Annotated in this window: 190 protein-coding genes, 2 tRNA genes and 1 pseudogene; 106 read left to right on the top strand and 87 right to left on the bottom strand. The window is 54.6% G+C overall.

Going from position 1 to position 223,904, the window contains the following annotated elements; translation table 11 throughout:
* The first annotated feature begins 16 nt into the window (after nucleotides 1–16).
* The 6 genes from JOE25_RS23415 (at nucleotide 17) to yjfF (ending at nucleotide 5,040) form a co-directional block, all read left to right on the top strand.
* Nucleotides 17–93: transfer RNA gene (locus JOE25_RS23415), tRNA-Asp, on the top strand.
* A gap of 53 nt (nucleotides 94–146) precedes the next feature.
* Nucleotides 147–222 (top strand) — tRNA-Trp (locus JOE25_RS23410).
* 315 nt (nucleotides 223–537) lie between these two features.
* Nucleotides 538–1,494: a galactofuranose ABC transporter, galactofuranose-binding protein YtfQ gene (ytfQ, locus tag JOE25_RS23405; protein ID WP_209639446.1), complete on the top strand. Its 957-nt coding sequence runs from the start codon at nucleotides 538–540 to the stop codon at nucleotides 1,492–1,494.
* 23 nt (nucleotides 1,495–1,517) lie between these two features.
* On the top strand, nucleotides 1,518–3,032 hold the full coding sequence (ytfR, locus tag JOE25_RS23400) for a galactofuranose ABC transporter, ATP-binding protein YtfR (RefSeq protein ID WP_209639443.1): 1,515 nt from the start codon (nucleotides 1,518–1,520) through the stop codon (nucleotides 3,030–3,032).
* 17 nt (nucleotides 3,033–3,049) lie between these two features.
* Complete coding sequence (gene ytfT / locus JOE25_RS23395) at nucleotides 3,050–4,051, top strand: galactofuranose ABC transporter, ATP-binding protein YtfT (RefSeq protein ID WP_209639440.1); 1,002 nt, start codon at nucleotides 3,050–3,052, stop codon at nucleotides 4,049–4,051.
* Nucleotides 4,048–5,040, top strand: a complete 993-nt coding sequence (gene yjfF, locus JOE25_RS23390) for a galactofuranose ABC transporter, permease protein YjfF (RefSeq protein ID WP_209639437.1) — start codon at nucleotides 4,048–4,050, stop codon at nucleotides 5,038–5,040. Before ytfT ends, yjfF begins: the two co-directional genes overlap by 4 nt.
* 4 nt (nucleotides 5,041–5,044) lie before the next feature.
* On the opposite strand, the gene hdfR is transcribed toward yjfF, so the two are convergent.
* On the bottom strand, nucleotides 5,045–5,872 hold the full coding sequence (gene hdfR, locus JOE25_RS23385) for an HTH-type transcriptional regulator HdfR (protein WP_209639434.1): 828 nt from the start codon (nucleotides 5,870–5,872) through the stop codon (nucleotides 5,045–5,047).
* A 119-nt stretch (nucleotides 5,873–5,991) separates the two neighbouring features.
* On the opposite strand from hdfR, the gene JOE25_RS23380 reads away from it, so the two are divergent.
* A complete protein-coding gene (locus JOE25_RS23380; protein WP_209639431.1) occupies nucleotides 5,992–6,330 on the top strand; it encodes a DUF413 domain-containing protein in 339 nt (112 codons plus the stop codon).
* A 27-nt stretch (nucleotides 6,331–6,357) separates the two neighbouring features.
* Here the strand turns inward: JOE25_RS23380 and JOE25_RS23375 are convergent, their stop codons facing one another.
* Nucleotides 6,358–7,881: a YifB family Mg chelatase-like AAA ATPase gene (locus JOE25_RS23375; RefSeq protein WP_209639428.1), complete on the bottom strand. Its 1,524-nt coding sequence runs from the start codon at nucleotides 7,879–7,881 to the stop codon at nucleotides 6,358–6,360.
* A 340-nt stretch (nucleotides 7,882–8,221) separates the two neighbouring features.
* On the opposite strand from JOE25_RS23375, the gene JOE25_RS23370 reads away from it, so the two are divergent.
* The 8 genes from JOE25_RS23370 to JOE25_RS23335 all read left to right on the top strand — a co-directional run bounded on the left by JOE25_RS23370 (nucleotide 8,222) and on the right by JOE25_RS23335 (nucleotide 16,936).
* Nucleotides 8,222–9,454 carry an MFS transporter gene (locus JOE25_RS23370; RefSeq protein ID WP_209639425.1) on the top strand — a complete coding sequence of 411 codons (1,233 nt, stop codon included), beginning with the start codon at nucleotides 8,222–8,224 and terminating at the stop codon, nucleotides 9,452–9,454.
* A 133-nt stretch (nucleotides 9,455–9,587) separates the two neighbouring features.
* Complete coding sequence (ilvL, locus tag JOE25_RS23365) at nucleotides 9,588–9,686, top strand: ilv operon leader peptide (protein WP_015962288.1); 99 nt, start codon at nucleotides 9,588–9,590, stop codon at nucleotides 9,684–9,686.
* A gap of 142 nt (nucleotides 9,687–9,828) precedes the next feature.
* Nucleotides 9,829–11,475, top strand: coding sequence for an acetolactate synthase 2 catalytic subunit (gene ilvG / locus JOE25_RS23360; protein ID WP_209639423.1), 1,647 nt, complete (start codon nucleotides 9,829–9,831; stop codon nucleotides 11,473–11,475).
* Complete coding sequence (ilvM, locus tag JOE25_RS23355; protein ID WP_061808667.1) at nucleotides 11,472–11,729, top strand: acetolactate synthase 2 small subunit; 258 nt, start codon at nucleotides 11,472–11,474, stop codon at nucleotides 11,727–11,729. The genes ilvG and ilvM overlap by 4 nt, the downstream gene beginning before the upstream one ends.
* A 22-nt stretch (nucleotides 11,730–11,751) precedes the next feature.
* On the top strand, nucleotides 11,752–12,678 hold the full coding sequence (gene ilvE, locus JOE25_RS23350) for a branched-chain-amino-acid transaminase (RefSeq protein WP_209639420.1): 927 nt from the start codon (nucleotides 11,752–11,754) through the stop codon (nucleotides 12,676–12,678).
* A gap of 134 nt (nucleotides 12,679–12,812) precedes the next feature.
* Nucleotides 12,813–14,663 carry a dihydroxy-acid dehydratase gene (ilvD, locus tag JOE25_RS23345; protein WP_209639417.1) on the top strand — a complete coding sequence of 617 codons (1,851 nt, stop codon included), beginning with the start codon at nucleotides 12,813–12,815 and terminating at the stop codon, nucleotides 14,661–14,663.
* A gap of 5 nt (nucleotides 14,664–14,668) precedes the next feature.
* Nucleotides 14,669–16,213, top strand: coding sequence for a threonine ammonia-lyase, biosynthetic (gene ilvA, locus JOE25_RS23340; protein ID WP_209639414.1), 1,545 nt, complete (start codon nucleotides 14,669–14,671; stop codon nucleotides 16,211–16,213).
* A gap of 21 nt (nucleotides 16,214–16,234) precedes the next feature.
* Nucleotides 16,235–16,936 (top strand): DUF2461 domain-containing protein, encoded by a 702-nt coding sequence (locus JOE25_RS23335; RefSeq protein ID WP_209639410.1) that lies wholly within the window; start codon nucleotides 16,235–16,237, stop codon nucleotides 16,934–16,936.
* A 26-nt stretch (nucleotides 16,937–16,962) separates the two neighbouring features.
* Here the strand turns inward: JOE25_RS23335 and ilvY are convergent, their stop codons facing one another.
* A complete protein-coding gene (gene ilvY, locus JOE25_RS23330; RefSeq protein ID WP_209639408.1) occupies nucleotides 16,963–17,844 on the bottom strand; it encodes an HTH-type transcriptional activator IlvY in 882 nt (293 codons plus the stop codon).
* A gap of 169 nt (nucleotides 17,845–18,013) precedes the next feature.
* Here ilvY and ilvC point away from each other — a divergent pair, with 169 nt between their 5' ends.
* Entirely contained in the window at nucleotides 18,014–19,489 is a 1,476-nt protein-coding gene (gene ilvC / locus JOE25_RS23325; RefSeq protein ID WP_209639405.1) for a ketol-acid reductoisomerase, read from the top strand.
* Nucleotides 19,490–19,686: 197 nt separating this feature from the next.
* Here ilvC and JOE25_RS23320 read toward each other — a convergent pair whose 3' ends face one another.
* Together JOE25_RS23320 and JOE25_RS23315 are read right to left on the bottom strand one after the other, a co-directional pair.
* Complete coding sequence (locus tag JOE25_RS23320) at nucleotides 19,687–20,619, bottom strand: sugar kinase (RefSeq protein ID WP_209639402.1); 933 nt, start codon at nucleotides 20,617–20,619, stop codon at nucleotides 19,687–19,689.
* Between the two features lie 165 nt (nucleotides 20,620–20,784).
* A complete protein-coding gene (locus tag JOE25_RS23315) occupies nucleotides 20,785–20,988 on the bottom strand; it encodes a 4-oxalocrotonate tautomerase family protein (RefSeq protein WP_209639399.1) in 204 nt (67 codons plus the stop codon).
* 144 nt (nucleotides 20,989–21,132) lie between these two features.
* On the opposite strand from JOE25_RS23315, the gene pdeH reads away from it, so the two are divergent.
* Both pdeH and JOE25_RS23305 read left to right on the top strand, forming a co-directional pair.
* Complete coding sequence (gene pdeH, locus JOE25_RS23310) at nucleotides 21,133–21,918, top strand: cyclic-guanylate-specific phosphodiesterase (protein WP_209639396.1); 786 nt, start codon at nucleotides 21,133–21,135, stop codon at nucleotides 21,916–21,918.
* A 102-nt stretch (nucleotides 21,919–22,020) separates the two neighbouring features.
* On the top strand, nucleotides 22,021–24,054 hold the full coding sequence (locus JOE25_RS23305; RefSeq protein ID WP_209639393.1) for an AsmA family protein: 2,034 nt from the start codon (nucleotides 22,021–22,023) through the stop codon (nucleotides 24,052–24,054).
* A gap of 33 nt (nucleotides 24,055–24,087) precedes the next feature.
* Here JOE25_RS23305 and JOE25_RS23300 read toward each other — a convergent pair.
* The 3 genes and pseudogenes from JOE25_RS23300 to yhjD form a co-directional block, all read right to left on the bottom strand.
* Nucleotides 24,088–24,867: pseudogene (locus JOE25_RS23300) on the bottom strand (CDP-diacylglycerol diphosphatase); the annotation flags it as partial.
* 92 nt (nucleotides 24,868–24,959) lie between these two features.
* Complete coding sequence (locus tag JOE25_RS23295; RefSeq protein ID WP_209639390.1) at nucleotides 24,960–26,282, bottom strand: MFS transporter; 1,323 nt, start codon at nucleotides 26,280–26,282, stop codon at nucleotides 24,960–24,962.
* A gap of 328 nt (nucleotides 26,283–26,610) precedes the next feature.
* Entirely contained in the window at nucleotides 26,611–27,630 is a 1,020-nt protein-coding gene (gene yhjD, locus JOE25_RS23290; RefSeq protein ID WP_209639387.1) for an inner membrane protein YhjD, read from the bottom strand.
* 464 nt (nucleotides 27,631–28,094) lie between these two features.
* Between yhjD and JOE25_RS23285 the strand changes: the two genes are divergently transcribed.
* The gene (locus JOE25_RS23285; RefSeq protein WP_209639384.1) at nucleotides 28,095–28,961 is read left to right on the top strand and encodes a crotonase/enoyl-CoA hydratase family protein; all 867 of its coding nucleotides are present in this window, start codon (nucleotides 28,095–28,097) and stop codon (nucleotides 28,959–28,961) included.
* 16 nt (nucleotides 28,962–28,977) lie between these two features.
* Here JOE25_RS23285 and pdeR read toward each other — a convergent pair whose 3' ends face one another.
* Nucleotides 28,978–30,972: a cyclic di-GMP phosphodiesterase gene (gene pdeR / locus JOE25_RS23280; protein ID WP_209639381.1), complete on the bottom strand. Its 1,995-nt coding sequence runs from the start codon at nucleotides 30,970–30,972 to the stop codon at nucleotides 28,978–28,980.
* 564 nt (nucleotides 30,973–31,536) lie between these two features.
* On the opposite strand from pdeR, the gene spy reads away from it, so the two are divergent.
* Nucleotides 31,537–32,037: an ATP-independent periplasmic protein-refolding chaperone Spy gene (gene spy, locus JOE25_RS23275; RefSeq protein WP_209639379.1), complete on the top strand. Its 501-nt coding sequence runs from the start codon at nucleotides 31,537–31,539 to the stop codon at nucleotides 32,035–32,037.
* A 70-nt stretch (nucleotides 32,038–32,107) separates the two neighbouring features.
* Here spy and JOE25_RS23270 read toward each other — a convergent pair whose 3' ends face one another.
* Entirely contained in the window at nucleotides 32,108–33,355 is a 1,248-nt protein-coding gene (locus JOE25_RS23270; protein ID WP_209639376.1) for a Tm-1-like ATP-binding domain-containing protein, read from the bottom strand.
* A 294-nt stretch (nucleotides 33,356–33,649) separates the two neighbouring features.
* On the opposite strand from JOE25_RS23270, the gene JOE25_RS23265 reads away from it, so the two are divergent.
* The 4 genes from JOE25_RS23265 to JOE25_RS23250 all read left to right on the top strand — a co-directional run bounded on the left by JOE25_RS23265 (nucleotide 33,650) and on the right by JOE25_RS23250 (nucleotide 42,265).
* The gene (locus JOE25_RS23265) at nucleotides 33,650–34,264 is read left to right on the top strand and encodes a TetR/AcrR family transcriptional regulator (protein ID WP_209639373.1); all 615 of its coding nucleotides are present in this window, start codon (nucleotides 33,650–33,652) and stop codon (nucleotides 34,262–34,264) included.
* Nucleotides 34,265–34,671: 407 nt separating this feature from the next.
* Complete coding sequence (locus JOE25_RS23260) at nucleotides 34,672–37,773, top strand: autotransporter serine protease (protein WP_245210070.1); 3,102 nt, start codon at nucleotides 34,672–34,674, stop codon at nucleotides 37,771–37,773.
* A 68-nt stretch (nucleotides 37,774–37,841) separates the two neighbouring features.
* Entirely contained in the window at nucleotides 37,842–40,943 is a 3,102-nt protein-coding gene (locus JOE25_RS23255; protein ID WP_209639370.1) for an autotransporter serine protease, read from the top strand.
* Nucleotides 40,944–41,413: 470 nt separating this feature from the next.
* Complete coding sequence (locus JOE25_RS23250) at nucleotides 41,414–42,265, top strand: helix-turn-helix domain-containing protein (RefSeq protein WP_209639367.1); 852 nt, start codon at nucleotides 41,414–41,416, stop codon at nucleotides 42,263–42,265.
* On the opposite strand, the gene JOE25_RS23245 is transcribed toward JOE25_RS23250, so the two are convergent.
* From JOE25_RS23245 to JOE25_RS23230, 4 genes are all read right to left on the bottom strand, one after another.
* Complete coding sequence (locus JOE25_RS23245) at nucleotides 42,255–44,036, bottom strand: ATP-binding protein (RefSeq protein ID WP_209639364.1); 1,782 nt, start codon at nucleotides 44,034–44,036, stop codon at nucleotides 42,255–42,257. The genes JOE25_RS23250 and JOE25_RS23245 overlap by 11 nt on opposite strands.
* On the bottom strand, nucleotides 44,033–44,527 hold the full coding sequence (locus JOE25_RS23240; RefSeq protein WP_209639361.1) for a molybdopterin-dependent oxidoreductase: 495 nt from the start codon (nucleotides 44,525–44,527) through the stop codon (nucleotides 44,033–44,035). Before JOE25_RS23240 ends, JOE25_RS23245 begins: the two co-directional genes overlap by 4 nt.
* Nucleotides 44,528–44,686: 159 nt before the next feature.
* The gene (gorA, locus tag JOE25_RS23235; RefSeq protein ID WP_209639358.1) at nucleotides 44,687–46,039 is read right to left on the bottom strand and encodes a glutathione-disulfide reductase; all 1,353 of its coding nucleotides are present in this window, start codon (nucleotides 46,037–46,039) and stop codon (nucleotides 44,687–44,689) included.
* 129 nt (nucleotides 46,040–46,168) lie between these two features.
* Complete coding sequence (locus JOE25_RS23230; RefSeq protein WP_209639355.1) at nucleotides 46,169–47,011, bottom strand: 23S rRNA (adenine(2030)-N(6))-methyltransferase RlmJ; 843 nt, start codon at nucleotides 47,009–47,011, stop codon at nucleotides 46,169–46,171.
* 134 nt (nucleotides 47,012–47,145) lie between these two features.
* On the opposite strand from JOE25_RS23230, the gene JOE25_RS23225 reads away from it, so the two are divergent.
* The gene (locus JOE25_RS23225) at nucleotides 47,146–47,553 is read left to right on the top strand and encodes an ASCH domain-containing protein (protein ID WP_209639352.1); all 408 of its coding nucleotides are present in this window, start codon (nucleotides 47,146–47,148) and stop codon (nucleotides 47,551–47,553) included.
* On the opposite strand, the gene JOE25_RS23220 is transcribed toward JOE25_RS23225, so the two are convergent.
* The gene (locus JOE25_RS23220; protein ID WP_209639479.1) at nucleotides 47,545–48,462 is read right to left on the bottom strand and encodes a LysR family transcriptional regulator; all 918 of its coding nucleotides are present in this window, start codon (nucleotides 48,460–48,462) and stop codon (nucleotides 47,545–47,547) included. The two genes, JOE25_RS23225 and JOE25_RS23220, sit on opposite strands and share 9 nt — an antisense overlap.
* A 105-nt stretch (nucleotides 48,463–48,567) precedes the next feature.
* Here JOE25_RS23220 and JOE25_RS23215 point away from each other — a divergent pair, with 105 nt between their 5' ends.
* The 6 genes from JOE25_RS23215 (at nucleotide 48,568) to JOE25_RS23190 (ending at nucleotide 55,972) form a co-directional block, all read left to right on the top strand.
* Nucleotides 48,568–50,013 carry an amidase family protein gene (locus JOE25_RS23215; protein WP_245210069.1) on the top strand — a complete coding sequence of 482 codons (1,446 nt, stop codon included), beginning with the start codon at nucleotides 48,568–48,570 and terminating at the stop codon, nucleotides 50,011–50,013.
* A gap of 85 nt (nucleotides 50,014–50,098) precedes the next feature.
* A complete protein-coding gene (locus tag JOE25_RS23210) occupies nucleotides 50,099–50,560 on the top strand; it encodes an HIT family protein (protein ID WP_209639349.1) in 462 nt (153 codons plus the stop codon).
* A 4-nt stretch (nucleotides 50,561–50,564) separates the two neighbouring features.
* Nucleotides 50,565–50,954, top strand: a complete 390-nt coding sequence (locus JOE25_RS23205; protein WP_209639346.1) for a TonB family protein — start codon at nucleotides 50,565–50,567, stop codon at nucleotides 50,952–50,954.
* Between the two features lie 122 nt (nucleotides 50,955–51,076).
* Entirely contained in the window at nucleotides 51,077–53,119 is a 2,043-nt protein-coding gene (gene prlC, locus JOE25_RS23200) for an oligopeptidase A (RefSeq protein WP_209639343.1), read from the top strand.
* 8 nt (nucleotides 53,120–53,127) lie between these two features.
* The gene (gene rsmJ, locus JOE25_RS23195; protein ID WP_209639340.1) at nucleotides 53,128–53,880 is read left to right on the top strand and encodes a 16S rRNA (guanine(1516)-N(2))-methyltransferase RsmJ; all 753 of its coding nucleotides are present in this window, start codon (nucleotides 53,128–53,130) and stop codon (nucleotides 53,878–53,880) included.
* Between the two features lie 193 nt (nucleotides 53,881–54,073).
* Complete coding sequence (locus JOE25_RS23190) at nucleotides 54,074–55,972, top strand: 5'-nucleotidase C-terminal domain-containing protein (protein WP_209639337.1); 1,899 nt, start codon at nucleotides 54,074–54,076, stop codon at nucleotides 55,970–55,972.
* A gap of 63 nt (nucleotides 55,973–56,035) precedes the next feature.
* On the opposite strand, the gene JOE25_RS23185 is transcribed toward JOE25_RS23190, so the two are convergent.
* From JOE25_RS23185 to uspA, 8 genes are all read right to left on the bottom strand, one after another.
* Nucleotides 56,036–56,635, bottom strand: coding sequence for an SIS domain-containing protein (locus JOE25_RS23185; protein WP_209639334.1), 600 nt, complete (start codon nucleotides 56,633–56,635; stop codon nucleotides 56,036–56,038).
* Nucleotides 56,635–58,272: an FGGY-family carbohydrate kinase gene (locus JOE25_RS23180; protein WP_209639331.1), complete on the bottom strand. Its 1,638-nt coding sequence runs from the start codon at nucleotides 58,270–58,272 to the stop codon at nucleotides 56,635–56,637. The genes JOE25_RS23185 and JOE25_RS23180 overlap by 1 nt, the downstream gene beginning before the upstream one ends.
* A 30-nt stretch (nucleotides 58,273–58,302) precedes the next feature.
* The gene (locus JOE25_RS23175; RefSeq protein WP_209639328.1) at nucleotides 58,303–59,256 is read right to left on the bottom strand and encodes an ABC transporter permease; all 954 of its coding nucleotides are present in this window, start codon (nucleotides 59,254–59,256) and stop codon (nucleotides 58,303–58,305) included.
* Nucleotide 59,257: 1 nt separating this feature from the next.
* Nucleotides 59,258–60,247, bottom strand: a complete 990-nt coding sequence (locus tag JOE25_RS23170) for an ABC transporter permease (protein WP_209639324.1) — start codon at nucleotides 60,245–60,247, stop codon at nucleotides 59,258–59,260.
* Complete coding sequence (locus JOE25_RS23165) at nucleotides 60,240–61,739, bottom strand: sugar ABC transporter ATP-binding protein (protein ID WP_209639321.1); 1,500 nt, start codon at nucleotides 61,737–61,739, stop codon at nucleotides 60,240–60,242. The genes JOE25_RS23170 and JOE25_RS23165 overlap by 8 nt, the downstream gene beginning before the upstream one ends.
* Before the next feature lie 319 nt (nucleotides 61,740–62,058).
* Nucleotides 62,059–63,045: an autoinducer 2 ABC transporter substrate-binding protein gene (locus JOE25_RS23160; protein WP_209639318.1), complete on the bottom strand. Its 987-nt coding sequence runs from the start codon at nucleotides 63,043–63,045 to the stop codon at nucleotides 62,059–62,061.
* Between the two features lie 338 nt (nucleotides 63,046–63,383).
* Nucleotides 63,384–64,727: an NADP-specific glutamate dehydrogenase gene (gene gdhA / locus JOE25_RS23155; RefSeq protein WP_209639316.1), complete on the bottom strand. Its 1,344-nt coding sequence runs from the start codon at nucleotides 64,725–64,727 to the stop codon at nucleotides 63,384–63,386.
* 321 nt (nucleotides 64,728–65,048) lie between these two features.
* Nucleotides 65,049–65,495, bottom strand: a complete 447-nt coding sequence (gene uspA, locus JOE25_RS23150) for a universal stress protein UspA (protein ID WP_012147365.1) — start codon at nucleotides 65,493–65,495, stop codon at nucleotides 65,049–65,051.
* 619 nt (nucleotides 65,496–66,114) lie between these two features.
* Between uspA and uspB the strand changes: the two genes are divergently transcribed.
* Nucleotides 66,115–66,450, top strand: a complete 336-nt coding sequence (uspB, locus tag JOE25_RS23145; RefSeq protein WP_061808549.1) for a universal stress protein UspB — start codon at nucleotides 66,115–66,117, stop codon at nucleotides 66,448–66,450.
* A 73-nt stretch (nucleotides 66,451–66,523) separates the two neighbouring features.
* On the opposite strand, the gene pitA is transcribed toward uspB, so the two are convergent.
* Entirely contained in the window at nucleotides 66,524–68,026 is a 1,503-nt protein-coding gene (pitA, locus tag JOE25_RS23140; protein WP_209639313.1) for an inorganic phosphate transporter PitA, read from the bottom strand.
* 345 nt (nucleotides 68,027–68,371) lie between these two features.
* Between pitA and JOE25_RS23135 the strand changes: the two genes are divergently transcribed.
* Nucleotides 68,372–69,574 (top strand): NAD(P)/FAD-dependent oxidoreductase, encoded by a 1,203-nt coding sequence (locus JOE25_RS23135; RefSeq protein WP_209639310.1) that lies wholly within the window; start codon nucleotides 68,372–68,374, stop codon nucleotides 69,572–69,574.
* Between the two features lie 22 nt (nucleotides 69,575–69,596).
* Here the strand turns inward: JOE25_RS23135 and JOE25_RS23130 are convergent, their stop codons facing one another.
* Complete coding sequence (locus JOE25_RS23130; protein ID WP_209639307.1) at nucleotides 69,597–70,220, bottom strand: LuxR C-terminal-related transcriptional regulator; 624 nt, start codon at nucleotides 70,218–70,220, stop codon at nucleotides 69,597–69,599.
* Nucleotides 70,221–70,469: 249 nt separating this feature from the next.
* On the opposite strand from JOE25_RS23130, the gene JOE25_RS23125 reads away from it, so the two are divergent.
* Both JOE25_RS23125 and JOE25_RS23120 read left to right on the top strand, forming a co-directional pair.
* Complete coding sequence (locus tag JOE25_RS23125; RefSeq protein ID WP_209639304.1) at nucleotides 70,470–71,096, top strand: response regulator; 627 nt, start codon at nucleotides 70,470–70,472, stop codon at nucleotides 71,094–71,096.
* 7 nt (nucleotides 71,097–71,103) lie between these two features.
* Entirely contained in the window at nucleotides 71,104–74,706 is a 3,603-nt protein-coding gene (locus tag JOE25_RS23120) for a transporter substrate-binding domain-containing protein (RefSeq protein ID WP_209639301.1), read from the top strand.
* 202 nt (nucleotides 74,707–74,908) lie between these two features.
* Here the strand turns inward: JOE25_RS23120 and JOE25_RS23115 are convergent, their stop codons facing one another.
* The 10 genes from JOE25_RS23115 to JOE25_RS23070 form a co-directional block, all read right to left on the bottom strand.
* Nucleotides 74,909–76,024, bottom strand: coding sequence for a hypothetical protein (locus tag JOE25_RS23115; RefSeq protein ID WP_245210068.1), 1,116 nt, complete (start codon nucleotides 76,022–76,024; stop codon nucleotides 74,909–74,911).
* A gap of 42 nt (nucleotides 76,025–76,066) precedes the next feature.
* On the bottom strand, nucleotides 76,067–78,658 hold the full coding sequence (locus tag JOE25_RS23110) for a fimbria/pilus outer membrane usher protein (protein WP_209639298.1): 2,592 nt from the start codon (nucleotides 78,656–78,658) through the stop codon (nucleotides 76,067–76,069).
* Between the two features lie 58 nt (nucleotides 78,659–78,716).
* Nucleotides 78,717–79,487 (bottom strand): molecular chaperone, encoded by a 771-nt coding sequence (locus tag JOE25_RS23105; RefSeq protein WP_209639295.1) that lies wholly within the window; start codon nucleotides 79,485–79,487, stop codon nucleotides 78,717–78,719.
* Nucleotides 79,484–80,230, bottom strand: a complete 747-nt coding sequence (locus JOE25_RS23100; RefSeq protein ID WP_209639292.1) for a molecular chaperone — start codon at nucleotides 80,228–80,230, stop codon at nucleotides 79,484–79,486. Before JOE25_RS23100 ends, JOE25_RS23105 begins: the two co-directional genes overlap by 4 nt.
* A gap of 7 nt (nucleotides 80,231–80,237) precedes the next feature.
* Nucleotides 80,238–80,822, bottom strand: a complete 585-nt coding sequence (locus JOE25_RS23095) for a fimbrial protein (protein WP_245210067.1) — start codon at nucleotides 80,820–80,822, stop codon at nucleotides 80,238–80,240.
* Nucleotides 80,779–81,498 carry a molecular chaperone gene (locus JOE25_RS23090; RefSeq protein WP_209639289.1) on the bottom strand — a complete coding sequence of 240 codons (720 nt, stop codon included), beginning with the start codon at nucleotides 81,496–81,498 and terminating at the stop codon, nucleotides 80,779–80,781. Before JOE25_RS23090 ends, JOE25_RS23095 begins: the two co-directional genes overlap by 44 nt.
* 57 nt (nucleotides 81,499–81,555) lie before the next feature.
* Complete coding sequence (locus JOE25_RS23085) at nucleotides 81,556–82,113, bottom strand: fimbrial protein (RefSeq protein WP_209639286.1); 558 nt, start codon at nucleotides 82,111–82,113, stop codon at nucleotides 81,556–81,558.
* 461 nt (nucleotides 82,114–82,574) lie between these two features.
* Complete coding sequence (locus JOE25_RS23080) at nucleotides 82,575–86,096, bottom strand: transporter substrate-binding domain-containing protein (RefSeq protein ID WP_245210066.1); 3,522 nt, start codon at nucleotides 86,094–86,096, stop codon at nucleotides 82,575–82,577.
* 85 nt (nucleotides 86,097–86,181) lie between these two features.
* Nucleotides 86,182–86,805, bottom strand: a complete 624-nt coding sequence (locus tag JOE25_RS23075; protein WP_209639280.1) for a response regulator — start codon at nucleotides 86,803–86,805, stop codon at nucleotides 86,182–86,184.
* 987 nt (nucleotides 86,806–87,792) lie between these two features.
* Nucleotides 87,793–88,239 (bottom strand): universal stress protein, encoded by a 447-nt coding sequence (locus JOE25_RS23070; protein ID WP_209639277.1) that lies wholly within the window; start codon nucleotides 88,237–88,239, stop codon nucleotides 87,793–87,795.
* Between the two features lie 352 nt (nucleotides 88,240–88,591).
* Between JOE25_RS23070 and JOE25_RS23065 the strand changes: the two genes are divergently transcribed.
* From JOE25_RS23065 to JOE25_RS23055, 3 genes are read left to right on the top strand one after another with little or no spacing between them, the layout of a single operon-like run.
* Complete coding sequence (locus JOE25_RS23065) at nucleotides 88,592–88,897, top strand: DUF406 family protein (RefSeq protein WP_209639273.1); 306 nt, start codon at nucleotides 88,592–88,594, stop codon at nucleotides 88,895–88,897.
* 32 nt (nucleotides 88,898–88,929) lie between these two features.
* On the top strand, nucleotides 88,930–89,229 hold the full coding sequence (locus JOE25_RS23060; protein WP_209639270.1) for a hypothetical protein: 300 nt from the start codon (nucleotides 88,930–88,932) through the stop codon (nucleotides 89,227–89,229).
* Between the two features lie 27 nt (nucleotides 89,230–89,256).
* Nucleotides 89,257–89,592 (top strand): multidrug efflux SMR transporter, encoded by a 336-nt coding sequence (locus tag JOE25_RS23055; protein ID WP_209639267.1) that lies wholly within the window; start codon nucleotides 89,257–89,259, stop codon nucleotides 89,590–89,592.
* Here JOE25_RS23055 and JOE25_RS23050 read toward each other — a convergent pair.
* Nucleotides 89,589–90,011: an Lrp/AsnC family transcriptional regulator gene (locus JOE25_RS23050; RefSeq protein ID WP_209639264.1), complete on the bottom strand. Its 423-nt coding sequence runs from the start codon at nucleotides 90,009–90,011 to the stop codon at nucleotides 89,589–89,591. The two genes, JOE25_RS23055 and JOE25_RS23050, sit on opposite strands and share 4 nt — an antisense overlap.
* A gap of 135 nt (nucleotides 90,012–90,146) precedes the next feature.
* On the opposite strand from JOE25_RS23050, the gene JOE25_RS23045 reads away from it, so the two are divergent.
* The gene (locus tag JOE25_RS23045; RefSeq protein WP_209639261.1) at nucleotides 90,147–91,073 is read left to right on the top strand and encodes an arginine deiminase-related protein; all 927 of its coding nucleotides are present in this window, start codon (nucleotides 90,147–90,149) and stop codon (nucleotides 91,071–91,073) included.
* A 12-nt stretch (nucleotides 91,074–91,085) separates the two neighbouring features.
* Here JOE25_RS23045 and JOE25_RS23040 read toward each other — a convergent pair whose 3' ends face one another.
* The 9 genes from JOE25_RS23040 to JOE25_RS23000 all read right to left on the bottom strand — a co-directional run bounded on the left by JOE25_RS23040 (nucleotide 91,086) and on the right by JOE25_RS23000 (nucleotide 100,104).
* The gene (locus JOE25_RS23040) at nucleotides 91,086–91,697 is read right to left on the bottom strand and encodes a LuxR family transcriptional regulator (protein ID WP_209639258.1); all 612 of its coding nucleotides are present in this window, start codon (nucleotides 91,695–91,697) and stop codon (nucleotides 91,086–91,088) included.
* 2 nt (nucleotides 91,698–91,699) lie between these two features.
* A complete protein-coding gene (locus JOE25_RS23035; RefSeq protein WP_209639255.1) occupies nucleotides 91,700–93,334 on the bottom strand; it encodes a Wzy polymerase domain-containing protein in 1,635 nt (544 codons plus the stop codon).
* Nucleotides 93,335–93,358: 24 nt separating this feature from the next.
* Nucleotides 93,359–93,898: a fimbrial protein gene (locus JOE25_RS23030; RefSeq protein ID WP_209639253.1), complete on the bottom strand. Its 540-nt coding sequence runs from the start codon at nucleotides 93,896–93,898 to the stop codon at nucleotides 93,359–93,361.
* Nucleotides 93,899–93,915: 17 nt separating this feature from the next.
* A complete protein-coding gene (locus JOE25_RS23025) occupies nucleotides 93,916–94,920 on the bottom strand; it encodes a fimbrial protein (protein WP_209639467.1) in 1,005 nt (334 codons plus the stop codon).
* A 14-nt stretch (nucleotides 94,921–94,934) separates the two neighbouring features.
* Complete coding sequence (locus JOE25_RS23020; RefSeq protein ID WP_061808539.1) at nucleotides 94,935–95,549, bottom strand: fimbrial protein; 615 nt, start codon at nucleotides 95,547–95,549, stop codon at nucleotides 94,935–94,937.
* Nucleotides 95,550–95,560: 11 nt separating this feature from the next.
* A complete protein-coding gene (locus JOE25_RS23015) occupies nucleotides 95,561–96,286 on the bottom strand; it encodes a fimbria/pilus periplasmic chaperone (protein ID WP_209639465.1) in 726 nt (241 codons plus the stop codon).
* A 49-nt stretch (nucleotides 96,287–96,335) separates the two neighbouring features.
* Nucleotides 96,336–98,837 carry a fimbria/pilus outer membrane usher protein gene (locus tag JOE25_RS23010; RefSeq protein ID WP_209639250.1) on the bottom strand — a complete coding sequence of 834 codons (2,502 nt, stop codon included), beginning with the start codon at nucleotides 98,835–98,837 and terminating at the stop codon, nucleotides 96,336–96,338.
* 98 nt (nucleotides 98,838–98,935) lie between these two features.
* Nucleotides 98,936–99,487 (bottom strand): fimbrial protein, encoded by a 552-nt coding sequence (locus tag JOE25_RS23005; RefSeq protein ID WP_209639247.1) that lies wholly within the window; start codon nucleotides 99,485–99,487, stop codon nucleotides 98,936–98,938.
* Nucleotides 99,488–99,573: 86 nt separating this feature from the next.
* Complete coding sequence (locus JOE25_RS23000; protein ID WP_209639245.1) at nucleotides 99,574–100,104, bottom strand: fimbrial protein; 531 nt, start codon at nucleotides 100,102–100,104, stop codon at nucleotides 99,574–99,576.
* A 762-nt stretch (nucleotides 100,105–100,866) separates the two neighbouring features.
* On the opposite strand from JOE25_RS23000, the gene JOE25_RS22995 reads away from it, so the two are divergent.
* From JOE25_RS22995 to fetB, 5 genes are all read left to right on the top strand, one after another.
* Nucleotides 100,867–101,280 (top strand): hypothetical protein, encoded by a 414-nt coding sequence (locus JOE25_RS22995; RefSeq protein WP_209639242.1) that lies wholly within the window; start codon nucleotides 100,867–100,869, stop codon nucleotides 101,278–101,280.
* A 2-nt stretch (nucleotides 101,281–101,282) separates the two neighbouring features.
* On the top strand, nucleotides 101,283–102,419 hold the full coding sequence (locus tag JOE25_RS22990) for an FKBP-type peptidyl-prolyl cis-trans isomerase N-terminal domain-containing protein (protein WP_209639239.1): 1,137 nt from the start codon (nucleotides 101,283–101,285) through the stop codon (nucleotides 102,417–102,419).
* A 15-nt stretch (nucleotides 102,420–102,434) separates the two neighbouring features.
* Nucleotides 102,435–102,716 carry a FaeA/PapI family transcriptional regulator gene (locus JOE25_RS22985; RefSeq protein ID WP_209639236.1) on the top strand — a complete coding sequence of 94 codons (282 nt, stop codon included), beginning with the start codon at nucleotides 102,435–102,437 and terminating at the stop codon, nucleotides 102,714–102,716.
* Nucleotides 102,717–102,904: 188 nt separating this feature from the next.
* Complete coding sequence (fetA, locus tag JOE25_RS22980) at nucleotides 102,905–103,582, top strand: iron ABC transporter ATP-binding protein FetA (protein WP_209639233.1); 678 nt, start codon at nucleotides 102,905–102,907, stop codon at nucleotides 103,580–103,582.
* Nucleotides 103,569–104,342: an iron export ABC transporter permease subunit FetB gene (gene fetB, locus JOE25_RS22975; protein ID WP_209639230.1), complete on the top strand. Its 774-nt coding sequence runs from the start codon at nucleotides 103,569–103,571 to the stop codon at nucleotides 104,340–104,342. The genes fetA and fetB overlap by 14 nt, the downstream gene beginning before the upstream one ends.
* A 99-nt stretch (nucleotides 104,343–104,441) precedes the next feature.
* Here fetB and JOE25_RS22970 read toward each other — a convergent pair whose 3' ends face one another.
* Nucleotides 104,442–105,278 (bottom strand): TIM barrel protein, encoded by an 837-nt coding sequence (locus JOE25_RS22970; protein WP_209639227.1) that lies wholly within the window; start codon nucleotides 105,276–105,278, stop codon nucleotides 104,442–104,444.
* Nucleotides 105,279–105,324: 46 nt separating this feature from the next.
* Nucleotides 105,325–106,752, bottom strand: coding sequence for a sugar porter family MFS transporter (locus JOE25_RS22965; protein ID WP_209639224.1), 1,428 nt, complete (start codon nucleotides 106,750–106,752; stop codon nucleotides 105,325–105,327).
* Nucleotides 106,753–107,315: 563 nt separating this feature from the next.
* Here JOE25_RS22965 and JOE25_RS22960 point away from each other — a divergent pair.
* The gene (locus JOE25_RS22960; RefSeq protein WP_209639221.1) at nucleotides 107,316–108,821 is read left to right on the top strand and encodes a CoA-acylating methylmalonate-semialdehyde dehydrogenase; all 1,506 of its coding nucleotides are present in this window, start codon (nucleotides 107,316–107,318) and stop codon (nucleotides 108,819–108,821) included.
* Between the two features lie 139 nt (nucleotides 108,822–108,960).
* Nucleotides 108,961–109,782 carry a 5-deoxy-glucuronate isomerase gene (iolB, locus tag JOE25_RS22955; RefSeq protein ID WP_209639219.1) on the top strand — a complete coding sequence of 274 codons (822 nt, stop codon included), beginning with the start codon at nucleotides 108,961–108,963 and terminating at the stop codon, nucleotides 109,780–109,782.
* Nucleotides 109,783–109,940: 158 nt separating this feature from the next.
* On the opposite strand, the gene JOE25_RS22950 is transcribed toward iolB, so the two are convergent.
* Both JOE25_RS22950 and iolC read right to left on the bottom strand, forming a co-directional pair.
* Nucleotides 109,941–110,777 carry a MurR/RpiR family transcriptional regulator gene (locus JOE25_RS22950; RefSeq protein WP_209639217.1) on the bottom strand — a complete coding sequence of 279 codons (837 nt, stop codon included), beginning with the start codon at nucleotides 110,775–110,777 and terminating at the stop codon, nucleotides 109,941–109,943.
* Nucleotides 110,778–110,974: 197 nt separating this feature from the next.
* Nucleotides 110,975–112,903: a 5-dehydro-2-deoxygluconokinase gene (iolC, locus tag JOE25_RS22945; protein WP_209639215.1), complete on the bottom strand. Its 1,929-nt coding sequence runs from the start codon at nucleotides 112,901–112,903 to the stop codon at nucleotides 110,975–110,977.
* Between the two features lie 534 nt (nucleotides 112,904–113,437).
* On the opposite strand from iolC, the gene iolD reads away from it, so the two are divergent.
* The 4 genes from iolD (at nucleotide 113,438) to iolE (ending at nucleotide 118,364) form a co-directional block, all read left to right on the top strand.
* Nucleotides 113,438–115,378, top strand: coding sequence for a 3D-(3,5/4)-trihydroxycyclohexane-1,2-dione acylhydrolase (decyclizing) (iolD, locus tag JOE25_RS22940; protein ID WP_209639213.1), 1,941 nt, complete (start codon nucleotides 113,438–113,440; stop codon nucleotides 115,376–115,378).
* Between the two features lie 64 nt (nucleotides 115,379–115,442).
* On the top strand, nucleotides 115,443–116,456 hold the full coding sequence (locus JOE25_RS22935) for a Gfo/Idh/MocA family oxidoreductase (protein WP_209639211.1): 1,014 nt from the start codon (nucleotides 115,443–115,445) through the stop codon (nucleotides 116,454–116,456).
* Nucleotides 116,457–116,495: 39 nt separating this feature from the next.
* A complete protein-coding gene (locus JOE25_RS22930; RefSeq protein WP_209639209.1) occupies nucleotides 116,496–117,380 on the top strand; it encodes a sugar phosphate isomerase/epimerase in 885 nt (294 codons plus the stop codon).
* Between the two features lie 87 nt (nucleotides 117,381–117,467).
* Nucleotides 117,468–118,364: a myo-inosose-2 dehydratase gene (gene iolE / locus JOE25_RS22925; protein ID WP_209639206.1), complete on the top strand. Its 897-nt coding sequence runs from the start codon at nucleotides 117,468–117,470 to the stop codon at nucleotides 118,362–118,364.
* A gap of 57 nt (nucleotides 118,365–118,421) precedes the next feature.
* On the opposite strand, the gene JOE25_RS22920 is transcribed toward iolE, so the two are convergent.
* On the bottom strand, nucleotides 118,422–119,600 hold the full coding sequence (locus JOE25_RS22920) for a P1 family peptidase (RefSeq protein WP_209639204.1): 1,179 nt from the start codon (nucleotides 119,598–119,600) through the stop codon (nucleotides 118,422–118,424).
* The gene (locus tag JOE25_RS22915) at nucleotides 119,597–120,115 is read right to left on the bottom strand and encodes a GNAT family N-acetyltransferase (protein ID WP_209639202.1); all 519 of its coding nucleotides are present in this window, start codon (nucleotides 120,113–120,115) and stop codon (nucleotides 119,597–119,599) included. Before JOE25_RS22915 ends, JOE25_RS22920 begins: the two co-directional genes overlap by 4 nt.
* A 387-nt stretch (nucleotides 120,116–120,502) precedes the next feature.
* Between JOE25_RS22915 and JOE25_RS22910 the strand changes: the two genes are divergently transcribed.
* From JOE25_RS22910 to gntK, 4 genes are all read left to right on the top strand, one after another.
* On the top strand, nucleotides 120,503–121,198 hold the full coding sequence (locus tag JOE25_RS22910) for a pirin family protein (RefSeq protein ID WP_209639201.1): 696 nt from the start codon (nucleotides 120,503–120,505) through the stop codon (nucleotides 121,196–121,198).
* Between the two features lie 131 nt (nucleotides 121,199–121,329).
* Nucleotides 121,330–122,325 carry a gluconate operon transcriptional repressor GntR gene (gene gntR / locus JOE25_RS22905; RefSeq protein ID WP_209639200.1) on the top strand — a complete coding sequence of 332 codons (996 nt, stop codon included), beginning with the start codon at nucleotides 121,330–121,332 and terminating at the stop codon, nucleotides 122,323–122,325.
* Nucleotides 122,326–122,668: 343 nt separating this feature from the next.
* Complete coding sequence (gene gntT, locus JOE25_RS22900) at nucleotides 122,669–123,985, top strand: gluconate transporter (protein WP_037425035.1); 1,317 nt, start codon at nucleotides 122,669–122,671, stop codon at nucleotides 123,983–123,985.
* 150 nt (nucleotides 123,986–124,135) lie between these two features.
* Complete coding sequence (gene gntK / locus JOE25_RS22895) at nucleotides 124,136–124,663, top strand: gluconokinase (RefSeq protein WP_209639199.1); 528 nt, start codon at nucleotides 124,136–124,138, stop codon at nucleotides 124,661–124,663.
* Nucleotides 124,664–124,710: 47 nt separating this feature from the next.
* Here the strand turns inward: gntK and JOE25_RS22890 are convergent, their stop codons facing one another.
* Nucleotides 124,711–125,304, bottom strand: a complete 594-nt coding sequence (locus tag JOE25_RS22890; protein WP_209639198.1) for a YhgN family NAAT transporter — start codon at nucleotides 125,302–125,304, stop codon at nucleotides 124,711–124,713.
* A gap of 182 nt (nucleotides 125,305–125,486) precedes the next feature.
* Here JOE25_RS22890 and asd point away from each other — a divergent pair, with 182 nt between their 5' ends.
* The 6 genes from asd to glgP all read left to right on the top strand — a co-directional run bounded on the left by asd (nucleotide 125,487) and on the right by glgP (nucleotide 137,030).
* On the top strand, nucleotides 125,487–126,590 hold the full coding sequence (asd, locus tag JOE25_RS22885; protein WP_209639197.1) for an aspartate-semialdehyde dehydrogenase: 1,104 nt from the start codon (nucleotides 125,487–125,489) through the stop codon (nucleotides 126,588–126,590).
* Between the two features lie 496 nt (nucleotides 126,591–127,086).
* Nucleotides 127,087–129,273, top strand: coding sequence for a 1,4-alpha-glucan branching protein GlgB (glgB, locus tag JOE25_RS22880; protein ID WP_209639196.1), 2,187 nt, complete (start codon nucleotides 127,087–127,089; stop codon nucleotides 129,271–129,273).
* On the top strand, nucleotides 129,270–131,252 hold the full coding sequence (gene glgX / locus JOE25_RS22875; protein WP_209639195.1) for a glycogen debranching protein GlgX: 1,983 nt from the start codon (nucleotides 129,270–129,272) through the stop codon (nucleotides 131,250–131,252). Before glgB ends, glgX begins: the two co-directional genes overlap by 4 nt.
* Before the next feature lie 15 nt (nucleotides 131,253–131,267).
* The gene (gene glgC, locus JOE25_RS22870) at nucleotides 131,268–132,545 is read left to right on the top strand and encodes a glucose-1-phosphate adenylyltransferase (protein WP_209639194.1); all 1,278 of its coding nucleotides are present in this window, start codon (nucleotides 131,268–131,270) and stop codon (nucleotides 132,543–132,545) included.
* A gap of 253 nt (nucleotides 132,546–132,798) precedes the next feature.
* Complete coding sequence (glgA, locus tag JOE25_RS22865; protein ID WP_209639192.1) at nucleotides 132,799–134,232, top strand: glycogen synthase GlgA; 1,434 nt, start codon at nucleotides 132,799–132,801, stop codon at nucleotides 134,230–134,232.
* A gap of 350 nt (nucleotides 134,233–134,582) precedes the next feature.
* Complete coding sequence (glgP, locus tag JOE25_RS22860; RefSeq protein ID WP_209639190.1) at nucleotides 134,583–137,030, top strand: glycogen phosphorylase; 2,448 nt, start codon at nucleotides 134,583–134,585, stop codon at nucleotides 137,028–137,030.
* 42 nt (nucleotides 137,031–137,072) lie between these two features.
* On the opposite strand, the gene glpD is transcribed toward glgP, so the two are convergent.
* From glpD to malT, 5 genes are all read right to left on the bottom strand, one after another.
* Nucleotides 137,073–138,581 (bottom strand): glycerol-3-phosphate dehydrogenase, encoded by a 1,509-nt coding sequence (glpD, locus tag JOE25_RS22855; protein WP_209639188.1) that lies wholly within the window; start codon nucleotides 138,579–138,581, stop codon nucleotides 137,073–137,075.
* 256 nt (nucleotides 138,582–138,837) lie between these two features.
* Entirely contained in the window at nucleotides 138,838–139,596 is a 759-nt protein-coding gene (locus JOE25_RS22850; protein ID WP_020837378.1) for a DeoR/GlpR family transcriptional regulator, read from the bottom strand.
* A 36-nt stretch (nucleotides 139,597–139,632) separates the two neighbouring features.
* On the bottom strand, nucleotides 139,633–140,469 hold the full coding sequence (glpG, locus tag JOE25_RS22845) for a rhomboid family intramembrane serine protease GlpG (RefSeq protein ID WP_209639186.1): 837 nt from the start codon (nucleotides 140,467–140,469) through the stop codon (nucleotides 139,633–139,635).
* A 163-nt stretch (nucleotides 140,470–140,632) separates the two neighbouring features.
* Entirely contained in the window at nucleotides 140,633–140,959 is a 327-nt protein-coding gene (gene glpE, locus JOE25_RS22840) for a thiosulfate sulfurtransferase GlpE (protein WP_020837374.1), read from the bottom strand.
* Nucleotides 140,960–141,042: 83 nt separating this feature from the next.
* The gene (gene malT / locus JOE25_RS22835; protein WP_209639184.1) at nucleotides 141,043–143,757 is read right to left on the bottom strand and encodes an HTH-type transcriptional regulator MalT; all 2,715 of its coding nucleotides are present in this window, start codon (nucleotides 143,755–143,757) and stop codon (nucleotides 141,043–141,045) included.
* Between the two features lie 542 nt (nucleotides 143,758–144,299).
* On the opposite strand from malT, the gene malP reads away from it, so the two are divergent.
* On the top strand, nucleotides 144,300–146,705 hold the full coding sequence (gene malP / locus JOE25_RS22830) for a maltodextrin phosphorylase (RefSeq protein ID WP_209639182.1): 2,406 nt from the start codon (nucleotides 144,300–144,302) through the stop codon (nucleotides 146,703–146,705).
* A 9-nt stretch (nucleotides 146,706–146,714) separates the two neighbouring features.
* On the top strand, nucleotides 146,715–148,805 hold the full coding sequence (gene malQ / locus JOE25_RS22825; protein ID WP_209639180.1) for a 4-alpha-glucanotransferase: 2,091 nt from the start codon (nucleotides 146,715–146,717) through the stop codon (nucleotides 148,803–148,805).
* Nucleotides 148,806–148,993: 188 nt separating this feature from the next.
* On the opposite strand, the gene nfuA is transcribed toward malQ, so the two are convergent.
* Nucleotides 148,994–149,569, bottom strand: a complete 576-nt coding sequence (gene nfuA, locus JOE25_RS22820; RefSeq protein WP_012147309.1) for a Fe-S biogenesis protein NfuA — start codon at nucleotides 149,567–149,569, stop codon at nucleotides 148,994–148,996.
* A gap of 67 nt (nucleotides 149,570–149,636) precedes the next feature.
* The gene (gene gntX, locus JOE25_RS22815) at nucleotides 149,637–150,320 is read right to left on the bottom strand and encodes a DNA utilization protein GntX (protein ID WP_209639178.1); all 684 of its coding nucleotides are present in this window, start codon (nucleotides 150,318–150,320) and stop codon (nucleotides 149,637–149,639) included.
* Nucleotides 150,321–150,361: 41 nt separating this feature from the next.
* Between gntX and bioH the strand changes: the two genes are divergently transcribed.
* Together bioH and JOE25_RS22805 are read left to right on the top strand one after the other, a co-directional pair.
* On the top strand, nucleotides 150,362–151,156 hold the full coding sequence (gene bioH, locus JOE25_RS22810) for a pimeloyl-ACP methyl ester esterase BioH (protein WP_209639176.1): 795 nt from the start codon (nucleotides 150,362–150,364) through the stop codon (nucleotides 151,154–151,156).
* Nucleotides 151,157–151,402: 246 nt separating this feature from the next.
* On the top strand, nucleotides 151,403–151,687 hold the full coding sequence (locus JOE25_RS22805; protein ID WP_209639174.1) for a YdgH/BhsA/McbA-like domain containing protein: 285 nt from the start codon (nucleotides 151,403–151,405) through the stop codon (nucleotides 151,685–151,687).
* Nucleotides 151,688–151,731: 44 nt separating this feature from the next.
* On the opposite strand, the gene JOE25_RS22800 is transcribed toward JOE25_RS22805, so the two are convergent.
* The 5 genes from JOE25_RS22800 to greB form a co-directional block, all read right to left on the bottom strand.
* Nucleotides 151,732–151,971: a FeoC-like transcriptional regulator gene (locus JOE25_RS22800; protein WP_209639172.1), complete on the bottom strand. Its 240-nt coding sequence runs from the start codon at nucleotides 151,969–151,971 to the stop codon at nucleotides 151,732–151,734.
* On the bottom strand, nucleotides 151,971–154,286 hold the full coding sequence (gene feoB, locus JOE25_RS22795; RefSeq protein ID WP_209639170.1) for a Fe(2+) transporter permease subunit FeoB: 2,316 nt from the start codon (nucleotides 154,284–154,286) through the stop codon (nucleotides 151,971–151,973). The genes JOE25_RS22800 and feoB overlap by 1 nt, the downstream gene beginning before the upstream one ends.
* Nucleotides 154,287–154,357: 71 nt before the next feature.
* Complete coding sequence (gene feoA, locus JOE25_RS22790; protein WP_209639167.1) at nucleotides 154,358–154,582, bottom strand: ferrous iron transporter A; 225 nt, start codon at nucleotides 154,580–154,582, stop codon at nucleotides 154,358–154,360.
* A 649-nt stretch (nucleotides 154,583–155,231) separates the two neighbouring features.
* A complete protein-coding gene (locus tag JOE25_RS22785; RefSeq protein WP_209639165.1) occupies nucleotides 155,232–157,562 on the bottom strand; it encodes a Tex family protein in 2,331 nt (776 codons plus the stop codon).
* A 157-nt stretch (nucleotides 157,563–157,719) separates the two neighbouring features.
* Nucleotides 157,720–158,193 (bottom strand): transcription elongation factor GreB, encoded by a 474-nt coding sequence (gene greB, locus JOE25_RS22780; protein ID WP_209639163.1) that lies wholly within the window; start codon nucleotides 158,191–158,193, stop codon nucleotides 157,720–157,722.
* A gap of 416 nt (nucleotides 158,194–158,609) precedes the next feature.
* On the opposite strand from greB, the gene ompR reads away from it, so the two are divergent.
* A complete protein-coding gene (gene ompR, locus JOE25_RS22775; RefSeq protein ID WP_004709363.1) occupies nucleotides 158,610–159,329 on the top strand; it encodes a two-component system response regulator OmpR in 720 nt (239 codons plus the stop codon).
* Nucleotides 159,326–160,696, top strand: coding sequence for a two-component system sensor histidine kinase EnvZ (gene envZ / locus JOE25_RS22770; RefSeq protein WP_209639161.1), 1,371 nt, complete (start codon nucleotides 159,326–159,328; stop codon nucleotides 160,694–160,696). The genes ompR and envZ overlap by 4 nt, the downstream gene beginning before the upstream one ends.
* Nucleotides 160,697–160,719: 23 nt before the next feature.
* Here envZ and JOE25_RS22765 read toward each other — a convergent pair whose 3' ends face one another.
* The 7 genes from JOE25_RS22765 to JOE25_RS22735 form a co-directional block, all read right to left on the bottom strand.
* The gene (locus JOE25_RS22765) at nucleotides 160,720–161,199 is read right to left on the bottom strand and encodes a type II toxin-antitoxin system VapC family toxin (protein WP_209639159.1); all 480 of its coding nucleotides are present in this window, start codon (nucleotides 161,197–161,199) and stop codon (nucleotides 160,720–160,722) included.
* Entirely contained in the window at nucleotides 161,196–161,453 is a 258-nt protein-coding gene (locus JOE25_RS22760; RefSeq protein ID WP_209639157.1) for a plasmid stabilization protein, read from the bottom strand. Before JOE25_RS22760 ends, JOE25_RS22765 begins: the two co-directional genes overlap by 4 nt.
* Nucleotides 161,454–161,572: 119 nt before the next feature.
* Complete coding sequence (gene pckA, locus JOE25_RS22755; RefSeq protein ID WP_209639155.1) at nucleotides 161,573–163,192, bottom strand: phosphoenolpyruvate carboxykinase (ATP); 1,620 nt, start codon at nucleotides 163,190–163,192, stop codon at nucleotides 161,573–161,575.
* 196 nt (nucleotides 163,193–163,388) lie between these two features.
* A complete protein-coding gene (gene hslO / locus JOE25_RS22750) occupies nucleotides 163,389–164,267 on the bottom strand; it encodes an Hsp33 family molecular chaperone HslO (protein WP_209639153.1) in 879 nt (292 codons plus the stop codon).
* Nucleotides 164,268–164,292: 25 nt separating this feature from the next.
* Entirely contained in the window at nucleotides 164,293–164,700 is a 408-nt protein-coding gene (hslR, locus tag JOE25_RS22745) for a ribosome-associated heat shock protein Hsp15 (RefSeq protein ID WP_209639151.1), read from the bottom strand.
* Nucleotides 164,701–165,378 carry a GMP/IMP nucleotidase gene (yrfG, locus tag JOE25_RS22740; RefSeq protein ID WP_209639149.1) on the bottom strand — a complete coding sequence of 226 codons (678 nt, stop codon included), beginning with the start codon at nucleotides 165,376–165,378 and terminating at the stop codon, nucleotides 164,701–164,703. It lies immediately after the preceding gene.
* 91 nt (nucleotides 165,379–165,469) lie between these two features.
* Nucleotides 165,470–167,602, bottom strand: a complete 2,133-nt coding sequence (locus JOE25_RS22735) for an intracellular growth attenuator family protein (RefSeq protein ID WP_209639147.1) — start codon at nucleotides 167,600–167,602, stop codon at nucleotides 165,470–165,472.
* A gap of 465 nt (nucleotides 167,603–168,067) precedes the next feature.
* Here JOE25_RS22735 and nudE point away from each other — a divergent pair, with 465 nt between their 5' ends.
* Nucleotides 168,068–168,622, top strand: coding sequence for an ADP compounds hydrolase NudE (gene nudE / locus JOE25_RS22730; protein ID WP_209639145.1), 555 nt, complete (start codon nucleotides 168,068–168,070; stop codon nucleotides 168,620–168,622).
* Nucleotides 168,623–168,672: 50 nt separating this feature from the next.
* On the opposite strand, the gene mrcA is transcribed toward nudE, so the two are convergent.
* Nucleotides 168,673–171,231, bottom strand: a complete 2,559-nt coding sequence (mrcA, locus tag JOE25_RS22725) for a peptidoglycan glycosyltransferase/peptidoglycan DD-transpeptidase MrcA (RefSeq protein WP_209639144.1) — start codon at nucleotides 171,229–171,231, stop codon at nucleotides 168,673–168,675.
* A gap of 122 nt (nucleotides 171,232–171,353) precedes the next feature.
* On the opposite strand from mrcA, the gene pilM reads away from it, so the two are divergent.
* From pilM to trpS, 12 genes are all read left to right on the top strand, one after another.
* Nucleotides 171,354–172,190: a pilus assembly protein PilM gene (gene pilM, locus JOE25_RS22720; protein WP_209639142.1), complete on the top strand. Its 837-nt coding sequence runs from the start codon at nucleotides 171,354–171,356 to the stop codon at nucleotides 172,188–172,190.
* On the top strand, nucleotides 172,190–172,729 hold the full coding sequence (locus tag JOE25_RS22715; protein ID WP_209639140.1) for a PilN domain-containing protein: 540 nt from the start codon (nucleotides 172,190–172,192) through the stop codon (nucleotides 172,727–172,729). Before pilM ends, JOE25_RS22715 begins: the two co-directional genes overlap by 1 nt.
* Entirely contained in the window at nucleotides 172,722–173,243 is a 522-nt protein-coding gene (locus JOE25_RS22710; protein ID WP_209639138.1) for a hypothetical protein, read from the top strand. The genes JOE25_RS22715 and JOE25_RS22710 overlap by 8 nt, the downstream gene beginning before the upstream one ends.
* Entirely contained in the window at nucleotides 173,236–173,604 is a 369-nt protein-coding gene (locus tag JOE25_RS22705) for a DNA utilization family protein (RefSeq protein WP_209639136.1), read from the top strand. The genes JOE25_RS22710 and JOE25_RS22705 overlap by 8 nt, the downstream gene beginning before the upstream one ends.
* The gene (hofQ, locus tag JOE25_RS22700) at nucleotides 173,601–174,842 is read left to right on the top strand and encodes a DNA uptake porin HofQ (protein WP_209639134.1); all 1,242 of its coding nucleotides are present in this window, start codon (nucleotides 173,601–173,603) and stop codon (nucleotides 174,840–174,842) included. Before JOE25_RS22705 ends, hofQ begins: the two co-directional genes overlap by 4 nt.
* 350 nt (nucleotides 174,843–175,192) lie before the next feature.
* Nucleotides 175,193–175,714, top strand: coding sequence for a shikimate kinase AroK (aroK, locus tag JOE25_RS22695; RefSeq protein WP_004391482.1), 522 nt, complete (start codon nucleotides 175,193–175,195; stop codon nucleotides 175,712–175,714).
* 93 nt (nucleotides 175,715–175,807) lie between these two features.
* On the top strand, nucleotides 175,808–176,905 hold the full coding sequence (aroB, locus tag JOE25_RS22690) for a 3-dehydroquinate synthase (RefSeq protein WP_209639132.1): 1,098 nt from the start codon (nucleotides 175,808–175,810) through the stop codon (nucleotides 176,903–176,905).
* A 159-nt stretch (nucleotides 176,906–177,064) separates the two neighbouring features.
* On the top strand, nucleotides 177,065–178,087 hold the full coding sequence (locus tag JOE25_RS22685) for an SPOR domain-containing protein (protein ID WP_209639130.1): 1,023 nt from the start codon (nucleotides 177,065–177,067) through the stop codon (nucleotides 178,085–178,087).
* Between the two features lie 278 nt (nucleotides 178,088–178,365).
* Entirely contained in the window at nucleotides 178,366–179,178 is an 813-nt protein-coding gene (dam, locus tag JOE25_RS22680; protein WP_209639128.1) for an adenine-specific DNA-methyltransferase, read from the top strand.
* Nucleotides 179,179–179,290: 112 nt separating this feature from the next.
* Nucleotides 179,291–179,968 (top strand): ribulose-phosphate 3-epimerase, encoded by a 678-nt coding sequence (rpe, locus tag JOE25_RS22675; RefSeq protein WP_209639126.1) that lies wholly within the window; start codon nucleotides 179,291–179,293, stop codon nucleotides 179,966–179,968.
* Complete coding sequence (locus tag JOE25_RS22670; RefSeq protein ID WP_209639124.1) at nucleotides 179,961–180,659, top strand: phosphoglycolate phosphatase; 699 nt, start codon at nucleotides 179,961–179,963, stop codon at nucleotides 180,657–180,659. The genes rpe and JOE25_RS22670 overlap by 8 nt, the downstream gene beginning before the upstream one ends.
* Nucleotides 180,660–180,661: 2 nt before the next feature.
* Nucleotides 180,662–181,666, top strand: a complete 1,005-nt coding sequence (gene trpS / locus JOE25_RS22665; RefSeq protein ID WP_209639122.1) for a tryptophan--tRNA ligase — start codon at nucleotides 180,662–180,664, stop codon at nucleotides 181,664–181,666.
* A 53-nt stretch (nucleotides 181,667–181,719) separates the two neighbouring features.
* Here trpS and cysG read toward each other — a convergent pair whose 3' ends face one another.
* From cysG to nirB, 4 genes are read right to left on the bottom strand one after another with little or no spacing between them, the layout of a single operon-like run.
* Nucleotides 181,720–183,123 carry a siroheme synthase CysG gene (gene cysG, locus JOE25_RS22660; protein WP_209639120.1) on the bottom strand — a complete coding sequence of 468 codons (1,404 nt, stop codon included), beginning with the start codon at nucleotides 183,121–183,123 and terminating at the stop codon, nucleotides 181,720–181,722.
* A 50-nt stretch (nucleotides 183,124–183,173) separates the two neighbouring features.
* Nucleotides 183,174–183,974: a nitrite transporter NirC gene (nirC, locus tag JOE25_RS22655; RefSeq protein WP_209639118.1), complete on the bottom strand. Its 801-nt coding sequence runs from the start codon at nucleotides 183,972–183,974 to the stop codon at nucleotides 183,174–183,176.
* 30 nt (nucleotides 183,975–184,004) lie between these two features.
* A complete protein-coding gene (gene nirD / locus JOE25_RS22650; protein WP_209639116.1) occupies nucleotides 184,005–184,331 on the bottom strand; it encodes a nitrite reductase small subunit NirD in 327 nt (108 codons plus the stop codon).
* Nucleotides 184,328–186,877, bottom strand: coding sequence for a nitrite reductase large subunit NirB (nirB, locus tag JOE25_RS22645; protein ID WP_209639114.1), 2,550 nt, complete (start codon nucleotides 186,875–186,877; stop codon nucleotides 184,328–184,330). Before nirB ends, nirD begins: the two co-directional genes overlap by 4 nt.
* 288 nt (nucleotides 186,878–187,165) lie before the next feature.
* Here nirB and JOE25_RS22640 point away from each other — a divergent pair, with 288 nt between their 5' ends.
* Nucleotides 187,166–188,449, top strand: a complete 1,284-nt coding sequence (locus JOE25_RS22640; protein ID WP_209639112.1) for a cytosine deaminase — start codon at nucleotides 187,166–187,168, stop codon at nucleotides 188,447–188,449.
* Between the two features lie 61 nt (nucleotides 188,450–188,510).
* Here JOE25_RS22640 and tsgA read toward each other — a convergent pair whose 3' ends face one another.
* The 4 genes from tsgA to JOE25_RS22620 form a co-directional block, all read right to left on the bottom strand.
* On the bottom strand, nucleotides 188,511–189,695 hold the full coding sequence (gene tsgA / locus JOE25_RS22635) for an MFS transporter TsgA (RefSeq protein ID WP_209639110.1): 1,185 nt from the start codon (nucleotides 189,693–189,695) through the stop codon (nucleotides 188,511–188,513).
* 360 nt (nucleotides 189,696–190,055) lie between these two features.
* A complete protein-coding gene (locus JOE25_RS22630) occupies nucleotides 190,056–191,036 on the bottom strand; it encodes a LacI family DNA-binding transcriptional regulator (RefSeq protein ID WP_209639462.1) in 981 nt (326 codons plus the stop codon).
* Between the two features lie 97 nt (nucleotides 191,037–191,133).
* Nucleotides 191,134–192,441 (bottom strand): 6-phospho-beta-glucosidase, encoded by a 1,308-nt coding sequence (locus tag JOE25_RS22625; protein ID WP_209639107.1) that lies wholly within the window; start codon nucleotides 192,439–192,441, stop codon nucleotides 191,134–191,136.
* On the bottom strand, nucleotides 192,438–192,782 hold the full coding sequence (locus JOE25_RS22620; protein WP_209639460.1) for a PTS lactose/cellobiose transporter subunit IIA: 345 nt from the start codon (nucleotides 192,780–192,782) through the stop codon (nucleotides 192,438–192,440). Before JOE25_RS22620 ends, JOE25_RS22625 begins: the two co-directional genes overlap by 4 nt.
* A 356-nt stretch (nucleotides 192,783–193,138) precedes the next feature.
* On the opposite strand from JOE25_RS22620, the gene ppiA reads away from it, so the two are divergent.
* The 6 genes from ppiA to JOE25_RS22590 all read left to right on the top strand — a co-directional run bounded on the left by ppiA (nucleotide 193,139) and on the right by JOE25_RS22590 (nucleotide 200,102).
* Complete coding sequence (gene ppiA, locus JOE25_RS22615; RefSeq protein WP_037424983.1) at nucleotides 193,139–193,708, top strand: peptidylprolyl isomerase A; 570 nt, start codon at nucleotides 193,139–193,141, stop codon at nucleotides 193,706–193,708.
* A gap of 284 nt (nucleotides 193,709–193,992) precedes the next feature.
* A complete protein-coding gene (locus JOE25_RS22610; protein ID WP_209639105.1) occupies nucleotides 193,993–195,678 on the top strand; it encodes a sensor histidine kinase in 1,686 nt (561 codons plus the stop codon).
* Nucleotides 195,678–196,403, top strand: coding sequence for a two-component system response regulator BtsR (btsR, locus tag JOE25_RS22605; protein WP_209639103.1), 726 nt, complete (start codon nucleotides 195,678–195,680; stop codon nucleotides 196,401–196,403). Before JOE25_RS22610 ends, btsR begins: the two co-directional genes overlap by 1 nt.
* A gap of 142 nt (nucleotides 196,404–196,545) precedes the next feature.
* Nucleotides 196,546–198,072, top strand: a complete 1,527-nt coding sequence (locus tag JOE25_RS22600) for a helicase HerA-like domain-containing protein (RefSeq protein WP_209639101.1) — start codon at nucleotides 196,546–196,548, stop codon at nucleotides 198,070–198,072.
* A gap of 105 nt (nucleotides 198,073–198,177) precedes the next feature.
* Nucleotides 198,178–198,753 (top strand): aminodeoxychorismate synthase component II, encoded by a 576-nt coding sequence (locus tag JOE25_RS22595; protein ID WP_209639099.1) that lies wholly within the window; start codon nucleotides 198,178–198,180, stop codon nucleotides 198,751–198,753.
* Nucleotides 198,754–198,884: 131 nt separating this feature from the next.
* The gene (locus JOE25_RS22590; protein ID WP_245210065.1) at nucleotides 198,885–200,102 is read left to right on the top strand and encodes an aspartate aminotransferase family protein; all 1,218 of its coding nucleotides are present in this window, start codon (nucleotides 198,885–198,887) and stop codon (nucleotides 200,100–200,102) included.
* 84 nt (nucleotides 200,103–200,186) lie between these two features.
* Here JOE25_RS22590 and JOE25_RS22585 read toward each other — a convergent pair whose 3' ends face one another.
* Both JOE25_RS22585 and crp read right to left on the bottom strand, forming a co-directional pair.
* Complete coding sequence (locus JOE25_RS22585) at nucleotides 200,187–202,259, bottom strand: YccS/YhfK family putative transporter (protein ID WP_209639455.1); 2,073 nt, start codon at nucleotides 202,257–202,259, stop codon at nucleotides 200,187–200,189.
* Nucleotides 202,260–202,313: 54 nt separating this feature from the next.
* Nucleotides 202,314–202,946 (bottom strand): cAMP-activated global transcriptional regulator CRP, encoded by a 633-nt coding sequence (crp, locus tag JOE25_RS22580; RefSeq protein WP_004718520.1) that lies wholly within the window; start codon nucleotides 202,944–202,946, stop codon nucleotides 202,314–202,316.
* Between the two features lie 379 nt (nucleotides 202,947–203,325).
* On the opposite strand from crp, the gene JOE25_RS22575 reads away from it, so the two are divergent.
* A complete protein-coding gene (locus JOE25_RS22575) occupies nucleotides 203,326–203,733 on the top strand; it encodes an OsmC family protein (RefSeq protein ID WP_209639097.1) in 408 nt (135 codons plus the stop codon).
* A gap of 38 nt (nucleotides 203,734–203,771) precedes the next feature.
* Here the strand turns inward: JOE25_RS22575 and JOE25_RS22570 are convergent, their stop codons facing one another.
* From JOE25_RS22570 to JOE25_RS22560, 3 genes are all read right to left on the bottom strand, one after another.
* Nucleotides 203,772–204,641, bottom strand: a complete 870-nt coding sequence (locus JOE25_RS22570) for a phosphoribulokinase (protein ID WP_209639095.1) — start codon at nucleotides 204,639–204,641, stop codon at nucleotides 203,772–203,774.
* Between the two features lie 150 nt (nucleotides 204,642–204,791).
* Nucleotides 204,792–205,025 carry a YheU family protein gene (locus tag JOE25_RS22565; protein WP_012147255.1) on the bottom strand — a complete coding sequence of 78 codons (234 nt, stop codon included), beginning with the start codon at nucleotides 205,023–205,025 and terminating at the stop codon, nucleotides 204,792–204,794.
* On the bottom strand, nucleotides 205,022–206,002 hold the full coding sequence (locus JOE25_RS22560; protein ID WP_209639093.1) for a hydrolase: 981 nt from the start codon (nucleotides 206,000–206,002) through the stop codon (nucleotides 205,022–205,024). The genes JOE25_RS22565 and JOE25_RS22560 overlap by 4 nt, the downstream gene beginning before the upstream one ends.
* A 118-nt stretch (nucleotides 206,003–206,120) precedes the next feature.
* Here JOE25_RS22560 and JOE25_RS22555 point away from each other — a divergent pair, with 118 nt between their 5' ends.
* The 6 genes from JOE25_RS22555 to tauD all read left to right on the top strand — a co-directional run bounded on the left by JOE25_RS22555 (nucleotide 206,121) and on the right by tauD (nucleotide 211,091).
* Nucleotides 206,121–206,723 carry a LysE family translocator gene (locus JOE25_RS22555; RefSeq protein ID WP_209639091.1) on the top strand — a complete coding sequence of 201 codons (603 nt, stop codon included), beginning with the start codon at nucleotides 206,121–206,123 and terminating at the stop codon, nucleotides 206,721–206,723.
* 10 nt (nucleotides 206,724–206,733) lie between these two features.
* A complete protein-coding gene (locus JOE25_RS22550; RefSeq protein ID WP_209639089.1) occupies nucleotides 206,734–207,516 on the top strand; it encodes a PhzF family phenazine biosynthesis protein in 783 nt (260 codons plus the stop codon).
* A gap of 124 nt (nucleotides 207,517–207,640) precedes the next feature.
* Entirely contained in the window at nucleotides 207,641–208,636 is a 996-nt protein-coding gene (gene tauA, locus JOE25_RS22545; RefSeq protein ID WP_209639087.1) for a taurine ABC transporter substrate-binding protein, read from the top strand.
* Nucleotides 208,637–208,645: 9 nt separating this feature from the next.
* Nucleotides 208,646–209,413, top strand: a complete 768-nt coding sequence (gene tauB / locus JOE25_RS22540; protein WP_209639085.1) for a taurine ABC transporter ATP-binding subunit — start codon at nucleotides 208,646–208,648, stop codon at nucleotides 209,411–209,413.
* A complete protein-coding gene (tauC, locus tag JOE25_RS22535) occupies nucleotides 209,410–210,246 on the top strand; it encodes a taurine ABC transporter permease TauC (RefSeq protein WP_209639083.1) in 837 nt (278 codons plus the stop codon). The genes tauB and tauC overlap by 4 nt, the downstream gene beginning before the upstream one ends.
* On the top strand, nucleotides 210,243–211,091 hold the full coding sequence (gene tauD, locus JOE25_RS22530; RefSeq protein ID WP_209639081.1) for a taurine dioxygenase: 849 nt from the start codon (nucleotides 210,243–210,245) through the stop codon (nucleotides 211,089–211,091). The genes tauC and tauD overlap by 4 nt, the downstream gene beginning before the upstream one ends.
* Before the next feature lie 78 nt (nucleotides 211,092–211,169).
* On the opposite strand, the gene JOE25_RS22525 is transcribed toward tauD, so the two are convergent.
* Entirely contained in the window at nucleotides 211,170–213,083 is a 1,914-nt protein-coding gene (locus tag JOE25_RS22525) for an ABC transporter ATP-binding protein (protein ID WP_209639079.1), read from the bottom strand.
* A 256-nt stretch (nucleotides 213,084–213,339) separates the two neighbouring features.
* Here JOE25_RS22525 and kefG point away from each other — a divergent pair, with 256 nt between their 5' ends.
* From kefG to slyD, 4 genes are all read left to right on the top strand, one after another.
* The gene (gene kefG / locus JOE25_RS22520; RefSeq protein ID WP_209639452.1) at nucleotides 213,340–213,891 is read left to right on the top strand and encodes a glutathione-regulated potassium-efflux system ancillary protein KefG; all 552 of its coding nucleotides are present in this window, start codon (nucleotides 213,340–213,342) and stop codon (nucleotides 213,889–213,891) included.
* Nucleotides 213,892–213,893: 2 nt separating this feature from the next.
* Nucleotides 213,894–215,702 carry a glutathione-regulated potassium-efflux system protein KefB gene (gene kefB / locus JOE25_RS22515; protein WP_209639077.1) on the top strand — a complete coding sequence of 603 codons (1,809 nt, stop codon included), beginning with the start codon at nucleotides 213,894–213,896 and terminating at the stop codon, nucleotides 215,700–215,702.
* A gap of 14 nt (nucleotides 215,703–215,716) precedes the next feature.
* The gene (locus JOE25_RS22510) at nucleotides 215,717–215,920 is read left to right on the top strand and encodes a YheV family putative zinc ribbon protein (RefSeq protein WP_209639075.1); all 204 of its coding nucleotides are present in this window, start codon (nucleotides 215,717–215,719) and stop codon (nucleotides 215,918–215,920) included.
* Nucleotides 215,921–216,040: 120 nt separating this feature from the next.
* Nucleotides 216,041–216,637, top strand: a complete 597-nt coding sequence (slyD, locus tag JOE25_RS22505) for a peptidylprolyl isomerase (RefSeq protein WP_209639073.1) — start codon at nucleotides 216,041–216,043, stop codon at nucleotides 216,635–216,637.
* Between the two features lie 57 nt (nucleotides 216,638–216,694).
* Here the strand turns inward: slyD and JOE25_RS22500 are convergent, their stop codons facing one another.
* Complete coding sequence (locus JOE25_RS22500) at nucleotides 216,695–216,922, bottom strand: SlyX family protein (RefSeq protein ID WP_209639071.1); 228 nt, start codon at nucleotides 216,920–216,922, stop codon at nucleotides 216,695–216,697.
* 367 nt (nucleotides 216,923–217,289) lie between these two features.
* Between JOE25_RS22500 and fkpA the strand changes: the two genes are divergently transcribed.
* From fkpA to JOE25_RS22455, 9 genes are all read left to right on the top strand, one after another.
* Nucleotides 217,290–218,123, top strand: a complete 834-nt coding sequence (gene fkpA / locus JOE25_RS22495) for an FKBP-type peptidyl-prolyl cis-trans isomerase (RefSeq protein WP_209639069.1) — start codon at nucleotides 217,290–217,292, stop codon at nucleotides 218,121–218,123.
* 399 nt (nucleotides 218,124–218,522) lie between these two features.
* Entirely contained in the window at nucleotides 218,523–219,245 is a 723-nt protein-coding gene (locus tag JOE25_RS22490; protein WP_209639066.1) for a transcriptional regulator, read from the top strand.
* Between the two features lie 2 nt (nucleotides 219,246–219,247).
* Complete coding sequence (gene tusD / locus JOE25_RS22485) at nucleotides 219,248–219,634, top strand: sulfurtransferase complex subunit TusD (protein ID WP_209639449.1); 387 nt, start codon at nucleotides 219,248–219,250, stop codon at nucleotides 219,632–219,634.
* 8 nt (nucleotides 219,635–219,642) lie between these two features.
* Nucleotides 219,643–220,002 (top strand): sulfurtransferase complex subunit TusC, encoded by a 360-nt coding sequence (gene tusC / locus JOE25_RS22480; RefSeq protein ID WP_209639064.1) that lies wholly within the window; start codon nucleotides 219,643–219,645, stop codon nucleotides 220,000–220,002.
* 9 nt (nucleotides 220,003–220,011) lie between these two features.
* On the top strand, nucleotides 220,012–220,299 hold the full coding sequence (gene tusB / locus JOE25_RS22475) for a sulfurtransferase complex subunit TusB (RefSeq protein WP_209639062.1): 288 nt from the start codon (nucleotides 220,012–220,014) through the stop codon (nucleotides 220,297–220,299).
* Between the two features lie 142 nt (nucleotides 220,300–220,441).
* Nucleotides 220,442–220,816 carry a 30S ribosomal protein S12 gene (gene rpsL, locus JOE25_RS22470; protein WP_004930426.1) on the top strand — a complete coding sequence of 125 codons (375 nt, stop codon included), beginning with the start codon at nucleotides 220,442–220,444 and terminating at the stop codon, nucleotides 220,814–220,816.
* Between the two features lie 96 nt (nucleotides 220,817–220,912).
* Complete coding sequence (rpsG, locus tag JOE25_RS22465; RefSeq protein ID WP_012147229.1) at nucleotides 220,913–221,383, top strand: 30S ribosomal protein S7; 471 nt, start codon at nucleotides 220,913–220,915, stop codon at nucleotides 221,381–221,383.
* A gap of 97 nt (nucleotides 221,384–221,480) precedes the next feature.
* The gene (fusA, locus tag JOE25_RS22460) at nucleotides 221,481–223,595 is read left to right on the top strand and encodes an elongation factor G (protein WP_209639060.1); all 2,115 of its coding nucleotides are present in this window, start codon (nucleotides 221,481–221,483) and stop codon (nucleotides 223,593–223,595) included.
* 70 nt (nucleotides 223,596–223,665) lie between these two features.
* Nucleotides 223,666–223,904, top strand: a 239-nt coding sequence (locus tag JOE25_RS22455) for a GTP-binding protein (RefSeq protein WP_348539709.1), incomplete at its 3' end; no start/stop codon positions are given.

Raw genomic sequence — 223,904 nt, 5'->3', positions numbered from 1 at the left:
ACGTGAAAGAACCGGTGGAGCGGTAGTTCAGTTGGTTAGAATACCTGCCTGTCACGCAGGGGGTCGCGGGTTCGAGCCCCGTCCGTTCCGCCACTTATTTAAATTATGCCTGCTTATTTTAGCAGGCATAATGTTAAGCACGATTTAGGGGCGTAGCTCAGTTGGTAGAGCACCGGTCTCCAAAACCGGGTGTCGCGAGTTCGAGTCTCTCCGCCCCTGCCATATTAGAAACCCTTTGCGAAAGCGAAGGGTTTTTTTTGCTTTCTGTTTCCCCCATTCCTCACTATTCCTCCGAAAAACTGTTCAAAAACCCCACCGAAATCGTTCCCAATTTAGACATTTTTAGCTGGATCCATGTACAAAATGGTTGTTCTGCCATGATGTGATGCCGCTCATTATTCCTGCCCAATTTTCAACTACACCTTATGTGTGCCCAGCCCTTTGCACACCCGCTTCACCAGGAAAAATGCAGCATATACAACAATGGCAACTCTGTCGGAGGCATGTTTCATGCCACGGCAGTTCGAGGAGAACAACATGGTTAAACGTCTGCTGTTAGCGGCCGCCATCACTGGCGCCTTGGTAGGTACGGTACAGGCAGCACCGTTGGTCGTCGGTTTTTCGCAGATTGGTTCCGAATCGGGTTGGCGTTCGGCGGAAACCAAGGTATCGAAACAGGAAGCGGAAAAGCGGGGTATCACGCTGAAAATCGCCGATGCGCAGCAAAAACAGGAAAACCAGATCAAAGCGGTGAGATCTTTCATCGCCCAGGGTGTTGATGCCATTTTTATCGCGCCGGTTGTCGCCACCGGTTGGACTCCGGTGCTGCAGGAAGCCAAAGAAGCCAAGATCCCGGTCTTTTTGCTCGATCGGATGATCGAGGTGAACGATCCCTCGTTGTATACCGCGGCAGTGGCGTCGGACAGCGTGCATGAAGGCAAAGTTGCAGGAGAATGGCTGGTGAAAGAGGTTGCCGGCAAGCCTTGCAACGTGGTGGAACTGCAGGGCACGGTGGGTTCCAGCGTTGCTATTAACCGCAAAAAAGGCTTTGCCGACGGTATAGCTAACGCCGCCAACGTTAAAATCATCCGCTCACAATCTGGCGACTTTACCCGCAGTAAGGGCAAAGAGGTCATGGAGAGTTTCATCAAGGCAGAGCAAAACGGCAAAAACATTTGCGCTGTCTATGCGCACAACGACGACATGGCGATTGGCGCTATTCAGGCGATCAAAGAGGCGGGTTTAAAACCGGGCTCGCAAATTAAAGTTGTCTCTATCGACGGAGTACCTGACATATTCAAGGCGATGATGAATGGCGAGGCCAACGCCACGGTCGAACTGACGCCAAATATGGCCGGTCCGGCGTTTGACGCACTGTTGGCGATGAAGAAAGACGGTAGCCAGCCGCCGAAGTTTATCCAGACCGAATCCAAGCTGTTGCAACCGGATACCGCTAAGCAGGAATTCGAACTGAAGAAAAGCATGGGTTATTAATCTACTCACCGACGGGACAGAAGATGGCCACATCTCAGACCAGTTTGTTGACGATTAAGGGATTATCCGTCGAATTCCCCGGCGTAAAGGCGCTGGATCAGGTTGATGTCACGTTGCAGCGCGGAGAGATAATGGCGTTGCTAGGCGAAAACGGCGCGGGGAAATCCACGTTAATCAAAGCGCTGACCGGGGTTTATCAGCGTTCCGCCGGTGAGATATTGCTGGAAGGTACTGCCATTGCCCCGCAGAGCACCGCGCAAGCGCAGGTGCTGGGGATTGGTACGGTTTATCAGGAGGTTAACTTATTGCCGAATATCTCGGTGGCAGCCAACCTGTTTATCGGGCGAGAACCAACGCACTTTGGCCTGATTGATCAGAAAAAGATGCTGCATCAGGCTCAGCAGCTTTTGCTGGGGTATGGATTGGGGGTGGACGTCAGTCAGCCGTTGGGTAATTACTCCATTGCGATCCAGCAGATTATCGCTATTGCACGGGCAGTAGACCTGTCTGCCAAAGTCTTGATCCTCGATGAGCCAACCGCCAGTCTGGATGCCAAAGAAGTCAGCATGCTGCTGGATATCCTGAGCCAGCTCCGCACTCAGGGATTGGCGATGATCTTTGTGACCCATTTCCTCGATCAGGTTTACCGCATTAGCGATCGTATCACTGTACTGCGCAACGGTAAGCTAGTAGGGACGAAAGCCACGACTGACTTACCGCGTCTGGAGCTGGTACAGATGATGCTTGGCCACGCGTTTGACGAGTCGCTACTGAAACGCGGCGAGCATACGCCAACCGAAGCACCACCGTTGGTCGAATTCAGCGGTTATGGGCGACGTGGCATGATTGAGCCCTTTGACCTGCAGATTCGTCCGGGGCAAATCGTGGGATTGGCCGGCTTGCTGGGATCGGGGCGCACTGAAACTGCCCAGTTAATATTCGGTATTAAATCGTGCGATAACGGCAGTGCCAAGGTTGGAGGGCGCAGAGTGAATATCCGCACGCCACGCAAAGCCGCCAGCCTCGGTTTTGGCTATTGCCCTGAAGACCGCAAAACCGATGGAATCGTTGGTGCTGCGACGGTGCGGGAAAATATTATTTTGGCGCTGCAGGCCCAGCGCGGCTGGTTAAAACCGCTGCCGCTGCGGGAGCAAACCCGTATTGCCGAGAGTTATATCCAACTGTTGGGCATCCGCACGCCGGGGCCAGAACAACAAATCCAATATTTGTCCGGTGGCAATCAGCAAAAGGTACTGCTGTCACGCTGGCTGGCGACTAAACCTCGTTTTCTGATCCTGGATGAGCCAACGCGCGGCATTGACGTTGGTGCACATGCTGAAATCATTCGTTTAATCGAAAAACTGTGCGATGAAGGATTGGCGCTGCTGGTTATTTCTTCCGAACTGGAGGAACTGGCGGGCTATGCGGATCGTATCCTGGTGCTGCGGGATAGAAAGCATGTGGCACAGCTTGAGCATGATGCCATTTCAGTGCCTGCGATCATGCAGGCGATAGCCGCACAGCAGGAGGCAGGATGAACCTCAGGAGTTTCTCCATGACCAATGGACCGCGTAAAGTCAGATGGGTCATGCCCGTTGGGGCGACGCAACTCGGGGCCCTGGCGGTGATTTTGCTGATCGACAGCCTGGTCGCCCCGAATTTTTTTTCCATACACATCCAGGATGGCCGACTGTTTGGCAGCGTGATTGACATTGTTAACCGTGGCGCACCGGTCGCATTATTGGCATTGGGCATGACGTTGGTGATCGCCACAGGTGGCATCGATCTTTCCGTGGGGGCAGTGATGGCTATCGCGGGTGCCACTGCGGCAACGCTGACCAGCGCTGGTTATCCGCTGGGTTACGTACTGGCCGCCGCTTTGGCTGTGGGAGCCCTGTGTGGTTTGTGGAACGGGTTCCTGGTGGCGGTGCTGCAGATACAGCCGATAGTCGCCACGCTAATGTTGATGGTGGCTGGGCGCGGTATTGCACAACTGATCACTGAAGGACAAATTGTCACCTTTGAGCGAGAAGGGTTCGCACGGCTCGGCAGCGGTGCACTGATGTATTTGCCGATGCCGGCGATCATTGCCGCCGTGATGCTGCTGTTGATCTGGTTGCTGACGCGTAAAACGGCGCTGGGACTGTTTATCGAAGCTGTAGGTATCAATCTGCGTTCGGCGCGTAATGCAGGGGTCAGTACGCGTTGGGTGGTGATGGCGGTGTATGTGATCTGTGGGCTATGTGCCTCCGTAGCCGGAATTATCGTCACGGCAGATATCCGTGGTGCAGATGCCAACAATGCCGGGCTGTGGCTGGAACTGGATGCGATCCTGGCCGTGGTGATTGGTGGCGGTTCACTGCTGGGGGGCCGTTTTAACCTGCTGCTGTCGGTAGTGGGGGCATTAATCATTCAGGGTATGAATACTGGCATCCTGCTGTCCGGCTATCGGCCGGAGTTTAATCTGGTGTTGAAGGCAATCGTGGTGTTGGCGGTGTTAATGGCGCAATCGCCAAGCATCTCGCTGCAGCAACTGCTCAGGAGAAGAAAGCCATGATCAAGCGTAATCTGCCCCTCTTGATGACCGTACTGGTGTTCCTGGTGGGTTACGGGTTTTGCCTTACTCAGTTCCCCAGTTTTGCCTCTACGCGGGTATGGTGTGATTTGCTGACCGACAACGCTTTTCTTGGCATCGTTGCAGTCGGCATGACGTTCGTGATCCTTTCAGGCGGCATCGATCTGTCGGTCGGCTCGGTGATCGCTTTTACCGGGGTGTTATTGGCCAAACTGATCGGGACTTACGGTATTGCGCCGGGTTATGCATTCGTTATTGCGTTGTTGATGGGGGCCTCGTTTGGCGCATTGATGGGTTGGATCATTGATGTGCTGAAGCTACCGGCATTTATCATCACATTGGCCGGCATGTTCTTCGTACGGGGTATGAGTTTTATCCTCTCGGAGGAGTCGATTCCCATCGATCATCCACTGTATGCGACGCTGGCTAACTACGCCTGGAAACTGCCGGGCGGTGGCCGCTTTACGTTGCTGGCACTGGTGATGCTATTCGTGGTGGCCGTCGGCATGGTGTTGGCGCACCGTACTCGCTTTGGACATAACGTCTACGCCATCGGCGGCAACCGGGTATCTGCGGCGTTGATGGGGGTACCGGTGCAACGCACCACGGTGCTGATTTATATGCTTTCAGGCACGCTGGCAGCCCTGTCAGGGATTATTTTCTCGCTGTATACCTCAGCGGGTTATGCGCTGGCGGCCAGCGGTGTAGAGCTGGATGCCATTGCTGCCGTCGTAATTGGTGGCACCTTGCTGACTGGCGGCGTGGGCACGGTCCTGGGCACGCTGTTTGGCGTGCTGATTCAGGGGCTGATCCAGAGTTACATCACTTTCGACGGCACGCTCAGCTCATGGTGGACCAAGATTGTGATCGGTATTCTGCTGTTTTGCTTTATCGGCCTTCAGAAGGCGATGAGCGCGTTTTGGCTCAGCAGACGAACAAAACCCCGGCATCCCCGTTTGAAGCCGTTATAGCGGCTCATGCTGTGGTATTCAAAGGTATTTTCAGTAATTGTCTGATCAGCGCCTGCTGGTCGCTATTTTGCAGCCAGACGGCGTAGAGAGGGCGGATAATGGCCGGGATCTCGGCGGCTGCGGTTAACTGCGGATAGTCCTTCTCCCATTGGCTGGGCAGGAAGGCGCAACCGCCGGTAGTTTCAAGTAGCTGTCGGGTCAGATGCGCAGAGGTCGTCGTGAGCACCGGCAGCGTGTCGCCTTCCAGCATACGGCTTTCCTGCTGATGGAAATCAGCCCCCCATTCCAGTTTGATATAAGGCATTGGCGCGAGCTTATCGCGCTGAGTGGAAGAGAACAGCCGCAACGAGAAATTCCCCAACAGTTGGCTGGCCAGTTCATCCATCTTCGGTGGCTCGGTGGTGATGAGCAAATCGAGCTGTCTTTCATGCAGCTGTTTTACCAAAGAGTGCCGTAACGCAACCCGGGCTTCCAGCTGCAACGCCTCACGCTGCTGATAGAGCGATTGCAGCCACGGGGTCAGATAAGCCTCCCACAGCGAGGCGGTCGCGCCGATGGACAACTCGGTATGTTGCAGTGAACGCACCACCTCTTTTTTCGCCAATTGCCAGGTCATCATCAGGCTCTCAGCGTAGGGCAAAAGCCGCTCCCCGGCTGGCGTCAGGCGGATATTGTTACGGTGTCGGGTGAATAAATTTGCACCCAATTGGTTTTCTAACTGGCGGATGCGGAAACTGACAGCAGACTGCGTTAAGTACAAGGATTCTGCGGCTCGGCCAAAGTGACGCGTTCTACTGACCTCCAAAAAGGTTTTCAGTAATTCGGTATCCACACCCATCTCCAATAATTTTTATCGTTAAGATTTAAATGTTTTGTTTTACACAATGTCAAGCCTATCTAATACTCCGCGCCATAAACAGCACGGCCATGAGAGAATTAGGAGCGTGTCAGATGGCGGATAGCTTCACCACGACCAACCGTTTTTTTGATAATAAACATTACCCTCGCGGGTTCTCCCGTCACGGCGATTTCACCATTAAAGAAGCGCAATTGCTAGAGCGCTTCGGGTATGCGTTTAACGAGCTGGACACGGGTAAACGCCAGCCGGCCACTGAAGAAGAACAGTTGTTCGTCGCAGTGTGCCACGGTGAGCGCGAGCCGGTTACCGAACAGGAAAAAGTATGGGCGAAATATCTGGTGCGCACACGCCGCCCGAAAAAATTCCATACCTTGTCTGGCGGTAAGCCGCAAGCTGATGCGGTGGAAGATTACACCGACAGTGACGATTGATAACGATGGGGCCTGCGGGCCCCATTTTTACGCCAGGCTGCGATGCAGCTGCAGCAATAGGCGGTCCATACTGCGGTAACCCAGCGCTTCGCTCAAGTGACGCTTATCAATATCTCGATCTCCTGCCAAATCAGCCAGCGTACGGGCCACTTTTAAAATCCTCTGCCAGGCGCGAACCGATAATCCCAACGTGGTTAACGTTGTTTCAAGAAAGTCGGCATCTGCTGTGCTAAGCCGGCAATCCCGATCGACCTCGTTATTATTCAGCAGGGCATTGATCTTCCCCGCCCGCTTAAGCTGCCTTTCACGTGCCAGCAGCACGCGCGCTCTTACGTCTATGCTGTTTTCACCGACGATACGGCGTTTGCTCAACACGCCAGGTGGCAACAATGGCACCTCAATCGATAAATCAAAGCGATCGAGAAACGGCCCCGAAAGCCGCCCGAGGTAACGCAGCACCTGCTGTGGCGATGCGCGGTTATGCATGCCTTGATAATGCCCGGTAGGGCTGGGGTTCATCGCGGCAATCAATTGTACCCGCGCCGGGAAGCGGATTTTGGCGCTGGCGCGTGAAATAACTATCTCGCCGGACTCCAGCGGTTCACGCAGGGCATCCAGCACGCGCCGTTCGAATTCCGGCAGTTCATCCAAAAACAGGACACCATTGTGTGCCATCGATATTTCACCTGGCCGTGGCAGTGAACCACCACCGACCAGGGCGGCCATAGAAGCACTGTGATGCGGCGCACGAAATGGCCTCTGTCGCCATGGCAGCGCTTGTGCGGGATGTTGCAGCAGGCTGGCTACGGCAATGCTTTCCAGCGCCTCCTGGTCGGTTAGCGGAGGGAGGAGGGTATTTAGGCGGCTGGCCAACATGGTTTTCCCCGTCCCCGGAGGGCCGACCAACAGCAGGTTGTGGCCCCCGGCAGCGGCGATTTCCAGCGCTCGCTTTGCCTGCTCCTGGCCCAGTATGTCCTGCAGATCAGCGGTTTCTTGTGCCGTATCCGCTGCAAGCGGGGCAGTGGCTACGGGTAAATCGCTTTTACCTAACAAAAACGCACAAACCTCAAGCAGGTGTTCCGCCACCCGTGTTTCACTTTGCGTAATCAGCCCCACCTCTCGCCCATTGGCGGTAGCTAAAACCAGCTGCCTACCTGCATCCAGTGCCGCCAGCGCGGCGGGGATCGCCCCGCTGACAGCCCGCAATGCGCCGGATAACGCCAGTTCCCCGAGAAACTCATAGCGAGCTAACTTGTCGGCTGGCAGCTGCTCGGAGGCGGCCAGGATCGCCAGAGCAATCGGCAGGTCGTAACGGCCGCCTTCTTTGGGCAGGTCTGCGGGGGCCAGGTTGACGGTGATGCGCCGGGCAGGAAAGGTGAAGCCATTATTAATCAAAGCACTGCGCACCCGATCGCGCGCTTCTTTCACCGTGGTTTCCGGGAGCCCGACCAGGGTCAGACCGGGTAGCCCATTACTGATATGCACTTCTACCGTGACTGACAGGGCCTGAACGCCCAGTGTGGCCCGGGTATAGATAACCGCCAATGACATATTGCTCTCCTCGCTGAAGGCAACATGATGCGGAATATGCGCATTAGAGGCGCGGCAACCTTAGAGTATTTGCGGGGTGAATCGTAATTAAAATAATAAATTTCATGTGGATAGAGATGTTTTTGTGCTGCACTGCGCAAGGCGTGGCAATACCCCTTAACAATTACGTGAATGCAGCAACACATTAGCAGGCCAATCCTGTTGCGGCAGGAGGGGGAATGGGTGTATTTAACAATTAGTTAATATAAAGATCACCTCGTTAACAATCTCCGACCGCCAACGCATCCGCCACGGCAGCCGCTAAAGCTCATGACCTCGTCTTCTAGAGTAGGGATAACATATGTTTGGTTGGACCCCGCTGCAACGCAATGCAGCCATCGCCAGTTTTTCAAGCTGGACGCTCGACGCTTTCGATTTTTTCGTGCTGGTATTTCTGCTCAGCGATATCGCACAGTCTTTCCATGTCGGAATGGAAGAAGTGACACTGGCGATCTTGCTGACCTTGGCGGTACGCCCGATTGGCGCGTTAATCTTTGGTCGTGCGGCCGAAAAGTACGGTCGCAAACCGATCTTGATGTTGAATATTGTCTTCTTCTCGGTATTTGAACTGCTGTCTGCGGCGGCACCGTCATTGACGGTGTTCCTGTTGTTGCGGGTGTTATACGGCGTGGCAATGGGCGGGATCTGGGGCGTGGCATCGTCACTGGCGATGGAAACGATTCCCGATCGCTCACGTGGCCTCATGTCAGGGATTTTTCAGGCAGGTTACCCGTTCGGCTATCTGTTGGCGGCAGTGGTGTATGGTCTGTTGTTTGAGGTGGTTGGCTGGCGTGGCATGTTCGTGATTGGTGCCGCACCCATTTTGCTGTTGCCGTTTATTTATTATTGCGTGCAGGAGTCACCGGTGTGGCTGGCGGCGCGTGAACGCAAGGAAAGCAGCGCATTACTGCCGGTGCTGAAAAGCCATTGGAAGCTCTGCGGCTACCTGGTATTGCTGATGGCGGCGTTCAATTTCTTCTCGCACGGTACCCAGGATATGTATCCGGTATTTTTGAAAGTTCAACATGGTTTCGATCCTAAAACCGTCAGTATCATCGCCATTAGCTACAATATCGCGTCAATTATTGGGGGCGTTTTCTTTGGGGCGCTGTCGGAAAAAATCGGCCGCAAGAAAGCGATTATTATTGCCGCGCTCTTGGCGTTGCCCGTGATCCCGTTATGGGCGTTTTCCAGCGGCTCGCTGATGCTGGGAATTGGCGCGTTCCTGATGCAGTTCATGGTACAGGGGGCTTGGGGCGTAATACCGACTTACCTCACTGAGTTGGTCCCGGCGAACACCCGCGCGGTACTGCCAGGGTTTGTTTACCAGTTGGGTAACTTGATCGCCTCCGTCAATGCCACGCTGCAGGCAACGATCGCCGAGCATAATGGCCAAAATTATGGATTGGCGATGGCAATCATCGCCGGTACGGTAGCGATCATCATTGCGCTGTTGGTGTTCTTTGGTAAGGACACGCGCGGCAAGGCGATCTCGGGGGCAGTGAAGCCCTCCGGCCCGCACGCCAGCGTGTGAAAACCGGGCATGTTGCGCGAGGTATGACCAGATTGCGCCGAATAATAACGCAAAAAAAGTGTTGTCATGCCGCGCGGGACTATGGTACCTCTGTAGGTATTAGTTCGAAACGAGCACAGTGAACAAACCTATTATGAAAGCCTTTGCCCAAGTGATTAGCCTAGTCGTAATTAGCGTGGTGGTGATTATTATCCCACCGTGCGGGGCTGCACTTGGACGAAGAATGGCTTAGAAAACAAGCCGGAATCGCAAGAGAACCCCCGCACCGTAAGGTCCGGGGGTTTTTTATTGGCAAGAGAAAAGTGAAGCGAGGATAAAAATATGAGTAACAGAACAAAATCCTGCAATTGTCGAAGTAAGGCGGGGAAATAACCATGAACGGGGCTCAGTGGGTAGTACAAGCGTTGCGTGCGCAGGGGGTTGATACGGTATTCGGCTATCCGGGTGGCGCAATCATGCCGGTCTACGATGCATTGTATGACGGCGGGGTGGAACACCTACTGTGCCGCCACGAGCAGGGTGCCGCGATGGCCGCTATTGGTTACGCTCGCTCAACCGGTAAAGTTGGCGTTTGCATTGCTACCTCTGGCCCCGGGGCTACCAACCTGATCACTGGCCTGGCCGATGCCTTGCTGGATTCCGTTCCCGTGGTGGCGATTACCGGTCAGGTGGGCTCTGCGCTGATAGGTACCGATGCTTTTCAGGAGATCGATGTTCTCGGCCTGTCTTTGGCCTGCACCAAACACAGCTTCCTGGTGGAATCACTGGATGCGCTGCCGGGCATCATGGCGGAAGCCTTTGCCATTGCAAGCAGCGGCCGTCCCGGCCCCGTGCTGATCGACATCCCGAAAGACATCCAACTGGCTCACGGCGAATTGCACCCACACTTGATGCCGGTAGTGGAAGAACTGAACTACCCGGCGGCAGAGTTGGCACAAGCCGTTGAGTTGCTGGCGCAGGCACACAAGCCCATGTTGTACATCGGCGGTGGCGTTGGCATGGCGCAGGCGGTACCGGAGTTACGCGAGTTTATCGCGGCGACCCAAATGCCTAACGTCGTCACGTTGAAAGGGCTGGGGGCAGCGGATGCCGAGCAACCGTATTACCTCGGTATGTTGGGGATGCACGGCACTAAGGCCGCCAATCTTGCGGTGCAAGAATGCGACTTGTTAATCGCTGTCGGCGCACGTTTTGACGATCGCGTGACCGGTAAACTGAATGCTTTTGCACCACACGCCAAGGTGATCCACATGGATATCGACCCGGCGGAAATGAGCAAATTACGTCAGGCACATGTCGCGCTGCAGGGTGATTTAAAGGCGTTATTGCCCGCGCTGCAGCAGCCGCTGACAATCACCGCCTGGCAGCGCCGCGTGGTTGAACTGAAAGAAACACACCCTTGTCGTTATGATCATCCAGGCCAGCCGATTTACGCGCCGCTGCTGTTGAAACAGCTGTCTGAGCGCAAGCCGGCCAATAGCGTGGTCACCACAGACGTGGGCCAGCACCAGATGTGGACTGCACAGCACATGACCTTTGAACGCCCGGAGAATTTCATCACCTCCAGCGGGCTGGGCACCATGGGCTTTGGCGTACCGGCTGCGGTTGGCGCACAGATGGCTCGCCCGGAAGATACGGTGATCTGCATTTCGGGCGACGGTTCTTTCATGATGAACGTGCAGGAATTAGGCACCATAAAACGTAAACAGCTGCCGCTGAAAATCGTTTTGTTGGATAACCAACGTTTGGGCATGGTTCGTCAGTGGCAACAGCTGTTTTTTGACGGGCGTTACAGCGAAACCACCCTCACCGATAACCCAGATTTCTTGATGTTGGCCAATGCCTTTGGCATCCCTGGCCAGCGTATCACCCGCAAAGATCAGGTAGCAGATGCGCTCGATGCGTTATTCAACAGCGACGGGCCTTACCTGCTGCATGTGTCGATTGATGAACTCGAAAACGTCTGGCCGCTGGTGCCGCCGGGTGCCGGTAACGAAACCATGTTGGAGAAAATATCATGATGCACCATCAACTCTCGATCCAGGCCCGTTTTCGCCCTGAAATGTTAGAGCGTGTATTGCGCGTCGTGCGTCATCGCGGCTTTCAGGTTTGTGCTATGAATATGGCTGCGGCTGCAAATACCGACAAGATTAATATTGAATTGACCGTTGCCAGCCAGCGCCCGGTGGATCTACTGTCATCTCAGTTGAGCAAACTGATGGATGTCTCCTGCGTTGAGATCCAGCAACAAACATCACAACAAATACGCGCCTGATGCGTGAGAAGGATAAAGAACAATGACGAAGAAAGCCGATTACATTTGGTTCAATGGTGAGATGGTTCCTTGGGCTGACGCCAAAGTACACGTGATGTCACATGCGTTGCACTATGGCACTTCGGTGTTTGAAGGCGTCCGTTGCTACGACTCTCATAAAGGCCCGGTGGTGTTCCGTCACCGTGAGCATATGCAACGCCTGCATGACTCGGCAAAGATCTACCGTATGCCCGTATCGCAAAGCGTTGATGAGTTGATGGAAGCCTGCCGCGCGACGCTGCGTAAAAACAATCTGGGCAGCGCCTATATTCGTCCGTTAGTCTTTGTGGGCGACGTTGGCATGGGGGTGAACCCGCCAGCCGGTTATAAAACAGACGTGATTATCGCGGCGTTTCCTTGGGGCGCGTACCTGGGTGAAGAGGCGCTGGATCAAGGCATCGATGCGATGGTTTCGTCCTGGCACCGCGTGGCGCCAAATACTATTCCCACCGCGGCCAAAGCCGGCGGTAACTACCTTTCCTCGCTGCTGGTAGGCAGCGAAGCGCGCCGCCATGGTTACCAAGAAGGGATTGCGCTTGACGTGCACGGGTATATTTCCGAAGGCGCGGGCGAGAACCTGTTCGAAGTGAAAGACGGTGTGCTGTTTACCCCGCCGTTTACGTCTTCTGCACTGCCGGGCATCACCCGCGATGCCATCATCAAACTGGCGAAAGACATGGGCTTCGAAGTGCGTGAGCAGGTGTTGTCGCGTGAATCGCTGTACCTGGCCGACGAAGTCTTCATGTCCGGCACCGCCGCAGAAATCACCCCAGTGCGTAGCGTTGACGGCATCCAGGTCGGCATTGGCAAGTGCGGCCCGGTAACCAAACAGATTCAACAGGCGTTCTTTGGCCTGTTTACCGGCAAGACTGAAGACAAGTACGGCTGGTTGGACCCGGTAAACCAATAACAATGTTACCCGTCGTCTTTTAAACCGCCGCGTTGTTGGCCGCAGCTTGAAAGCCATAGGGTAAACGACAGACAGACAATAATATTCAGGCGGTTCGTTCGCCGCCTGTAATAAATACATTTGGAGTAAAGAGCATGCCTAAGTACCGTTCCGCCACCACAACCCACGGCCGCAACATGGCGGGTGCCCGCGCATTATGGCGCGCGACCGGAATGACCGACGACGATTTTGGCAAACCCATTATTGCGGTGGTTAACTCATTTACCCAGTTCGTTCCGGGCCATGTGCATCTGCGTGATTTGGGCAAGCTGGTTGCAGAACAGATCGAAGCCTCAGGCGGCGTTGCCAAAGAGTTCAACACCATTGCGGTGGATGACGGTATCGCGATGGGCCACGGCGGCATGCTCTATTCTTTGCCATCTCGTGAATTGATCGCCGACTCGGTTGAATACATGGTGAATGCCCACTGCGCGGATGCGATGGTGTGCATTTCCAACTGCGACAAGATCACCCCAGGGATGCTGATGGCGTCACTGCGCCTTAACATTCCGGTGATTTTCGTTTCTGGCGGCCCGATGGAAGCCGGCAAGACCAAGCTGTCCGATAAGATCATCAAACTGGATCTGGTGGACGCGATGATTCAGGGTGCCAACCCGAACGTCAGCGACGCCGACAGCGAGCAGATCGAACGTTCCGCCTGCCCGACCTGCGGCTCCTGTTCCGGCATGTTCACCGCCAACTCGATGAACTGCCTGACCGAAGCGCTGGGCCTGTCACAGCCGGGCAATGGCTCGTTGCTGGCGACCCATGCCGACCGTAAAGAGCTGTTTATTAACGCCGGTAAGCGCATCGTAGCCTTGACCAAACGTTACTACGAGCAGGGTGATGAAAGCGCGTTGCCGCGCAATATCGCCAACAAGGCGGCATTTGAAAACGCCATGACGCTGGATATCGCCATGGGCGGCTCGACCAATACCGTGTTGCACCTGCTGGCCTCCGCACAGGAAGGTGAAATCGACTTCACCATGGAAGATATCGACCGCCTGTCACGCAAGGTACCGCACCTGTGCAAGGTGGCACCAAGCACCCCGAAATACCATATGGAAGACGTACACCGCGCCGGTGGTGTACTGGCTATTCTTGGCGAGCTGGATCGCGCTGGCCTGTTGAACCGTGACGTCGACAATATCCTGGGCATGAAACTGCCGGAGACGCTGGATAAATACGACATCATGCTGACCCAAGATGACGCGGTGAAGAAAATGTTCCGTGCCGGTCCGGCGGGTATCCGCACCACCAAGGCGTTCTCGCAGGATTGTCGTTGGGATACGCTGGATGATGACCGTGCAGAGGGCTGTATCCGTTCGCTGGAAAATGCGTTCAGCCAGGAGGGGGGGCTGGCCGTACTGTACGGCAACATGGCGCTGGACGGCAGCATCGTTAAAACCGCGGGCGTCGACAAAGAGAACCTGACCTTCCGCGGTCCGGCCAAAGTGTACGAAAGCCAGGACTCGGCGGTGGAAGCGATCCTCGGCGGCAAAGTGGTCGCCGGCGACGTGGTGGTGATCCGCTACGAGGGGCCTAAAGGTGGGCCGGGCATGCAGGAAATGCTGTACCCAACGACCTACCTTAAGTCCATGGGGCTGGGCAAAGCCTGTGCGCTGATCACCGACGGCCGCTTCTCCGGCGGCACCTCGGGCCTGTCTATTGGCCACGTTTCTCCAGAAGCGGGCAGCGGTGGTTTGATTGCGTTGATCGAAGATGGCGACATGATCGACATCGATATTCCAAAGCGCAGCATGGTGCTGGACGTCACTGACAGCGAACTGGCGGCGCGTCGTGAAGTTGAGCTGGCACGTGGCGATCGGGCCTGGACACCGAAAAATCGCGAGCGTCAGGTTTCCTTCGCCCTGCGCGCTTACGCCATGCTGGCGACCAGCGCCGACAAAGGCGCCGTGCGCGACAAGAGCAAGCTGGGAGGCTAAACATCATGGCGGTATCGCAACCCCTACCCGACGCTCCCTGTGGCGCGGAGTATTTGCGAGCGGTGCTCCGCTCGCCGGTTTATGAGGTGGCTCAGGTCACCCCATTACAGACCATGAGTAAAATATCTTCACGCCTCGGCAATACCATTTTGGTGAAGCGTGAAGATCGTCAGCCGGTTCACAGTTTCAAGCTGCGCGGGGCTTACGCCATGATTGCCAGCCTGAACGAAGAGCAAAAGGCCCGCGGTGTGGTGACGGCTTCGGCTGGCAACCACGCCCAGGGCGTAGCCTATTCCGGCAAACGCGTGGGTATCAAAACGTTGATCGTGATGCCGGTGTCCACCGCAGATATCAAAGTGGATGCGGTACGTAGCTTTGGCGGTGAAGTGTTGCTGCACGGTGCCAACTTTGATGAAGCCAAGGCCAGAGCGATTGAGCTTTCACTCAAACAGGGCATGACGTTCGTGCCACCCTTTGATCACCCAACGGTGATCGCCGGGCAGGGCACGCTGGCCATGGAGTTATTGCAACAAGATGCGCATCTTGACCGGGTGTTTGTGCCGGTGGGTGGTGGCGGCTTGGCGGCGGGCGTGGCGGTATTAATCAAGCAACTGATGCCGCAGATCAAAGTGATTGGGGTGGAAGCGGAAGATTCCGCGTGCCTGCGTGCGGCGTTGGATGCTGGGCATCCGGTGGACCTGGCGCGTGTTGGGCTGTTTGCCGAAGGCGTGGCGGTGAAGCGTATCGGTGACGAAACCTTCCGCCTGTGTCAGGAATACCTGGACGACGTCATCACCGTCGACAGTGACGCCATTTGCGCCGCGGTCAAAGATCTGTTTGAAGATGTGCGCGCCATTGCCGAACCGTCCGGTGCGCTGGCGCTGGCCGGGCTGAAAAAGTATGTGCAACAGCACAATATTCAGGGTGAGCGTCTGGCTCATGTTTTGTCCGGTGCCAACCTGAATTTCCATGGTTTGCGCTATGTGTCGGAACGCTGCGAATTAGGTGAACAGCGTGAGGCCCTGCTGGCGGTGACCATTCCAGAGCAGAAAGGCAGCTTCCTGAAGTTTTGCCAACTGCTGGGTGGCCGGTCGGTAACGGAATTTAACTACCGGTACGCCGATGCGGATAATGCCTGCATTTTCGTCGGTGTTCGTCTGACGCGCGGCCATGCCGAACGGCAGGAAATTCTCGATGAGTTACGCGCCGATGGTTATCAGGTCGTGGATCTGTCCGACGATGAAATGGCCAAGCTGCACGTGCGTTACATGGTCGGTGGGCGTCCTTCAAAACCACTGCGTGAGCGTCTGTACAGCTTTGAGTTCCCGGAATCGCCAGGTGCATTGCTGAAGTTTCTGCAAACCCTGGGGACCCACTGGAATATTTCACTGTTCCATTACCGTAGCCACGGCACTGACTTTGGTCGCGTGCTGGCAGGTTTTGAACTGTCGCAGACTGAACCCGAGTTTGAGCAACACCTACAGGCTTTGGGCTACGACTGCCACGATGAAACGGATAACCCGGCATTCCGCTTCTTTTTGCAGGGCTAAAGGCGTTAACAAGGATGGCGTATGACGGATAAATTTAGTGGCTTTAGCCAGCAAGGCCTGAATTTCCTCCAGCAGGTGCGTATCGAAAACGACAAGGAATGGTTTGAGGCTAATCGCAGCGTTTACGATAGCGAACTGCTGACGCCGTTCCGTTCGCTGGTGGCTGAACTTGCCCCGACGATGCTGGCGATTGACCCGCAGTTTGAAACCCGGCCGGCGATCGGTAAAACGCTGTCGCGCATTCACCGCGACACGCGTTTTTCTCATGATAAATCGCGCTACCGTAGCCGCATGTGGCTGACGTTCAAACGGCCGAGCAAAGACTGGAAGGATGCGCCGGTTTACTTCTTCGAACTGGGGCCGGACATGTTGCGCTATGGGCTGGGATATTACAGTGCCAACAAAGCCACCATGGACCTGTTTCGTCATACGCTGCAGCGCCGCCCGCAGCCATTTTTAGAGGTGGCCGCTTGCTGTCAACCGCCGTTCGAGCTGGTGGGGGAAAGCTACAAGCGTCCGCTGGTTAAAGAGCAGGCGGCAGACATTGCCACCTGGTACAACCGTAAATCCTTTGCGGTGATGGCGACTGATAGCCAGGTGGAAAAGCTGTTTAGTGCCGACCTGACGAAGATGTTGGCCCAGGGTTTTCAACAGCTAGAACCGCTGTACCACTGGCTGATGCAGGTGGAGGCGATGAAGCAAGTCGATCCGGCTGATTTATAAATGCCCGTTGTCTTTCGAGCCGCGTCTCAAAGTAAACGCCAGAACGCGTCAATCAACGGATCGCTGAGGCGTTTTTTCTGTACACAGACACCTAACTCGAACGGCTCGACCATCGATATATTCTCCAACTGCGAGATACGGTTGCGCACTGGCTCTGGGCTGTTGTCTACGACCACGCCGGGGATCAGTGCGATACCGCAGCCCAAGGCTACCATCGAGACAATGGCCTCGTGGCCGCCAACGGTGGCGTAAATCAGTGGGTTGGGAATACGCTGGCGGCGGAACCACAGTTCGATACGTTTTCGCGACGGGCCATGCTCCGGCAGGATAAACGGAATATTGGCCCAGTCGGGCTGCTCGGCAAAGGCCTGACTGCGTACAGCACAGGGCAGCGCCGGCGCAATCAGCACCAGTGGGATCTCACCGATTTTAGTGAAGGCCACGCTGGTGGGCAGGGTTTCGGGGCGTCCGGCAATGCCGAGGTCGGCTTCGTTGGATTGCACTTTATCGACGGCGTCGGCGGCGTCACCGGTGGTGAGTTTGATCTCTACCAACGGATGCTGTGCGCGGAAGCGATCGAGGATTGGCGGCAAGTGGCTGTAGGCGGCGGTGACAGAGCAAAACAGCCGCAGCTCGCCGCTCAGAGAGGGGCCATGTTGGCCCAGCGCATGTTTCAGTTGCTGGTATTGCAACAGCGTTTGCTGGGCAAAGTCTTTCAGCTGTTCACCAGCATCGGTGAGCTGCACAGTGCGGTTGTCACGCAAAAATAGCGGCTGCCCGAGGATCTCCTCCAGCCGTTGGATCTGGCGGGAAAGTGTCGACGGGCTGACGTGCATCGCCTTGGCTGTTCGGCCAAAGTGATGGCTCTCGGCCAGATGAAGGAACAGCTTTAAATCACGCAAATCCATATCAGTACGCTCGCAGCAAGAGTGTTGCAAAAATTGCAATGTCACATTCGTAATATATCAATTTAAGCAACGCGTTTCCTGTTATACATTGAGTTTAACGAATCTCCGCACAGACAGGGCGGGGAATGAAAAATAACAGCAAGACACAACATCTAACTGGAGTACCACCATGGCTAACTATTTCAACACCTTGAACCTGCGTCAGCAGTTGGCGCAATTAGGCAAGTGTCGCTTTATGGCACGTGAAGAATTTGCTGACGAAGCGAGCTACCTGAAAGGCAAAAAAGTGGTGATTGTCGGCTGTGGCGCACAGGGCCTGAACCAAGGCTTGAACATGCGTGACTCGGGCCTGGATGTTGCCTATGCCCTGCGTAAAGAAGCCATCGATGAAAAGCGTCCTTCATGGCGCAAAGCGACCGAAAACGGCTTCAAGGTAGGGACTTACGAAGACTTGATCCCACAGGCAGACTTGGTCGTTAACCTCACGCCGGACAAGCAGCATACTTCTGTTGTGCGTGCAGTGCAGCCGCTGATGAAAGACGGCGCAGCGCTGGGTTACTCACACGGCTTCAACATCGTCGAAGTGGGCGAGCAAGTGCGTAAAGACATCACCGTGGTGATGGTTGCGCCAAAATGCCCGGGTACCGAAGTGCGCGAAGAATACAAACGTGGTTTCGGCGTACCGACCCTGATCGCGGTTCACCCGGAAAACGATCCGAAAGGCGAAGGCATGGCGATCGCCAAGGCCTGGGCCGCAGCGACCGGCGGTCACCGTGCCGGCGTACTGGAATCCTCCTTCGTTGCCGAAGTGAAATCTGACCTGATGGGCGAGCAAACCATTCTGTGTGGCATGCTGCAAGCGGGTTCACTGCTGTGCTTCGACAAACTGGTTGCTGAAGGCACCGAGCCGGCTTATGCGGAAAAACTGATTCAGTTCGGTTGGGAAACCATCACCGAAGCGCTGAAGCAGGGCGGTATCACCCTGATGATGGATCGCCTGTCTAACCCGGCCAAACTGCGCGCCTTTGCGCTGTCCGAGCAACTGAAAGAGATCATGGCGCCACTGTTCCAGAAACACATGGACGATATCATCTCCGGTGCTTTCTCCAGCGGCATGATGGCTGACTGGGCAGAAGACGACGTGAAACTGCTGAACTGGCGTGAAGAGACCGGCAAATCAGCATTCGAGAACGCGCCGCAGTTCGAAGGCAAAATCAGCGAGCAAGAATACTTTGACCATGGCGTACTGATGGTTGCGATGGTGAAAGCCGGCGTTGAGCTGGCGTTCGAAACCATGGTTGACGCAGGCATCATCGAAGAGTCTGCTTACTACGAATCACTGCACGAGCTGCCGCTGATCGCCAACACCATTGCGCGTAAGCGTCTGTACGAAATGAACGTGGTTATCTCTGATACTGCGGAATACGGTAACTACCTGTTCGCTAACGCGGCAGTGCCATTGCTGAAAACGTTTATGACCACTCTGCAGGCGGGTGACTTGGGTAAATCTGTTGCCGGTACGTCAGTGGATAACGCGCAACTGCGCGACGTGAACGAAGCGGTGCGTAATCACCCAATCGAATCCGTTGGCCGCAAGCTGCGTGGTTATATGACGGATATGAAACGTATCGCGGTGGCAGGCTAAATACCCGTCGTCTTTCAGGCTGTAGCGTTGTTACCTGCACTATCACACCCCAGTCACTTACTAAAGTAAGCTCCTGGGGATGAGATAGCTTGGTGCCTAGCTACAACCTGAAATCCATAGGGTATTAAGATGGGTTTTCGAGTCCAATAAAAAGGCCAGCGTCGTTGCTGGCCTTTCGCCTTTCTACGGCACAGGAATCATTGTGGCATGGCGGCGAGGGGAATAATGGCACCTCGATGCTGGATCACCGTGCTGGCGGTCAGATGGCCGCGCTGCGCTGCCTGTACGGCATCACCGCCGGTTAAACGCACCGCCAGATAACCGGCGCTGAAGGAATCGCCCGCTGCGGTGGTATCTACCACTTTTTCTTTCGGCAAATGTACCGCCGGGATCTCGAATTCGGTGCCTTCGGCACTGAACACCAGGCAGCTATCTGCGCCGCGTTTGATCACTATCTCGGTCACGCCCAGCAACTGCGTGCGCTGCACCACCTGATCCAGCGGATGTTTGCCCCACAACAGGTCTTCATCATCCAGCGTCAGAAAAGCAATGTCTGTACAAGCCAGCACCTCGCGATAGGCCTGTTGCGCTTCTTCTTTGCTTTGCCACAGCCGTGGACGATAGTTGTTATCGAAAATGACCTTGCCGCCGTTGGCGCGGCACTGGCGCAGTAACGTCAGCAGCCGGGCACGGCTGCTGGCATCGAGAATCGCCACGCTGATACCGCTGAGATACAGATAATCGAATTGGGCCAGCTGTTCGCACAACGTCTCTGCCTGCGGCCCTGCGAGCCAGTAGCGGGCTGCGGCATCATTACGCCAGTAATAGAAGGTGCGTTCGCCGGTCTCATCGGTTTCGATCACGTATAGCCCCGGCAGCTTGTCTTCCAATCGTTGGATCAGGCGTGTTTTCACTTTTTCCTGCTGCCAGGCCTGCAGCATTTCCTCGCTGAAACTGTCGGTGCCGAGTGCGGTAACGTAATGCACCTGCAGCGCCGTTTCTGCCACTTGACGGGCGATGTAAACGGCGGTGTTTAGCGTATCGCCGCCAAAACCGCGGCTAAGGTCCGCGCCTTTCTGCGACAGTTCAATCATGCATTCGCCGATCACGGCAAGATTCTGGGTGGTCATAGTCACTGAGCCCTGGCTGAAAGAAGAAGGTGAATTGATGCGAATGCAACCAGTCTCAACGCAAGGGGTGGGGGGAGTCAATGAAAATAAAACAACGTTTTAATTTAATTATGACGCCGATCGGGAAACGCAAAAATTTCCCGATCGGGTGACCGGATCCTGCCGTTATTTAGCGGCGGCGCGCAGATCGGTCACGCATTTACCACCGATACCCCAGTTGTCGGTTTCTACCTCGTCGATGACCACCACGGTGGTGGCCGGGTTTTTCCCCAGCGTATCCACCAGCAGTTGGGTTACGCCAGCGATCAGCTGTTTCTTTTGCTCCGGTGTCGCGCCTTCACGGGTAATTTTGATATTTACGTAGGGCATGTTTTTTCCTTGGGTTTTGAGACGTCTATTCAATGTAAAAGGCTTTCACTGCCGCTTAAAGTTTTATTACCTGCTGCCGATAAATCAAGGGAAGCAATCACGCAGCCTGAGCGTTTTCATTTCCCTTCGATGGCGATAGTACCAATGACAACCAAGATGACTTCTGGTCTGCTGGCGCCACTCTTTGCCGTCTGCTCGCATATAAAAGCGCAGCATTACTGGCGGCAATGCCGGCGCCAGTATACTTTCCAACCGATCTACCGTACCTCCGGTGCTTTGTTGGCGCTCGAGCTGCTGACGGCGGTTTATCATCCGTCTGCGCCAGACAAACCCCTTTCGCCAGAGCTTTATTTTGCTGCTCTCAACGTCCATAAACGGCTGCAGATCATTCAGGAACAGCTTGAATTGCTCCAGCGCTGGCAACCGTTGCTGATTCTCCACGGGTTGATGGTCTCGGTTAATATTGACGGGATTGCATTGGAGGCATTGCAGCGGCACTGCGCGTTGCAACGTCAGATTGCCAACATGCCTTACCTGCGCTTTGAGCTGGTGGAACATGCGGGAATGGCGTTGAATGGCCCATTGCATCAAATTGTGGGCGCGGAACGATTATGGTTGGATGATTTTGGGAGTGGGCTGGCAAATTTCTCCGCCGTTAGCACCTGGCGCTATCAATATATTAAGGTGGCGCGAGAGTTATTTACCCTGCTGAAGCAAACGGAGGATGGCATCCAGCTGCTCGCAACCTTGGTCAGAATGATGAACCAACACAGCGAAGGGGTGATCGTCGAAGGGGTGGAAACAGAGCAAGAGTGGTTGCTGGTACAGCGCTCCGGCGCGCTGGCTGCCCAAGGCTATTACCTTTCCCGCCCGGCCCGTTTTGAAACCCTGCAAACCCTGCCTACATTGTTTTCTGCACCGACTGTTTGATCGCCCGCCGCCCTAAAGCGTGAACTCTTGCCTATCCTCGGCTAGGCTTGGTAAAGGTTGCTTATCAATTGACTAGCAAGTTATCGCGTTCAGGGAGCCATAATGACAAGAACAGGTAAAGCGTTCACGTGGGTGGGTGGCATTGTGCTGTTGATCATCGCCGCGTTGGTGATCTTTGTGCTGACCTTCGACTGGAACCGCCTCAAACCGACGATCAATGACAAGGTGTCTGCCGAGCTGCACCGCCCGTTCGCTATCCGTGGCGATCTGGGGGTTAGCTGGGCGCGTGATAAAGATGAGCCTGGTTGGCGTGCCTGGCTACCGTGGCCAAAAATTCATGCTGAAGACATTGTGCTGGGCAATCCGAAAAATATCCCCGGCGACAGCATGGCCCAACTGCAGCGCGTTGATGCCAGCATTTCCCCCTTGGCACTGCTGGGCAAGGAACTGTTGATCCCACGGATTTGGCTGACGCAGCCGAGTGCCAGCTTACAGCGGTTGGCCAATGGCGATAATAACTGGACCTTCACCCTCGCGGGGGATCCTGACCAACCGCCGTCTGCCTGGTCGGTAAATATCCATGACATCGTGTTTGATCGTGGGCAGATTGATTTCAAAGATGCCACGCTGAAAGCGGATTTCCGTGCGGTGATTGATCCGCTGGGCAAACCTTTATCATTCAGTGAAGTGACGGGTAAAAAAGAGGCGGGTGCTACGGTCACCCCTGACTATGTTTTCGGCTGGAAGGTGAAGGGTAAATACAACGGCGAGCCTCTGTCGGGCAGTGGCAAGGTGGGCGGCATGTTATCCCTACAAAATGCCGAGCTCCCTTTTCCACTGCAGGCCGACGTGCGCTCTGGCGCTACCCGGGTGGTGGTGGCCGGCACGCTGTCCGATCCGATGAATCTTGGTGGTCTGGATCTGCAACTTAAATTCTCCGGTGACAGTTTGGCTAACCTGTATGCCCTCACCGGCGTGCTGTTGCCCAATACCCCAGCGTATTCTACCGATGGCCACCTGATCGCCCGCCTTCATGAGAAAGGGGGGGCGGTGTTCCAGTACCAAAAGTTTGATGGGAAAATTGGCGATAGCGATATTCACGGTGATTTGAAATATGTCGCCGGCAAACCCCGGCCTAAATTGAGTGGGGAAGTGCAGTCGGAACAGCTGCGTTTTGCCGATCTGGCTCCGCTGATTGGTGCAGATTCCAATACTGAAAAAGCCAGTCGCGGTGAGAAGAGCCGCCAGCCAGCAGGCAAAGTGCTGCCGGTGGAGAAGTTTGATACCAAAAGCTGGAAGGTGATGGATGCAGACGTCAAATTCACTGCCAAGCGCATTGAACGCGGCAGTTCACTGCCACTGAGCGATCTCTATACCCATTTGCAATTGGAAAACGGTGCCATCTTGATGGATCCGCTGCGGTTCGGCGTCGCTGGCGGTAACCTCAATGCGACTCTCCATCTCGACGGTGGCAAAAACCCGATGCAGGGCCGGGTGGATATGCATGCGCGTAAATTCCAGCTGAAGGAACTGTTGCCGAATGTAGGATCGATGAAGCGCAGCCTGGGGCAATTGAACGGTGATGCCAAACTGACCGGCAGCGGCAATTCGGTGGCTGACCTGCTGGCAACCAGCAGTGGCGATTTACGCATGGTGATTAACAATGGGGTAATCAGCCGTAGCCTGATGGAAATCCTCGGATTGAACGTGGGTAACTACCTGGTGGCACAGCTGTTTGGTGACGACGTGGTGGGGATAAACTGCGCGGCAGCGGATGTAGGCATTCGTAACGGTGTGGCGGCGCCGCGGTTGTTTGTGTTCGACACGGAGAATGCCATTATCAATATCAGCGGCAATACTAACTTCGCCACGGAGCGGTTGGACCTGTCCATTGATCCAGAAAGCAAAGGCATGCGAGTGTTGACGCTGCGTTCACCGCTCTACGTAAAAGGCACCTTCGCGCACCCGGATGCTGGCGTGAAGGCCGGTCCGCTCATTGCGCGCGGTGCAGCTGCGGTGGCGTTGGGCGTCGTGCTGACGCCGGCAGCGGCCCTGCTGGCACTGGTTTCCCCAAGCGAAGGCGGCGAAGAAAACCAGTGCGGACAAATCTTACGGCAGATGAAGCAGAAGAAATGAGTGTAAAAGCCCGCGGATAACCCGCGGGCTGTTTTACTTCAATACCTGGCAGTCATGATCCTGGATTTCTTCTGACGAAGCCAAAGTAAATGGCAGCAGGCTGCGCTCAGTGGCCAGCAACAGAAAATCACCGCTCGGTAATGCGGTCATTGCCAATCCAAAACTCCCCATACGCCCGTTTGCGCGTGCAACCCCCTCAGATAACAAGCGGAAAGCACCCTGTTTATTGAGCTCCTCAGGGGTTACCCGGCGCGCTAAATAATCATGGCCCAGCAGGCCGCCAGGTATTGGCTCCCACTGCTCGCTGTAATCTGCCGCATACTGCGCCAACTGCGTTTTTACCGACGGCAGCAGGCAGGAGATATGAATGTGCAACTGATTCTGAGTGCGGCCATAGGCTGAATTAATCGCCAGCGAAATATCGGCGTCGTCGATCGCCTTGCCATATTTATCGGCCATAAAGTGCCGCGCCTGCCAGGCTTGCTCAAAGAAGTTTGGGGTGGTGGCCGCCAGTACCGCGGGGCTTTCAATACCGGTGATTCTGGTGCTTGGCATCAGCAGATACTGCAGTGGCCCGTTACGGTCTTTGAACACCACAAAGCCGGCCTGTGGGTCAACCTGCGCACAAGGTGCCGGATTGTTATGCGCCTGCTGGTTGGGCAGGCACTGTTGGCTAACGATACGCCACAACGCACTCGATTGGGGAGGCTTTACCCATATCCAGAGCGCAGCGGTAATCGCAATGGCGGCCATCACCAACGGCGCAACGTACAAAAAGAGCCTGCGGCGCAGAGACATGATTGATTTCCGTTTCCGTAAAAAGAGAAGGGTTCAGCATAATCTGGTTTTATGACAGGTGACAGTGCGGGAAGTGCGGCCCGTATGACGGGGCCGCAGACGCAGGATTAAAGCGATTTATCTCGGGTTTCTTTCATCAGCAACAGGGCGATCAGCGTGAGGCTGGCCATCGCGGCCAAATAGAGACCGACATAGAACAAACCGTAATGGGTCGCCAGCCAGGTAGCGATATAAGGCGCTACCGCTGCGCCGAGGATCGAGGCCACATTGTATGAGAACGACGCACCGGTATAGCGCACCTCGGTCGGGAATAACTCGGGCAGAAGTGCGCCCATCGGGCCAAAGGTCAGGCCCATGATGCTCAGGCCGCACAGCAGGAAGCCCATCACCAGCGCTTGGTTGCCGGAACCCAGCATGCTTGGGAACAGGAAAGCAAAGGCGATCATCAGCAGGGTGATGACGATCATGGTCTTGCGGCGGCCAAAGGCATCAGCCAGCAGGCCGGCAATTGGCACCATCACGCCAAAGCCAATCACCGCCACCATCAGCATCCACAGGAAACTGTTGCGTGAATAACCCAACCCCAGCGGCTGCGGCGTCGTGCCGTAGGTCATGGAGTAAACCGTCATCAGGTAGAACAGTGTATAGGTTGCCAGCATGATAAAGGTGCCAAGGATGGTCACCTTCAGGTGTTTGCTCAGCAAGGTGCCGAGCGGAATCTTCACCTGCTTGCCGGCTTTGGCTACCTTGGCGAATACCGGGGTTTCATGCAGTGATACACGCACATACAGGCCGATCAACACCAGTGCAGCGGACAGGATGAACGGCACGCGCCAGCCCCATTCCATAAACTGCCGATCTGTCAGCAGCCAGGAGAGTAACAGGAAGGTGCCGTTGGCGAAGAAGAAGCCGATAGGTGCCCCCAGTTGCGGGAACGAACCGTATAGCGCACGTTTTCTGGCTGGGGCGTTCTCGGTAGCCAGCAAGGCGGCGCCTCCCCATTCGCCACCCAGGCCTAACCCCTGGCCAAAACGCGCGAGCGCCAACAGGATAGGGGCGAAGATGCCGATGGTTTCGTAGCTTGGCAGCAAGCCAATCAGTACGGTAGAAATCCCCATGGTGAGCAGCGAGGCGACCAGCGTCACCTTGCGGCCTACACGATCGCCGAAGTGGCCGAACAGTGCCGAACCAATCGGGCGTGCGATAAAGGCGACGGCGAACGTAGCCAGCGACTGTAGCGTGGCGGTGGTGGGATCACCCTGCGGGAAAAAGATATGTGGGAATACGATCACCGCAGCGGTGGCGTAGATATAAAAATCGAAAAACTCGATGGCGGTCCCGACCAGCGAGGCGACAATCACTTTTCCGCGTGAGTTGACTGGCGTTGACGCGTCGTCGGCGTCCAGAGTTGGTGCGATGGAGGCTTGCATAATTTTTCTTATATTTTGAATGTGTAAAAATCCATATTAGTCATAGCAATATGCCTTTTCAATGCTGAAACTTTGCACAATAGCGTGATTAACCGGTTAAAAAGCTTAATGTTTCACTGGCGTGTTTCTACGTGGTTTTTAACGTTGCAAAATGAATGATATGCAGACTGAATATCTGTAAAAGTCGGAAAGAAAAGTGAGTGGGTAGTTTGTTGTGCTGGTTTCGGTGGTTTTTTTTGCTTATTTTTGGTTTTATATACTGGTTTTGTCGCTGTTTGTTGAAATAAAAAACCGGCCATCAGAGTTTGGCCGGTATGATTGCGTTGCTTCAGGGATCGGTGCGTTCCGATGTGGGTAACGTTTTATCCTCTTTATACTGTGCCGTGGCAATCCAGGCGGCGCAGAACAGCGTCAAACGTGCGAAGAAATAGAAGAAGGCCATCAGCCCGATGACTGAACCAAAGGCAGCGCCGGAAGGCGATTTAGCCACCTGCGGCAACGTCATGGTCATCACAAACTTAATCACCTCGAAACCGATAGCGGCAAGCAGCGTGCCGCGTAACAGCGCCTTTTTCTTTGGTTTATGCCGCGGCAGCATCCAAAATATCCAGAGGAACAGCAGGTAGTTAGCGAAAATAGAGATAGACAGTGCGATCAGCGTCAGCGCCGGACGCAGCCAATCGATACCTTCCAGGCCCAAAGCACGGACGATCGTCGCCTGCGCCGAGCCAGCGATGGACGTCAGCGTTAGCGTAATAATCAGTGCCACCACCAGACCGGTTAGTGAGATAAAGTCACGGGTGTATTTGAAATAGATTTTTTCCTGGTCCTGCGGATTGCGTTCCCAGACGTCACGCGATTGTGCGCGGATCGCCTCACGCAGGTTGCCCATCCAACTGATCCCCGAATACAGCGCCAGCGCCAGGCCGGTCAGCCCCACGGTCGTACGCTGCTGAATGGCGGTATTAACGGTATTTTTGAGCGTGCTGGCCAGCGTCGGGTCACTGATGCTACCGACAATTCTATTAATCAGCTCGGTCAGCAGGTCGGGATTGGACGCCAGCACAAAACCGACGGCGGCGAAGGACACCATCAATATCGGGATCAGCGACAGAAACGAAAAATAGGTAATGGCGGCGCCAAATTGGCTGCCCAGACGATCGTTAAAGCGCTCGGTGGCACGCAGCAGGTGGGCGATGCCTGGTCGGGCCTTGATGCGCTCAACGAGGCGTGAAAAACCGGAAATACGCCGGTCGATTTTCTGATGGCCGGTTTTGATGGCGATCAGCGGTTTTTGTGCCGCTTCACTGTTGGGCTGATGGGGGGCTTTATCTGATCCTATAGGCATTACGTCACGATTTCCTTAACGATAAATATACCCGTCATATTTCAAATTACCTGTGCGTTGGCTGCTATCACTTACCTGAGTCACTTACTCAAGTAAGCTCATCGGGACACGCCTAGTTGCCACCTTCCTGCAACTCGAATTATTTAGGGTAGAGGCTCTTTCAGCTTTGATTATAGCCAAAAGGCACGCCGGTTTGGCCGCAAGGGCGGCAACTGGCCAGTTTTTGAGCTTAGCGCGTTCACCGCACGAGTGAAATGCTACTGCCCATCGTTAGGTAAAATTCTTATGCCAGCCGCGTGCCAGCGCGGTTTTTTTCATTCACTGACCTCCAATTTTTATCTGTTTCATCACCAAGAAAGCGTTTACTCATGATGTGGCGCTGCGGTTTATCGACCGTCGCGTTGCTGCAGCCGTAGGGGCTGGAACGGTTTTAACTGTCATCAATAGATAAAATGGAAGGTCATATGAAATTGCTAAATCATCCCACCTGTCGTCCGTTTACCGAGGCGGGCAATTTGACACAGATTTCTGCTTACTATGAAGAGGGTCGGCACATCATGTGGATGCTGTTGCGCGCTGAGCCGCGCCCCTGTTTCAACCAGGCGCTAATTGAAGACATCATGACGTTGGCGCAGGCGGCCAAAGAGTCATCGTTACAGTTTGATTTTTGGGTCACCGGCTCGTTGGTGCCGAATATGTTCAACGTCGGCGGCGATTTGCAGTTCTTTGCGGAGGCCATTAAAAACCGCAAACGTGAGGCCATGATGGCTTACGCACGTGCTTGCATCGACTGTGTACATGCGGCAGCACGCGGATTCGACACCGGCGCAGTCAGCATTGCCATGGTGGAGGGCAGCGCGCTGGGTGGCGGTTTCGAAGCCGCATTGGCGCACCATTTTGTTTTGGCGCAGAACAATGCACGTATGGGGTTCCCAGAAATTGCCTTTAACCTGTTTCCCGGCATGGGCGGTTACTCGCTGGTGGCGCGCAAGGCAGGTATGCGTCTGGCGGAAGAACTGATTTGGGGCGGTGAGTCGCACACGGCGGAGTGGTTTGAAAGCCGTGGGCTGGTTGATCAGCTATTCCAACCCGGCGATGCCTACGTGGCTACGCGTACCTTCATTGATACTATCCGGCCTAAATTGAACGGCATGCGTGCCATGTTGCGTGCTCGCCAGCGGGTGCTGCAATTGACGCGTTCGGAATTGATGGATATTACCGAGGATTGGGTGCATTCGGCCTTCACCATTGAGGAGAAAGATCGCGCCTATATTGAACGCTTGGTTATGCTGCAGGATCGTCACACGCTAAACCTGCGTCGTGCAGGCTAATATGACTCCGCCCGCATCACGCTGAGGGGGATTGCGGGCGATAAGACTGCAGCCAATGCTCCAGCTGTTCCGGGAGCATTGGCCGCGCAAACAAAAAACCCTGTTTTTCATCAACGCCGACCTGGTCGAGGAACTGGTTCTCGCTTTCGGTCTCTACACCCTCGGCAATCACCCGGAATTTGAGTGCTTCTGCCGCTGCAACGATAGCGCGTACCAGCGATTGTGAAACGGGATTGAAATTCACGCCACGAACAAAACTTTTATCCAGTTTGATGGCGTCCAGCGGAATACGCGACAGCTGTGCCAGTGAAGAGTAACCCGTGCCAAAGTCATCCAGATGGACTTGCGCGCCCAGCTCGCGTAGCCGGGTGATCACCTCTCGCGCCCGTTTTTCGTCCTCAATCAGGCTGCTTTCTGTTAGCTCGAAGTCCAAGAGGCAGGGCATCAACTGATTCTGTTGCAATACCTGTGCGAGATCCGCAACGATGGAGTCATCCACCAACTGCCGTGCAGAAAGGTTGACCGCGATCCGCAGTGCTAACCCATGGCGTTTCCAGTGTGCGGCCTGTTTGGCGGCGGTTTGCAGAACCCAGCGGCCGAGTGGCCCGATCAGGCCGGACTCTTCCGCGTAAGAGATAAATTGCAGGGGGGGAATCAGGCCGCGTTCGGGCGAATCCCAGCGTACCAGGGCTTCCACGCTGCACACCTTGCCGCTGAGCGCTTCAATCTTGGGCTGGTAGTACACCACCAGTTGATTCTGCTCCAACCCCTTACGCAAGTTGGTATCCAGCCACATATATTCTGCGACGCGTTTGTTCATCTCTGGCGAGAACACGGTGTAGGTGCGTTTACCCTGTTCTTTGGCGACATACATGGCGGTATCGGCACTGCGGATCAGACTGTCGATATCGTTGCCATGTTCAGGACACAGCGCGATGCCGATGGAACAACCGGTATAAACCTCGATGAGGCCGATACGGAAGGGCGTTTTCAATCGGTCGATAATATGCTGAGCGAGCTGTTGTAACGTCTCACGGTCGGCTTCTTGGGCTAACACCAGAAACTCATCGCCCCCCAGGCGAGCCAGGGTTTGGTCTGGTTCGAGGCAACCAAGAACCGCCAGTGACACTTCCACCAGTAAACGATCGCCGAACATATGGCCGTAGGCATCATTCACTTTTTTAAAGTTGTCGAGATCGAGATACACCAATCCGATGTTGTTACCATCGCGCGTGGCTATCGCTTGGGTGATTTTGTCCTGGATGGCATTGCGGTTGGGCAGGCCGGTAATGATGTCGGTATTGGCCAGCACGCGCAGGCGTTCCTGGGCGCGACGCTCTTCGGTGATGTCGGTACCGGAACAAATCAGAAAGACTTCATTTTTACCGCTGCCACTGTGCACGAACTTATTACGGAACAAAAATAACCGTTCGCCCTTCACCGTTTTGATCCAGCGCTCGACTTCATAGGACGATCCGTTGCGGAAAAAACCGGCGATATTGCGTCGCGACGCCGTGGCTTCTTCCGGACTCATAAATAATTGAAAGACGTTTTTGCCGATAACATCATGTTCGTGCAGACCGGTGTATTCTTCGCTTAGACGGTTGAAGCGCTGGATGCGGCCATGCTGATCGACGATCACAATCACGGAGTTGGCTTCTGACACCACTTGCTCGGCAAAGGAAAGGCCGTGCACCAGATCGCGAGCGACCGATTGGGTGTCACTGAAGGCGGAAGCGGTGCCCGCCCACTCCAGATTGTTGATCCGACGACCGACCAGGTGCAGGTGTATTGGCTCTCCGCCCAGCGTTATCGTGATATCCAAGCTGGCGGTAATACCGCTAAGACGGCGGATTTTTGCAGCCTGCATGGCGTTGAGCGCCACAGCCATATGTGTTTTGCCTTTGACTGCCGATAACGCCAGGGCATTGCTGTCAAACGCCAACCGCCAATAAGGGCTGTTGGTGCCAAAGTGGGCGTTAAGAAGCATAGGGCCTTGGTCTGCGAACATGATGATTCCTCAAATGGGCACGACAGCCAGAGCTGTGCGATGAGCGCAACAGCAGGTTTCTGGCCCGTTAGTGGCCGTAGTGCACGTATCTCCATCATATAACACGTTTTTCACTGTCGGTGGACGAAACTATTATATAAGCAATAATTAGTTTTGCCCTGTAAACGACACATTGCCACCCGTTGCCTTAGAGTGTAAGTGAGAACCTGCTGATTCGAGAGGTTAGTACGATTTTTGCGCACAGATGCCTTCATCGTCTTGTTGCAGGACGGTTGTAGCAGAGGGGACTAAATTATAATGAAGCGAGTGGTTGTCAGGAATAATCCTATAGCGCTGAACGTCATGTTGAGGTGGGTGTTAAGCCAGTGTGAAATCAAAATTTCCGCATACCAGGCACTATCTTCATAATTCACTCATTATTGGTGACTAAAACTGTTTTGGGCTTTAATAAATTTACACTCCATCGCATTACTATATATTTATCAGACTATTATTATCTCCGAAGAAAGAAGAGCCTGTTCACGTACAGCGCTCCTGATGAAGAATAACGTTAAGGAAATGATTATGCGTAAACTGACTGCTTTATTTGTTGCCTCTACTCTGGCGCTGGGTTCTGCTTCTATGGCTTTTGCTGCGGATACCACAACGGCACCGGCGGCGGCTGACTCATCGGCTGCACCGATGAAAATGATGCACCATAAAGGCGAAGGCAAGGGTGGGCCATTTGCGGGCCTGAACCTGACAGAACAACAGCGCCAACAGATGCGCGACATCATGAAGGAATCGCACCAGAAGCGTGGCGCAGGAATGAAAGAGGAGCGTCAGGCACTACATAGTCTGGTCGCTTCCGACAGCTTCGACGAAGCCAAAGCGAAAACGCAAATTGATGCCATCAGCAAAACGCAATCCGAACATATGTTGGAACGCGCGAAAGCTGAAAATAAAATGTATAACCTGCTGACGCCTGAGCAGAAAAAACAATACAATGAGAATTATCAGAAACGCGAACAGAAAATGATGGACCACATGAATAATATGAAGTCGAAAACTACGACTGCACAGTAATAATTTCATGAGGTAAGTAAAAAGGGCCAGATAATAATCTGGCCCTTTTTATTTTTCGTGGCGAAAATATTCACTCCGGCGAGGGTAATGGATAAGTTGCATCCAGTTTGCTGGCAATGTGCTGAAATTGCTCGGTAATAACCTGCGAAAATCGCGGGTCGTTAATATGATAATCCGTTTTTATCAACTGCCGTTTTTTTGTCGGCTGCATCGTGCTTTCCAGCGCTTGAACAAAAGCGTCTAAAGCTAACGGATCCCAAAAGGGCTGCCCTGGCGCATCCAGCGCGGAGACCCCGCCTCCGGGGATCACAAAACGTATTTCGCCGGTGCATGCATTCATTTTTTCCCCGATCCAACGTCCTATCTGCGCATTCTCCTGTGGCGTGGTGCGCACCAGTGTAACCTGGGGGTTATGTTGATGGCGTAGGCGTCCGGCATAGCGTGCCGGCACGGTGTCGGGCGACCCAAAATTGATCATGTCCATTGCGCCACAAGACAGTACGCAAGGGATACCGGTACGGGCGATGGCACCGAAACGCTCTTCATTGCAGGGCAGAACACCATCGAACAGATAATCGGCCACCTCAGTGATGGTCAGATCCAACGCGGCACTGAGCAAACGGCTGTCGATCAACTTTTCCAGTGCTCTACCACCGCTGCCCGTTGCGTGGAATACCAAGCAGTCCCAGTAGGGCTCAAGCGCGGCAACAACGTTTTGTATACAGGGCGTGGTGACACCAAACATTGTCAAACCGAGCGCGGGTTTACCCTCGGCATCATCGTGGGAAGCAAAGCGTACGGCTCCTGCAATCTGGCACGCTGCATTATTCAGGACGCGCCGTGAAATACGGTTGAGACCGGCGATGTCTGTGACGGAGTACAGCATGGTGATATCGCTGTTGCCGACATAGGCCGAGACGTCACCTGCTGCCATGCTTGAGACCATTAATTTTGGCAGGCCAATAGGCAACTGCTGCATTGCTGGGGTGATAATGGCTGTACCGCCGGAACCACCCAGGCCAAGCAGGGCCGCAATATCGTGACGAGTCAAAATAAAGCGTTCGAAAGCGACGGCCATAGCGGCAATGGCTTGGCCCCGGTCATGACAAAATACGGCGTTAGCTCCCTCGGGGTGATAACGGGCAATGTCCGCAGCGCTGATATCGGTGAGTGAGTGCGTGGGAAGAAGACGCGTTGAGAGATCGACGGTCAAAGTAGGTAAAGCGAGGTTGGCGAGTGCCTGGCGAATATACTCCTGTTCTTGTCCTTTGGTATCTGCTGTGGTAGCAATGTAGATAAATTTTGAAGTATCAATCACTGCTTATTCCTGCGGAATTTATAATTTATTTATTAAAATTATAGTGTTATTTATTAATTTGAATCCCTGGTGTTGGCTATTTAATTCTGAATGATTAATATATCTACATAATGAGACGGTAGTGTTATTTATGCAAGGCCAGGTGAGTTCAAAATGAGATGCTAGTCTCATTTTGGCCATCGAATGCCACCGACGAAGTGGAATACTGTCGGTTTTGTGGTTATCGCGTGTTGTCCCGGGACGGGGGAAGCGAACAAGTATGATGAGGTAGCTGTGGTAATAACTGCTTTTCCCATGAAACAGGACCAAACTCTGACGTCGACACGAGCAAGAACCCATCGTTTATTGCTGGCCAGTGCCATGGCGTTGTATGACGAAGGGGTATTTCCTTCCATCACCGAGCTTGCCGCACATGCGCAGGTATCTCGTGCTACTGCCTATCGTTATTTCCCCACCCAAAGTGAATTGATTGCCGCGGTTGTGGCCGAAAGCCTGGGGCCGATTCTGGAATGGCAGCCACAGGATCAGGACGCGCTGAAACGCATTCAGCAACTGCTCACTTTTGCTTATCCCCAAATGGAGCAGCATGAAGGGGCTTTGCGTGCCGCGTTGCAGCTTTCGTTACAGCAGTGGGCGAAAGCGACACCGGGTGAAAAATTTGTCCGCGGTAACCGTAAGCGCCTGCTTAATCTGGCGGTCGAACCACTCCGGGATAAACTGCCGTCTGAAGCTCTGCAACGAGTCATTCATTCTTTTTCTTTGATTTATGGCTCGGAAGTTTTCCTGGTACTGAAAGATATCTGGGGGTTGGATCTCGACGGCATTCAGGATGTAACGCAGTGGATGGCGAAAGCCATTATTCGTCAGGCCGAAGAAGATGCGATGAACAGCAGAAAACCGCTAGCATGATAGTCCAATTTTTATAGCCATTCTCAGCGAAAACCAGCAGATTTCACTGAGTGAGTATTGGCAATTGTTATAATTTAAAGTGATAAAAAGAGCGTTTTAAGCATTTTTAAATAGGCTGGATGGGGGGCCCCATTCGGCTTTTTTTGTTTCTATTATCTATATTTATCAGATAATTATTTCTGTTTTTTGCTGCGAAAAACGGAGCATTCCCCGCCTTTTTTAACCATTGAATTTCCTTATATCTCCCCACCTTATTTGCCCCTTAATTGCATTCTCCTGTGACGTCCCTGCGCCTTTGACACATTAGGCGTGCTTGAGATTGTTGTGCTTTATTTATTTGGTGTTACGAAACTGTTACACAAAAAAATCAATGAGACATTTGCAAACAACAATGGACGGTATCTGGGATGGAAAATAGACGTAAAGGAGTCAAGCCTGTTCAGGCGGCCTTCGGCTGGCCTGAAATTGGTGTTAATCGTGCACAGTGGAGTGCGATGCTTTTTTGCCTGGCGGCGATCGGTGGAGTGCAAGCGGCACCCTATATAGAGAGCGGTAAATCAGGTGATCCAGCCAGCTGGCGCAGTAAAGAATTCAACGCAGAATGGGGCCTGGGGGCAATTCACGCCGATCAGGCCTACGCCGCCGGTTATAGCGGAAAAGGCGTAAAGCTTGGCATTTTCGATCAACCGGTATATGCCAAGCACCCGGAGTTCGCCAGCCAAGACAAAGTGATCAATCTGGTCACTACGGGTATCCGCGAATACACCGATCCCTATATTCCCGTGAAAAAAGGGGATGCATTCCGCTATGACGGTACGCCGAGCGTAGATTCTGACGGCACGCTGGGTTCACACGGCACACATGTGGGCGGCATCGCTGCCGGTAATCGCGATGGCGGCGAGATGCACGGTGTGGCGTTCAATGCACAGATCATCAGTGCAGAAAATGGTGACCCGGGGCCGGAGGACGGCATCATTCTCGGCAACGATGGTGCGGTGTATCAAGCGGGCTGGGATGCGCTGATCGCCAGCGGTGCACGCATTATCAACAACAGTTGGGGTATCGGCATCACCGAGAAGTTCGATCAGGGCGGCAAGGATCCGGCCTATCCCCACTTCACGCTCGCCGACGCACAGAAACAGTTCGATCAAATCAAACAAATTCTGGGTACTAAAGCCGGTGGTGCCTATCAGGGTGCGATCGATGCAGCACGCAGCGGCATTGTTACCATTTTTGCCGCCGGCAACGACTACAACCTGAATAACCCGGACGCGATGGCCGGGCTGGCCTACTTTGTGCCAGAAATCGCCCCCAACTGGCTGTCGGTCGCCAGCCTTCAGGATCCGAAGAACACCGGTGATTACAGCATCAGTACCTTCTCCTCACGCTGCGGTTATACCGCCAGCTTCTGCGTTGCCGCGCCGGGCACCAAGGTATACAGCTCGATTATCGAAGGTAACAGCGTTGATAACCTGACCACCGGCTATGCCAAATACAGCGGGACTTCAATGGCGGCACCCCACGTGGCCGGCAGTGTCGCGGTGCTGATGGAGCGCTTCCCGTACATGACCGGTGCGCAGGTTGCCACGGTGTTGAAGACCACCACCACCGATATGGGGGCACCGGGCATCGATGCGCTGTACGGCTGGGGGATGATCAACCTGGGCAAGGCGATTCACGGTCCGGGCATGTTTGTTACCGAGCAGGATATTCCTGAAGAATTTCGGGTTAGTGGGGCTTACGGCCCTGAGCAGTTCGTCGTGAATCTGCCGGGTGTTGGCGCGGTGCTGGACAAGGGCAAACCGACCGAACGTGTGTGTGACGATATTCATTGTGGGCTGGATGTTTGGAGTAACAACATTGCCGGGCATGGTGGCTTGACCAAACAGGGTATCGGCACGTTGGTGCTGACCGGCAATAACAGCTACGCCGGACCCACGCTGATCAATCAAGGTCTGTTGGCGATTAACGGTTCTGTCACGTCGGACGTTAGGGTGCAAAACGCCGGCGTACTGGGTGGCTCCGGTACGGTGGGCTCATTGACCGCGCGCAGTGGCGGCACCGTGGCACCCGGCAACTCGATTGGCACCTTGAATGTGACGAATAACGTCAGCTTCGAACCGGGTTCGCGCTACGCGGTGGAAGTGGCACCGAGCGGCCAGAGCGATCGGATCCAAAGCAGCGGATCGGCGACGATCGGCGGCGGTCAGGTCGTGGTGCTGCAAGAGCAAAATACTAATCTGTTGTCGCAAGGCAGCGTGGGCAGCCTGCTCGGCCAGCAATACAACATATTGGCTGCCCAGCAGGGTATTAGCGGGCAGTTTACCTCTGCTTCAACGTTCTCTCCTTTCCTGGATGCCAATCTGGCTTACCAACCGAATCAGGTCACGCTGAGCGTCGGCCGTAACGACACCTCCTTTGCCAGCGTGGCGCAAACGCAAAACGAGCGTGCGGTGGCGGCAGCGGCAGACGCGCTGGCGGCGGGCAACCCGGTGTTCGAGAGCATCCTGAATGCCGGTTCGGTCGGGGAGGCCCGTCAGGCCTTCCGACAGCTGTCGGGGCAAGTTCACGCGGATATCGCCTCGGCACAGGTCAACGACAGCCGTTACCTGCGTGATGCATTGAACGGCCGCCTGCGTCAGGCAGAAGGGCTGGCAACGTCATCGGACATCAAGGCGGACGACGACGGCGGTGCCTGGGCGCAGCTGCTGGGCGCCTGGGACCATGCGTCGGGCGATGCCAATGCCACGGGTTATCAGGCATCGACCTACGGCGTGCTGGTGGGGCTGGACTCGGCGCTGGCGGATGAATGGCGGCTTGGGGTGGCAACGGGCTACACCCGGACGTCACTGGACGGGGGCTACGGCTCGAACGCGGACAGCGACAACTACCACCTGGCGGTGTACGGCGGCAAACAGTTCGGTGAACTGGCGCTGCGTGCCGGCGGGGGTTACACCTGGCACCGCTTCGACACCTCACGCTCGGTCAATTACGGCATGCAGTCAGATCGTGAAACCGCGAAATACAGTGCACGCACGGAGCAGGTGTTTGCCGAAGCGGGTTACAGCGTGAAGGCGGGCTGGGTCAATCTGGAGCCGTTCGCCAACCTGGCGTACATCAACTTCCAGAACAACGGTATTGCGGAAGACGGCAGGGCGGCGGCGTTGCACGGCGACAAACAGCACACCGACGCCACGGTATCAACGCTGGGTCTGCGTGCGGATACCGAGTGGCAGGCGAGCAAAACCACGTCGGTGGCGCTGCGCAGCGAACTGGGTTGGCAGCATCAGTACGGGGATCTGGATCGCGGTACCGGGCTGAGATTCAACGGCGGCAGTTCCCCGTTTGTGGTGAACAGCGTGTCGGCATCGCGTGACGGTGCGGTGCTGAAGGCCAGTGCAGAAGTGGCGGTGAACAAGAATGCCACCCTGTCGCTGGGCTATGGTGGCCTGCTGTCGCAAAACTACCAGGACAACAGCGTTAACGCCGGTTTTACCTGGCATTTCTGATCTTAAAAAACTGAGGGACAAACCGCCTCACTGGGTGGCGGTTTGACTAAAACAAAAAGGATAAGGGAATGAAGCAAGCTACAGGAAAGAATAAACCGGTGTTGGCGCCGACGTGGAAACTGAACGCCCTATTGTGTGCGTTGCTGGCAGCCGGAGGTGTACAGGCCGCGCCTTATACGGAAGGGGGTAAGTTGGGCGATCCAGCCAGCTGGCGCAGCGATGAATTCAAGGCGAACTGGGGGTTGGGGGCGATCCACGCTGATGAAGCCTATGCGGCAGGTTATACCGGTAAAGGGCAAAAGGTGGGGATCTTCGATACCCCAGTGAACAAACACCCTGAATTTGCGGGTGACGGCAAGCTGGTGAATGTGGTTACCGAGGGTTACCGCGCCTATACCGATCCGCACCGTGATGGGATTAAGGCCGGGGATCGTTTCTACTTCGATGGAACCTTCCACTTCTACAGTGGTACTCAAGGCCTGCTGAGCAATCACGGTGTACACGTGGCCGGCATCAGCGGGGCTAACCGTGACGGAACCGGCATGCACGGCGTGGCGTTTGACTCACAGATCATCAGTGTTGATAACGACAATGACGGCCCGGCCTATGGCGAGTTCCTCGGGCTGGATGGCAGCGTGACCAATGCGGGTTGGCAGGCGATGATCAAAAGCGGCGTACGGGTGATCAACAACAGCTGGGGGGTCAGTATTCCGGATTTCCTTTCGGATAATGGCAAAAAACCGGATGCCCTGCATTTCGAGCTAAAAGATGCACAGGAACAGTTTGATCAGGTGAAACCTTTGCTGGGTAGCCTGGCGGGAGCGGGTTATCAGGGCGCGATTGACGCCGCCCGTAAAAACATTCTGGTGTTGTTCGCTGCCGGTAACGACGGTAACTACAACCAACCGGATGTGATCAGCGGCTTGGCCTATTTTGTGCCGGATATTGCGCCTAACTGGCTGTCTGTTGCCAGCGTCGCGCAGGATGATGCTTCCACCAACACTGTGCCTTATACCATCAGCAGCTTCTCTTCACGCTGTGGCTATACCGCCAGTTTCTGCGTCTCGTCGCCGGGCAGTAAAATCTACAGCACCGTGGCCAACGGTTCAGATCCTCATCAGTTGGTCTCTGACTATGGCAATAAGAACGGCACCTCAATGGCGACGCCACACGTAACCGGTGCGGTTGCTGTATTACTCCAACGTTTCCCGTACATGACGTCAGCGCAAATTGCCGACGTGCTGAAAACCACCGCGACCGATATGGGCGCTCCGGGCATCGATGCGCTGTACGGCTGGGGGATGATCAACCTGGGCAAGGCGATTAATGGGCCAGGGATGTTCTACACCGTCGAAGATATTCCTGAAGAATTCCGCATTCCGGATCCGACAGGGGTTGCGTATGGTTCCTCGCAGTTTATCGCCAACATTCCAGGCCAAGGAGCTGAGATCGATCGCGGCACGCTGCAGGCGCGTATTTGTGATGACTACCATTGTTCGGTGGAAGTGTACTCCAACGATATTCACGGCCACGGCGGCCTGACGAAGGAAGGTCAGGGGGCACTGGTGTTGACCGGTACCAACACCTACACCGGTCCAACGTGGGTCAATACCGGTCTGCTGGCGATTAACGGTTCTGTCACGTCGGACGTTAGGGTGCAAAACGCCGGCGTACTGGGCGGTTCTGGTACGGTGGGCTCATTGACCGCGCGCAGTGGCGGCACCGTGGCACCCGGCAACTCGATCGGCACCTTGAATGTGACGAATAACGTCAGCTTCGAACCGGGTTCGCGCTACGCGGTGGAAGTGGCACCGAACGGCCAGAGCGATCGGATCCAAAGCAGCGGATCGGCGACGATCGGCGGCGGTGAAGTCGCGGTCTCGCTGGAGAACAGCACCAACCTGCTGTCGCAAAGTGACGTCCGTAGCCTGCTCGGCCAGCAGTACAACATCCTGACCGCCCAGCAGGGCGTCAGCGGGCGGTTTGATACGGTGGTGCCAAATTACCTGTTCCTCGGCACCGGCCTGACTTACCAACCGAATCAGGTCACGCTGAGCGTCGGCCGTAACGACACCTCCTTTGCCAGCGTGGCGCAAACGCAAAACGAGCGTGCAGTGGCGGCAGCGGCAGACGCGCTGGCGGCGGGCAACCCGGTGTTCGAGAGCATCCTGAATGCCGGTTCAGCCGGGGAGGCCCGTCAGGCCTTCCGCCAGCTGTCGGGGCAAATTCACGCGGACATCGCCTCGGCACAGGTTAACGACAGCCGTTACCTGCGTGATGCATTGAACGGCCGCCTGCGTCAGGCAGAAGGGTTGGCAACCTCACCAGACATCAAGGCGGACGACGACGGCGGTGCCTGGGCGCAGCTGCTGGGCGCCTGGGACCATGCGTCGGGTGATGCCAATGCCACGGGTTATCAGGCATCGACCTACGGCGTGCTGGTGGGGCTGGACTCGGCGCTGGCGGATGAATGGCGGCTTGGGGTGGCAACGGGCTACACCCGGACGTCACTGGACGGCGGCTACGGCTCGAACGCGGACAGCGACAACTACCACTTGGCGGTGTACGGCGGCAAACAGTTCGGTGAACTGGCGCTGCGTGCCGGCGGGGGTTACACCTGGCACCGCTTCGACACCTCACGCTCGGTCAATTACGGCATGCAGTCAGATCGTGAAACCGCGCAATACAGTGCACGCACGGAGCAGGTGTTTGCCGAAGCGGGTTACAGCGTGAAGGCGGGCTGGGTCAATCTGGAGCCGTTCGCCAACCTGGCGTACATCAACTTCCAGAACAACGGTATCGCGGAAGACGGCGGGGCGGCGGCATTGCACGGCGACAAACAGCACACCGACGCCACGGTATCAACGCTGGGTCTGCGTGCGGATACCGAGTGGCAGGCGAGCAAAACCACGTCGGTGGCGCTGCGCAGCGAACTGGGTTGGCAGCATCAGTACGGGGATCTGGATCGCGGTACCGGGCTGAGATTCAACGGCGGCAGTTCCCCGTTTGTGGTGAACAGCGTGTCGGCATCGCGTGACGGTGCGGTGCTGAAGGCCAGTGCAGAAGTGGCGGTGAACAAGAACGCTACCCTGTCGCTGGGCTATGGCGGTCTGCTGTCGCAAAACTACCAGGACAACAGCGTTAACGCCGGTTTTACCTGGCGCTTCTAATCCTTTTACCTGAGTGGTCATAAGGGGGTCAGCTTGCTGGCCCCCTTTTTTGCATGAATTAACCGCTCATGCTCAGAAGGGCGCAGGTTTATCTCTCGTCGTCTTAGGGTAAAAAAGGCAAGAAAAAACCGGGACCCTTGCGGATCCCGGTTCAAATGCGGGTAAAACAGATTAGCGCTTACGGCCCATATTTCGGAGAGAGTCTGGTGCATACATTCTCTCAGAGTAACAACCGAAACGAGCTTTCCCTGGTGTCATTATGATTATTTGGTGGTGCGATTTTACTGTTGTTATATTTTTATTGTGGTGTTGCTGTGTGTCTCTTCTGGTACCATGTTTGACTATATAATGTGGTATGTCAAGCAATGTTTAGATTGTACATTGTATGATATACCAGTTTTTGAGCGCTTTTTTTGCACGGCAAGTACGAAAACGACTGAAAAAACAGCAAAAAAAAATCGAAGGAAAAAATGGATAATAATCACCAGAAATTCGATTCACAGTCGATTGCAAACCGGGTTAGGGAACTGTTTGTACATTATGGGATTGGTAAGCGTCAGCATGCGAAAGAGCTCAGTCGGATTCTGGATCTCAGTTTTTCACATGCACATCGTAAGCTGAAGGGCCAAAGCCCTTGGACGCTGGAACAAATTAGCCACGTCGCGGCGGCATTAGGGGAAAGCCCGGCAGCGATAGTGGATACGGGTACAGAACATGACATCTCTGCACAAACTATTGCACGGGATGCCATCTTTTATGTTGGCGGTGTGGAATTAGCCTGCGTTGGCTATATCGGTCATGAGTTGGTTGGCGGGCGGACATCGGAATATGTCGCGTTACAACAGGCTGGTCAGTGGTGTCTTTATCGTTCAGATGATGCACCGCAAGGGCAACGGTATTGTGTGGAGCTGATTGAGCTCCGTCCTGCTGCCGTTGAAGACGAGCGGTTAAGCATTGCGGTACTCGACGACTCACACCAGGCCGCTGACGAACTGACAAAATACCTTAACGGGCGTGGTTTCCATGCCGTCGCTTTTTACGATGTCAGCAGTTTCTGTTTGGCGCTGCAACAAAGTCTGTTCGATGGTTATGTGGTCGACTGGTTGATTGGCCAGGAAACGGTGGTGCGATGCATCGAAACCATCCGTGCTTCGGACAACCCGGATGCGCCGGTTCTGGTGCTCACGGGCCAATTGGGGACCGATCAGCGCGAATCCGAAATCGCCAGGGCGATGCGTGACTATGACGTATTGGGGCCGTATGAAAAACCCGTGCGGCTCCATGTCATTGAAGCCGCACTGTTGCGGTGTTTTAATCTTTAACGAGCAGTGAAGCCAGCGTTGTTGACAAGGCGTCAAGCCGTACTGGCTTCATTAAATAGCTGTCGAACAGCGCCCGCTGCTCGGCAGACAGCTGCTCCGGGGTATAGGCGCTGATGCCAACAATCGGAATATGACGATTGGGCCCACGCTGGCTACGCAGTTGTTTCGCCAACGCAGCGCCATCAATACCCGGCATTTGCAGGTCTAACAGCAACGCGTCGTAAGGACGTCTAAGCAACTTTTGCAGCGCACGTTCGGGTGAATTGCACAGTTCATGTTGATAGCCCAGTTTGTCCAGCAGCGCGGCAAAGGCGTCGCTCACGGATTTATTGTCATCCACCACTAAAATATGTTGCTGCTTGTCCATCAGGCCGCGCTGGTGCGGCAGTTTTTCGCCTTGCTCCTCGTCGTCGGTAATGTCGACGGGAATACTGACGATAAAGGTACTGCCTTTTTTGATCTCGCTGTAGACAGTGATCGTGCCATTGAGCAGCGTCACCAGCCCATGCACAATCGCTAATCCCATGCCTACGCCGCCATACTGGCGGGTATGAGATTGATCCAATTGAGTGAAGGGCCTGAATATTTGGTCAAGCATCTCCTTTTCAATACCAATACCGGTATCAGTCACTTCAATAATCAATGAATTACCCGTGGGCTGGCGTCGCAGGCAACTGTGCAGCGTGATGGTGCCGCTTTCGGTATATTTGAACGCGTTAGTCAGCAGGTTGACGATAATCTGCCTGATGCGCAGCGGATCGGAATGTATCTGCAGATGACCGCATTCAATTTCGCACAACAGCGTCACCTGTTCTTCCTGGCTGAGCGTCTCGATTTCATGCGCCGTGTCTTCGATCAGCCGTTGAGCGTCAAACGGTGCGAGACGCAGCTCCATCATGCCGCTGTCCAAATGGGCATAATCGGTGAGGTCTTTCATCTGGCTTTCAATTTGCTGTGCGGCAATCTCCAACCGTTGGAAAGTATCCGCATGTTCGGCCGACACCTTGGTATTCACCAGCACGTCAATGGCAGACATAATGCTCTGCAGCGATGTGCGTAACTCGTGGCCAATGGCGCCCAGAAAGGCATTCTTGGTGCGGGTGGCTTTCTCCGCTTCTATTGCTTTGGCTTGTTGCCGGATGGTCAGGCGCTGCTGGCGGAACATAATCAGCGTAATGGCAATAAGCGCAATCACTGAAAACATCACGATCACCAGACCATAAAAAATGATGTGTCGTTTTTCGATATAGTCTTCGTAGGCGGCGGTGCGCTGCTTCACTTCTGCGTGATCGGTCAGGTTGGCCATTTCAATCGAGTAGGGCTTGATTTGCCTCATGGCCTGCGAAATGAGTGAGAAATCAATCTTCGGGCTGTTCAGCAAATTATCAATCTGATCCATTTTCTGGCGCATATGTGCGACAACCTCGGGGTAGCCCGGTTCGGCATACAGAGGTTGTGTCGACTCAGACACCGTTTCCAACACGTAGAAACGGGAATAAAGGATTTCAAATTTGAGACGCAGATCTTCGCTATCGACCTGTGGTGCGTTTTTCTGCTGTTCGACCAGCGTTTCAAATTCGGCAAGCTTGATAGCAAATTTGGCGATCGACCAAGAATAATTTTCCTGCGTGCCGGCAATAGCATACAACCCTTTTTTGGACAGCGTTGCGCTGTAGTAATACAGCGTCACCGCGGAGGCAACCAGGAAAAGGGCAGCAAAAATAGCCGGTATTGCCAGCCTGCTGTTGTTTTTAAACCCTGTGAATTTCATTTAATCACGATCCTGTCCACTTGCCAGATAAAGCGTGAGTTGTAGAGCGGGGAGTTCAACTCAGGCCCAGCGGCATCCCTGGGATAAACCAAAAACAGCGGTCCGAAGTTTCTGATCTTCAGCATTTCGCCGTCCATCTTGTAGGCCAAAATCATATTGTATTTCTCAACGTCAGACAGCGGGACGTCGATGTAATAATCGTTTAACGCATAAAACGTCAGCGTACTGCCCTTGGCGCCAACCCGGGCCAAAATGTCCGCGACGGCAATCCCTTCAAACTTTCTTTGGGGCGTCCAAGAGGTTGACGTGGTGATGCTGTGCACCGGCATTGCCAACAGTTGTTTATCGGTAAAAAGATAGCTTTTCTTTACCGGATCGGTCGTATTTTGGATGTCTCCCGCAACCTCCAAAGTAAAACTGAGTGCGCTGGATTGGACGATCGCCAGCGAAAAAAGTGCCAGCGTGAAGTTTTTAAAAAGAGTGAACAGCATCGGTGTTCTCCAGTGTTGCGGGTGCTTATATGAGCGCCGTCCATGTGGTCAGGCAAAATAATGGCAGAAAATGACGGTTTGTGTTGAGGGGAATGGTAAAGAGCACGAAAAGAAAAGGCCAGGAATTACCCTGGCCTGATGTTATGCCGTTTTTAATGCTTAACGCATGGTAACGAACTCTTCCGCGGCGGTCGGGTGGATCGCGACGGTGTTGTCGAAGTCTTTTTTGGTTGCACCCATCTTAATGGCCACGGCGAAGCCCTGCAGGATTTCGTCCATACCGAAGCCGATACCGTGCAGGCCGACGATCTTCTCTTCTTTGCCCACGCACACCAGTTTCATGCGGCACGGCTGGCGGTGCTGCGTTACGGCGCTGTACATGGCGGTGAAGGAAGATTTGTACACTTTCACGTTGTCTGCACCGAACTTCTCAATCGCTTCCGGTTCGGTCAGGCCAATGGTGCCGATCGGCGGGTGGCTGAAGACCACGGTAGCGATGTTGCTGTAATCCAGGTGCTCTTCCGGCTTGTTGTTAAACAGGCGCTCGGACAGGCGACGGCCGGCGGCCACGGCGACAGGCGTCAGTTCGACGGCACCGGTGTTATCACCCACGGCGTAAATACCCTTAACGTTGGTATTTTGGTATTTATCGACGTCGATATAGCCTTTTTCGTTGGTTTTCACCCCGGTTACGGCCAGGTTCAGGTTATCGGTCGCAGGTTCGCGGCCAATCGCCCATACCAGGCTGTCGACGGTGAATTCCTTGCCGTTTTCCAACTGCAACGTCAGGCTACCGTCAGCGTTTTTGACGATGGCTTTCGGTACCGATTCGGTGTGCAGGCTTGGCCCTTCGGTGTTCATCACTTCCACCAGGGTGTCGACAATCATCGGATCGAAGGTGCGCAGCGGTGCGTGTTTACGCACGAACAGGTGCGTTTCGGCCCCCAGTGCGTTCAATACGCCGGCGATTTCCACCGCGATATAGCCCGCGCCGACAATGGCAACGCGTTTTGGCATGGCGTCCAGGTCGAAGAAGCCATCAGAATCGATACCGTATTCTGCACCCGGAATATTAGGGTGGCTCGGGCGGCCGCCGGTGGCGATCAGGATATGGTCGGCGGTGATTTTCTCACCGTTGACTTCCACCGTGTGCGCGTCGATAAAGCGTGCAAAGCCTTTGATCACGTCGACTTTGTTTTTGCCGAGCACGTTGTCGTAAGACGTATGGATACGGTCGATATACGCGGTGCGGTTAGCGACCAGCTTTTTCCAGTCAAACGCGTTGACGGTGGTATCGAAGCCGTAATCTGGGCCGTACATATGGATGGCCTCGGCGATCTGCGCCGCGTGCCACATGACTTTTTTCGGTACACAACCCACGTTGACGCAGGTGCCGCCCAGTTCTTTGGCTTCAATCAATGCGCATTTCTGGCCATACATGGCTGCCCGGTTGATCGATGCGATGCCGCCGCTGCCGCCGCCAATTGCTAGATAATCGTAATGTTTGGTCATCTGGGATTTCCATGAATTGTGTGAATCGAAGAGCGTAAGAGTTTAACGCCTGATCCAGGTTTGTCGCAAAGGTTGCGTCGATGGTTGTGATAGGTCGGATAAAGGCGCGGCTGGCCGCGCCCCGGACGCTTATTCCGGTACCACCCAGTTCACCAAATGGTGGCCATGCCCTGACGGCACCAATATTTTGTGCAACCATGGCAGCACGTTTTTCATCTGTTGTTCCAGCTTCCACGGCGGGTTAATCACGATCATGCCAGAAGCCGTCATACCGCGTTGGTCACTGTCGGGTTTAACCGCCAGTTCGATCTGCAGAATATTGCGGATACCGGTAGCTTCCAGCTCTTTTAGCATGCGCTTGATCTGCTGGCGCATAACCACCGGATACCACAGCGCGTAGGTGCCGGTGGCAAAGCGCTTGTAGCCTTCCTGCAGGCCTTTGATCACGTCCTGGTAATCGGTTTTCATCTCGTACGGCGGGTCCATCAGGATCAGCCCACGGCGTGACAGGGGGGGCAACTGCGACTTCAACTGTTGGTAGCCATCGGCGCGTTGCACCTTGGCGCGTTCGTCCTTTTGGAACTCACCGCGCAGGAGCGGGTAGTCGCTCGGATGCAGTTCTGTCAGGTGGATTTTATCCTGCGGGCGCAGCAATTCGCGGGCAATCAGCGGTGAGCCAGGGTAGTAGCGCAGCTTTTCGGTACGGTTAAAGTGGTGCACGACACGCATGTAGGCCGCCAGTTCTTCCGGCAGATCGTCTCGTTGCCACAGCAGACCGATGCCTTCCAGGTATTCCCCAGTGCGTTCGGCATGCTCACCGCTGAGCTGATAGCGCCCTGCGCCGGAATGGGTATCCAGATACAGGAAGGGCTTCTCTTTTTCTTTCAGCGACTCAATGATCAGGCTCTGAACGGTGTGCTTGAGGACGTCGGCGTGGTTGCCGGCGTGGAAACTGTGGCGGTAACTTAACATGGCTTGTGGTAATTCCTTGTGCTCCTGACGGAGCCGGCTGAACAGAATAAGGCTTATATTCTGCACAGTATAAACTGTCTGGGCGGGAAAAACTGAAATGCGTTACCGCAGACCCTCTATCAAGGAGCAGGGCAATGACTGAATCGGCAATTTTAGCTAATTATCCCGGCGCATCGCGCTGGTCATTCGGCGACAGCCCGGCACTGGCGGACGCGCTGTTGCAATTGGTGCTCGACGGCCAAAAAACCGCAACCTGTTGTTCATATGCCGCTTATCAACAAGAGCAGGCGCCGTTGGTCGGGGATTATAACGTCGTTCTTGATGGCCGCGGCAAACCGGCCTGCGTTATCAGGATCCTGTCCCTGAGGCGGGTTCGCTATGCCGATGTCACGGCTGAAATGGCGGCGCTGGAAGGCGAGGGAGATCTGAGCCTGGCATTTTGGCGGCAGGAGCATCAGGCGTTTTTTACCCGGGAAGGCACCTTTTCGCCGCAGATGTGGTTGATGTTTCAACAGTTCGAGTTGGTTGACGTCCTAGAGTGATGCCGCAGGTGGCTCCAGGGCGGCAACCACCTGCTCGCGCAACCAGCTGTGGGCTGGGTCGAGGTGAGAACGTTCATGCCAGACCATCACCATGTCATAGCCTGGCAGTGCCAGCGGTGCTGGGCAGGTGCGCAGATCGCCCAGCAGTTCACCCAGCATGCGTGAAGGCAGCATGGCCACCATATCGGATCTTGCCAGCAGCGTGGGGATAAACAGGAAGTGCGGCAGCGACATCACGACGCGCCGTGCTAATCCCTGCGCCTCCAACAGCGTGTCGATCAGGGTACGAAAACCGCCTCCGTCCTGTGAAACCATGACAAATTCAAGCTGGCAGAACTGCTCCAGCGAGGGCGGGGTTTGCAATAACGGATGGTCGCGACGGCCCACCAGCAGGTAGTTCTCGTGAAACAACGGGCGATGACGTAGCTCGGCGGGTGCTTCTTCACGGGCCAGAAAGCCCAGATCGATCACGCCGTCGGCCAGGTCGCGACTCATGGTTTTGGGTGAGGCTTCACGGATCGCCAGACGAGATTTCGGCGCTGCCAGCCGCAGTGTGGGCAGCATCGGCAGCAGAATGGCGTATTCGGCCGCGTCGGCGGCGGCCATTTGCCAGGTCATTTCGGCCTGCAGCGGATCAAACGGCTGTTCTGCGGCCACTAAACGGCCGAGATCGGCCAGCGTTTGGCGCAGCGGTGTTAGCAGACCGAGTGCGCGTGCCGTGGGCAACATGCCGCGTGAGCCAGGCAGCAGCAGCGGATCATGGTAAATCTCGCGCAGTTTGGCGAGCTGAATGCTGACCGAAGGCTGGCTAAGATTAAGGCGTGCCGCCGCCCGCGTCACGTTACGTTCAGTGAGCAGCGCTTCCAGCGTGACCAACAAATTGAGATCGACTCGCTTTAAATTGTTGATAACTATCCCTCGTATTAAATCTATCAATTTCAACTATAGCGCTAATCCCCCTACCGTGAAATGGACGTCGGAAACGCCGACGAAACCGCAACGGATAAGGGCGAGATGATGAAATTGAGCGAGTACGTTAACTACGATGCGCTGGGGTTGGCCGAACTGGTACAGCACGGCGAAGTCAGTGCGCAAGAGTTGCAACAGACGGCACAGGCCGCCGTTGCGGCGGTAAACCCAAGAATTAATGCGGTGGTGGAACATTGGGGGCAGCCGCAACCTGAGGGTGAAGGCCCACTGTCAGGCGTGCCTTTCCTGATTAAGGACATCGCCATCAGCATGGCCGGTAAGCGTCTCGAGTTGGGGAGTCGATTGGCGCAGGGCAATATCGCAGCGGCAGACAGCCATCTGATGAGCAATGTTCGTCGAGCCGGGCTGGTGACTTTCGGTCGTACCACTACGCCAGAGATGGCGTTCAGCACCACCACCGAAGCGGTGCTTTACGGCGCGACGCGTAATCCCTGGAACCCGGATTTTAGCGCGGGTGGCTCCAGTGGGGGCGCCGGCGCGGCGGTTGCCGCCGGGATCGTGCCAATCGCTCATGCCACCGACGCCGCGGGATCGATCCGGGTTCCCGCCTCGTCAAATGGGCTATTTGGCCTTAAACCGACACGTGGGCGGGTATCCCATGGCCCGGCGATGGACGAAGTGTTCAACGGTTTTGGTGTTCAACTGGGGCTCAGCCGCACAGTGCGCGACAGCGCAGCGCTACTGGATGCCCTGCAGCATCCGCATCCCGGCGAACCCTATTACACGGCACCGCCAGAGCACACTTGGCTGTCACAGGTTACGTCCGAACCCGGCCGACTGCGTATTGGTATGATGACTCAGGCGTGGAACGGCGGGAAAACCGATCCGCAAATCGCCCAGGCCACGGCCAATACCGCCGTGCTGCTGGGTGAGTTGGGCCATCAGGTGAGCGAAGTCGACATGGCGATTGGCGTCAGTTGGCAGGCGTTGGTGTTCGCCAATGCGCAAATCTGGTGTGCCAATCTGGTGGGTTGGGTCGATGGCCTGAGCCAGGCGACAGGGCGGCCTGTATCAACCGACACGCTGGAGCCGGAAACGCTGGCCTGTTACCGCTACGGGTTGGCCGCCAGGGCGGTGGATATGGTGGCGGCGCTTGAGGTGCGTAACCGGGTGACCCGTGCCGTCGCGGCGTATTTTCAGCAGTACGACCTGCTGCTGACGCCGACCCTGCCTGACTTGCCTTGGCGGATCGGCCGTTACGGCACAGGGACGGCGGACATGAGCGGCCTGGAGTGGACGGCGCACTTATTCGATCACTCGCCTTTTACGCCGGTATTTAATGTGGCTGGCGTGCCTGCGATGTCAGTCCCCCTGGCGCACGATAAACAACATAACCTGCCGATAGGCATGCAATTTGTGGCCGGTTTTGGCCGTGAGGATCAGCTCTTGCAACTGGCAGGGCAACTGGAGCGGGCAGCGCCCTGGCATCATCGGTCTCCGGCCATTTGGGCAGGAAATGCAGGGGAATAGCAGTCAAAAGGCAAAATATCGGCTATGTTGCTGAAGGGCCTTTTACGGCGGGCCGTTGGCTCGCCGCTGCATTCAGGAGGGGACGATGAACTGCATATTTTGCGAAATGGTGGCGGGCAGGGTGCCGTGCCATAAAATCTGGGAGGACGATAGCCATATGGCGTTCCTTTCCATCTACCCGAATACCGAGGGTTTCAGCGTGGTGATCCCCAAGGCGCATTATGAGAGCTACGCCTTTGCACTGCCGGATGAGGTGCTCAGCGAACTGATGCTGGCCACCAAGCGGGTCGCGCAATTGCTCGACCGGGCGTTTGACGACGTGGGGCGCTGCGGCATGGTATTTGAAGGCTTTGGCGTCGACCATGTGCATGCCAAGCTGATTCCGATGCACGGTACCGCTGTGCTGGCGGAGTGGCAACCGATTGAATCGAAATCAGTGAAGTTCTTCGAACGCTATGAAGGCTACCTGTCTTCCCACGACGCAGCGCGTGCCGATGACGAGCATCTGGCCGCGTTGGCAGCGCAGATCCGTGGTTATCAGGACTGAATCGATGGATAGGTTTATAGGGCGGCTGTGTGCGGCCCTGTTTTGTCTGGCTGCGTTTCAGGTTCAGGCAACGGAGAGTTGCACGGCCAATAAGCAGGGCAATCCTCCGCATCAACTGTCTGTTGATCTCTCCGCCGTCCCCGAGCCAGCGCTACAGACGAATACTGAACCAGGATATAGGGTGTTGTGTTTTGACGTTGATGCCGCGGGCAAGGTACAAAATATCCGGGTGATGGAGGCGCAGTCTGAGCGCGAGTTTGATAATGAAGTGTTTATTGCGATGAGCAAATGGCGCTTCCAGGCCAACAAGCCGTTCAAAGACCACCGCATAACCGTTCGTTTTAGCCGCGATGAAAAAGCCAAAGTGAGGCTAAGTGGTGTACCGTTCCGTTAGACGGCACTATCTATCAACGCCCGGCCATTGATTTTCCTGCTACTTGGCTCCATGTTAGATATTCATACGCATTTTAAGGCCTGCCCGTTGCGGCGGGCCCCAACGCTAATCAGGACTGCCCTATGACAAATCCGTTGCTGACCCCGTTTTCCCTGCCGCCGTTTTCCGCCATTCGCCCTGAAGATATCGTGCCTGCGGTGCAATCCGCGTTGGCCGATTGCCGCGCTGCGGTAGAGCGCGTTGTCGCGCAGCCGGGGCCATTCACCTGGGATAACCTGTGTCAGCCGCTGGCGGAGTCTGACGATCGCCTGTCGCGCATCTGGTCGCCGATTGGGCATCTGAATTCGGTAAAAAACAGCCAGGAGTTGCGCGCGGCCTATGAGCAGGCGTTGCCGTTGCTGTCTGAGTACGGCACCTGGGTTGGGCAGCACGAAGGCTTGTACCAGGCTTATCGCAGCCTGAAAGAAGGGGCGGCATTCAATGACCTGAGTGCACCACAGCGTAAGTCGGTAGAAAATGCGCTGCGTGATTTTGAATTGTCAGGCATCGGCCTGTCACCGGAAAAACAGCGTCGCTACGGCGAGATCGTCGCGCGTCTGTCCGAGCTGGGTTCCACATACAGCAACAATGTTCTCGACGCGACGATGGGCTGGAGCAAGCTTATCACTGATAAAGCTGAGCTGAGCGGCCTGCCGGAAAGCGCATTGGCTCAGGCTCAGGCAATGGCGCAGGCCAAAGAGCAGGACGGCTGGTTGTTGACGCTGGATATGCCGAGCTATTTGCCCGTGCTCACCTACGGGGACAACCGTGCACTGCGTGAAGAGATGTATCGCGCGTTTGCTACCCGTGCTTCCGATCAGGGGCCGAATGCCGGCAAGTGGGACAACAGCGACGTGATGGCGGAAACGCTGGCGCTGCGCCACGAACTGGCCCAGTTGTTGGGCTTTGACAGCTACGCCGACAAGTCGTTGGCGACCAAAATGGCCGAAAACCCGGAGCAGGTGCTCGGTTTCCTGAACGATCTGGCCAAACGTGCCCGTCCTCAGGCTGAGCAAGAGCTGGCTCAACTGCGTGCCTTTGCCAAACAACATTACGGTGTGGATGAGCTGGAAGCCTGGGACATCACCTATTACGGCGAAAAGCAGAAGCAACATCTGTTCTCGATCAGCGACGAGCAACTGCGCCCCTACTTCCCGGAACAGCGCGTGGTGGAAGGGCTGTTCGAAGTGGTTAAACGTATTTACGGCATCACTGCCAAAGAGCGCAAGGATGTGGATACCTGGCATCCAGAGGTCCGCTTCTTTGACCTGTTCGACGCGAGCGGCGAGCTGCGCGGTAGCTTCTATCTTGACCTGTACGCACGCGAGAACAAGCGCGGTGGGGCATGGATGGACGACTGTGTCGGCAGCCTGCGCAAGGCCAACGGCGAGTTGCAAAAACCGGTTGCTTACCTGACCTGTAACTTCAACCGGCCGCTGGGCGACAAGCCAGCGCTGTTCACGCATAACGAAGTGACTACGTTGTTCCATGAGTTTGGTCACGGTCTGCACCATATGCTGACTCAGATCGACACCGCGGGCGTTTCCGGCATCAGCGGTGTGCCATGGGATGCCGTCGAACTGCCGAGCCAGTTTATGGAAAACTGGTGCTGGGAGCCGGAAGCGCTGGCGTTTATCTCCGGTCATTACCAGAGTGGCGAGCCGTTGCCGAAAGAGATGCTCGACAAGCTGCTGGCCGCCAAAAACTACCAGGCGGCGCTGTTCATTCTGCGTCAGTTGGAATTCGGTCTGTTCGATTTCCGCATGCACGCCGAATACAACCCTTCACGGGGCGCACAGATCTTGCCAACACTGGCGGAAGTGAAAAAAAGGGTAGCAGTCGTGCCTTCACCAAGCTGGGGCCGTTTCCCGCATGCTTTCAGCCATATCTTTGCCGGTGGTTACGCAGCGGGTTACTACAGCTACCTGTGGGCGGAGGTGCTGTCGGCCGATGCGTATTCGCGCTTTGAAGAAGAGGGGATTTTCAACGCCGAAACCGGCAAGTCCTTCCTCGACAACATCCTGTCGCGCGGCGGTTCTGAAGAACCGATGGAACTGTTCAAACGCTTCCGTGGCCGTGAGCCGCAGCTGGATGCTATGCTGCGCCATTACGGCATTAAAGGATAACCCCACCGGTGAGCGTGTGTTTATTGTGTGAAGAAGGCGCCGATCCCGGCGCCTTGTCTATTCTGGCGGAACGCTGGCAGTTAACCTCGGACGACGACGCGCTGATGGCGCTGGTATTGACGCCTGAACGGTTGGAGCTGCGTAAGCGTGACGAACCCAAACTCGGGGCGATCTACGTCGATTTCATTTCCGGCGCTATGGCGCATCGGCGCAAATTTGGCGGCGGACGGGGTGAGGCTGTGGCGAAGGCCGTCGGCATCAAGGGCAGCTATCTGCCGGACGTGGTGGACGCCACTGCCGGTCTGGGGCGCGATGCTTTTGTGCTGGCGTCGCTGGGCTGCAAGGTGCGGATGCTGGAACGTAACCCTGTGGTGGCGGCATTGCTGGACGATGGCCTACAGCGCGGCTATCAGGATGCGGAAATCGGCCCGTGGTTGCGTGAGCGTATGACGTTGTTGCACGCTTCCAGCCTGACGGCGTTGGGTGATATTGAGCCACGGCCGGAGGTCGTGTATCTGGACCCGATGTACCCGCACAAGCAGAAGAGTGCGCTGGTGAAGAAAGAAATGCGGGTATTCCAGTCGCTGGTGGGCAGCGACGATGACGCCGATGGCCTGCTGGAACCGGCACGCCGTCTGGCGACCAAGCGCGTAGTGGTAAAGCGCCCGGATTACGCCCCGCCGTTGGCTAACGTGCCGGCGCATGCGGCTTCGACCACCAAGAGTCACCGTTTCGATATTTATATGCCCTATCCACGGTAATTTGGACGCAGCATGCTGCGTCCCTGCAAGCCGCCTTGATACAACGCCAATTATTTAGGGCATAGAGGGCGAAATAGGGAGGTATTCATTGATCCACCTCCCAATTTTATTTTTTACCTTGCAAAGATACTAGCAAGCTTGTGTTCCAGATCGCATGATTCCTTTTCATTTCCCTTCCTATAATTAGATAAATATGAAGAAGACACTCCTTGCCGCTTTGCTATGCCTGGGTACCTCTGCGATGGCCTCTGAACCTGTCAATATCACCATTCTTGGCACGTCTGATCTGCACGGCACCTTTGTGCCCTGGGATTACTCAACCGATACCGAAAACCTGGCCGGCAGCCTGAGCCAAATTGCGACTCAGGTGCATCAGGTGCGCGCTCAGCAGCCGAATGTGATCCTGGTCGATGCTGGCGATACCCTTCAGGGTAACTTTGTCGAAACCTTCAAGAACGATAAAACCAGCCCGATGATCCTCGGCTTTAACGCGCTCAACTACGACGTTTGGGTGATGGGTAACCATGAATTCGACTTTGGCCTCAAACCCCTTTCCACCTCACTGAACCAGTTCAAGGGCACGGCATTGGCCGGTAACATTCTGTGGGACAGCGGTAAACCCTACCTGCCGGCGTATAAAATCATTGAACGCCAAGGCGTGAAAATCGGGATTATCGGCATGGATACGCCGATGACCGCAGAATTTGCCAAGGGCACCGACCGGGTGAAAGGGCTCAACTTTACCGACCCAGTGCAGGCGGTAAAGCAGGTGATTCAGCAGATTCAGGGTGAAGTAGATGCCATTGTGCTGGCCGCGCACATGGGGATCGACAACGAAAACCAACGCCCAGGCACCGGTGTGGGCGACATTGCTCGCGCTAACCCGGAACTGGCGGCGATTGTTGCCGGGCATATGCACGTGAAAGTCGATAAAGACGTGATCAACGGCGTGATCGTTACCGAGCCGGACAAATATGGCCGCGCACTGTCGCGTATCGATTTACAGTTTGAGCAGCACAACGGCAAGTACGTGCTGATCAACAAAGACAGTTATACCTACCCGATCAAAGGCATCACGTCGGATAAAAAGCTGGAAGAGATTTACCGGCCGTACCACAAGATTCTGCGAGCGAACGCCAACCGACCTATTGCTCAACTGACCGGCCAGGATCTGGTACCACCGGATGCGGTAAAGGGGATTCCGCAGGTTCATGTGCAGGACACCGGCATCAGCAAACTGTATCAGGAAGCCAGCCGTTACTATGCGCCTAAGGCGCAGGTGATTGCGTTGCAGATTGATAACGACCGACCAAAATTGAACGTCGGTACGATCACGGCCAAAGACATCGCTTTTAACTACCAGTATGCCGGCGGTGAGATCACCGTCTATCAACTCAGCGGCAAAGAATTGAAGAAGTACATGGAATGGTCGGCAGGTTACTTTAACCAACTGCATGATGGCGATGTGACTTACAGCTTCAACCCGCAGCGTCGTGCGTCAAAATACTCCACCAATGATTTCTTCGATGGCGTGACCTACAAAATCGACCTGCGCCAACCGGCCGGGCAGCGTATCCGCGATCTGTGCATGGCCGACGGCACGCCAGTGACCGACAGCACGCCGATCCGTCTGGGCATGAACAGTTACCGCATGGGGCACCTGACGCAAAAAGGCGGTGCGTTGGAAGGCATGCAGTTCCCGGTCCTGTCGGACAGCAAGGTGGAATACGGCGAAGAGGCAGGCACCATCCGCAATCTGACTATCCGTTATTTGACCGAGGTGAAAAAAGGTCAGTATCAGGGACAGGCGGTGCAGCGCTGGCAGTTGGTTGGGCTGGAAGGTTATGACCGTGAGCGTAAAATTGTCGAAAAGTTGCTGAACGACGGCAAAATCAGCGTGCCAACCAGCGAAGATGGGCGTTACGGTAATGTCGCGTCATTCAACGTGAAACAGCTACTGATCGGTGAGCCACAAGCACGCCAACAGCAACAGGCAGCGTTGAAGGCACAGTTAGCCACCGCCAGCGATCCGGTGGAGAAAAAACGTCTGAGCGATCGGTTAGTGATTATTGAAGCGATTAATAAGGCCTGATAGTCGCAGGCTCAGCATGCGTAGGGGCTCAGCATGCTGAGCCCACATCATACCGGCTAAAGCTTAATTCCCCTCCAGCAGGCGCTTGCCGACGTCCCCTCCAGGGTGTACCGCCAGCAGCGTTTCTTTGTCGTAGCCACTGCGTTCCATCAGGCAGGCGCAGGCAGCATCGAAAATTGCCAATACCAGCACGATAGAGGTCGTTGCCAGCATATTCAGCGGATCTATTTCATTTTCCACGCCTGTGCTTATCACCAATGGCGAGGCTTTGGCGATCGCCGAATCCGGGTTTTCCGTCACGCCAATCAGCGGTACGCCCTTGGCTTGCAACGTGGGTAACAGGCGGGTCAGTTCATCGGAATTGCCCCCGCGTGAAATCAAAATCATCAGATCATCACTGCGCAGAAAACCCAGATCGCCGTGTGCCGCGTCGGTGGCATTGAGATAAATGGCTGGTCGTTCCACGCAGGCCAGCATATGGGCAATCTTGCGCGCCGCGATGCCGGAAGTGCCGACGCCAGTGACCACAATTTTGCCCTGACACTCCGCCAACAACGTCAGCAACTTTTGCCAGGTCTGCGCGTCGATGCGTTGTCCCAACTGAGCCAGCTCCCGGCTGTAGATTGCCCAGGCCTCAGTTGCCCGCTGCCATTCCTGTTGCATCAGGCATCCTCCTGCATCAGTTGGCGGTATTTCATATGGTCGTTATACAACTCATGGAACACGCGGTATTTACGGTCATAGTATTGTTTGATTTTGTTGGTTTGCGGCGTGACGGTTTTACCGATACGGCTCATGGCGCTCATCGCTTCTGGCAGGGTATCGAATACCCCGGCGGCCACGGTTCCCATCATTGCGCCGCCCAACAGCATCGCCTCGCTCTCTTCCGGCAACAGCATGGCGCAGCCGGTGGCATTGGCATGTTCCTGCACGAAGATTGGGTTCTTGGTGCCGCCACCGCTGGCCATGATGGTATCGATGCTGTAACCGCTTTGATTCATAGTTTCAATAATATGGCGAGTGCCGAGCGCAATGGCCTGGATCGTTGCCAGATAATGCAGCGCCATGTCTTCCGGCGTGCGGGACAGTTTTAGCCCGGTCAGGGTGCCGGTCAGCGTCGGATTGGCGCGCGGCGAGCGGTTGCCGTGGAAATACGGCAGCATATGAATGTCTTTGGTCAGGTAGGCAATATCCTCCGGCTCGCCAGCCATACGGCGCAGCAGGGCGTTCAGCACTTCATAGATGGTCTGACCCTGCGTTTTTGCCTGCGCCAACAGTTCCTGATAACACGGGTGCGACTGGATGACGTGGTCAATCAGTGCACCGGTGGCGGACTGGCCGCCTTCATTCAACCAGTATTCCGGCAGAATGGCCGAGTAATAGGGCCCCCACACGCCGGGAATAAACCGGGCGGTGCGTGACATGGCCATATGGCCGGTGGAGGTGCCGCCGATCAGTGCGACGCGGCGGTTAAAGTCTGCCACTTCACCGGAGGCTCCGGTGGCGCCCAGCGTGCCGAGGGTGCCGGCATGGGCATCGATAATCGACACGCTGACCGCCGTGCCGGCGATCAGCCCCATTTCACTGGCGGCACGCTGAGTCAGGCCGTGGCCGAGCGGTTCGCCCATCATTTTGACGTCGCTGCCGATCTTGGCCGCATCGTGCTCTAGCACGTCCTCCAACCCAATTTGTTTGAAATAGCTTTTGTCCCAGCGCTGTTCATGACCAAGATAAGTCCATTTACATACCGTCGAACACAGCGAACGGGTGGCGTCCTGGGTGGCACGCCAGGTGAGGAAGTCCGGCAGGTCGAACAGGTAACCCGCATTGGCCCAGGTGGTCGGCATATGCTGCTTCAACCACAGCATTTTGGGGGTCTGCATCTCCGGCGAAATGATGCCGCCGACGAAATCCAGCACCCGGTGTTTGGTGGCGTTAATACGCTCGGCCTGAGTGATGGCCCGGTGATCCATCCACACAATAATATTCTGTTCGGTACGGCCGGATGGGCTGACGGTCAGCGGTTGGCCTTCTTTGTCCAGCACCACCAGAGAGCAGGTGGCGTCAAAGCCCAACCCTTTGACCTGAATGGGGTTGATGTCGGCCTGGTTGACCGCATCACGCACTGCGTTGCAAACCGCCTGCCAGATATTGTCAGATGACTGCTCAACAAAGTCCGCCTTCGGGCGGTACAAATCGATAGCCCGGCTGGCCTGCCCGACCATGTGGCCATTGAGATCGAACACCCCTGCGCGCGCACTTCCGGTGCCTACGTCTACGCCAATAAAATAGCTCGCCATTATTTTTCTCCTAAAGGTTGTGTCCGCAACCTAAACTTTTCGATTCTGTAACGCGATAAACAAGATCAGCACCGCACCCCACAGGGCCATGGTCAGATAGCTACTGACGCCCAACAGGTTGAGACCACTTTCCAGCATTTGCAGCACGATCAGCGCCAGCACCAAGCCGAGCACCCGACCAAACCCGCCGTCTGGGTTAATGCCGCCTAGCACCGAAGCCAGAATGGTCACCAACAGGTAGGATTCGCCGTAACCGGCCTTGGCCGAGTTGAATTTGGCCATCATCAGCAGCGCCGCGCCCCAACCGAGCAGGGCGGACAGGATATAGACCGCGATTTGCACTCTGGCCGTGTTCACCCCGCTAAAACGGGTGGCTTGCTCGTTGGAGCCGATTAAATACAGGCTCCGCCCCAGCGTGGTGTGTTCCAGCAGCAGCCACAGGCCAACGGCGACCAGCAGGAACAGCAGCAGCGCCACCGGGATGCCGAGCAGGCTGCCATTACCCAGATACTGAATCGCTGCCGGGAAGCCGGAGATCACCGCCCCGTTGGACAGCAATATATTCAGGCCGGTGATCAGCGTCATGGTGCCGAGCGATGCGAGAATCGGCGAAACGCCGATCCAGGCCACCAGCACACCGTTAAGTGCACCAATGGCGACGGCAACCAGCAGCCCGGCCAGCAGGGCTAGCACCAGGAACAGGGGGTGATCCGGATGGCTGACAATAATGGCAGCCATCACCAGTGAGCAGGCGTTGGCACCGGCGATAATCGACAAGTTGATGCCGCCGGTCAGCATGGTAATGCCCATGCCGAGCGCCAGCATGCCGAGGATCGGTAACTGCGAGGCGATCGACTGGAAATTGCCGAGACTGAAGAAGCGCGATCCAAGCAGCCCGGCGAACAGCAGCGCCACAACGACAATGATCGCACTCTGCAGGCGGATGATCCGATCGTTCGGGATCAGGCGGGTTAACTGAGTCATGTCATAGCTCCTTGGCCAGCTTACGTTTTTCATTCCAGGCGGTGCTGCTGATGCTGATCAAAATGATCGCACCGCTGAACACCTGGTGCCAATAGGCCGATACGCTGAGCAGCGTCAAACCGTTCTGCAGGAAAGCCAGCAGTACCACACCGAGCAGCGTGCCGGTCAGTGAACCGCGACCGCCCGTCATGCTGGTACCGCCCAGCACCACCGCCGCCAGCACCGTCAACTCAAAGCCGAGCAGGGAATTGGGCGCCACCGACTGGGTGATCTGTGCCTGCACCACGGCGGCGATGCCCGCCAGAATGCCCATGTAGCCGTAAACGTAGAAATGCAACCGCAGCAGGTTTAGCCCCAGGCGCGACGCGGCATCGCGGTTGCCGCCCATGGCGAAGATCTGGCGACCAAGGCGGGTAAAGTTCATCAGCACGCCAGTGACGATAATCACCGCCAGCAGGCACAGTAGCGGCAGCGTCAGGCCATAGTCATAGCCGTCACTCCCCTGGAACGAAAACCAGCTGATGCCATCCATAAACCAGTCGGGGAAACCGTATAACCAGGTACCCTTGGTGGCATACACCAACAGGCCGTAGAACAGGTTCAGTGTGGCAATGGTGATGATGATCGCCGGCACCTTCAGCCAGTAAACCAGAAAACCGTTCACCAGGCCCAGCAGCAAGCCGACGCCGATCGCCAGGCCAAAGGCCAATGGGAAGCCGCCGCCGTGCTGAATCACCCAACTGGCCATCACATACTGGGCGATGGCGGTGATGGCCGGGAACGAAATATCGATACCCCCGGCAATCAACACCACGAAAAGGCCGCAGGCGAGGATGCCGAGAATGGCATAGCTGGTGGCAACATCGGTCAGGTTGCCCAGCGTCAGAAATTCGCTGGTGCTGACGCTCAGGCCAATGGCCAGCAGTAACACCAACAAGCCAAGGTAAAACTCGTGCCGGCCAGCCAGGCGGGCCAGTAATGACTTATCCATTCACCACCTCGGCGATCTGTTGTTCGGTACTCTGGTGCGGCGAAAATTCGGCGATCAGCTCGCCTTTACGCATCACCATCACCCGATGGCTGTTGTAGTAGGCTTCTGGGATCTCATCGCAGATCATCAATACGGCCATGCCGAGTGCGGCCAGATCTTTGGCGATCTGGTAGATCCCCTCTTTGTTAGCGATATCGACCCCCACGGTGGGGGAATCGAGGATCAAAATCTTCGGTTTGGTCGCGACCCACTTGGCGATAGCGATGCGTTGGGCATTGCCGCCTGACAGGGTTTTGACCGGCAACGCGCTGTCGGAAACTTTAATGTTCAGATCGCGGATCAGCCGATTGACCAACTCTGTGGCTTTGGCGTGATCCAGCAGCCCGAGTGAGGTGTGCAATTGATCAAACACCGTGACGATGGTGTTGTCGTAGATCGACTGATCCATGATCAGCCCTTGCGTCAGGCGATCCTCAGACACATAGCCGATCCCATGACGTACAGCTTCGCGGTTGTTATGCAGTTGCACCGGCTGGCCGCCTATCCTGATTTCACCGCTGTCCGGACGCGTCATGCCGAACAGGCTAAGGCAAAGCTCGGTACGGCCCGCGCCAAGTAACCCGACGATCGAGACGATCTCGCCGCCGTGGAGTGACAGATTAATCGCCTGATATTTTCCTTGCCGGCTCAGGTTGCGAACCTCAAGCAAGGGAGCGCTGTCGGTCGGTGGCAGCGCGGGCAGTTGGCTGTAGTGGAAGCGTTGGCCGGTCATCAGGAACGCCAGCTCATGGCTGTCCAGCTGGCTTGCCGGGTAAGTGCCGACCAGTTTACCGTCGCGCATTACGCTGATACGGTCGGCGACTTCCATCACTTCGTCCAGTCGGTGGCTGACAAACACCACGCAGATGCCTGCTGCTTTCAGCTCGTTAACGACCCGCAGCAGGCCGTCGACCTCTTGGCGTGTGAGTGAGGCAGTGGGTTCATCCATGATCACCAGCCGTGCTTCGGCGGCAATGGCGCGGCAAATCGCCACCAGTTGGCGGTCGGCAATCGACAGTTTTTCGACTTTCGCGTCGGGATCGATATGCACGCCGACGCGTGCCATGGCGTCCAGTGCCGTCTGGCGCATAACCCGTTTTCGCACCCAGAAATGGCCGCCCGGCAGATAACGGTGAATGGCGATATTTTCCGCCACGGTCAGGTTGGGGAATAAAGACAGATCTTGATAAATCACCTGAATACCGTAATAGCCAGACAACTGCGGTGTCAGGGAATGAAAGAGTTTTCCTTCCAACGAAATATTGGCGCCTTTTTCCGGCTGATAAACGCCGGAAATAATTTTAATTATGGTGCTTTTGCCACAGCCATTTTGTCCGGCCAGGCAGTGCACTTCGCCAATATTTAGCGTCAGGTTGATCTGGTCCAATGCCAGCACCCCTGGGAATTTTTTACTGATATTCTCCAGGGTAATAAATGCGGAGGATGTAGCCATAGCGTTAACCTGTGCAGGTTTTTATTATTGTCGGGCGCGGTAGGCTGCGCACCGACGTTATTTAATAACTTTCCCGGTGTGGCGTAATCAATCCTACCCTATGAATTTCAAGTTGGCCGCTCTAGCGCGTCCATGCGCTCGCGGCATTTGTACATCCCTGTACAGCACAGCCAGGCGCCTAGCTCACTCATCCCCAGGTATTGTAGGGGCGCTGCATGCTGCGCCCGCATCAATTGGGACGAATATATTCGTCCCCTACAGTAACTGGAGCGAGAGTAGCAATGTGCTACCGCTGTAACGTGAAAGACAGTGGATAAAATTAGAAACCTAGCGATTTGGCATTATCTTTGGTGACTTCAAGAATTTTATTAAACCGAATCACTTTCTTATCCATATCGACGTCGGCTTTACCCAACCCTTCGATCGACAAGTCTTTCGTCACTTCTTTGCCCTGTAACAACTGATCGGCGACCGTCACCAGCGCATAACCCGCGTCTTTCGGGTCCCACAGCAGCGCTTTCTTGATGTCACCGCGTACCAGGTAAGGTGCAGCCTGTGCCGGCATGGCAATACCGACTACGGCAATCTTGTCCTTGGCGCGCTTCTTGGCGACTGCCTGGCCGGCACCGATCGGGCCGAGAGAGCCGAAACCGATAATGCCTTTCATCTGCGGGTAGGTTTTCATCAAATCCAGCGTGGTGGCGTAGGATTTATCGATGCTTTCCGCCACCGGCAGGCGCGAAGTGACCTCGAACATGTCCGGGTATTTGGCTTTCTGGTACTTGATGGCGGAATCCGCCCACGCGTTGTGCAACGGCACGGTCAGTGACCCGACGTAAATGGCATAACCGCCTTTGCCGCCCATGTCTTTTGCCAGCTCATCGACGTTGGCCTGTGCATACTTCTCGCTGTCGATGGTTTCAATGTCCCACTGGCCAATCTGCTGATCCGGTGATTCATGCGTCAGCACCACGATGCCTTTCTCACGTGCCTTCTTCAGTACCGGCTCCAGTACCTTGGCGTCGTTGGGTACGACGATGATGGCGTTAACGTTCTTGGCGATCAGGTCTTCAATCACTTTGACCTGTGCGGCAGGATCTGGGGTAGAAGGCCCGGTCTGATAGGCATTCACATCGAGCTTTTTGGCCGCGTCATTGACGCCGACTTCCATACGGTTAAACCAGGGAATGCCGGTCACTTTGGCGACCACGGCAATCTCGTACTTTTCAGCCGCTAAGGCAGGTGTTGTCGATAACATGCACGCAGAAACCACACATGCATTTAATAATGCGAGGTTAAATTTCATTCGCTGTACCTTTTTTATCTGTAGGGGTGGTTTTATTCCACCGGAGCAGATTACAAAGGAATGGAAGAGGGCGCGTAACGAGAGTTAGGGAAGTGTGATCTACACACATTTAGGTAAAATTATGACGGTTTTAATGTTAATTAAATGTTTAATAATTTAGGGGTGGTAATTTTACCACGTAAAAACACCATAAAATTAACAATTAATTAAACTAAAAATAACAAATAAGAAACAAAATGAGTGTCGATGCGGGGATGTTGAGGGGGTAAAAACGCCGGCCTGGGGGCCGGCATTGAAGCATTTATCGGTTGTGTGAACAAGATCACCTTACAGCGATGTTAGAGCACGCCCTGTGCCAGCATGGCGTCGGCGACTTTGACGAATCCAGCGATATTGGCGCCGTGTACGTAGTGAGTTTGCTTCCCTTCACCGCCATATTCCACACAGGATTGATGAATATCCGCCATGATATGTTGTAAACGTACATCCACTTTCTCCGCCCGCCAGCCAATGCGTGCGGCATTCTGCGCCATCTCTAAACCAGACGTCGCCACGCCACCGGCGTTGGCGGCCTTGCCTGGCGCAAACAGCACGCCGGCGTCCAGGAATGCATCGGTTGCCTGAATGGTGGTTGGCATATTGGCGCCCTCAGCCACGGCTTTCACGCCGTTGCGGATCAGCATCTGCGCGGCGTCCAGATCCAGCTCATTTTGGGTGGCGCAAGGTAGGGCGATATCCACCGGCACGCTCCACGGCTGCTGACCGGCCAGATACGTCAGACCGCGCTCGCGGGCGTAATCTTCCACCCGGCCATAGCGCTGGTTCTTGATCTCCGCCAAATGGGCCAGTTTTTCGGTAGTGAAACCGGCCTCATCGACCAGCGTGCCACCGGAGTCTGACACGGTGATCACACGCGCATCCAGCTCCAGCGCCTTCTCAATGGTGTACTGCGCCACGTTACCTGAACCGGAAACGGCGACTCGCATGCCTTCAAAACCTAGCCCATGGCGTTGCAGCATAGCGTCGGTAAAGTACACCAACCCATAGCCGGTAGCCTCCGGGCGAATCAGACTGCCGCCAAATGACAGCCCTTTGCCGGTAAACACGCAGGCAGTGTTGTTGGACAGTTTTTTCATCATGCCGCTCATAAAGCCGACCTCCCGGCCGCCAACGCCGATATCCCCGGCAGGCACGTCGGTATCTGGCCCCAGATGGCGATACAGCTCTGTCATCAGTGCCTGGCAGAAACGCATGATCTCTGCCTGGCTTTTGCCTTTGGGGTCAAAGTCCGAACCGCCTTTTCCGCCGCCCATTGGCAGGGTGGTCAGCGCATTTTTAAACGTCTGCTCAAAGCCAAGGAATTTCAGAATCGACAAATTCACCGATGGGTGGAAGCGCATACCGCCTTTGTAGGGGCCGATGGCGGAGTTGAACTGCACGCGCCAGGCACGGTTGACCTGCACCTGGCCGCGATCGTCTACCCAACTGACGCGGAACTGGATGGTGCGCTCTGGCTCCACCAAGCGTTCCAGCAGTGCATATTCGCGATAGCGCGGGTTGCGCTCGATAAACGGCCACAGCGAGGTGAAAACCTCTCTGACTGCCTGCAAATATTCCGGCTGATGGGGATTATGCTGTTGTAACGAAGACAGGAATGATTCTACCGATGAAGCATTTTCCATGGATAACTCCTTTTTACCCTTCGTCTTCCACACTACGGCGTGGTTGGCTTCCCGCCCTCACCCCAGCCACTTGATATAGCCAAGCTCTTGGGGATTCATGCGTTTGCCACCTGGCTGTAACCTGTAAGCGATTGGGTATAGCGTGATTTTTCCCCCATTATTTTTATAAATATGGGCATGGATAACCTCTGGGGGAGGATGTTGTGTCTTTAGCGACTATATCATTGGAGGGCGGTTGATTATCAAGCGATTAATGATGGCGGTGGAACAAAAAACGCCCGCGAAAGCGGGCGTAGGCTAATTAAGTTAGTGTGCGCTTACTTAGTCTTCGGCTTTTTCGTCTTCGTCACGCAACGGCACAATCAGCATGTCGATGTGCACGGTGTTGATCAACTGACGTGCGGAGGACATCAGCTTGCTCCAGAAATCCTGATGGTGGCCACAGAGTACCAGGTCCATATCGTATTTCTTGATGGCATCGACCAGCACCTGCGCCAAATCGCCACTGCCGCTCAGGGTTTCAGTAATCGGATAGCCGGCATTTTGTGACAACTCGGTCAACGCGTGGTGCGTTTCTTCCGAGATACGTTTCTGCATGTCGCCGAGATTAACGTCGATCAGGCCGGTGTACAGGTCGGAATAGTTAACATCTACGTGGATCAGGGAAACTTTGGCGTTGTACGGACGCGCCATAGATACGGCTTTTTCCACCAGGATTTTGCTCTCTGGTGATAGGTCTACCGCGATCAGAATGTGTTTGTAAGCCATGAGAATACTCCTTCCATATAATGCCGATTAAAAGGTTAGCAGGCATTCAGCGTACCAGCCTGGCGCTTCAGGTTTACCTGCATTTTATCATTCAGATAACGTAATGATATGTTGGGGCGATCACACTGCATCGCATCAAAAAATCTCTTTATCTCTACTCAGTCAGTTGTACACCCACCAGGCAGGAAATCCTATCGCCTATAGGGCTGCGTGAAGGTTGACCGATTGAAATATAAGCATTCTTGAACAGAGTATAGCCCTAAATACCCCTTTGGACAGAAGAAAAGACCGTCAGCGTCTGTCAGGGCGGTTATGAGTTATAACCCATCGGCAGATGACAAAATGGCGGGTTGCGGTAAATTTTATCTACTGCTCAGGCCAGTTTGTGTTTCGTTAACCTACAATAATGACTATGGGCCTTATCATTTCCCCTCTGAGCTAAAGCTGCGCGATAGGTATCCGCATGGCGATAGGCTGTCTCCAGAGGCGGTGGGTTATGCGCGGCCTGTGCGGTGACAAGGGGATCGGAGCGGTAGGCTCCAGCAGTAATGCGTGTATAGAGGTAGGGCAGTTGGACCCGGCGGAGCGCCGTGGATAACAACGCCTTGAGGAGGCAATCATGATCAGTACCGTCGCGCTATTTTGGGCTCTGTGTGTGGTGTGTGTGTTAAACATGGTGCGGTATTACTCTTCTCTGCGTGCGCTGCTGGTGGTTCTGCGCGGCTGCGACCCGCTGCTGTACCAATATGTCGACGGTGGCGGCTTCTTTACCGCTCATGGCCAGCCGAGCAAACAGATAAGGTTGGTGCGCTATATCTTCTCGCAGCGCTATGTCGAGCATCATGATCCGGAATTTATTCGCCGCTGTGAGCGGGTGCGCGGGCAGTTTATGTTGACGTCCGCCCTGAGCGGGCTGGTGTTTATCAGCCTTATCGCGCTGATGATCTGGTATTAAGGCCGTTTGTTTTCCGCGTAGCAGACAAAGAAAAGGCGGCCACCAGGGCCGCCTTTCTCATGGAGCAAACTGCTTAGATCAGCTTAAGTGCCAACCAATACAGTGAACCGGAAAGCAGTATCGAGATCGGCAAGGTCAGTAACCAGGCCAACAGGATGTTCTTCACGGTTTTGCTTTGCACGCCGCCGCCGTCCACGATCATCGTCCCGGCAACCGCCGAAGAGAGTACGTGGGTAGTGGACACGGGCATGCCGGTATAGCTGGCAACACCAATCGACAAGGCTGCGGTCATCTGAGCCGACACGCCTTGGGCGTAAGTCATGCCTTTCTTACCGATTTTCTCGCCAATGGTGGTCGCCACACGCTGCCAACCCACCATGGTGCCGAGTGACAACGCCAGAGCAACCGCGACGATAATCCAGATCGGTGCATACTCAACGGTTTGCAGCAGATCTTGACGCAGGTTTTTCAGGAAACGTTGGTCCTGGCTTGAGGTTTCAGGCAGCTTAGCGATCTTGTCTGCAGTATCCGTTACGCACATCAGCAGGCGACGCAGATGGCTGCGCTGATCTACCGTCAGTTGATCGTAACTTTGCAGGTTGTTCAGCAAGCCGGAAGCAAGCTGAATCGCCGGCATAGCGCGGGCACTGTCACAGTGGAACTCGGCGGGTTTATCCGACGATACGTCCTCGTCCGGGCTTGGCACCAACGGAGTGAGAGCGACCACATGCGACAAGGCATCACCGTGCTGTTGGTAATATTGCTGCAGGTGGGCAACGGCATCACGTGTACGGGTGATGTCATAGCCGGTTGCATTCATATTGAGCACGAAACCCGCTGGCGCCACGCCGATCAGCACCAGCATAATCAGGCCGATACCTTTCTGGCCGTCGTTAGCGCCATGCGAGAAGCTGACGCCAATAGCCGACAGGATCAATGCGATGCGCGTCCAGAACGGCGGCTTACGTTTGCCGTCGACCTTTTCACGTTCCGCAGGGGTCATGTGGATACGCTGGCGTTTCTTGGTGCCACTCCAATAGCGGCGCAAGGCAAACACCATCAACCCGGCGACCATCATGCCAACCAGCGGCGAGATGAGCAATGACAGGAAAATACCAATCATTTTCGGGACGTTAAGCGCATCCACCACCGAAGTGTGTGTCATCAGTGCGTTGGTCAAACCCACACCAATAATTGCGCCAATCAGCGTATGGGAGCTGGAAGCCGGCAGACCGAAATACCAGGTGCCGAGGTTCCAGATGATAGCCGCCAGCAGCATGGAGAACACCATGGCTAATCCGTGTGCTGAACTGACGTTCAACAACAGATCTGTTGGCAACAGATGAACAATGGCGTAAGCAACACTCAAACCGCCGAGCATAACGCCAAGAAAGTTAAACAAACCAGCCATCACGACCGCAAGTTGCGAGCGCATGGCACGGGTATAGATTACTGTAGCAACCGCATTGGCCGTGTCATGAAAACCATTGATGGCTTCATAAAACAACACGAACAACAATGCGAGAATTAACATCAGGCCGGTATGGAAATCCAGGCCAGCGAACAAATGCAGCATAAGCGTTACGCCAGTTTGTGGACATGAACGCCGCGCATTATCAGTGACAACCGGGGCCGGGGAAAAGGAAAATATGACGTTTTTTTGATTTAGATATGACGAAACGATGGCACCGATATGACAAAGATATGAAATATCAGCGCGTTATGCTGTCTGGCTCGTTGTAATATTTTCTTACTATGGCGTTGCCGGCGTCATGGCTTTACAATCTGCCGCCGTAAAGTTGCCGGTTACCGGTGGCGAAACGGCGTAATATGGCGGCCTTTTGTCGCGATTGTGGTTTTTACACCCAAAATAATTGGAGCTGCAGCTTCAAGTATGCAGGGGATATTCAGAGAGGCGCAGGTGGAACAGTTTGATGTCGTGGTAATAGGTGCGGGCGCAGCGGGTATGTTTTGCGCGGCTCAGGCAGGGCAACTGGGTTGCCGGGTGCTGCTGCTCGACAACGGCAAAAAACCGGGGCGTAAAATCCTGATGTCCGGCGGCGGGCGCTGTAACTTTACCAATATGTACACGGAACCGGCCGCTTACCTGTCGAATAACCCACATTTCTGTAAGTCGGCATTGGCGCGTTACACCCAGTGGGATTTTATCGATCTGATCAACCGCTATGGCATCGCCTATCACGAGAAAACGCTGGGGCAACTGTTCTGCGATGACTCGGCACAGCAAGTGGTCGAACTGCTGGTCAAAGAATGTGAGTTGGGCCAGGTGACGACCCGTCTGCGCAGCGAAGTGCTGAGCGTGGAAAAAACCGCGGATGGCTTCGAGTTGACGCTGAATGGCGATAAAGTAAGGGCTCGCTCACTTGTAGTGGCCAGCGGCGGTCTGTCGATGCCGGGCCTGGGCGCTTCACCCTTTGGCTACAAGTTGGCCGAACAGTTTGGCCTGAAGGTGCTGCCAACGCGCGCCGCGCTGGTGCCTTTCACGCTGCATAAACCGCTGCTGGAGCACCTACAGACCTTGTCCGGTGTGTCTGTGCCGGCGGTGATCACCGCAGAAAACGGCGTCAGCTTCCGAGAAAGCATTCTGTTTACCCATCGCGGCCTGTCTGGCCCGGCGGTACTGCAGCTGTCCAGCTACTGGCAACCTGGTGAGTTTGTGAGCGTTAACTTACTTCCTGCGCTTGATTTGGCGGGCTTCCTCAATGAGCAACGTCAGGCTCATCCTAACCAAAGCCTGAAGAATACCCTGGCGCTGCACCTGCCAAAGCGCTTGGTGGAGTGTTTACAGACGTTGGGGCAACTGCCGGAAGCCACGCTCAAACAGCTAAACCCGACGCAGCAGGCTGCGCTGGTGGAAACATTACAAAACTGGCGTGTACAGCCTAACGGCACCGAAGGTTATCGCACGGCGGAAGTGACGCTCGGTGGCGTAGACACCAAAGCGCTCTCTTCCAAGACCATGGAAGCTGCCAAGGTGCCGGGTCTGTATTTCATTGGTGAAGTGGTGGATGTGACAGGGTGGCTGGGGGGATATAACTTCCAGTGGGCCTGGAGCTCAGCCTGGGCCTGCGCTCAGGCGCTGGCGGCGGTGCCGAGATCGTAAAGTCTGATCATCAGGTGAAACGTCACCGGTGCGGTCCGGGCAACAGAATTTCATTGAGACTTTTCAACCCGGCTCTACGCAGCGCGTTTTGCTTGAAACGGCTGACTGCACGGTATGAGATCCCCATCCTGTGGGCAATGATGGCCGGCCGTTCGCCCTTTAGCAGAGCGCCTAATATCTGGCGCTCTGTAGACAAATAAAGTTTAGGGTCTATTTCCGTTCTGCGAAAAGGCGGAGGACCGAGCAGGATCTTTTGCACTCTTGTGTTTAGTGCATTAATCGGCATATTTTTATTGAGTACGGCACAAAAACCTGCGGTACGGAACGTATTGTTGAGTGCCGAAGAACTTTTGTTCGTGAGCAAAATATATTTACATGTCGCGAGATGGGACGGGATAGTTAACAGCCGCAAAAAATCTTCAGGCTGGCCGCTCATGCCGCAAATCACCATATCGATCTGACTGTTGATGATCAGTGCTGACATTTGCTGCGAACTGTGGGCTCCGCTCATAATAGTAATAGTTGCATTCAATGTATTTTCGCACAAAGCACGCAGGCCTTGAGCGGTATACTGGCAACGGTCGAACAGTAAAATATGCTTTTTACCCTCCCCAACTTCCTTCCCTGCATATAATTCATTGAACATTATTGGGCCCTTCCCAGCCTCAAAGAATAACTATCTATCTATCAACGGGTTTACTATTCTCAGTATGCGAAATAGGCCCGGTCGATTGTATCGGCCGACGATGTTTTGCCCGTAGTCAAAGAATGAAAGTGTGGTAGGGCATGGATTACAGCGTGGAAGATTGCTTGTCAGGGAAGTTCTATTATACTGATATTTAAAGACTAACTATTATATTTCCCGGCTTTTGCTTTCAGTAATCAGGATAAAAAAATGAAAAATGTACTGATTGTCGATGACCACCCTGTCGCACGGTTGGCCGTCCGAATGGTGCTGGAGAAGGAGAACCTGACGGTCGTAGCCGAAACCGAGGACGGTCTGCACGCTATTCAGTTGGCAAAGCAATTGAGTCCGGATTTGCTGATTGTTGATATCGACATTGTTTCGGTCAACGGTATCGATGTGGTGCAAAGGCTGCGAGCTAACGGTTTTAACGGCGGAATTCTGGTGCTGACCGGTAAAGAGGGCGATCACTACATTCGCCGCTGCGCCAGTGCCGGAGCGGACGGATTTCTGAGCAAGCGTAATAACCTGTCGGAGCTGAGTGATGCCGTGCGAGCCATTCGTGGTGGTTATGGCTATTTTCCTCGCAACCTTGCCCGTCTCGATGCGGTTTCGGGCCTGAAAGATAGCGGCAAGGGCAAAATGGCGGAGCTTTCTGCGAAAGAGCTGGACGTATTACGCTATCTGGCTCGGGGGATGAAGGTCGTAGAAATTGCCAGGGAAATGAATATTAGCGATAAAACCGTCAGTACCTATAAAAGTCGGCTGATGAGCAAGCTCGGGTTAAAAAACATGGTCGAGATTTACGACTTTACTCAAAGACATAATCTGGACTAATACCGCCATGCGTTATTTCCTGCTGCTGTGCTCTCTGCTGCTCTGCCTGGTAGGCACTTCTTCGCGTGCCGACGAGCCGCAGACCATGACGCTTTACAGCAGGGAGACCGTCTCGCCGCTAAAGTTTGAATTAAGCGACGGCGATTGGCGCTGGTTGGGTGAAAAACGTTTGCTCAATATCGCCGTTTATCAGCCAAGAACCCCACCTTTTAATCTGTCGCCCGACGAACATACCTACGAAGGGGTCTCCGCGGACTACGTCTTACTGGTGATGCGGTATTTGGGCATGCGCTTCCAGATCCTTAACTATTCTAGTCGATCCGCTGCGCTCGAGGCCCTGCGCCAGGGCAAAGCCGATATGCTGGTCGATGACGGCGGCGGTGAGATACACGCATTACCGGGGTTGGTGAGCAGCAAACCCTTTATTCCCGATCATCCGGTGCTGGTTTTTCGCCATTCCGGCATCGAGGATCCGTTGAAGATCCCGGCTGGCGCAAGGATCGCACTGGCGAGTGTTTGCCAGTGCGGGGAGTGGGTCAGAAAGCTTTACCCCGATGCCAAAGTGACATTTTTTTCCACGGCACCAAACGCCATGTCCTCGGTGGCCTTTGGCGAAAATGATTACTACATTGGCAGCTTGACCCTGGCCAATTTCCTGATTGAACGTAATTTCGCCAATATTCTGTCAATTGCAGATATCTACCCGGAAAGCGAAATCGGCCCGCGCTTTGTATTTCAACAGGACAATGTTGTGCTGTTTCGCGCCGTGAGTGCGGTATTACAGGCACTCACGCCGGTTGAGCATAAGGTGATATTCCGCCACTGGAGCCAAGGGCCAAACCTCTGGCTGTTTGAATCCACGCTGCCGCTAAACGAACGTGAAAAAAAATGGCTGGCGCAGAACAAAGATATCGGCGTGGTGATCAACCCCCTGGACGTCCCCTTTACCCAGCTTGATGAACAGCAGCAATTCCAGGGGATAGCTGCGGATGTGCTCAGGCTGATTCACCTGAGAACGGGGCTGAACTTTAACGCCGTAGTGGCGACGACAATGCCGGATATGCTCAAGGCAGTGCGGGACCACAAGGCCAGCTTCTTTGCTGCCGCCAGTTACAGCCCGGAACGCGATAAACAGCTGTTACTGACGCGTCCTTACGTACAGCCGGAATATGTTCTGGTGGTAAAGGATTCTTCCCACTCCCCTAAAAATCTTGAACACGCAACCACCGTTGCCATTACGCCTGATAATGTGCTGCGTGCCGGGTTAGTGGCGCAGTACCCGCAGGTCACATTTATTGATGCCAAAAGTGCCAGTGTTGCCATGAAGATGGTGGCCGATGGCAAAGCCGAAGGTGCGATACACAACCTGATTGGCGCCCGTTATATGGTGGAAAATGTCTTCCCCGGCAAACTTAAAATTGCCGCCAGAGTGGCAGATAAACCCGCGCTTATCAGTTTTGCCGTTGGGCGCTCTCAACCTGAGCTGTACAGTATTTTAAATAAAGCGCTGGCTGATATTCCACCGCGCGATATTTCTCTGATCGTCAATAAATGGCAAACCGCGCCGGAGGTTAAATTAAATACCTGGTCGGAATACCGCGACGAATTTTATTGGCTGGCCGCGATCTTCGCGGTACTGGTGCTGACCTCGCTGGTGTGGATTTACTATTTGCACCGCGCCAATGCCTCTCGTAAAGAAGCGCAGGCTCGCCTGCAGGAGCAGGCGACATTTCTTGAGACGCTGTTCAATGGAATACAGGTTCCGGTCTACGTAATAGGGCGTGACGGCAACATCCTCAACCGTAACTCAGCCTGGAACCGTTTTTTTGAACAGACGCCGGAAACCCTGACGCTGTTGCCACTGAGCGCGGAGAAACACCCGCTAGCCGCAATCTGGCAGGTGCTTGGGCCGGTGTTCGACAGCCCGGAAAAGCTGGCCGCATTGCCGCAGCGTTTTAGGGTCAATAACGGCATGGAAGAGCGGGTTATCGCCCACCGGGCCGTGGCCTTTCGGGACAATGAATGGCGTGTCGCCGGGCTGATTTGCAGTTGGCAAGACATGACCGAATACGAACAGCTATTGGCGGATGCTTCCGACTCCCGCGAACGTGCGGAGCAGGCGAATCGCAGTAAAAGTACCTTCCTGGCTACCATGAGCCATGAAATCCGCACGCCAATCAGCGCCATTATAGGCCTGCTTGAATTGGCGGTGACCAGCAAAGGGCAGCCGGAAAGCGATACCGAAGCGGTGCGTGTCGCTTATGACTCGGCGCAATCGCTGATGGGGTTGATAGGCGACATTCTCGACATGGCTAAAATTGAGTCTGGCAGGCTGGAACTGACGCCGGAGTGGGTGAGCTTTGAGTCGCTGGTTACGCCGGTGGTGCGGGTTTTCGACGGCCTGGCGCGGCAAAAAGGGATAGTGTTGCAGTGCAACATCGATCTGCTGCATCCGGATGAGATCTGGATCGATCCGATGCGCCTGCGACAAATCCTGTCGAATCTTGTCAGCAATGCCATTAAATTTACCGAGCAAGGATCGGTGGTGGTTCAGGTGAACTGTATGGCGGATAACCCACAACAGGCACAGCTTAACCTGTCCGTCACGGACACCGGCATCGGTATCGCGCAGCAAGATCAGGCCACTATTTTTGACCCTTATGTGCAGGCAGAAGAGGGCAAGCAGCAGAGCGGTACTGGCCTGGGGCTGGCCATTTGCAAGCAGTTGGTTTCCATGATGGGGGGCAGAATTGAGCTGCACAGCCAGCCTGGACGCGGGACACGCATCGAAGTCCGCATTCCGGTTAATTCCCGCGAGGCCACGGCCGTGCAGGATGCGGTGCTGCTGGAGGCCGAGGATAGGGCTCAACCGCTGAGGATTCTGGCGGTTGACGACCATCCGGCCAACCGGCTGTTGTTGAAACAGCAACTCGTTCGCCTGGGGCATTGTGTCACCGAGGCGGAAAACGGCGAACAGGCGCTGGCACTGTGGCGTGAGAATCATTTTGAGCTGGTGATCACCGATTGCAACATGCCGGTGATGGACGGGCTGGCGTTGACCCGGCAGCTACGCAAACAGCAGCGCACATCGTTAACCATTCTTGGCCTTACCGCCAATGCCCAACCTGAAGAGCGGGCACGCTGTATTGCGGCGGGGATGGATGATTGCCTGTTTAAACCGTTACGCCTGCCGCAGTTGGAAACGCTGCTGAAAGGCATTCCACGCAGCAAGGAAAAGCATGCTGCTTCAGCCACCACGCTGGAACAACGGCTGGACTTACCGGCATTACGCGCACTGGCAAATAACGATACCCACCTGTTATACGGGCTACTGGAAACTACACGTGATGAAAACCAGCGTGACCTGCTGCGGGCGGAGCAGTGGCTTGCGGCGGGGGACTGGACCGCGTTGGCGCAAAGCCTGCACCGGTTGGCGGGCAGCGCGCAGATCATTGGGGCCTCTGACGTCGCCGGTGAATGCCGCACCCTTGAACACGCCTGCGAAGGGGAGCCGCACAGCGAAATGATCAACGCGCATTTTGCCAAGATTAAGCAAGCGGTGGCCGATTTAAACCACGCCATAACGGCGTTTATCGGTTTAGAAAAGTAAAAAAGGCCTGCGAGAATGGCTGGCCGCTGAGCGAAGCGCTAAATAGGCCGTTGAGATCGGTGTTTCCGCAGCGGAATCATCTTTCCACAGGCCGGGTTAACGCGTTAAGAATGACAGCTTGATGGCTGGCCGCTGTTATCCTCCGACCTGAACAGGTTTATCCGGCTGGAGGATTTTTCCCGTACGGCAACCACGACGTCTCTTAGTTATAGGTGACCAGCATTTCAGCGCTGGCATTCACTTGACCGGATGGCAGGTCCGCTCCCCCCGAGCAGAGGCGCCAGATGATCTGGTTTGGAAATGCCTTGCTAGCCTCAGTATCTTTGATTTCGCCCAGCTTAATCTTTGTCCTGTCAAATGTGATCCCACCCGTTCCGCCACACATGCCATCCGTGGTGACTCCGCTGATTTCACCGGTAATATAGCCGCCGCCCTGCTGCAGGGATAATTGGGAAGGTAAAGCATCATACAACCCACTTTTTGCGCGGAACTGCACGCCAATGTTCGCGTTGATCCTGTCAGTATCCTGAGTGCAGTTAACGTTGAAGTGGTTACTCATTTTTGCCAACTCGGCATCTTTGGATATATTCCGTTGAACCGCCCCAAAATTAATGGCGGTGGGGGTCGCGACATTGCATTCCAGATTGGAGATGCGTAAATCAATAGTGGACGGAAGGATTACCGCACTCTTGGTTCCTTGTCCGGTATAGGAAAAACTGGCTGCCCACATGGGATGAAGTTTGATTTCACTGCTGGTCTGGTTACCATTGGTGACTAATACCCATGTGCCTTTTATTGTGACGGTCCGGTCGACTGATGGACGATAAAAATTAGCAACCCGCTCCATGCGTGGCGGCAGGCACCAGCCTTCCTCTCCAAAACGTAGCGGATTGGTAATCTTAATATTAGTGCCACCGGCATTGACATCCGCTTCGGTTTTCGGCAGTCCGATTGTTCCCGTCAGGGTTTCAATTTGTCCATTGTGATCAAAGGTATAACTTGCCGTGGCCGTGGCGCGGGGAACCAGGCCGACACCTGGCGCGATTTGCAGTACTTTCATACCGTTGTATGTGACCAGGTTATAGTCACCAATACACTGGTGAGAAACGTTTGAGATGGCTGCCAGGCCCATTCCAGGCTCCAGGTAACTTTCTTTCAGTGGTCCAGTGAGCGTGACATCGAACGGCAGTCCTTCCCAGGCGACACCAGAGCCTTTACCAATCGTAATGGTTTCGGACTTAACGGGCATGGCATGCGCCGTAAGGAAAAGGCCGAGCAGGCTCAGGTAACGTATTTTTCTGGCGTGATTCTTTTTCATATCAGTATTCATCGTGGCTTTTCATTATGCCCGCAGGCTGGGTTATTCGCAGCGTGCCGTCAGGCTACGCACCGGGTTGTGTTCGGAAGGGGCTGGCAGGTCCTTCAGGTTGTAAGTCACGCGACACTGACGTGATGCATCCTGACCCCATTTCACCTGCAGCGAGCCCTGTTCAGGCAGGCCACTCAGGTACACTTGCCCTGCGTCGCCGACGATGCCGGTATTCTCGTCACTCTTGTCTTCGTGATTTACGGCGGCTATCGCACCGAAGGGTACCGGGGTACCGCTGCGCTGTTGCAGCGTCATCAGCACCTGAAAACCCACTTTGGTGGCAAATTTCGCCATGACTACCGCCCCTTTCGTGGGGTACAGGGTGGTGCTTGATTGGGTGATATCCACATCATCCGGCAGCGTTGACGGGTTTAGGCTGATGGTGTTTGCCTGGTAGCTGGACAGATAAGGCATCACGGCAAAACCGCGGCTGTCTGTCACGGCGTTACCGGTCGTTAGATGGGTTCCTTCTGCCCCAGGAGCACTGACGATAGCGACAGAATTGCCCAGCATCTGGCTCAACGTGACGCCGTCCTGATGCGCTATAACCGCGCCGCTGGCACCCATATTCAGTGAACGGCTGGTGTTACTGTAGCTATAACCGGCATTGGCAATGCCTTTACTGCCCTGGTAACCCAGGTTCATGGTGCTGGTATTCTTGTCCTGCGGGTTATTCGACCAGCCCTGCATCACGCTGTAAGACAGGCGACTGTCCAGCACGTTGCCGTTAATTCCTGCTTGTTGCTGGACTCGACCCCGGTTGTCGTGGGTTGCCTGGTAATTTGCATAGGCATTGGCGGAAGACAGGGATGAACTGAACAGATCCAGTGGAACCTGGACGTTAAAAAATAACTGTTTGTTTTCAGGCCAGTTCCCGTCGCCTTTGGTGCGGTCGACACTGTACGTCAGACCATAGCTGATACCTCGGTAGTTGCTGCTATATCCGGCAGATAGGGTGTTCATGACCTGTTTGCTTCCCCAGTAATCATTACGGGCGGCGGACAGATAGACCGCTCCGAATCCTCCCAATTGCTGGCTGAGCCTAAGTTGAACGTTTGAGCGTTGGCGTGCGAGTGTCCAGGGTGCCTGATCTTCATTGAGCTGATAGCCCATATTGTTGAAGTCGGCGAAACTATAGAAATTACGCGTTGAATAGCGGTAAGTCGCCAAATCGACACTGCTGCCGGTACTCAGCAGGTTTTTGGCATACCGGATGCGGTAGGAGTTGCCTTTCTGACGGTTATCCTGTGTATGTAACTTTGCACTGGATGTCGTGACGTCCGCAGACAGTGCGCCGAGGGGCCCCAGCGATGCCCCTGCACCTGCGGCAACGGAGCTATAGTCATCACCGGCCAGCAATCCGCCGCCGTACAGAGTGATGTCCCAGGGCAATCCGTAAATAGCGGTCCCAGAAATAAACCCGGCTTTCCGCGAGCCGACAGTGACGCCGCCGTCATACCGGCCCGCCGTCAGCTCATATTTAAGGCTCCCGGCCCTGCGCATGACCGGCAATGAGGCGATTGCCTGTGTTTGGGTATGTACCGTACCGTCGGCTTCTGTGACGGTGACGGTTAATTCCCCTCCCTGTCCTGTCTGATTCAGGTTGCTGAAGCTGAACGGCCCAGGCGCCACGTAGGTCTGATAGATAACGTTGCCGTTCTGGCTGACGGTGACCCGGGCGTTACTCTGTGCGATCCCCTCAACCACAGGCGCAAAACCGCGCTGGTTATAGGGCAGCATATCGTCCGTAGAACTGAGTTTCATTCCCCGAAAGGGAATGCTGTCAAAGACATCACTGGATGTTGAGCTTTCGCCGGCCAGTATTTCTGCCCTCAGTGCATGAATATCGCGCATCAGGTAGGTGTTTGAAAATTGTGTGTGCTGTTCGCTGCTACCGCTCTGTCCTTCCTGCTCGCGGGTGTTGCGTGTCCAGCTCATATTGCTGCGTAGCCGCCAGGCATCAAGGTTGATACCGCCGCTCAGCAAGGCGAACAGACTGGATTGCTCACTTTTCCCGGTGCCTGATTGCCCGTCCTGCCAGTTGCGCCCCCCGTTAAGGTTATAGTTCAGCAATAGGGCCGGTATGCCATGATCCCATTTCGCAGGATCCACATTTCCCTGGCTATCAGGCTGCATCGCGATCTGCGGAATGCTCAATGCCAGGCGTAGCTGGGTGAAATCGAACTGAATGCGGGACTGCGGGATTAACGACGTCAGATCGCTGACCGGTTCATCCGCAGGCAAGTTGCTAAAAGCGGGTAAGCCCTGAACATTCACTCCCAGTTCCTGCAGGAGTGCGGGTGTCAGTTCCGGTTGTACTTTACCGTTGTCATCCGCCTTGAAATGGACAGTATGCTGGCCGGCGTCGGTCTGATTAATAACCAGTGTGACCAGATAGCTTCCAGGGGGAATATGGTCAGCGTTTTCAAAGCTGCTGAGATCAATATCCTTTAACTCTCCCCCTGCCAGGGTTAATAGCCCAGGGTCGAAATAATCGCGGGCTTCCACCGGCGAGCCATAGGCTATCAGGGCGACACTCGCCAACATGGGAAGCAATATTGTGTCAGTGTGTAATTTTTTCATGATGTTACTCAGTGGGATATCACATCTCATCTGCAATGGTTCGATGTCGGTAAAAGGGTCAATTCTGGCGTTTCACGGGAGTATCCCAGCCATCTTCATCAATCAGTTGCCACTCGATAGCACCGGAAACACCCTCCGGTACTGTGTAATGCCGCAGCCCTTTCGGTGGGACCATCTGTCGCAATTGCGTGTTATCCAGAGCGGTTCCTCCCACTTTCAGACGAGAGAAGGTGAGCCAGTAAGGCGTCGGGTTTTCTGCCGTCAGGTGAGTTCCGTTGAGGCGAAAGCGTAATTTCCCGGCAACATCTGCTACAGCACGTTTAGCCAGCCCTTCAGGGCGATAAAACACTTTGAGGCTGTTGACGACGGCCAGTGTGACTTGACTGGTGGTTTCGTTTTGTACTCGCTGCTCAGGCGCTATTTGAGCCGGGATCCCTTTCATCGAAAGGAAAAATACCGATTCCCGGTCTGTCGGCAGTACGACATCGTTACGCCGGATGCGCAGCCCCAGCTCTCCGCCCGGTTCCATCCGGGATAGCGGCGGCGTGACAATGAAAGGCATTTGCGCACCTTCCGCCACATCCATGCTCACTTCACCGGTCACGGGATCGACGGGCCTTATCAGGGACTGCATCAGATACGGAGTGGTTGTCTTGTTGTATATCTTCATCGTGACCCCCTTTTTTTCTGTTGCTGGGTAGATCACGCGAAGTACGTAGAAGGTAATGCCCGTGTTTTCTGTTGAGGCCAGTGCACAGGAAGGAATACCGGCCATCAGGCCCAGGCAGCAAAACGCCGTTAAACGGCGGAACAACAGTGTCAGCTTCATAGCGTCTCCTGTTTCTGGTTAAGAGACCTTTGGCAGGAGGTGGAAAGAGCCCCGTAGTCGTTAATCGCCTGCCAGCGGATATGCTCTAAATTGACTTTGGTGGGATAAGTCAGCACCCCGTATGGAGGGAGCATTAATGGGTGTGTCTGCAGATCTGCGGGGGCCCCATTCAGGATCAGCGTACCGAGCGTCTGGTGATAGGCCGTCGGGTTCTCAATACGGACGTTCTGGGCGCTTTGAGTGAATCGCAACGCACATATCTGTGATTCTGTCGGAGCGTCCAGGCCCTTCGGGCGATAAAACAATTTGAGACCGAAACGCATACCTGCCGACATACGAAGTTGAGAGTCGTTTTGGTTTTCTCCGGCAGGAATGGTCAGTACCGACAGAGAGAACAGGGACTCGCGATCTACCGGCAGTGAAGAGATTCCCTGCGGTAAAAAGCGAAGAATTTGGCTGCTGTGCGGGGCGAGTCTGAACAACGGCGGCGTAACGATGAAAGGTGCCGCGTGAGCACCATCCAGCGTCTGTGCAACGCGACTTTGAACCAGAAACGTTCTGTCACTGGTGTTGGTTATCGTCAGATTTTTTATGTTCCCTTTGGCGTCAACGATTACCCGGGTCTGATTCAGGCTGATACCGCCCTTGTCGGCTTCCCCGTTGGCGGCGCTGCTCGTTACAGGCAGCAGCAGGCCTGCCCCAGCGACAAAAAGCGCGAGGGAAAGAATGGATCCTGATGTCATATGTACCTCAGTTAAAATCCAGTTTGAATACGATGCGGGCGGTGACGATCCCTGCTGTCGCTGTGCTGCAGGTTGTCGCATTACCGCAGGTCAGCCCGGCGTAGAACTGCAGGTCCTGGTCGGCAGGGACAGCGCCAGAGGCGGCCAGCTCGAATTTGCTGCCATCTTTTACTGCCTGATAGCTGTAATCGGGAGGGGTATCACTTTTTACGAGCATGACGCCCATGCCGGTTGCGGTTGAGCCCGCACTGCTGCGAAACAGCCATTTACCTGCCTGATTGATGCCTTCGCCGCTGACGTACACGGCCGGTTTTAACCCGGGGACTGAGCCGGTACAGCGGCTCACGGTCAACGTAAAAGGCTGGACGGCTTTCAGGGTTGAGGCCGCCATTTCCTTCAGATGAATTCTTCCGAGCGGCAGGGTGTTTTTATCCAGATCGAAGGTGCAGGTGCCCGACGTCAGCACCGCCGAAAAGTTAAGATCAATAGCCTGCGCCTGGGGACTCAAAAGCCCTGAAAGAATGAAGATTATGCCGTGTTTCAGCGTGTTACGGGAGTTGATGGCTGAACGCATGGACGCCGCCTCCATCATTAATGGTTTTCCATTTCACGGTGCCTTTTACGCTGGAAATGGCCCATTCTGCGGTAGCGTAGGGGGCGATCATTTTCTGTTCGGGCGTGGACAATGGGAGGGCTTTTCCACCCACACTGATGCTGGCAAAGCTGACAAAATAGGGAGAAGCATTACTTACCTGTATCCCTTTTGCCGTTCGTGAAAATTTCAGGTCGCGCTGGGCGTCATGCGAGGAGCCTGGCAGGCTTGCCGGGCGGTAGAACAGTTTAATTATCGCGCCAACGCCGAAGCGCACCATACCCTTCGCATGTTCCGTTTGTTCGGTCATATCCGGCTGCTGGCTGGCGGGGATGGCGGTGGTACGGAAATAGAACACCGATTCGCGGTCAGACGGGAGGTGAGAGACATCTCGCGCGACAATCCGTAATTGGTTTGTGCTGCCGGCATTCAGGCGTACAAGTGGGGGAATGACATCGAACACCGCGGCTTTGGCATGGGTAACCGAACGGCTGATTTCTGCCTTGACCAGATAAGGTGTGCTGGCCTCCGTATTCCGAATTGTGGCGCTGATGCTGGCGTCACCCTGCGGGTAAATCAACCGTGTGGCATCGACGCCAAACCCTGCCGCCTGTGTGGCAGCGGATACGGTTAGCAGCGCGGTGGCGAAGAGAGCTGGTGAAATGAAACGGGACATGTGGGTATCCTGTGTTGCCAGGTGAAGCGGGTCTGACGACCCGCTGATAAAAGGCAATCAGTTGTAAGCGAATTGGAATGACACCGGCGCTTTCATTCTTCCGGTACCTGGAGTGGCAGTCAGGCCGGCCAGAGAGGCTTCCATGGACAATATTTTGCCATTGAGGTCGCCTGGCGCCGGGGTATCGCTGGTTTTCGCCACTTCAATCTCAGTACCGGCATCGAAATAGGTAGTTTCACTGGCTTTGTTGAACATCACGCCGTAGCCGCCGGTTGCATCGTCAGAAAAAATGTTGTTGTTACCGAACAGGGTGTTGCCGTCAATGATCAGGCTGGCGGTATGTGCCACGGTGTCAGTTGCTACGTCACAGTTAGACAAGTGCAGAGTGAAGCCTTTGGTACTGGCAGGGACGGGAGTTTTCGCTCCGGCCGCAGTAAATGCGGCAGGTTTGTGGGTACCCAGATCCAGTAGGCTGGTTGATGAAGTCACATCACAGGTGGCAGCCTGAATATTGCCCTGAACGGTGATCACGGCGTTGTCTGCAGCGTTAGAAATACCTGCAACAGACATCAGCAGCAGTGCCGCAGGGGCAAGAGTGAATAAAGACTTACGCATTTTTCTTTCCTTAATACTTTTTAAGTTTTCAATGTTCCGCTTTTTAAAACGGTGAGATAAATAATATTTCAAACATGAAATAACCAGAGGGTGCAGCAAAGAACTGACAGTAAAAAACCAAAGTATTGAGCCGAATATTTCATGTTTTCACGAGCGTGTATTAGGCTTTCTCGTGTTGCTGAATAATAAGGTAAAGGCCATGATGCCGAATAGTCGGCGGAGGATGTGTTCTCTGTAGTCGACCCATGATGATCTTGTAGGGGGGAGACTACATTGCTTTTTCTCTGGGTATTAGCCTGTGTTTGTTGGTTAAGATGCCGCGTAATTTAACGTGTAAAATATAAACTTGGTTATTATCGTTTGTTTATTTTATCAATATTGCATCTCTATACAGAGACTAAAAGGAAGTGATGGTATTACATGTTATACCGTCAAGTGATATCGGATATTGGTTAATATCGTCATGAATCTGTGGCAATAAAGTCGTCAATCGCCTGATTCAGCCTTTGGACACCGGCCAGTGTTTCATCCAGCCTCTGGCCGGCAAGCTTAGTATTATCCTGTCGCGCATAATGGTTCTCCAGTTGCCGACACTGCATCGCCACGGCCGCAGCGCCGATAATTTGCGCCGAGCCGGCTATGCGATGCAGGTTACGGGTCAGGCCTTGCGTATCGTTATCATCAAAGCAGATCACTGCCATTTGCATATCCCGCAGGTTTTCATCGCGTGTCGTGCGCAGCAGGTGAAGCAGCATTTCGTTGTCCTGGTGCACCAACTCACGCAGCGCATTGATATCCAGCAAATTTTCCAGGTCGCTGTATTTAAGCGAGGAGGAGCCTTGGCGATGATGGATACCCTGAAGCAAGGCCTCCAGCTGTGGCAGGCGCAGCGGTTTAAACAGGCAATCATCCATTCCTGCGGAGAGACAGCGTGCCCGCTCTTCAGGCTGGGCGTTAGCGGTAAGGCCGAGAATGGTTAAAGGTTCGTGCTGCAGTTTGCGCAACTGCCGGGTCAACGCCAGCCCGTCCATCACCGGCATATTGCAATCAGTGATCACTACATGAACGTCGTGGTTATGCCATAGCCTGAGCGCCTGCTTGCCATCTTCGGCCTCAATCACCCTGTGTCCCAGCCGGTTTAGCTGGCGCTTGAGCAACAGGCGGTTAGCCGGGTGATCGTCCACCGTTAAAATAGTGAGCGGCAGATGAATGTTGCCCGGCAGCGGAAGGGTTTCGCCCGCGACAGCCTCCCTCTCGCGGGTGAGCACCGGGAGGCGCACGCAGATGCTGGTGCCCCGGTTGGGCTTGCTTCGTAGCCGGATAGTACCGCCCATCATAGAGACCAACTGTTCGCAAATCGCCAGGCCCAGCCCGGTTCCACTCTGTTTTTTGCCGGACTCTGACTGCTCGTAAGGATTAAATATCAACGCCTGTTCCGCCTCAGAAATACCGATTCCCGTATCGGTAATCGTGATTTCCAGCAGCGTTTGTTGATTTTCTCCGGGCTGGCAGTGTAATTGCACCTCAACCGAACCGCGTTCGGTGAACTTAATCGCGTTACTGATAAGGTTGGAGAGGATTTGCTTCAGCCGCATCGGATCCAAAAGCAGCTCATCGGGATGAAGCAGATCGGCCTGATGGTGCAGCCGTAAGCCTTTCTGGCGAGCCAGCCCTTCAAAAACCCGGACAACCGGCTTGGCAAGGGCGTCAAAGCGCACCCATTCCGGTGCCAGTTCGAGCTTGCCGGACTCAATTTTGGCGATATCCAGGATACCGCCAATCAACCCCATCAGCGATTGCGCCGAGTCATAGGCGACGCGTACGGCTTCGGTATCGTTTTCCGGCTGCCCTTTGCTGGTTACCGCCAGCTCCAGCAAACCGATAATGGCGCTGATCGGCGTCCTGATTTCGTGGCTCATGGTCGCGAGAAAGGTACTTTTCGTTCGGTTCGCCTGTTCTGCTCGTTCCCTGGCCTGAGAGAGATCGGCCAGTAAGCGCTGATGTACAGTGATATCCTGCCAACTGCAAATTAACCCGGCTATCTGGCCATGATAATCGTGGAAGGCTTCGGCTTGATAAATCACATCCCGTGTTTCAACGCCGTTGTAGATAGTGCCGCGCTGCGGCATCACGCCATGGCCGCTGTTCATCAGCAGCGTCATCTGTTCCTGGTAGATGGCGTGCAGCGGATGACCCGATACGCAAGGTTGCAATTGATTGACTTCCGCCGAACCATGGCTGAAGAACTGGTCCCAGGCCGGATTGTTATTGACCATTGTGCCCGTTTTATCGATGACGCAGACCGGCACCGGCGTGCCGTTAAACAGGGTTTCCAGAAAGGTAGCCTGCTGCTGTAGAGACGCCTGCGCTTCTCTACGCAGACACACAGCGCGATGCAAATGGTAATTCCAGAACAATGAGGTCAGCACCAGCAGCGCAAAGATACCGGCTAACCAGTAAAACTCCTGGCGGTAGGCGAGCCAGGTTTCCAGCTTAACATCCGGTGTGCCTTGCCATTTGGTTGCCAACTGCGAGATATCTCTGGGCGGAATGTCCGCCAACGCTTTATTCAAAATACTCAAGAGTTCGGGGCTATCGCGGCCAACGCCAAAGGCTATTCTTGCCGGGTCTTCCCCCAGGCGAGTGGCGATACTGAGGCGGCCACGAAAGTAGCGGTCAATCATGTAACGTGCCCCAATCAGGTTATTGACCGCACCGTCCACGAGTCCTTCGTTGACCATCTGCATCGCTACGCTGGTGTTTTCGACCGGTATCAGTTTGATATGGGGATAGTTTTCGTTAAGCCAGCCCGTTAATGCATGGTTCGGCGTAATGGCTATAGTGCTGGTATCAGCAAGCGTTTTAGGCAGGGCTAATCTGTCCCGGCTGACCATGACATAGGGTGGCAGGACATAGGGGCGGGTAAACAGAACGTTGTTTTCCCGATCGGGGCTGAATGCCAGGGAACCAATAAAATCGGCCTCATGGCGCTGGACCATGGCCAGCATACCGTTGAGGGTCGCGGCCTCGACCATCGTGAAATTTATCCCGGTACGCAGGTGGATCAGGCGCAGCAGATCGGCAGTCATGCCGTTAAATTTATTATGGCTATCGTAAAGCGTAAATGGGGCATCCAGCGAATTAATCACCACCCGCAGCTCTTTGTGTTGCTCAAGCCAGCGTTGCTCTTTTTCGCTGAGTTGAAGGCGGGGAGTGGGTTGCCCCAGGCCTTGCCCCTGGCTCCAGTGCCTGAAAATGGAACCGTGCTGCTGTGGCGTAATAGCCGCAAGAACCGTATTCACACTTCGCTGAAGCGGGGCATTACCCGCGGGGAAAACAAATCTTGGGCCGGTATTCTGATCCTGAAAAACCTTCACTATAGACAGCGTCGAGGCATAGTTACGCTCAATCAAATAGCTGGCAGAAATCAGATTGCCAATAAAGTAGTCATTCTCGCCAAAGGCGACCGATGAAAGCGCGCTTTGGGCAGAAGGATAGCGAGTGATACTGGCGCCGGGGTAGTGTTCCTCAACCCATGCGTCACTCAGGTAGCCACTCGGCATTGCGATGCGGCTCCCTGCAGGCAGGGGAGCCAGAGCCGACATTGCCGTTTCACGGGAGACCAGAACCGGATGATCGGCAACAAACTGACGGCTCTGCAGTAAACCCGTCTCGGGCAGGCTTTGGCCGCCGGCATCGTCGAGCAGCATATCGCTGTCGCCGTTGTTTAATCCCTCCAGCGCCAAATGCCGATTGGGGTAGTAGAGAATTTGAAAGCGCAGCCCCAGATAACGTAATGCCAGCAGGGTGTAGTCTCCCGATATGCCTTCCAGCGTGTCGCTGTCTGTCACCAAATCAAAAGGGGGATTATCCGGCGCATAAACGGCGACGTTTAATTCTCGTTTTTCGCCAAGCCAGCGCCAATCGCTATCTTCAAGGGTGAAGAACAGGGGGACCAGAGCTTCCCGGCTGTGCAGACGCATTGGGGAGGGAGCCTCGGCCCTGAGCCCCGCGCAGGCAAGACTCAGGATCAGGCAGAGTGGGACCAATAATCGATGCATGGTGCTATTAGTCGATATTATTACGCTGGGTGAATTCGTAGAGTTCAACCATGGTGTGTATTTCCAGCTTTTGCATCATCCGGCGCTTGTAGGTACTGACGGTTTTATCGCTAATTTTCATTAGCTGCGAGATTTCAATGACCTTTACTCCCCTGGCCAAGAATGCCAGGACCTGCAATTCCTTAGTCGAAAGGCTGGCCATTTTTTGCTGATCGCTCAGTTCATTACCGGCCATTCCCGAGCGCCCACGGTTTAATGGGAAATAACCATAGCCGCCTTTAATGGCGCGAACCGCATCATGGAGTTCGGTTAAGTTATTGCGTTTGCTGATAAAACCATCGGCACCGACGCTGATGCAACGTTTTACGTAATGCTCGAGATCTTTTCCGCTTAATACCAAAATGCCGCCGGTGTAACCATTATTCCGCAGCCGCTGAACCAAATCGATGCCGTTAAGGGAGGGCATATCAATGTCGACAATAATCAGGCCAGGCGACAATTTTCTGGTCAGCGCCAGAGCTTCCAGACCGTCATCGGTCTCACCACAGACCACCATCTTATCTTTCTCCAGCAGTAATCTGACCGCCAGACGAACAACCGGATGGTCATCAACAATAAGAACATCCTTCATATTACTGTCCTGTTAATTAATGTCTGTCGATAAAATAGAGTTTGCAGGTGCTGTTGTTTTTAGAAGAGTAAATAAATAACATAATGTTGGCAATGATTAATTTTGTCATATTTCCCCTACATTAATTTACTCTTTCCCCTACAGGATAAACATCCATTCCTGATTTTAACTTTAAGGCGTTTGCCGGAAAATATAATGTTTTATGCGTGTTCAGATAGAACCATTTTTAGCTTAAATGGCTGGCGGTGGATTTTCCATGATTAGAGATGACAGGGGGAAGGTAAAACGCCATGCCCAACACAGCTAGCGGGCATGACGTTCTGGTGATGGCGTTTTATTGGGTTCGCCACCGTCGTTTGTTTTCCGTGATCAGGGTTCGGCTGCGGATAATCTTATTGTGGCGATAAAAGCTAAATATGCTGATTAACAGCAGTGTGCCTATTTTAAATAATTCGAGTGTCATTTTTTATCTTTTTAGTAGTTATGATTTTTTATGTGAAGAAAGCTTGTGCGTAAACGCACCCCTGCATGGAAGTCGTTGTCTAATTTCGGTGTGTTGTTGCGTTGCCTTACAATAGCAAAATGGCAGTCATTACCCAGGTTAATATTGAGCCGAATAAAACTACTGCCAGCGTTAATAGGCTCGTCGGGGCAGTGTAAAGAAATTGCTTAATCATGGCTTTCCACTCTATGGCGTTATGTTGACCAGCCATAAGCATAATGAGAACGACGGGGATCCGTACATCAGGGGGGGATGGCATTCGTGTAGGGTAAGGATGATCTTTACGTCGGGCGCTCTTGCTATCAAGGTCTGCTTTGGTGCATTTGAGCGTACAAACAGCCTAACGCCTAACCGATACAATCCCTTATGTTGCGGCTTGATCCTGATGGCGGCTACGTGGCGCCGATCGCCGGAATACCGGAGGCGGTGTTCCGCCTCCGCAGAGACGGAATGACTCAAGGCTTGAGCCCCGGAAGAACGGACGCTCAGCTATCGCTTTTTTCGGGCAGTGACACCAGCAAGACATCGGTTTTGGCATTGTTAATCAAATGACGGGATGTCGGCATGAGTCGGCTCAGGAAATTATGCCGATGCCCGCAGATCAGCAGCTCGATATGTTTTTCAAACAGGATTTTTTCGATTTCCCGATTAAAGTCACCGACGACCTCCAGTGCTTCGACAATCGAGGATGTATCATAGCCGCCATCGAGTAGAAATTTCTTTAACAGGTTAACGTCATCGTTAATCACCCGGGTTTGAAAGCTATCCAGAGGATCGATAACCACGCCAGAATACAGCTCACTGACATCGACGCCGACATGCACGACATACAACTTCGCCTGAGTGGCATGGCTGAGAGAAAGGGCGCGGTCGAGCAGTTTCTTGTTGTTGTCTTTTAAGTCCAATGCCACAAGTATATTTTTATAAAGCATACGGCTCTCCTTTTCTATTCTGATTGTCTTGATAATAGCGTCTACCCAGAAGGGTTTTAAATCAAACCTGAATAACCGGTCAGGGTAACGACTTTTTTATATTAATGTGGTCGTTGAATTTAAAGGTTAACAATGTTTATTATCAATCGTCGAAAGCAAAGTCATCGAGAAGCGTAATATCAAAGGAGGTGATTATCCGTTAATCCTAGGTAGCTGGCGTTAAGTATGCAATTTGTGAATCCAATTTTCTGGTTTTGGGGGAGTGATGACTTCCGACTTTTGCTCCCTCATTTTTTAACGATAAAAATTTATTATTAACATGATGCCAACAACATACTGACGAGGAAATAAGATGAAAGATTTGCTGGATAAATGCAGTGATAAAGGGTGTTCCATCGATATTGGCTCGGTACTGGACAACGAGAATTGCACGGTGACCGTCACTAACCATTTCGATACCTATGAGCAGGCCATGGCACACTTTGAGGAGATGAAGATCCGTGCCAACAACGTGGCATCTGAAAAGTACCCCTGCCATTTGTCTCATACCGTCAAGATATTGAATAAAAAGTATATTGCCAGGATCGACATGACGTTTTCCTGCCAGGCAGAAGCGATTATCTTTGAGTTGGAGATGCAGCATCGTATCCACGACTAATCCCGCCGTTTAATTTTCCAGGTTATGAAATCATGAAAGATATGACAATAGCGATCGTCATTTGTGAGAGAGAACTGACTCGTTTTATTCAGGGGCGAATTTGCGACATCAATCAGGGGACGGAAACGCCTCGTCTGGCGGTGGCTTTTATCCAGAAATACGGCAGAGGCATGGCCGATGCATTGTCATCGGTCTATGGTACGGCGGTCGCGGGTGAAAGTATTATTAAAATAACCGAAGGAAAGTTAAGCCTGATAGACCCTGACTGGAGTGAACATAATAAAGACAGGTTTTGTGCACGCCCAGCCGATCTAAAGTTAACGCCTCCTTAATTTATAGACAAAATACCGGGAAGGATAATGCAATGGATTATGCTGTTGCTGGCCATATTATTTGAGGTGATGGGAACCATTTGCATTAAATACGCGCAGGTCTATGAGTGCGATAAACTTTACCTTATTACATTAATAGCGATATGCATTTCCTATTTTTTCTTTGCCAAAGCAATCAGAACCATTCCTCTGGGCATTGCTTATGCCCTATGGGAAGGCATTGGCATTATACTGATCGTTTCTTTGAGTTATCTGCTGTTTCATGATTCGGTATCGCCCCTCAAGCTATTGGGTTTTTTATTCATTATCTGTGGTATTGCCTGTCTAAAATGTGGGGTAGTCAAACCTGCCGCGAGCCGTTAAGCCTTGTGCGTCGAGAGAAGAATGCTGGTTTCGGTGCTGGAAATGCCATCGATGCGGCGGATGCGGCCCAAAATTTTATCGAAATTCTCCAGGCTGTCGGTGCGGATTTCCACCAAAATATCCCATTTACCGTTGGTCGTATGCAGGGTGAAGACCGACGGTTCGATACGTAATTGCTGCAACACACTTTGTGCACGGGTGCCTTCAACGGCCACAGACATCCAGGCGCGAATGCGGTTATGTTCCACGCCTGGCTTTATGCGGATGGTGTAGCCGGTAATGATTCCCTGCGCTTCCAGCGCCTCAACTCTTTTTTGTACCGTAGCGCGCGAAACTCGCACCTTATTGGCGATCTCGGTGATCGAAGCACGGGCATTTTCACGCAGCAGGGCGAGGATCTGGCGGTCGGTGTCATTCATGTTGTCAAAGTGTCACGGGTTGGTGTCGGTTTGTAAAAATATAGAGCAATTTAGCCAGTTATCACACTGTTTGGCGTCAAATTGATTTTCCATAATGGGGGCGCATTTTCATCCCCGATCCCAGTGAGAAACAGCATGCAAACCACCCAATCCGTTTTTATGGTTCGGCCATCTGGCTTTGCCGCCAATCAAGAAACCCGGCACAGTAATTTCTTCCAGAAAGACGCGGTGAATCATGAAGATCACGCGGTGGGAGCCTTAGCTGCCTTTAACGGTTATGTCGACGCGCTGACGCAAGCTGGCATCGAGGTGACGGTGATAGAGGATACTGGCGGACAGGAAACGCCGGATGCGTTATTCCCCAATAATTGGATTGCACTGCTGGCTGACGGCAGCCTGTACACCTTTCCGATGGAAGCCAACAACCGACGACGGGAGCGCCGCGAGGACATTATTGCGCAGCTCGCCAACGATTTTAAGGTTGAACGACAGATTGATCTTTCCGCCTACGAGCTGACAGGGCGTTTTTTGGAAGGCACCGGCTCGCTGATCCTGGATCACGTTCACAAGCTGGCTTACGCCTGTCTGTCGTCACGAAGTTCGCCGGACGTAGGGCGCGAATTTGAGCATCACTCCGGCTACCGGATTATCTGGTTTGACGCTGCAGACCGCCTCGAGCGGCCCATTTATCACACCAACGTGATGCTGAGCGTCGGCGCGCAATATGCCGTTGTTTGCCTTGCCAGCATCCGCGACCAAGCGCAAAAAAGCGTGCTGATCGCCACGCTGAAGCGCAGCGGAAAAACCGTTATTGACGTCAGCTTCGCTCAGATGGAGGCCTTTGCCTGTAACGTGCTGGAACTGCGAGCCAAAGACGGCCACCCGGTTTACGCCATGTCGACCCGGGCCTGGGCCAGCTTCACGCCACAGCAGCAAGCGCTGATCGGCGGCTATGCCCGCCTGGCGTTAGGGCCGATCGATATCATTGAAGATCTCGGCGGCGGCGGGGCGCGCTGCATGTTGGCGGAGATTTTCCTGCCAAAGAAGCTCTCGCTGGCCTGAGACGGCCCATACTCAGCCTAATCCCAATTGATTGAGCAACATTTTGTTCAGCTCGGTGCTCTTGTTGACGTTGAGCTTGCGCATTGCCGAGCGTTTATGGGCGCTGATTGTCTTTTGGCTGCGGTGCAACATGCCGGCGATGGTGCAGGCAGACATGCCGGTGCTCATCAGCCTCAGCACTTTTTTTTCGCAGTGGCTCAGGGCGGCGATGCGGCACTGCCGGCATTTCCAGATGCCGCTGGCGTGCAAGGCGACCCAGGGTTGCTGGCAGAAACGTTCCAATGCCAGTTGTAGCTTGCTACGGATGACGGCGTCATCGTCGCGCCGATTAATGCAAAACAGCGCCGGATGCTTATGCGCATAGTGAGCTTCGCGATCGTTGAGGATCAGCACGGTCATTTGCCGGTGGCGTGGCGTCTGATAAGGGCTTTGATAACAGCGGGCACAGCCGCAACCCTCTTCCAGCGTGCGGAAGATAATTTCTATCGGCTCCAGTTCCTGCAAATCAGCCGAATAACCACGACGGCTTGCATTGAGACCATTAAGGTAATCTTCGACCAACAGGCGCAGACCAAGCTGATAAAATTTATCGTTACCCAACAGGGTGAACCGAATATTAAGCATAGTTACTCCTCAAAGCGCAGATCGTGCGGAAACAGTCGCTTGGCTTGACGTTGCAGACTGGTGGCTCGCTCGGGGTGTTGCAGCAATCGGCTGACGGCCATCAGGTTGATGTAAATATTGGCTTCCGGACGCACGCGGATTTCGTTTTCCGCCCACTGTTGGTAGCTCAGCAACGTCGCCGTATCACGGGTTTGCGGGTATTGCAGCAGCCGTTGTAACTGCACGTCGTAGTCGTAACGTACCTGCCAGGGCGTCGGCGTGATGACCCTGCCCATAGGGTCGAATTGCCGCAGGCCACTTTTTTCCACGGCGGTAATAATCAACGCGCTGTGCAGGCCGTTGAGCAGATAAGGCACCATCAATGCCGCGATGCCTGCGGCGGCCAGCCGCAGCGGGGTTTGAACACGGGAGCGCAGCGGCAAACGGCGGCGCACGTCGGCGGCGCGCAGGATCGCCAGCAGCAGCACCGCATGGGCAGCAGAAAGGTAAAGTGGGTACTCCACCATCATATGTAGCAGGATGGGCAGCGCCGCCATCCAGGGGGCAGGGCGCAAAGGCAGCGCGCGCGTGCGTTGCAGCAAGCGCCAAAACCCCCAGCAGATCACGGCGACACCACCCAGGCTCAACAAGCCGCCTTCGACGCCCCACAGCAATATTTCGTTGTGCGGGTGGCTGATAGCGACAGTTTCCATACCCGTGCTATGGGTGGTGTAAAAGTGATGCAGGAAATCGTGCTGGAAATGCCCATAGCCCCAACCGAACCAGGGGCGCTCGGCGATCATGCGCAACGCCTCCAGCCAGTAGGCCAGTCGATAAACAATCGGCTCCGCCACGGTGATTGCCCTTGTGGCACCGTTAAGCATTACCAGCAGCAGTCCGGCGGCTATCCCAGCAATCAGTAAAAGCACGGCGACGGCGGCACGGCGGCGATGGAGGCGGTACAGCACCCACAGCTGGAACGGCGACAGCAATAGGGCCGCCAGCACCCCAACGCGTGAGGCAATAACGATCAACAGCAGCGGTGCCAGCACCAGCATGCTTGCTGCCAGCCATTGCAGATGGCGCGGCAAAGGGCGACGGGTGCTCAACAGATACAGCGCCAACGCCAGGCCGGTGGCCATAAAACTGGCCATCAGGTTCCATTGTTGGAAGATGCCGTAAGGGCGATTTTTCAGGCTGTTGTAACCGATCCAGTTACCCGGTTGCAGCAGCGCGTATTGCACCAGGCCGAACACGGCTTCGATCACCGTTGCTGCCAATAACAGCATCAGCAGGTTGCGCCTGCGTACGCGGTCGAGCGGAATTTGCAGCAGTGCAAAGTAAGCGAGCACGCCGAGTACCAGCCCCATCAGACGCGGCAGGGCTTCACTGAGCCAGGGCTGCTGTGCCCATAACAACGGCAATAATAGAATCAGGCCGCCCAGCGCCAGCCGGTTAAAAAAGGCCGAGGTCATTAACGGCGGGCGGCTGAACAACATCGCGCCGATAACTGTCAGGGCGATGAAAATCCCACCGACCAGATTCCACGGCAGGTAAAACCCGCTGCCGCCGCGATTGGGCCAGTAAATGTGCATGGCGATCAGGCAATAAAATGCCGCCAGCCCGAATAACCAGGCCGCTTTGGGTTTGGACATCATGACGTTTTCCTGCAACCGCCGGGCTTACTGGTAAGCCAGTACGAAGTTGGCCACCGAGCTGAATTCACCCTCGGTAATGGTTTTATTCTGTATCGCGCTGGGGTGGCCTTGCACATAGGCGGTGAAATTCAGGATATTGGCACCGTCCTGCAATGCCACTGCGCTGGTGGCCTGGTTCAAATCAATGTCGGCCCCCTTGCTGTCAAACAGGGCGATGGCGGCACCGTTGGTACCGTTATTGATCGCCAGTTTGCCCGGCAGTTCGCTGTCTTCGGTGCCGCTGAAGGTGACATTGACCGATTTGAACACCGACGTTTTACAGTCGGTCAGCTTGATGTTGAACGGCACCGGGTTGCTGTGACCGTAGCGATACAGGGTTTTGACGATCACGGTGTCCATCTCCACCACCTGATCGGCCGATTGCGGCTCAATATTGCACGGCCGGCTCACGACGGTGCCGTGAAACTGTAATGGCGAACCGACCAGTTCGGTATCTGCCAGGGTGGGCAGCGTTGCAAACAATAAGGGTGTGCAACTCAATAGTGCTAAGGCACGCAAACGCATCGTCTTTTCTCCCTGGGCTACTCGAAGGCTGCCACTATGGTGGCTGAGGCGTTAAATTCCCCTTCCGCGATTTCCTTACCGCCGCTGGCCAACGGTGCGGCAACCAAATTCCAACTGCCGCCGTTACCGATGTTGGGCACCGGGTAAAACTCATTGGGGATCACCAGGCTACCGTTATGTTTGATCTCGATACCGAGATCGGTTTTATCGGTTTTAAACGCGTTGTTGCTGAAGGACGCGGGGGTGCCGGAGACCGCCAGTTTGATATTCAGCGTGCCGTCTTCGAAGCTGCCGCCTTCACACTGAAAACGCACCGGTATGCTTTGTGGATAGCTGGTGCCGTTCAGGTTGCTGCCGCTGATTTCACCGAATTCGACGTTGATCAGCTGGCCCTCATTCACCACGCATTTATCCGGCACATACAAAATGGCGGACTGAATAAACACCTGCGCCATCGGGTTAGGGCCGAACCCTGCGTCGGTTGATCCTAACCGGCCATACATCTCGATGATTTGCCGGTCATTAATCTGCACGCCGTTGATGATTTTTTTGCGCACCCGGAAGGTGACCTTGCCCTTGGATCCGCTTTCATAGTTATTGATCTGCGCATAAGGCGGATTACATGAGTGGTTGGTGTATTCATTGGAGACGTTGTAAAAAGGCACGGTGACATAGGCCTTTTTATTACCGGCAATCCACACCTCGGCTTTTAAATCCAGGTAGTCATTCAGTTTTAAATAACCGTTGCCGTATTCGGAAGGCGGCAACGCCGAATCCGACTTATAAAAGTGTGGGCTGCGGGGGATTGGCGTATCACAATAGGCTTTGCCGGTATATTGACCGCCTAATGAGTAGGTGAACTCTTTGGTAAAACCGACGGTATTGGTAATGTTGGTTTCGTTCAGATCGATATAAAACGGCTTCGGGCCGCCGTCTGGCGTCACATAGCCGTTAGCCCAAACCACCGGGGCCGACAGCGCCAGTGCCAGCGGCAGGCAAACGTTCAGGTAGGTTTTTTTCATCGCGTTTTTGAACCTCACAGGTAAATCACCTGAATGTGCGCCACGCCGGAAAAGCCGGCCGCCATCACTGCCCGCTGCGTTGATTCCACGCTGGCGCTGAACCACAACGTATTGCTGCCGGGTTGCAGAATGTAGGGCTGGCTCTGTTGGTTGAGTGACAGCGCACGCCCCTGCTGATCCTTCAACCGCAGGCCAATACCTTGCACGCCGCCGTTAAGTTTCAGCAGATCCGGGTTGTTGATATCGCTGTCGCCGAGAAACACCAGCGTGGCCGCTTGCTCACCTTTTAAATAAAGCTGTCCGGCATCGCCGTTTCGCTGGCCTGCCGGGTTATCCGCGAGTGCCTTGGCTCCCAGCAGACAGTTGCGGAACGAGAGGCGAAAACGCACCGGCGTGCTCTGGTCGCCGGCATTTTGGAAGTCACGTGCGTTGACGTCGCCCAAATCAATGGCCTGATCCTGGCTGTCCGGCGTCAGGCTGCAGGGGGAACTGAGCAGGCCGCCATGAAAGCTGACGGTGCCCGTGGTGCCTTGGATTACGCCCAGTGGCGTCGCCGCCGTTGCGCTGCCGGTGAACAGCAACACGCCGAGCAGCAGGGGCCGCAGACGGCCGCCGGTGAATTCAGCCATGTGGGATCTCCTTATTTTTTCGCATCGGGCACGGCGTTGCAGACGCTGCCATTACAGGCAAAGCGCAGCTCAGGGTGGCCGCCGTAGTCATTGATATAGGTGATGACAAAGCTGTTGAGGCCGTTGTCGCGCAGCTTGAGGGTTTCGCTGGATTTCGGTTTCAGCATGACGGGCTGGAAATCGCTCAGTGCGCCGCCACCTTGTTTCTGCGTCTGACGGGTCATGCCGGTCAGGGTGATATAAAACGGCGTAGGGTTTTCAACGGTGAAGCCGCCAGCGCTTTTGTGGAACACCAGCTTTTCCTGCCACACGTCACCTTTTGGCGCGACGATAGCCTTTGGCCGGTAAAACAGTTTGATCTGGGTTTGCAGCGCCAACTGCATCACATTGGTTTTGCTGCTTTTTGGCGGAATTTCACGCAGGTTGAAATAGAACACCGATTCGCGATCCTGCGGCAGGCGATCGGCCTCCGGGGTCTTGGTGATACGCACTACGCTGCGTTCGTTGGCCTCAACCCGCTGCAATGGCGGCAACACCACCAGAGGCGACGTGATTTTCTGGTGCTGTTCGTTTTCCAGCCAAGACTGGGCCAGGAAAGGCAGTTCCTTGTTCTCGTTGACAATATTCAGGCTGATGGATTTCGCGTCGCTAAGGTAGACGGCACGCGTACGATCCAGCGATATTGCCGCATTGGCGACAGGGGCTGCAGCGGCCAATGCCAGGCCCAGCGCGGCCATTTTTGCTAACGGTGAGTTATTCATAGTCATCAATTCTCTGTGTTACGGATTACAGTTTGGCGCACGGCAGCAACAGCTGGTCCAGCGGCTTGGCGGCGCCCGGTATGACAATGCGGCACTGGCGCTGGCCTTCCCAGGCGACATCCAGTTGCTCTTGCGGCTGTACACCGGTCAGATAGACCGAGCCACCGTCGTTCACTACCGCCACTTCGCGGCCACGCTCGCTCAGCACCGTGGCACCAAACGGCGGCTCGCTGCCGTCGGCCAGTTTGATGGTGGCCAGCAGTTTGCTGCCTTTCACGACCTCAAAGTGGCGGTAACCGATGGCACCTTCGGTCAGCGTGCCTTGCACCACCGCGCGGGTGGCTTCAACATCGTCTGCCAGCGTATTGACGTCGATACGGGTGTCGGTGTTGTAGTAACTGGTGATGTCGGAGATCACCGCCAGGCCGAAGCGGTTGCTGTAGGCGCGGCCGTTGTTGATTGGCACCCCGGCAATACCGTCGGTATCCAGCATCATCCGGCTGCCGCCGTTGCTGGAGTTTTGGTGCGCGGCAACGCCATGTCGGGTAGCGGTAATGCCACTGCGGAAAGTACCGCCAATCGACGAGTAGCTGTCCTGCTGGTAAGACGCGCTGGCGTTGAGCGAGCCAAATGACGCGTTATGGCTGTAGTAGCCACGGGCCAGTGATTTACCGGATTGGTTAAAGCCGCCGCTGACCTGCCAGGTGTTGTTCGGATCGGTGTAGTCGTTGTAGGACGCCATCTGTGTAACGTCGCTGTTGCTGGTCTGCAGCGAGTAACCCACTCGGCGGCGATCGCCAATGGGCACGCTGAAGTTCACCATCACGCTGTCATCGGTACGGCCGTGGTAGGTCGTGCGATACGCCGACAGCGATGCGGTGATGTTGCTGACATTGCCGACGTTGAATAATTTGCTGGCGGACAATCCGTAACGATCCTGTGCCCTCGCGTCCCAATAGGTTTGGTGCGAATAGGTCAGGTAGGCGGTGATCGCTTTGGCGCTGTCTTCCGCCATAAAGGTTTTGCTGGCGGTAATGGTGTACAGCTCTTTCTGGCGCCCGTCGTAGCGTTCATCGTAGTCGCTGTAGCGTTCTTGCAGATACTGCGACATGTTCATGAATTTACGCTGTGAGAAGCGGTAGCCGGCGAAGGTAATCTGGCTGTTCAACTCATCGAAACGTTTGGCGTAGTTGACCTTGAATGACAGGCCACTGGCGGTCGGTTCGTTGGGCAGGCGGGCGATGGACTGAGTCACATCCACCGACATGGCGCCAAACACGTTCAGGTCACGGCCCAGGCCGAGAGCCCAGGCGTTGTAATCACCCCCAATCAGTGCCCCGCCGTACAGTGACCAGGCGCTGGTCAGCCCCCAGGAGAAATCACTGGCGGAGAACAACGACCCCTGCATGCGATGATCGTAAGCTGAGGGTTTGCCCACGGCGACGTTGTAGCGCACATAGCCAGGGCGCGTCAGGTAAGGGATGGTCGCGGTATCTACCTGGAAAGTGGACACGCTGCCGTCCTGCTCTTCCACTTTCACGTCCAGTCGACCACGTACCGAACTGTTGAGATCCTGGATGGCGAACGGCCCGGCGGGGACGGTCGTTTCATACAAGGTGCGGCCTTCTTGCGACACGGTAATCTTGGCATTGCTTTTGGCAATACCGCGAACTTCCGGCGCATAGCCCTGCAAGTTTGGCGGCAGCATGCGTTCGTCGCTGGCCAGATTCAGGCCGGTAAAACGGTAGGAATCGAACACGCCCGAGTCGAGGAAAATTTCGCCAAGGGTCAGTTTGGCGGCCTGCATCGGCAGCGCGCGGTAGGCGTAGATCTGGTTCCAGTCGAAATTACTGTCGCGTTCACCGGCCTGCTGGTTGTAATTGGCCTGATAATCAGCGCGCAGGCGCCAGGCACCCAGGTTGGCACCTACGGTCCCGTAACTGCTGAGATTTTCTGCGGTGTTGTTATTGTGGCTCTGTTTACCGACCTGGCCGCTGATGCTGTAATCCAGGAGCAATCCGGGGATGCCGTCATCCCATTGTTCCGGTGGCGTCCAATCCGGATCGGAATATTTCATCCAGGCCTGGGGGATAGTGATCGCCAGTACGCCGCCGCCGATACGATCGGAAATCGTCGCCCCTTTGATGCCACTGATATCGGCGCAGCTGTTGTCGTGCCACAGGGTGATTTTCTTGGCGGCCTCTTCTTTCAGCGCCATTTTTTCGACCAGATCCGGCGGCAGGCATACACGGGAGCGATCCTGTTTATCCGACGACGGATAATAGTGAATGCTGCGCTGGGGCAGGGTTTTCTGGTTGATTTTAATATCCAGCAGATAGGCGCCGGGCATGACGTAATCGGCGTCGGAAAAGCGTGATAAATCCACTTTACTGCGTTCGCCAATATCTAATACGTCGGTATTAAATTCCGTGGCGGAAAAAGCCGAATGCACCCAGAGGAAAGATAGAATGACGGTGAGGGGTATTTTTTTCCGTGTCAGTAATGACGTCATAGAATAATCACTCATGGCAAATCCGCGCCCAATAGCAGGTCATCCTGTACGACCTGAATACGTAATACGTGATGTCATTCAGTGCCAAAAATTGGCACTCGCCTATCAAGGCGTTACAGATAAGACAGGGTAAATTTTGCCAGTGAGTTGAATCCGCCGGCTCGGGCCCTGTCAGGCTGAATGCGTAGCTGGGCGCCAAAGCGCAGCGTATTGTCGCCGGCAACGATCTGGTAATCCGCGGTGGTGCTACCTAAGGGGATCGGGGTACCGGCTGCAGTCAGCAGCTCAATGGCTACGCCCTGTGCTTCACCATAAACACCCAATAACGCGGGATCCCGGCTGTCTGCGGTACCGTCGAAAGTGACGGTGGCGGCGCGATAGATAAAGTCGGGTTTTACAATGCTGGCCAGTTCGCAATTCACCAGCTTGATCTCAAAATTGCGTCGGCTGCCGATCAGGACCGGCTGTGAACCCAAGGAGGCATCGGTCATGGATACCAGCCCGAAATCGACGGTCTGATCCAGGCTTTCACTGGCAATGCCGCACGGGGTTTCGACGATTTCGCCGCCCAGACTGAGCGTGCCGTGGCCCTGATTTTTTGCCGCCGCTTCTGCGCTACACACGCTGAGCGCGATAAGCAGTACGCCCAAAATTGGGTTTGTCATGCTGGCGTCTCCCTGTTGCCTTTGGTCCCGTTACCCACTATCCGTACAGGTAAAACGGGGACACCAATACGGCGTCCCCGAGGGGATTACAGGTATGCCAGAGTGAAGTTTGCAACGCTGGTGAATTCGCCTGGAACCACGGCGCCAGAAGCGCTGCTGCCTTGCAGATAGGCGGCGAATTTCAGGGAGTTGTTGCCTTCGGTCAGGCCCTGGCCGTCGGTTGCTGTACCCAGCTCAACATCTTTGGAATGCAGGTTGTCATAGATCATGATGCCAGCGCCGGTTGCGGTGCCGCTCAGAGCCAGAAGTTTGTTGTTATCTGGATCCGGGGTACCTGTAAAGGTCACTTGGACGTTCTTCATCGTCGCGATGGAGCAGTCTTTCAGTTCGATGCTGAATGGCTCGGAGCTGGATTTACCTTCTTTAGCCAGCAGACGGCTGCTGATTTGGCCCATAGGTACAGTCTGATCAACAGATTCCGGTGCTACGCTGCATGGCGCATCAATAATTTCACCGGTAAAAGTGACTTTACCGCTACCCTGGTTAGATGCGGCATGAGCAACAGATGCGGAAGCGAAAGCAATCACAGTTGCCAGCATTAATTTATTCAGTTTCATTTCTCAAGTTCCTGTAGAGAGTATTTAAATAAAAAGAACAGCACATCTAAATCCCCCACAACAGCAGCAACGTCATGTCGCCGACGCCGTAGTTGGAGCCAGATCCTTTTGCTCTGGGCAATACGCCACCCTCCATTATTCATGAGTGAATAACGAAAGTTTTCAGAATTCGTAAAATCGAAATCCTTAAAAGAAAAATAGGTATATCACCATAGCGTCTTGCTGGGATTATTCTTGCAAATAATAGGCGTGATTGGGAATAGCTTTTATTAATTTAAGTCAAATACAGAATATAAAACCAAAAGGAAAAAGAAATATATATGATTGAAAATCAATAGATCGTATACAAATATTATCCAGAATAAATGACTATATAAATGGCAATATGCGAGATATTAGATCGCCATAATTAGCGTTCACACTACAATTAACAATATTGTTTTGATAATATCGCCATCAGACAGCAGATGATGAATTCTGGCTGTTAATCTTGGGGTAAAAGTTAACTCTTTGTTTTGAAAGGTAAGCAGGTCAGTAATACTGGCTTGGAATGCGGCTTTTATTCATCGTTGCGACGATAACTTCTTTTCGGTGCTTAACAAAATTATAACAATTTCAGTGGGGCGGGATTATTACCCATTCCCTTCCGTTATTGCGATTTTTTGTTATTTAACTCGTTAGGATTAATCAGAAACGGTCAGATCCCGCAGGGCTTCGCGACATAATAATGACCTAAGTGATAATTAAGAGATGATAAACGGAATGATTACCATAATTAATGATTCAATGCGCCGTTCTGCAGTCACTACATCTGTACTGATAATGTCTTTCTTACTGCTGTCAGGTTGTGCAGGGAAAAACAGTGTTGGTACTGTTGCTGTGAAAAATGTTTCACAGAACAATCCTAAGGAAAAAACCGATGAGCAACGTATCGCGCTCTGCCAGCAGCGGGTTAATTCACTTAAGAATATTAATCCGCAAAGCTATCAGAAACGGATTGCTTATTTTAACGGGTTACTGACCAACGCTTCTGGATATGCCGGTATTCGCAGCAATGTTGATGAAAGCACGCGTAAGGCGATAGACGCGCTTTATAAGTATAAAACCGAGAAATTCTGCGCTGACGTTGAACATGAGCTGATGTCCGATCTGTCCAGCCGGGTAGAGAGCTTATAGCGATGAGAAAGTGCGCGGAAGGAGCCGCTGCTTTGCTGTTGTTATTGGCGGGACAGACGGCGTTTGCGGGGGATGACGGTATTCCCGCGCTGTTGAAATTTGCCGAGCAGCAGGCGGCGCCGGTGGCGGAAAAAGCCCCACCGGAGACGCAGAAGCCGGCTATCGCCAAGCCCAAACTTGCCACGTCAATAGGGGCGGAGAGGGCTCGGTTGGCAGCGTTGAATCAGACCTTACAGCAACAGGCTGACACTATCCGTCTGCTGGAGCAGAAATTGGCGGCTCAGAATGCGCTACCTATGCCAGTCATCGAGGAACCCGTGGTTGATATTCAACCACTGGTGGCGGCGCTGAAGGGGATCCGTCGGGCCATCGCACCTCCCCCGGCGCTGGTCGCCATGGCGGCATCCTTGGCACGGCAACAACGGGTCGCCACAGAGCAAGATCGGCAGTTGCAGCGGCTTCGCCATCAGTTGGCAACCCTGCGGCAACCGCCATCTCTGGCCAGCGATGTGGATAAACAGGCCTATGCCGCTGGCGTTTCGCTTGGGCGTGACATCGTGCAGCTGCAAGAAGAGAACCGCCTACTGGGTATCGATGTCGATCGATCACGTTTGCTGGCGGGCATCGCCGATACGCTGACGGGCAAGCCGCGGCTGGATGATGCGGCCGTTGACAGCGCGTTGCAGGCGGCAGACGAGGTACTGCAACAGGTTCAGCAGAAACGGCAGCAGGCCATTGGGCAGGATGGCAAGGCTTACCTTGCCGATTTCGCCAAACAACCTGGGGTGCAAAAGGATCCGCTCGGCTTCTATTACCGCGTGGATTATGCCGGCAGTGGTGAGATAGCTGCAGATGACAACGTCGATATTGTGGTGCGCGAGAGCCTGCCGGGTGGGCAAGTGATTAAGGATATGGACGTCGCCGGCACGGTGATTTCACAGCCGTTAGCAAAATACCCACCGTTGTTTCGCGCAGCCATCAGCAAACTGAACAAACACGGATCCATTACGCTGGTGGTCCCCCCTGCGCTGGCGTATGGCGATAAGGGAAGTCCACCTGCTATTCCACCGGGAGCAACCATGATTTACACCCTGCGCGTAGCCGACGCGTTACCGCAGGACAGGAGTAGGCGAAAGTAACTCAAGGAGAACGCGATGGCCAAGGTGCCGGTAACATATGAAATCAGGAAGTCACATATGCTAAACGTGTTACGAAAACTGTGTATGGAACGTGCCGCCGGGGCGGGAGGGCACCATCCACCCGCGCCGGAACACTGGCCTAAAACCCGGGAACTGGCGGATAAATGTGGCGAGAATATTTACACCACGCGCACATTATTATTGGCATTGGAAAAAGAGGGTAAAGTGAGCTGTACCCATCGCAGTATCAATAACTCGTTACGCTGGTATATTTGCGTATCGCCAAAAAAAGTGTAATTCCTTTCCTGCCTTGTGTTTTTGACTATCTTTCACAGCGGATTAGATTAATAGAGGGCTGTGGGGCGACACGCTCCTCAGCCCGAATCCTTTGTTACGACTCATGACCAGCCATTGCCAGTGTGTTTTTCGAAGCCCTATACTGGCCGCCTGAGTGAAAATATTGCTATGAGGGATACGGGCTAATAATGAAGGAAAGCAAAGAACTACTGTTATTGGATGATATTCATTATCAAATAGGCGAGCAGGTTATTCTGGATTCTGTCTCTTTCGGCTTGAATCAGGGGGAATTTAAACTGATTACCGGCCCCTCTGGCTGTGGAAAAAGTACCCTGCTTAAAATCGTCTCCTCTCTGATCGACCCGACCCGGGGACACATTATTTTTGCCGGTAAGCCCATTACCGATATATCCCCAGAAGAATACCGCCAACAGGTCTCTTATTGTTTTCAAACCCCCGCGCTTTTTGGCGACAGCGTGTATGACAATATTGCATTGCCTTACCAGATTCGTAAGCAAAAGCCGGATGAGCAAAAAATGCGGTCCGACCTGGCGCGTTTCGGTTTGCCGGAGAATATGCTGAAAAAAAGCGTTAACGAATTATCGGGTGGAGAGAAGCAGCGTATTTCATTGATCCGTAATCTGCAGTTTATGCCCAAAGTGTTGTTATTGGATGAGATTACCAGCGCGTTAGATGAAGATAACAAACGCAACGTCAATGAAATTATTCATCAGTTGGTCGTGCAGCAGGGCGTCGCCGTGCTGTGGGTGACACACGATAAAGATGAAATCACCCATGCGGACGATGTGATTACCTTGCGTGCACACGGCGCTCGGGCACAGGAGAAAACCGATGAATCAGCATAACATCAGCAATGAATCCTTAGCCCTGTCGATGGTGTTGGTGATTATTGCCATTTTAATCAGCCATAAAGAAAAGCTGGCACTGGAAAAAGACATTATCTGGAGCATTTGCCGGGCGGTGGTGCAGCTGATTATTGTCGGCTATGTACTGAAATATATTTTTGATGTGAATAACGCCATTCTTACGGTGCTGATGGTGCTGTTCATCTGTGTTAACGCCGCTTACAACGCGAAAAAACGCAGTAAATATATCGATCATGCGTTTGTGACGTCGTTTATTGCCATCACTACCGGGGCCGTATTGACCTTGGTGGTGTTGGTGCTGACCGGCTCGATAGAGTTTACCCCCATGCAGGTGATCCCTATATCCGGCATGGTAGCCGGCAACGCGATGGTCGCCGTCGGGTTGTGCTACAACAACCTTGGGCAGCGTTTTAAAAGCGATCAGCAAAAGATTCAGGAGATGCTCAGCCTGGGGGCCTCGCCGAAGTTTGCCTCGGCGGCGTTGATCCGCGACAGCATCCGCGCGTCGTTGATCCCTACGGTCGATTCGGCCAAGACCGTGGGTCTGGTCAGCCTGCCGGGCATGATGTCAGGCTTGATCTTCGCCGGCATTGATCCCGTCAAAGCAATTAAGTACCAGATAATGGTCACCTTTATGTTGCTTTCTACCGCTAGCCTGTCGACGATTATTGCCTGCTATCTGGCGTACCGTAAGTTCTACAATACGCGTCACCAATTGGTGATTAGCCACTTGAAATAACCCCGAACGGCCAGAGGGTAGGGGAGGGGCTGCATGCTGCGCCAGGCTAAATCGGGCCGAGCATGCTCGACCCCTACCCCTTTGACACTGACGTGCGCATTACCCTTGCAGCAGGGCGATACTCTGGCGGATCTCACGTGCTATATCGGCTTCTGTCCAGGTGTCCAACTGTGAAGAGAACGGCTCGAAGGCGTAAATGCCGGTGTAACCGAGGCGCTCCAGATTCTGCACCTGTGCTTTGCTCTCCAGCCTGTCTTTGTCACTCAGCATGATGCGTTCTTCATCGCTTAACGCATTTTTTGTCCGTGGATCTTCCACCCCGGAAAGGTGCACCAAACCAATACCCTCTATCTGAATCTGCGCATCAAACTCAGGCTGTGCGACACCGCTCAAATAATGGTGGAAGGTATCCAGCACGATTTTATAGGGTGCGCCGGAATCGCGGATCAGAGACTGTGTCAGTAACGATGAGCGCAGCGAACTGATACCGAACCCCAGGGGCTCAACATAGGCCTGCACACCGTATTGTTTGAACAGGGGCGCCAGTAGCTTCAGGGCGGCCAATGTATCGGTTTTTTTCTGCTCTTCGCTGCGTGAATCCCCTGCGCTGCAATGCGGGCACAATACCACCGCCTGACTATGAATGGCCCGAGCTTGCGACAACAGCGCCTCGGCGTTGGCTAACAACCGAGTCTGATCGTCCAAGAGGTTAAACATACCGAGGGCGTTGATCGTGATAATGTCGATACCGTATTGTGCTGCCAACGCATTGACTTGATCGTTGCTCAGGTCATCGGTCACCTTGCCGCTCGGCATATCGTTGCGCAGCTCAACTTTGCTGAGCCCGCACTTTTTCACCAGCGCGAAAAAGTGTTCTATATCGAGATTTGGCGCGATCTTACGGTTGATGCAAAAGCGGTCTGGCGCAATGGTCATGGTGCATGACTCCTGAGATAGGGGCGAAAACCTAAGATTTACCGACTTACAGCGGCGTGCGTTGTGTTTCGGGCCGTGGCTGGCGATAGCGTTTGGCCATCACCACGTCTTCCATTTTCTCCAGCGATACGCCTTTGGTTTCGGGAATATAGCGGCCGATAAACCAGTAGCTGAACAGGCAGCAGGCGGCGAAAATCCACATTGGGAAGGCCCCGTGGAAACTGGAGAACAGGTAAGGGTTGTCGTTGATCATCGGGAAGGTTTGCGACACGACAAAGTTGGCCAGCCACATGCAGCCGACGGCGATGCTCATACCCTGTGCCCGCATGCGGTTAGGGAAGATTTCTGATACCAAAACCCATGCTCCGACCCCCCATGACAGCGCGTAGAACACCATAAAGAACAGCATACCGAACAAGGCGAAATAGCCGGTAGCCTGGGTGTAGAGTGCATAAGAGGTGATCAGCAACCCGGCGATAGCGCCGAGCGTGCCGTAACGCATCAGCGGAATACGACCGATGCGATCCATCAGCATGGCGCCGATCACAGAGCCCACCAATTGCAGCACGCCGATCCAAATCGTTTGGAAGAGTGCTTCCTGGGCATTTTCGGTGACGGTTTTCAGCACCATTGGCGCGTAGTACATCATCACGTTAACACCGGTAACCTGTTGCAACATGGCGATCATGCAGCCGACAAACAGAATGAAACGTACCCGTATGTCACCGTAGTTCAGCTTCTGCTGGTGTTGTTTCTGGTCTTGATGCAGTGAGTCTTTGATTTCCTGCAGCAATCTTTGCGCATGCGTCGCGTTGGATATTTTGGTCAACATCGCCAAAGCCTGATCGTCGCGACCGACCATGACGCTCCAGCGCGGTGATTCCGGGATGATGAATACCAACATCAAGAACAAAATGCAGGGGATAACTTCTGAACCGATCATCCAGCGCCAGCCCATTTCGACCAGCCAGGCTTCACTGGCGATGCTGGCGATTTTGAAGTTAACGTAGAAAATCACGATCTGGCCAAACACGATGGCAAATTGCTGCATGCTGAGCGCACGGCCACGCATGTCTTTTGGTGAGACTTCCGACATGTACATTGGGGAAACGGTGGCGGCAATACCGACGGCCAACCCCCCGATAATGCGGTAAATCACAAACCAGCTGAAGGTGTTAGCCAGGGCCGCACCAATGGCCGAGATGGTGAACAGCAAGGCTGCCAGCATCAACGCTTTTTTCCGGCCGTAGCGCGCGGCCAGCGGCCCGGCGCCAAAAGCCCCGACCACACAACCTATTACCACGTTAGAGACGGCCCAGCCGGTTTCGACCGGGCTGAGATTAAAATAGACTTTTAGGGCTTCGATTGCGCCGGAGATCACGGCAGTATCGTAACCGAATAAAATGCCGCCGAGTGCCGCAATGCCGCAAATTCGCAATATATACCCGGTGTTGTGTTTACGCTGAGATGACATGTGTTGCTCCGATTTTTATCCTGGCTTCCACCCGCGCAGTAGGTTGTCGGTAAGAGGGAGGCGGAAGGGTGTGAACCGTGCCTGTCATTAGGCGGTGATATTGGAATAGGTCTTCTCTAAACAAGAACATTTATTCCATAATTAGTGAATAATGAAATATTGATTTTTAGATCCAGTTCAAAAAAAAACGCGCACATCCCACAAGCACGGCAGCACTATCCTTGATCAACCCTTTTCAACGTATTCCCGAGCGGATCGCCTATTTCTGTATAAAAGTCAGGGCTAATCCCCACGACCCTACGGCGGGCCGACATCACAGGTTTTTTCCTCAAATGTAACCGGCGTGCCTGATGTCCTGGCAAAACTGCTACCTCTCTCACTAAAAACAAATTTTCTAAAATAATTTATTTGAAACTTTTTTTTCAATGAAATAGAGTTTGCTTCATCAGGTCAGGATTTAGCCTGCTTATGGGGTTAACCCGGTAAGCGGTGTGATGAAAACGCCAGGGTGTGCGGCACAGCGCACAGCGCTCGGCGACAGCAGACTTAAAAGAGGGCGAGACATGAAAACCGTGGGTAACTTTATTGGCGGGCAGGTGTGCCTGAGCAGCAGCAATCAAACCGTCGACGTGCACAACCCGGCCACTGGGCAGGTTGAGCGTCGGGTCACGCAAAGCACCGCCGCCGAGGTAAAGCAGGCCATCGATGTGGCCCACCAGGCGTTTGCCGATTGGTCACGCACCACACCGCTGCGCCGTGCGCGCATCATGTTCAATTTTAAGGCACTGCTGGAACAGCATCGCGATGAGCTGGCGGCGTTAATCGTCAGTGAACACGGCAAGGTTTACTCTGATGCCTTGGGCGAGCTGACCCGCGGGATTGAAGTGGTTGAGTTTGCCTGCGGCATTCCGCATTTGATCAAAGGCGAATATTCAGCGGATGTAGGCAGCGGCGTAGACAGTTTTTCGTTGATGCAGCCGTTAGGTGTGGTGGCGGGCATCACCCCGTTCAATTTCCCGGCAATGGTACCGATGTGGATGTTCCCTATCGCGTTGGCCTGCGGTAACACTTTCGTACTTAAACCACCGGCATTGGTGCCTTCGGCATCGGTACGGATGGCGGAACTGCTGAAAGAGGCTGGCCTGCCGGACGGCGTATTCAACGTGGTGCATTGCGCTAACGAAGACGCCGCGCAGCTGTGTACCGACCCGTACATTCAGGCGGTGAGCTTTGTGGGGTCGTCGGCCGTGGCGGAGCATATCTATACGACGGCCAGTGCCCACGGCAAACGGGTGCAGGCTTTCGGCGCGGCAAAAAACCAGGCCATCATTATGCCGGACGCCGACTTGGATGCAACAGTCAATGCCCTGATGGGCGGCGCGTTTGGCTCTGCCGGTGAGCGTTGTATGGCGTTGCCCGTTGCCGTGGTCGTCGGTGATGACACGGCGGATAAACTGATTGCCAGGTTGAAGCCCTTGATCGCCCAATTGCGTGTGGGTCCTGGGATCCAGCAGGGCGGTGAAGAAAACGAAATGGGGCCATTGGTTTCCTCTGCTCACCAGAAGAAGGTACTGGGTTATATCGATCTGGGCGTCGAAGAGGGCGCAACGCTGGTCGCCGATGGGCGCAGTTATCAGGTTCCGGGTTACCCGGACGGCTACTATGTTGGCGGCACGCTGTTCGACCACGTCAAACCGCACATGCGTATCTACCGTGAAGAGATCTTCGGACCGGTGCTGGGCATTGTCCGCGTACCGGATTACCAGACGGCGATCGATACGGTAAATAGCCATGAGTTTGGCAACGGCAGCGCCATCTTTACCAGTAACGGCCACTACGCGCGTCAGTTTGTACACGAAGTGCAGGCTGGCATGGTCGGGGTTAACGTCCCGGTTCCGGTTCCGATGGCATTTCACAGCTTCGGTGGCTGGAAGCGCTCGGTGTTTGGGGCATTGAACGTCCATGGCACTGACGGCGTGCGTTTTTACACACGCATGAAAACGGCCACTGCCCGTTGGCCGGCGGGGCAGCAAACGGTGTCTGAATACAGTATGCCGACGTTGGGTTAACGTCCTTATACCCTTCACAGTCACCCTGTAGGGGGCGAATAAATTCGCCCCGATGAATGCGGGCGCAGCATGCAGCGCCCCTACGATGATGCAACTCCAATTATTTTGGGTATATTTATTCTCAAAAGGGAGGATTTCCATGTCTTCACTACTTGCCAAGTGTCAGCAGCCGGACGAACAGGGCCGCATTCAGCATGTCACCCCAGAGAATGCCGGCTGGCGCTTTGTCGGGTTCGATGTTTATCGCCTTGAGGCTGGCCAATCGCTGCGCCTGGAAAGTGGCGACAAAGAACTGTGCCTGGTGTTAGTCGCGGGCATCGCGTCCGTTTCCACCCTGCGGGCGGAATACCCGAGCATCGGCAAACGTATGAGCCCGTTCGAACGCACACCGCCTTATGCGGTATACGTGCCGCATCACGACAAGATTGAAGTGCGGGCGGAAAGCGCCCTGGAATTGGCGGTCTGCAGCGCACCGGGTCATGGCCACCTGCCATCGCGCTTGATCACGCCAGCGGAGGTCGGCGTCGAACGTCGAGGCAAGGGACGCAATCAGCGTCTGGTACACAATATTCTGCCTGATAGCGAACCGGCAGACAGTTTGCTGGTGGTAGAGGTGTATACGGATGAAGGCAATACCAGTTCGTATCCTAGCCACAAGCATGATCAGGAAGACTCGCCGGATGAAACCTATCTGGAAGAGACCTACTATCACCGGATTCAGCCGGAACAGGGTTTTTGTATGCAACGGGTGTATACCGACGATCGCTCACTGGACGAGTGCATGCCGGTGTATAACCGTGACGTGGTCAAGGTACCGCGCGGCTATCATCCGGTGGCGACGTTGGCCGGGTACGACAACTATTATCTCAATGTGATGGCAGGGCCGGTGCGGCTGTGGAAATTCACTTGGGAAAAAGACCACGCCTGGATTAACACCGACGGTTACCCGGCGGCTAAATAATCCTTATCAGGCCCGGTTTTCCGGGCTTGGCTATACCCAAAATAATTGGAGTTGCCTCCAGGCGGCAAGGGAGCTTATCCCGATGAGCTTACACTGGTCAGTGATTCGGGTAAGTGAGTGCAGCCAACACAGAGGCAGCTTCAAGTATGACGGGTATATTACTCTTCTTTGGCGTTATTCAATGCCAGCGATACCGCCAGCGTCTGCGCCAGACACATTGACGCGACCTGGGAACGGAAACCGTCCACCTGTGCTTCACGCACGACAAAGCACACGTCGCTGAAGGCGGCCAGCGGGCTAACCTGGCTGTCGGTAATCGCGATTTGTTGTGCGCCGCTCTTGGCACCCAATTCAACCAGTTCCAGCGCTTCTTGAGCATAAGGCGAGTAACTGATGGCGATCACGACGTCATTAGGTTTCACCATGCTGAGCTGCTCGGTAAACATGCCGCCCAATCCGTCGATCAGAAATGCCCTGCGTTCCAGGTGGCGCAACGCATAGGTGAGGTAGGAGGCAACGCTGAATGAGCGGCGCAAACCAATCACGTAAATATTCTCGGCGTTGTTCAGTAACTCAACCGCCCGATCCAACTGCTCTGGGCTGGTTTGCATTGCCAACTGCTGTAACGCCTGGGCGTTGACCATGGTGAAAACGTTAAGGATTTCCGCCGGCTTTTCCGGTGCGACGTTATCGTCGGTCGAGGTCTGACGGAACAGGCGCGCCCGCTCGGTATAGTTGACGGTTTCTTCCATCAGGTGCTGGCGAAAAACCTGTTTCATTTCGTTGAACCCGCTGAAGCCAAAGGCATTGGCGAAGCGGATCAGGGTGGAAGGCGGGACGCTGGCCTGTGCGGCAATGGAGGCGACGGTATCGAAAGCAATGCTGTTACTGTTATCCAAAATGTAACGCGCCACCTGCTTTAAACGCTTGCTCAGCGTTTCATAGCGGTGGCGGATTTCGTCCTGTAACAGCGAAAGTTGAGTTGGGTTGTTCATCCATTCGGCTCGCAGTGTGGGCTAAGGCGTATCGGCCTGACGCCTGAATTATTGACATGACATTCTAACAGATGGAGTGGAAATTTCATTTCACCAAAAAGCGATTTATTCGATTGCAAGTTGCGTGACTTCACAGAAAACAGGCAAAAAAATCCCCTTAAAGCGGCGAAAATCCGTTTAAGGGGCGGGTTCTGCGCTTAAGGCTGGTGGGAGGTTGGGCGATATTGGCGCCAGAAACCGATCAGCGTCAGGTATTTTTGTTTCACCTGCTCAATTAACGCCGCGTCATCGAGTTCACCCTGCAACCAACGCCGTGAAGGTTGGCCGAAGATGGTGCGGCCAACGGCAAAACCTTTCACCCAGCGTGCGTCGGCAGCCGCAGCGAAGCCGGCCTTCAGCGTTTCTTCCGGTGAGTCCAGCCCCAGGATAAGTACGCCACGGCAGAAAGGATCGTTAGCGTCGATCAAGGCGCCGACCTGCTGCCAGTTCTCTGCACTCAACGGCGGCAATTTCCACCAGTCCGGCTTAATGCCCAGCGCGTAGAAATGTTGCAGCATGTCCAGATAATAGGTTTCGTTCTTGTCGGCGTTGCTTTCCGGCAGGATCACTTCCAGCAGCAGTTCATGGCCAGACTTGCAGCAACCGCGATACACATCGCTAATCAGCTCATCCTGTTCGCGACGCAGCTCAACGGCGTCATGTGGGTGGTAAAACACCAGACATTTCACCACGTGTTCCTGTGGCCAATCGATCAGTTGAGATCCAATGCTACCGTGTTCCAGCCGCAGCGGGCGTGAACCTGGCAGTTCGACTGGCCGACCGATCCACCATCCCTGACCGGTAATCTCGTTCAGTGCGGCCTGGCCATAGGTGGTATCGGCCAAAATCCCGCTATTACCCCGTAGCCCGGCCACTTCAGCGGCCTGTTGTGCCGCGGTCAGCAGCAGGGTCTTCAGTTTAGGGATGCGTTCTTCACTGACGTTGGCTTCTCGCGCCATATCCGCCAATTGTTTGCGATGATCAAAGGCGAACACGCACAGTTCGGGCCACTGCTGTTTACGCGTGGTGACCCGGTGAAGATGGTTAAGTCGCTCATCACGGTCAGGGCGTTTCACTTCCTGTTCGCGTTGCAGATAATCATCCAGTTCCTGTTTGCTGGGCATCGCAGGTGCGCAACCGTGGCGTGAAACCACCAGTGCGCCACAGGCATTGGCATAACGGCAGGCCTGATCCCAGCCTTCATCATTCAAATAGCCACGTAGCAAACCCGACATAAAGGCATCACCTGCACCTAACACGTTCAGGACTTCAACCCGCACGCCGGAATGCAGTTTTACCTGTTGCCAGTCGGCGGCGATCTCGCCTTCGAACACTGAACAGCCTTGTGCGCCTCGCTTACAGACCAATGTCGCCTGTGTTGCCTTGCGCACGTTTTTCAGGGCGGTCAGGGTATCGGTACTGCCACCGGCAATATGAAATTCCTCTTCGGTGCCGACGACCAGATCAAAGTGGTGCAGCACTTCCTGCAGCTCGCGGGTCACTTTTTCTGACTCGACAAAGCGGGTTTCTCCGTCGCCCAGGGACGTCAGGCCCCACAGTACTGGCCGATAATCGATATCCAGTGCGGTGCGCAGTCCGTGGCGGCGGGCGTATTCCAGTGCTTTTAATACCGCGGCGCGGGTATTTGGGTGTGACAGGTGCGTGCCGGTAATCGCCAGCGCGCGTGATGACGCGATATAGGATTCGTCGATGTCGTCCGGCGTCAGCGCCATATCGGCACAGTTTTCGCGGTAGAAAATCAGCGGGAAGGTTTCCTGATCTTTGATACCGAGGATCACGAGCCCGGTCAGACGGTGTGGGTCAGTGATCAGGCTTTGTGTGTCGGCACCGACGCGTTGCAATTCTTCGCGCAGAAAACGGCCCATATGTTCATCGCCGACGCGGGCCAACATGCTGGACTTCAGGCCCTGGATTGCGGTGCCATAGGCCACGTTGCCGGAAGAGCCGCCGAGATATTTTGAGAATGTGCTGGCATCTTCCAAGCGTGCGCCGATCTGTTGTGCATAGAAATCGACGGCAATACGCCCGAGACAAATGACATCAAGCTGTTTTTCTTGTGTAGCCATACCCGTTTCCTTCTGTATTAAGCCAAACCCCGACTGCAAAGCATATTTCGAAGTATGAGGAATAAAAATTTCAATTTCAAGATTGAATGAAATTTATACCCCGGAAATGTGATGCATTTAAAACAGCCTCACTATCGCGGTTTAATCAGCGTAAAACAGCGCCCTGCTTGCCGGGAAAGCCTCCGCCAACGGCGGAGACAGACCTTGCATGACGGCCAGACCCTATCAAGGGTTGCGGTGATTTCAGCGACGACGGGCAGTCGGTTGCAACGGAGGAAAGGACGGCTAAGTCAGTGAATTATAAAGGCATGGATGAAACGGGGTTTTCATCATAATGCGATCTTTATCGCAAAATGAAATGTTTCTTCTGTAATGTGATTTTATGAAAAATATATTTGTTTATAATCGCTTCACGTTTCACATCGTCGCTTAAGTTGAACAATTCGCGTGAAAACGACAGGCATCACAGAGTTTCCAGGGTTCGGCACGCGGGTGGTGCCGGAGCGGGCGTGACTAATCTAAAAGGGTGAGTAAATGGGCAAGATTCGGTTAACCATGGCACAGGCACTCGTCAGGTTCCTCGACAACCAGTATCTGCTGGTCGACGGTGTGGAAACCAAATTCGTTAAAGGCATCTTTGCGATTTTTGGCCACGGCAACGTTCTCGGTCTTGGGCAAGCGCTGGAACAAGACAGCGGCGACCTGATCGTGCACCAGGGGCGAAACGAGCAGGGCATGGCTCACGCAGCCACGGGGTTTGCCAAGCAGAAACTGCGCCAGCAGATCTACGCCTGTACCTCTTCCGTCGGTCCGGGTGCCGCCAATATGATCACCGCCGCTGCCACCGCCACCGCCAACCGTATTCCTTTATTGCTGCTACCCGGCGATGTTTACGCGTCGCGTCAGCCAGATCCGGTGTTGCAGCAAATTGAACAAACTTACGATCTCAGCATTAGCACCAACGATGCCTTCCGCGCGGTGAGCAAGTACTGGGATCGTATTGTACGGCCAGAACAACTGATGAGCGCCTGTATCAACGCGATGCGCGTGTTGACCGACCCGGCGGAAACGGGGGCGGTAACGCTGAGTTTGCCGCAGGACGTGCAGGGCGAAGCCTACGACTACCCTGACTATTTCTTCCAGAAGCGAGTGCACCGGCTCGATCGCCGACCGGCAACGGAAGGTATGTTGGCCGATGCCCTGGCGCTGCTGGCGACCAAACGCCAACCATTACTGGTGTGCGGCGGTGGGGTGAAATACTCACAGGCTGGTCAGGCGCTGCGCGAGTTTGCCGAACGTTTCCAGATTCCGTTTGTGGAAACACAAGCAGGTAAGGGGACCGTGCCGTCCAACCATCCCTTTAACCTGGGGGGCGTTGGCGAAACCGGCTGCCTGGCGGCCAATACCCTTGCCCGGCAGGCCGATCTGGTGATTGGCGTGGGCACCCGTTATACCGACTTCACCACCTCGTCAAAATGGCTGTTCCAAAATGCCGACGTCGATTTTCTCAATATTAACGTCAGTGCCTTTGATGCCGGCAAGCTCGACGGCGTGCAGGTACTGGCCGATGCCCGGGAAGCGCTGTCCGCGTTGGCTGCGCTGTTGGCACCCTCCGATTACCGTGCGGGTTGGGGCAATGCGATTAGCGACGCGCGTCGCGCTCAGCAACAAGAAACAGCTCGCGTTTACGCGGTGGAATACACCGGAGAGGGTTTTGTGCCGGAAATTGACGATCATCTCGATCGCGACAGCGTATTTGCCGAGTTCATCGAAAAAACCGACTCGCTGCTGACCCAAAGCCGGGTTCTGGGGGTACTGAATCAGCATTTGCCGCAGGACAGCGTGATCGTGGCCGCCGCGGGCAGCTTGCCGGGCGATTTACAACGCGTGTGGCAGAACCATGGTGAGCATGGCTACCACGTGGAGTATGGCTATTCGTGCATGGGTTACGAAGTGAATGCAGCACTGGGGGTCAAACTGGCCGAGCCGCAGCGTGAGGTGTACGCCATGGTGGGCGATGGTGCCTTTATGATGCTGCATTCTGAACTGGTCACGTCGATTCAGGAAGGGTGCAAAATCAACGTCGTGCTGTTCGACAACATGACCAACGGGTGCATCAATAACCTGCAGATGGAACATGGCATGGACAGCTATACCACCGAGTTCCGCTTCCGAAACCCGCAGGGGGGCAAGCTTGACGGCAAGTTAGTACCGGTCAACTTCGCCATGCTGGCGGCAGCCTACGGCTGTAAAACCTACAGCATAACGACCGAACAGCAGCTGATCGACGCTTTGGCCGATGCCCGTCAGCAGACCCTATCTACCCTGCTGGATATCAAGGTGCTGCCAAAAACCATGGTGCACAAATATCTCAGCTGGTGGCGCGTGGGGGGAGCCCAGGTTGCCGACAATGAAAAAATTGTCGCCGTGGCTCGCAAGCTGCAAGAGAACATCGACAAGGCCCGCGACTACTGATTTACGCATTGCTTGATTACCCAGACCTTGCGTCTGCCGCAACTATTTGAAGAGGATAACGAAAATGACACTGAACATTGGGGTTATTGGCACCGGCGCAATCGGTCGGGATCACATTCGTCGCTGCAGCAAAGTGTTGCAGGGCAGTCGTATCGTGGCCGTCAACGATATCAACCGTGACAACGCCGCTAAGGTGGTGAGCGATCTGAAACTGGACGCCAAGGTTTATGACAAGGGTCACGACCTGATCAACGCGTCGGACGTGCAGGCGGTGTTGGTCACATCCTGGGGCCCAAGCCACGAAGAGTTTGTACTGGCAGCCATTGCTGCCGGCAAGCCGGTGTTCTGCGAGAAGCCATTGGCGGTGACGGCTCAGGGATGCAAAAACATCGTTGAGGCTGAAGCAAAACACGGCAAACGTCTGGTGCAAGTGGGCTTTATGCGTCCTTACGATCAGGGCTACCGAGCGCTCAAGCAGGTGCTGACCAGTGGACAAATTGGTGAGCCGTTGATGCTGCATTGCGCGCACCGCAACCCGACCGTTGGCGAAGCTTACACCACGGATATGGCGATCACCGACACCCTGATCCACGAAATTGACGTCCTGCGTTGGCTGCTGGATGACGACTATGTTTCGGTACAGGTCGTGTTCCCGCGTAAAAGCCCCAAGGCGTTCCCACACCTGAAAGATCCGCAAATTGTGCTGTTTGAAACCGCGAAGGGCACGCGTATTGATGTCGAAATCTTCGTTAACTGCCAATACGGTTACGACATCCAGTGCGAGGTCGTGGGTGAAAGTGGTATTGCCAAGCTGCCAGAACCCTCATCAGTGCAGATGCGCAGCGGTGCCAAACTGTCGACCGAAATTCTGACCGACTGGAAAGATCGCTTCATTGATGCTTACGACGTTGAGTTACAAGGCTTTATCAATGACGTCCTGGCAGGTTCGCTGACTGGCCCCTCCGCTTGGGACGGTTATGCGGCGGCGGTGACGGCTGATGCTTGCATAGCCGCGCAGCTCAGCGGTGAGATTGTCCCTGTGACCTTGCCACCACGTCCGTCGTTTTATAACAAATAGTGTGCTGACCGCCGTATCCACGTTTAACGAGGAATGACCATGAAGATTGCTTTTGATGTTGATGTCATCAGGGACCTGGGCATCACGAAAATGGTTCAGCAGGTGGCGGACTGGGGCTATCAATATATTGAGCAGTCACCGCACCCGCAGATCAATCCTTTCTATAAGCATCCGAAAGCCGGGCGTGAGGTCATGACGGAGTACAAAAACGTCCTGAAGGCTACCGGCGTGGAGATCTCCTCGTTTATCGTCGTTTATCGCTGGTCTGGCCCGGGTGAAGATCGCCGTCAGGCGGCAGTCAAAAATTGGCGTCGGATGATCGAAATCGCGGTAGAAATGGGTGTGCAGGTGATCAATACCGAACTGGCCGGCAATCCCAATGAGCCGGAAATCTGTGAAGAGTTGTGGTATCGCTCAATGGAGGAACTGTTGCCGATTATCGAGCGGGAAGGTATCCGCATGGAGATCCAGTCACACCCATGGGACTTCTGCGAGCTGAGCAACGAAACCGCGGATATCGTCAAGTCGCTGCGTAGCGATCACGTTAAATACCTCTACAGCGTTCCCCATACCTTCTACTACGACAAAGGCCAGGGTGACGTGGCTGGCATGTTGCAATATGCCGGTGAGGATCTCTCGCATGTGCTGATTGCCGACACCATGAACCATACCAAACACTGTCGCTATATCGTCAACCCGCCGGGTGTAGACGCCGCCGTACATCAGCATATGGGTATCGGCGAAGGGGAGGTGGACTTCGAAACCTTGTTCCAGACCTTGCGTGATATGGCGTTTGCGACCCGCAACTTTAAGGTCGGCGGCGAGTCGATTATCTGCACGTCACTGTTTGGTTACCCGGAAAGAATGAAAACCCAGGCTGTAGCGACCCGAGAGCGCATCGAAAAAGAGCTGTTGGGTAAATAATTTCCCGGCTGCGCGGGTGAAAATAGCCTACAGAGCGGCTCTATACCCTGCGGCTTAAAAGACGACGGTATATTACTGAGGCTGAAAATGAATAAAGACAACGTAAAACTGGCTATCGCCCCGATCGGCTGGACCAATGACGACATGCCCGAGTTAGGCAAAGAGAACACCTTCCAGCAGTGCGTCAGTGAAATGGCACTGGCCGGGTTCACCGGTAGCGAAGTGGGCAGCAAGTACCCGCGCGATCCGGCCGTGTTGAAGCCGATGTTGGACATTCGCGGCATTCAAATCTGCAATGCCTGGTTCAGCACCTTCTTTGCCGATGGCCTGAAAGACAAAACTGTCGATGAATTCATTAACCATATGAATTTCCTGCATGCGATGGGGGCAAAGGTGATTGGCTGCTCCGAGCAGAGCAAGAGTATTCAGGGCACCACCAAAGGGGTGTTTGAAGAGAAGCCGTATTTCAGCGATGAAGAGTGGCAGCGGGTGGCCGACGGGTACAATGAACTGGCAAAAATTGCTGCCGACAAGGGGATGCAGGTCTGCCTGCACCACCATATGGGCACCGGCATCCAGACGACCGCAGAGATCGATCGTTACATGAGCATGGTGAACGACGACGTCTACCTGCTGTTTGATACTGGGCATGCTTACTATTCGGAAGGCAGCCAGCAGGCGATGATGGCGATACTGGAAAAATACCTGCCGCGTATTAATCACGTACACCTGAAGGACGTGCGTGATGAGGTTGTTGCAGAGGTGAAGGCCAACAAATTGAGCTTCCTCGACGGCGTGAAGAAAGGCACCTTCACCGTGCCGGGGGATGGGGTGATCGACTTCCTGCCGGTCTTTAAATTACTCGATGAGCGCGGTTACAAAGGGTGGATGGTGGTCGAGGCTGAGCAGGATCCGGCGTTGGCTAACCCGTTTGAATATGCGGTGAAAGCGCGTCGTTATATCAAAGAGACAGCCGGTATTTAACCGGGTTGAGAATGTCGAGGGGCGCTTGAGCAATCAATGCGCCCTTTTTAATGGGTATCAGCTCAGTGTTTTCCAGGTAGTGACGTGTTCACCAGGCCAGGGGGTGGCTGCGTAAACGCCACGGGCTATCGCTCGTGCCAACGTATCCGCTGCCAGTGCGCCAATTTGCAGCACCGCCAGTTCTCGGCTGCCCTCGACGTTGCGCTGCCCGGTGGATAAGGCGAATACCACGTCGCCGTCGAACGGGCTGTGCAGTGGGCGGATGGCGCGGGCCATACCATCCTGTGCCATGATCGCGACGCGTTTAAGTTCTACCCGAGTGAGGGCCAGATCGGTGGCGATACAGGCCAAAGTGGTGTTCTTTCTACCGCCTGTCGGCGCTTCTGGCATCCAGTCTTCGCCCTGACCGTGCAATTGCGCGAGCGCGGCTGCACCCCCGTTGCCAAACTCACCGTTGATTTCATAAGGTGTGGCCCAGAACGCACGGGTGCCCGGAGCAACGACGGAGCCCAGGCTGTTTACCGCCACCAGTGCACCGACGGTAGCACCATTCGCTGCAACGATAGAAGCTGAACCCAGGCCGCCTTTCAGCTTACCCATGCCGGTCATGGCACCATAACCCGCGCCAACGGTACCTAGCGGGAAGTCGAGACCCACTTTGCCGACGGCCTCTATCCCCAGTTGACGATAAGGCGGGGTGAGCTGCCAGTCTTTATCACCTGCGTTGCTTAAATCGTATAGGCAGGCCGTGGGGACGATTGGGGACACCGGCACACCCGGAGCTGGACGAAGGGCGTAACCCCTGCCTTGCTGCCCCAGCCAGGCGGCCACCCCATCCGCTGCCGCCAGGCCATATACCGAGCCGCCGCTAAGCACTAAGGCATCGATGGTCTGCACCAGATTATCCTCTCCCAACGCATCGGTTTCTCGGGTGGCAGGGCCACCACCGCGCACGTCGACCGCGGCGATCGCCGGGTGATCCGGCAGGATCACCGTCGTGCCGGTTCGTACACGGCTGTCTTGGGCGATGCCGACCCGTAGGCCAGGCACGTCGGTAATCAGGTTACGGGTGCCGGTACGTACGGCAGGAGAGGTTGGCATGGCAGCCCCCAAGAGTGCAGTAGGAGAAAGGATGCCAATAGCACCCGTTACGCAGGCCAGCGTTTGTACAAAGGTGCGGCGGCTGACGGCTAAGGGGCGGTATACCGCCCCTGATCTACTTTTGGCATCCTTCATGATGATGCGTTTTTCTGCTGTTCACCGCGAAAGCGTGCCATGTGATAGGAGTCTACCAGTTTGCCGTCGCGCATCGCATAGGCGCGGCTGGAGCCTTCAATGTCAAAGCCGAACTTGCGGTAGAGCGCAATCGCGGCCTGATTGTCGGTGAATACTGTCAGTTCAATGCGTTCGATATCCGCCCAATTGTCGCAAAGATCGATCATTGCCTTCATCAGGCTGCTGCCAACGCCCTTGCCGTGGTGGCGGCTATCGACGCCAATGCCAAAGGTCGCCACATGGCGGCGGCGCACGCGCTGGTTCAGCATCACGCTCAGTTGGCCGACGACTTGCCCATCAATACAAGCCACCAGGTTGTGGGTGCCCGGTTCGAGATTGGCGAGGCGCTTGTGCCACAGCTCGATTGACGGTAGTGGAAGTTGTAGCGTGTCACGGTAGGCCTGCGGTTGAGAGTAAAGCTGATGCAGGGCTTGTGCATCTGTTGTTTCCACGTGACGAACTACGATTTCACTCATTACGCTGCTCCTTTGGCTTACCGGTTGAATAACCTCTGAATTTATCCGTTTATTGTGTCGAGTCAATATTATTACGTGTTGGTTAAAAAAACGCTTTACAGGTGCGAATGATAATGATTATTATTGCGATGCGTTCCGGGGAGAGTATCAACCTTTGATATCCTCACTGCGAAGGCACGACATTGCTCACATTGCTTCCAAGTATTACTTAGCCAGCTCGGGTGCTGGCTTTTTTTTTGCCCGTTTTCAGCCCGGCAAGCCCTCAACAAATTCCCTGCCAATAGTTTCACCACTCCATCTAATTTTTTGAACAGAGGGATGAGTTTTTTACGCTTTCTTATTCTGCTGCCAGGACTAGACTGTAAAAAACATTGAGGAGAGTTGAATATGATTTATTTACGTAAGGCAGAAGATCGTGGTCATGCCAATCATGGTTGGCTGGACAGCTGGCACACCTTCTCATTTGCCAACTATTACGATGCTGATTTTATGGGGTTCTCGGCGCTGCGGGTGATCAACGAAGACATGATCGATGCAGGGCAGGGGTTTGGTACTCACCCGCATAAAGACATGGAAATCCTGACCTACGTGCTGAGCGGCACGGTCGAGCATCAGGACAGCATGGGCAACAAAGAGCAGATCCAGGCCGGTGAATTCCAGATCATGAGCGCGGGTACCGGAGTGCGTCATTCTGAGTACAACGGTAACAACGATCGTCCGTTGCACCTGTACCAGATTTGGATCATCCCTGATCAGGTCGGGCTGGAGCCACGCTATGAACAACGCATGTTTGATGCGCCACAGGGCCGTCAGTTGGTGTTGTCACCGGATGCGCGTGAAGGTTCGCTGAAGGTGTTCCAGGATATGACACTGTCCCGCTGGGCGTTGAATAAAGACGAACAGGCGGCGTGCCCAATTGAAGCAGGGCGTCGTGTCTGGATCCAGGTGGTACGTGGCAAGGTTGTGGTTAATGGCCAGCAGGCCGGCACCAGCGATGCTTTCGCGGTGTGGGATGAAGCCGAGTTGTCGATTCATGCCGATGAAGACAGTGAAATCCTGCTGTTTGATCTGCCACCCGTCTGATTAAGCGGTAAATATCAAGGGCTCACAAGGTGAGCCCTTTTTGCGTTCCGCTTCCCAGTAACCAACAATATCGGCCCCGGTTTTTTTTTGCTAAAATGAGCGCCCATTCACGGTTAGCCAGTTCATTGATAATGAAGAAAAAACGGCCGGTACTCCAAGATGTCGCAGACAAGGTAGGCGTGACCAAGATGACGGTGAGCCGTTATCTGCGTAATCCCGATCAGGTTTCTGTCGCCTTGCAGCAAAAAATTGCCGTCGCGCTTGATGAGCTGGGCTACATCCCCAACCGTGCGCCGGATATCCTTTCCAACTCAACCAGCCGTGCTATTGGCGTATTGTTGCCGTCGTTGACCAACCAGGTGTTCGCCGAAGTGCTACGCGGCATTGAGAGCGTCACTGATGCGCACAATTATCAAACCATGCTGGCGCACTACGGCTATTTGCCGGAGCGCGAAGAACAGCGCCTGACCTCGTTGCTGTCTTACAATATTGATGGCTTGATCCTGTCTGAGCGGCACCATACACCCCGTACCATGAAGATGATTGAGGTTGCGGGGATCCCGGTCGTCGAACTGATGGACTGCGTATCACCTTGTATTGATCTGGCCGTAGGCTTCAATAACTTTGAGGCGGCACGCCAGATGACCCAGCAAATCATCGCACACGGCCATCGGCACGTGGTGTACTTCGGTGCACGCCAGGATGAACGTACCCTTATCAAACAGCAGGGCTATGAGCAGGCGATGCGCGAATCCGGTCTGGAACCCTACAGCGTCATGACGGCACGATCGTCGTCCTATTCTGCCGGTGGTGAGCTGTTGCGCCAGGCGCAGCGCGATTATCCGCAGATTGACAGTATCTTTTGCACAAACGATGACCTGGCGATCGGTGCGACCTTTGAGTGCCAGCGACAAGGGCTGTCGATCCCTAATGACATGGCCATTGCCGGTTTCCACGGCCACGATATCGGCCAGGTGATGGTGCCAAAACTGGCGAGCGTATTGACGCCGCGTGAACGCATGGGCCAAATCGGCGCTGAACGCCTGCTGGCTCGCCTGCGTGGCGAAACGGTCAGCCCACGCATGGTGGATGTCGGTTTTACCGTGATCCCCGGCGGCAGCATCTGATCGGGTTTAACACGATGTTTGAACGATTTTAATGATGAAAGCGCGCCGTTTGGCGCGTTTTCGTTCCTGCCTGTAAGTTTGCCGCCCGTTACCTTCATAAGTTTGATCTCTATCCCAGAACGCGAATTTTAGCCCGCCCCCCGGTTCCGGCAATCATGCTGTTACCGGTATCATGATACCGGTAACAATGAGTGTGCGGTTATCTTGCTCAAGATAGAACCTTTACCTCAGCACCACCTACAGCTCGTCTTCTAACACCGGGAAGAGCCTAAAAATACAACAAACGCGCGCTTTACGGCCTATCGTAAAGAGGGTCTGCGATAAAAAAGGTTGGAGAAAAATTATGCCATTAGTGATTGTTGCAGGCGGGGTAGCGCTGCTGTTGCTGCTGATGATCCGCTTTAAGCTGAACGGCTTTATCTCTCTGGTTCTGGTTGCTCTGGCGGTAGGTATCGCTCAGGGAATGCCAGTCGATAAAGTGATCGGTTCCATCAAGGCCGGCGTGGGCGGCACGTTGGGCAGCCTGGCGTTAATCATGGGCTTTGGCGCCATGCTCGGCAAACTGCTGGCGGACTGCGGTGGTGCTCAGCGCATTGCCACTACGCTTATCGAGAAGTTTGGCCAAAAATATATTCAATGGGCAGTGGTACTGACCGGGTTTACCGTCGGTTTTGCTCTGTTCTATGAAGTCGGTTTTGTGCTGTTGCTGCCGCTGGTCTTCAGTATCGCCGCTTCTGCACGCGTGCCGTTGCTGTATGTCGGCGTGCCGATGGCGGCTGCGCTGTCTGTGACCCACGGTTTCTTGCCGCCGCACCCAGGCCCAACGGCGATCGCCACCATCTTCCATGCGGATATGGGCAAAACGCTGTTGTATGGCACGCTGTTGGCTATTCCAACGGTGATCCTGGCAGGCCCGGTCTATGCCCGTTTCCTGAAAGGCATCGACAAGCCCGTACCTGAAGGCCTGTATAACCCAAAAATCTTCACCGAAGCAGAAATGCCAAGCTTTGGCATCAGCGTTGCCACCTCTTTGGTACCGGTGATCCTGATGGCACTGCGTGCGGTAGCGGAAATGGTGCTGCCGAAGGGCCATAGCCTGTTGCGCTTTGCCGAGTTCTTCGGCGATCCGGTCATGGCGACGCTGATTGCAGTACTGATCGCTATCTTCACCTTTGGTCTGAACCGCGGTCGTACCATGGATGAAGTGATGGGTACCATCACCGACTCAATCAAAATTATCGCCATGATGCTGTTGATCATCGGCGGTGGCGGTGCATTCAAGCAGGTACTGGTCGACAGCGGCGTAGAGAAATATATCGCCGCTCTGATGGAAGGCAGCAACGTCTCGCCGATTCTGATGGCCTGGTCCATTGCCGCCGCACTGCGTCTGGCGTTGGGGTCTGCTACCGTGGCAGCAATAACCGCGGGGGGGATTGTCGCACCGCTGATCGCGACTACCGGAGTCAGCCCGGAACTGATGGTGATTGCCGTTGGGTCGGGCAGCGTGATTTTCTCTCACGTCAACGATCCTGGTTTCTGGTTGTTCAAGGAGTACTTCAACCTGAGCATCATGGAAACCATCAAGTCCTGGTCGGTGTTGGAAACCATCATCTCAGTCTGCGGCCTGGTGGGCTGTTTGCTGCTGGCGACGGTCGTTTAATATATCCGCTGCCTTTCAAGTCGGTATAGAGCTAGGTTATCCGACACCCCCAGGGTGTCGGACATTCTTTGGAGTTTGGGGCGCATTTGATGGCGCAGGGGGCGTAACCCGCCGCCGGAACGTACATCTGATCCCATAAGGGCATGACATATGAGTAATTCACAGCACCACGTATTTATTCTGATGGGGGTTTCAGGCAGCGGTAAATCCGCAGTGGCCAACGCCGTCGCTCATGAAGCCAATGCCGCGATGCTGGACGGCGACTACCTGCACCCGCGTGCCAACATCAACAAAATGGCGGCCGGGCATGCGCTGGACGATAACGATCGCGCCCCCTGGTTGGCGGCATTAAATGACGCGATCTTTGCCATGGAGCGTACCAACGACGTTTCCCTGTTAGTGTGTTCCGCGCTGAAAAAAAGCTATCGTGACCGCCTGCGTGAAGGCAACCGCAACCTGCATTTCATCTATTTGAAGGGTGACAAGGCGGTCATTGAGGAGCGTTTGAAACAGCGTAAGGGCCATTTCTTCAAGCCACAGATGCTGGTTTCCCAGTTTGCCACGTTAGAAGAGCCTAACGAGCAAGAACAAGACGTGCAGGCGATCGAGATAGATCAACCGCTGGACGCTGTGGTCGCGGATACGCTCGCTTATATTCGGCGTGTTGCAGCCCAGTAAACCGGGCTGCCATTTTGTACCGGCGCCGAGCTGGCGCCAGTACCCCATTACAACTTCATATAAGCCCGCACGCCGTCCAGGAACATCTGGGTCGACAACATCACCAAAATCAGCCCCATCAGCCGTTCCAGCGCGCTGACCCCCTTGCTGCCCAGCAGGCGCAGGAACAGGTTAGACATCAGCAGGATAGCGGCGGAAATCCCCCAGGCAATCAGCAGGGCCCCCACCAGATACGAAATGTGGTTTGGATACTGGTGCGAAAGCAGCATCAACGATGCCAGAATCGAAGGCCCCGCAACCAGTGGGATGGCCAGCGGCACCAGGAAAGGTTCTTCACCGGCGGAAAGCCCGCTGCTATCGCCCTCTTGCGAGGGGAAAATCATCTTGATGGCGATCAGGAACAAGATAATCCCGCCGGAAATCGACACGGTCTCGGTACGCAGGTTGAGGAACGCCAATATTTTCTCGCCGGCAAACAGGAAAATCAGCATCAGCAACAGGGCGATCAGCAGCTCGCGGATCAGCACCATCCGCCGACGGCGCGGCTCCAGGTGCTTGAGCACCGACATGAAAATGGGCAAATTGCCCAACGGGTCCATGATTAAAAACAGCAAAACTGTGACTGAAATCATCTCTGTCATCATTACCTCTGGATCTGAAAAACACCTCGGTCATCCCGACGGCGTCCTTGCCTATAAGAAGGATTGCTGAGAATCGCTCACCCATCGAATAAATTCACTTTGCGCCTGCGCCGACATTTTGTAAGGTGGAGAGATATTGCACACAACTTATAGCAGTCATCCTCCAAGGCAGGACAGTCATTATGAAAAACGTTGGTTTCATCGGTTGGCGCGGAATGGTCGGCTCCGTACTCATGCAACGCATGACGGAAGAGCGCGATTTTGACGCCATTCGCCCGGTCTTCTTCTCTACCTCGCAACACGGTTCAGCGGCGCCGGTATTTGGCGGCCAGCAGGGCACGCTGCAAGATGCTTACGATGTTGAGGCGTTGAGCGCGCTCGACATTATTATTACCTGCCAGGGCGGCGATTATACCAACGAAATTTACCCGAAGCTGCGTGCAACTGGCTGGCAAGGGTATTGGATCGACGCAGCTTCTTCTCTGCGTATGCAAGACGACGCGATTATTATTCTGGATCCGGTCAACCGTGCGTTAATTCAGCAGGGTCTGGATAAAGGCATCAAGACCTTTGTTGGCGGCAACTGTACCGTTAGCCTGATGCTGATGTCTCTGGGTGGCCTGTTTGCCAATGATCTGGTTGAGTGGGCGTCAGTGGCGACTTACCAGGCGGCTTCCGGCGGTGGCGCGCGCCATATGCGTGAGCTGTTGACCCAAATGGGTATGCTGCACGCCGATGTGGCGAAGGAGCTGCAGGACCCGGCTTCGGCCATTTTGGATATCGAACGTAAAGTCACCGCCGCGACCCGCAGCGGTAAATTACCCACCGATAATTTCGGTGTGCCGCTGGCCGGTAGCCTGATTCCGTGGATCGACAAGCAACTCGATAACGGCCAGAGCCGCGAGGAGTGGAAAGGCCAGGCGGAAACCAACAAAATCCTGAACAGCGGTAGCCTGATCCCTGTCGACGGTTTGTGCGTGCGTGTTGGTGCGTTGCGCTGCCATAGCCAGGCGTTCACCCTGAAGCTGAAAAAAGACGTTTCACTGCCGGAAATCGAACAGATGCTGGCGACGCACAATGACTGGGTACGCGTGATCCCGAATGACCGCGAACTGACTATGCGTGAATTGACGCCAGCAGCGGTAACCGGGACGTTGAATACGCCGGTCGGCCGTCTGCGTAAGCTGAATATGGGGCCGGAATATCTGTCTGCGTTCACCGTGGGTGACCAGTTGCTATGGGGCGCGGCTGAACCGCTGCGCCGCATGCTGCGCATCCTGCTGTAACCTGAACCGTACTTCCCGGGGGCTGGCCTCTTTCAGCCCCCAAAAGCCTTATTTTCTTCCTTTTTCTCCGTTTCTGCGCGCTATGGTCTATGCCGTTGTAAAGGAGATAAAGCGCACCAGACATCGGTACATCTCCATGCGGGCAGCAGCGCAAAGACGTTGTCAGGCTGGCAGTTTTCTTAATGAAGAGTTTTCCTTGGTAATGGGCAATGTTTTTAACTGACATTAGCTATGCTTAAAGGACTGGCGGATAAATTTCAACCAGCGCTAAAAATAAGCATAAAGAGCGGAATTCGGACCGGGAAGGTGAGAATTGATCAATAACCGACCGCAATCACGCTTTAGATACCGAATGAATTGCATGATAACCAAAACGGCTATGGATTAAGCGTTATGCCCTGTGGATCTCAAGGTACAGCTTCTTCGCTGTAACCTGAAAGGCGATGGGCTTGCGCGGCCTCTTATAAATCATGCTCTTAATCTTAGGAAGAAGACTATGCCTGTACTTCCCGATCGTGACGTGATTGATCAGCTTTTCTCCGGCAACTCTGCCGATCCCTTTTCTCTGCTGGGCATGCATGCGGCTGATAACGGCCTGCAGGTACGTGCACTATTGCCTGACGCCAGTGAAGTCTGGTTGCTGGAACAGCAAACAGGCCGCCGGTTGGTACAGCTCAACTGCGACGATGAGCGCGGCTTTTTCAGCGCCACGGTCCCACGCCGCAAAACCCCGTTCCGCTATCAACTCGACGTCCGCTGGCACGATCACCAGCAGATCGTCGACGATCCCTATCGTTTTGGCACGCTGCTGCAAGATATCGATAGCTGGCTGTTGGCCGAAGGTACCCATTTACGTCCTTATGAACGCTTGGGTGCGCATCTCGCTACGCTTGATGACGTTGACGGTGTCAGCTTTGCGGTCTGGGCACCGAACGCCCAGCGTGTGTCGGTGGTCGGTGAGTTCAACTTCTGGGATGGCCGACGTCACCCAATGCGACTGCGCCGTGAAAACGGCATTTGGGAGCTGTTCCTGCCGGGGGTGAAAGCCGGGCAGTTGTACAAGTACGAAATCATTGATTGCTATGGCAATACCCAGTTGAAGGCCGATCCCTACGCTTTTGAAGCGCAGATGCGACCGGATACCGCGTCGCTGGTGGCGCCGTTACCTGCGGTGGTGGAAAACGCGCCAGAACGGCGGCGTGCGAATGATTTTGATCGACCGATTTCGATCTACGAGGTGCATCTTGGCTCGTGGCGTCGTCACACCGACGATAACTTCTGGCTCAGCTATGGCGAACTGGCCGTACAGCTGATCGATTACGTTAAATATATGGGATTCACCCATATCGAGTTGCTGCCGATTAACGAGCACCCGTTTGACGGCAGCTGGGGTTATCAGCCATTGGGGCTGTATGCCCCGACCCGGCGTTTCGGCACCCCGGCCGACTTTAAGGCGTTTGTGGCGGCCGCACACCAGGCAGGGATTAACGTGATCCTGGATTGGGTGCCGGGGCATTTCCCCAGCGATACCTATGGTCTGGCGAACTTCGACGGTACTGCATTGTATGAATACGCCGATCCGCGCGAAGGTTTCCATCAAGACTGGAATACCCTGATCTATAACTATGGCCGGCATGAGGTTCGCAACTATTTGGCGGGCAATGCGCTTTATTGGCTTGAGCGTTATGGCATAGATGCGTTGCGTGTCGATGCGGTGGCGTCAATGATCTACCGTGACTACAGCCGCGCCGACGGTGAGTGGGTGCCAAACTATTACGGCGGTAACGAGAATCTGGAGGCCATCGCCTTCTTGCGTTACACCAACCATACCCTTGGTAAGGAGCGCCCCGGCGCAGTCACGTTGGCGGAGGAGTCCACTGACTATCCGGGCGTAACGCTGCCGCCGGAATCCAACGGGTTGGGATTCCACTACAAATGGAATCTGGGCTGGATGCATGACACGCTCACCTACATGCAGTGTGACCCGGTGCACCGCAAGTATCATCACAATCAGATGACCTTCGGCATGTTGTACGCTTACACCGAAAATTTTGTGCTGCCAATCTCTCACGATGAAGTGGTGCACGGTAAAAAATCCATTCTCGATCGCATGCCTGGCGATGCCTGGCAAAAGTTCGCTAACCTGCGCGCCTATTACGGCTTTATGTGGGCGCACCCAGGCAAGAAACTGCTGTTTATGGGGTGTGAGTTTGCCCAAGGGCGCGAGTGGAATTTTGATAGCAGCCTCGACTGGCATCTGCTGGAAGGCTTAGATAACTGGCATCACGGTGTGCAGCGGCTGGTGCGAGATCTGAACCATTGCTACCAGCAACACGCCCCGTTGTATGAGCGGGATTACCGCCCAGACGGCTTCGAGTGGCTGGTGGTGGATGACCACGATAACTCGGTTTTTGCCTTTGCCCGCTATGACGCACATGGCAATGAACTGATCGCCGTCAGCAACTTTACCCCAGTCCCGCGCCATCATTATCGCATCGGTATTTCACGCGCCGGTGAATACCGAGAAATTCTCAATACCGATTCACACCATTATCACGGCAGCAATACCGGCAACCAGGGCCGCGTAGTGTCCGAGCAAACTGGCCATCACGGCCGCGAGCATTCTATTAGCGTGACCGTACCGCCGCTGGCGACCATCTACCTGCTGCGGGAGGCGCCATGACTGAGCTGACGCCGGGTATCGCCGCGCCTCTCGGGGCGCATTATGACGGTAATGGCATCAACTTTAGCCTGTATTCCTCCCATGCCACGGGCGTGGAACTGTGTCTGTTTGACGAACAGCAGCGCGAAATCCGCCTGCCGCTGACGACGCGGAGCGGCGACATCTGGCACGGTTACTTACCGGGTGGCAAGCCGGGTCAGCGTTACGGTTACCGGGTGCATGGCCCGTTCGATCCTGCGCACGGGTTGCGTTTTAATCCCAATAAACTGTTGTTGGATCCCGCGGCCCGGGCGGTAGAGGGACCCGTGGCGGACGATCCTTACCTGCATGGGGGTTATGATCGGCCGGATAAGCATGACAGCGCTGAATTGATGCCGAAATGCGTGGTGATCGACGAGGTTTACGACTGGCAAGATGATCGTCCCCCGGCCACGCCGTGGGGGAAAACGGTGATCTACGAGGCGCATGTGCGCGGTCTGACCCTGCAGCACCCGGATATTCCGCCGGTGTTGCGCGGCAGTTTCGCTGCGCTCGGCCATCCGGTAATGATCGCCTATTTCAAGCGCCTTGGCATCACCGCGCTGGAACTGCTGCCGGTCCAGCAGCACAGCTCCGAGCCACGTTTGCAGCGCCTCGGGTTGATTAACTACTGGGGCTATAACGTGCTGGCGCCTTTTGCGCCGGACAACCGTTATTCCAGTTTGCGGACAGAGATGACGCCGCTGCGTGAGTTTCGCGATGCGGTTAAAGCGCTGCACAAAGCCGGCATTGAAGTGATTCTCGACGTGGTGTTCAACCATAGCGCCGAGCTTGATATCGACGGGCCAACGCTGTCGTTACGCGGTATTGATAACCCGGGCTACTACTGGCTGACACCGGATGGCGGCTACGTGAACGATACCGGTTGTGGTAACACCCTGCGATTGGATCAGCCGCAAGGTGTGGCTTGGGTGATGGACTGCCTGCGTTTTTGGGTCGGCGAATGCCATGTTGATGGTTTCCGCTTTGATCTGGGCAGCGTACTCGGTCGCACGCCGGCGTTTGATCGTGATGCACCGCTGTTCCAGGCGATGCTGGCGGACGATCTGCTGTCGCGCTGCAAACTGATTGCCGAGCCGTGGGATATTGGCCCCGGTGGGTATCAGGTAGGCCAATTCCCAGGGCGCTTCGCCGAGTGGAACGATCATTATCGCGACGATATACGCCGTTTTTGGTTGCAGGACGGCGTATCGCTGGGGCAATTCGCCCAACGTTTCGCTGCTTCCAGCGATCATTTTAACCAACGCGGGCGTGCGCCGTACGCCAGCATCAACATGCTGACCGCTCATGACGGGTTTACCCTGCAGGATCTGGTCAGTTTTAACCGCAAACACAACCAGCTGAACGGTGAAGGCAACCGTGACGGCAGTGATCGTAACTTTAGCAATAACCACGGTGTTGAAGGCCCGATTGCCGACGACGCCATTTTGCAACGCCGTAGGGCTAGCCAGCGGGCACTGCTTGCCACGCTGTTATTGTCCCAGGGTACGCCGATGCTGCTGGCCGGCGACGAGCATGGACACAGCCAGCAGGGCAACAACAATGCTTATTGTCAGGACAATGCTATCACCTGGCTCGACTGGGCCACGGCGGATGACTCACTCACCACGTACACCGCTGCATTGATCCGTCTGCGTCAACAAATCCCCGCTTTGCAGCATGACCGCTGGTGGCAGGAAGGCGACGGTAACGTGCAGTGGCTGAACGCGCAGGGGCAGCCGCTCGACGCACAACAGTGGGAGCAAGGGGCTCTGCAGTTGCAGATCCGCTTGTCGCAACGCTGGCTGGTGGTGGTAAACGCCACGCAGCAAGCCGCGGAGATGACGTTGCCCGACGGCGATTGGCAGCTTGTCGCCCCTTTTACTCAGGAAGATTCGCGGGCGGTTTTACCCGCCTGGAACCAGGCTGCGCACTCGATTTGCGTGCTGGTAAAGAAATAATAAAAGGAGTCAGCTATGGTTAGGTTTGAAAATAAAGACCCCCTGATGTTGGCACGCCAACTGCCGATTAAGTCTGTCGCCCTGATTCTGGCGGGGGGCCGCGGTTCGCGTTTGAAAGATTTAACCTCAACCCGGGCCAAGCCAGCCGTTCATTTTGGCGGTAAATTCCGCATCATCGATTTTGCCCTGTCGAACTGCCTGAATTCGGGGATCCGCCGCATTGGCGTGATCACCCAATACCAGTCCCATACTTTGGTACAGCATATTCAGCGCGGCTGGTCGTTCCTCAATGAAGAGATGAACGAGTTTGTCGATCTGTTGCCGGCACAACAACGCCTCAGTACCGAGCACTGGTATAAGGGCACGGCGGACGCGGTATACCAGAACCTGGATATCATCCGTCGTTACGAGGCCGAGTATGTGGTGATCCTGGCAGGCGATCACATCTACAAGATGGATTACTCGCGCATGCTGATCGACCATGTGGAAAAGGGGGCGCAATGTACCGTGGCCTGTTTGCCGGTGCCGCGCGAGGAGGCCAGCGAGTTTGGTGTGATGGAAGTAGACGAAAACGACCTGATCCTCGAGTTCCTGGAGAAACCCAGTAATCCACCGCCGATGCCGGGTAACCCGGATATGTCGCTCGCCAGCATGGGGATCTACATCTTCAACGCCGATTACCTGTTCCAATTGCTGGAGGAGGACATGTCTACGCCGGGCTCCACCCATGACTTCGGCAAGGATCTGATCCCGAAAATCACGGCCCAAAAGGCGGCATGGGCACATCCGTTCACGTTGTCCTGCGTCACGTCCAACCCCGATCTTCCGCCATACTGGCGCGATGTGGGCACGCTGGAAGCTTACTGGCGTGCCAACCTCGATCTGGCTTCCGTGACGCCGGAGTTGGATATGTACGATCGCGCCTGGCCAATCCGCACCCATATGGAGCCGTTGCCACCTGCCAAGTTCGTACAAGATCGTTCCGGTAGCCACGGTATGACCATGAACTCGCTGGTATCCGGTGGCTGCATCGTCTCCGGATCGGTGGTGGTGCATTCGGTGCTATTCCCGCGAGTGCGGGTGAACTCGTTCTGCACCATCGACTCTACCGTATTGCTGCCCGACGTTAACGTCGGTCGTTCCTGCCGTCTGCGGCGCTGCATCATCGACCGTGCCTGTCATATTCCCGAGGGCATGGTGATTGGCGAAAACGCCGACGAAGACAGCAAACGCTTTTATCGTTCAGAAGGCGGCATCGTGCTGGTCACGCGCGAAATGTTGTCAAAGTTGTGAGTTAAGGTAGTCGGCAGCAATAACGACCCAACGAATTTTTAGTCGCGGCTAGGTGGCCAGGACGAGAAGCCCCGGGAGTTTACTCAGGTAAGCGACTGGGGCGAGTCAACACAGCCAACAACACAGCGGTTTTAAAGGCGAAGGGTAGACCTGCCGCCATATATAAACGGACTGATGGCTTGCACAACGCGGGATTAATAACAGCGGCAAGCCTGCTTTTCCAGAGTAATTTAGCCGATTCTCAGGAGTGATAATGCAGGTTTTACACGTATGTTCTGAAATGTTCCCCCTGTTGAAAACCGGAGGGCTCGCAGACGTGGTTGGCGCATTACCGGCGGCTCAGATCGCCGAAGGCGGCGATGTTCGGGTGTTATTGCCCGCTTTTCCTGACGTGCGCAACGGCATACCGGATTCGGTGCTGGTGGCGGAGATCGATTCGTTCGCCGGTCGCGTTGGCCTGCGTTACGGTACCTACCACGGTGTGGGCATCTACCTGATTGATGCCCCTTGGCTGTACGAGCGGCCGGGCAGCCCATATCACGACCAATCCATGAATGCCTATTCCGATAACCATCGGCGTTTTGCCCTGCTGGGCTGGATAGCCTGTGAACTGGCTAAGGGGCTGGATCGCTACTGGCGCCCGCAGGTGGTGCATGCTCATGACTGGCACGCCGGGCTGGCCTGCGCCTATCTGGCGGCTAACGGCCACCCTGCACGTTCCATTTTTACCGTGCACAATCTGGCCTATCAGGGGCTGTTTTCCGCCCACCACGTACCGGAATTGTGGCTACCGCCATCGTTCTACAATGTTTACGGTCTGGAGTTTTACGGCCAGATGTCATTCCTGAAAGCAGGCTTGTATTACGCCGATCACATCACTGCCGTTAGCCCAACGTACGCGCGTGAGATTACCCGACCGGAGTTCGGCTACGGCATGGAAGGGTTATTACAAGAACGCCAGCGGCAAGGGCGGTTGAGCGGCATTCTCAATGGCGTGGATGACAAGATTTGGGACCCGTCCCACGATCCGCGCCTGACCGCCCGCTATGACGCCGACAATTTGAAAAACAAAGCCAAGAACAAGCTGCACCTGCAAAAAGCCATGGGCCTGAAGGTGGACGAGTCGCTGCCGGTGTTTGCGGTAGTGAGCCGTCTCACCAGCCAAAAAGGGCTGGATCTGGTATTGGAAGCGCTGCCTGCACTGCTGGAGCAAGGCGGCCAATTGGCGCTGTTAGGGGCCGGTGATGCGGTGTTGCAGCAGGCGTTTTTGGCTGCCGCCGCGGACTACCCGGAACAGGTCGGCGTTCAGATTGGCTACCATGAGGCCTTTTCACATCGCATTATCGGCGGAGCGGATGTGATCATGGTGCCCAGTCGCTTCGAACCCTGCGGGCTGACCCAACTCTATGGCCTGAAATACGGCACGCTGCCGCTGGTGCGCCGCACCGGTGGATTGGCGGACACGGTGGTCGATTGCGCGCTGGAGAATCTGGCCGATGGCAGCGCCAGCGGATTTGTCTTTGATGATTGTGATGCCGCCGCACTGGGCAACGCCATTCGGCGCGCCATGGTGCTGTGGAGTAGACCTAAGCATTGGCGTCACGTCCAGCGCCACGCGATGAGCGTGGATTTTGGCTGGCAAGTCGCGGCAAAGGAATATTTGTCGCTTTATTCCCGTCATATTTGACGTTACCTCAGTGTTGGCTGCATTCACTTACCCGAATCACTTACCCGTGTAAGTGATTCGGGATAAGTTCCCTTGCCGCCTTGATGCAGCGCCAATTATTTTGGGTATATCAACACCTATTGTAATGCCCTATGAATTTCAAATTGCAGCCAGGTGGCCAGCTTACTCATCCCCAGATACTTACTTTAGTCAGTCACTGGGGTGTCAAATCTGTCGGGAACAGATTTGAACGCTGCTTGCAGCGGCCCCTTAAGGGGTGTGGCCCACGGATGGGCCACGTAACTGAGTGCAGGTAACACGGCTGTGGTTTGAAAGGCGACGGGCAGTCACGAACTTGGGATCGAAAAGCTATGACTTCACCGATTAGTTACACCTCACCCACGGTCAGTGTTGAAGCGCTGAAACACTCCATCGCTTATAAGTTGATGTTTATTGTCGGCAAGGACCCGGCTATCGCCAACCAGCATGATTGGCTGAACGCCGTGCTGTTCGCGGTGCGCGACCGTATGGTGGAACGTTGGTTACGCTCTAACCGTGCACAACTTTCACAGGATGTGCGTCAGGTGTATTACCTGTCGATGGAATTTCTGATTGGCCGCACGTTGTCCAACGCCCTGCTGTCGATGGGAATTTATCAGGATATCGACGATGCACTCAATGAGATGGGGCTGAGTCTGAGTGACTTGCTGGAGGAAGAGAACGATCCGGGTCTGGGCAACGGTGGGCTGGGGCGTCTGGCCGCGTGTTTTCTTGATTCGCTGGCAACGTTGGCATTGCCGGGGCGTGGCTACGGCATTCGCTATGAATATGGGATGTTCAAACAAAATATCGTCAATGGCCAGCAAATGGAATCGCCAGACTATTGGCTGGAATACGGTAATCCATGGGAATTCCCACGCCATAATACCCGTTATAAGGTGCGTTTTGGCGGTCGGATCCAACAAGAGGGTGCCAAGGCGCGGTGGGTGGAAACCGAAGAGATCATTGCTACCGCTTACGATCAGGTAATCCCCGGTTTTGATACCGATGCTACCAACACCCTGCGGCTGTGGAGTGCGCAGGCCAGTAATGAAATCAACCTGGGCAAATTTAATCAGGGCGATTACTTTGCGGCGGTGGAGGATAAAAACCACTCGGAAAACGTATCACGCGTACTGTACCCGGACGACTCAACCTCTTCCGGGCGCGAGCTTCGCCTGCGACAGGAGTATTTCCTGGTGTCGGCCACGGTGCAGGATATTCTCAACCGCCACTGGTTGATGCACAAAACCTTCGATAACCTGGTCGATAAGATTGCCATTCACCTGAATGACACTCACCCGGTGTTGTCTATCCCGGAACTGATGCACCGGTTAATCGACGAGCATAAATTTAGCTGGCTTGATGCCTGGGCGGTGGTGGAGCAGGTATTCTCCTATACCAACCACACGCTGATGAGCGAAGCGCTGGAAACCTGGCCGCTGGATATGATCGGCCGGATTTTGCCGCGTCACCTGCAGCTGATTTTCGAGATCAACGATCACTTCCTTAAACACGTGCAGGAGGTGATACCGGACGACAATGAATTACTGGCACGCGTGTCGATCATTGATGAAACCAATGGCCGCCGGGTGCGTATGGCTTGGCTGGCGGTGGTGGCCAGCCATAAGGTTAACGGTGTGTCCGCGCTGCATTCCGAACTGATGGTGCAGTCACTGTTTGCCGACTTCGCCCGTATCTTCCCCGATCGCTTCTGCAATAAAACCAATGGGGTAACACCACGCCGTTGGCTTGGGTTGGCTAACCCGCCGCTGTCCGCCGTGCTGGATGACAGCATTGGCCAGACCTGGCGCACCGATCTCAGCCAGCTGAGTGAGATCAAGGCGAATGTTGATTACCCGAGCTTCTTGCAGGCGGTGCAGGCTGCCAAGCGAAAGAACAAGGAGCGACTGGCGACTTACATCGCCAAAACGCTGAATGTGGTGGTCAACCCAGATGCGTTATTCGATGTACAGATTAAGCGCATTCACGAATACAAACGGCAACTGCTCAACGTGTTGCATGTGATCACGCTGTATAACCGGCTGCTGGAGGATCCGGAAACTGAACGGGTACCGAGGGTGGTGATCTTTGCCGGTAAGGCGGCGTCGGCTTATTACGCCGCCAAACAGATCATCCGCCTGATCAACGACGTGGCCAAGGTGATCAACAACGATCCGCGGGTGCATACCCAACTGAAAGTGGTGTTTATCCCGAACTACGGTGTCAGTTTGGCGCAGATGATCATTCCGGCGGCGGATCTTTCTGAACAGATCTCGCTGGCGGGCACCGAGGCGTCAGGCACCAGTAATATGAAGTTCGCTCTCAATGGTGCGCTGACCATAGGTACGCTGGACGGTGCCAATGTCGAGATGCTGGAGCACGTGGGTGAGGAGAATATCTTTATCTTCGGCAACACCGCCGAGCAGGTCGAGGAGCTGCGACGCAACGGTTACAACCCGCATCTTTACTATGAGCAGGATCCCGAGTTGCATCAGGCGTTGACCCAGATTGCCACCGGGGCTTTCAGCCCGGAAGAGCCAAAGCGCTACAGTAATCTGTTTGATTCGCTGGTGAACCTGGGCGATCACTACCAACTGCTGGCCGATTACCGCAGCTATGTCGATACGCAGGATAAGGTGGATGAGGTGTATCGCAATCAGGATGACTGGACGCGGCGAGCGATATTGAATATTGCCAATATGGGCTACTTCTCGTCCGACCGTACCATTCAGGAATACGCAGACGAAATCTGGAACATCAAACCCATCAAGCTGTAATGCAAAAGGGCCGGATATCCGGCCCTTTTTACGTTCAGCGATTTACGATGCCAGAGACAGCGTTTTCGCTTTCGCGTGTTCCGCCAGCCAGGTTTTGACCCGTGCCTGCTGTGCTTCATCCAACCACATACCTAATTTGGTACGACGCCAGATAGCATCTTCCAATTCCACCACCCACTCTTTGTCGATCAGGTAGCGCAGTTCAGCTTCGTACAAGCCGTGGCCGAATTCTTCCCCCAGATCGCTGAGGTTTTTGGCATCGGCCAAAATCAGCTCGCTGTGGCTGCCGTAGGTGCGTGCATAGCGGCGAGCCAATGACTCAGGTAACCAGCTGTGTTCACGACGCAGTTTCGCCGCGTAGCTGTCGCGATCGCCACCGATGTCGCCACCTGGCAGTGAACCGTTTTTGGTCCATGCCGGGCCGCAGCCAGGGTAGTAGTGTGCCAGTTTTTCCATCGCATGCTCTGCCAGCTTGCGGTAGGTCGTCAGCTTGCCACCGAACACGGACAGCAGTGGGGCTTTACCTTGTTCGTCATGCACGTCCAGCGTGTAGTCACGGGTAACGGCCTGTGGCGAGTCTGACTCGTCATCGCACAGCGGGCGTACGCCGGAGTAGGTCCAGACGATATCGTCACGGCCCAACTGCTTCTTAAAGTGGTCGTTATACACTTTCAGCAGATAGTTGATTTCGTTATCGTCGATCTTCACGTCTTTTGGATCGCCATGATATTCCACGTCGGTGGTACCGATGATGGAGAACTCATCGTTCCATGGGATGACAAAGACGATACGGTGGTCTTCGTTCTGCAGAATATAGGACTGCGGCTGGTCATGCACACGCGGTACCACGATGTGACTGCCTTTGATCAAGCGGATACCGTAAGGGGATTTCAGCTTCAGGCCATCATCGAAGAAGTGTTTCACCCATGGGCCAGTGGCATTCACCAGGCCCTTGGCACGCCAGGTGAAGGTTTTACCGCTGTCGACGTCAACCGCTTCCACCATCCACAGACCGTTTTCACGCCATGCGCGGGTCACCTTGGTACGGGTACGGACTTCACCGCCACGTTTTTCGACTTCCTGGGCGTTGAGTACCACCAGGCGAGCATCGTCGACCCAGCAGTCAGAATATTCGAAACCGCGCTTCAATTCTGGCTTCAGCACCGATTCTGGTCCAAAGCGCAACCCCTTGCTGCCTGGCAGGCTGGTGCGTTTACCCAGGTGATCGTACAGGAACAGGCCGATGCGGATCATCCAGGCTGGGCGCAGGTGAGGCTGATGCGGCAGGCGGAAGCGCATTGGGAAGGCAATATGCGGTGCCAGTTTTAACAGCACTTCACGTTCGGCCAGCGCCTCGCTCACCAGACGGAATTCGTAATGCTCCAGGTAGCGCAGGCCACCGTGGATCAGTTTGGAACTGGCGGAAGACGTAGCACAGGCCAAGTCTTGCGCTTCCAGCAGCAGAACGGACAGGCCGCGCCCGGCAGCATCCGCCGCGATGCCGGCACCGTTGATGCCGCCACCGATAACGATCAAGTCTTTGGTTTCCACGTCAACTTCCTCCAGATGTTCGAAATAGCTCTTTCATGTTCGTTTTCGCTCATGATTGTAATCAAAAACCAACAAACAAGCCAAGACTTAACCAAACAAAAACATTTAGGCGTGATAGAGGTAACAGTTTGATGATGGTAGTTATACAAAGTGAAGGGGTATTTTCGTTCTGGAACTGCAGGGTTCAGCAGGCTGAACCCTGTCTATAACGGCAGGTCTGGCGGGGCGGAGTGGGGTTAAATGAACGGTAAAAGACTCAGCACAACTCCAGCTGCACATCGTACTGTTCGATGATTTTCATCACGCTTGGCGGCGGCAGTTGATCGGTAAACAGGTAGTCGATCAGGTTCATATTGCCGAGGTTAACCATGGCATTACGGCCGAATTTGGAGTGGTCGGTCACCAGCATGACGCAGCGCGAGTTTTCGATAATTGCGCGTTTGGTGCGCACTTCGTGATAGTCGAATTCAAGCAGTGAGCCATCCATATCGATGCCGCTGATGCCCAGAATGCCGTAATCGAGACGGAATTGAGAGATAAAATCCAGCGTGGCTTCGCCCATGATGCCCCCATCACGCGTACGTACTTCACCGCCAGCCAGGATCAGACGGAAATCTTCTTTGGCGGTCAGCAGGGTGGCGACGTTCAGGTTGTTGGTTACCACGCGCAGGTTCTTGTGATTCATCAGCGCATGAGCCACGGCTTCCGGGGTTGTGCCGATGTCGATAAACAGCGTGGCGCCGTCAGGGATTTGACTGGCGACGCGTTGGGCGATACGCGCTTTCTGTTCCGACCACATCACCTTGCGATCGTTATAGGCGGCGTTAACTGAGCTGGAAGGCAACGCCGCACCACCGTGGTGACGCTGGATTTTGTTTTGATCGGCCAGGTCATTCAAGTCACGGCGAATCGTTTGCGGGCTGACGTCAAAATGTTCGACCAGTTCTTCCGTACTGACATAACCTTGCAGGCGCACCAGCTCGATAATTGCGTCATGACGCTGTGTTTGCTTCACGGTAATCCCCTAAAACGCCCGGCTTGTACCTGGCTGTTATTGTTCGTTGTGCGCGCGATGACGCGTGTCCCAAAATGCCATCAATAACCCTAACACTAAACCGGCAACGTGTGCCGCGTTAGCGATCGACATTCCTAAAATATCGAAATACCCGGCCACCAGCCACAGAACGGAAAACACCATCAGGCCGCGCGGCAGCATCAGGCCACGTTCCGGTGCCCGCTCCCCGCTGAGCCAGCAGTAACCCATCAACGCGTAGACCACGCCGGACAGGCCACCGAACAGGGCTCCGCTGAACAGCGACTGCGCCCAGCCGCTGAAGAAGGCCGAAACCACCGCCAGTACGAACAGTTTGCCGGCACCGAGACGTTTTTCCATCGGACCACCGAGATACCACCACCACATCAGGTTAAAGGTAATATGCAGCAGTGAGAAATGCAGGAAGGCGTGGCTGACCCAGCGCCACAATTGCAGGTATTGGCTGCTGTCTTGTGGCCAGGACAGCCAGTACATCACGGTGTCGTCACCCAGTATTTGCATCAGGATATACACCGCAATGCACAGCACCATCACACTCAACGTCAGTGGCCCGGCTTTGCTGTACAGCGTTTGCAGATAGGAATAGCCCTGATAGTGGAGTTCGGCGTTGGTACTTCCGGCCTGCCAACTGGCCGCCCGATAGCGACTATTGAGCGGATCGACCAGGAACTGCTGGAGTTCGTGCTGTACTTGCTCCAGATGGCTGTCGTCAGCCAGCCAGATTTCTGCCGCTTCGTCAGTATTGTGCACCCTAAGCTCAATGTGTTGTGTCGCCATGTAATCGACAAAGGCCTGCGCCAGGCGGGGATTGGAGACGGCGATAACTCGAACCATAGGTATTCCGTTTAATGAGATGATTTTAGCCGTCGGTTTACCCCGGCGGCGTTGACGGCTGATTATACCGTCGAAATCCTGAGCGCAGGCAACGGATCTGCGTAAAACCAGCAAAAACACGCACTAACGACGCGAGAAAGAACCCCGCCGGCGGCGGGGAGAATTAGGCAGAGGTTTCAACGTCCTGCGGATACTGACGAGCCCAGGCTTCAAAGCCGCCGTCGATGCTGTACACCGCATCAAACCCTTGATGCAGCAGATATTGCGCCGCGCTGCGGCTGCTGTTGCCGTGATAGCACATCACCATCACCGGACGATCGAAGTCGTTCTGCTGCATAAAGGTTTGCAGGCTGGCGTTAGTAAGGTGAAAGGCGCCTGGCGTGTGCCCGGCTTCAAAACTTTGCGGATCGCGGATGTCGACCAGGGCGGCGCTGTCATCTTTCCAACGGCTGTGCGCCTGCTCAACGTTGATCGCTTCAAACTGTTCCATGACTTCGGACTGCCTCGTAATATGAATATGCCGCCATTGTAGTCAATTTCGCGGCAATTAAGACCAGAGCATTAATGTGGTTTTTAGGCGCCGTAGCCCATCATCTTCAGCAGTTGCTGCGCCTGTTGCACCGCCTCTTGACGATGGGCCACGCCCAGCTTCTGGTACAGATTGCGGATATGGGTTTTGATGGTGGTGGCCGCCACGTCCAGTTCGCCAGCGATTTGGTCGTTGCTGTAACCGGAATAAATCAGCCCCAACACCTGCCATTCACGCTGCGTCAGCGGGCTGGTGCGGATCAGTTCGGGTACCTGCGGATGGGTCAGCAGTTTATCGACGAAATTCTCGTCAAAATGCGCGAACTTATGCCGATGATGCTGGTTAATGTCGCGCAGAATACGCTGGGCGCGATGGTTTTCCAACTCCGGCAGCGTATTGAGTTGGATCAGTTGGCGTAGTTGTTGCGCCATCGCTTCGCCTTCAATGACGAAGTGGCTGATAAAGCCGGTGCGGCTGGCCAATGACAGAGCTTCCATCAGGACCTTTTGCGCGTCGCTTTTGCGCTCCATCTGCCAATAAAGCTGGTTGCTGAGCAACAGGTTACGGTTTAAATCGCTGACCAGCCGCAGGCGGCGGGCATTTTCGTTGAGTTCATCCAGCACCACTTCGGCTTCTTCATACTGACCCAGCATGATTTGCACCCGCGCGATATTACGCCACTGGCCCTGCATAAAGTGGTTATCCGCCATACCGGGTTTTTCCGTCTGGCGCAGCCATTGAGCCGCAGCGGCAGTATCGCCGGTCATCTGCCAGTGGATCACGCGTGGTTTGTCCGCGTTGGTGAGCCAGTCGCGGTGGTATTGGGTGCCGTGCAGCAGCACTTCGCACCGTTGCATATGCGCATTGGCATTATCCAGATCGCCACGCGCCAGCGAACACTTGGCCAGCATGGCGATACACTGCAACTGTTGCTGAGGCTGGTAGTTCGCCAGGATTTTTAGGCCTTCGCGAGCGGCATCTTCCGCTTCGTCCAGGCGCGCCCATGACCACAGGATCTGCGCGCGAATGCGCAACAGGAACTCATGCATCGGTAACTGTTCCAGATGCTGTTCACGTACCAGTTCAAAGGCTTTGTCCTGTGTTTCATAAGCGGCCTGCAGGAAACCTTGAGCAATCAGGATCTCGCTTTGCTGCAACAGCGCCCACAGTGCGTAGTGGTAAGCCTGATGGCGCCGAGCCATTTGTTCCGTTTGTTGCATCATCGGCAGCGCACGGGCCAACTCACCCTTGCAATGATGGACTTCGCCGGTCACCGAGGTCGCGACGATGCGGCTGTAATAGCTGGAAAGCGGCAAGAACTTCAGCGCTTCAGTGGCCAAGCGTTCGGCCTCTTCCGGCTTACCTGCGTTGATGGCGACCTGTGCACGCAGGGCGTCAAATTCGGCATGCAGGGTGCGATCGACGTCAATTTTTTGTTCGCGCATTGCTTGCTCTGCGCGTTCCAGCAGCGTGTTCACTTCGATATAACGGTGCTGGCTTTGTGCCAACCAGGCCTGCAGCAGCGCCAGTTTAGGATTTTGGATCAAGCGCTCATAGGGCAGTGCATTCAAACACTCTTCCAACAGGGCCAATTCACTGTGGTGGAACAGTGACCATGCGTGTTGCAGCAGAATATCACGCAGCATGCTGACATCACTGGCTGCCAGTGCATGATGAATCGCCTCCGCCGGATAGCCCAGCGCCAGCCAACCTTCGGCAGCGGCGCGGTGCAGGCCCGGTAATTCCAACGCCAGCTCCCATTGGCAGCGTTGACGCAGGAAGGTGGCGAACAAAGGGTGGAAGCAGAACCACTCACCGCTATCGTCCATGCGGTGGATAAACAGCCCCTGGCGCTCCAGCTCTTCTAACCGTTGCTGGCCGTTGTCTTCGCCGGTCAGACGCACAATCAGCGCATCATTCATCGAGCGAAGTACCGAACAACGCAGTAAGAAGGCACGCGCATCGGCATCAACGTGATCCAGGACTTCGTCCACAAGATAATCGGACAGATGGCTGGCGTTCAGCCCGGCCAGGCGTTTGGCCGATTGCTGTGCGGAAGAGGTGGATTGCCGTGCGGACAGCGCAATCAGCTGCAGCGCAGTGGCCCAGCCTTCGACCTCATCACACAGGCGGCTGCTGTCTTGCTGTTCCATGGGGGCAACCAGACGGCAGTCGAAGAACTGCTTGGCTTCATGATGGGTGAATGCCAATTGCTGCGTGCCCATCTCCAATAACTGATCGCGCACGCGCAAGTTGGCGATGCCGAGCGGTGGCAGGGTGCGCGAAAGCAGGATCAGCGTCAGGTTTTCTGGTTGATGGCGCAGGAAGAAGCGCATGGCTTCGTGGATGACGTCGTTGGTGATCAGGTGGTAGTCGTCAATCACCAGGTATAGGGGGTGATGCCAATCAGAAAGTTCAATAAACACCTGGGCGAACAGCGCTGACAAACTGGCGTACTGATGCTTTTGGCTTAGTGCCTCGCTCTTCACACAGTGGCCACCGCTGGCGTGCTGCAACGCTGCGATCAGGTAGCTGGCGAAGCGCTCGGGTTGGTTGTCGCTTTCATCCAGCGAATACCAGCCTAAATCTGACTTGCCGGCCGCCCACTGTGCGACCAGCGTCGTTTTCCCGTATCCCGCAGGGCAATTGACCAATGTCAGGCGATAGTTGGCCGCGCTGGCTAATTTGGCCAACAGGCGATCGCGGATCACGGTATTTTGCAGCCGTACCGGACGGCTCAGTTTCGATGGGATCAGCATAGTATTCCAGAGTGAAAATCGCGGTGCCCGCCGCCGAGGCTTGCCCGATGGCGTTTATGTCATCACTACGCCTGCCGGGATCTGAGGGGGTTAATTATTTTATGGCTCGTAATTAATCCCCCTCCTAAGTTCTGACAACGTTAAACGTATTGCAACAAGGTTCAGCATTGGCTTGGAGTTATATTGCTATTGATCACACTTTTTTACGTTTTCAGGCAATTCCTTGCCGAATCGCAGGGCAGTGGCGCGGTTTGGTGACGCAGGTGCAGGAAAGCATTTCCGGGTGTGTGCGACACTACAGACGCTGCAATAACTATGCTAACGTTATTGAACAAGTTTTCACCGTATTCTCAGTGCTCGTCGCGTTCGTCGGTGGGCTTTTTTGCATGATGCAAGGGAGTCAAAAAGTGCCTGAGATCACAATTTTAGCTACGCCCCAATCCTCCTCCCCAGCTAATCCCCAAGCGGGATGATGCCTTCACGCTTTCTCCCCGGCACGATAACGGTAATTTGACCCACTTACTGGATAGAGAGTTTTCCTTATGTCACAGCCTACGCTTAAAAAGGATGCTTTTCTGGCGGCACTGACCCGTCAGTGGCAACAGTTTGGCCTCAGTTCCGCACAACAGATGACCCAGCACCAATGGTGGGAAGCGGTAAGCCGCGCATTGGCCGAACAGTTGGCAGCGCAACCGGCACCGCGCAAAAGCAGTAAGCCGCTACGCCATGTGAACTACATTTCGATGGAGTTTCTGATTGGCCGTTTGACGGCCAACAACCTGATTAACCTGGGCTGGTATGACACCGTCGAGCAGGCATTGGCGGAACAGGATATCAAGCTGGCAGATCTGCTGGAGCAAGAAACCGATCCGGCGTTGGGCAATGGTGGGCTGGGGCGTTTAGCGGCCTGTTTCCTGGATTCGATGGCAACGGTAGAGCAACCGGCCACCGGTTACGGGCTGAATTACCAATATGGCCTGTTCCGTCAGTCGTTCAGCGGCGGGCAGCAACAAGAAGCGCCGGATAACTGGCAACGGGAAAGTTACCCGTGGTTCCGTCACAATGCCGCGTTATCCGTCGATGTCGGCATTGGCGGCAAACTGGAAAAACTGGCCGATGGCCGCGAACTGTGGCGCCCGGCGTTTACCCTGCGCGGTGAAGCCTGGGATCTGCCGGTACTGGGCTTCCGTAATGGCGTGTCTCAGCCCCTGCGTCTGTGGCAAGCAACCCATCAGCATCCATTCGATCTCAGCGACTTCAACGACGGTAAATTCCTGCAGGCGGAGAAACAGGGTGTAGAAGCGGCCAAACTGACGAAGGTGCTGTACCCGAATGATAATCATCAGGCGGGCAAGCGTCTGCGCTTGATGCAGCAATACTTCCAATGCGCCTGTTCGGTGGCAGATATCCTGCGTAAGCACCATCTGGCGGGCCGCAAGATTGAAGACCTGCCGAAATTCGAAGTGATCCAGCTTAACGATACCCACCCAACCATCGCCATCCCGGAAATGCTGCGCATTTTGCTGGATGAGCACCAGTTGGACTGGGATGCGGCCTGGGCAATTACCAGCAAAACGTTCGCCTACACCAACCACACTCTGATGCCTGAAGCGCTGGAATGTTGGGATGAGAAATTGGTACGCAGCCTGCTGCCGCGCCATTTCTCCATCATTAAGCAGATCAACGCCAATTTCAAAAAGCTGGTGGATAAACACTGGCCGGGCGATGCCGCCGTGTGGGCCAAGCTGGCGGTACACCATGATAAGCAGGTGCGTATGGCTAACCTGTGTGTCGTCAGTGGTTTTGCGGTCAATGGGGTGGCGCAGTTGCACTCTGATCTGGTGGTGAAAGATCTGTTCCCGGAATACCACCAACTGTGGCCGAACAAATTCCATAACGTCACTAACGGCATTACGCCACGCCGCTGGCTGAAGCAGTGTAACCCGGCGCTGTCAGGGCTGATTGATGAAACGCTGAAGGTGGAGTGGGCTAACGATCTCGACGCGCTGAAAGGGCTGGAGAAATACGCCGATGATGCGGCGTTCCGCCAGCGTTATCAGCAGATCAAACGTGATAACAAAGTGGTGTTGGCTAACTACGTGCACGACGTCATGGGGCTGAAGCTGAACCCGGACGCCATCTTCGACGTGCAGATCAAACGCCTGCATGAATATAAACGCCAGCATCTGAACCTGCTGCACATTCTGTCGCTGTACCGTCAACTGCGTGATAACCCGCAGCTGGATATTGTGCCGCGCGTGTTCCTGTTCGGTGCCAAAGCGGCTCCGGGCTACTATTTGGCGAAAAACATCATTTACGCGATCAACCAGGCGGCGGAAAAGATCAACAACGATCCGCTGGTGAAGGATCGGCTGAAAGTGGCGTTCATTCCTGACTACCGCGTGTCTGTTGCTGAACTGATGATCCCGGCTACGGATATCTCTGAACAGATCTCCACCGCGGGCAAGGAAGCCTCAGGCACCGGCAATATGAAGCTGGCGTTGAACGGTGCGCTGACGGTTGGCACGTTGGATGGCGCTAACGTGGAAATCGCCGAGCAAGTCGGTGAAGACAATATCTTTATCTTCGGCAATACCGTGGATCAGGTGAAGGCGCTGCTGGCGAAAGGCTATGATCCGCTCAGTTACCGTAAGAAAGACAAGCATTTGAAGGCAATCCTGGACGAACTGGCGAGTGGTGCATTCAGTCATGGCGACAAGCATGCATTCGACATGATGCTGCACAGCCTGCTGGAAGGGGGGGACCCTTATCTGGTGCTGGCGGATTTTGCTTCTTACTGCAAAGCTCAACAGCAGGTAGATGAACTTTACCGTGACCGTGATGAATGGACGCGACGTACTATTCTTAACACCGCGCGTGTCGGTATGTTCAGTTCGGATCGCTCGATCCGCGACTACCAGCAGCGTATCTGGCAAGCCAAGCGTTAAGGAGAGTGAATGGATCGCAAGGTCATCGATCAGGCGGCTGCTCAGGCGGGTATCGCTGCTGACTATATTAATGCTCATGGTAAACAACAGGCAATTGACGAGGACACCAAGCGTAGACTGCTAGACGCAATGGGGCGGGGTACGGCCCCGTTGGAAGCGGTAATGACGCCGCTTCCGGCGGTGAAGGTATTCTATGAAGGAGCGCCGGTGGCGTTACCGCTCGCGGGCAGTGGCGAATATCTCTGGGCGTTACAGCGTGAGGACGGCGGTCAACAACAGGGGCGTGCCAGCGCACGCAAAACATTTACCCTGCCAGGTGAGTTACCGACGGGTTATCACCAGCTGACGCTGACACAGGGTGAACAGCAGTGGCAGTGCCGATTGATTGTGGCACCGAAACGCTGCTTTGAGCCCGATGCCTTGCTGACCGGAAAAAAACTGTGGGGGGCCTGTGTCCAGCTTTACACCTTGCGATCCGATCGTAACTGGGGCATTGGCGATTTCGGCGATTTGCGGCAGATGGTTGAGCAAGTGGGGGAGCGGGGGGGCGCTTTTGTCGGGCTGAATCCGATCCACGCGTTGTACCCTGCCAACCCCGACAGCGCCAGCCCGTACAGCCCGTCATCGCGCCGTTGGCTGAACGTGATCTACATCGATGTCAACGCGGTAGAGGATTTTCAGCGCAATGACGCCGCACAAAAATGGTGGCTGAAGCCGGCCACGCAAAAAAAGCTGGCCCAAGCGCGCAACAGCAAGCTGGTGGATTACAGCACGGTAACGCAGTTGAAGCTGGCGGCGCTGAAGTTGGCGTTCCCGCTTTTCCAGACGCGTAAAGCCGGTGACGGACTGCGTCAGGCATTTGAACAGTTTGTTATCGAGGGGGGTGACAGCCTGTATCAGCAGGCTGCATTTGACGCGTTGCATGCCCATCTTGCCGCAGAAGACACGAGTCTGTGGGGTTGGCCTGCCTGGCCGGAACATTATCAGCAAGGGGACAGCGCGGCAGTTAAGCAGTTCTGCCAGCAACAGCAGGATCAGGTAACCTTCTACCTGTGGTTGCAGTGGCTGGCTGCCAGCCAGTTTGCGGATTGTTTTCGTCAGAGCCAGCAACAGCACATGCCGATTGGTTTGTACCGCGATTTGGCGGTCGGCGTGGCAGAAGGCGGCTCGGAAACCTGGTGTGAGCGTGAGCTGTATTGCCTGAAAGCCTCTGTCGGGGCGCCGCCGGACATTTTGGGGCCACTGGGACAAAACTGGGGCCTGCCACCGATGGACCCGCACGTAATGGCAGCGCGCGGCTACCAGCCGTTTATCGATCTGTTGCGCGCCAATATGACCAGTTGTGGTGCGTTGCGTATCGACCATGTGATGGCGCTACTGCGTCTGTGGTGGATTCCTTATGGTGAAACCGCCGTTCACGGTGCCTATGTAAAATACCCGGTGGATGATTTACTGGCGGTATTGGCGCTGGAAAGCCAGCGCCATCGCTGCATGGTGATTGGTGAGGACCTTGGCACCGTACCGGTTGAGATTGTGGGCAAGCTGCGCGACAGCGGTGTCTATTCCTATAAGGTGTTGTATTTCGAACGCGACGGTGAGAATCACTTCCGTGCGCCGCAGGCCTATCCTGTGCAGGCCATGGCGACCATCACCACGCACGATCTGCCCACGCTGCGTGGCTATTGGCAAAGTGGCGATCTGCAGCTTGGCAACTCGCTGGGGTTGTATCCAGATGCCGAGGTCTTGAAAGAGCTGTTTGCCGATCGCGAACGTGCCAAGCAAGGGTTGTTGGACGGGCTGCATCACTATGGCTGTGTACCGCTGAAGGTGGGTGAAAAGGCGGCATTGTTGAAGATGAGCCCATTACTTAACCGGGGCTTGCAGCGCTATGTTGCCGACAGTGCCAGCGCGTTATTGGGGCTTCAGCCGGAAGATTGGTTGGACATGGCTGACCCGGTCAATATTCCCGGGACCAGCGATCAATACCCTAACTGGCGGCGAAAACTGACGCACACTTTGGAGGAAATGTTTGCCGATCAGCAGGTTAACCGACTGCTTAAGGATTTGGACAAGCGGCGGCGTAAGGTGTCGGTAGGCTAATCATGGGTCCAAGATTGCATTAAAGATGAGATCTGAACACTATGATTCTTATCCTTAATGTTGGGATACCCGAATTAATTGGAGTTGCAGCCAGGCGGCAAGTGCCTCAATCCCCAGGAGCTTACTTTCGTAAGTGACTGGGGGGACGCACCTAGCCAACAACGCTGCAACTTCACGTCAAAAGGGTATCAGTAATAGGAGTGCTCGCCGCGCTGGTGTTCGGTCAGATCGCGCACGCCTTTCAGTTCAGGGAACTTCTGCAGCAGCTCTTTCTCGATGCCTTCCTTCAGGGTCACATCGACCATGGAACACCCGTTACAACCGCCGCCGAATTGCAGGATAGCCAAGCTGTCGTCGGTGATTTCCATCAGCGTCACGCGGCCGCCGTGGCCTGCCAGCTGTGGGTTAATCTGTGACTGCAGCACGTATTCAACACGCTCCATCAGCGGGGCATTGTCATCAACCTTGCGCATTTTGGCGTTTGGCGCTTTCAGTGTTAACTGGGAGCCCAATTGGTCGGTGACGAAGTCGATTTCGGCATCGTCCAGATACGGTTTGCTCAGCTCGTCGATATAGGCAGACAGTTTTTCGAACTTCAGCTCGGTGTCTGTCGCTTCAACGGCGTCCGGCGGGCAATAAGAGACACCGCATTCGGCCGTAGGCGTACCCGGATTGATCACGAATACGCGGATTTGGGTGCCTTCCTCTTGGTTTGCCAATAGTTTGGCAAAGTGTTCCTGTGCAGTATCTGTTATACGAATCATGGCATTAGCTCGTTAGTTCAAATAGTTGACTTCTATACTAGGTTATAATACGCCCATTGCCGTGGCACTACAACGTGCGGCAAACGCACCAGGTCTGTATTGATGCAACGCCCTGCCGCTGTAGTAGCTTAGCGATTTCCGCCACCGTGCTGCCCGTCGTGACCACATCATCCAACAAAGCAACATGCCGACCCATCAAGGGTTCATTGCAGCGGAATGCACCGTGCAAATTGCGCCGCCGCACACGAGCCGTTAGGTGCTGTTGTGGTGCGGTTTTACGTACCCGACTCAGGGCCGCGGGGCGATAGTCGCACCCTAACCAGTAGGCCAAAGGCCGTGCCAGCAGGTCGCTCTGGTTATAGCCGCGCTGCCAACAACGTTTTGCCTGTAAGGGTACAGCTAAAATGACATCGGGTCTGTTCAGATATTGCTCTCGATGTGCCTGCTGCCAGTTTAGTAATATTAGCCGTGCCAACAGCGGGGCCAGTTCTGGTGTGTGTTGAAACTTGAATTTTCCGATCAACTGGCGCAGCGGGGCTTGATAGTCGCCGACGAACACCAGTGACTGCCAGGGGGGAGGTTGTTGCAGGCAGCGACCGCAGGGCCGCACGGTGTCACCTGCAGGCAGGCCGCAACGTGGACAGCAAAGCGGTTTGGTGGGTAAATGACGCAGGCAGTAGCTGCAGATGCCGTGACAATGAAGGCGTAGTGGTTGTCGGCATAGCCAACAACGGCTTTGGATTGATAGCATAGCCGTCCTCCCTGACGGATGAGAATGAAGGACAATAACTGATGACTGCGTTGTACTGGCAAACCCTAGGTGAAGGGGATCGCGATCTTGTGCTGTTGCACGGGTGGGGGCTGAATGCGCAGGTGTGGAGTTGCATGCTAGAGCGACTGACGCCGCATTTTCGCCTGCATCTGGTTGATCTGCCTGGATATGGCCGTAGCCAAGGTTTTGGGGCTATGTCGCTTGAGCAAATGGCAGAGACCCTGTTAGCTGCCGCCCCGGCAAATGCCTGGTGGCTAGGCTGGTCGCTCGGCGGGCTGGTGGCCAGCCAGATTGCGCTCATGCAGCCGCAACGGGTACGTGGGCTGATTACCGTGGCGTCTTCGCCATGCTTTGCGGCTCAGGAAGACTGGCCAGGGATCCGCCCTGACGTGTTGAGTGGTTTTCAGCATCAGCTGGGGCAAGATTTTCAGCGTACCGTAGAGCGTTTCTTGGCATTACAAACGCTGGGTACGGAAAGCGCGCGGCAGGATGCCCGCTTGTTGAAGTCTGTGGTGCTTGACCAGCCGATGCCTGGCGTTGAGGTTCTGAACGGCGGGTTGGAGATGCTGCGTACCACCGATTTTCGCGAGCCGCTGGCGGGGTTGACGCTCCCATTACTACGCATTTACGGTTATTTGGATGGGTTGGTGCCACGTAAAGTCGCTGGTTTGCTGGATGTCATGTGGCCGCACTCGCCCTCTGTCATCATTGCGAAAGCGGCCCATGCGCCATTTATTTCCCATCCTGATGAGTTCGCAGAAATTATTTGCACCTTTGTGGCTGAAAACGGGATCCGACGCCAAAACGCACAATAAAGCGCTAAAAAAAGAGCCGCTTAGTGGATAAAAAATAAACCTGTTCAATACTTAGGGGGGTAACTGCGTTGGCTGGAAAATGAAAAAAACGCTCACGGTTTTTTCATTTTGACGTTTCGTCTCTGGGAAAACGGCTCTCGTCAGGGAAAGCAACGAGGTCTGAAGATGTCGCGGCAGCCGGTGTTATTACGCATTTACTCTGGACGGCTTTCATAATAAATAAATTATCCATTGAGAGGTATTGTAATGAAATCTTTGAAAATGATTATTGCCGCGTTGGTTGTGGGTTCAGTGTCTTTCAGCACCCTGGCAGCAACCATGCTGACCAAGGAAGATCTGGACAAGAACCCAGGTAAATACGAGAAAGTGGGTACCGTAACCACCACCGCCCAAACCACGTCGCCGATGGATGCGAAAGAGGAATTGTCCAAACTGGCTGATGAAAAAGGTGGGCAATATTACGTTATTCTGGCAGGTCGTGAGCACGGCAAGTTCAGCGCTATCGCTGACGTGTACAAAGACAAGAAATAACGATTGATTAAGAAGGGGCGCGCCTTTGTGCTGCGCCCCCATCTTCACTTCTTCAGACGGTACACCACCGTACTGCACCCCTGGCCTTCCGGGCAGCTTTTGCAACTGCCGCTTAGGCAGGCGCTGTTATCTTGCTCAATACGCTCCACTTTACCCATCGCCATTAACCGTTCCAGCATGGCCTGCACCAGCGGCAATGGGGTTGCCAACTGGCGGCTTAGCTGCAGTGCCTGCACGCTGCCATGCAGCGCCAAGGCATCGCGGATCTGCAACAGGCTTGCCATCAGTGACAGTCACCCTTGCTGCCCTGGCAACAGGCCGCTGGGGTAGCATTGCCCAGACGCACGGTGACCCGGCTGCGAGCGCGACGCAGGCCAAACAAGATCAACAGATTGAACAGCACCACAATGGTGATTGCTGTCAGGCTGTACTGCGGGTGCTGGGCAAAAGTGGCGGTTTGATAAAATAGCGTGGCCAACGAGTAGGCGATATTCAGCCCCCAGAGAATGGAGAACGTCATCCAACCGCGGCTGGACTCACGGGCGATGGCTCCCATCACCGAGACGCAAGGTACGTACAACAGCACAAAAATCAGGTAACTGTAGGCGGAAACCCCGGAACCGAATTTGCTGCTCATCACCCCCATTGAACCGACGTCCATTTCCCCGTCACCCTTACTCGCCTCAATCGGGTTGGACAGTACGCTCAGGCTGAACGTGTCTTTCAGACCCTGCCAGGTGGTTTCCACCGCACCGCCCAGTTCGTCCAACAGGTTAAAGTTAGCAGCATCAAACTCGGTATTATTGATGCGCTCGGCGGTGTACAGGGTGTTCAATGTGCCGACCACGACTTCTTTTGCCATAGCACCGGTCACCAGACCGACGGTGGCCTGCCAGTTATCGTTATGTACGCCCATTGGCTGCAGCAGCGGTGTCAGCACCTTGGATACCGACGCCAACGCGGAATCATTGATGTCATCTACCGGCTTGCCGCTGAACGAAAAGCTGTTCAAGCCGCCAATGAAGATACTGGCAATCACGATCACTTTACCTGCGCGCAGCACGAAGCCTTTCAGGCGTTGCCAGGTCTGCAATAGCAGGCTCTTCAAGTGTGGGACATGGTAAACCGGCAGTTCCATGACGAAGGGAGACGCTTCCCCACGCATGATGGTGTATTTGAGCACCAATCCGGTAAGGATCGCGACCACAATGCCGAGCATGTACAGTGAGAACACCACGCCTGCGCCGTCCTGACCAAAGAAGGCGGCAGCAAACACGGCGAAGATCGCCAATCGGGCACCGCAGGACATGAACGGGGCCATCATGATGGTAATTAAACGCTCCCGCTGCGCATCCAACGTACGGGCACCCATGATGGATGGCACGTTGCAGCCGAAGCCGACAATCAGGGGGACGAAAGATTTGCCCGGCAGCCCGAGCGCTTGCATCAAGCGGTCCATCACGAATGCCGCCCGTGCCATATAGCCGGAATCCTCGAGGAAAGACAGGAACAGGTACATCATGCCGATTTGCGGCACCAGTGGCAGCACGGTGTTGATACCGCCGCCGACGCCCTGAGCCAGGAAAATGGTCAGCCATTCAGGGAAATGCAGGGTGTAACCCAGCCATTGAATGCCCTGGATAAAGATCGCTGCCGAGCCGATATCGAAAATCGGCTGCAGGGCGCCGCCGAGGTTAATCGCCAGCAGGAACATCAAATACATCACCAGCAGGAAGATAGGCACGCCCAGCCAGCGATTCAGGATCACCTTGTCCAATGCTTCGGTCAGGCGGTTTGGCATGGCGTGTTGTGAGTTGCTGACCGCGTCACACAGGGAGGCAATCGACTGATAACGCGCATCGGCTATTACCAGTGCCGGGTCTTCCTGATGTTGCTGTTGGAGCGCCTGCCGAGCGGCCGGCAGCAGTGCAGCCGCAGGACCGGCTAAGGTATGACTGTAGATATCGCCTTCCAGCATTTGCAGGGCCAACCAACGGCGTTGCTCGTTTGGAAGGGTTTGCGGCATGGCATCGGTCAGCGTTGCCACTTCTTTTAGCAGGAGCTGCGGGTAGTTCACCAGCGCTTTTAATTCGTTGAACTGATGATTGTCGATCATTTGCTTGAGCACACCAATGCCGTCGGCTTTGGTGGACACCAGCGGTACCACTGGGCAGCCAAGGCGGGCAGACAGCGCAGCGATATCAATCTCAATCTTTTGGCTTCGGGCGATATCCAACATATTCAGCGCGACAATGCAGGGAATACCCAGTTCCAACAGTTGCAGCGTCAGGTACAGGTTACGCTCCAGGTTGGACGCATCGACCACGTTGATCAGCAAATCGGCGTCGCCACTGAGAATGTAGTGGCAGGCGATTTGCTCATCGAGTGAGGTTTGTTCCGAGATGGTGGTCAGAGAGTAGGTACCGGGAAGATCAACCAGTTTGACCTGTGACTGTGGTGTAGTGAACAGGCCCTCTTTACGCTCTACCGTCACGCCTGCCCAGTTACCGACCCGCTGGCGCGCCCCGGTAAGCTGGTTGAACAGCGTAGTCTTACCGGAGTTGGGGTTGCCTATTAAGCCAATAGTGAGTTTTTTCATAATTTAGCGTGATATCAGTCAATGGAAATTGGGCCAGGCGATGCGCATGGCCAAGGCAAAATGGCTCAGGATCAGGATTGGCCGTCGAGCAGAATCAAGGCCAGATCCTTTCTACGCAGCACCAGGCTGACGCGGCGAGTTTTGATTTCTATCGGGTCGCCCAATGGCGCGACGCGGACGACCTCAAATGACGACCCCGGTAGCATGCCGAGTGAGAGAAGTTTCTGGCGATAAGCGGGGCCAATGTCAGTAGCGAAGCCGGCAATCTTATATGACCGTTTAGGCAGAAGATGCATATAACCTTCTCTGAGCCCTTGTTATTGGGCTGGTGATGATAAAAGAACGTTCTAAAGGAAATGCCGCAGTAACCACACAGGGTTACCGACGTTTTCAATCCATGAGGCTATGCAGTGAACACGCAAAATAATAATAGTGAGAATAATTATCGTATTCAATACAAAAAATAGGGGTATTGGTAACCAAAGGTTGTAGCGATCACATTTAGCGCTCAGGGTTGCCTGGCAGGACTCTTTTATCACCCGGTTTCGTGGGGTGCAAATGCGAATGGCGAGTTAAATCAGTTACGTAATTGCAGCGTTTTTTTCTACTTTGAAAAAATTAGCGACAGATTCGGCAGCTTTGATCCGACAGCGTCAAAATCCGTATTTATTTGGCAACATTTCTCGGGCTGAATACGAGCAGTAACCATTTGTGTTTCGCAGGGAAATACTGAAATGAGAACGCGGTGTTAATAACGATGTTAACAAATGGCTATTCACCACTCTTTTATGGCGTAATCCACCCGAATATTATTCCCGCCGGGAAGAACAAAAAAAATTGCAGCTTTATTGAGGCGGGTCAAAAAAGGCTGGGGGATATTTTTGCGGGAAAGGGCGGAGTTAACTCCGCCCTTGGTACCTTTGGTCGTTCAAATTTGCGGCGTCTTTAGCCTTTTTTGCCAAATGCTGCCGCCAATGCATCACCCATTGCGCTGTTGCCCGCAGGTGTGTTGCCGCCACGCGGCTTGGCCTTATTAGCCGGTGCACGGGTTGCATTGTCTTTGGCCGGTGCGGTATTGCCGCCCCGGCGCGGAGACCCTTCGCCCGGTTGCTCATCCAGACGCATGCTCAGCGCGATACGTTTGCGCTGCAGGTCAACGTCCATCACCTTCACTTTAACGATGTCGCCGGCTTTCACCACGGTATGTGGATCTTCGACAAACTTGTCCGCCAGTGAGGAGATGTGCACCAGGCCATCCTGGTGAACGCCAATATCGACAAAGGCACCGAAGTTGGTGACGTTAGTGACCGAACCTTCCAGAATCATCCCCGGCTGTAGGTCATTGAGGGTTTCAACGCCGTCGGCAAAGGTCGCCGTTTTGAATTCAGGTCGCGGGTCGCGGCCCGGCTTCTCCAGCTCTTTCAGGATGTCGGTTACCGTCGGCACACCGAACTTCTCGTCGGTGAAGTCGCCGGCTTTCAGGTTACGTACGGCAGCCGGGTTGCCCATCAGATCTTGAAGCGCTTGCTGGGTGGCGGCCAGAATGCGTTCGACCACGGGGTAGGTTTCCGGGTGAACCGTTGAGGCATCCAGCGGGTTATCGCCGTGGTTGATGCGCAGGAAGCCAGCGCACTGCTCAAAGGCTTTTGGCCCTAGGCGGCTGACCTTTAACAGTTGTTCACGGTTACTGAAGCGGCCGTTCTCATCACGCCAGGTAACGATGTTTTGCGCCATCATGCGTGTCAGGCCAGCCACACGGGTCAGCAGCGGCACGGAGGCAGTATTCAGATCGACACCGACGGCGTTTACACAGTCTTCAACAACGGAGTCCAGCTTTTTCGCCAATTGGCTTTGGCTGACATCGTGTTGATACTGGCCGACGCCGATGGATTTCGGGTCGATTTTTACCAGTTCGGCGAGGGGATCTTGCAGACGGCGGGCGATGGAGACGGCACCACGCAGCGAAACGTCAAGGTTAGGGAATTCCAGCGCCGCCAGCTCGGAAGCGGAGTACACCGAAGCGCCAGCTTCACTGACGATCACCTTTTGTGCTTTGACCTCGCTGAACTGCTGTTGCAGGTCAAGGTAGAAACGCTCGGTCTCGCGTGATGCGGTGCCGTTACCGATAGCAACCAGCTCCACTTTATGTTTGATACACAGTGCAGCGACGATCGCGGCGGCTTTAGCGGCCTGACCGGTGTGCGGGTAGACGGTGTCGGTGGCGACCAGCTTGCCGGTCGCATCCACGACGGCGACTTTTACGCCGGTACGCAAGCCGGGATCCAGCCCCATGGTGGCGCGCATGCCGGCAGGTGCCGCCATCAGCAGATCATGCATGTTACGGGCGAAGACGTTGATCGCTTCGTCTTCCGCACGTTCGCGCACCGTACTCATCAGTTCGGTTTCCAGATGCAGCAGCACCTTGATGCGCCAGGTCCAGTTGATCACCGCTTTACGCCAGGCATCCGCCGGGGCGTTATTCAGGCGCAGATCGAGGTGGCTGATGATGATTTGCTCCGCCTGGCTTTCGCGCGGGGCTTCTTCAAACTGAGGATCGGCATTCAGTGCCAGTTGCAGTACACCTTCGTTGCGGCCACGGAACATCGCCAGCGCACGGTGTGACGGCACCTGAGAAATAGGTTCGTGGTGATCGAAGTAGTCGCGGAACTTGGCGCCAGCCTCTTCCTTGCCTTCCACCACTTTGGAGACCAGATGTGCGTGTTTCCACAAGTAGTTACGCACCTTGGCCAACAATGCAGCATCTTCGGCAAAGCGTTCCATCAGGATATAACGCGCGCCGTCGAGGGCGGCTTTCACGTCTGCAACGCCTTTGTCTGCGTCAACGTAGCCTTCGGCCAGTTGTTCTGGTTGCTGCTGAGGGTCCTGCCACAATGTGTCCGCTAAAGGCTCCAGACCGGCCTCTATCGCGATCTGACCACGGGTGCGGCGCTTGGGCTTGTAGGGCAGGTAAAGGTCTTCGAGTTCGGTTTTGCTTTGCGTGGCGGTGATCGCCCCCGCCAGCTGTTCGGTCAGTTTGCCCTGCTCGTCGATCGATTTAAGGATGGTCTGACGGCGGTCTTCCAGTTCACGCAGATAACCCAGACGGGTTTCCAGCTGGCGCAGTTGGGTATCGTCCAAACCCCCGGTGACTTCCTTACGATAGCGTGCAATAAAAGGCACGGTATTACCTTCATCCAGCAGACGGATGGCGGAGTCAACTTGCTCCGGCCGGGCCTGCAGTTCTGTTGCAATAATGCGGCTCAGTGGGTCATTCATAAGTCTGGTATCTGTTGAGAACGGTGAGTAAACAGGGGGACAGTTATACGGATTGATCGGGGAAAATGCCAGTGGAGCAGGCCGCCTCTCGGCAGTCATGACGCGCAAAGCGGCCTGTACTGCGGCGGTGGGCGACCGCTCGGATAAAACTGAAATCTTATTTAACGTACTCAATCTCGTTCACATACCACAATGCATCACCCACAGGGGTGTTGACGGTGGCAGCGTCACCCACTTCTTTTTTCAATAAGGCGCGGGCCATGGGTGAGTCGATGGAGATGTAATCGCGGCGACCAAAAATCTCGTCATAGCCGACGATGCGGAAGCGTTTAATTTCACCGCCCTCGTTTTCCACTTCAACCCAGGCGCCAAAGAACACTTTGCCTTCTTGTTGCGGTGAGTAATCGACAATCTTCAATTGCTCGAGGCATTTGGTCAGGTAACGCACCCGGCGGTCGATTTCCCGCAGCCGTTTCTTGTTGTACTGATAATCGGCGTTTTCACTTCTGTCGCCGAGGCTGGCTGCCCAGGTCACTTTCTTGGTGACTTCGGGCCGTTCTTCGCGCCAGAGGAAATCCAGTTCCTGTTTTAGCTTGTCATAACCTTCACGGGTTATCAGCTGCGTTCTCATCGTTTTTCCGCCTTCATGAGCATATCAAAGGGAAGGGAGTCATTGCGTTGGCAGAGTGTCGCACAAACTCACGCTGGGCTGTAGGCTGCCGTTGCATAAAGAAATGTGAGTTCAACCATCCGCAGTGCGCAAAATTGCTGGCGCTCGCGTTTCTTATCGCGCCGGCTGAGTTACACTGCGAATCAAATACCGGGCGTGCCCGTTGGGCGAAGAGACAGCGATCATAAATTTAACCAATGAGCATCGGGATTTTGGCGAACCTTCGCGGGCATTTTGATGAAAATTGTTGATAAATGGGCAAAAGAATAAGCTTTGTAACAATTTCGTCTAGAATATATACCATTAAACGCTGTCCGAAATGACAGGGTTTTTTAACAATATTCACGTCAGGCAATAAAGCCTTTGGGAGTAATACAATGCAAGAGAATCATAAGATTCTGGTCGTCGATGATGACATGCGCCTGCGTGCGCTTTTAGAGCGTTATTTAACCGAGCAGGGTTTTCAGGTTCGCAGCGTCGCCAACGCTGAGCAAATGGATCGCTTGCTGACACGTGAATCCTTCCACCTGATGGTGTTGGACCTGATGCTGCCTGGCGAAGATGGGCTTTCCATCTGCCGTCGTTTGCGCAGCCAAAGCAACCCTATGCCGATCATTATGGTGACCGCCAAAGGTGAAGAAGTCGACCGTATCGTTGGCCTGGAAATTGGTGCCGACGATTACATTCCAAAACCGTTCAACCCGCGTGAACTTCTGGCCCGTATCCGTGCGGTTTTACGCCGTCAGGCCAATGAACTGCCGGGCGCCCCTTCACAAGAAGAGGCGGTGATAGCCTTTGGCAAATTCAAACTGAACCTGGGTACCCGCGAAATGTTCCGCGAAGACGAGCCGATGCCGTTGACCAGCGGTGAGTTTGCCGTGCTCAAAGCGCTGGTAAGCCATCCGCGTGAGCCGCTTTCACGCGATAAGCTGATGAACCTGGCTCGTGGTCGTGAATACAGTGCAATGGAACGCTCCATCGACGTGCAGATTTCTCGTCTGCGTCGCATGGTTGAGGAAGATCCCGCGCATCCACGTTATATCCAGACCGTTTGGGGTCTTGGCTACGTCTTCGTCCCGGACGGCAGCAAGGCATGAGGCGATTGCGCTTTTCACCGCGTAGCTCGTTTGCCCGAACCCTGCTCTTGATCGTCACCTTGCTGTTCGTCAGCTTGGTGACGACCTATCTGGTGGTGCTAAACTTTGCCATCTTGCCCAGTCTGCAGCAGTTCAACAAGGTATTGGCCTACGAAGTTCGTATGCTGATGACTGACCGGCTGCAACTGGAGGATGGCACCTTGCTGGAAGTGCCACCGGCATTCCGCCGCGAAATCTATCGTGAACTGGGAATTTCTCTCTACACCAACTCGGCGGCGGAGGAGAGCGGTCTGCGCTGGGCGCAGCACTATCAATTCCTCAGTCAGCAAATGGCACAGCAACTGGGTGGGCCGACCGACGTTCGTGTGGAAGTGAACAAGAACTCGCCGGTCGTGTGGCTGAAGACGTGGTTGCAGCCGGATATTTGGGTTCGTGTCCCGTTAACTGAAATTCACCAGGGCGATTTCTCGCCGCTGTTCCGTTATACCCTGGCGATCATGCTGCTGGCGATAGGTGGCGCTTGGCTGTTTATACGCATTCAGAACCGTCCTCTGGTTGAACTTGAGCACGCCGCTTTGCAGGTCGGCAAAGGCATTATTCCCCCGCCGTTACGTGAGTATGGCGCATCCGAAGTGCGTTCGGTCACGCGGGCTTTTAATCAGATGGCGTCGGGCGTCAAGCAGCTGGCGGATGACCGCACGCTGTTGATGGCGGGGGTCAGCCACGATCTGCGCACACCGCTGACGCGCATTCGTCTGGCCACCGAGATGATGAGCGCCGAAGACGGTTATCTGGCGGAGTCGATCAATAAAGACATTGAAGAGTGTAATGCCATCATTGAGCAGTTTATTGATTACCTGCGCACCGGCCAGGAAATGCAAACGGAGCTCTGCGATCTGAATGGCATTCTGGGCGAAGTGGTTGCGGCCGAGAGTGGTTATGAGCGGGTTATCGAAACGGCCATGGCACCGGGTGAACTGATGATGAATGTGCATCCGCTGTCGATCAAGCGCGCGGCAGTCAACATGGTGGTGAATGCGGCACGTTACGGCAACGGTTGGATCAAAGTCAGCAGCGGTCGTGAACTGCAACGCGGTTGGTTCCAGGTGGAAGACGACGGCCCAGGCATTAAACCTGAAGAGTTGAAACATCTGCTGCAACCCTTTGTCCGCGGTGACAGCGCGCGCAGTACCAGTGGCACCGGTCTGGGCTTGGCTATCGTTCAGCGCATTATAGATGGGCACCATGGCGCGTTGGAAATAGGCACCAGCGAACGTGGCGGGCTGTTGATCAGGGCGTATATTCCGTTACCGATGGAGAGAAAAGAGTCGTCTAACGGGCATCAGGCAGCAAAAGACAACGCCTAATCCCTGACAGTGAAGCTGCCCTGTCAGGGTTTTCTGCTCATGACGTAGTATTCCGCCGCATCTTCATGCAGACGACGGTCTGTACTGGCCTGCCAAGGGTCGATTAATTCAATTCCGCAATGGATAAAGTCTTTGGTATTACGCGTGGCCAGGGCGGCACCGTAATGCAGGCAGGTCGCGGCAATTTGAGTATTCACCCTGCTCATTAGCCGGCCCTCACGCTGATTTTTACCCATAAGTTCCGCATATTGCAGTGCGCAGAGTGTATCAAAGGGCAGAGTTTGCTCGTCAAATCTTATCTGTACCGCCTCCGCCAGCTTATGTTTGAGTATGCGCTGCCGTTTCCCATCGGGCATACAGGCAACGCCACCGAATAACTCGGCGAGAACTATCGCACTCAGATAAAGTTCATCGTTGTCTTTTTCATTCAGCCATGTGAGGACGTTGTAGTGTGGGTTGGGGCGCAACGTTTCTGCAATCACATGGGTATCGAGAATAATCATACCTGGTCGTCGTCAAAGGTGGCCGTGCGGGGTGGCGTTTCATCTTGCGGTGGGATCTCCAGTTCAACACCGCCCAACTCGGCAAAGTGTTGATGCATCCAGGTGCCCAAACCATAGCGCGGTGGTTGTTTCACTAAGGCCTGTTTCAGAATCATTCGTGCTTCCTCTTCCATGGAATGGCCGTTTTTCGCTGCCGAGATCCGCAGTAACTCCTTTACTTCGTCGTCCAGATTTCTAACGGTTATGGTCGCCATTGAACCCCCTTTGCTATCAATGATTGCACTGCATTATTACCACTTTGGCCTGGCTAAAAACAACCATCAAAAAAAAAGGCGTGGTATCCACGCCTTAGCTGAAGCTCTAAAAGAAGGTATTACAGTTTTGGACCGGCGCTGACCAGGGCTGCGCCCGCTGGGGTGTCGGTGTATTTGTCAAAGTTGGTGACAAAACGCTCGGCCAGATCCTGTGCTTTCTCTTGCCATTGCTCAATGCTGGCGTAAGTGGCGCGTGGGTCCAGGATATCCGGGTTAACGCCTGGTAGTGAGGTTGGCATCGCCAGGTCGAAAATAGGCAGAGTAATGGTTTCTGCCTTATCGATTTCACCGCTGAGGATCGCGTCGATAATGCCGCGAGTATCCTTAATGGAGATGCGTTTGCCGGTGCCGTTCCAACCGGTATTGACCAGGTAAGCCTGAGCGCCAGCCGCTTGCATGCGTTTCACCAGCACTTCAGCGTACTGCGTTGGGTGCAGCGACAGGAAGGCTGCGCCGAAGCAGGCGGAGAAGGTTGGGGTAGGCTCGGTTACACCACGCTCGGTACCGGCCAGTTTGGCGGTAAAGCCAGACAGGAAGTGGTACTGAGTCTGGTTAGCTGTCAGGCGAGATACCGGCGGCAATACGCCGAAAGCATCCGCGGTCAGGAAGATCACCTTGGTGGCATGACCCGCTTTGGAAACCGGCTTCACGATATTCTGGATGTGATAGATTGGGTAGGAAACACGGGTGTTCTCGGTTTTCGACCCGTCGTTGAAGTCTATTGTGCCGTCAGCCAGAACGACGACGTTTTCCAGCAGCGCATCGCGTTTGATGGCGTGATAGATATCCGGCTCCGCTTCTTCAGACAGCTTGATGGTTTTTGCGTAGCAGCCGCCTTCAAAGTTAAACACGCCGTCGTCATCCCAGCCGTGTTCGTCATCGCCAATCAGCTGGCGTTTTGGATCGGTGGACAGGGTGGTTTTACCGGTGCCGGACAGGCCGAAGAATACGGCCACGTCACCTTTCTCGCCCACGTTGGCCGAGCAGTGCATGGAAGCGATGCCTTTCAGCGGCAACAGGTAGTTCATGATAGAGAACATACCTTTTTTCATTTCGCCGCCGTACCAAGTGCCGCCAATCAGTTGCATGCGTTCGGTCAGGTTGAAGGCGACAAAGTTTTCCGAGTTCAGGCCCTGTTGCTGCCAGTTCGGGTTAGTGCATTTGGCGCCGTTCATGACAACGAAGTCTGGCTCGAAATCCTGCAGTTCTTCGTCGGTCGGGCGGATGAACATGTTTTTAACGAAGTGCGCCTGCCAGGCTACCTCGGTAATAAAGCGGACTTTCAGACGGGAGTCGGCATTGGCGCCGCAGTAGGTATCCATTACAAACAGGCGTTTGCCGGAGAGTTGCGTGGTGACCAGTTGTTTCAGGTCTGCCCAGGTTTCCGGGCTAAGGGGTTTGTTGTCGTTTTTACCTTTACCCTGATCGGCCCACCAGACGGTGTCACGGGTGATGTCGTCACGGACGATGTACTTATCTTTCGGGGAACGGCCGGTAAAAATACCGGTGTCGACGGATACAGCACCCAGCTTGGTTACGACCCCACGCTCAAAACCTTCCAGAGATGGGTCTGTTTCTTCCTTGAACAGCAAGTCATAACTCGGGTTGTGAACGATTTCGCCAACGTTATGAATCCCATAAGCGGCCAGATCCTGAGGGGTTATACCTTTAACACGCATGTCACTACTCCTTGGTCACAGAATTTCTGGCGCCAATTGTAGGGATTCAGCCGCGAGTAACCGCGATAGGTATCAAATAATTAACGTTTTAGTCGGTTTTTCGTTACGTTATGAGAGATAGCACACGGAAAAAAGCAAACGTGCAAACGGCGTGAGCAGGCGGGCGCTGGGTGCGCCCGCCGATATGAGGTGCTACTTAGTGCAACTGGTCGCTTTCGCCGGTGTTACCGGTGTACAAAGCGGCCACATCCATGGCATCGAAGACATAGTGATTGCCGCAATAATCGCAGTGCATATCAATGTTGCCATCTTGCTCCAGCATTTGAGCCACTTCTTCCGCTGGCAGCGTGATTAATGCATCGGCGCAGCGTTGACGTGAACAGGTACAACGGAAGATCACGTCTTGCGGTTCATACAAGGTGACTTCTTCCTGATGGTACAAGCGATACAGCACTTCGTTGGCGGGCAGGCCGAACAGCTCTTCGCTTTTCACCGTGTTGGTCAGTTGCACCAGATGATCGAAATCATCGGCATTGCCGTCCTGCGCTGGCAACACTTGCAGCAGCATGCCGCCTGCGGCCGGTTGACCTTCGGATTCACCGGTACGGATGAACAGACGGGTTGGCAGCTGTTCTGACTGACGGAAGTAGGCTTCGAGGCATTCAGCCAGTGTTTCACCTTCCAGTGCCACCACGCCCTGATAGCGTTCACCCTCGGTTGGTGCGATGGTGATCACCATGACGCCATTGCCGATCATCTGGTGCAGCGTGCTGTCATCGGCGACTTCGCTTTGTACGCGAGCTACACCGCGCATTTCCTGGCGGTTGTTGCCGTTAATCACCGCCAGTTTCAGCGGGCCGTCGCCTTGCAATTGCACGGTGATGTCGCCGTCGAACTTCAAGGTGGCGGTTAGCAGGCTGGTGGCTACCAGCAGTTCACCCAGCAGTTTTTTTACCGGAGCCGGGTAGTCATGGTTGTTCAGAACCTGCTGATAGGTTTCGCTGACGGTAACCAGCTCACCGCGCACCGCGTAGTTTTCAAACAGGTAACGGTGCAATTGGTCATGGTTAGACATAGTTTTCTCTCATTGCGGTGAGGGTTTATTCCTGCTCACCAAATTTAAATTTAATCAGGTCACGCCGCTCTTTCTTGTCTGGACGTCTGTCCGGATGCGGCATGGTCAGCGCATTCATCTTGCGTGCGAGCGCCACTTTTTCTCGGTTGGCGATGCTGGTCTCAGTTTCCTGATACATTTGCTGCGCCTCGTCGGCACCACGCCGTTGGCTGTTTAACGCCAGTACAATCACCGTGCGTTCTTCATTGCCTTGACGCAATTTGATCTCGGCGTTGAGCTCAACAAGCTTGCTCGGCTTTCCGCGCTGTCCGTTGTAGTGCACCTTGCCGCCATCGATCATGTCCCGCGCCAGCGCACGGGTCTTGTAGAAACGTGCCGCCCAAAGCCATTTGTCCAGCCGGACGCTGTCCTCACGTGTTTCTTTATCTTTCATTCACTCCCCCTTGGCCAGCGCCGGAATCAATAGGCGGTAATCGCGCATTGACGGGTAATGCTGGAAGGTTTTCTCCGCCATGCTGGAGTCCGGGTTTTGTACGCCCAGGCAGTAGCGAATGCCGAAGGTGCGGGCCGCATCCAAAATGGGTTCACCGTCGTCGACAAACAGCGTGCGCTGAGGATCGAAACCGGTGTGCTGCTGTACTGCCTGCCACAAACGCTGATCTTCTTTCGGATAACCAAATGTGTGGGTAGAAAGTAATAAATCAAGGTGTCGATCTAAACCGGTATGCTCAATTTTTACCGCCAGGCTGTGTGGATGGGCGTTGGTCAACAAAATAGTCTGATGACCTGCCGCACGTAATGCCTGTAAAAACGGTTCGGTATCTTCACGCAGACGGGCGCGGCTGCCCACTTCACTGGTCATGCGGTAAATATCAAGATCCAGCCGCTCACTCCAGTAGTCGAAGCAGTACCAGTTCATGGTGTGCTGCACCGCCAGATATTCCTGATGGATAATGCTACGCGCTTCTTCAAAGGGAATCGCGCGCTGCTCGCTCAGGGCTTGTGGCACCAGACTGAGCCAAAAGTGGCTGTCGAACTCCAGATCGAGCAAAGTACCGTCCATATCCAGCAGTACGGTATCAATCTCTGACCAGTCAAATTTGGGAACCATGAAAACTCCATAGGCGAACCGCCTGCGGTCCGCAGGATCAGTGGATAGCCTAACATAAGCAGATGACAGAGCGCAGACCGACGAATGTGGTTTAGGGCATTGGCCTTAATGACATCGGGGAGAGCTGCGGGTTAAAGCAGCTTTCGTAGTAGCGCTGGATATCGGTGATTCTGTGTTGATTGCTGCGGCGACGTTCTATGAGTCGCCAGGTGTTGTAACCCAGAATGACGGCGACCGCGAGCAGTAGCAGACTGGTGCCGAGAAAACGCCAGAGCGTGATAATATCCGGCTCGCTGTGCAGCGCAATGTGGCGCGTGCCGTTGGCATCTACGCTGATATTGGTGATGATGCCCTGCGCTTCAAACGGCGTGTGCAGCAGCATGCTGGACAGGCGCTGCAGTTCATTCCATTGGTCAAGTGCATTGTACTCGTTTAGCGGCACGGTCGGTTGCGGGTGATTGACCAACTGCTTACCTTCGTCGCTGCTGATCAAAAAACCGCCGGGTGGTGGGCTGTTGAGTGCAGCAGCAGCCTGTCGCGTTTCGTTGTACACAAACGACGAGGCGGCAACTTTGGCCAGGCTTTCCAGGGATTCGGCACTTACCGGCCGCAGCAGCACGTTAACGCCTTGCAGCGCACCCGATTTGGCGCGTTTCACCAGCGTGGCCCAGTTTTTAACGTTGCCCAGATTCACCAGTGCGTTCTTCAGCCGGACGCAGTCATTGTCCGTTTGGCACAGATCCTGCGTTTTCAGCACAATATCGGAAAAGTCATCCAGCAGGATCATGCCGGATTTTTCAATGGCGCTGGCCAACTGTGGATTGAGCTTTTGTTCTGTGCCGTCAGGGTGTAACTGGGCATTGACCGTTGCCAGCAGTGCCGAGGCCTTGTCGATGACTTCCGACTCTGGCTGAGGCAATGGTGCGGCATTGTTCCAGTAAATACCTGAACAGTCGAAAGGCATAAAGTTGGCGTCACGCGCGCCATTGACCAGCGGCGGCACATAACACATACCGTTGCCTTGGGCTTTCAGGGTATCCCCGATCCGCAACGTCGCACCTTCCAGTGCCTGTACGGTGTTCACTTCAATTTTTTGCGCGCCCTGTAACCAAGCCATGCTTAGCTTGAGCGGCAGGCTTAGCGGGATATAGGTCAACAACAGTACCAGAACCAAGAGCGAGCTGGCCATCAACACTGCGTTTCTTCCCCACTGCTGAAGCGGGAAGTTTTTGACCTCATCATGCAGCGAAAGGAACCGCCCCTGGCGCAGCACCTGGCGGTTAAGATAGATGTCTACGTCAGTCGTTTTACCCAAGTCCTGGGTGATGTAAGGCTGCCAGTGCGGCGGGTAAATCAGATCGATAATGCCGAGCGAGATGTTGCTGATCTGCCCCTGGTTGGATTCACCAAACAATCCCCAGCGCTTGGGCGTGCCCCGTAGGCAGTGTACTTCTTTCAGCTCGCGCGCAGATGGCCGACGGAACAGGTTCCAACAGCCCCAGGCGATCATCAGCACGGCGACGATAATCATCCAGGGGATGACCACGACCGGGCTAATCAGGCTGAAGAACAGCAGTAGCAGGGCCGCTGAAATGATCGCGGCTTCTTTGATGCCGTTCGGACGATTTAGCGCATGCTCTTCCTGGGTTTCCTTGCGGATATTGACCAGCTCGACGTGCTCGCTTTCTTCCTTGCGGATCGATGCGTTTTGGCTCGGCGCCGCCTTCACCACCGGCGGCTGTGGCCGATCGTGAATATGATCTTTCAGTGAATGGCCATTGAGCGAGATCACCAGCGGCAGCGTTTGGGTTTTAATCACTTCGACATGGTTATCGGCGCTGATGTACTGTTCCCAAAACGGGGGGAGATGCACCTCTTCAGCGTCCAGATAATAGCGCCATTTATTGGGTTCATCGCTGGCCAAGCCGTAGCGGGTAATCGCGTGGGTAATGGGGTAGACGTTGTCGCTTTGCGGCGTTAACGCCAGTTTGGCGGACGGCAACGCGGTGCTGCCGGGCAACAGCTTGTTGCTCGGCTTATTTTGCTGGCCGAGATAGTGCTCAACAGCGGCGCGTTCTTCGCCGGTCAGCTTACGGTGAGTAGGTTTGATAAAGGGCAGGGCGCGCGTCAGCAGCGGCTGATTGCGAGCTTTAAACCAAAGATACAGGCCGGCAGCAATCAGGCAGGCAAGCACTAAGGCCAATATCAACGCTATTGTGCTCATGCTATCCCCATTCTGTACCCGTGAACCTCACCAACCTGATGAATCGTGGCGCATTATACGCAGTCAAATGACCAAGAGACACCCTGAACAGTCGTGGGAGAACAGATTCTCCACCGGGATCTCATTTCTTCATAAAACGCTTGGTTTTATGGTTGTGTCTTACCTGCGTGATGATAGCAACCTGGTTGCCCTATCGATATCGGCATTATCTTATTTAATGCCCTGTTTTTTGCTTAAAGAAGATAGAAAGTTGGTGGGTGCTGGCTACGCTTGTTAAAAAAAAGTAAATTACTGCTTGTGCTCGTTGCAGCAAAGGTTCTCATTAACGCACAATGTGATCAAGATCGGATTTGGTCAGCGTTTAAGCGTATATGAAGTGCGCGTCACACCAGTCATTATTCTGGTTATCCGTCTCATCACGCCCGGTGCTGTGGCGTACCGCCGGATAACTCATTTGAGGCAATCATGGATAAACACCTGCAAAAACCTAAAATTCTGAAAGTGGAAACGGTCGCACGTTCGCGTTTATTTAACGTTGAGTCGGTCGATCTGGAATTCAGTAACGGTGTGCGGCGGGTGTACGAGCGGATGCGGCCTTCAGAGCGTGAGGCGGTGATGATTGTGCCGGTGATCGGTGACGATTTACTGCTGATCCGCGAATATGCAGTGGGCACCGAATCTTACGAGCTGGGTTTCCCCAAAGGGTTGATTGATCCCGGTGAAGGTGTGCTGGAAGCGGCCAACCGTGAGCTGATGGAAGAAGTGGGTTTTGGTGCAAAAAACTTTGATTTTCTGAGTAAATTGACCATGGCGCCGTCGTACTTTTCCAGCAAAATGAACATCGTTTTGGCACAGGACCTCTATCCGCAAAGCCTGGAAGGGGATGAGCCTGAGCCATTGCCGCAGGTGCGTTGGCCCATCGCTGACATGATGGCGCTGCTGGCGGAGCCTGATTTCCGCGAAGCACGCAATGTTTGTGCGCTGTTCCTTACCGAGGCATTTCTACGCGGCTCACGTTAAGTGCCAATAGCCAAATAAAAAAAGGGCCAGATTTCTCTGGCCCTTTTTTGTTAGAACAACTCGTGACTCTCGCCACCGGGGTCCGTCAGCGTTGTGCCGGTATCCCGTGATGGATAGTCTGTCGGCTGAGTCCCCTCGATAAAGTACTCGGAGCGACTGCCGCCACCGCCGCCTGAAAGCTTACCGCTGCTCTTGTCGATGGTTACGCTGATGATGCCCGGTGGTGGGGTGACCTTCTGCTCTGGGATACCTTCCAGTGCGATTTTCATAAAGTCATCCCATGCCGGTTGTGCACTCTTGGCACCGCCTTCACCACCAGATATTTGATCCGGGATCGCGCCGGAAGCCGTTGAACGACCCAAATCACGCCGATGGTCATCGAAGCCAATCCATACTGATGTCACGGTGTCCGGGCCATAGCCGGAGAACCAGGCATCTTTTGAGCTGTTGGTGGTACCGGTTTTACCGCCGATATCATGGCGTTTCAGGTCTCGACCCGCACGCCAGGCGGTGCCCATCCAGCCCGGTTCGCCGAAGATGTTGCTGTTCAGCGCATCGTGCATCAGGAATGCCAGCGGCGTGCTGATAACGTGTGGCGCATATTGCTGATCGCCGTCCTGCTGCACCTGAGCTGGGGTCACTTGCTCCAATTGCGGCATTGGCACGTTGCCATTGTTGCCTTCTTGCGACGTCGCGACATTTTCAATGTTGTCTTCGGAAAGCACGGCTGAACGATGAGTATCACCATAAATTACCGGCAAATTACAGCTGCTGCAGACAATTCGCGGTTTGGTTTCGAACACGGTGTTGCCGTTATCATCTTCAATCTTGGTGATGAAGTACGGATCCACCAGGTAACCGCCGTTGGCCAATACTGCGTAACCGCGCACCAGCTGCATTGGGGTGAATGAAGCAGAGCCCAAAGCCAGCGATTCGGTATGCACGATGTTCTGAGCCGGGAAGCCGAAGCGCTGCAGATATTCTGCTGCATAGTCGACACCCATCGCCCGCATCGCACGTACCATGACCACGTTCTTCGACTGCCCCAGCCCCTGACGCAGACGAATCGGACCATCGTAGGTTGGTGGGGAGTTCTTCGGACGCCAGTCGGTACCCGCACCGGGATCCCAACGGGTGATCGGCAGGTCATTCAGGATAGTTGCCAGCGTCAGGCCCTTATCCATTGCGGCGGTGTACAGGAAGGGTTTGATATTGGAACCGACCTGGCGCAGCGCCTGAGTCACACGGTTAAATTTGCTCTGGTTGAAGTCAAACCCACCGACCAGTGCTTTTACTGCACCGTCATTCGGGTTGATTGAGACCAGCGCTGAGTTGACGTCCGGCACTTGTGACAGCCACCAGTTTTCGCCAACCTTCCGCACCCAAACCTGCTGGCCGGCTTGCACCACATCGGTGACGCGTTTCGGCGTCGGGCCTTGTTGAGTATCGGACTTGTAGGGTCTGGCCCAGCGCATGGTAGACATCGGCAAGGCGATATTACTGCCGTCTGCCATCATTGCCGTCGCCTCTTCGGCGCTGGTTGCTGTGATCACAGCAGGTGATAGCGGGCCGTAGTTAGGCAGATTTTTCAGTGAATCGACGATCTGTTTTTGATCCCATGCCGCTTCACCGACTTTCCACAGCACGTTGGATGGGCCGCGGTAGCCGTGGCGCATGTCATACGCCAGCACGTTATTACGTACAGACTCTTGCGCCGCCAACTGCAGTTTCTTGGTGATGGTGGTGTAGACCTTGTAGCCGTCGGTATAGGCGTTGTCGCCATAACGTTTGATCATCTCCTGGCGTACCATCTCGGAGAGATAAGGTGCGGAGAAGCTGATTTCCGGCGCATGGTAATTGGCCACTAATTCTTCACTGCGTGCCTGATCGAACTGCGCCTGGGTGATGTAGTGCTCATCCAGCATGCGCGACAACACCACGTTGCGGCGCGCGACCGCGCGATCGTGTGAATAAAGCGGGTTGAAGGTTGATGGGGCTTTCGGCAGACCGGCGATCGTCGCCATTTCGCTTAAGCTGAGTTGGCTGACGTCTTTACCGAAGTAAACCTGAGCCGCAGCCCCTACGCCATAGGCGCGATACCCCAGATAGATTTTATTCAGATACAGCTCAAGAATTTCGTCTTTGGTCAGCATTTGTTCAATGCGAATGGCCAGGAAGGCTTCCTTGATCTTGCGCATCAGGGTGCGTTCCGGGCTTAAGAAGAAGTTTCTCGCCAACTGTTGGGTAATGGTACTCGCCCCCTGTGACGCATGGCCGGAGACCAGCGCAATAGAGGCTGCACGGAAGATACCGACGGGGTCGACGCCGTGATGCTCATAGAAACGGCTGTCTTCGGTGGCGATAAACGCATGCACCATGACCGGCGGAATTTGGTCCAGTTTTAGCGGAATACGGCGTTTTTCACCGTATTGGGCGATCAGTTCGCCATCGGCGCTGTAAACCTGCATCGGTATTTGCAGCCGCACATCTTTCAGCGTTGCAACGTCAGGCAACTGTGGCTCGACATATTTGTACAAGCCAAAGATCGAGGCTGCCCCCAACACGATGCAACACACTGCAAGGATTAGTAAATACTTTACGAACTTCACCTGAGATTTCCCATTTTCATGTCATTTGGGCAGTTTATAAACAACCGCGCGGTAGTATAAAGGCAAGCCTGCAACATGGATATGTTCTTTTATCATCTGACGATATGGAGGTCGGGCGAAATATGTTCACTCAAGCATGGCAGGTGGGGCTGGATATACAAAGCCACTGCGTTCGCGCGCTGGCGGCCCAGCGCCGCCGGCATGGCTGGCAACTGCGTCACTGGTGGCAACAAACGTTGCCACAACCGGTGCTGCGTGAAGGTTGTCTGGTGCAGACCGATGCATTAATTCAAGCACTGCGACAATGGCGAGTTCAGTTACCAAGACATATTTCCTTACGCATTGCTCTGCCCGCACAACGGGTTTTACAGCATAGCTTGCCGTTGCCGGATGCCAGGCTAAAAGAACCCGCACGTGGCGACTACATCACCAGTCAGGGGCTCAAACAGTTCCCACTGGATAGCCAAACAATGGCGCTGGACTACCGCTGTTCACCCTCAGATCCCACCACGCTGCTGCTTACCGCGGCACGTCAACAGGAATTGCAACAATGGCTGCATTGCCTGCAGCAAGCCAATTTACAGCCACAGGTGGTGGATATCACACCTTGCGCGCTGCGCATTATGGCGGCAGCGGCAGGGCTACCGGCCAATGCCGGTCTGTTGCATCGCCTCGACCAAGAATGGCTGTGGGCCACCCCGCAACGTGCCGCCTATGGCCTTGTGTCGGCGGGGGAGACGGACGGCGTGCGCCAGGCTCTGGCGGCAATGCATGCTGCCAGCCCATCATGCGGTGAGCATCAGATTTACTATAGCAGCGTAATAGATGAGCAACCGCCGTCAGGGTGCGTGCCGTGGTCGCCGTTCAGTGCTTTTAGCCAGCTCCGGCCCCCGTTACCCCGCTTGCCGGCGGCATTCGTCTTGGCGGGCGGTCTGGCGCTGCGTGGAGGAGATAGCTGATGTATCAAGTGAATCTTTTGCCCTGGCGCATACAGGTTCAGCGTCGGCGCGGTGCCTTTTGGCTGCGCGTGTTTGCGCTGCAATGGGCGCTCATGCTGGTTGTGTTGACGGTGATTATGGGTTTGCTGCGTCAGCAACAGGTACAGCGGCATGAGGCACTGTTGGTGTTGGTCCGCCAGCAAGCGGAGCTGACCGACCGTCATCAGCGCTTGCAACAGGCGATGGCGCGCCTGTCCCGTTTAACCGCGCTGGCGGAACAGCACGATAAGAACCTGGCATATAACCGACGTTATCTGCGGTTGTTACAGCAATTCTCAACGCTGTTGCCCTCATCGATGTGGCTTATTGCATTTGAGAGCAAGGCGCAAAACATCAATCTGCGGGGGCTCAGCCGCCGTTATGAGGCGGTGGTTCAGTTTGAGCAGCAATTGGCAACAGTGCCGTTATTGCAGAGTTACCGTCTGGCAGACGTGGCGCGGCGCCAGGATGGCCTATTTTCATTTGCGTTGGTCGCGCAATGGAGCCGCCGGGATGACTAAGCCACCGCCGCGTTGGATGGCGAGATGGTCGAGCCTGCCGCGGGGCTCGCTGCTGGCGATACAGGGTCTGGTGCTGAGTGGACTGGCATTGTTGTTTGTCCTGCTGCTGCAGGGGGAATGGCAGCAGTTGGAACAGACCGCGATAGAGCATCGGCGGCTCACACAACGCATTGAATTGTTGTCGGAACAGGTGGCTCGCATGCCAACGCTTGAAGCGGTGCACCAAAATCTTCAACAGATCATACAGCGACCAACCCCCCAGGGGGATTTGATGGCGGTTTTGCAACGCGTCGGTGCGGAGCTGCAACGCTGGCACCAGCAAGAAGGTTCGTCGCAGCGAATGCTGAGGCTGCATCTCAATTACGACAGGTTATTAATACTGTTGGAGAACTTACCTGCCCACCTGCGCCTTGCTGAAATGTCCGTTGAAGCGCAGGCGGGGAGGCTCACCACGCATTTTACTTTTCAGGACGCGGCGTTGGCAGAGGCTACGGCGTTGAATATCAATGAATAAACGCTGTGTAGTCTGGTTGTTGTTATTGCCGCTGGGGTTAATGGCGCAGCAGCGGGATCCCTTTAGCCCATTGCCCTTGTCAGGCTGCGTGTCAGCGGCCGAGTCACCGGCGAGTTGGCAATTGAAGGGGACCATCGGGCTGGGGGCATTGCGCCATGCCTGGGTTATCACCCCCAGTGGGCAATGGTTGCGGTTGGCGCCTCATCAAACCTTGCTGGCTGGGCGTTGGCAGGTGGATAAGGTGCAGGCAAAACGATTAACCCTAAAACGGGAAGAGGTCGAGGTAGATGCTGAGTGCCCGGCCACTGAGAATACGGTGGTGTTGGTGCTGGGAACCCCTCATAAGGAAGAAAAAAAATGAAAGGATGCCGTTGGGTGGGAGTGCTGTTATGGGGGGCGGCCATTACGGGTGCCGCACAGGATCAAGGCCCTATCTCGTTGGCGTTTCAGGATGCACCGGTTACCGTCGTGTTACAGGCGTTGGCAGACTACCGGCAACTGAATGTGGTTACTGCTGTGGGTGTGGAGGGCAATCTGACGGTGAGGCTGGATAACGTGCCCTGGCAGCAAGCATTGGCCGTGATCCTGCGTATGGGGAAGCTGTCGATGACTCAGGAGGGCAATGTCATGATGGTGCACCCAGAACCCAATGAGCAGGAGAAGCAGCGACAACAACAAGCCTTGGCACAAAAACAGCCACTGCACAGCGTGACTCTGCCGTTGAGCCATGCTGATGCCACTGAGGTTGCCGCAAGCCTCAACGCCCAGGACCGTATGTTACTGAGTGAGCGTGGTAGCGTGGTGGCGGACAAGCGCACCAATGCGGTGTTGGTTCGCGATACTGCGCCGGTTGTGGCGCTGTTAACGCAGCGCATTGCGGAAATGGATGCACCGTTGGCACAGGTACAGCTAGCGGCGCATGTCGTCACCATCAATAGCGAGAGTTTGCGTGAGCTTGGCGTGCGCTGGGGCCTGGCACCGGATGAAAAACCGGCGACATCCTGGCGGATGAACGGCTTTAATGTCAATTTGCCGCTGGAACGTAGTGCACTCAGCGCCGGTTTTCACCTGGCTCGGATCGGTGGGCGTCTGTTGGATTTGGAACTGATGGCACTGGAGCAGGAAAATCGGGTGGAAATCATCGCCAGCCCGCGTTTGCTGACGGCGAACTTGCAAACTGCCAGTATTAAACAAGGCACGGAAATCCCCTACGAGGTGAGCAGTGGCTCCACCGGGGCAACCTCGATGGAGTTCAAAGAGGCCGTTCTGGGCATGGAAGTCACGCCGAGAATTTTGCCCAACGGGCGAATCACCCTGACATTGCACATCAGCCAGAACATGCCCGGACGTTCAATCAGCCGTGCTGCAGGCGAGACACTGGCAATAGATAAACAGGAGATCAAAACCCAAGTGACGCTAAAAGACGGAGAAACCGTGGTTTTAGGCGGTATTTTTCAACGTCATAGTGCTCAGGGGGCGGACAAAGTGCCCGGTATGGGGGATGTACCACTGCTGGGATCCTTGTTTAAACAAAGCAGCAAACAGCATAAAAGGCGCGAGCTGGTGATATTTATTACTCCGACATTGATTAAGGCCTGAGCGGCAAGGTGCCCGGTTTGGTGAAAATCGCCTAAAGTTGATGAGCAGATGCACTTTTTTATCACCTTGGGGGCATCTGCGTTTGACGCTGCGGCCGATTTAGCTTACAAGGGTTACCGAATTGAGCACCGAGGTTTTTTTGTTAGCGCCAAGACGCCGTTAAAAACGTATGGTTTCCCTCCTGCGGCGTGGATTGCGATTTATTCGGTTGCCAAACTACCAAGAGTGTTGAGATAATTTTCCGTCTGATCTCGCACTATCGTTCATGAGGTTTCAGTTTAGGTCCCGCCGCTGATTTGATTGGCGGGGCGGGTTAACATTAACGAATTGTCTTAGTAATACCGAAAAACATGGCAGAGAAACGCAATATCTTTCTGGTTGGGCCTATGGGTGCCGGCAAAAGCACTATTGGCCGTCAGTTAGCTCAGCAACTCAATATGGAGTTTTTCGACTCCGATCAAGAAATTGAGCGACGTACCGGAGCTGACGTGGGCTGGGTATTCGACGTGGAAGGTGAAGAAGGTTTCCGCGATCGTGAAGAAAAAGTCATTAATGAACTGACGGAAAAGCAAGGCATCGTGCTGGCTACCGGCGGTGGTTCGGTTAAATCGCGTGAAACGCGTAACCGTCTGTCTGCCCGTGGCGTGGTGGTGTACCTGGAAACCACTATCGAGAAGCAGTTAGCCCGTACTCAGCGCGACAAAAAGCGTCCGCTGTTGCAGGTTGATTCTCCTCCGCGTGAAGTGCTTGAAGCGCTGGCGAAAGAGCGTAATCCGTTGTACGAAGAAATTGCAGATGTCACCATCCGCACCGACGATCAAAGCGCCAAAGTGGTTGCCAACCAGATTATCAACATGCTGGAAAGTAACTGATTGCGGTTTCCGTGTTCGCCACGGCAAATGCGGAAAGACTGATTGTGTTCCCCGCAGTAGCGGGGATAAACCACATTGAGAACTGAGCGCGACATGGAGAGAATTACCGTAACGCTTGGGGAGCGCAGCTACCCGATTACCATAGCCGCCGGATTGTTTAACGATCCGGCTTCTTTTATGCCGCTGAAGTCAGGTGAACAGGTCATGCTGGTCACCAACCAAACCCTGGCACCACTCTATTTGGACCACGTCCGGAAGGTGCTGGAGCAGGCTGGCGTCATGGTGGATCAGGTGATTTTACCTGATGGCGAACAGTATAAATCCCTTGCCGTGCTTGAGCAGGTGTTCTCGGCACTGTTGGAAAAGCCGCACGGTCGTGATACCACGCTAATCGCCCTCGGGGGCGGCGTGGTTGGCGATCTTACCGGCTTTGCCGCCGCCTGTTATCAGCGTGGTGTCCGCTTTATTCAGGTTCCTACCACGCTGCTGTCGCAGGTGGACTCTTCCGTTGGCGGTAAAACCGCCGTCAATCATCCGCTCGGTAAAAACATGATCGGCGCGTTCTATCAACCGGCTTCTGTGGTGGTTGATTTGGATTGCCTGAAAACCTTGCCGGCGCGTGAACTCTCCTCGGGTCTGGCAGAAGTGATCAAGTACGGGATTATTCTCGATCGCGATTTCTTTGTCTGGCTGGAAAACAATATCGATGCATTGATGGCGTTGGATATGCAGGCACTTGCCTATTGTATCCGCCGTTGTTGCGAGCTGAAGGCCGAGGTGGTTGCTGCCGATGAACGCGAAAGCGGTCTGCGTGCGCTGCTGAATCTGGGTCATACTTACGGCCATGCGATCGAAGCCGAAATGGGCTATGGTGTATGGTTGCATGGGGAAGCCGTTGCTGCCGGTATGGTCATGGCGGCGGAAACTGCGCACCGTCTCGGGCAGTTCAGTGCCGACGATATTGAACGTATCAAAGCACTGTTGTTGCGCGCGGGTTTGCCGGTGTGTGGTCCGCAGGAAATGACGCCGGAATCCTATCTGCCGCATATGATGCGTGATAAGAAGGTACTGGCCGGTGAACTGCGCCTGGTACTGCCGACGGCTATTGGCCAGGCGGAGGTCCGTGGCGGAGTGGGGCATGAAACGGTGCTTGCTTCGATCGCAGCTTGCCTTCCTGAACAGACTGTCTAAGTAAATCGGACGAAGTAACAGTGGCTTAGCCGCCGTTTACATCTATATTAATTAATGTGCAAAGCATGACTGGCGTCGCTTTGCCATGATCGGGTTAATCTGCTCGTGCCACGGTAGGTCTACAGTGGTGGGCTTTTGCCTCTAGTTGGAGGGTTTCAGATGGATGAGTTTAAACCGGAAGACGATCTCAGACCTGATAGCAGCGATCGTCGTCCTGCACGTTCGCGTAAACCGGCTCCGGGACCACGCTTTGCTGTTTCACGTCAGCACTTAATGATTGGTATCGGTATTCTGGTGTTGCTGTTGCTGATTGTCGGTATTGGTTCAGCGCTGAAGGCGCCAACCAAGCACGAGGCGGCACAGGAAGGGGCACAGAATGGCGCAGCCAAGGACATCAACCTGTCGGGCTCGTCGTCGCTGACTGCCGGTAATACCGGTGTGCCAGGCGGTACCACTGACACCAATGACAATAACGGCGTGAGCAGCACGTCTCAGCCGCAAACGGTCAACGTTCCACCTATCTCCAGTACGCCGACGGAAGCGCAACCGCAGCCAGCGCAGGGCGGCGCGCAACAGCGTGTTGATCTGCCAGGCAATATGTCGGATGCACTGTCAGCGCAGCAGGGCCAGGTTGATGCGGCGACGCAGGGCATGAGCGGCCCGATGTCAACGCTGCCGACAGCACCGGCTACCCTGATGAACGGGGCTGCGGCGAAAGAAGCTGCACGCCAAGTGCAGGGCACGGCGCCACAGCAACATAAAGTACCGGCGAAAAACGTCAGTAAGCCAGCGGCTACGGCCACACAGCATAAAACGCCAACCACGGTGTATACGCCAGCGCCAGCATCCTCCAGCAAAGCGGGGGCAGCGAGTGCGAAAGCGGGCACGGTAAGCGGCAATGGTGGCTCACTTCAGTCTGCACCGGCGAGCCATTATACTCTGCAACTGAGCAGTGCCTCGCGCTCCGATACGCTTAATGCCTACGCCAAGCAGCAGAAGTTGCAGCATTACCTGGTGTATTCAACCCAGCGTAACGGCAAACCTTGGTATGTACTGGTAAGCGGCAACTATGCCTCTTCAGCAGAAGCGAAGCGCGCAATCGCGACGTTGCCTGCGGATGTTCAGGCGAAAAAACCTTGGGTCCGGCCTGTAGGTCAGGTTCAACAGGATCTGAAAAAGTAACCCGATAGATTTCAAGCTGCGGCCAGGCGGCAAGAGCAGAAATTTCAGGCATTGTAAGGGCGCAGCATGCTGCGCCCGTGTTAATCGGCGGGTACCTGTTTACTCGTAACAGATGACTGAAGTGGCCTGCGGACAGGTCGAATAACTGTGCGTGGCCAATGATGCTGCGGCTTGAAGGATGAAGGGTATCAATCACTTAAATTTGTGCGCTGATGTGCTGTCTGAAACAGAGTACAATCCGCCGCTCTGAATTGTATAATAAGTAGCTAATTGACGGCATGAAGAAAAACCGCGCTTTTTTAAAATGGGCTGGTGGAAAATACCCGCTGGTGGACGAGATTCGTCGTCATCTACCAGCAGGCGACTGCTTAATCGAGCCCTTCGTGGGTGCGGGTTCAGTCTTCCTGAACACAGAATACGACGCCTATATTCTCGCCGACATCAACAGCGATCTTATTAATCTGTATAACATCGTTAAGCTACGTACGGATGACTTCGTGCGTGATGCCCGCCTTCTTTTCACCGATGAATTCAATAAGTCGGATCAGTTTTACCTGCTGCGCGCAGAGTTTAATACGAGTAACGATCCTTACCGCCGTGCGCTGCTGTTTCTTTATCTGAATCGCCACTGTTACAACGGTTTGTGCCGATATAACCTGCGTGGTGAGTTCAACGTTCCATTCGGACGTTACAAGAAACCGTACTTCCCTGAGGAAGAGTTATATTGGTTCGCTGAAAAATCCCGCAACGCGACTTTTGTCTGTGAGCATTACCGCGATACCATGGCAAAAGCTGAGCGCGGTACGGTGGTGTATTGCGATCCGCCTTATGCGCCACTCTCGGCGACGGCGAATTTTACCGCTTACCACACAAATAGCTTCAGCATGGCGGACCAGCAGAGCCTGGCGTTGATGGCGCATCAGCTTTCGGTAGAAAGCCAAGTGCCCGTATTGATTTCCAATCATGATACCGAGTTGACGCGTGACTGGTACCAGCATGCATCGTTGTACGTGGTGAAAGCGCGGCGTACCATCAGCAGAAATATTCTCGGTCGCAGCAAAGTGAATGAGCTTTTGGCGCTGTATCGCTAAGCCGGGAACACCCCGGTGTATTTACCCCAGGGATTTCGAGTCGCGGCCAACAAGGTTGTGGCTTGAAAAACGAGGGGTATAACGATTCGAACCCTACGTTTGGAGAGAGCGGATGAAAAAATTTTTGATTGCCCCGTCCATCTTGTCAGCAGACTTTGCCCGTCTGGGTGAGGACACTGCTAATGTGCTGGCCGCTGGTGGCGACGTAGTGCACTTTGACGTGATGGATAACCATTACGTCCCCAATCTGACGATCGGGCCAATGGTTTGTCAGGCGCTGCGTAACTACGGCATTACCGCACCCATTGACGTGCATTTGATGGTAAAACCGGTCGACCGCATTGTGCCGGACTTTGCCGCAGCAGGTGCCAGTTACATCTCTTTCCATCCGGAAGCCTCCGAACACGTCGATCGTACAATCCAACTGATTAAAGAGCACGGCTGTAAAGCCGGTCTGGTCTTTAACCCGGCAACGCCGTTGAGTTACCTTGATTACGTGATGGACAAGGTCGACGTGATTTTGCTGATGTCGGTCAACCCAGGGTTTGGCGGGCAGTCGTTTATTCACGGCACCCTGGATAAACTGCGTCAGGTGCGCAAGTTGATCGACGAAAGCGGCCGCGATATCCGTCTGGAAGTGGATGGCGGCGTCAAAGTCGATAATATTGCCGAGATCGCTGCGGCAGGCGCAGACATGTTTGTTGCGGGCTCCGCTATCTTCGGTAAGCCGGACTACCGCCGCGTGATTGATGAAATGCGCAGTGAATTGGCAAAGGTGACACATGGCTGATTTCGGCGCGATCCGTGCGCTCGCCTTTGATCTTGATGGCACTCTGGTCGACAGTGCCCCAGGGCTTGCCGCCGCTATCGATTTGGCGTTAGCAGAAATGGGTCTGCCGCAGGCGGGTGAAGCGCGGGTCGGCACCTGGATTGGTAATGGCGCCGACGTGTTGGTGCAACGTGCACTGCGTTGGGCCGAAGTTGAAGCCACACCGGAACATTGCCTGCAACTGCGCGCGCGTTTTGACCATTTTTACGCACAAACGGTCGACAGCGGCAGCCGCCTGTTTCCACAGGTAAAGGAAACGCTGGCGAGTTTGGCCGCGCAAGGTTATCCAATGGCTCTGGTGACGAATAAACCTACGCCGTTTGTTGCGCCGTTACTGACCGCATTGGGCATTATCGATTATTTCTCGCTGATTATCGGCGGTGATGATGTGGTAGAAAAAAAGCCGCACCCCGCACCGCTGTATCTGGTTCTTGGCAAGCTTGGCTTGCGCGCCAACGAGCTGCTGTTCGTCGGCGATTCCCGTAACGATATTCAGGCTGCACAGGGCGCAGGCTGCCCAAGCGCCGCGCTGACCTACGGTTATAACTACGGCGAAGCTATTGCCCTGAGCCATCCCGACCGCGTGTTGGAGCGCTTTGCCGACTTGTTGCCCGCTCTTGGGCTGTCCTCTTTAGAGAATCAGGAATTTTAAACATGAGTAAGCCCATCGTATTTAGCGGCGCGCAGCCGTCCGGCGAACTGACTATCGGCAACTACATGGGTGCGCTGCGTCAGTGGGTTAAGATGCAGGACGATTACGACTGCATCTATTGCATCGTCGATCTGCACGCCATCACCGTACGCCAGGATGCAGACAAGTTGCGCAAGGCTACGCTGGATACGCTGGCGCTGTATCTGGCTTGTGGTATTGATCCGCAAAAGAGCACCATCTTTGTGCAGTCGCACGTACCGGAGCACACGCAACTGAGCTGGGTGTTGAACTGCTACACCTACTTCGGCGAACTGAGTCGCATGACTCAATTCAAGGACAAGTCCACGCGTTACGCCGAGAACATCAACGCCGGTTTGTTCAGCTATCCGGTGCTGATGGCCGCAGATATCCTGTTGTACCAAACCAACCAGGTACCGGTCGGTGAAGACCAGAAGCAGCACTTGGAGCTGAGCCGTGATATCGGTCAGCGTTTCAATGCGCTATACGGTGATGTGTTCAAAGTGCCGGAGCCGTTTATTCCTAAGTCTGGTGCTCGCGTGATGTCACTGCAAGAACCGACCAAGAAGATGTCCAAGTCGGACGATAACCGCAATAACGTTATCGGCCTGTTGGAAGATCCGAAAGCGGTGATGAAGAAGATCAAGCGTGCGATGACCGATTCCGAAGAGCCACCGGTAGTCCGTTATGACGTGGCGAACAAGGCGGGGGTGTCTAACCTGTTGGATATCCTTTCCGGCGTGACCGGCAAAAGTATCGCCCAGTTGGAAGCCGAGTTCGAAGGCCAAATGTATGGTCACTTGAAAGGCGCTGTGGCTGAAGCGGTATCCGGTATGTTAGGTGAGCTTCAGGAGCGTTATCACCGTTTCCGCAACGACGAAGCCCTGTTGCAACAGGTGATGCGTGACGGCGCGGCCAAAGCGCGTGCGCGTGCACAGGAAACCCTGGCGAAGGTTTACCAGGCTGTCGGGTTTGTGTCACCGCAGTAATCCTTGGTGAAAAAAAGAAAAGCGGCCATTGGCCGCTTTTTTTACGTATGGGGCTAGGCCATCTGGGCCAGCGGCGGTGCGAGTTCCTGGCTGGAGAACCAATTCAGCTTGCTACGCAGGCTCACCACGCTGCCGACAATGATTAAACTTGGGCTGGCAGCCTGTTGAGCCAAACTTCCCAGTTGGCTCAATGTCCCTTCGATCACCCGCTGGCGGCAGGACGTTCCGTTCTCAACCAGCGCAACTGGGGTTGAGGTAGGCATGCCATGTTCGATCAGTTGCTGTTGGATGTCTGCCGCCTGAGTCAGACCCATATAAAACACCAGCGTTTGTTGCCCGGCAGCCAGTGTTGACCAATCTAGCCCGCCGTCACGCTTGGCGTGGCCAGTCACTAACCGTACGCTTTGCGCATGGTCTCGATGAGTGAGAGGAATACCGCTGTAGGCTGAACAGCCGGAGGCGGCAGTAATGCCGGGCACTACGGAGAACGGAATATTGGCTGCCGCCAGCGTTTCCAGTTCTTCACCACCGCGTCCAAAGATAAACGGATCACCGCCTTTCAGCCGTACAACACGTTTACCCAGCTGTGCTTGCTCCAACAGGATTTGATTGATTTGTTCCTGCGGCACGCAATGGTGGCCCGCACGCTTGCCAACGAAAATACGTTCGGCATCGCGGCGTACCAGCGTCATAACATCATCAGAGACCAGCCGGTCATAAACCACCACGTCAGCCTGCTGGATTTGCTGCAGGCCTTTCAGCGTCAGCAAACCTGCATCGCCCGGGCCAGCCCCCACCAACACCACTTCGCCGTGATCTTGCGGTTGATGGTTGAACAACGCCTCGATCTGCCGTTCCGCCAGTGCTGCGTCATTATTGGCCAGCGACTGCGCGAGGCGATCATGGGCAAAGAGCTTTTCCCAAAAACGACGGCGAGAGCCCATGTCGCTGAAGTGCTTTTTCACCCGCTGACGCAATGAACCGCCCAATTGCGCCAACTTACCCAGATGTTGGGGCAGAGCCGCTTCCAGCTTTTCACGTAGCAGACGTGCCAGCACCGGCGCTTTGCCGCCGGAGGACACTGCGACCATAATAGGTGAGCGATCGATAATCGACGGCATGATAAAGCTGGCGCGCTTAGGATCATCCACCACGTTGCAGAACACCCGTTGTTGGTTGGCGCATTGATACACGAGTGCGTTGACTTCGACCCGATCGGTAGCGGCGATCACCAGCCATTTCTCTGCCAGCAATGCCGCACTAAATTCGCCCTCTGACAGCGTAACCTGTCCTTGCGCGGCCCACTCATGAAACTGTGGGGTGAATGTGCAGGCATTGACGGTCAGTGCTGCACCGGCGTCCAGCAGCAGGCGAGCTTTGCGTTCGGCAATCTCACCGCCACCGACCAGCAGGCAGGCTTTGTGTTGCAGTTGGCAGAAAATTGGCAGGTAGTCCATCGGCAATCCTCGGGGCAATCAGCAGAGGGGCGCAAGGCGCCCCAAAAATGTTACGCGGTCTGACGTGTTGCCGCTTTTTCGGTTTGAGGTCGTTCGGCACGCGGTGTGGCATACCAGTAACCCAGGCCCATCAGCACAGAGCCGGACACAATATTACCCAATGTCACCCACAGCAGATTATGGCCTATTCCGCTCAGGGTGTAGGCGTCGCTGTGATGGCCGAACCAGGACAGGGCAAACAGCGTCATGTTGGCGACGGAGTGTTCATAGCCGGACGCAATGAAGGCCAGCAGACACCACCAAATAGCGATGAATTTTGCGGCACCCTCAACGCGAATCGCCATCCAAATTGCCAGGCAGACCAGCCAGTTACACAGCACACCCTTAAAGAATAAGACCTCTGCCGGCGCGGTGGTTTTTGCCAACGCTGCGGTATGCACCAGGCTGGTGTCCACTGGCAGCAGGCTGCCCCCGCCGTAGTAGTACATCAGCGCGACCAGCACTGAGCCCAACAGATTGCCCAGCCAGGTTTGTGGCAAAACTGCCCACATCTGACTTTGGCGTATGGTCCCAGCTTTGACGCCTAACGTCAGGAACATGGTGTGGCCAGTGAACAGCTCGGAACCGGCGATGATCACCAGAGTCAGTGCGATGCCGAAGGTGGCCCCCATCACCAACGGTCGGATGGACGGGTCGACCAGATTGCCGAGTGTGAAAATAAGAATGATGCCGAGGCCGACGTAGGCCCCGGCCATCGCCGAGCTGATCCAAAAGCCCAGCGGGCTGTGTTTCGCCAGCCTGACGATCCGCGCTGCGTTGGCGGCGCATTTGTTGATGGTATCGGTGAACATGCTGCTTCCCCTGAGGTTAAAGTAAAAAAATCAGGCCGCGACCTGCACCATGCCGTCCAGAACCCGGCTGGTGAAATGCGCAACGGAGCGGCTGTCATCTTCCAGGCAGTGGCCGTCGTGCAGGCGGAAATGTTGTTTTTTGAGTGGGCTGGCAACCCACAATTCCCCTTGATGCTCGGCGATCAGGCCGCGTGATAACACGCTGGCCTGGGCAAAGGGGTCAATATTGCTAATAGCAAAGACCTGTTCGTCATTGTAAGGGCGAAATATCGCGACCTGCTGGTCGCCGATCAGGGCACATACGCCGGTACCGGGCAGGATATCGGTGATGGGGCAAAGGGTTATCCACTGGCTCATGCGTTGTTCTCCTCAGCTTCCAGTAAGGTGACAGGGATACGTTCATCTGGACGCGCCGGCCGATGCTGTTCGCGCTCGGCGACGACCTGGATGTTCGGATCACGCAGGTTGCTGTTGATAAAGTGGGAGAAACGCACCTGGGATTCCGGGTGCTCAACGGTTTCTTTCCACTCGCAGATCACCGCATCGCGCAGGCGGGCGATCTCGGCTTCCAGTTGCGCGTTGATGCCCAGCTTGTCGTCAATGATCACTTTGCGAAGATAATCGATGCCGCCTTCCAGGCTTTCCAGCCATACCGACGTACGCTGCAGCTTATCGGCGGTGCGAATATAGAACATCATGAAGCGATCGAGGTAATGCTCCAGCGTCTCGCTATCGAGGTCCGCCGCCAGCAGGTCGGCGTGGCGTGGTTTCATGCCACCGTTGCCGCACACATACAGGTTCCAGCCGTTCTCGGTGGCGATAATGCCGACGTCTTTGCCCTGGGCTTCAGCACATTCGCGGGTGCAGCCAGAAACGCCAAACTTCATTTTGTGCGGGGTGCGGATGCCTTTGTAGCGGTGTTCCAGCTTGACGCCAAACCCGACGCTGTCGCCGACGCCAAAGCGGCACCAGGTACTGCCGACGCAGGTTTTCGACATACGCAACGCCTTGGCGTAGGCATGTCCGGTTTCAAAACCGGCGGCAATCAGTTTGCTCCAGATGGCTGGCAGGTCATCTTTCTGCGCGCCGAACATGCCGATACGCTGGGAGCCGGTCATCTTGGTGTACAGATTATATTCCTTGGCGATCTGGCCAACGGCCATCAGTCCGTCCGGTGTGATTTCGCCACCGGCGGAACGTGGGATCACCGAGTAGGTACCGTCTTTCTGGATATTGCCGAGGAAGTTATCGTTGGTGTCCTGCAACGGCGTATGCTGCGGTTTAAGCACGTACTCATTCCAGCAGGAAGCCAACAGCGAGCCGACGGTCGGTTTACAGACTTCGCATCCGTAGCCCTTGCCGTATTTGGTTAGCAGTTCATCGAAGGATTTAATGCCTTCGACGCGGATCAGGTGGTAAAGCTCCTGACGCGAATAGGCGAAGTGTTCGCACAGGTGGTGATTAACCTCGATGCCCTGTTTGCTCAGCTCGGCGTTCAGCACCTGTGTGATCAGTGGAATACAGCCGCCACACCCGGTACCGGCTTTGGTTTCGGACTTGATCGCCGCGACGGTGTGGCAGCCCATGCTGACTGCTTTGATAATGTCGCCTTTGCTGACGTCGAAACAGGAGCAGATTTGGGCCGTTTCCGGCAGTGAGTCGACGCCGATAGCCGGTTTGCTGCCTGCATGCGCTGGTAAGATCAGGCCATCTGGATTTTCTGGCAGCTCGATGGCGTTAAGCGCTAATTGGAGCAAATTGCCATAATCGCTGGTGTCACCGACCAGCACCGCGCCAAGCAGGGTTTTGTTGTCTGCGCTGACCACGATGCGTTTATAAACTTCTTTGCTCTCATCCAGATAAACGTAGCTACGAGAGCCTTCGGTACGACCGTGAGCATCACCGATGCCGCCGACGTCGACACCCAGCAGTTTCAGCTTGGCGCTCATGTCTGCACCCAGGAAGGTGTTTTCACGGCCCAGGAGATGGTCGGCCACGACCTGCGCCATTTTATAGCCAGGAGCGACAAGACCGAAGGTACGCTCACGCCATGACGCACATTCGCCGATGGCGTAAACGTCTGGATCGGACGTCTGGCAGCTGTCGTTAATCACGATGCCACCCCGGCGTGCGGTCGCCAGGCCGCACTGGTGGGCCAGCTTGTCCTGGGCCCGGATACCTGTGGAGAAAACGATAAAGTCGACTTCCAGCGCGGTTCCGTCGGCAAACTGCATGGTCTTGCGTGCCTGTTCCCCGCCGTTGATGATTTCCTGGGTATTTTTACCGGTATGGACTTTTACGCCCATACGCTCGATCTTGCGACGAAGTTGATCGCCACCCATCGGGTCGAGCTGCTCTGCCATCAGTACCGGCGCGAACTCAATGACGTGGGTTTCTACACCCAGGCTTTTCAATGCGCCTGCAGCTTCCAATCCCAGCAGGCCCCCACCGACGACCGCACCGCGTTTGCTGCGGCGTGCGCAGGCTTCGATGGCGTTCAGATCTTCAATGGTGCGGTAGACGAAACAGTCCTGGCTTTCGGCGCCTTTGATCGGCGGTATCCACGGGTAAGAACCGGTGGCCATGATCAGCTTGTCGTAGTACACCGTACGGCCGGTGTTGGAGTGAATGACTTTTTCGCTGCGGTTGATGGTAATGGCGCGCTCGCCAACCAATACCTTAACGCCCTGTTTTTCGTAAAAGCCTTCACGCACTAACGAAAGCTCTTCGGCAGTGTGGTGAGAGAAATAAGAAGACAGGTGAACGCGATCGTAAGCGATACGCGGTTCTTCACAAAATACGGTAATGTCGAACTGGTCTTTGTCTGCTTTTTCCAACAGATCTTCTATGAATCGGTGGCCGACCATGCCGTTCCCGATGACAGCAAGTTTGACTCTGCTCATTATTGCCTCAAAATTCTGGTTTCCTAGGGTTACCTTATTCTTCCCAACGGGCAATTTATTGATGCAAATCAATCGTCCCTCCATATACCTCTAATGTGGTATATAGATGATTTTTATCGATATTTGATAAGTTGCGGTTTTTATTCATCTTTAGCTGAAACGAGCCAGTTGATACGAATTTTACTCATTTGGGAGTAATGGTGGGGGGAGCCACCCCAAGGCGGCTTTGTCAGTATGATCCGCTACCAGTATGATGAAGAAAACAGGTTGGAACAGCAGAGGTGAAGGGTGGCCAAGAGTCCATTAAAGTTTATCGATAACCTGCGATTAAGCGGGCATGAAGGTCTTTGGCAACTGGCCATTGAACAGGGGCGCATCGCTCATATCGTGCCGCAGCCGGAAGGGCCGGAGTGGCGAAGTGATGTGCTGGATGCGCAGGGTGGGTTGGCGATGCCGGCATTTGTTGAACCGCATATTCACCTGGATACGACCCAAACCGCCGGACAGCCGACCTGGAACCAGTCTGGTACCCTGTTCGAAGGCATTGAACGCTGGGCTGAACGCAAGGCGCTGCTCACCCATGAAGACGTTAAGCAACGGGCCTGGCAGACGCTGAAGTGGCAGATCGCCAATGGCGTGCAATATGTGCGTACTCACGTTGACGTCTCGGATCCTACCTTGACGGCGTTGCGAGCGATGCTGGAAGTGAAGCAAGAGGTCGCGCCCTGGGTCACTTTGCAGATCGTCGCTTTTCCGCAGGAGGGCATCATGTCTTATCCCAACGGAGAGGCGCTGTTGGAAGAGGCACTGCGGCTGGGGGCTGACGTGGTGGGGGCCATTCCACACTTTGAGTTCACCCGTGAATACGGCGTGGAGTCGTTGCACAAGGCGTTTGCCCTGGCGCAAAAGTACGATCGGCTGGTGGACGTGCATTGTGACGAGATTGATGATGAGCAGTCACGCTTTGTTGAAACCGTCGCCGCCCTGGCGCTGAAGCTGGGTATGGGAGCCAAGGTGACGGCTAGCCACACCACGGCGATGCATTCTTACAATGGTGCTTACACGTCGCGGCTATTCCGCCTGCTGAAAATGTCCGGCATCAACTTTGTTGCGAATCCGCTGGTGAATATTCACTTGCAGGGGCGCTTCGACAGCTACCCTAAACGGCGTGGTATTACCCGGGTGAAGGAGATGCTGGAAGCAGAGATTAATGTCTGCTTTGGTCATGACGACGTGTTCGATCCCTGGTATCCGCTGGGTACCGCCAACATGCTGCAGGTGCTGCACATGGGGCTGCATGTGTGCCAACTGATGGGGTATGGCCAGATAGACGACGGATTGAAGTTGATCACCAGCCACAGTGCGCGGACGTTGCACCTGACGGATTACGGCTTGGTGGCAGGCAACAGTGCCAATCTGGTGATCCTGCCTGCAGAAAGCGGGTTTGATGCCGTGCGCCGGCAGACGCCAGTGCGCTATTCGATACGTGAAGGGGCGGTGATTGCCGAAACCCAGCCAGCGGAGACAACGTTGTACCTGACGCAGGATGAGAAGGTGGATTTCCGGCGCTAAGGTGCAGACTGAACTGATAAAAAAGGGCGCCGAGGCGCCCTTTTCACATCAGGGTAGCAGATTAGTGCGTTACGTGGCCGTGGCTGCGGTGCTTGGTCACGAAACCGAGCAGCAGACACATCACGAATACCGCCAGGTAGAGGCCGTTAGCGGTAGTGAGCGCCGCGTGCGCGCCACCTTTTGCGACAATCGGGCCGGTAACCACGAAGGTCAGCATGGTGCCGATGGTGCCGCAGGTCAGGATGAAGTTAACCAGTTTCGGTGAGGAAACCTTGGTCTGCAACGAGCCCAGTGTGATCAGCGTGGTATAGATCGCACTTGAAACGAAGCCCAGCGCCATAATGTAGTAGCCCAGGTGTTCCGGGTTGTCGGTGCTGACGAACAGGTACATTGCGCCAGTCGCCAACGCGGCCAGAATGGTGACGATGCGCTGCAAATCAAAGAAGCGCAGGATAAAGCTGAACACCCACATACCGACCATGTACGACGTCCAGAAGTCGCTCACCAGTTTACCTGCCTGGCTGATATCCATCCCGAAGGACTTGGTGGCGTATTCCGGTACCCACTGAATGAAGCCGAGCTGACCGAGGATGTAGCACAGTGCGGCGATCGACAGGAATAACACGCCGATACCCCATTTTTCTTTCGCTACCGGCTGACCCGCGTCGGCGCCTTTGTTGCCCAGTACCGGGAATTCGGAGAACAAGGCCAGCACAAAGATGCCTACGTACAGCAGGCCGATACAGGCGTATACCCAGTACCAACCAATCTGACGCGCCAGCAGCATTGCGGCGACAATCGGGAAAATCATCCCCGCCATGCTGAAGAAGGAATCAGTGAACAGTAGACGTGAACCGCGTTGACGGCCCGCGTACATATGGGTAATCAAGAAGGTGCCTATCGACATGGTGATACCGCTGACCACACCCAAGATAAACATGCATAACGAGAACATGGTTAAGCTTTTGCTCACCATCAGTCCTGCGACAGCCAATACCATCAAGATAAAGCCAAACATCAGTTGGCGTTTCAGCGGGATAATTTCCATCAGCCAGGCATTAAGGAAGATCGAAATCAAAATACCGGCGTTGAGAAAGGTAAACGTATTACTCATGCTGGAAACCGGCAGATTAAAGTACTCTGCAATGTTTCCCATCACCATCCCTGTGACGATAACTAAAGCACCGGTCAGCGCGTAAGAAAAATAGCTGATCCAGGTAAGCCGTAGACGGTTGCTGTCATTCATTATATAGGCCTGATTATGTCTGTTAGGATTACTCCCGTCGCCTTTCAAACCGCAGCGTGGTTGCCTGCGTCCATTGATCCCAGTCACCGTAGGGGGCGAATAAATTCGCCCCGATTAACACGGGCGCTGCATGCAACACCCCTACAATACCAGGGGATAAATGCACTGGGCACTTGGCTGCAATTTGAAATTCATAGGGTATAACGCTGGATTAAGGCCGCTGGTTTTTCCTGGCAAAAGCAGAAAAAAGTCCCGATCAAGCCACCAGGGAGCGGATCCTAGCACAGACAACGGGAGTTTTTGTGATGGCTGTCGATTTTTTGATGCAATCAATGAAAGCTGCTGAGATATTTTTGTGATCTATTTGCTTGCCGTCACGATCGAATCACGGCTGATGACTTTTGGCGAGAAGTGCGCACCGGCGGTGGTCGGGTCAATCAACAGACGTGCAGCGTACTGCGCCATTTCGGTAATGGGGAAATGTACGCTGGTCAGAGCAGGCCGCACGAAGGGCGCGCGTTCACCGCTGTCATAACAAATTAATGAGATATCTTGCGGTACCCGCAAACGGTGCTCGTTGATCGCCAATAAAGCACCTATAGCCATCTCTTCGTTACAGCAATAGATTGCGGTCGGGACAGTTTCCATTTGCAGCAGCTGGTCGGCGCAACGATAGCCACTTTCAAGATCGTAGAGCCCTTCGACGCAGGCGACCGGTTTGATATGTGCGGACTGCATCGCTTGTTCAAAACCGTCGAGCCGCAATCGGCTGGAAGGGCGGTCTCGCGGCCCGCTGATACAGGCGATATGTCGGTGACCGGCATCGATCAACTGCTGTGTTGCCATTTGGCTGGCGCGTGGATGATCGAAGGTGACGCAGCGGTCTTCCAGGCCAGGCACCAGACGATCGAGCAGCACAAAGCGGCGTTGCTCTGTCGCCAATTGGCGCAGTTGGTCATCGCTGAGAAAGCGTACGTGCAGGATCACGCCATCACAGCGCAGGCTGAACAGCCGCTGAATCGCCTGCCATTCATTTTCCGCACTGTTACGCCCCTGGGTTACCAGCAGTTGTTTGCCGTGAGATTCGGCTTCGGTTTGGACGCAGTCCATCAGTGCGCCGAAGAAGCCGCCACGATACGAGGTGGTGACCAGTCCCAAGGTATTACTGTGGCTGGAGGCCAGCGCACGGGCGGCAGGATTGGGGGTGTAGCCGAGCTGAGTCACCGCGCGCTCAACCTTCTCGCGGGTTTGCCCTTTAACGTTGGTATCGCCATTCACTACGCGTGACACGGTGGCGCGGGACACGCCTGCCAAAGCTGCGACATCTTCCAGTGTCACCATCATCCGACTCCTGATTACGGCAAAAAACGGGTCCGGCGAACCGAACCCCGACATACTCGTTATAGCAATCTATCAGCGACTCTGGCTTGCCAGACAGTTATTTGAACTGCGGCAGATAAGGCGCATTCACCGCCAGCACTTCATCCAGCAGGGGTTGTGCCACGTTAGCATTGCCTACCAGTGGGTTGGTAACCAGCGCCAACAGAGCGCTACGTCGGCAGCCATGTACGGCAGCGTCGATGGTCAGACGTTCATAGGCTTTGACCTGCTGGGTTAGCGCGTGCATGGCGTCTGGCAAGGTACCAAACGTCAGCGGATGTGCGCCCTGCGCATCGACGATACAGTTAGTTTCTATCACAGCGTCGTCTGGCAAACCGCGAATAGCGCCACGGTTTGCTGTATTGACGACTAATTGCGTACCGAGATTATTATGGATCGCACGGATAAGCTCCAGCGCGACTTCTGAATAGTATGATCCGCCACGGAAACTGAGCTGCTCCGGTTTGCTGTCGAGATGTGGATCGGCATACAGTTCAAACAATTCTTTCTCTACTTTCATCACCTGCTCGGCGCGGGTGCCGCGTTCGGCCGCTGCGGCAATTTCTTCGGCCAGCATCTCTTTGGTCTGATAGAAATAGCGGTGATACGGGCATGGGATCGCACCGACGGCACGCAGGAAATCAGGCTGCCACGGCTCTTCCTTGATGTTGTTCATCGTCAGAGCGGCACCGTCGCACAGCATGTTGATGACCTGGTCGGTCACGTCGAGACCGTTTTGCGTAACCTGATGTACCCACACCATATGATTGAGGCCGGCGAACTGCAGCTGTACTTCGCTATAAGGTGCCTTCAGCATGTTGGCGATCATGTGATGCATGCTGATCGGCACGTTGCACAGGCCGATAATTTTCGCTTTGGTATAACGAGAGACCGCTTCAGTGACAATGCCGGCAGGGTTGGTAAAGTTGATGATCCAGGCATCGGGTGCCAATTTTTCTACTCTGCGTGCAATATCCAGCATGACTGGAATGGTGCGCAGCGCTTTGGCAAAGCCACCAACGCCGGTGGTTTCCTGGCCGATAAGATCATATTTCAGCCCTAAACGCTCGTCGGCGGCGCGTGCCGGCAGTTGCCCGACGCGGAACTGCGTCAATACGAAGCTGGCTCCGCGAATCGCGTCATCGAGCTCGAAATGCACGCTAACCTTCACTTGCTCTAACCCGTGGCGTGCCAACATGCGTTGGGTCAGTGCGGCAATGATTTCTACTTTCTCACGCCCAGGCTCAACGTCTACCAGTGCCAATTCAGTCACCGGCAGCTCTTCGATACGTTGGATCAACCCATCGACCAATTCAGGTGTATAGCTGCTGCCGCCGCCAATAACAGCGATTTTCAACGCGTTCATGCGCGAACCTCCAACTGGGCCTGACGGCGGTACAGTTCAATCATGTCGTCCGCCAGATCCTGGATCACCATGGCATTCATCAAATGATCTTGGGCATGAACGGTGATCAGGTTGATAGTCAGTTTGCCGCAGCCTTCGTCCAGACCGATCAGCTGGGTCTGAATACGATGGGCTTTTTTTACCGATGCTTTGGACTCGGCCATATGCTTGGCCGAGGCGGTAAAGTCGCCGGCACGCGCTTGCTGTAGCGCCATCAGCGCACTGCTGCGGGCACCACCGGAGAACACCAGCAGCTCCATGATGGTGCTTTCAAAATCGGGGCTGATTTCAGTTTCAGTCATCAATTCACTCACATTATTTCTCCAGTTATTGCGCGACAGTCATGCCGGCGGATAGTCATTGTTTTCAGTGTCGCCTCAAAATGAGAGCGCTCTCATTTGTTTAGATTAACCAGAATGAGAAACGAAACCGGGAGTTGTGTCGCAAAAAGTGACGAAGGGGTAAAAAGGGCAAAAAATGCGTGATGCGGTTGGCAAAAAGGTCTAAGGCGATCATACTTTTGGCAGTAAATTTCGGGGGTGACTGAGATATATCCCACAATTACGTAAATATAGGTAAATGGCTGGCACTCGCAGGTGCAGCTCTTTAGAATCAAGGCGCTTTTCCGTTGTTTGTCTCCCAGAGAAAGGACCCGTTAATGTTCAAACGTACTTTAGTGACCTTCGTTGCGCTGTGTTCCCTGACAGCAATGGCGCCCGCTGCGTTCGCCGCCGGTGAAACTCATGTCATGCTGACCACGTCGGCAGGGAATATCGAACTAGCGCTCGACAGTCAGAAGGCTCCGGTTTCCACCAAGAACTTCGTCGACTACGTGAACAGCGGCTATTACAACAACACCGTTTTCCACCGCGTGATCCCGGGCTTTATGGTTCAGGGCGGTGGCTTTACTGCGGATATGCAGCAAAAATCAACCCAGGCGCCAATCAAGAACGAAGCGGATAACGGCCTGCGTAACCTGCGCGGCACCATTTCGATGGCGCGTACTGCCGACAAAGACAGCGCTACCAGCCAGTTCTTCCTGAATGTGGCGGATAACGCCTTCCTGGATCACGGCCAACGTGATTTCGGCTATGCGGTGTTCGGTAAAGTGATCAAAGGTATGGATGTCGTGGATAAAATCTCCCAGGCACCCACCGGTAACGTTGGTCCGTACCAGAATGTCCCGAGTAAGCCTATCGTCATTCTGTCCGCAAAAGTGCTGCCATAATGATTTTGCGCCGGCCCCAAGCGGGCCGGCTGCGTTGCTTTCCCCTGGAAGCCTTGCCTGCATCACTGTTTTTTCCCCCGCCACATGCTTTAATCGCCAGCTCATAATCAGACCGGAAACCCGGCGTTATACCCCTCTTGCCTGAAGCTGCAACATTGTTGGCTACGTGCGTTCACCCCAGTCACTTACCTGCGTAAGTTCCTGAGGATTTTCGCCCTTGTCGCCTTGCTGCAACGTCAACCACGTGGGGATGCATTTGTTTTGTTAAGGGATGAGCTGCTGCCATGTTTGAATTTAGCCAGGTTCTGCTGTTGCTACAGCAAATGTGCGTCTATCTTGTCATTGCTTATTTGCTGAGCAAAACCCCGTTATTCATTCCGCTGACGCAGGTGACCATTCGCCTGCCGCACAAGCTATTGTGCTACGTCATCTTCTCTGTGTTCTGCATCATGGGTACCTATTTCGGCCTGCATGTAGAAGGTTCAATTGCCAACACCCGCGCGATCGGCGCCGTGCTGGGTGGCCTGTTGGGCGGACCTTCGGTCGGCTTTCTGGTCGGGCTGACGGGGGGGCTGCATCGCTACACCCTGGGCGGCATGACCGATGTTGCCTGCGCGGTATCCACCGTGGCTGAAGGGTTGGTGGGCGGCGTCGTGCACAGTATCGCGATGCGCCATCGTCGCATCGATTTGCTGTTTAATCCGCTGTTTGTCGCGGGGGTAGCGCTCGTCACTGAAGTGCTGCAAATGGCAATTATTCTGGCGATTGCCCGTCCGTTTGACGAAGCGCTGCGGCTGGTGGAGCACATCGCGTTGCCAATGCTGATCGCCAATACCCTGGGTGCCGCGATGTTTATGCAAATCCTGCTCGATAGACGAGCGATGTTCGAGAAATACACCGGGGCGTTTTCGGCCAAGGCGTTGAAGATAGCGGAGCGTACCGAAGGTATCTTGCGGCAGGGGTTTGATCAGGAAAATAGCATGAAAGTGGCACGGGTTATCTACCAGGAGCTGGGGATTGGCGCCGTGGCGATCACCGACCACGAGAAGCTGCTGGCGTTTATGGGCATCGGTGACGACCATCATCTGCCTGGCACGCCGATTTCATCATGTCACTCACACCGCGCGATCGACAACAACGAAGTGGTTTACGCTGATGGCAATGAGCTTTCCTACTCCTGTTCGATCAACCCCGCTTGCAAACTGGGCTCAACGCTGGTGATCCCACTGCGTGGTGAAAACCAACGGGTGATTGGTACCATCAAACTCTACGAACCCAAGAGCCGTTTGTTCAGCACCATCAATAGGACGTTGGGCGAGGGGATTGCCAGCCTGTTATCCGCACAGATTATGGCCGGGCAGTATGAGCGCCATAAACAGTTGTTGGCGCAGTCGGAAATCAAATTGCTGCATGCGCAGGTCAACCCGCACTTCCTGTTTAACACGCTGAATACGCTGGTGGCGGTTATCCGCCGCGACGGTAACCGGGCCTGCGAGTTGGTGCAGTACCTTTCTACCTTTTTCCGCAAGAACCTGAAACGTTCAGATGACGAGGTTAGCCTGGCCGATGAGCTTGAACATGTGAACGCCTATTTGCAGATCGAACTGGCGCGCTTTGCCGATCGGCTGGAGATCTCCATGTCGTTGCCGCAAGAGTTGCTGGCGGTGCGGTTACCGGCATTTTCACTGCAACCTATTGTTGAAAATGCCATTAAGCACGGCACGTCTCAGCTGCTGGGCGTAGGGAAAATCGATATCGGTGCGCGCCTTGAAGATGGGTGTTTACTCCTGCAGGTGACTGACAATGCAGGTCTATTCCAACCGAAGGCAAATAACAGCGGGTTGGGAATGAACCTGGTGGATAAGCGTATTCGTGTACGCTACGGCGATGGTTATGGCGTGCAGGTGGCCTGTGAGCCGCAATTATTCACCCGTATTACGCTCAATGTACCCTTGGCGAGGGCAGCCTGATGTTAAACGTACTGATTGTCGATGATGAGCCTTCTGCGCGCGATAACCTGCGGCATTTACTGGAAGCAGAAGAGGGGATCAGCATTGTTGGTGAATGTGCTAACGCAATAGAAGCCATCAGTGGCATCCATCGGCTGCAGCCTGACGTTGTTTTTCTGGATATACAGATGCCGCGAATCACTGGGTTGGAGATGGTCGGCATGCTCGATCCCAACCGCATGCCGCATATCGTCTTTCTGACCGCTTATGATGAATATGCGGTGCGGGCTTTCGAAGAACATGCCTTTGATTACCTGTTGAAACCGGCGGAACCCAAGCGGTTGAGCAAAACGTTGCAGCGTTTGCAACAGCATCGCGGGCAACAAAATATGGCCGTGTTGGATGAAAGCGTCGGTGACCTGAAATACATTCCCTGCACGGGCCACAGCCGTATTTATCTACTGCGTTTTGATGAGGTGGTGGCTGTCCGTTCACGATTGAGTGGGGTGTTTGTTGTACGTAATGACGGCATGGAGTGTTTCACCGAGCTGACGCTACGGACGTTGGAACTCCGAACGCCGTTGGTTCGTTGCCATCGTCAGTATTTGGTCAACCTGGAGCAGGTGCGTGAAATTCGGTTCGATGACAGTGGTGCGGCAGAAATGATCATGCCGGTAGGGGATCCGGTGCCAGTCAGCCGCCGCTACCTGAAAACCCTGAAGGAAGAATTGGGGCTGCGGGGCTAGGTAGATTCTGAAAATATTGGCTTTGTGGGCGTCTTGATGACGCCCTTTTTGTTTGTCCTTGACGGGGTTACGCCGCGCTTATAGCTTTATTGACATCAACAGGCGCTTTTTGCGCCGTGTCAGAGCGCCCAAGGAAACGAAAATGAGTGAAGCACGGATTATTGCCAAAGCGATGAAAGACGGGAAACCGGTACAAGATTTGGTTATTTTGCCCGCGTTGGCGAACCGCCATGGTCTGATCACCGGTGCGACCGGGACGGGTAAAACCGTGACGCTGCAAAAAATGGCTGAACAGTTTTCACGTATTGGCGTGCCGGTGTTTTTGTCGGACGTAAAGGGCGATCTCTCGGGGATTGGCACCGCAGCCGTGCCCTCGGAGAAATTGCAGGCGCGTTTGGCGGCAATAGGCGTCACCGACTGGCAGCCGCAAGCTTGCACCATCATTCCATGGGACATCTACGGTGAAAAGGGCCACCCGATCCGCGCCACCGTGTCTGATCTGGGGCCGTTACTGCTGGCCCGCTTGCTGGATCTGAACGACGTACAAAGCGGTGTACTGCAGTTGGTATTCAAAATTGCTGACGATAATGCGTTGCTGCTGCTGGATATGAAAGATCTGCGCGCGATGGTGCAGTATGTGGGGGACAACGCCAAACAGTTCCAGACCCAATACGGCAATATCTCTTCCGCTTCGGTAGGTGCGATCCAGCGCGGGTTGCTGACGCTGGAAGAACAGGGTGCCAATATGTTCTTCGGCGAACCGATGCTGGACATCAATGATCTGATGAAAACTGACGCCAATGGGCAGGGTGTTATCAACCTGCTGGCGGCAGATAAGCTGATTAATCAGCCGAAGCTGTATTCGGTGTTCCTGCTGTGGCTCCTGGCCGAGCTATTCGAACACCTGCCAGAAGTGGGCGATCCAGAACAGCCAAAGCTGGTGTTCTTCTTCGATGAAGCGCATCTGTTGTTCAACGATGCGCCGGCGGCCTTGCTGACCAAAATCGAACAGGTTGTGCGTTTGATCCGCTCCAAAGGTGTCGGAATTTACTTTGTGACCCAGAACCCGCTGGATATCCCGGACAGCGTACTGGGGCAGTTGGGCAACCGCGTGCAGCATGCGTTGCGGGCCTTTACGCCACGCGATCAGAAAGCCGTGAAGGCCGCGGCACAAACCATGCGTGCCAACCCGGCCTTTGATGCCGAAACGGCGATCGCTGAGCTGGGCGTTGGCGAGGCGTTGGTCTCTTTCCTCGACGAAAAAGGGCGTCCTAATGTGGTGGAGCGGGCGATGGTGATCGCGCCGGAATCCAAAATGGGGATGTTGGGGGCGGAAGGGCTCAACAGTGCGATCAATAAGTCGCCGTTGTATGGGCGTTACGAAGATATGGTTGACCGTGAGTCGGCCTATGAAAAGCTGTCGGCTCAGGGGTTTTCTACCGTCGGCACCCCGCAAGCAGGCCAGTCTGCACAGCAACCTCAGGCACAACAGCAGGCGGGGGGCGGCTTGATGGGGGGGCTGAATGAAATCTTGTTTGGTTCTACCGGCCCGCGCGGCGGCAAGCATGATGGCATTGTCCAGACTGCGGCCAAAAGCATGGCACGCGATCTGGGCCGTCAGATCTTGCGCGGTGTACTGGGCTCGATTATGGGCGGTCGCAAAAAGTAAGCTGAAATTATCGGTAGCGGCGGTATTGTAGGGGCGTTGTATACTGCGCCCGTGTAAATCGGGGCAAGGTATTTGCCCCCTACGATGATGCCCGTTGGAAAGACTATGCTGCTGTTGATCGATAACTACGACTCTTTTACCTATAACCTTTACCAGTACTTCTGCGAATTGGGCGCCGAGGTGGTGGTAAAGCGCAACGATGAGCTGCAACTGGCCGACATCGAAAGGCTGGCGCCGCAGCGTTTAGTGATTTCTCCCGGCCCCTGCACGCCGAACGAAGCCGGCATTTCGCTGGATGCCATCCGTCATTTTGCCGGTAAATTGCCGATCCTCGGTGTTTGTCTGGGCCATCAGGCGCTGGGGCAGGCCTTTGGCGCTAAGGTGGTGCGGGCGCGTGAAGTCATGCACGGCAAAACCTCGGCGATCCGCCATTTTGATTCTGGTGTTTTTCACGGGTTGCTCAATCCGCTGACGGTGACCCGTTATCACTCGTTGGTGCTTGAAGCCGCGACGCTGCCGGACTGTTTTGACGTGACGGCCTGGAGTGAGCGCGACGGTGTGCACGATGAGATCATGGGCATTCGCCACCGCCAGCTGGCGCTGGAAGGGGTGCAGTTCCATCCTGAGAGCATTCTCAGCGAACAGGGGCACCAACTGCTGGATAATTTCCTTAAAAGTTAAACCGTTAGCTTTTTTTTCGCCGGGAAGGTGATTTGCGTTTGCCCTTTATTGGTTTTTTATGCATATTTTGTGATTATATTTTCACTTGATCATCAAGATTACGCTGAAGAACCCCTAGGGTGGACCCAATAATGACCGAAAAATCCGCAGTAAGCCGCAGTACCTTTGATCAGGTTATCCTGCCTGTTTATGCACCTGCTCAGTTCGTGCCGGTACGCGGTAAAGGCAGCCGTGTATGGGATCAACAGGGGAAAGAGTACATCGATTTCTCCGGTGGCATCGCGGTGACGGCGTTGGGGCATTGCCACCCGGCGCTGGTGGCGGCGCTGAAAGAGCAGGGTGAAACCCTGTGGCATACCAGCAACGTCTTCACGAACGAACCGGCGCTGCGCTTGGCCACCAAATTGATCCAGGCCACGTTTGCCGATCGGGTGTTTTTCGCCAACTCCGGTGCGGAAGCCAATGAGGCGGCCTTCAAACTGGCACGCCATTACGCGATTACCCGGCATAGTCCATACAAAACCAAAATCATCGCGTTTTATAACGCGTTTCACGGTCGTACGCTCTTCACCGTCTCAGTGGGTGGGCAGGCCAAGTATTCTGACGGCTTTGGGCCGAAGCCTGCGGATATCGTGCACGTGCCGTTCAACGATCTGGCCGCGGTAAAAGCCGTGATGGATGACCACACCTGTGCGGTAGTGATGGAACCGATTCAGGGTGAAGGCGGTATTACCCCGGTAAATGCCGAATTCCTCAAAGGCGTACGTGAACTCTGCGACAAGCACCAGGCGCTACTGGTATTCGATGAAGTACAAAGCGGTATGGGGCGCAGCGGCAAACTGTTCGCTTACATGCATTATGGTGTGACGCCGGACATTCTTACCACAGCCAAAGCTCTCGGTGGAGGTTTCCCGGTCAGCGCCATGTTGACCACCGAAGACATTGCGTCGGTAATGCAGGTAGGCACTCATGGCACCACCTACGGTGGCAACCCGCTAGCCTGTGCTGTGGCAGAAGCCGCACTGGACGTGATCAATACGCCAGAGGTGCTGAGCGGCATTGAACTGCGCCATGGTTTGTACGTGCAGGCGTTAAAGAAGGTGGGCGAGAAGTACGGTATCTTCAGCGACATTCGTGGCATGGGCCTGCTGATTGGTGCTGAGCTGACACCGCAATATCAGGGTAAAGCGCGTGACTTCCTGACCGCTGCCGCTGCACGTGGGCTGATGATTCTTAACGCCGGGCCAAATGTGATCCGCTTTGCTCCTTCGCTGGTGGTAGAGATTCAGGATATTGACGAGGGTATGGCACTGTTTGAGTTGGCCGTGCAGGATGTGATTAACGCTTAATGCGTCGCATGGATTACGGGGCGCGCCCCTCCCACTAAACAACAGAGCACTATGTCATCAACCTAAGGGCGCCCTACGGCGCCCTTATTGATCGCGTAATTTACGCTTCAGCCAGATGCCGTGGTGCGGACGCTGGCGCCAGGCCAGTGACGAAATGGTGTGCATCACACTCAGGTGCGACAAAATGCGCCGCAGGTGGCGTTCCATCTCGGTAATCGGCATCTCTGGGTGGAGATCCGGCGGCTGCATGATGGCGTTGCTGCTCGGCCCGTCGTATTCCAGGCGCTGCTGACAGCTTTGCAGCGCGATTTCACAGGTTTGCAGATACTCCTCCGCCAGCTTTGGCGTCAGCATATAGTGTTCACGCGCCAGAATGGTCATTGCATTAAGATGCTCAACAATAAACTGGCTGTGTGTCACCCACAGGCGCATATCCGCCAGATAGCTCGATTCAAACCCCGGCTCCTGCATTGCCTGATTAAGCGAGGTGAAAAGCGCATTGTGTGACTGATTGACCTGCATGCGGGCATAGGCCAGCGCACTGGGATCGGGTTCTTGCTCTTCCAACAGTAAACGCAATGCCTGTTGATCGTTCTCCAGCGCTTGGTGAGCGTTCTTACGCAGCAAACCGCTTTGCCACTGTGGCCATAACCAGATGGTGCTGCCGAACACCAGCACACAACCGATCAAGGTATCGATCAGGCGTGGAACCAGAAAATGGGTACCGTTTAGCGCCAGTAATTGCAAGGTGTAGACCGCCGTTACCGTAAAACCAATCACTGCCAACCCGTAGTTTTTACGCGAGACCAAGTAGGCCAGCAGGGTGATCACCAGCATTACGCTCAGCGTTTCAGCCTCAGGCAACTGCAGTTGCAGCAGGCCGGCGGCGAGTACGAGCCCAACCAGGGTGCCAAGCGCACGGTGCTGGATACGTACCCGGGTGGCGTTGTAGCCATTCTGGCTCACCAGCATGATGGTCAGCAGTATCCAGTAAGGCTTCGGTAAGTTGAAAATCATCCCGAGGCTACTGCCGGCAGCGAGTGTGACACCCAGGCGTGCCGCATTGCGCAGGGCGTTGGATTTAAATGACAGATAACTAACTAGCGCAGGCCAGAACGGCAAACGGTTTTGATTGGCCATCAGATCGCGTCGGTAAAGCGGGTGTTGGGTGCGTAACAGACGAGCAATACGGCTGAAATGGTAGTAACAGAACTGCCCAACGGGGTTATCCGGGTGCTGCGCTGCCACTTTCTCTAGCGCCGCCAGTTCATTGTCCATATTGAAACGCTGAGAATGCTGGTGATAGAGAATATCGTGTGCCACCGTGCGCAGCCGGCCGGCAATCACCTGTGCATTGCGGCGGATGATGGCTTCGGCCTGGCTTTGCTCCACCAGTTTTTGCACTTCTTCCGGCAGATGTAGACTGACGGTAATGTGTTCCTGCAGATCCAGTGCGACCTGAAAAGTACGCTGTAGGCGCTTTTGTTCGAGGTTACTGGCGTGCGGTAGAAAGTTAAGCTGCTGATACAGCAGGGTGATCAGATCCATCACTTTTTGCTGGCGTATCAACAGTGGCGGTAATGCGGTCTGTGGATCGGTATGCTGGGTCAGCAGCGAATATTTGGCCTCAAAGTAGTCCGCCAGTTCCAAATAGAGCTGATTGAGCGATTCGCGCATCGGTTGTTCTTTCCACAGCGTGAACCAAAACCAGGTAAACAGCCCGTACCAGGCGGTACCCACGACGTATAGCAGCGGTGCGTGCCAAAGCGGAACTGTACCGGCCATACTGAGGGAGAAAATGGCGGCAACCAGCGAGGCGGGCAACAGGCGGGCATGTAACGGACTTATTTCACCGCTGACGCCGAGAAGCAGTGCCAGGCCAAGCATCAACACCGGCAACGGCAAGTGCCAAAGCAATGCTTGCTGTAATAGCAGGCTGCTGAGTGCAAATAGAGAGCCACCGACGATCAGACGTTTGAAGAAGCGTTTGTGAGGGGTGTCTAGCCCGGCAATATTGCAGCAGGCAGGAACCAGGGAAAATAATAGGCCGTATTGCAGTTGGCCGCTCAACAGGCCGAGTAACACTGGCAGGCACAGCACCAGCGTTTGCCGCAGTGCATAGTTGACTTCCGGGTGGTAAATCAGTCTGCGCCACATGATGACTTGGGGCATAAAAAAACGGCGCGAATCATCGCGCCGTTTTTTCAGTGATTAACGCGTGCCGTAAACGACAATGGTTTTGCCGTGGGCGGAGATCAGGTTTTGATCTTCAAGCATTTTCAGAATACGGCCAACGGTTTCACGTGAACAACCGACGATTTGGCCAATTTCCTGACGAGTAATTTTAATCTGCATACCATCAGGATGGGTCATGGCATCAGGTTGTTTCGCCAGGTTCAGCAGTGTTTGCGCGATACGGCCTGTAACGTCCAAGAAGGCGAGGTTACCCACTTTCTCAGATGTTATCTGCAGACGGTTTGCCATCTGGGCTGACAGGCGCATCAGGATGTCCGGGTTGACCTGAATTAACTGGCGGAATTTCTTGTAGGAAATTTCAGCCACTTCACAGGCGGTCTTCGCCCTAACCCAGGCGCTACGCTCCTGACCTTCTTCAAATAATCCAAGCTCGCCGATGAAATCCCCCTGGTTAAGGTAGGATAAAATCATCTCTTTACCTTCTTCATCCTTAATCAGCACCGCGACGGAGCCTTTGACGATGTAGTAAAGCGTTTCGGCTTTTTCACCTTGGTGAATCAGCGTACTTTTGGATGGATATTTGTGGATATGGCAATGAGACAGGAACCATTCGAGAGTAGGGTCTGTTTGCGGTTTGCCGAGAACCATTCGCTGTTATCCTCTGTTGTTATCGCTGCCTTGTGTCACAGGGGTCAGAGTTCCCTGTAAAACCTGTTGTCGCCGTTGTTTTAATGGTGGCTATCAGCAGATTTTGAGGCGTGTCATAAATATACGCTGTCGCTCTAGCATATTAACTTGCCGGGAGAGCTGCAAGCTACATTCTGTTAACATACCGGTAAAGGAGCCTTTCCCTGGGAGTTTCCCTGAAATCAGTGTCCCGGAAAGATTTATTGCGGCTCTGTTTGTAGCACAGAGTGAGGCGGGTGTCTTGTGTTGTCTCGCTTCAGCATGATTAGCATCAGGTTCCGTTGCCAGTTTCTATGCGAAAGCGTACCCTGATTTTAAGAAATTAACCGGAGTGACCAGTATGCAGGCAAGAGTTAAGTGGGTGGAAGGGTTAACGTTTCTGGGTGAATCCGCGTCTGGCCATCAGGTGTTGATGGACGGCAATGCGGGCGACAAAGCGCCCAGCCCGATGGAAATGGTGCTGATGTCGGTAGGGGGCTGTAGTGCTATCGACGTGGTGTCGATCCTGCAAAAAGGGCGTAATGATGTGCGTGATTGCGAGGTCAAGCTGACTTCTGAACGACGTGAAGAAGCACCGCGGCTGTTCACCCATATCAACCTGCACTTTATCGTGAGCGGTAAAGATCTGAGCGACAAAATCGTTGAGCGGGCGGTGAACCTTTCGGCGGAGAAATACTGCTCGGTGTCATTGATGCTGAGTAAGGCCGCCAGCGTGACTCACAGCTTTGAAATCCGCGACGTGGCCTAATGGCGAAAAGGCGCGGCCCATCGCCGCGCTCTATCCACTTATTCGATTTTTTTGCCTTCCAGCAGACGCTGCACCAAGGGTGCCATGATCAGCTCCATCGCCAGCCCCATTTTGCCGCCCGGCACCACAAGCGTATTGATGTGTGAGATAAAGGATCCCTGCAGCATCGCCAGTAAATAAGGGAAGTCGATTTGATCCAGGCCGCGGAAGTGAATCACCACAAAGCTCTCGTCCAGCGAAGGGATCGCCTTGGCGGCAAACGGATTCGACGTGTCGACCGTGGGTACCCGCTGGAAGTTGATATGGGTGCGTGAGAACTGCGGCGTAATGTAGTTGATGTAATCCTCCATCGAACGTACCACCGAGTCCATCACCGCTTCACGGGAGTGGCCGCGTTCACCGGTATCGCGGATCAGCTTCTGAATCCATTCCAGATTCACGATAGGCACCACGCCAACCAGCAGGTCGACATGTTTGGCCACGTCGTTGTGTTCGGTCACAACGCCGCCGTGTAGCCCTTCATAGAACAGCACGTCAGTCGGTGCCGGTAAAGGCTCCCAAGGTGTAAAGGTACCGGGAACCTGGTTATAGGGCACCGCTTCATCGTAGGTATGCAGATACTTGCGTGAACGGCCGGTACCGTTCTTGCCGTAGTCGAGAAAGCTTTGTTGCAGCAGGCCGAAGTCGTTGGCTTCGGGGCCGAAATAACTGATATGACGGCCGAGATCGCGTGCTTTACGGATAGCTGCATCCATTTCCGGTCGGGTATAGCGGTGGAAACTGTCGCCTTCCAGCTCTGCGGCGCGGATATTCAGCTGCTGAAAGATTTTACGGAACGCCACGCTGGTCGTGGTAGTGCCGGCTCCGCTAGAACCGGTCACTGCGATAACGGGATGTTTGGCGGACATAGTGGTGCTCACTCCGTGTTAAATGCGCAGGCGTCAGTTATGGTTATTGGTCTGTTTGACGCCCTTTCGCCAAGGGCAAAATTCCGCGCGTTGGTTTGCAATAGCCCATTGTTACCTGATTTTTTCCGTCAGTCATAGAACCGAGCAAGACTAAATTTCTTCTTGCCCGGCCCGGAACTGCCCTCGCGGCATGATGTTGATGGTTTCATGCAGTTCTGACCACACCAGCAATACTTCGCCATTTTTCAGCTGACGGCGCACATCTTCCACTTTTTGCTCCAGCGAGCGTTCGTGCTCACCGTAGTCCGTCCCTTCTCGCAGCACAAAGGACTCGATCAGGCTATTAAGGGTCTCAGTTTCCAGTTCTTTCCAGGGGATAATCACGAGGTTGTTTCCAGATAAGGGGCAAGCCAGGATGGAATACGGTATTCCAGCCACATATGGGGTTTGTTCAACGTGCCGCCGACAAAGCCGACGTGGCCGCCAAACTCGGTCAACTGGTATTCGATATTGTGTGGCAGTGTGGCCACGTCGGGGATCACCTCGGCGGTCATAAAGGGATCGTCTTTGGCATGGATGATCAGCAGCGGTGTTTGGATCGCCGGCAGCAGCGGTAAGGCACTGCAACGACGGTAATAGTCAGTGGCGTCGTTGAAACCATGGATGCGTGACGTAATGGCATCGTCAAAGTCACGGATGCGGCGCAACGCATTAAGCTGCGTCAGCTTAAGCGGCAGGGTGTCTGGGTAGTGCAATAATTTACGGGTGGCATTCTGTTTCAATTGCCCGAGCAAGTATCGCTGGTAAACCCGTGAGAAGCCTTGGTCCATTCGCCATGAACAAGGTTCCAACATCAGCGGCGCAGATACCACGACGGCAGCGTGCAGCAAACTCTTGTTTCCTTGCTGGGACAGATAGCAGGCCAACATGTTGCCGCCGAGCGAGACGCCCACCGCGGCGGTTGGTACTTCTCCGTAGGTGGTTCGTAGCCACTGCAGGAAGAAGCGTGCATCCTCCGTTTCGCCGGAATGATAAATACGTGATTTACGGTTGGGGACGCCGCTACAGCCGCGAAAATGCATCACCACGCCGAGCCACCCTTTTTCGCGCCAGGCGCTGAGCTGACCGTGGGCATAGGGGCTATAGAAACTCCCTTCCAGCCCGTGAAACAGGACCACGCGTGGCTTGTGGCTGGCCAGGGCGGGATCTTCGCTCCAGGCAAGATCGACAAAATCACCGTCGGGCAATTCCAGCCTTTGCCAGTGCGGTTTTAGCTGCACGCGGCGGCGCACCAACCGTGGCAACAGTGTCTGTAAATGTGGATTACTGGCCCCGGTCAAAGGGCGAAAGGATTCATGCATAACGTGAATAAAAATCTTTTTGGCGGCTATTGTGAGATTAATAGTGCGCTGTTAGCTTCACTACCTGAGTTAACAATAATACTGCAAAAAATCCCCCTGGGTGAGGAGCACCCACCTCATGGAACCGAGTTTATTTCTTTCGATGTTAGGCTTCTTGTGGGTTGCTGCGATCACGCCTGGCCCAAACAATATGTTACTGACAACTTCCGGCGCCAACTTTGGTTTTATGCGCTCACTGCTGCTGATGATTGGCATCATGTTGGGCATGCAAAGTATTTTGCTGCTGGTGGCGTTCGGCGTGGGTAGCCTGATACTGGTTTACCCCGCATTGCACCTGGTGCTGAAAATTCTCGGTAGCCTGTACCTGCTGTGGCTGGCGTGGAAAGTGGCGACGGCAGCCTATGAAAAACTGGAAACCGATGTGGCGCCACCCAAACCGATACGTCTGTACCAGGGCTGGCTGTTGCAGTTCCTTAACCCCAAGGCCTGGTTGATGGCATTGGGGGCGGTGGCAAGCTTCAGCCTGGCGGGCGATAAATACAATACGTCGATTCTGGCAATCTCGCTGGGCATTTTGGTGGTGAATATCGTCGCCGGGGTGATTTGGCTGGGATTTGGTACGGTGATTGGCCGCCTGTTACGCAGCAAAAAGGCCTGGATCATCTTTAATGTTTCTATGGGGCTGCTGACGGCGGCCTGTGTGTTACTCATCTGGCATTAAGGAATTGCAGATGGCAGAAAATTACTTCCACGTGGCGGCTTTTACCGGCGAAGGGTTCCGCGGTAACCCTGCCGGCGTCTGCCTGCTGAAGCATCCATTGTCGGCCGCAGAGATGCAGGCTATCGCCAATGAACTGAGTCTGCCGGAGACCAGTTTTGTCTGGGACGATGGCGATATGTCGGCTATTCGCTGGTTTACACCTCAGCGCGAGGTCGATCTGTGTGGCCATGGCACGTTAGCGGCGGCGCACGTGATATTCAGTGCGGTAAACCCGGCGTTGCAAGATATTCGGTTCCGCTCGGCAAGCGGCGACCTGTACGTTAAGCGTGATGTCGAGGATGGTGAACGTTTGATTTTGGACTTCCCGTCTCGGCCACCGCAGAAGATCGAAGAGCCTGCCGGGTTGGCGGCGCTATTGGGGATCCCTGTGCAGGAAGTGTGGCAGGCCAATGCGCTGCTGGTGGTGCTGGAAAATGAAGCGCAGGTACGGGCAGTACACCCCGATGTCCCGGCATTAATTGCCCTGACCGGCCGTGCGGTGATCGTCAGTGCTCCGGGCGAAACGGTAGACTTTGTCTCCCGCTATTTCACCCTCGACGGCGGCGAAGACCCGGTAACCGGCTCAGCACACTGCACGTTGATGCCGTATTGGACCGCTCGTCTGGGGCGTCATCAACTGCGCGCACGCCAGGTTTCAGTGCGCGGTGGTGAATTGTTCTGCGAACTGAAGGGGGATCGCACCTTGATTGGTGGTTACGCCCGGGTTTTCCTGCGTGGGGAACTGTTGGCGTGATGATGATTTCCTGTAATTCATATTCTCTAGGGTAATAACGAAGTTTTTTTTATTCTTTTATAGCTCGTCACCGCTCAGATAAAACTGTCAGCAACTGAACAGACTTTTATCATTGGAGCGGACCATGGCGAGCAAACTCTTTTCATTACGCAGCGCGGCACTTCTGGTGTTCTCACTCAGTACGGCCAGCGCCTACGCAGTGGACGTGACCGTGGCGTACCAAACGTCGGCGGAACCTGCCAAGGTAGCGCAGGCGGAAAATAGCTTCGCTAAACAGTCCGGTGCCACCGTTGACTGGCGTAAGTTTGACAGCGGCTCAAGCGTGTTACGTGCGCTAGCCTCCGGCGACGTGCAGATCGGTAATATCGGCTCCAGTCCACTGGCAGTAGCCGCCAGCCAGAAACTCCCTATCGAAGTGTTCTTGATCGCCTCACAACTTGGCAGCTCCGAGGCCCTGGTGGTGAAGAAGACGATTAAAAGTCCACAGGACTTGATCGGCAAACGCATCGCTGTGCCCTTTATCTCTACCACCCATTACAGCCTGCTAGCCTCGTTGAAGCACTGGGGTATCAAACCTGAGCAGGTCAACATTCTTAATTTACAACCACCGGCCATTGCCGCTGCCTGGCAACGCGGTGATATCGATGGGGCCTATGTCTGGGCACCGGTGGTCAATGAGTTGGCCAAACAAGGCAAGGTGCTGACGGATTCTGCCGAGGTCGGACAGTGGGGGGCTCCGACCCTTGATGTCTGGGTGGTGCGTAAAGACTTTGCAGAAAAACATCCTGAAGTGGTAACGGCCTTTGCTGCCAGTGCGCTGAATGCCCAAAAAGCCTATCTGGCGCAGCCGGATCAGTGGCTGAAGGACAAAGGAAATCTCAGTACGCTGGCCCGTCTAAGCGGTGTGCCGGAAGAGCAGATACCGGTCTTGGTGAAGGGCAATACCTACCTGCCGGTTGCGGAGCAGATCACCCAGTTGGGTCAGCCGGTGGACAAGGCTATTCACGATACGGCGGAATTCCTCAAACAACAGGGCAAAATTCCACAGGTCGACAGTGATTACAGTGCCTATGTCACCGATCGTTTTGTAAAACAGGTGCAGGCTGCGCCGCAGTCGTAAGGGAGCAGAATGCTAAACGTTAATCACCTTTCAGCAGAATATCAGGGGCGTCCAGCGCTGCGCGACGTCTCGTTCCAAATTGCCGCAGGGCAACTGGTGGTGGTGCTTGGCCCCTCGGGCTGCGGCAAAACCACGCTGCTGAATTTGATCGCCGGGTTTATTGAGCCTTCAGCTGGCAGCATCACGCTGGATGGAACGACCGTGAATGGCCCTGGCGCCGAGCGGGGCGTGGTGTTCCAGCATGAGGGTTTACTGCCGTGGCGCAATGTGGTGGATAACGTTGAGTTTGGCCTGCAGCTGGCCGGCGTTGGCAAACAACAGCGTCGCCAGGTGGCGCAGCAGATGTTACAGCACGTCGGGTTGGCGGGTTACGAACAGCATTTCATCTGGCAGCTTTCTGGTGGCATGCGGCAGCGGGTGGGTATTGCACGTGCGCTGGCAGCCGATCCTCGCCTGCTATTGTTGGATGAGCCGTTCGGCGCGCTGGATGCTTTTACCCGTGAGCAAATGCAGGAGCTGTTACTGACCATTTGGCGTGATACCGGCAAGCAGGTGCTTCTGATCACCCATGATATTGAAGAGGCGGTGTTCCTTGCTAGCGAGCTGTTGCTGTTGTCGCCGGGGCCGGGCCAGGTGGTGGAACGTTTGTCGCTGAACTTCGGCCAGCGTTATGCCGACGGCGAGGCTTGCCGTTCAATCAAATCCGATCCCGAATTTATCGCGCAGCGCGAATATGTGCTGAGCAAAGTATTCCAACAGCGCGAGGCCTTGCTATGAGTCTGCATTCCGCTCTCAAAGAGGTTGCTCAGCCGCAGGTGGTTGTGCGTCGTCGGTTTAGCGTACCGCGTAATGTCTGGCTAAGCAGTGCGACCTTGTTGGTGGTATTGGCCGCCTGGTGGAGTGTCACGGCGCTGAACCTGATTAGCCCATTATTTTTGCCTGCTCCGCAGCAGGTATTGCATCAGCTCATCACGATTGCCAGCCCGCAGGGCTTTATGGATGCCACGCTGTGGCAACACTTGGCCGCCAGCCTGGGGCGCATTCTGGTGGCGCTGCTGGCCGCGGTGATTATCGGGGTCCCGGTGGGGATCGCGATGGGATTGAATGAGACGGTGCGTGGCATTCTCGATCCGCTGATTGAAATTTATCGGCCGGTGCCGCCATTGGCCTATTTACCCCTGATGGTGATTTGGTTCGGCATCGGCGAAACCTCAAAGATATTACTGATTTATCTGGCGATTTTCGCCCCGGTAACATTGTCGGCCGTCGCTGGCGTGCGCAGTGTGGCTCAGGTTCGTGTGCGGGCTGCCCAAGCCTTGGGCGCCAGCCGCTGGCAGGTGCTGCGTTTTGTGGTGTTGCCGAGCGCGCTGCCTGAGATTTTGACCGGCATCCGTATTGGGCTCGGGGTCGGTTGGTCGACGTTGGTGGCCGCGGAGCTGATTGCCGCCACTCGCGGCCTCGGATTTATGGTGCAATCCGCCGGTGAGTTTCTGGCTACCGATGTGGTGCTGGCTGGCATTGGCGTGATTGCGATTATTGCATTTGGGTTGGAGCTGGGGCTGCGCGCCTTGCAGCGCCGATTGACCCCGTGGCATGGAGTACAACAATGAACGAACGTTTGAATATCATCCCGTTGGGCCCCTATATCGGTGCGCTGGTGGAAAACGTTGAGCTGGCAAGACCGCTGGGCGACGGTCAATTCGAGCAGCTTTACCATGCCTTGCTGAAACACCAAGTGCTGTTCTTGCGTAATCAGCCAATTACACCCTTGCAGCAGCGTAATTTAGCCGGTCGCTTCGGTGATCTGCACATCCACCCGGTCTACCCGCAGGCCGCCGATGTGAAAGAGATCATCGTGCTGGATACCCATGATAATAATCCGCCGGACAATGATAACTGGCATACCGACGTGACCTTTATCGAAAACCCGCCGCTGGGGGCAATTTTGGCGGCGAAAACGCTGCCTTCTGCCGGTGGTGACACGCTGTGGGCCAGTGGTATTGCGGCTTATGACGCGCTGTCTGAACCGTTCAGGCAATTGTTGGCGGGGTTGAGGGCGGAACATGATTTTACCAAGTCATTCCCGGAGCATAAGCATCGTGGTAGCGAAGAGGAACACCAGCGCTGGCAGTTGGCGGTGCAGAAAAATCCCCCTTTGTTGCATCCGGTGGTGCGGACCCATCCCGTGAGTGGTCGTCAGGCGCTGTTCGTCAATGAAGGCTTTACCACCAGGATTGTTGATTTGGCACCAAAGGAAAGCGATGCACTGCTGAATTTCCTGTTTGCGCATATTACCAAACCGGAATTCCAGGTGCGTTGGCGCTGGCAGGAAAATGACATTGCCATTTGGGATAACCGCGTGACGCAGCATTACGCCAACGCGGATTATCTGCCGCAGCGGCGCATCATGCACCGCGCGACCATTCTGGGGGATAAACCTTTTTATCGCGCGTAAGAATGTCTGCACGGCGCAGCGGCGGTGTGAGCTCGCCCCCGCACAGGCATTCTCCGATAACGATAGCTGCCTTGAATGTTAAGATTCAAATTCCTGGGCCAGGCTTTCCAACTGCTCTTGCGTATCCAGCCAGGTCATTTCCGTCTCTTCCAGTGCGGATTTGGTCTGGCTTTGTTTTTGCAGGCATTCGGTCAGCTCAGCTTTACGGCTGATGTCGTACAGCGCCGAGTCCGCCAGTTTTTCTTCTATCGCCGTCAGTTCGGCACCCAGTTTTTCCATCTGCAGTTCCAACTTGGCGATCTGCTTGCGCAGCGGCTGGGTTTGGGTGCGGAATTCGGCCTCGCGGCGTTTCTGATCTTTACGTGCCTGTGCGCTGTTGGCGTTGTTTTCTTTGTCTGGCGCATCTTGCTGGTTTTCCTGCCGTTGCAGGTCGCTCAGCCATTGCTGATAGTCGTCAAGATCGCCTTCGAACACCTCGACCTGGCCATCGTGCACCAGATAGAGATCGTCTGTGGTGGAGCGCAACAGGTGACGGTCGTGCGATACCACAACCAACGCGCCTTCGAAGTCGATTAACGCTTCGGTGAGCGCCTGGCGCATGTCCAGGTCCAAGTGGTTAGTGGGTTCATCGAGCAGCAGCAGGTTAGGGCGCTGCCAGACAATCAAGGCCAGTACCAGTCGTGCCTTTTCGCCGCCGGAGAAGCGCTCGGTGACCTCGGTGACCTTATCGCCCTGGAAACCAAAACCGCCCAGATAGTCGCGCAGTTGTTGTTCCAGCACTCGGGGTGCTATACGGCTCAGATGTTGCAAGGGGGATTCGTCGGCGCGCAAAAACTCCAACTGATGTTGGGCGAAGTAACCCAGCTTGATGCCCTTCGCCAGACCAATCTCACCGCTCAGTGGCTCCAGCGAGCCGGCCAGCATTTTGATCAGCGTGGATTTACCTGCCCCATTGCGGCCCAGCAGGCCGATACGCGAGCCGGGTACCAGGTTCAGCTTGATCGATTTCAGGATCACTTTGTCGCCGTAACCTGCGCTGACCTTTTCCATACGTAGCAAAGGGTTTGGCAGGCTTTCTGGCTGACGGAAGCTGAAACTGAACGGGTTATCGACGTGGGCCGGCGCAATCAGCTCCATACGTTCGAGCATTTTGATGCGGCTCTGCGCCTGCTTGGCTTTGGTCGCCTGTGCCCGGAAGCGATCAATGTAGCTTTGCAGATGCGCCACTTTCTCCTGTTGGGTCTGGTACAGCGCTTGTTGCTGTGCCAATTTGGTCGAGCGTTGGCGTTCGAATGAGGAGTAATTGCCGGTATATTCGTTGATGGTTTCTTGCTCAATGTGCAGGATTTTATCGACGATAGGATCAAGGAAGTCACGGTCATGCGAAATCAGCACCAGCGTACCTTGATAACCCTTCAACCAGCGTTCCAGCCAGATCACCGCATCCAGATCCAAGTGGTTAGTCGGTTCATCGAGCAGCAGTAAGTCTGAGCGACAGACCAGCGCCTGCGCCAGGTTCAAACGCATACGCCAGCCGCCTGAGAAGGCGCGAACCGGATTGAGTAACTGCTCGTTGGAGAAGCCCAGACCATGCAGCAGGCTGGCGGCGCGTGAGCGAATGGTCCAGGCGTCGAGTGCGTCCAGTTTACCGTGCAGTGTGGCGATGGCGTGGCCGTCGTTTTTTTCGTTTGCCAACTGCAATTCGGCTTCAAGTTGGCGGAACTCACGGTCGCCGTCGATCACATACTCAAGCGCCGGTACATCCAGCGCAGGGGTTTCCTGATTTACCCAGGCCAAAGCCCAGTTACTTGGGAAGGTGTAGCTGCCGCCGTCTGCGGTCATTTCGCCTTTCAGCAATGACAGCAGCGTTGATTTTCCGCAGCCGTTTTTTCCCACCAGACCGACCTTCTGACCTGGATTAACCGTCGCCGTGGCGTTGTCCAACAGGACGCGGGTGCCGCGTCGGATTTGTAGCGAGGAGAATACAATCATAAAGCGCCGTATGTTCAGAGTATGTTAAATTGAGGTGATTCTAAATTAACAGGCCTTATATGCCCTATGAATTTCACGTTGCAGCCAGGCGACAAGGGCGCTTATCCCAGGAGCTACTAAGGTAAGTGGCTGGGGTTAACGCACGCAGGTAGCACCGCTGCAGTTTGAAAAGCGACGGGTATGCTGTCCTATTATTAGTCTTTGCGGACCATGGTAACGGAAAACCGCTACTCTGACGACGCTTTGGAGGGGAATGATGTCACAGCCGCCGAAGGTCTTGCTGCTGTATGCCCATCCGGAATCCCAGGACTCGGTAGCGAATCGGGTTTTGCTTCGACCGGCGCAGCAGTTGGAACATGTCACCGTGCACGATTTATACGCGCACTATCCTGATTTTTTTATTGATATTCACCACGAACAACAATTGCTGCGTGAACACCAGGTCATTGTTTTTCAACATCCTCTCTATACCTACAGTTGCCCGGCCCTGCTGAAAGAATGGTTGGATCGCGTGCTGTCGCGCGGCTTTGCCAGCGGTATCGGCGGCAATGCGCTGACGGGAAAGTATTGGCGTTCGGTGATCACCACCGGTGAGCCTGAGGGTGCCTACCGTACTGGCGGCTATAACCGTTATCCGATGGAAGATATTTTGCGGCCGTTCGAACTGACCGCCGCCATGTGCCACATGCACTGGATGACGCCGATGCTGGTGTATTGGGCACGCAGGCAGAAACCAGAGGTGCTGGAAAGCCATGCTGCCGCGTACGGTGACTGGTTGCGTCATCCGCTGCCACAGGGAGGGAGATGAACATGGAAGGCTCCGCCTTATTGACCGCAATTTTACTGTTTCTGTTCGCCGCGGTGGTTACGGTACCGATCGCCCGCCGGTTAGGGATTGGCGCCGTATTGGGCTACCTGATCGCCGGCATTGCCATCGGCCCCTGGGGGCTGGGCTTCATTCGCGACGTTGACGAGATCCTGCACTTTTCCGAGTTGGGTGTGGTGTTCCTGATGTTTATCATCGGGCTGGAACTGAACCCGAGCAAGCTGTGGGAGCTGCGGCGTTCCATTTTTGGTGTCGGCGCGGGACAAGTGCTGATTACCGCCGCTGTACTGGGGGCGTTGCTCTACCTTACCCATTTCGCTTGGCAGGCCGCTGTGATTGGGGGCATAGGACTGGCGATGTCTTCAACGGCCATGGCGCTGCAATTAATGCGCGAAAAAGGTATGAACCGCAATGAGGGCGGGCAACTGGGATTCTCGGTGTTGTTGTTCCAGGATATGGCGGTGATCCCGGCGCTGGCCCTGATCCCGATTTTGGCCGGTGCCGGTGGTAGCAGTGACGATTGGGCACAAATTGCACTCAAGGTTGCGGCGTTCGGCGGCATGCTGATCGGTGGGCGTTTCCTGCTGCGGCCACTGTTCCGCTACATCGCTTCTTCTGGAGTGCGTGAGATCTTTACTGCCGCCGCATTGTTGGTGGTGCTCGGGGCCGCGTTGTTTATGGATGCGCTTGGCCTGTCGATGGCGCTTGGCACCTTTATCGCGGGTGTGCTGCTGGCGGAAAGTGAATATCGCCATGAGTTGGAAATCGCCATCGAGCCGTTCAAAGGGCTGTTACTGGGGCTGTTTTTTATCTCGGTGGGCATGGCGTTAAATATCGGCGTACTCTATACCCATTTGGTCGAAGTGTTGCTCGGTGTTGTGGTGCTGGTGACGATCAAGTCAGGCGTGCTTTATACACTGTCGCGTATTTTTGGGCTGCGCAGTTCCGTGCGTTTGCAGTTTGCCGGCGTGCTTAGCCAAGGTGGGGAATTTGCCTTCGTGCTGTTTTCGGCCGCGGGTGCACAGAAGGTCTTGCAGCCCGATCAGCTTGCATTGCTGTTGGTGGTAGTAACGTTGTCGATGATGACTACGCCGTTACTGATGCAGATTATCGACCGTATTTTGGTACGCCGTTACAACGCCAAAGACGAAGACGAAGAGACGCCGTACGTGGAAGATGACGATCCGCAGGTGATTATCGTCGGCTTCGGGCGTTTTGGTCAGGTGATCGGCCGGCTGCTGATGGCCAATAAGATGCGTATTACCGTATTGGAACGGGACGTCAGCGCCGTCGGTGTGCTGCGTCGCTACGGTTATAAGGTGTATTACGGTGACGCCACCGAGCTGGAATTGCTGCGGGCAGCCGGGGCAGCGAAGGCCAAGTCGATTGTGATCACCTGTAATGAGCCGGAGGACACGATGGAAATTGTGCGCCTGTGTCAGCAGCATTTTCCCGAACTGAGCATTTTGGCGCGTGCACGTGGTCGCGTGGAGGCGCACGAATTATTGCAGGCGGGGGTCAAACAGTTTACTCGTGAAACCTTCTCCAGTGCCTTGGAACTGGGGCGCAAAGCGCTAATGGAGCAGGGCATGCATCCGCATCAGGCCTATCGTGCTCAGCAACACTTCCGTCGGTTGGATATGCGGATGCTACGTGAGCTGATGCCACCACATCACGGCGATGTGGCGCAGATTTCCCGCGTGAAAGAAGCGCGGCGCGAGCTGGAAGAACTTTTCCACCGAGAAATGCAAAAAGAGAGTCGCCAGTTCGACGGCTGGGATGAATACGAATAATTTGGAGCACTGAGATGTCTGCAACACGCAAAAGATTTATTGCCGGAGCCGTTTGCCCAAGCTGCAAAGCCATGGATACGCTGGCCGTTTGGCGCGAAGACCAGGTTGAAGTGGTCGAGTGCGTTAAGTGTGGTCACCATCAGCGACAGACCGAAGAGCAGGTCGCAAAACACGTGAGGCCGCAGGAGCAGGTGATCGGTATTTTCCATCCTGAGTAGCGTTATCGGGCGCGTTTTTTTATGCTGGAGGGTACAGCGGGGCAGATTTCCGATACAATCTGTCCGGTTAAGGCGTAGCCCAAAGACAGTTGCGCCAAGTGTCTAACGGTAGGAGATATCATGAAAGTAGCAAAAGACTTGGTGGTCAGCCTGGCTTATCAAGTACGTACAGAAGACGGTGTGTTGGTTGATGAGTCTCCGGTGAGTGCGCCGCTGGACTATCTGCACGGGCATGGTTCTCTGATCGCAGGTCTGGAAAAAGCACTTGAAGGCCACGAAGCTGGCGATCGTTTTGACGTGAATGTCGGCGCTAACGATGCGTACGGCAACTACGACGAAAACCTGGTGCAGCGCGTGCCTAAAGACGTCTTTATGGGCGTTGACGAGTTGGAAGTTGGCATGCGTTTCCTGGCTGATACCGATCAGGGTCCAGTTCCAGTCGAAATCACCGAAGTGGACGGCGATCACGTCGTGGTTGACGGCAACCACATGCTGGCTGGCCAGAACCTGAACTTCAATGTAGAAGTTGTCGCGATTCGCGAAGCTACTGCTGAAGAACTGGCGCACGGTCACGTACACGGCGAGCACGATCATCACCACGAACACGGTGAAGGTTGCTGCGGCGGCCATGGCCACGATCACGACCATGACCACGCGCATGGCCAGGATCAGGCTAAGAAAGGCGGTTGCGGTAACGGCGGTTGCGGCTGCCACTAATCGCAGCGCAGTAACGGCAAAAAAAGGCGGCCCTGGGGCTGCCTTTTTTATGGTCTGTCAATAATGTGGCGGCGGCGTTTCTTCCGACTGCGAGGCGATCATCGACGTTTGGGTCGAACGCAGTTTGTCGGTCAGAACGCGCAGGTGGTCCTGCAATTTCAGCATTTCAAGCTGGTGTTGTACCACCGTTTGGTTGAGTTCTTCGATGGTGACTTCCTGAAAGGCCTGGCGGCTTTCCAGCTCTTCAAGCCGCATTAACAGGCTTTGGGTATCGGCGTTGTGCATGATGCTACCTCTGACACGGTTTAATCCTGGATCTGACACTATGTTAACAGCTACCGCTGGCTTTGCGCTGTGCTATTTCACCCGCTCCGTGAGGCAACTTCACGAAAGCGCGGGGCCTGTGTAAAGTGCTGAAAAATAGAGCGCTTGCTTTGACGGTATTTGTTACTGTTGCGCTGCGGGATGAAAGAAAAATCTGATTTATCATGCGGGTAGCACATTAAACGAAACTTCTGTTTAAAGCGGGAGTCACACTTTGACTCGATTGGTTACCTGTGTGACTGTTTTGTTTTCTTTCGGACAGCTATAGTAGCCCGGTTATCTTACTTAATGATTGTTTGGGGCACCGCTTCAGACACTGGAGAAATGGATGAAATCTTTGTTTAAAGTCACGCTTCTGGCAACCACCATGGCTTTTGCTCTGAATGCGACCCACGTCATGGCTGCGGATGCAGCTAAACCGGCAGAAGCGGCGAAACCTGCTGACGCGGCGCCAAGCACTGGCAAGTTCAAGAATGATGACGAACAAGCGGCTTACGCACTGGGTGCATCACTGGGTCGTTACATGGACAACTCGCTGAAAGAGCAAGAAAAGCTTGGCATTAAACTGGATAAAGACCAGTTGATCTCAGGCGTTCAAGACGCTTTTGCTAACAAGAGCAAACTGAACGACGCAGACATCGAAAAAACGCTGCAGAGCTTTGAAGCACGCGTGAAGGCTTCCGCTCAGGCGAAGATGGAGCAGGACGCGAAAGATAACGAAGCGAAAGGCACTAAGTACCGCGACACCTTCGCTAAAGAAAAAGGCGTGAAGAAAACTGAATCTGGCCTGCTGTATCAGGTAGAAAAACCAGGTGCCGGTGCTGCGCCTAAAGACAGCGATACCGTTGTGGTGAACTACAAAGGCACCCTGACCGACGGCACTGAGTTCGACAACTCATACACCCGTGGCGAGCCGCTGTCGTTCCGTTTGGACGGTGTGATCCCAGGTTGGACTGAAGGCCTGAAACACATCAAGAAAGGCGGCAAAATCAAGCTGGTTATCCCACCGGCACTGGCCTACGGTAAAACTGGCGTTCCGGGCATCCCGGCTAACTCCACCCTGGTATTCGACGTTGAGCTGCTGGACGTGAAAGCGGCACCAAAAGCCGACGCTAAGGCAGAGAAGCCCGCTGACGCAGCGGCTGATGCTAAAGCGCAATAAGCCTGTCTGAGTACCTCACCGCCGCGAATATTCTTCGCGGCGGCTTTATTTTAGCACACCCAATTACGTGCCACTTTCACGCCTTACCCACTGATCGCTTGACGCCTGCCGGGCATCGGGCTTAACGTCAATACCACGCGCAAACGCAAGGATTTTACTCTGGTTGTTTTGCTAGACTAATAATCCGGGCTTATAAGTCATGCGCCTGCCCCTTAGGGCGTGTATCTAAAACTGTTCCTGGTCGTTTCGGCCTGCGGACGTTCGTCGTGCTGTTTCAGACTGATATCAGCCAGCCCACCCTGTTTTATCACAAGGGTGCGCCGCCTGTGGAAAGCAGCCTGCACGAGCAGTTTTAGCTGCGCCCCCTGGCACAGGCGATCTTTGAGGGTGGTATTTTCGATGTCTAATTCGCTTTTATCCAGCGAAGCCAGCGAACTTGATTTGCTGAATGAACGTCCGTTTACTCAGACGGATCATGAAATTCTGAAGTCTTACGAAGCCGTTGTTGATGGCCTGGCGATGTTAATCGGCGGGCATTGCGAAATTGTGCTGCACGCACTGGAAGATTTGAAATGCTCTGCGGTGCGCATTGCTAACGGCGAACATACCGGTCGGCAAATCGGTTCGCCGATCACTGACCTGGCGCTGCGTATGCTGCACGACATGGCGGGTGACGATAGCAGCGTGTCGAAAGCCTATTTTACCCGCGCCAAGAGCGGCGTGCTGATGAAGTCGGTAACTATCGCCATTCGCAATCGCGAGCAGCGAGTGATTGGTTTGCTGTGCATTAACATGAACCTCGATGTTCCCTTCTCCCAAGTCATGCAGACCTTCATGCCACCGGAAACGCAAGATGTTGCCCCGTCGGTCAACTTTGCGTCCTCCGTTGACGACTTGGTGGCGCAAACGCTGGAGTTCACCATTGAAGAAGTGAATGCCGATCGCACTGTCTCCAACAATGCGAAAAATCGCCAGGTGGTACTGAACCTCTACGAGAAGGGTATTTTTGATATCAAGGATGCGATTAACCAGGTGGCGGATCGGCTGAATATCTCCAAACACACGGTGTACTTGTACATTCGCCAGTTCAAAAGCGGCGATCTGTTGGGAACCGAACGTTGATGCTGGATTACTGTCTTTTGGTCACTGGCCCGGCGTATGGCACCCAGCAGGCTAGCAGTGCCTATCAGTTTGCACTTGCCCTTTTAGCTAAAGGGCACCGCCTTTCCAGCGTGTTTTTTTACCGTGAAGGCGTATTGAACGCCAATCAACTGACGGCACCGGCCGGTGATGAGTTCGATTTGGTACGGTGCTGGACGCAGCTGGCGCAGCAGCACGGTATTGCACTCAATGTCTGTGTGGCAGCCGCGCTGCGACGTGGAGTGACCGACGAGCAAGAGGCCGCGCAGCAAGGGCTGGCTACCGCCAATCTTCAGCCGGGTTTCATCCTCAGCGGGCTGGGGTCATTGGCGGAGGCTTCGCTGAGCTGTGACCGTTTGGTGCAGTTCTGAGAGAGTTTATGAAACGAATCGCTTTTGTTTTTACCCAGAGTCCTCATGGTAGTGCCGGTGGCAGAGAAGGGCTGGATGCATTGCTGGCCACGTCTGCGTTGAGCGAAGAGGTGGGTGTGTTTTTTATTGGCGACGGCGTACTGCAGCTTTTGCCAGGGCAGCAGCCGGAAAAAATTCTGGCGCGTAATTACATTGCGACCTTCGGCGTGTTGCCGTTGTATGACGTTGAGCAATGCTATCTGTGCCAGGCATCCTTACAGGAACGCGGTTTGGGTCAGGTGACCGACTGGGTATTGGGTGCTGAAATACTGCCACCGGATGCGTTGCGCCTGCAGTTGGCCAGCTATGACGTGGTGATGACTTTTTAGGAAATCCTGATGCTGTATACCCTTAGCCGTTCCCCCACACAATGTGATTTGCCAGCATTGCTGCGCTTAACTGCCCCAGGTGATGACTTGCTGTTGTTGCAAGATGGCGTGCTGGCTGGCTTGGCTGGCAGCGCGCACCTTGAATTGCTACTCAGCGCCCCCATATCCCTTTATGCGCTGCAGAACGACCTGGAAGCCAGAGGATTGGTTGGTCATTTTTCGCACAATATTACTGTTGTCGGCTATAATCATTTCGTCGAATTAACCGAAAAACACCGCAGCCAAATGGCTTGGTGATGAGAGTAATGTTGTATATTTCTTGACACCTCAACTGCTCAGCCATAAAATTCTGCGTCCCGTACTTTGCCAGTAGTGCATACGGGGGGATTTATCACATGTTTACGAAGCAACAAACGAAGCAAAAACCAGGAGCTTTTTAATGGCAACAATTAATCAGCTGGTACGCAAACCACGCTCTGTGAAGGCTGCTAAAAGCAACGTTCCAGCGCTGGAAGCCTGCCCGCAGAAACGTGGCGTATGTACTCGCGTATATACCACCACTCCTAAGAAACCAAACTCCGCACTGCGTAAAGTATGCCGTGTGCGTTTGACTAACGGTTTTGAAGTTACCTCCTACATCGGCGGTGAAGGTCATAACCTGCAGGAACACTCCGTGATCCTGATCCGTGGCGGTCGTGTAAAAGACTTGCCAGGTGTGCGTTACCACACCGTTCGTGGTGCACTTGACTGCTCCGGCGTTAAAGACCGTAAGCAAGCTCGTTCCAAGTACGGCGTGAAGAAGCCAAAGGCTTAATGGTTCTCCGTTAAGTAAGGCCAAACATTTTCACTTTAATGTCAAAATAAACTCGTAGAGTTTTGGACAATCCTGAATTAACAACGGAGTATTTCCATGCCACGTCGTCGCGTAATCGGCCAACGTAAAATCCTTCCAGATCCTAAGTTCGGATCCGAACTGTTGGCCAAATTTGTAAATATCCTGATGGTAGATGGTAAAAAATCTACTGCAGAAGCAATCGTCTATACCGCGCTGGAGACCCTGGCTCAGCGTTCTGGTAAAGATCACCTGGAAGCTTTCGAAGTAGCTCTCGACAACGTACGCCCGACTGTAGAAGTTAAGTCTCGCCGCGTTGGTGGTTCTACTTATCAGGTACCGGTTGAAGTTCGCCCGGTCCGTCGTAATGCTCTGGCAATGCGTTGGATCGTTGATGCTGCTCGTAAACGCGGTGATAAATCCATGGCTTTGCGCTTGGCGAACGAGCTTTCTGACGCAGTTGAGAACAAAGGTTCTGCTGTTAAGAAACGTGAAGACGTTCACCGTATGGCCGAAGCTAACAAGGCGTTCGCCCACTACCGCTGGTAATTGCCACGCAGTAGTTATGCTAACCAAGCGGGCGCTTCAAGAAGCCAACCCGCTTGGGTTAACTGAACTTGAACGCCTAAGGCAATAGAGGAATCAAATGGCTCGTACAACACCCATTGAGCGCTATCGTAACATCGGTATCAGCGCCCACATCGACGCCGGTAAAACGACCACTACCGAACGTATTCTGTTCTACACCGGTGTAAACCACAAAATCGGTGAAGTTCATGATGGCGCAGCCACCATGGACTGGATGGAACAGGAGCAGGAGCGTGGTATTACCATCACTTCTGCAGCGACTACTGCTTTCTGGTCTGGTATGGCCAAGCAGTTCGAGCCGCACCGCGTAAACATCATCGACACCCCAGGGCACGTTGACTTCACCATCGAAGTAGAACGTTCTATGCGTGTTCTTGATGGTGCGGTAATGGTTTACTGTGCTGTTGGTGGTGTTCAGCCGCAGTCTGAAACCGTATGGCGTCAGGCTAACAAATACAAAGTTCCACGCATCGCGTTCGTTAACAAAATGGACCGCATGGGTGCTAACTTCCTGAAAGTTGTTGGTCAGATCAAGTCTCGTCTGGGCGCGAATCCAGTTCCATTGCAACTGGCTATCGGCGCGGAAGAGAAATTCACCGGTGTTGTTGACCTGGTGAAAATGAAAGCTATCAACTGGAACGAAGCTGATGCTGGCGTGACCTTCGAATACGAAGAGATCCCTGCAGACATGCAAGAACTGGCTGCTGAATGGCACCAGAACCTGGTTGAATCTGCAGCGGAAGCTTCAGATGAGCTGATGGACAAATACTTGGGCGGCGATGAGCTGACCGAGGAAGAAATCAAGAAAGCTCTGCGTCAGCGCGTGCTGAACAACGAAATCATCCTGGTGACTTGTGGTTCTGCATTTAAGAACAAAGGCGTACAGGCGATGCTGGATGCGGTAATTGATTACCTGCCAGCTCCTACTGACGTTGCTGCAATCAACGGTATGCTGGATGACGGTAAAGATACTCCAGCTGTTCGTCACTCTACCGATGATGAGCCGTTCGCGGCGCTGGCGTTCAAAATCGCTACCGACCCGTTCGTAGGTAACTTGACCTTCTTCCGTGTGTACTCAGGTGTGGTTAACTCCGGTGACACCGTACTGAACTCCGTGAAGGCGGATCGTGAGCGTCTGGGCCGTATCGTTCAGATGCATGCGAACAAACGTGAAGAGATCAAAGAAGTTCGCGCGGGCGACATTGCTGCGGCAATCGGCCTGAAGAACGTGACTACCGGTGACACTCTGTGTGATCCAGACAATGTGATCATTCTGGAGCGTATGGAATTCCCAGAGCCGGTAATTTCTATCGCGGTAGAACCAAAAACCAAAGCTGACCAAGAAAAAATGGGTCTGGCTCTGGGTCGTCTGGCTAAAGAAGATCCATCATTCCGCGTTTGGACTGACGAAGAAACTAACCAGACTATCATCGCAGGTATGGGTGAGCTGCACCTCGACATCATCGTTGACCGCATGAAGCGTGAATTCAACGTTGAAGCGAACGTCGGTAAACCACAGGTTGCTTACCGTGAAGCGATTCGCGCGAAAGTTACCGATATCGAAGGTAAGCACGCCAAGCAGTCTGGTGGTCGTGGTCAGTACGGTCATGTTGTTATCGACATGTACCCACTGGAGCCGGGCTCAAACCCGAAAGGCTACGAGTTCATCAATGACATTAAAGGCGGTGTGATCCCAACGGAATACATCCCTGCCGTTGATAAAGGCCTCCAGGAGCAGCTTAAGTCTGGTCCACTGGCCGGTTATCCGGTAGTTGATCTCGGTGTGCGTCTGCATTTCGGTTCTTACCATGATGTTGACTCCTCCGAATTGGCGTTTAAACTGGCCGCGTCTATCGCCTTTAAAGATGGCTTTAAAAAAGCGAAACCTGTTTTGCTTGAGCCAATCATGAAGGTTGAAGTTGAAACGCCGGAAGAGAACACTGGTGACGTCATCGGTGACCTTAGCCGTCGTCGTGGTCAACTGAAAGGTCAGGAATCTAACGCTACTGGCGTTCAGATTCACGCTGAAGTTCCGTTGTCCGAGATGTTCGGATACGCGACACAACTGCGTTCTCTGACCAAAGGCCGTGCTTCTTACTCCATGGAGTTCCTGAAGTACGATGATGCGCCGAACAACGTCGCTCAGGCCGTTATTGAAGCCCGTGGTAAATAAGCTTTCGGGTTTAACACATTGATCAGTGCTCTCTCCATGAGGGGAGAGCATAAGAGTAAGGAATATAGCCGTGTCTAAAGAAAAATTTGAACGTTCCAAACCGCACGTTAACGTTGGTACTATCGGCCACGTTGACCACGGTAAAACTACCCTGACTGCAGCAATCACCACCGTTCTGGCTAAAACCTACGGCGGTTCTGCACGTGCTTTCGATCAGATCGATAACGCGCCAGAAGAAAAAGCTCGTGGTATCACCATCAACACTTCTCACGTTGAATATGACACCCCGACTCGTCACTACGCGCACGT

The sequence above is a fragment of the Serratia sp. PL17 genome (genome assembly GCF_017832355.1).
Classification (GTDB): domain Bacteria; phylum Pseudomonadota; class Gammaproteobacteria; order Enterobacterales; family Enterobacteriaceae; genus Serratia.
Note: the sequence above shows the minus strand (reverse complement) of the source record. Positions and strands in the feature narration are given on the sequence as shown.

Bases quoted from the DNA above. Each gene is read 5' to 3' on its own strand.
- ytfQ (WP_209639446.1), top strand. From the start codon at position 538: ATGGTTAAACGTCTGCTGTTAGCGGCCGCCATCACTGGCGCCTTGGTA.
- ytfR (WP_209639443.1), top strand. From the start codon at position 1,518: ATGGCCACATCTCAGACCAGTTTGTTGACGATTAAGGGATTATCCGTC.
- ytfT (WP_209639440.1), top strand. From the start codon at position 3,050: ATGACCAATGGACCGCGTAAAGTCAGATGGGTCATGCCCGTTGGGGCG.
- yjfF (WP_209639437.1), top strand. From the start codon at position 4,048: ATGATCAAGCGTAATCTGCCCCTCTTGATGACCGTACTGGTGTTCCTG.
- JOE25_RS23380 (WP_209639431.1), top strand. From the start codon at position 5,992: ATGGCGGATAGCTTCACCACGACCAACCGTTTTTTTGATAATAAACAT.
- JOE25_RS23375 (WP_209639428.1), bottom strand. From the start codon at position 7,881: ATGTCATTGGCGGTTATCTATACCCGGGCCACACTGGGCGTTCAGGCC.
- JOE25_RS23370 (WP_209639425.1), top strand. From the start codon at position 8,222: ATGTTTGGTTGGACCCCGCTGCAACGCAATGCAGCCATCGCCAGTTTT.
- ilvL (WP_015962288.1), top strand. From the start codon at position 9,588: ATGAAAGCCTTTGCCCAAGTGATTAGCCTAGTCGTAATTAGCGTGGTG.
- ilvG (WP_209639423.1), top strand. From the start codon at position 9,829: ATGAACGGGGCTCAGTGGGTAGTACAAGCGTTGCGTGCGCAGGGGGTT.
- ilvM (WP_061808667.1), top strand. From the start codon at position 11,472: ATGATGCACCATCAACTCTCGATCCAGGCCCGTTTTCGCCCTGAAATG.
- ilvE (WP_209639420.1), top strand. From the start codon at position 11,752: ATGACGAAGAAAGCCGATTACATTTGGTTCAATGGTGAGATGGTTCCT.
- ilvD (WP_209639417.1), top strand. From the start codon at position 12,813: ATGCCTAAGTACCGTTCCGCCACCACAACCCACGGCCGCAACATGGCG.
- ilvA (WP_209639414.1), top strand. From the start codon at position 14,669: ATGGCGGTATCGCAACCCCTACCCGACGCTCCCTGTGGCGCGGAGTAT.
- JOE25_RS23335 (WP_209639410.1), top strand. From the start codon at position 16,235: ATGACGGATAAATTTAGTGGCTTTAGCCAGCAAGGCCTGAATTTCCTC.
- ilvY (WP_209639408.1), bottom strand. From the start codon at position 17,844: ATGGATTTGCGTGATTTAAAGCTGTTCCTTCATCTGGCCGAGAGCCAT.
- ilvC (WP_209639405.1), top strand. From the start codon at position 18,014: ATGGCTAACTATTTCAACACCTTGAACCTGCGTCAGCAGTTGGCGCAA.
- JOE25_RS23320 (WP_209639402.1), bottom strand. From the start codon at position 20,619: ATGACCACCCAGAATCTTGCCGTGATCGGCGAATGCATGATTGAACTG.
- JOE25_RS23315 (WP_209639399.1), bottom strand. From the start codon at position 20,988: ATGCCCTACGTAAATATCAAAATTACCCGTGAAGGCGCGACACCGGAG.
- pdeH (WP_209639396.1), top strand. From the start codon at position 21,133: ATGACAACCAAGATGACTTCTGGTCTGCTGGCGCCACTCTTTGCCGTC.
- JOE25_RS23305 (WP_209639393.1), top strand. From the start codon at position 22,021: ATGACAAGAACAGGTAAAGCGTTCACGTGGGTGGGTGGCATTGTGCTG.
- JOE25_RS23295 (WP_209639390.1), bottom strand. From the start codon at position 26,282: ATGCAAGCCTCCATCGCACCAACTCTGGACGCCGACGACGCGTCAACG.
- yhjD (WP_209639387.1), bottom strand. From the start codon at position 27,630: ATGCCTATAGGATCAGATAAAGCCCCCCATCAGCCCAACAGTGAAGCG.
- JOE25_RS23285 (WP_209639384.1), top strand. From the start codon at position 28,095: ATGAAATTGCTAAATCATCCCACCTGTCGTCCGTTTACCGAGGCGGGC.
- pdeR (WP_209639381.1), bottom strand. From the start codon at position 30,972: ATGTTCGCAGACCAAGGCCCTATGCTTCTTAACGCCCACTTTGGCACC.
- spy (WP_209639379.1), top strand. From the start codon at position 31,537: ATGCGTAAACTGACTGCTTTATTTGTTGCCTCTACTCTGGCGCTGGGT.
- JOE25_RS23265 (WP_209639373.1), top strand. From the start codon at position 33,650: ATGAAACAGGACCAAACTCTGACGTCGACACGAGCAAGAACCCATCGT.
- JOE25_RS23260 (WP_245210070.1), top strand. From the start codon at position 34,672: ATGGAAAATAGACGTAAAGGAGTCAAGCCTGTTCAGGCGGCCTTCGGC.
- JOE25_RS23255 (WP_209639370.1), top strand. From the start codon at position 37,842: ATGAAGCAAGCTACAGGAAAGAATAAACCGGTGTTGGCGCCGACGTGG.
- JOE25_RS23250 (WP_209639367.1), top strand. From the start codon at position 41,414: ATGGATAATAATCACCAGAAATTCGATTCACAGTCGATTGCAAACCGG.
- JOE25_RS23245 (WP_209639364.1), bottom strand. From the start codon at position 44,036: ATGAAATTCACAGGGTTTAAAAACAACAGCAGGCTGGCAATACCGGCT.
- JOE25_RS23240 (WP_209639361.1), bottom strand. From the start codon at position 44,527: ATGCTGTTCACTCTTTTTAAAAACTTCACGCTGGCACTTTTTTCGCTG.
- gorA (WP_209639358.1), bottom strand. From the start codon at position 46,039: ATGACCAAACATTACGATTATCTAGCAATTGGCGGCGGCAGCGGCGGC.
- JOE25_RS23230 (WP_209639355.1), bottom strand. From the start codon at position 47,011: ATGTTAAGTTACCGCCACAGTTTCCACGCCGGCAACCACGCCGACGTC.
- JOE25_RS23225 (WP_209639352.1), top strand. From the start codon at position 47,146: ATGACTGAATCGGCAATTTTAGCTAATTATCCCGGCGCATCGCGCTGG.
- JOE25_RS23215 (WP_245210069.1), top strand. From the start codon at position 48,568: ATGATGAAATTGAGCGAGTACGTTAACTACGATGCGCTGGGGTTGGCC.
- JOE25_RS23210 (WP_209639349.1), top strand. From the start codon at position 50,099: ATGAACTGCATATTTTGCGAAATGGTGGCGGGCAGGGTGCCGTGCCAT.
- JOE25_RS23205 (WP_209639346.1), top strand. From the start codon at position 50,565: ATGGATAGGTTTATAGGGCGGCTGTGTGCGGCCCTGTTTTGTCTGGCT.
- prlC (WP_209639343.1), top strand. From the start codon at position 51,077: ATGACAAATCCGTTGCTGACCCCGTTTTCCCTGCCGCCGTTTTCCGCC.
- JOE25_RS23190 (WP_209639337.1), top strand. From the start codon at position 54,074: ATGAAGAAGACACTCCTTGCCGCTTTGCTATGCCTGGGTACCTCTGCG.
- JOE25_RS23185 (WP_209639334.1), bottom strand. From the start codon at position 56,635: ATGCAACAGGAATGGCAGCGGGCAACTGAGGCCTGGGCAATCTACAGC.
- JOE25_RS23180 (WP_209639331.1), bottom strand. From the start codon at position 58,272: ATGGCGAGCTATTTTATTGGCGTAGACGTAGGCACCGGAAGTGCGCGC.
- JOE25_RS23175 (WP_209639328.1), bottom strand. From the start codon at position 59,256: ATGACTCAGTTAACCCGCCTGATCCCGAACGATCGGATCATCCGCCTG.
- JOE25_RS23170 (WP_209639324.1), bottom strand. From the start codon at position 60,247: ATGGATAAGTCATTACTGGCCCGCCTGGCTGGCCGGCACGAGTTTTAC.
- JOE25_RS23165 (WP_209639321.1), bottom strand. From the start codon at position 61,739: ATGGCTACATCCTCCGCATTTATTACCCTGGAGAATATCAGTAAAAAA.
- JOE25_RS23160 (WP_209639318.1), bottom strand. From the start codon at position 63,045: ATGAAATTTAACCTCGCATTATTAAATGCATGTGTGGTTTCTGCGTGC.
- gdhA (WP_209639316.1), bottom strand. From the start codon at position 64,727: ATGGAAAATGCTTCATCGGTAGAATCATTCCTGTCTTCGTTACAACAG.
- uspA (WP_012147365.1), bottom strand. From the start codon at position 65,495: ATGGCTTACAAACACATTCTGATCGCGGTAGACCTATCACCAGAGAGC.
- uspB (WP_061808549.1), top strand. From the start codon at position 66,115: ATGATCAGTACCGTCGCGCTATTTTGGGCTCTGTGTGTGGTGTGTGTG.
- pitA (WP_209639313.1), bottom strand. From the start codon at position 68,026: ATGCTGCATTTGTTCGCTGGCCTGGATTTCCATACCGGCCTGATGTTA.
- JOE25_RS23130 (WP_209639307.1), bottom strand. From the start codon at position 70,220: ATGTTCAATGAATTATATGCAGGGAAGGAAGTTGGGGAGGGTAAAAAG.
- JOE25_RS23125 (WP_209639304.1), top strand. From the start codon at position 70,470: ATGAAAAATGTACTGATTGTCGATGACCACCCTGTCGCACGGTTGGCC.
- JOE25_RS23120 (WP_209639301.1), top strand. From the start codon at position 71,104: ATGCGTTATTTCCTGCTGCTGTGCTCTCTGCTGCTCTGCCTGGTAGGC.
- JOE25_RS23115 (WP_245210068.1), bottom strand. From the start codon at position 76,024: ATGAAAAAGAATCACGCCAGAAAAATACGTTACCTGAGCCTGCTCGGC.
- JOE25_RS23110 (WP_209639298.1), bottom strand. From the start codon at position 78,658: ATGAAAAAATTACACACTGACACAATATTGCTTCCCATGTTGGCGAGT.
- JOE25_RS23105 (WP_209639295.1), bottom strand. From the start codon at position 79,487: ATGAAGCTGACACTGTTGTTCCGCCGTTTAACGGCGTTTTGCTGCCTG.
- JOE25_RS23100 (WP_209639292.1), bottom strand. From the start codon at position 80,230: ATGACATCAGGATCCATTCTTTCCCTCGCGCTTTTTGTCGCTGGGGCA.
- JOE25_RS23095 (WP_245210067.1), bottom strand. From the start codon at position 80,822: ATGATGGAGGCGGCGTCCATGCGTTCAGCCATCAACTCCCGTAACACG.
- JOE25_RS23090 (WP_209639289.1), bottom strand. From the start codon at position 81,498: ATGTCCCGTTTCATTTCACCAGCTCTCTTCGCCACCGCGCTGCTAACC.
- JOE25_RS23085 (WP_209639286.1), bottom strand. From the start codon at position 82,113: ATGCGTAAGTCTTTATTCACTCTTGCCCCTGCGGCACTGCTGCTGATG.
- JOE25_RS23080 (WP_245210066.1), bottom strand. From the start codon at position 86,096: ATGCGTCTGCACAGCCGGGAAGCTCTGGTCCCCCTGTTCTTCACCCTT.
- JOE25_RS23075 (WP_209639280.1), bottom strand. From the start codon at position 86,805: ATGAAGGATGTTCTTATTGTTGATGACCATCCGGTTGTTCGTCTGGCG.
- JOE25_RS23070 (WP_209639277.1), bottom strand. From the start codon at position 88,239: ATGCTTTATAAAAATATACTTGTGGCATTGGACTTAAAAGACAACAAC.
- JOE25_RS23065 (WP_209639273.1), top strand. From the start codon at position 88,592: ATGAAAGATTTGCTGGATAAATGCAGTGATAAAGGGTGTTCCATCGAT.
- JOE25_RS23060 (WP_209639270.1), top strand. From the start codon at position 88,930: ATGAAAGATATGACAATAGCGATCGTCATTTGTGAGAGAGAACTGACT.
- JOE25_RS23055 (WP_209639267.1), top strand. From the start codon at position 89,257: ATGCAATGGATTATGCTGTTGCTGGCCATATTATTTGAGGTGATGGGA.
- JOE25_RS23050 (WP_209639264.1), bottom strand. From the start codon at position 90,011: ATGAATGACACCGACCGCCAGATCCTCGCCCTGCTGCGTGAAAATGCC.
- JOE25_RS23045 (WP_209639261.1), top strand. From the start codon at position 90,147: ATGCAAACCACCCAATCCGTTTTTATGGTTCGGCCATCTGGCTTTGCC.
- JOE25_RS23040 (WP_209639258.1), bottom strand. From the start codon at position 91,697: ATGCTTAATATTCGGTTCACCCTGTTGGGTAACGATAAATTTTATCAG.
- JOE25_RS23035 (WP_209639255.1), bottom strand. From the start codon at position 93,334: ATGATGTCCAAACCCAAAGCGGCCTGGTTATTCGGGCTGGCGGCATTT.
- JOE25_RS23030 (WP_209639253.1), bottom strand. From the start codon at position 93,898: ATGCGTTTGCGTGCCTTAGCACTATTGAGTTGCACACCCTTATTGTTT.
- JOE25_RS23025 (WP_209639467.1), bottom strand. From the start codon at position 94,920: ATGAAAAAAACCTACCTGAACGTTTGCCTGCCGCTGGCACTGGCGCTG.
- JOE25_RS23020 (WP_061808539.1), bottom strand. From the start codon at position 95,549: ATGGCTGAATTCACCGGCGGCCGTCTGCGGCCCCTGCTGCTCGGCGTG.
- JOE25_RS23015 (WP_209639465.1), bottom strand. From the start codon at position 96,286: ATGGCCGCGCTGGGCCTGGCATTGGCCGCTGCAGCCCCTGTCGCCAAT.
- JOE25_RS23010 (WP_209639250.1), bottom strand. From the start codon at position 98,837: ATGAGTGATTATTCTATGACGTCATTACTGACACGGAAAAAAATACCC.
- JOE25_RS23005 (WP_209639247.1), bottom strand. From the start codon at position 99,487: ATGACAAACCCAATTTTGGGCGTACTGCTTATCGCGCTCAGCGTGTGT.
- JOE25_RS23000 (WP_209639245.1), bottom strand. From the start codon at position 100,104: ATGAAACTGAATAAATTAATGCTGGCAACTGTGATTGCTTTCGCTTCC.
- JOE25_RS22995 (WP_209639242.1), top strand. From the start codon at position 100,867: ATGATTACCATAATTAATGATTCAATGCGCCGTTCTGCAGTCACTACA.
- JOE25_RS22990 (WP_209639239.1), top strand. From the start codon at position 101,283: ATGAGAAAGTGCGCGGAAGGAGCCGCTGCTTTGCTGTTGTTATTGGCG.
- JOE25_RS22985 (WP_209639236.1), top strand. From the start codon at position 102,435: ATGGCCAAGGTGCCGGTAACATATGAAATCAGGAAGTCACATATGCTA.
- fetA (WP_209639233.1), top strand. From the start codon at position 102,905: ATGAAGGAAAGCAAAGAACTACTGTTATTGGATGATATTCATTATCAA.
- fetB (WP_209639230.1), top strand. From the start codon at position 103,569: ATGAATCAGCATAACATCAGCAATGAATCCTTAGCCCTGTCGATGGTG.
- JOE25_RS22970 (WP_209639227.1), bottom strand. From the start codon at position 105,278: ATGACCATTGCGCCAGACCGCTTTTGCATCAACCGTAAGATCGCGCCA.
- JOE25_RS22965 (WP_209639224.1), bottom strand. From the start codon at position 106,752: ATGTCATCTCAGCGTAAACACAACACCGGGTATATATTGCGAATTTGC.
- JOE25_RS22960 (WP_209639221.1), top strand. From the start codon at position 107,316: ATGAAAACCGTGGGTAACTTTATTGGCGGGCAGGTGTGCCTGAGCAGC.
- iolB (WP_209639219.1), top strand. From the start codon at position 108,961: ATGTCTTCACTACTTGCCAAGTGTCAGCAGCCGGACGAACAGGGCCGC.
- JOE25_RS22950 (WP_209639217.1), bottom strand. From the start codon at position 110,777: ATGAACAACCCAACTCAACTTTCGCTGTTACAGGACGAAATCCGCCAC.
- iolC (WP_209639215.1), bottom strand. From the start codon at position 112,903: ATGGCTACACAAGAAAAACAGCTTGATGTCATTTGTCTCGGGCGTATT.
- iolD (WP_209639213.1), top strand. From the start codon at position 113,438: ATGGGCAAGATTCGGTTAACCATGGCACAGGCACTCGTCAGGTTCCTC.
- JOE25_RS22935 (WP_209639211.1), top strand. From the start codon at position 115,443: ATGACACTGAACATTGGGGTTATTGGCACCGGCGCAATCGGTCGGGAT.
- JOE25_RS22930 (WP_209639209.1), top strand. From the start codon at position 116,496: ATGAAGATTGCTTTTGATGTTGATGTCATCAGGGACCTGGGCATCACG.
- iolE (WP_209639206.1), top strand. From the start codon at position 117,468: ATGAATAAAGACAACGTAAAACTGGCTATCGCCCCGATCGGCTGGACC.
- JOE25_RS22920 (WP_209639204.1), bottom strand. From the start codon at position 119,600: ATGAAGGATGCCAAAAGTAGATCAGGGGCGGTATACCGCCCCTTAGCC.
- JOE25_RS22915 (WP_209639202.1), bottom strand. From the start codon at position 120,115: ATGAGTGAAATCGTAGTTCGTCACGTGGAAACAACAGATGCACAAGCC.
- JOE25_RS22910 (WP_209639201.1), top strand. From the start codon at position 120,503: ATGATTTATTTACGTAAGGCAGAAGATCGTGGTCATGCCAATCATGGT.
- gntR (WP_209639200.1), top strand. From the start codon at position 121,330: ATGAAGAAAAAACGGCCGGTACTCCAAGATGTCGCAGACAAGGTAGGC.
- gntT (WP_037425035.1), top strand. From the start codon at position 122,669: ATGCCATTAGTGATTGTTGCAGGCGGGGTAGCGCTGCTGTTGCTGCTG.
- gntK (WP_209639199.1), top strand. From the start codon at position 124,136: ATGAGTAATTCACAGCACCACGTATTTATTCTGATGGGGGTTTCAGGC.
- JOE25_RS22890 (WP_209639198.1), bottom strand. From the start codon at position 125,304: ATGACAGAGATGATTTCAGTCACAGTTTTGCTGTTTTTAATCATGGAC.
- asd (WP_209639197.1), top strand. From the start codon at position 125,487: ATGAAAAACGTTGGTTTCATCGGTTGGCGCGGAATGGTCGGCTCCGTA.
- glgB (WP_209639196.1), top strand. From the start codon at position 127,087: ATGCCTGTACTTCCCGATCGTGACGTGATTGATCAGCTTTTCTCCGGC.
- glgX (WP_209639195.1), top strand. From the start codon at position 129,270: ATGACTGAGCTGACGCCGGGTATCGCCGCGCCTCTCGGGGCGCATTAT.
- glgC (WP_209639194.1), top strand. From the start codon at position 131,268: ATGGTTAGGTTTGAAAATAAAGACCCCCTGATGTTGGCACGCCAACTG.
- glgA (WP_209639192.1), top strand. From the start codon at position 132,799: ATGCAGGTTTTACACGTATGTTCTGAAATGTTCCCCCTGTTGAAAACC.
- glgP (WP_209639190.1), top strand. From the start codon at position 134,583: ATGACTTCACCGATTAGTTACACCTCACCCACGGTCAGTGTTGAAGCG.
- glpG (WP_209639186.1), bottom strand. From the start codon at position 140,469: ATGGTTCGAGTTATCGCCGTCTCCAATCCCCGCCTGGCGCAGGCCTTT.
- glpE (WP_020837374.1), bottom strand. From the start codon at position 140,959: ATGGAACAGTTTGAAGCGATCAACGTTGAGCAGGCGCACAGCCGTTGG.
- malT (WP_209639184.1), bottom strand. From the start codon at position 143,757: ATGCTGATCCCATCGAAACTGAGCCGTCCGGTACGGCTGCAAAATACC.
- malP (WP_209639182.1), top strand. From the start codon at position 144,300: ATGTCACAGCCTACGCTTAAAAAGGATGCTTTTCTGGCGGCACTGACC.
- malQ (WP_209639180.1), top strand. From the start codon at position 146,715: ATGGATCGCAAGGTCATCGATCAGGCGGCTGCTCAGGCGGGTATCGCT.
- nfuA (WP_012147309.1), bottom strand. From the start codon at position 149,569: ATGATTCGTATAACAGATACTGCACAGGAACACTTTGCCAAACTATTG.
- gntX (WP_209639178.1), bottom strand. From the start codon at position 150,320: ATGCTATCAATCCAAAGCCGTTGTTGGCTATGCCGACAACCACTACGC.
- bioH (WP_209639176.1), top strand. From the start codon at position 150,362: ATGACTGCGTTGTACTGGCAAACCCTAGGTGAAGGGGATCGCGATCTT.
- JOE25_RS22805 (WP_209639174.1), top strand. From the start codon at position 151,403: ATGAAATCTTTGAAAATGATTATTGCCGCGTTGGTTGTGGGTTCAGTG.
- JOE25_RS22800 (WP_209639172.1), bottom strand. From the start codon at position 151,971: ATGGCAAGCCTGTTGCAGATCCGCGATGCCTTGGCGCTGCATGGCAGC.
- feoB (WP_209639170.1), bottom strand. From the start codon at position 154,286: ATGAAAAAACTCACTATTGGCTTAATAGGCAACCCCAACTCCGGTAAG.
- feoA (WP_209639167.1), bottom strand. From the start codon at position 154,582: ATGCATCTTCTGCCTAAACGGTCATATAAGATTGCCGGCTTCGCTACT.
- JOE25_RS22785 (WP_209639165.1), bottom strand. From the start codon at position 157,562: ATGAATGACCCACTGAGCCGCATTATTGCAACAGAACTGCAGGCCCGG.
- greB (WP_209639163.1), bottom strand. From the start codon at position 158,193: ATGAGAACGCAGCTGATAACCCGTGAAGGTTATGACAAGCTAAAACAG.
- ompR (WP_004709363.1), top strand. From the start codon at position 158,610: ATGCAAGAGAATCATAAGATTCTGGTCGTCGATGATGACATGCGCCTG.
- envZ (WP_209639161.1), top strand. From the start codon at position 159,326: ATGAGGCGATTGCGCTTTTCACCGCGTAGCTCGTTTGCCCGAACCCTG.
- JOE25_RS22765 (WP_209639159.1), bottom strand. From the start codon at position 161,199: ATGATTATTCTCGATACCCATGTGATTGCAGAAACGTTGCGCCCCAAC.
- JOE25_RS22760 (WP_209639157.1), bottom strand. From the start codon at position 161,453: ATGGCGACCATAACCGTTAGAAATCTGGACGACGAAGTAAAGGAGTTA.
- pckA (WP_209639155.1), bottom strand. From the start codon at position 163,192: ATGCGTGTTAAAGGTATAACCCCTCAGGATCTGGCCGCTTATGGGATT.
- hslO (WP_209639153.1), bottom strand. From the start codon at position 164,267: ATGTCTAACCATGACCAATTGCACCGTTACCTGTTTGAAAACTACGCG.
- hslR (WP_209639151.1), bottom strand. From the start codon at position 164,700: ATGAAAGATAAAGAAACACGTGAGGACAGCGTCCGGCTGGACAAATGG.
- yrfG (WP_209639149.1), bottom strand. From the start codon at position 165,378: ATGGTTCCCAAATTTGACTGGTCAGAGATTGATACCGTACTGCTGGAT.
- JOE25_RS22735 (WP_209639147.1), bottom strand. From the start codon at position 167,602: ATGAGCACAATAGCGTTGATATTGGCCTTAGTGCTTGCCTGCCTGATT.
- nudE (WP_209639145.1), top strand. From the start codon at position 168,068: ATGGATAAACACCTGCAAAAACCTAAAATTCTGAAAGTGGAAACGGTC.
- pilM (WP_209639142.1), top strand. From the start codon at position 171,354: ATGTTCACTCAAGCATGGCAGGTGGGGCTGGATATACAAAGCCACTGC.
- JOE25_RS22715 (WP_209639140.1), top strand. From the start codon at position 172,190: ATGTATCAAGTGAATCTTTTGCCCTGGCGCATACAGGTTCAGCGTCGG.
- JOE25_RS22710 (WP_209639138.1), top strand. From the start codon at position 172,722: ATGACTAAGCCACCGCCGCGTTGGATGGCGAGATGGTCGAGCCTGCCG.
- JOE25_RS22705 (WP_209639136.1), top strand. From the start codon at position 173,236: ATGAATAAACGCTGTGTAGTCTGGTTGTTGTTATTGCCGCTGGGGTTA.
- hofQ (WP_209639134.1), top strand. From the start codon at position 173,601: ATGAAAGGATGCCGTTGGGTGGGAGTGCTGTTATGGGGGGCGGCCATT.
- aroK (WP_004391482.1), top strand. From the start codon at position 175,193: ATGGCAGAGAAACGCAATATCTTTCTGGTTGGGCCTATGGGTGCCGGC.
- aroB (WP_209639132.1), top strand. From the start codon at position 175,808: ATGGAGAGAATTACCGTAACGCTTGGGGAGCGCAGCTACCCGATTACC.
- JOE25_RS22685 (WP_209639130.1), top strand. From the start codon at position 177,065: ATGGATGAGTTTAAACCGGAAGACGATCTCAGACCTGATAGCAGCGAT.
- dam (WP_209639128.1), top strand. From the start codon at position 178,366: ATGAAGAAAAACCGCGCTTTTTTAAAATGGGCTGGTGGAAAATACCCG.
- rpe (WP_209639126.1), top strand. From the start codon at position 179,291: ATGAAAAAATTTTTGATTGCCCCGTCCATCTTGTCAGCAGACTTTGCC.
- JOE25_RS22670 (WP_209639124.1), top strand. From the start codon at position 179,961: ATGGCTGATTTCGGCGCGATCCGTGCGCTCGCCTTTGATCTTGATGGC.
- trpS (WP_209639122.1), top strand. From the start codon at position 180,662: ATGAGTAAGCCCATCGTATTTAGCGGCGCGCAGCCGTCCGGCGAACTG.
- cysG (WP_209639120.1), bottom strand. From the start codon at position 183,123: ATGGACTACCTGCCAATTTTCTGCCAACTGCAACACAAAGCCTGCCTG.
- nirC (WP_209639118.1), bottom strand. From the start codon at position 183,974: ATGTTCACCGATACCATCAACAAATGCGCCGCCAACGCAGCGCGGATC.
- nirD (WP_209639116.1), bottom strand. From the start codon at position 184,331: ATGAGCCAGTGGATAACCCTTTGCCCCATCACCGATATCCTGCCCGGT.
- nirB (WP_209639114.1), bottom strand. From the start codon at position 186,877: ATGAGCAGAGTCAAACTTGCTGTCATCGGGAACGGCATGGTCGGCCAC.
- tsgA (WP_209639110.1), bottom strand. From the start codon at position 189,695: ATGAATGACAGCAACCGTCTACGGCTTACCTGGATCAGCTATTTTTCT.
- JOE25_RS22630 (WP_209639462.1), bottom strand. From the start codon at position 191,036: ATGGTGACACTGGAAGATGTCGCAGCTTTGGCAGGCGTGTCCCGCGCC.
- JOE25_RS22625 (WP_209639107.1), bottom strand. From the start codon at position 192,441: ATGAACGCGTTGAAAATCGCTGTTATTGGCGGCGGCAGCAGCTATACA.
- JOE25_RS22620 (WP_209639460.1), bottom strand. From the start codon at position 192,782: ATGACTGAAACTGAAATCAGCCCCGATTTTGAAAGCACCATCATGGAG.
- ppiA (WP_037424983.1), top strand. From the start codon at position 193,139: ATGTTCAAACGTACTTTAGTGACCTTCGTTGCGCTGTGTTCCCTGACA.
- JOE25_RS22610 (WP_209639105.1), top strand. From the start codon at position 193,993: ATGTTTGAATTTAGCCAGGTTCTGCTGTTGCTACAGCAAATGTGCGTC.
- btsR (WP_209639103.1), top strand. From the start codon at position 195,678: ATGTTAAACGTACTGATTGTCGATGATGAGCCTTCTGCGCGCGATAAC.
- JOE25_RS22600 (WP_209639101.1), top strand. From the start codon at position 196,546: ATGAGTGAAGCACGGATTATTGCCAAAGCGATGAAAGACGGGAAACCG.
- JOE25_RS22595 (WP_209639099.1), top strand. From the start codon at position 198,178: ATGCTGCTGTTGATCGATAACTACGACTCTTTTACCTATAACCTTTAC.
- JOE25_RS22590 (WP_245210065.1), top strand. From the start codon at position 198,885: ATGACCGAAAAATCCGCAGTAAGCCGCAGTACCTTTGATCAGGTTATC.
- JOE25_RS22585 (WP_209639455.1), bottom strand. From the start codon at position 202,259: ATGTGGCGCAGACTGATTTACCACCCGGAAGTCAACTATGCACTGCGG.
- crp (WP_004718520.1), bottom strand. From the start codon at position 202,946: ATGGTTCTCGGCAAACCGCAAACAGACCCTACTCTCGAATGGTTCCTG.
- JOE25_RS22575 (WP_209639097.1), top strand. From the start codon at position 203,326: ATGCAGGCAAGAGTTAAGTGGGTGGAAGGGTTAACGTTTCTGGGTGAA.
- JOE25_RS22570 (WP_209639095.1), bottom strand. From the start codon at position 204,641: ATGTCCGCCAAACATCCCGTTATCGCAGTGACCGGTTCTAGCGGAGCC.
- JOE25_RS22560 (WP_209639093.1), bottom strand. From the start codon at position 206,002: ATGCATGAATCCTTTCGCCCTTTGACCGGGGCCAGTAATCCACATTTA.
- JOE25_RS22555 (WP_209639091.1), top strand. From the start codon at position 206,121: ATGGAACCGAGTTTATTTCTTTCGATGTTAGGCTTCTTGTGGGTTGCT.
- JOE25_RS22550 (WP_209639089.1), top strand. From the start codon at position 206,734: ATGGCAGAAAATTACTTCCACGTGGCGGCTTTTACCGGCGAAGGGTTC.
- tauA (WP_209639087.1), top strand. From the start codon at position 207,641: ATGGCGAGCAAACTCTTTTCATTACGCAGCGCGGCACTTCTGGTGTTC.
- tauB (WP_209639085.1), top strand. From the start codon at position 208,646: ATGCTAAACGTTAATCACCTTTCAGCAGAATATCAGGGGCGTCCAGCG.
- tauC (WP_209639083.1), top strand. From the start codon at position 209,410: ATGAGTCTGCATTCCGCTCTCAAAGAGGTTGCTCAGCCGCAGGTGGTT.
- tauD (WP_209639081.1), top strand. From the start codon at position 210,243: ATGAACGAACGTTTGAATATCATCCCGTTGGGCCCCTATATCGGTGCG.
- JOE25_RS22525 (WP_209639079.1), bottom strand. From the start codon at position 213,083: ATGATTGTATTCTCCTCGCTACAAATCCGACGCGGCACCCGCGTCCTG.
- kefG (WP_209639452.1), top strand. From the start codon at position 213,340: ATGTCACAGCCGCCGAAGGTCTTGCTGCTGTATGCCCATCCGGAATCC.
- kefB (WP_209639077.1), top strand. From the start codon at position 213,894: ATGGAAGGCTCCGCCTTATTGACCGCAATTTTACTGTTTCTGTTCGCC.
- JOE25_RS22510 (WP_209639075.1), top strand. From the start codon at position 215,717: ATGTCTGCAACACGCAAAAGATTTATTGCCGGAGCCGTTTGCCCAAGC.
- slyD (WP_209639073.1), top strand. From the start codon at position 216,041: ATGAAAGTAGCAAAAGACTTGGTGGTCAGCCTGGCTTATCAAGTACGT.
- JOE25_RS22500 (WP_209639071.1), bottom strand. From the start codon at position 216,922: ATGCACAACGCCGATACCCAAAGCCTGTTAATGCGGCTTGAAGAGCTG.
- fkpA (WP_209639069.1), top strand. From the start codon at position 217,290: ATGAAATCTTTGTTTAAAGTCACGCTTCTGGCAACCACCATGGCTTTT.
- JOE25_RS22490 (WP_209639066.1), top strand. From the start codon at position 218,523: ATGTCTAATTCGCTTTTATCCAGCGAAGCCAGCGAACTTGATTTGCTG.
- tusC (WP_209639064.1), top strand. From the start codon at position 219,643: ATGAAACGAATCGCTTTTGTTTTTACCCAGAGTCCTCATGGTAGTGCC.
- tusB (WP_209639062.1), top strand. From the start codon at position 220,012: ATGCTGTATACCCTTAGCCGTTCCCCCACACAATGTGATTTGCCAGCA.
- rpsL (WP_004930426.1), top strand. From the start codon at position 220,442: ATGGCAACAATTAATCAGCTGGTACGCAAACCACGCTCTGTGAAGGCT.
- rpsG (WP_012147229.1), top strand. From the start codon at position 220,913: ATGCCACGTCGTCGCGTAATCGGCCAACGTAAAATCCTTCCAGATCCT.
- fusA (WP_209639060.1), top strand. From the start codon at position 221,481: ATGGCTCGTACAACACCCATTGAGCGCTATCGTAACATCGGTATCAGC.